212 protein-coding genes, 7 tRNA genes, 1 other RNA gene and 1 pseudogene (2 of these 221 only partly in view) are annotated in these 230,686 nt (G+C 58.7%); 132 read left to right on the forward strand and 89 right to left on the reverse strand.

The features are described from left to right. On the reverse strand, positions 1–71 hold the start of the coding sequence (secB, locus tag AFE_RS09805) for a protein-export chaperone SecB (protein WP_012536993.1). It extends 379 nt beyond the left edge of the window; only the first 71 of its 450 coding nucleotides appear in the window; it begins with the start codon at positions 69–71; its stop codon lies off the left edge, out of view. A gap of 357 nt (positions 72–428) precedes the next feature. On the opposite strand from secB, the gene AFE_RS09810 reads away from it, so the two are divergent. After that, positions 429–504, forward strand: a tRNA-Glu gene (locus AFE_RS09810). A 297-nt stretch (positions 505–801) separates the two neighbouring features. Here the strand turns inward: AFE_RS09810 and vapC are convergent. Together vapC and vapB are read right to left on the reverse strand one after the other, a co-directional pair. Continuing rightward, entirely contained in the window at positions 802–1,212 is a 411-nt protein-coding gene (gene vapC, locus AFE_RS09815) for a type II toxin-antitoxin system tRNA(fMet)-specific endonuclease VapC (RefSeq protein ID WP_012536995.1), read from the reverse strand. After that, positions 1,209–1,439, reverse strand: coding sequence for a type II toxin-antitoxin system VapB family antitoxin (vapB, locus tag AFE_RS09820; protein WP_009567455.1), 231 nt, complete (start codon positions 1,437–1,439; stop codon positions 1,209–1,211). Before vapB ends, vapC begins: the two co-directional genes overlap by 4 nt. A 151-nt stretch (positions 1,440–1,590) precedes the next feature. On the opposite strand from vapB, the gene AFE_RS16955 reads away from it, so the two are divergent. After that, a complete protein-coding gene (locus AFE_RS16955) occupies positions 1,591–1,713 on the forward strand; it encodes a hypothetical protein (RefSeq protein ID WP_257246597.1) in 123 nt (40 codons plus the stop codon). 28 nt (positions 1,714–1,741) lie between these two features. On the opposite strand, the gene exaC is transcribed toward AFE_RS16955, so the two are convergent. Continuing rightward, positions 1,742–3,262: an acetaldehyde dehydrogenase ExaC gene (gene exaC, locus AFE_RS09825; protein WP_012536996.1), complete on the reverse strand. Its 1,521-nt coding sequence runs from the start codon at positions 3,260–3,262 to the stop codon at positions 1,742–1,744. A gap of 302 nt (positions 3,263–3,564) precedes the next feature. Between exaC and AFE_RS09830 the strand changes: the two genes are divergently transcribed. Beyond that, the gene (locus AFE_RS09830; protein ID WP_009566247.1) at positions 3,565–5,277 is read left to right on the forward strand and encodes a proline--tRNA ligase; all 1,713 of its coding nucleotides are present in this window, start codon (positions 3,565–3,567) and stop codon (positions 5,275–5,277) included. Then, the gene (locus AFE_RS09835) at positions 5,264–5,746 is read left to right on the forward strand and encodes a universal stress protein (RefSeq protein WP_009566245.1); all 483 of its coding nucleotides are present in this window, start codon (positions 5,264–5,266) and stop codon (positions 5,744–5,746) included. The genes AFE_RS09830 and AFE_RS09835 overlap by 14 nt, the downstream gene beginning before the upstream one ends. Positions 5,747–5,758: 12 nt before the next feature. Here AFE_RS09835 and AFE_RS09840 read toward each other — a convergent pair whose 3' ends face one another. Both AFE_RS09840 and AFE_RS09845 read right to left on the reverse strand, forming a co-directional pair. Further along, complete coding sequence (locus AFE_RS09840) at positions 5,759–6,382, reverse strand: ABC-type transport auxiliary lipoprotein family protein (protein ID WP_225487052.1); 624 nt, start codon at positions 6,380–6,382, stop codon at positions 5,759–5,761. 46 nt (positions 6,383–6,428) lie between these two features. Beyond that, a complete protein-coding gene (locus AFE_RS09845) occupies positions 6,429–7,367 on the reverse strand; it encodes an MlaD family protein (protein WP_009566240.1) in 939 nt (312 codons plus the stop codon). 151 nt (positions 7,368–7,518) lie between these two features. Between AFE_RS09845 and AFE_RS09850 the strand changes: the two genes are divergently transcribed. From AFE_RS09850 to AFE_RS09860, 3 genes are read left to right on the forward strand one after another with little or no spacing between them, the layout of a single operon-like run. After that, positions 7,519–8,172, forward strand: a complete 654-nt coding sequence (locus AFE_RS09850) for a protein-L-isoaspartate O-methyltransferase family protein (protein WP_012536999.1) — start codon at positions 7,519–7,521, stop codon at positions 8,170–8,172. 6 nt (positions 8,173–8,178) lie between these two features. Continuing rightward, a complete protein-coding gene (locus tag AFE_RS09855) occupies positions 8,179–8,724 on the forward strand; it encodes an isochorismatase family protein (RefSeq protein ID WP_012537000.1) in 546 nt (181 codons plus the stop codon). A gap of 10 nt (positions 8,725–8,734) precedes the next feature. Then, entirely contained in the window at positions 8,735–10,558 is a 1,824-nt protein-coding gene (locus AFE_RS09860; RefSeq protein WP_012537001.1) for a M61 family metallopeptidase, read from the forward strand. Between the two features lie 2 nt (positions 10,559–10,560). Here the strand turns inward: AFE_RS09860 and AFE_RS09865 are convergent, their stop codons facing one another. From AFE_RS09865 to AFE_RS09880, 5 genes are all read right to left on the reverse strand, one after another. Further along, positions 10,561–11,364, reverse strand: a complete 804-nt coding sequence (locus tag AFE_RS09865) for a TIGR00282 family metallophosphoesterase (protein WP_009564309.1) — start codon at positions 11,362–11,364, stop codon at positions 10,561–10,563. Further along, complete coding sequence (locus AFE_RS09870; protein WP_012607327.1) at positions 11,361–11,936, reverse strand: 5-formyltetrahydrofolate cyclo-ligase; 576 nt, start codon at positions 11,934–11,936, stop codon at positions 11,361–11,363. Before AFE_RS09870 ends, AFE_RS09865 begins: the two co-directional genes overlap by 4 nt. A 40-nt stretch (positions 11,937–11,976) precedes the next feature. Continuing rightward, positions 11,977–12,157: non-coding RNA, 6S RNA (gene ssrS, locus AFE_RS15720), on the reverse strand. Positions 12,158–12,166: 9 nt separating this feature from the next. Continuing rightward, positions 12,167–12,481: a cell division protein ZapA gene (locus AFE_RS09875; RefSeq protein ID WP_012537003.1), complete on the reverse strand. Its 315-nt coding sequence runs from the start codon at positions 12,479–12,481 to the stop codon at positions 12,167–12,169. 27 nt (positions 12,482–12,508) lie between these two features. Next, positions 12,509–12,742, reverse strand: a complete 234-nt coding sequence (locus AFE_RS09880) for a hypothetical protein (protein WP_236608965.1) — start codon at positions 12,740–12,742, stop codon at positions 12,509–12,511. A gap of 90 nt (positions 12,743–12,832) precedes the next feature. On the opposite strand from AFE_RS09880, the gene mrdA reads away from it, so the two are divergent. The 14 genes from mrdA to AFE_RS09950 all read left to right on the forward strand — a co-directional run bounded on the left by mrdA (position 12,833) and on the right by AFE_RS09950 (position 29,688). Further along, entirely contained in the window at positions 12,833–14,743 is a 1,911-nt protein-coding gene (mrdA, locus tag AFE_RS09885) for a penicillin-binding protein 2 (RefSeq protein WP_012537004.1), read from the forward strand. Between the two features lie 12 nt (positions 14,744–14,755). Beyond that, positions 14,756–15,364, forward strand: coding sequence for a 50S ribosomal protein L25/general stress protein Ctc (locus tag AFE_RS09890; protein ID WP_009567014.1), 609 nt, complete (start codon positions 14,756–14,758; stop codon positions 15,362–15,364). A 6-nt stretch (positions 15,365–15,370) separates the two neighbouring features. Then, the gene (gene pth / locus AFE_RS09895) at positions 15,371–15,940 is read left to right on the forward strand and encodes an aminoacyl-tRNA hydrolase (protein WP_012537005.1); all 570 of its coding nucleotides are present in this window, start codon (positions 15,371–15,373) and stop codon (positions 15,938–15,940) included. A 9-nt stretch (positions 15,941–15,949) separates the two neighbouring features. Further along, on the forward strand, positions 15,950–17,041 hold the full coding sequence (gene ychF, locus AFE_RS09900; RefSeq protein WP_009567059.1) for a redox-regulated ATPase YchF: 1,092 nt from the start codon (positions 15,950–15,952) through the stop codon (positions 17,039–17,041). A gap of 57 nt (positions 17,042–17,098) precedes the next feature. Continuing rightward, the gene (locus AFE_RS09905) at positions 17,099–17,644 is read left to right on the forward strand and encodes a helix-turn-helix domain-containing protein (protein ID WP_009567060.1); all 546 of its coding nucleotides are present in this window, start codon (positions 17,099–17,101) and stop codon (positions 17,642–17,644) included. Then, complete coding sequence (gene hyfB / locus AFE_RS09910) at positions 17,641–19,623, forward strand: hydrogenase 4 subunit B (protein WP_012537006.1); 1,983 nt, start codon at positions 17,641–17,643, stop codon at positions 19,621–19,623. Before AFE_RS09905 ends, hyfB begins: the two co-directional genes overlap by 4 nt. Continuing rightward, complete coding sequence (locus tag AFE_RS09915) at positions 19,620–20,561, forward strand: respiratory chain complex I subunit 1 family protein (protein ID WP_012537007.1); 942 nt, start codon at positions 19,620–19,622, stop codon at positions 20,559–20,561. Before hyfB ends, AFE_RS09915 begins: the two co-directional genes overlap by 4 nt. 1 nt (position 20,562) lies before the next feature. Then, positions 20,563–21,240 carry a formate hydrogenlyase gene (locus AFE_RS09920; RefSeq protein WP_012537008.1) on the forward strand — a complete coding sequence of 226 codons (678 nt, stop codon included), beginning with the start codon at positions 20,563–20,565 and terminating at the stop codon, positions 21,238–21,240. After that, positions 21,237–22,694 (forward strand): hydrogenase 4 subunit F, encoded by a 1,458-nt coding sequence (locus AFE_RS09925; protein ID WP_041646305.1) that lies wholly within the window; start codon positions 21,237–21,239, stop codon positions 22,692–22,694. The genes AFE_RS09920 and AFE_RS09925 overlap by 4 nt, the downstream gene beginning before the upstream one ends. A gap of 10 nt (positions 22,695–22,704) precedes the next feature. Then, positions 22,705–24,252, forward strand: a complete 1,548-nt coding sequence (locus tag AFE_RS09930) for a hydrogenase large subunit (RefSeq protein WP_012537010.1) — start codon at positions 22,705–22,707, stop codon at positions 24,250–24,252. A gap of 36 nt (positions 24,253–24,288) precedes the next feature. Further along, entirely contained in the window at positions 24,289–24,786 is a 498-nt protein-coding gene (locus AFE_RS09935) for an NADH-quinone oxidoreductase subunit B family protein (RefSeq protein ID WP_012537011.1), read from the forward strand. 256 nt (positions 24,787–25,042) lie between these two features. Further along, entirely contained in the window at positions 25,043–26,422 is a 1,380-nt protein-coding gene (locus AFE_RS09940; protein ID WP_012537012.1) for a ribulose-bisphosphate carboxylase, read from the forward strand. A gap of 149 nt (positions 26,423–26,571) precedes the next feature. Beyond that, on the forward strand, positions 26,572–27,390 hold the full coding sequence (locus AFE_RS09945; RefSeq protein WP_012537013.1) for a CbbQ/NirQ/NorQ/GpvN family protein: 819 nt from the start codon (positions 26,572–26,574) through the stop codon (positions 27,388–27,390). Positions 27,391–27,408: 18 nt separating this feature from the next. Next, positions 27,409–29,688 (forward strand): nitric oxide reductase activation protein NorD, encoded by a 2,280-nt coding sequence (locus AFE_RS09950; RefSeq protein ID WP_012537014.1) that lies wholly within the window; start codon positions 27,409–27,411, stop codon positions 29,686–29,688. A gap of 6 nt (positions 29,689–29,694) precedes the next feature. Here AFE_RS09950 and AFE_RS09955 read toward each other — a convergent pair whose 3' ends face one another. From AFE_RS09955 to AFE_RS09965, 3 genes are read right to left on the reverse strand one after another with little or no spacing between them, the layout of a single operon-like run. Then, positions 29,695–30,606, reverse strand: coding sequence for a LysR family transcriptional regulator (locus AFE_RS09955; protein ID WP_012537015.1), 912 nt, complete (start codon positions 30,604–30,606; stop codon positions 29,695–29,697). Beyond that, positions 30,603–30,944, reverse strand: coding sequence for a zinc ribbon domain-containing protein YjdM (locus AFE_RS09960; RefSeq protein ID WP_012537016.1), 342 nt, complete (start codon positions 30,942–30,944; stop codon positions 30,603–30,605). Before AFE_RS09960 ends, AFE_RS09955 begins: the two co-directional genes overlap by 4 nt. A gap of 13 nt (positions 30,945–30,957) precedes the next feature. Next, the gene (locus AFE_RS09965; RefSeq protein WP_009561663.1) at positions 30,958–31,665 is read right to left on the reverse strand and encodes a spermine/spermidine synthase domain-containing protein; all 708 of its coding nucleotides are present in this window, start codon (positions 31,663–31,665) and stop codon (positions 30,958–30,960) included. 232 nt (positions 31,666–31,897) lie between these two features. On the opposite strand from AFE_RS09965, the gene AFE_RS09970 reads away from it, so the two are divergent. The 9 genes from AFE_RS09970 to AFE_RS10015 all read left to right on the forward strand — a co-directional run bounded on the left by AFE_RS09970 (position 31,898) and on the right by AFE_RS10015 (position 45,162). Beyond that, the gene (locus AFE_RS09970; RefSeq protein WP_012537017.1) at positions 31,898–33,763 is read left to right on the forward strand and encodes a DUF3857 domain-containing protein; all 1,866 of its coding nucleotides are present in this window, start codon (positions 31,898–31,900) and stop codon (positions 33,761–33,763) included. 686 nt (positions 33,764–34,449) lie between these two features. Continuing rightward, positions 34,450–35,037 carry a hypothetical protein gene (locus AFE_RS09980; protein WP_012537020.1) on the forward strand — a complete coding sequence of 196 codons (588 nt, stop codon included), beginning with the start codon at positions 34,450–34,452 and terminating at the stop codon, positions 35,035–35,037. A 763-nt stretch (positions 35,038–35,800) separates the two neighbouring features. Beyond that, a complete protein-coding gene (locus AFE_RS09985; RefSeq protein ID WP_012537021.1) occupies positions 35,801–36,334 on the forward strand; it encodes a hypothetical protein in 534 nt (177 codons plus the stop codon). A gap of 179 nt (positions 36,335–36,513) precedes the next feature. Beyond that, positions 36,514–37,851, forward strand: a complete 1,338-nt coding sequence (locus AFE_RS09990; RefSeq protein WP_012607330.1) for an HlyD family efflux transporter periplasmic adaptor subunit — start codon at positions 36,514–36,516, stop codon at positions 37,849–37,851. Beyond that, positions 37,848–40,019 (forward strand): peptidase domain-containing ABC transporter, encoded by a 2,172-nt coding sequence (locus AFE_RS09995; protein ID WP_012537023.1) that lies wholly within the window; start codon positions 37,848–37,850, stop codon positions 40,017–40,019. The genes AFE_RS09990 and AFE_RS09995 overlap by 4 nt, the downstream gene beginning before the upstream one ends. Before the next feature lie 154 nt (positions 40,020–40,173). After that, positions 40,174–41,544, forward strand: a complete 1,371-nt coding sequence (locus AFE_RS10000) for a TolC family protein (protein ID WP_226833838.1) — start codon at positions 40,174–40,176, stop codon at positions 41,542–41,544. Between the two features lie 89 nt (positions 41,545–41,633). Next, positions 41,634–42,470, forward strand: a complete 837-nt coding sequence (locus AFE_RS10005; protein ID WP_012537025.1) for a polysaccharide deacetylase family protein — start codon at positions 41,634–41,636, stop codon at positions 42,468–42,470. Positions 42,471–42,622: 152 nt separating this feature from the next. Next, the gene (locus AFE_RS10010) at positions 42,623–43,849 is read left to right on the forward strand and encodes a putative glycoside hydrolase (protein WP_009560702.1); all 1,227 of its coding nucleotides are present in this window, start codon (positions 42,623–42,625) and stop codon (positions 43,847–43,849) included. Next, positions 43,804–45,162: a serine hydrolase domain-containing protein gene (locus AFE_RS10015; RefSeq protein ID WP_012537027.1), complete on the forward strand. Its 1,359-nt coding sequence runs from the start codon at positions 43,804–43,806 to the stop codon at positions 45,160–45,162. The genes AFE_RS10010 and AFE_RS10015 overlap by 46 nt, the downstream gene beginning before the upstream one ends. Positions 45,163–45,186: 24 nt before the next feature. Here the strand turns inward: AFE_RS10015 and AFE_RS10020 are convergent, their stop codons facing one another. The 3 genes from AFE_RS10020 to AFE_RS10030 form a co-directional block, all read right to left on the reverse strand. Then, positions 45,187–45,711 (reverse strand): RNA pyrophosphohydrolase, encoded by a 525-nt coding sequence (locus AFE_RS10020; protein WP_012537028.1) that lies wholly within the window; start codon positions 45,709–45,711, stop codon positions 45,187–45,189. An 87-nt stretch (positions 45,712–45,798) separates the two neighbouring features. Further along, the gene (locus tag AFE_RS10025) at positions 45,799–46,242 is read right to left on the reverse strand and encodes an NUDIX hydrolase (RefSeq protein WP_012537029.1); all 444 of its coding nucleotides are present in this window, start codon (positions 46,240–46,242) and stop codon (positions 45,799–45,801) included. After that, positions 46,239–46,994, reverse strand: a complete 756-nt coding sequence (locus tag AFE_RS10030) for a pseudouridine synthase (RefSeq protein ID WP_012607334.1) — start codon at positions 46,992–46,994, stop codon at positions 46,239–46,241. The genes AFE_RS10025 and AFE_RS10030 overlap by 4 nt, the downstream gene beginning before the upstream one ends. A gap of 42 nt (positions 46,995–47,036) precedes the next feature. On the opposite strand from AFE_RS10030, the gene AFE_RS10035 reads away from it, so the two are divergent. From AFE_RS10035 to hybE, 6 genes are all read left to right on the forward strand, one after another. Next, positions 47,037–48,068, forward strand: a complete 1,032-nt coding sequence (locus tag AFE_RS10035) for an agmatine deiminase family protein (protein ID WP_012537031.1) — start codon at positions 47,037–47,039, stop codon at positions 48,066–48,068. 191 nt (positions 48,069–48,259) lie between these two features. Next, the gene (locus AFE_RS10040; RefSeq protein ID WP_012537032.1) at positions 48,260–51,010 is read left to right on the forward strand and encodes a molybdopterin-dependent oxidoreductase; all 2,751 of its coding nucleotides are present in this window, start codon (positions 48,260–48,262) and stop codon (positions 51,008–51,010) included. Between the two features lie 10 nt (positions 51,011–51,020). Continuing rightward, on the forward strand, positions 51,021–51,644 hold the full coding sequence (locus tag AFE_RS10045) for a 4Fe-4S dicluster domain-containing protein (RefSeq protein WP_012537033.1): 624 nt from the start codon (positions 51,021–51,023) through the stop codon (positions 51,642–51,644). Continuing rightward, positions 51,641–52,675: an NrfD/PsrC family molybdoenzyme membrane anchor subunit gene (gene nrfD, locus AFE_RS10050; RefSeq protein ID WP_012537034.1), complete on the forward strand. Its 1,035-nt coding sequence runs from the start codon at positions 51,641–51,643 to the stop codon at positions 52,673–52,675. The genes AFE_RS10045 and nrfD overlap by 4 nt, the downstream gene beginning before the upstream one ends. Then, a complete protein-coding gene (locus tag AFE_RS10055) occupies positions 52,656–53,183 on the forward strand; it encodes a TorD/DmsD family molecular chaperone (protein ID WP_157293223.1) in 528 nt (175 codons plus the stop codon). Before nrfD ends, AFE_RS10055 begins: the two co-directional genes overlap by 20 nt. Then, positions 53,180–53,713, forward strand: a complete 534-nt coding sequence (hybE, locus tag AFE_RS15380; protein ID WP_012537035.1) for a [NiFe]-hydrogenase assembly chaperone HybE — start codon at positions 53,180–53,182, stop codon at positions 53,711–53,713. Before AFE_RS10055 ends, hybE begins: the two co-directional genes overlap by 4 nt. Positions 53,714–54,294: 581 nt before the next feature. Here hybE and AFE_RS10070 read toward each other — a convergent pair. From AFE_RS10070 to AFE_RS10080, 3 genes are read right to left on the reverse strand one after another with little or no spacing between them, the layout of a single operon-like run. Next, entirely contained in the window at positions 54,295–54,726 is a 432-nt protein-coding gene (locus AFE_RS10070) for a universal stress protein (RefSeq protein WP_012537036.1), read from the reverse strand. 52 nt (positions 54,727–54,778) lie between these two features. Continuing rightward, complete coding sequence (locus AFE_RS10075) at positions 54,779–56,329, reverse strand: DHA2 family efflux MFS transporter permease subunit (RefSeq protein WP_012537037.1); 1,551 nt, start codon at positions 56,327–56,329, stop codon at positions 54,779–54,781. Continuing rightward, positions 56,326–56,769 (reverse strand): MarR family winged helix-turn-helix transcriptional regulator, encoded by a 444-nt coding sequence (locus AFE_RS10080; protein WP_012537038.1) that lies wholly within the window; start codon positions 56,767–56,769, stop codon positions 56,326–56,328. The genes AFE_RS10075 and AFE_RS10080 overlap by 4 nt, the downstream gene beginning before the upstream one ends. Positions 56,770–56,953: 184 nt before the next feature. Between AFE_RS10080 and lgt the strand changes: the two genes are divergently transcribed. Together lgt and AFE_RS10090 are read left to right on the forward strand one after the other, a co-directional pair. Further along, positions 56,954–57,772, forward strand: a complete 819-nt coding sequence (lgt, locus tag AFE_RS10085) for a prolipoprotein diacylglyceryl transferase (protein WP_009561052.1) — start codon at positions 56,954–56,956, stop codon at positions 57,770–57,772. A gap of 30 nt (positions 57,773–57,802) precedes the next feature. Continuing rightward, positions 57,803–59,782, forward strand: coding sequence for a UvrD-helicase domain-containing protein (locus tag AFE_RS10090; protein ID WP_225487053.1), 1,980 nt, complete (start codon positions 57,803–57,805; stop codon positions 59,780–59,782). A 100-nt stretch (positions 59,783–59,882) separates the two neighbouring features. Here the strand turns inward: AFE_RS10090 and rpsT are convergent, their stop codons facing one another. The 3 genes from rpsT to AFE_RS10105 form a co-directional block, all read right to left on the reverse strand. Next, positions 59,883–60,158 carry a 30S ribosomal protein S20 gene (rpsT, locus tag AFE_RS10095; protein ID WP_009567470.1) on the reverse strand — a complete coding sequence of 92 codons (276 nt, stop codon included), beginning with the start codon at positions 60,156–60,158 and terminating at the stop codon, positions 59,883–59,885. A gap of 135 nt (positions 60,159–60,293) precedes the next feature. Continuing rightward, positions 60,294–61,307 carry an ABC transporter ATP-binding protein gene (locus AFE_RS10100; protein ID WP_012607339.1) on the reverse strand — a complete coding sequence of 338 codons (1,014 nt, stop codon included), beginning with the start codon at positions 61,305–61,307 and terminating at the stop codon, positions 60,294–60,296. 19 nt (positions 61,308–61,326) lie between these two features. Then, positions 61,327–62,130: an ABC transporter permease gene (locus AFE_RS10105; RefSeq protein ID WP_012607340.1), complete on the reverse strand. Its 804-nt coding sequence runs from the start codon at positions 62,128–62,130 to the stop codon at positions 61,327–61,329. 291 nt (positions 62,131–62,421) lie between these two features. Between AFE_RS10105 and AFE_RS10110 the strand changes: the two genes are divergently transcribed. The 6 genes from AFE_RS10110 (at position 62,422) to AFE_RS10135 (ending at position 66,814) form a co-directional block, all read left to right on the forward strand. Then, complete coding sequence (locus tag AFE_RS10110; protein WP_226833839.1) at positions 62,422–62,784, forward strand: DsrE family protein; 363 nt, start codon at positions 62,422–62,424, stop codon at positions 62,782–62,784. Between the two features lie 3 nt (positions 62,785–62,787). Further along, complete coding sequence (locus tag AFE_RS10115; protein WP_012537042.1) at positions 62,788–63,627, forward strand: symmetrical bis(5'-nucleosyl)-tetraphosphatase; 840 nt, start codon at positions 62,788–62,790, stop codon at positions 63,625–63,627. A 55-nt stretch (positions 63,628–63,682) separates the two neighbouring features. Then, complete coding sequence (recQ, locus tag AFE_RS10120; RefSeq protein WP_012537043.1) at positions 63,683–65,494, forward strand: DNA helicase RecQ; 1,812 nt, start codon at positions 63,683–63,685, stop codon at positions 65,492–65,494. 87 nt (positions 65,495–65,581) lie between these two features. Then, complete coding sequence (cyaY, locus tag AFE_RS10125) at positions 65,582–65,896, forward strand: iron donor protein CyaY (RefSeq protein ID WP_009567357.1); 315 nt, start codon at positions 65,582–65,584, stop codon at positions 65,894–65,896. A gap of 4 nt (positions 65,897–65,900) precedes the next feature. After that, positions 65,901–66,353 carry an EVE domain-containing protein gene (locus AFE_RS10130; protein ID WP_012537044.1) on the forward strand — a complete coding sequence of 151 codons (453 nt, stop codon included), beginning with the start codon at positions 65,901–65,903 and terminating at the stop codon, positions 66,351–66,353. 116 nt (positions 66,354–66,469) lie between these two features. Next, on the forward strand, positions 66,470–66,814 hold the full coding sequence (locus AFE_RS10135; RefSeq protein WP_009568772.1) for a hypothetical protein: 345 nt from the start codon (positions 66,470–66,472) through the stop codon (positions 66,812–66,814). On the opposite strand, the gene lptG is transcribed toward AFE_RS10135, so the two are convergent. Beyond that, positions 66,807–67,880: an LPS export ABC transporter permease LptG gene (lptG, locus tag AFE_RS10140; RefSeq protein WP_012537045.1), complete on the reverse strand. Its 1,074-nt coding sequence runs from the start codon at positions 67,878–67,880 to the stop codon at positions 66,807–66,809. The genes AFE_RS10135 and lptG overlap by 8 nt on opposite strands. Then, positions 67,877–68,998: an LPS export ABC transporter permease LptF gene (lptF, locus tag AFE_RS10145; RefSeq protein WP_012607345.1), complete on the reverse strand. Its 1,122-nt coding sequence runs from the start codon at positions 68,996–68,998 to the stop codon at positions 67,877–67,879. Before lptF ends, lptG begins: the two co-directional genes overlap by 4 nt. 116 nt (positions 68,999–69,114) lie before the next feature. On the opposite strand from lptF, the gene AFE_RS10150 reads away from it, so the two are divergent. Genes AFE_RS10150 through nadC form a run of 6 tightly spaced genes read left to right on the forward strand, consistent with a single transcriptional unit; the run spans position 69,115 to position 76,787 of the window. After that, positions 69,115–70,617 (forward strand): leucyl aminopeptidase, encoded by a 1,503-nt coding sequence (locus AFE_RS10150; protein WP_009567190.1) that lies wholly within the window; start codon positions 69,115–69,117, stop codon positions 70,615–70,617. A 12-nt stretch (positions 70,618–70,629) separates the two neighbouring features. Continuing rightward, on the forward strand, positions 70,630–71,055 hold the full coding sequence (locus AFE_RS10155; RefSeq protein WP_012537047.1) for a DNA polymerase III subunit chi: 426 nt from the start codon (positions 70,630–70,632) through the stop codon (positions 71,053–71,055). A 13-nt stretch (positions 71,056–71,068) separates the two neighbouring features. Then, positions 71,069–71,764, forward strand: a complete 696-nt coding sequence (locus AFE_RS16605) for a hypothetical protein (RefSeq protein WP_012537048.1) — start codon at positions 71,069–71,071, stop codon at positions 71,762–71,764. Then, the gene (locus tag AFE_RS10165; protein WP_012537049.1) at positions 71,761–74,577 is read left to right on the forward strand and encodes a valine--tRNA ligase; all 2,817 of its coding nucleotides are present in this window, start codon (positions 71,761–71,763) and stop codon (positions 74,575–74,577) included. Before AFE_RS16605 ends, AFE_RS10165 begins: the two co-directional genes overlap by 4 nt. A gap of 30 nt (positions 74,578–74,607) precedes the next feature. Further along, complete coding sequence (gene nhaA, locus AFE_RS10170) at positions 74,608–75,963, forward strand: Na+/H+ antiporter NhaA (protein ID WP_012537050.1); 1,356 nt, start codon at positions 74,608–74,610, stop codon at positions 75,961–75,963. Continuing rightward, complete coding sequence (gene nadC, locus AFE_RS10175) at positions 75,960–76,787, forward strand: carboxylating nicotinate-nucleotide diphosphorylase (protein WP_012537051.1); 828 nt, start codon at positions 75,960–75,962, stop codon at positions 76,785–76,787. Before nhaA ends, nadC begins: the two co-directional genes overlap by 4 nt. Before the next feature lie 12 nt (positions 76,788–76,799). Here the strand turns inward: nadC and AFE_RS10180 are convergent, their stop codons facing one another. After that, positions 76,800–78,038 (reverse strand): hypothetical protein, encoded by a 1,239-nt coding sequence (locus AFE_RS10180; RefSeq protein ID WP_012537052.1) that lies wholly within the window; start codon positions 78,036–78,038, stop codon positions 76,800–76,802. A 162-nt stretch (positions 78,039–78,200) separates the two neighbouring features. Here AFE_RS10180 and AFE_RS10185 point away from each other — a divergent pair, with 162 nt between their 5' ends. The 3 genes from AFE_RS10185 (at position 78,201) to AFE_RS10195 (ending at position 80,711) form a co-directional block, all read left to right on the forward strand. Next, on the forward strand, positions 78,201–78,818 hold the full coding sequence (locus AFE_RS10185) for a TetR/AcrR family transcriptional regulator (RefSeq protein WP_180830382.1): 618 nt from the start codon (positions 78,201–78,203) through the stop codon (positions 78,816–78,818). 91 nt (positions 78,819–78,909) lie between these two features. Then, positions 78,910–79,638 (forward strand): dienelactone hydrolase family protein, encoded by a 729-nt coding sequence (locus AFE_RS10190; protein WP_009560977.1) that lies wholly within the window; start codon positions 78,910–78,912, stop codon positions 79,636–79,638. After that, on the forward strand, positions 79,635–80,711 hold the full coding sequence (locus AFE_RS10195; protein WP_012537054.1) for an NADH:flavin oxidoreductase/NADH oxidase: 1,077 nt from the start codon (positions 79,635–79,637) through the stop codon (positions 80,709–80,711). The genes AFE_RS10190 and AFE_RS10195 overlap by 4 nt, the downstream gene beginning before the upstream one ends. Positions 80,712–80,793: 82 nt before the next feature. Here the strand turns inward: AFE_RS10195 and AFE_RS10200 are convergent, their stop codons facing one another. Further along, a complete protein-coding gene (locus AFE_RS10200) occupies positions 80,794–81,420 on the reverse strand; it encodes a hypothetical protein (protein WP_012537055.1) in 627 nt (208 codons plus the stop codon). Between the two features lie 54 nt (positions 81,421–81,474). Here AFE_RS10200 and AFE_RS10205 point away from each other — a divergent pair. The 4 genes from AFE_RS10205 (at position 81,475) to AFE_RS10220 (ending at position 84,031) form a co-directional block, all read left to right on the forward strand. Next, positions 81,475–81,559 (forward strand) — tRNA-Leu (locus AFE_RS10205). 68 nt (positions 81,560–81,627) lie between these two features. Then, positions 81,628–82,194: a DUF805 domain-containing protein gene (locus tag AFE_RS10210; protein WP_009565188.1), complete on the forward strand. Its 567-nt coding sequence runs from the start codon at positions 81,628–81,630 to the stop codon at positions 82,192–82,194. A gap of 32 nt (positions 82,195–82,226) precedes the next feature. Continuing rightward, positions 82,227–83,021, forward strand: coding sequence for an FkbM family methyltransferase (locus AFE_RS10215; RefSeq protein WP_012537056.1), 795 nt, complete (start codon positions 82,227–82,229; stop codon positions 83,019–83,021). A 116-nt stretch (positions 83,022–83,137) separates the two neighbouring features. After that, the gene (locus tag AFE_RS10220; RefSeq protein ID WP_009565186.1) at positions 83,138–84,031 is read left to right on the forward strand and encodes an alpha/beta fold hydrolase; all 894 of its coding nucleotides are present in this window, start codon (positions 83,138–83,140) and stop codon (positions 84,029–84,031) included. Here the strand turns inward: AFE_RS10220 and AFE_RS10225 are convergent. From AFE_RS10225 to rluC, 3 genes are all read right to left on the reverse strand, one after another. After that, complete coding sequence (locus tag AFE_RS10225; protein ID WP_012537057.1) at positions 84,024–84,593, reverse strand: methyltransferase family protein; 570 nt, start codon at positions 84,591–84,593, stop codon at positions 84,024–84,026. The two genes, AFE_RS10220 and AFE_RS10225, sit on opposite strands and share 8 nt — an antisense overlap. A 105-nt stretch (positions 84,594–84,698) precedes the next feature. Next, positions 84,699–85,382, reverse strand: a complete 684-nt coding sequence (locus AFE_RS10230) for an HAD family hydrolase (protein WP_009565185.1) — start codon at positions 85,380–85,382, stop codon at positions 84,699–84,701. Next, complete coding sequence (rluC, locus tag AFE_RS10235) at positions 85,379–86,332, reverse strand: 23S rRNA pseudouridine(955/2504/2580) synthase RluC (RefSeq protein WP_012537058.1); 954 nt, start codon at positions 86,330–86,332, stop codon at positions 85,379–85,381. The genes AFE_RS10230 and rluC overlap by 4 nt, the downstream gene beginning before the upstream one ends. A 196-nt stretch (positions 86,333–86,528) precedes the next feature. Here rluC and AFE_RS10240 point away from each other — a divergent pair, with 196 nt between their 5' ends. After that, complete coding sequence (locus AFE_RS10240; RefSeq protein ID WP_012537059.1) at positions 86,529–88,877, forward strand: Rne/Rng family ribonuclease; 2,349 nt, start codon at positions 86,529–86,531, stop codon at positions 88,875–88,877. A 42-nt stretch (positions 88,878–88,919) separates the two neighbouring features. Here the strand turns inward: AFE_RS10240 and cysS are convergent, their stop codons facing one another. Beyond that, a complete protein-coding gene (gene cysS / locus AFE_RS10245) occupies positions 88,920–90,308 on the reverse strand; it encodes a cysteine--tRNA ligase (RefSeq protein ID WP_012537060.1) in 1,389 nt (462 codons plus the stop codon). Beyond that, positions 90,305–91,753, reverse strand: coding sequence for a glutamate--tRNA ligase (gene gltX / locus AFE_RS10250; protein WP_012537061.1), 1,449 nt, complete (start codon positions 91,751–91,753; stop codon positions 90,305–90,307). Before gltX ends, cysS begins: the two co-directional genes overlap by 4 nt. A gap of 97 nt (positions 91,754–91,850) precedes the next feature. Between gltX and AFE_RS10255 the strand changes: the two genes are divergently transcribed. The 6 genes from AFE_RS10255 to AFE_RS10280 all read left to right on the forward strand — a co-directional run bounded on the left by AFE_RS10255 (position 91,851) and on the right by AFE_RS10280 (position 100,075). Beyond that, positions 91,851–94,340: a penicillin-binding protein 1A gene (locus AFE_RS10255; RefSeq protein ID WP_012537062.1), complete on the forward strand. Its 2,490-nt coding sequence runs from the start codon at positions 91,851–91,853 to the stop codon at positions 94,338–94,340. Next, the gene (locus AFE_RS10260) at positions 94,341–96,701 is read left to right on the forward strand and encodes a glycoside hydrolase family 15 protein (RefSeq protein WP_012537063.1); all 2,361 of its coding nucleotides are present in this window, start codon (positions 94,341–94,343) and stop codon (positions 96,699–96,701) included. Further along, positions 96,698–97,483, forward strand: a complete 786-nt coding sequence (locus tag AFE_RS10265) for a glucose 1-dehydrogenase (RefSeq protein ID WP_012537064.1) — start codon at positions 96,698–96,700, stop codon at positions 97,481–97,483. The genes AFE_RS10260 and AFE_RS10265 overlap by 4 nt, the downstream gene beginning before the upstream one ends. A 309-nt stretch (positions 97,484–97,792) precedes the next feature. Beyond that, complete coding sequence (locus AFE_RS10270; RefSeq protein ID WP_012537065.1) at positions 97,793–98,329, forward strand: hypothetical protein; 537 nt, start codon at positions 97,793–97,795, stop codon at positions 98,327–98,329. Continuing rightward, positions 98,326–99,324: a phosphotransferase gene (locus AFE_RS10275; protein ID WP_012537066.1), complete on the forward strand. Its 999-nt coding sequence runs from the start codon at positions 98,326–98,328 to the stop codon at positions 99,322–99,324. The genes AFE_RS10270 and AFE_RS10275 overlap by 4 nt, the downstream gene beginning before the upstream one ends. A gap of 4 nt (positions 99,325–99,328) precedes the next feature. Continuing rightward, a complete protein-coding gene (locus tag AFE_RS10280; protein ID WP_009569096.1) occupies positions 99,329–100,075 on the forward strand; it encodes an HAD family hydrolase in 747 nt (248 codons plus the stop codon). A 52-nt stretch (positions 100,076–100,127) separates the two neighbouring features. Here the strand turns inward: AFE_RS10280 and AFE_RS10285 are convergent, their stop codons facing one another. Next, on the reverse strand, positions 100,128–100,871 hold the full coding sequence (locus AFE_RS10285; protein ID WP_009569097.1) for a winged helix-turn-helix domain-containing protein: 744 nt from the start codon (positions 100,869–100,871) through the stop codon (positions 100,128–100,130). 3 nt (positions 100,872–100,874) lie between these two features. Then, positions 100,875–103,616 carry a sensor histidine kinase gene (locus tag AFE_RS10290; RefSeq protein ID WP_012537067.1) on the reverse strand — a complete coding sequence of 914 codons (2,742 nt, stop codon included), beginning with the start codon at positions 103,614–103,616 and terminating at the stop codon, positions 100,875–100,877. Positions 103,617–103,978: 362 nt separating this feature from the next. Between AFE_RS10290 and kdpF the strand changes: the two genes are divergently transcribed. From kdpF to AFE_RS10345, 11 genes are all read left to right on the forward strand, one after another. Continuing rightward, complete coding sequence (kdpF, locus tag AFE_RS10295; RefSeq protein WP_009569099.1) at positions 103,979–104,071, forward strand: K(+)-transporting ATPase subunit F; 93 nt, start codon at positions 103,979–103,981, stop codon at positions 104,069–104,071. Continuing rightward, the gene (gene kdpA, locus AFE_RS10300) at positions 104,068–105,819 is read left to right on the forward strand and encodes a potassium-transporting ATPase subunit KdpA (RefSeq protein WP_012537068.1); all 1,752 of its coding nucleotides are present in this window, start codon (positions 104,068–104,070) and stop codon (positions 105,817–105,819) included. The genes kdpF and kdpA overlap by 4 nt, the downstream gene beginning before the upstream one ends. Positions 105,820–105,831: 12 nt before the next feature. Then, a complete protein-coding gene (kdpB, locus tag AFE_RS10305) occupies positions 105,832–107,901 on the forward strand; it encodes a potassium-transporting ATPase subunit KdpB (protein WP_012537069.1) in 2,070 nt (689 codons plus the stop codon). 12 nt (positions 107,902–107,913) lie between these two features. Further along, complete coding sequence (gene kdpC / locus AFE_RS10310; RefSeq protein WP_012537070.1) at positions 107,914–108,534, forward strand: potassium-transporting ATPase subunit KdpC; 621 nt, start codon at positions 107,914–107,916, stop codon at positions 108,532–108,534. Between the two features lie 47 nt (positions 108,535–108,581). After that, positions 108,582–108,848 carry a hypothetical protein gene (locus AFE_RS10315; protein WP_012537071.1) on the forward strand — a complete coding sequence of 89 codons (267 nt, stop codon included), beginning with the start codon at positions 108,582–108,584 and terminating at the stop codon, positions 108,846–108,848. Positions 108,849–109,045: 197 nt separating this feature from the next. After that, on the forward strand, positions 109,046–109,576 hold the full coding sequence (locus AFE_RS10320) for an amino acid kinase family protein (RefSeq protein WP_012537072.1): 531 nt from the start codon (positions 109,046–109,048) through the stop codon (positions 109,574–109,576). Positions 109,577–109,647: 71 nt separating this feature from the next. Further along, the gene (locus tag AFE_RS10325) at positions 109,648–110,862 is read left to right on the forward strand and encodes a porin (protein WP_012537073.1); all 1,215 of its coding nucleotides are present in this window, start codon (positions 109,648–109,650) and stop codon (positions 110,860–110,862) included. A 55-nt stretch (positions 110,863–110,917) separates the two neighbouring features. After that, positions 110,918–111,316, forward strand: a complete 399-nt coding sequence (locus tag AFE_RS10330; RefSeq protein WP_009566795.1) for a P-II family nitrogen regulator — start codon at positions 110,918–110,920, stop codon at positions 111,314–111,316. Then, on the forward strand, positions 111,313–111,612 hold the full coding sequence (locus tag AFE_RS15725; RefSeq protein ID WP_012607358.1) for a hypothetical protein: 300 nt from the start codon (positions 111,313–111,315) through the stop codon (positions 111,610–111,612). Before AFE_RS10330 ends, AFE_RS15725 begins: the two co-directional genes overlap by 4 nt. A 70-nt stretch (positions 111,613–111,682) precedes the next feature. Beyond that, a complete protein-coding gene (locus AFE_RS10335; protein ID WP_225487057.1) occupies positions 111,683–112,030 on the forward strand; it encodes a hypothetical protein in 348 nt (115 codons plus the stop codon). Between the two features lie 754 nt (positions 112,031–112,784). After that, positions 112,785–113,978, forward strand: a complete 1,194-nt coding sequence (locus tag AFE_RS10345; RefSeq protein WP_012607360.1) for a cation:proton antiporter — start codon at positions 112,785–112,787, stop codon at positions 113,976–113,978. A 256-nt stretch (positions 113,979–114,234) separates the two neighbouring features. Here AFE_RS10345 and AFE_RS10350 read toward each other — a convergent pair whose 3' ends face one another. The 4 genes from AFE_RS10350 to AFE_RS10365 form a co-directional block, all read right to left on the reverse strand. Continuing rightward, entirely contained in the window at positions 114,235–114,840 is a 606-nt protein-coding gene (locus AFE_RS10350) for a thioredoxin fold domain-containing protein (protein WP_012537078.1), read from the reverse strand. 114 nt (positions 114,841–114,954) lie between these two features. Continuing rightward, positions 114,955–115,395: a hypothetical protein gene (locus AFE_RS10355; RefSeq protein WP_012537079.1), complete on the reverse strand. Its 441-nt coding sequence runs from the start codon at positions 115,393–115,395 to the stop codon at positions 114,955–114,957. A 627-nt stretch (positions 115,396–116,022) separates the two neighbouring features. Next, entirely contained in the window at positions 116,023–117,144 is a 1,122-nt protein-coding gene (locus AFE_RS10360) for a carbohydrate porin (protein ID WP_012537080.1), read from the reverse strand. A gap of 12 nt (positions 117,145–117,156) precedes the next feature. Then, positions 117,157–118,344: an outer membrane protein assembly factor BamB family protein gene (locus AFE_RS10365; RefSeq protein ID WP_012537081.1), complete on the reverse strand. Its 1,188-nt coding sequence runs from the start codon at positions 118,342–118,344 to the stop codon at positions 117,157–117,159. A 354-nt stretch (positions 118,345–118,698) separates the two neighbouring features. Here AFE_RS10365 and AFE_RS16830 point away from each other — a divergent pair, with 354 nt between their 5' ends. From AFE_RS16830 to AFE_RS10375, 3 genes are all read left to right on the forward strand, one after another. Continuing rightward, entirely contained in the window at positions 118,699–119,370 is a 672-nt protein-coding gene (locus tag AFE_RS16830) for a hypothetical protein (RefSeq protein ID WP_012607362.1), read from the forward strand. Between the two features lie 904 nt (positions 119,371–120,274). After that, entirely contained in the window at positions 120,275–124,186 is a 3,912-nt protein-coding gene (locus AFE_RS10370) for an alpha-2-macroglobulin family protein (RefSeq protein WP_236608987.1), read from the forward strand. A 7-nt stretch (positions 124,187–124,193) separates the two neighbouring features. Continuing rightward, positions 124,194–126,260, forward strand: coding sequence for a transglycosylase domain-containing protein (locus AFE_RS10375; RefSeq protein ID WP_012537083.1), 2,067 nt, complete (start codon positions 124,194–124,196; stop codon positions 126,258–126,260). Positions 126,261–126,555: 295 nt separating this feature from the next. Here the strand turns inward: AFE_RS10375 and AFE_RS10380 are convergent, their stop codons facing one another. The 5 genes from AFE_RS10380 to AFE_RS10400 all read right to left on the reverse strand — a co-directional run bounded on the left by AFE_RS10380 (position 126,556) and on the right by AFE_RS10400 (position 130,065). Then, positions 126,556–126,909, reverse strand: coding sequence for a roadblock/LC7 domain-containing protein (locus AFE_RS10380; RefSeq protein WP_009568258.1), 354 nt, complete (start codon positions 126,907–126,909; stop codon positions 126,556–126,558). A 12-nt stretch (positions 126,910–126,921) separates the two neighbouring features. Further along, positions 126,922–127,713, reverse strand: a complete 792-nt coding sequence (locus AFE_RS10385) for an oxygen-binding di-iron domain-containing protein (protein WP_012537084.1) — start codon at positions 127,711–127,713, stop codon at positions 126,922–126,924. 143 nt (positions 127,714–127,856) lie between these two features. Next, entirely contained in the window at positions 127,857–128,612 is a 756-nt protein-coding gene (locus AFE_RS10390) for a TIGR02186 family protein (protein ID WP_009562360.1), read from the reverse strand. Continuing rightward, positions 128,613–129,503 (reverse strand): sulfite exporter TauE/SafE family protein, encoded by an 891-nt coding sequence (locus AFE_RS10395; RefSeq protein WP_009562361.1) that lies wholly within the window; start codon positions 129,501–129,503, stop codon positions 128,613–128,615. A 28-nt stretch (positions 129,504–129,531) separates the two neighbouring features. Continuing rightward, a complete protein-coding gene (locus tag AFE_RS10400) occupies positions 129,532–130,065 on the reverse strand; it encodes a universal stress protein (protein WP_009562362.1) in 534 nt (177 codons plus the stop codon). Positions 130,066–130,314: 249 nt separating this feature from the next. On the opposite strand from AFE_RS10400, the gene purH reads away from it, so the two are divergent. From purH to AFE_RS10430, 7 genes are all read left to right on the forward strand, one after another. Beyond that, positions 130,315–131,880, forward strand: coding sequence for a bifunctional phosphoribosylaminoimidazolecarboxamide formyltransferase/IMP cyclohydrolase (gene purH, locus AFE_RS10405; RefSeq protein ID WP_012537086.1), 1,566 nt, complete (start codon positions 130,315–130,317; stop codon positions 131,878–131,880). Between the two features lie 13 nt (positions 131,881–131,893). Continuing rightward, positions 131,894–133,156, forward strand: a complete 1,263-nt coding sequence (gene purD / locus AFE_RS10410; RefSeq protein WP_009561285.1) for a phosphoribosylamine--glycine ligase — start codon at positions 131,894–131,896, stop codon at positions 133,154–133,156. A 15-nt stretch (positions 133,157–133,171) separates the two neighbouring features. Then, the gene (locus AFE_RS10415) at positions 133,172–133,732 is read left to right on the forward strand and encodes an L-threonylcarbamoyladenylate synthase (RefSeq protein ID WP_012537087.1); all 561 of its coding nucleotides are present in this window, start codon (positions 133,172–133,174) and stop codon (positions 133,730–133,732) included. 4 nt (positions 133,733–133,736) lie between these two features. After that, positions 133,737–134,627, forward strand: coding sequence for an oxygen-dependent coproporphyrinogen oxidase (gene hemF / locus AFE_RS10420; protein ID WP_012537088.1), 891 nt, complete (start codon positions 133,737–133,739; stop codon positions 134,625–134,627). Continuing rightward, positions 134,624–135,715 (forward strand): quinone-dependent dihydroorotate dehydrogenase, encoded by a 1,092-nt coding sequence (locus AFE_RS10425; protein ID WP_012537089.1) that lies wholly within the window; start codon positions 134,624–134,626, stop codon positions 135,713–135,715. Before hemF ends, AFE_RS10425 begins: the two co-directional genes overlap by 4 nt. Before the next feature lie 159 nt (positions 135,716–135,874). After that, on the forward strand, positions 135,875–136,024 hold the full coding sequence (locus tag AFE_RS16535; RefSeq protein WP_009567670.1) for a hypothetical protein: 150 nt from the start codon (positions 135,875–135,877) through the stop codon (positions 136,022–136,024). 316 nt (positions 136,025–136,340) lie between these two features. Next, on the forward strand, positions 136,341–136,889 hold the full coding sequence (locus AFE_RS10430) for a GNAT family N-acetyltransferase (protein WP_009561437.1): 549 nt from the start codon (positions 136,341–136,343) through the stop codon (positions 136,887–136,889). 3 nt (positions 136,890–136,892) lie between these two features. Here the strand turns inward: AFE_RS10430 and AFE_RS10435 are convergent, their stop codons facing one another. The 6 genes from AFE_RS10435 to AFE_RS10460 form a co-directional block, all read right to left on the reverse strand. Next, positions 136,893–138,464, reverse strand: a complete 1,572-nt coding sequence (locus AFE_RS10435) for an alkaline phosphatase family protein (protein WP_012607367.1) — start codon at positions 138,462–138,464, stop codon at positions 136,893–136,895. Positions 138,465–138,523: 59 nt separating this feature from the next. Continuing rightward, a complete protein-coding gene (locus tag AFE_RS10440; RefSeq protein ID WP_012537091.1) occupies positions 138,524–139,237 on the reverse strand; it encodes a TonB family protein in 714 nt (237 codons plus the stop codon). A gap of 21 nt (positions 139,238–139,258) precedes the next feature. Continuing rightward, on the reverse strand, positions 139,259–139,660 hold the full coding sequence (locus tag AFE_RS10445; RefSeq protein WP_012537092.1) for an ExbD/TolR family protein: 402 nt from the start codon (positions 139,658–139,660) through the stop codon (positions 139,259–139,261). Continuing rightward, positions 139,660–140,343, reverse strand: a complete 684-nt coding sequence (locus tag AFE_RS10450) for a MotA/TolQ/ExbB proton channel family protein (RefSeq protein ID WP_009564717.1) — start codon at positions 140,341–140,343, stop codon at positions 139,660–139,662. Before AFE_RS10450 ends, AFE_RS10445 begins: the two co-directional genes overlap by 1 nt. A gap of 64 nt (positions 140,344–140,407) precedes the next feature. Then, positions 140,408–141,169 (reverse strand): winged helix-turn-helix transcriptional regulator, encoded by a 762-nt coding sequence (locus AFE_RS10455; RefSeq protein ID WP_111122613.1) that lies wholly within the window; start codon positions 141,167–141,169, stop codon positions 140,408–140,410. Positions 141,170–141,344: 175 nt separating this feature from the next. Beyond that, complete coding sequence (locus tag AFE_RS10460; RefSeq protein ID WP_012537094.1) at positions 141,345–141,857, reverse strand: DUF3568 family protein; 513 nt, start codon at positions 141,855–141,857, stop codon at positions 141,345–141,347. 476 nt (positions 141,858–142,333) lie between these two features. Here AFE_RS10460 and AFE_RS10465 point away from each other — a divergent pair, with 476 nt between their 5' ends. From AFE_RS10465 to AFE_RS10535, 15 genes are all read left to right on the forward strand, one after another. Further along, positions 142,334–143,026, forward strand: coding sequence for a MotA/TolQ/ExbB proton channel family protein (locus AFE_RS10465; RefSeq protein ID WP_012537095.1), 693 nt, complete (start codon positions 142,334–142,336; stop codon positions 143,024–143,026). 33 nt (positions 143,027–143,059) lie between these two features. Next, positions 143,060–145,948 (forward strand): bifunctional YncE family protein/alkaline phosphatase family protein, encoded by a 2,889-nt coding sequence (locus tag AFE_RS10470; protein WP_012537096.1) that lies wholly within the window; start codon positions 143,060–143,062, stop codon positions 145,946–145,948. 74 nt (positions 145,949–146,022) lie between these two features. Continuing rightward, on the forward strand, positions 146,023–146,751 hold the full coding sequence (locus AFE_RS10475; RefSeq protein ID WP_012607369.1) for an energy transducer TonB: 729 nt from the start codon (positions 146,023–146,025) through the stop codon (positions 146,749–146,751). Positions 146,752–146,789: 38 nt separating this feature from the next. Then, positions 146,790–147,389, forward strand: coding sequence for a phosphonate degradation HD-domain oxygenase (locus AFE_RS10480; protein ID WP_009561136.1), 600 nt, complete (start codon positions 146,790–146,792; stop codon positions 147,387–147,389). 38 nt (positions 147,390–147,427) lie between these two features. Continuing rightward, positions 147,428–148,825, forward strand: coding sequence for an MFS transporter (locus tag AFE_RS10485; protein WP_012537098.1), 1,398 nt, complete (start codon positions 147,428–147,430; stop codon positions 148,823–148,825). A 99-nt stretch (positions 148,826–148,924) separates the two neighbouring features. Next, the gene (gene phnG / locus AFE_RS10490; protein ID WP_009566199.1) at positions 148,925–149,401 is read left to right on the forward strand and encodes a phosphonate C-P lyase system protein PhnG; all 477 of its coding nucleotides are present in this window, start codon (positions 148,925–148,927) and stop codon (positions 149,399–149,401) included. Next, the gene (gene phnH / locus AFE_RS10495; protein ID WP_012537099.1) at positions 149,398–149,940 is read left to right on the forward strand and encodes a phosphonate C-P lyase system protein PhnH; all 543 of its coding nucleotides are present in this window, start codon (positions 149,398–149,400) and stop codon (positions 149,938–149,940) included. The genes phnG and phnH overlap by 4 nt, the downstream gene beginning before the upstream one ends. 3 nt (positions 149,941–149,943) lie before the next feature. Beyond that, positions 149,944–151,041, forward strand: coding sequence for a carbon-phosphorus lyase complex subunit PhnI (locus AFE_RS10500; RefSeq protein ID WP_012537100.1), 1,098 nt, complete (start codon positions 149,944–149,946; stop codon positions 151,039–151,041). Then, positions 151,038–151,862: an alpha-D-ribose 1-methylphosphonate 5-phosphate C-P-lyase PhnJ gene (locus tag AFE_RS10505; RefSeq protein WP_012537101.1), complete on the forward strand. Its 825-nt coding sequence runs from the start codon at positions 151,038–151,040 to the stop codon at positions 151,860–151,862. The genes AFE_RS10500 and AFE_RS10505 overlap by 4 nt, the downstream gene beginning before the upstream one ends. After that, on the forward strand, positions 151,859–152,641 hold the full coding sequence (gene phnK, locus AFE_RS10510) for a phosphonate C-P lyase system protein PhnK (protein WP_009560733.1): 783 nt from the start codon (positions 151,859–151,861) through the stop codon (positions 152,639–152,641). The genes AFE_RS10505 and phnK overlap by 4 nt, the downstream gene beginning before the upstream one ends. Then, complete coding sequence (gene phnL, locus AFE_RS10515; protein ID WP_009560734.1) at positions 152,638–153,336, forward strand: phosphonate C-P lyase system protein PhnL; 699 nt, start codon at positions 152,638–152,640, stop codon at positions 153,334–153,336. Before phnK ends, phnL begins: the two co-directional genes overlap by 4 nt. Then, complete coding sequence (locus AFE_RS10520) at positions 153,333–154,469, forward strand: alpha-D-ribose 1-methylphosphonate 5-triphosphate diphosphatase (RefSeq protein WP_009560735.1); 1,137 nt, start codon at positions 153,333–153,335, stop codon at positions 154,467–154,469. The genes phnL and AFE_RS10520 overlap by 4 nt, the downstream gene beginning before the upstream one ends. A gap of 7 nt (positions 154,470–154,476) precedes the next feature. Then, the gene (locus AFE_RS10525; protein ID WP_009560736.1) at positions 154,477–155,154 is read left to right on the forward strand and encodes a DUF1045 domain-containing protein; all 678 of its coding nucleotides are present in this window, start codon (positions 154,477–154,479) and stop codon (positions 155,152–155,154) included. Next, complete coding sequence (locus tag AFE_RS10530) at positions 155,147–155,692, forward strand: PhnN protein (RefSeq protein ID WP_009560737.1); 546 nt, start codon at positions 155,147–155,149, stop codon at positions 155,690–155,692. The genes AFE_RS10525 and AFE_RS10530 overlap by 8 nt, the downstream gene beginning before the upstream one ends. Then, positions 155,689–156,441, forward strand: coding sequence for a GntR family transcriptional regulator (locus AFE_RS10535; RefSeq protein WP_012537102.1), 753 nt, complete (start codon positions 155,689–155,691; stop codon positions 156,439–156,441). The genes AFE_RS10530 and AFE_RS10535 overlap by 4 nt, the downstream gene beginning before the upstream one ends. Before the next feature lie 109 nt (positions 156,442–156,550). On the opposite strand, the gene AFE_RS10540 is transcribed toward AFE_RS10535, so the two are convergent. The 4 genes from AFE_RS10540 to AFE_RS15730 all read right to left on the reverse strand — a co-directional run bounded on the left by AFE_RS10540 (position 156,551) and on the right by AFE_RS15730 (position 162,053). Next, positions 156,551–158,890 carry a TonB-dependent receptor gene (locus AFE_RS10540; RefSeq protein ID WP_012537103.1) on the reverse strand — a complete coding sequence of 780 codons (2,340 nt, stop codon included), beginning with the start codon at positions 158,888–158,890 and terminating at the stop codon, positions 156,551–156,553. Positions 158,891–158,958: 68 nt separating this feature from the next. Then, a complete protein-coding gene (locus AFE_RS16365; protein WP_009563788.1) occupies positions 158,959–159,210 on the reverse strand; it encodes a phospholipase C, phosphocholine-specific in 252 nt (83 codons plus the stop codon). 77 nt (positions 159,211–159,287) lie between these two features. Then, the gene (locus AFE_RS16370) at positions 159,288–159,503 is read right to left on the reverse strand and encodes a hypothetical protein (protein ID WP_158303827.1); all 216 of its coding nucleotides are present in this window, start codon (positions 159,501–159,503) and stop codon (positions 159,288–159,290) included. Positions 159,504–159,731: 228 nt separating this feature from the next. Beyond that, positions 159,732–162,053 carry a TonB-dependent receptor gene (locus AFE_RS15730; RefSeq protein WP_012537105.1) on the reverse strand — a complete coding sequence of 774 codons (2,322 nt, stop codon included), beginning with the start codon at positions 162,051–162,053 and terminating at the stop codon, positions 159,732–159,734. A 402-nt stretch (positions 162,054–162,455) separates the two neighbouring features. Here AFE_RS15730 and AFE_RS10555 point away from each other — a divergent pair, with 402 nt between their 5' ends. From AFE_RS10555 to AFE_RS10605, 12 genes are all read left to right on the forward strand, one after another. Continuing rightward, on the forward strand, positions 162,456–162,941 hold the full coding sequence (locus AFE_RS10555) for an ATP-binding cassette domain-containing protein (protein WP_157293199.1): 486 nt from the start codon (positions 162,456–162,458) through the stop codon (positions 162,939–162,941). 52 nt (positions 162,942–162,993) lie between these two features. Beyond that, positions 162,994–163,251, forward strand: a complete 258-nt coding sequence (locus AFE_RS15385) for a hypothetical protein (RefSeq protein WP_009565776.1) — start codon at positions 162,994–162,996, stop codon at positions 163,249–163,251. A gap of 337 nt (positions 163,252–163,588) precedes the next feature. After that, positions 163,589–163,900, forward strand: a complete 312-nt coding sequence (locus tag AFE_RS10560) for a hypothetical protein (RefSeq protein WP_012607374.1) — start codon at positions 163,589–163,591, stop codon at positions 163,898–163,900. Between the two features lie 308 nt (positions 163,901–164,208). After that, entirely contained in the window at positions 164,209–164,910 is a 702-nt protein-coding gene (locus AFE_RS10565) for an alkaline phosphatase family protein (protein ID WP_012537106.1), read from the forward strand. A gap of 94 nt (positions 164,911–165,004) precedes the next feature. Continuing rightward, complete coding sequence (locus AFE_RS10570) at positions 165,005–167,212, forward strand: TonB-dependent receptor (RefSeq protein WP_012537107.1); 2,208 nt, start codon at positions 165,005–165,007, stop codon at positions 167,210–167,212. A gap of 55 nt (positions 167,213–167,267) precedes the next feature. Further along, positions 167,268–167,945, forward strand: a complete 678-nt coding sequence (locus AFE_RS10575) for a MotA/TolQ/ExbB proton channel family protein (RefSeq protein ID WP_012537108.1) — start codon at positions 167,268–167,270, stop codon at positions 167,943–167,945. 2 nt (positions 167,946–167,947) lie between these two features. Continuing rightward, entirely contained in the window at positions 167,948–168,337 is a 390-nt protein-coding gene (locus AFE_RS10580) for an ExbD/TolR family protein (protein ID WP_012537109.1), read from the forward strand. Between the two features lie 5 nt (positions 168,338–168,342). Then, positions 168,343–169,071: an energy transducer TonB gene (locus tag AFE_RS10585; RefSeq protein ID WP_012537110.1), complete on the forward strand. Its 729-nt coding sequence runs from the start codon at positions 168,343–168,345 to the stop codon at positions 169,069–169,071. Between the two features lie 20 nt (positions 169,072–169,091). Beyond that, the gene (locus AFE_RS10590) at positions 169,092–171,308 is read left to right on the forward strand and encodes a TonB-dependent receptor (RefSeq protein ID WP_012537111.1); all 2,217 of its coding nucleotides are present in this window, start codon (positions 169,092–169,094) and stop codon (positions 171,306–171,308) included. Between the two features lie 100 nt (positions 171,309–171,408). After that, the gene (locus tag AFE_RS10595; protein ID WP_012537112.1) at positions 171,409–174,246 is read left to right on the forward strand and encodes a beta-propeller fold lactonase family protein; all 2,838 of its coding nucleotides are present in this window, start codon (positions 171,409–171,411) and stop codon (positions 174,244–174,246) included. Between the two features lie 75 nt (positions 174,247–174,321). Continuing rightward, on the forward strand, positions 174,322–175,035 hold the full coding sequence (locus tag AFE_RS10600) for a TonB family protein (protein WP_009567932.1): 714 nt from the start codon (positions 174,322–174,324) through the stop codon (positions 175,033–175,035). A gap of 69 nt (positions 175,036–175,104) precedes the next feature. Beyond that, positions 175,105–175,467, forward strand: coding sequence for a DUF7800 domain-containing protein (locus AFE_RS10605; RefSeq protein WP_012537114.1), 363 nt, complete (start codon positions 175,105–175,107; stop codon positions 175,465–175,467). 10 nt (positions 175,468–175,477) lie between these two features. Here AFE_RS10605 and AFE_RS10610 read toward each other — a convergent pair whose 3' ends face one another. From AFE_RS10610 to AFE_RS10660, 11 genes and pseudogenes are all read right to left on the reverse strand, one after another. Then, positions 175,478–176,197 carry a response regulator transcription factor gene (locus AFE_RS10610; protein WP_229129720.1) on the reverse strand — a complete coding sequence of 240 codons (720 nt, stop codon included), beginning with the start codon at positions 176,195–176,197 and terminating at the stop codon, positions 175,478–175,480. Positions 176,198–176,355: 158 nt separating this feature from the next. After that, complete coding sequence (locus AFE_RS10615) at positions 176,356–176,562, reverse strand: hypothetical protein (RefSeq protein ID WP_009567937.1); 207 nt, start codon at positions 176,560–176,562, stop codon at positions 176,356–176,358. A 458-nt stretch (positions 176,563–177,020) separates the two neighbouring features. Then, complete coding sequence (locus AFE_RS10620; RefSeq protein ID WP_225487058.1) at positions 177,021–178,499, reverse strand: hypothetical protein; 1,479 nt, start codon at positions 178,497–178,499, stop codon at positions 177,021–177,023. A 70-nt stretch (positions 178,500–178,569) separates the two neighbouring features. Continuing rightward, positions 178,570–178,803, reverse strand: a pseudogene (locus tag AFE_RS10625) (IS5/IS1182 family transposase); the annotation flags it as partial. Between the two features lie 233 nt (positions 178,804–179,036). Beyond that, a complete protein-coding gene (locus AFE_RS10630) occupies positions 179,037–180,395 on the reverse strand; it encodes a sugar porter family MFS transporter (protein WP_012537116.1) in 1,359 nt (452 codons plus the stop codon). 305 nt (positions 180,396–180,700) lie between these two features. Further along, complete coding sequence (locus tag AFE_RS16375) at positions 180,701–181,081, reverse strand: hypothetical protein (RefSeq protein ID WP_041646431.1); 381 nt, start codon at positions 181,079–181,081, stop codon at positions 180,701–180,703. Beyond that, positions 181,068–181,550: a phosphohistidine phosphatase SixA gene (sixA, locus tag AFE_RS10640; protein WP_009568083.1), complete on the reverse strand. Its 483-nt coding sequence runs from the start codon at positions 181,548–181,550 to the stop codon at positions 181,068–181,070. The genes AFE_RS16375 and sixA overlap by 14 nt, the downstream gene beginning before the upstream one ends. A 104-nt stretch (positions 181,551–181,654) precedes the next feature. Next, a tRNA-Leu gene (locus AFE_RS10645) sits at positions 181,655–181,741 on the reverse strand. Between the two features lie 92 nt (positions 181,742–181,833). After that, positions 181,834–182,370, reverse strand: coding sequence for a Slp family lipoprotein (locus tag AFE_RS10650; protein WP_012537117.1), 537 nt, complete (start codon positions 182,368–182,370; stop codon positions 181,834–181,836). Positions 182,371–182,486: 116 nt separating this feature from the next. After that, positions 182,487–183,758 carry an ATP-binding protein gene (locus AFE_RS10655; protein WP_012607383.1) on the reverse strand — a complete coding sequence of 424 codons (1,272 nt, stop codon included), beginning with the start codon at positions 183,756–183,758 and terminating at the stop codon, positions 182,487–182,489. 20 nt (positions 183,759–183,778) lie between these two features. After that, positions 183,779–184,459, reverse strand: a complete 681-nt coding sequence (locus tag AFE_RS10660) for a response regulator (RefSeq protein WP_009566809.1) — start codon at positions 184,457–184,459, stop codon at positions 183,779–183,781. Positions 184,460–185,031: 572 nt separating this feature from the next. Here AFE_RS10660 and orn point away from each other — a divergent pair. The 11 genes from orn to AFE_RS10715 all read left to right on the forward strand — a co-directional run bounded on the left by orn (position 185,032) and on the right by AFE_RS10715 (position 197,566). Continuing rightward, positions 185,032–185,616, forward strand: coding sequence for an oligoribonuclease (orn, locus tag AFE_RS10665; protein ID WP_012537119.1), 585 nt, complete (start codon positions 185,032–185,034; stop codon positions 185,614–185,616). Positions 185,617–185,762: 146 nt separating this feature from the next. After that, a complete protein-coding gene (locus tag AFE_RS10670; RefSeq protein WP_012537120.1) occupies positions 185,763–186,851 on the forward strand; it encodes an LLM class flavin-dependent oxidoreductase in 1,089 nt (362 codons plus the stop codon). Beyond that, positions 186,851–187,813 (forward strand): SDR family oxidoreductase, encoded by a 963-nt coding sequence (locus AFE_RS10675; RefSeq protein WP_012537121.1) that lies wholly within the window; start codon positions 186,851–186,853, stop codon positions 187,811–187,813. Before AFE_RS10670 ends, AFE_RS10675 begins: the two co-directional genes overlap by 1 nt. A gap of 21 nt (positions 187,814–187,834) precedes the next feature. After that, positions 187,835–188,725: a diiron oxygenase gene (locus AFE_RS10680; RefSeq protein WP_012537122.1), complete on the forward strand. Its 891-nt coding sequence runs from the start codon at positions 187,835–187,837 to the stop codon at positions 188,723–188,725. A gap of 59 nt (positions 188,726–188,784) precedes the next feature. Further along, positions 188,785–190,416, forward strand: coding sequence for an alpha-D-glucose phosphate-specific phosphoglucomutase (locus AFE_RS10685; RefSeq protein ID WP_012537123.1), 1,632 nt, complete (start codon positions 188,785–188,787; stop codon positions 190,414–190,416). A gap of 15 nt (positions 190,417–190,431) precedes the next feature. After that, positions 190,432–190,794, forward strand: a complete 363-nt coding sequence (locus AFE_RS10690; RefSeq protein ID WP_009561011.1) for a YtxH domain-containing protein — start codon at positions 190,432–190,434, stop codon at positions 190,792–190,794. A 34-nt stretch (positions 190,795–190,828) separates the two neighbouring features. After that, positions 190,829–190,905, forward strand: a tRNA-Pro gene (locus tag AFE_RS10695). 18 nt (positions 190,906–190,923) lie between these two features. Beyond that, a complete protein-coding gene (gene mgtA, locus AFE_RS10700; RefSeq protein ID WP_012537124.1) occupies positions 190,924–193,467 on the forward strand; it encodes a magnesium-translocating P-type ATPase in 2,544 nt (847 codons plus the stop codon). Between the two features lie 257 nt (positions 193,468–193,724). Continuing rightward, positions 193,725–194,315, forward strand: coding sequence for a cytochrome b (locus AFE_RS10705; RefSeq protein WP_012537125.1), 591 nt, complete (start codon positions 193,725–193,727; stop codon positions 194,313–194,315). A gap of 739 nt (positions 194,316–195,054) precedes the next feature. Beyond that, a complete protein-coding gene (locus AFE_RS10710; protein WP_012537126.1) occupies positions 195,055–195,849 on the forward strand; it encodes a COG4705 family protein in 795 nt (264 codons plus the stop codon). A 400-nt stretch (positions 195,850–196,249) separates the two neighbouring features. Further along, positions 196,250–197,566 (forward strand): MFS transporter, encoded by a 1,317-nt coding sequence (locus tag AFE_RS10715; protein ID WP_012537127.1) that lies wholly within the window; start codon positions 196,250–196,252, stop codon positions 197,564–197,566. Here AFE_RS10715 and AFE_RS15740 read toward each other — a convergent pair. From AFE_RS15740 to rpsU, 7 genes are all read right to left on the reverse strand, one after another. After that, positions 197,448–198,374: a LysR substrate-binding domain-containing protein gene (locus tag AFE_RS15740; RefSeq protein WP_012537128.1), complete on the reverse strand. Its 927-nt coding sequence runs from the start codon at positions 198,372–198,374 to the stop codon at positions 197,448–197,450. The genes AFE_RS10715 and AFE_RS15740 overlap by 119 nt on opposite strands. A gap of 421 nt (positions 198,375–198,795) precedes the next feature. Beyond that, positions 198,796–198,872, reverse strand: a tRNA-Ile gene (locus AFE_RS10720). Between the two features lie 56 nt (positions 198,873–198,928). Further along, positions 198,929–200,803 carry an RNA polymerase sigma factor RpoD gene (gene rpoD / locus AFE_RS10725; RefSeq protein ID WP_012607388.1) on the reverse strand — a complete coding sequence of 625 codons (1,875 nt, stop codon included), beginning with the start codon at positions 200,801–200,803 and terminating at the stop codon, positions 198,929–198,931. A gap of 122 nt (positions 200,804–200,925) precedes the next feature. Next, the gene (gene dnaG, locus AFE_RS10730; RefSeq protein WP_012537130.1) at positions 200,926–202,677 is read right to left on the reverse strand and encodes a DNA primase; all 1,752 of its coding nucleotides are present in this window, start codon (positions 202,675–202,677) and stop codon (positions 200,926–200,928) included. Positions 202,678–202,680: 3 nt separating this feature from the next. Beyond that, positions 202,681–205,005 (reverse strand): endonuclease MutS2, encoded by a 2,325-nt coding sequence (locus AFE_RS10735; RefSeq protein WP_012537131.1) that lies wholly within the window; start codon positions 205,003–205,005, stop codon positions 202,681–202,683. An 11-nt stretch (positions 205,006–205,016) separates the two neighbouring features. Then, positions 205,017–205,463: a GatB/YqeY domain-containing protein gene (locus AFE_RS10740; RefSeq protein ID WP_012537132.1), complete on the reverse strand. Its 447-nt coding sequence runs from the start codon at positions 205,461–205,463 to the stop codon at positions 205,017–205,019. Next, positions 205,463–205,678 carry a 30S ribosomal protein S21 gene (rpsU, locus tag AFE_RS10745; protein WP_009564692.1) on the reverse strand — a complete coding sequence of 72 codons (216 nt, stop codon included), beginning with the start codon at positions 205,676–205,678 and terminating at the stop codon, positions 205,463–205,465. Before rpsU ends, AFE_RS10740 begins: the two co-directional genes overlap by 1 nt. 288 nt (positions 205,679–205,966) lie before the next feature. On the opposite strand from rpsU, the gene AFE_RS10750 reads away from it, so the two are divergent. After that, the gene (locus tag AFE_RS10750) at positions 205,967–206,824 is read left to right on the forward strand and encodes a sigma-70 family RNA polymerase sigma factor (protein WP_012537133.1); all 858 of its coding nucleotides are present in this window, start codon (positions 205,967–205,969) and stop codon (positions 206,822–206,824) included. Here the strand turns inward: AFE_RS10750 and rdgB are convergent. Together rdgB and rph are read right to left on the reverse strand one after the other, a co-directional pair. After that, a complete protein-coding gene (gene rdgB / locus AFE_RS10755; RefSeq protein ID WP_012537134.1) occupies positions 206,791–207,414 on the reverse strand; it encodes an RdgB/HAM1 family non-canonical purine NTP pyrophosphatase in 624 nt (207 codons plus the stop codon). The two genes, AFE_RS10750 and rdgB, sit on opposite strands and share 34 nt — an antisense overlap. Beyond that, positions 207,411–208,139 (reverse strand): ribonuclease PH, encoded by a 729-nt coding sequence (gene rph, locus AFE_RS10760; RefSeq protein ID WP_012537135.1) that lies wholly within the window; start codon positions 208,137–208,139, stop codon positions 207,411–207,413. Before rph ends, rdgB begins: the two co-directional genes overlap by 4 nt. Before the next feature lie 139 nt (positions 208,140–208,278). Here rph and AFE_RS10765 point away from each other — a divergent pair, with 139 nt between their 5' ends. Then, complete coding sequence (locus AFE_RS10765) at positions 208,279–208,773, forward strand: Crp/Fnr family transcriptional regulator (RefSeq protein ID WP_012537136.1); 495 nt, start codon at positions 208,279–208,281, stop codon at positions 208,771–208,773. Positions 208,774–208,799: 26 nt separating this feature from the next. Here the strand turns inward: AFE_RS10765 and AFE_RS10770 are convergent, their stop codons facing one another. After that, the gene (locus AFE_RS10770) at positions 208,800–209,357 is read right to left on the reverse strand and encodes an LON peptidase substrate-binding domain-containing protein (protein ID WP_012537137.1); all 558 of its coding nucleotides are present in this window, start codon (positions 209,355–209,357) and stop codon (positions 208,800–208,802) included. Positions 209,358–209,381: 24 nt separating this feature from the next. Between AFE_RS10770 and hemW the strand changes: the two genes are divergently transcribed. After that, complete coding sequence (hemW, locus tag AFE_RS10775) at positions 209,382–210,539, forward strand: radical SAM family heme chaperone HemW (RefSeq protein ID WP_012537138.1); 1,158 nt, start codon at positions 209,382–209,384, stop codon at positions 210,537–210,539. Positions 210,540–210,553: 14 nt separating this feature from the next. On the opposite strand, the gene AFE_RS10780 is transcribed toward hemW, so the two are convergent. Further along, positions 210,554–210,865 (reverse strand): encapsulin-associated ferritin-like protein, encoded by a 312-nt coding sequence (locus AFE_RS10780; RefSeq protein WP_009563737.1) that lies wholly within the window; start codon positions 210,863–210,865, stop codon positions 210,554–210,556. Positions 210,866–210,888: 23 nt separating this feature from the next. Here AFE_RS10780 and AFE_RS10785 point away from each other — a divergent pair, with 23 nt between their 5' ends. The 3 genes from AFE_RS10785 to AFE_RS10790 all read left to right on the forward strand — a co-directional run bounded on the left by AFE_RS10785 (position 210,889) and on the right by AFE_RS10790 (position 213,718). After that, positions 210,889–211,683, forward strand: a complete 795-nt coding sequence (locus AFE_RS10785; RefSeq protein ID WP_012607389.1) for a pseudouridine synthase — start codon at positions 210,889–210,891, stop codon at positions 211,681–211,683. Between the two features lie 115 nt (positions 211,684–211,798). Beyond that, on the forward strand, positions 211,799–211,957 hold the full coding sequence (locus AFE_RS16540; protein WP_012537140.1) for a hypothetical protein: 159 nt from the start codon (positions 211,799–211,801) through the stop codon (positions 211,955–211,957). A 225-nt stretch (positions 211,958–212,182) separates the two neighbouring features. Then, positions 212,183–213,718 (forward strand): DHA2 family efflux MFS transporter permease subunit, encoded by a 1,536-nt coding sequence (locus tag AFE_RS10790; protein WP_012537141.1) that lies wholly within the window; start codon positions 212,183–212,185, stop codon positions 213,716–213,718. 9 nt (positions 213,719–213,727) lie between these two features. Here the strand turns inward: AFE_RS10790 and AFE_RS10795 are convergent, their stop codons facing one another. Further along, positions 213,728–214,681: a D-alanyl-D-alanine carboxypeptidase family protein gene (locus AFE_RS10795; protein ID WP_012537142.1), complete on the reverse strand. Its 954-nt coding sequence runs from the start codon at positions 214,679–214,681 to the stop codon at positions 213,728–213,730. Between the two features lie 167 nt (positions 214,682–214,848). Here AFE_RS10795 and AFE_RS10800 point away from each other — a divergent pair, with 167 nt between their 5' ends. The 3 genes from AFE_RS10800 to AFE_RS10810 all read left to right on the forward strand — a co-directional run bounded on the left by AFE_RS10800 (position 214,849) and on the right by AFE_RS10810 (position 216,780). Beyond that, positions 214,849–215,610 carry a sulfite exporter TauE/SafE family protein gene (locus AFE_RS10800; RefSeq protein WP_012607392.1) on the forward strand — a complete coding sequence of 254 codons (762 nt, stop codon included), beginning with the start codon at positions 214,849–214,851 and terminating at the stop codon, positions 215,608–215,610. Between the two features lie 15 nt (positions 215,611–215,625). Continuing rightward, positions 215,626–216,633, forward strand: a complete 1,008-nt coding sequence (locus AFE_RS10805) for a class I SAM-dependent methyltransferase (protein ID WP_012537144.1) — start codon at positions 215,626–215,628, stop codon at positions 216,631–216,633. 71 nt (positions 216,634–216,704) lie between these two features. After that, positions 216,705–216,780 (forward strand) — tRNA-Ala (locus AFE_RS10810). 201 nt (positions 216,781–216,981) lie between these two features. On the opposite strand, the gene purL is transcribed toward AFE_RS10810, so the two are convergent. From purL to AFE_RS10875, 13 genes are all read right to left on the reverse strand, one after another. Next, positions 216,982–220,833: a phosphoribosylformylglycinamidine synthase gene (gene purL / locus AFE_RS10815; protein ID WP_012537145.1), complete on the reverse strand. Its 3,852-nt coding sequence runs from the start codon at positions 220,831–220,833 to the stop codon at positions 216,982–216,984. Positions 220,834–220,903: 70 nt separating this feature from the next. Next, positions 220,904–221,626 (reverse strand): phosphoribosylaminoimidazolesuccinocarboxamide synthase, encoded by a 723-nt coding sequence (gene purC, locus AFE_RS10820; protein WP_012537146.1) that lies wholly within the window; start codon positions 221,624–221,626, stop codon positions 220,904–220,906. Further along, positions 221,623–222,930 carry an adenylosuccinate lyase gene (gene purB / locus AFE_RS10825; RefSeq protein WP_012537147.1) on the reverse strand — a complete coding sequence of 436 codons (1,308 nt, stop codon included), beginning with the start codon at positions 222,928–222,930 and terminating at the stop codon, positions 221,623–221,625. Before purB ends, purC begins: the two co-directional genes overlap by 4 nt. After that, positions 222,927–224,060 (reverse strand): outer membrane protein assembly factor BamC, encoded by a 1,134-nt coding sequence (locus AFE_RS10830; RefSeq protein ID WP_012537148.1) that lies wholly within the window; start codon positions 224,058–224,060, stop codon positions 222,927–222,929. The genes purB and AFE_RS10830 overlap by 4 nt, the downstream gene beginning before the upstream one ends. A 37-nt stretch (positions 224,061–224,097) precedes the next feature. Beyond that, complete coding sequence (dapA, locus tag AFE_RS10835; RefSeq protein ID WP_009561191.1) at positions 224,098–224,973, reverse strand: 4-hydroxy-tetrahydrodipicolinate synthase; 876 nt, start codon at positions 224,971–224,973, stop codon at positions 224,098–224,100. Positions 224,974–225,114: 141 nt separating this feature from the next. Further along, a tRNA-Glu gene (locus tag AFE_RS10840) sits at positions 225,115–225,190 on the reverse strand. A gap of 55 nt (positions 225,191–225,245) precedes the next feature. Continuing rightward, positions 225,246–225,899 (reverse strand): PAQR family membrane homeostasis protein TrhA, encoded by a 654-nt coding sequence (gene trhA / locus AFE_RS10845; RefSeq protein WP_012607393.1) that lies wholly within the window; start codon positions 225,897–225,899, stop codon positions 225,246–225,248. 74 nt (positions 225,900–225,973) lie between these two features. Continuing rightward, a complete protein-coding gene (locus AFE_RS10850; protein WP_009562964.1) occupies positions 225,974–227,302 on the reverse strand; it encodes an N-acetylmuramoyl-L-alanine amidase in 1,329 nt (442 codons plus the stop codon). An 85-nt stretch (positions 227,303–227,387) separates the two neighbouring features. Next, positions 227,388–227,822, reverse strand: coding sequence for a thioredoxin TrxC (gene trxC, locus AFE_RS10855; protein ID WP_012537150.1), 435 nt, complete (start codon positions 227,820–227,822; stop codon positions 227,388–227,390). Positions 227,823–227,852: 30 nt separating this feature from the next. Continuing rightward, on the reverse strand, positions 227,853–228,137 hold the full coding sequence (gene grxC, locus AFE_RS10860) for a glutaredoxin 3 (RefSeq protein WP_009562960.1): 285 nt from the start codon (positions 228,135–228,137) through the stop codon (positions 227,853–227,855). Continuing rightward, a complete protein-coding gene (locus tag AFE_RS10865) occupies positions 228,137–228,562 on the reverse strand; it encodes a rhodanese-like domain-containing protein (protein WP_009562958.1) in 426 nt (141 codons plus the stop codon). The genes grxC and AFE_RS10865 overlap by 1 nt, the downstream gene beginning before the upstream one ends. A 3-nt stretch (positions 228,563–228,565) precedes the next feature. Next, complete coding sequence (locus AFE_RS10870; protein ID WP_012537151.1) at positions 228,566–228,787, reverse strand: YgaP family membrane protein; 222 nt, start codon at positions 228,785–228,787, stop codon at positions 228,566–228,568. 6 nt (positions 228,788–228,793) lie between these two features. Further along, a protein-coding gene (locus AFE_RS10875) for an efflux RND transporter permease subunit (protein ID WP_012537152.1) crosses the window boundary here: on the reverse strand, positions 228,794–230,686 show its 3' portion. 1,386 nt of this gene lie beyond the right edge of the window; only the last 1,893 of its 3,279 coding nucleotides appear in the window; its start codon lies beyond the right edge, outside the window — the gene reads right to left on this strand; the stop codon is at positions 228,794–228,796.

Raw genomic sequence — 230,686 nt, forward strand, 5'->3', positions numbered from 1 at the left:
TTGGGCGACTCAAAAGAGATGTCTTTCACGTAGATGCGCTCGATCATGAAAACTGCTTCCTGTTCGTCCATAAGTCCTTCTTCTTGGGTTGTGGGTAGCGGTAGTCTAACTGAATTTCCCCCCGCCGGGCTACGTCCCCCATGCCCCGACGGGGATTTGTGCCGTCCGTCCGTTACGCCCCACTCTGGAGCGACACCACTTTGCCTTTGCGGCGCTGCGCCGGGCGTGAACCGGCCTGAAATCGACTTGCCAAACGCTGGTCTAAACCCGTGTCGGGAGCAGGCCTGGAAAATGCCTGGCGCAAAATACCGGGCGCCTCTGAACCCCACATCGAGCGCGCCGAGCGGGATACTTGCCCAGAACAAGACCTTCCACCAGGGGCACTTGCTCTGTGTCGCGGTTCTGTGTAGGATCTCAGCGCTGTCCACGTCCCCATCGTCTAGTGGCCTAGGACACCGCCCTTTCACGGCGGTAACGGGGGTTCGAACCCCCCTGGGGACGCCAAATAAAACTATCAGTTAGCAAATTCTGCACGATCAAGGGGCGGGTGCTGCTGGTTCCTGAAACAAAAACAGACGATCCACGCAAGGTACTGCTATCCAGCCGTGCGCTGTCTGTGTTGAAGCGCTGGCTCAACAATCGGATGCGAGGACGTTCACAACAGCGGTCAACCAAGCCCTCCGTCAATACATTGCCGCTATACACTCTTGCAATGAGTTGCGGTGCGGGGCGAAATTGCACCTGCGCCTGTTCTTCCTGGATTGCCCGCTGATAACGCTCCATGGATACCTTCCTTTATCCTCACAGGCGTGAGCTCTGCCAATCCATGACCCGCAATCCCGGAACGCGCTCGAATTCCCGCAAGTTGTTGGTCACGACAAACAATCCCAGGCTTCTGGCGTGGCCTGCGATCATCTGGTCATAAGGCCCGATGGGTTTGCCGATCTTGGCCAGTTCTGCGCGGAGCTGCCCAGTATGCTTGGCGGCTTCGCTCCCGAATTCGAGCACTTCCAGCCTGGCGGCGAACCCTTCAACTTCGGCCAGGTTGCGTTCCGGTACCTGTGATTTCTCCGCGCCATAGATCAACTCCATCAAGGTGACGGTGCTGATAGCCATTTGCCCATGGTGCTGACGGAACTGTTCGCGGATCTCCGGTGGCTTGTTCTTGATAGTAAAGATGCAGATATTGGTATCCAGCAGGTATTTGATCACAACGGTTCCCGGAACTGGCCGGCGGGTTGCTCACGGCTTTCCATGAAGTCGGCGCTGACCCCTTCTCCATCGAACCAGCTCTCCCAGGACTCTCCGGCAGGAACCAGAATGCGCATGCGGCCTATGGCGACCACCTCTACGCGCTTCACATCTGCCGGAAAGGCTATCGACTTGGGCAGACGTATCGCCTGGCTACGGTTGATCTGAAAAACAGTGGCATGCTCCATGGGGCACCTCCATAGGTATATGGCAACAGGATATCCATGAGATTCCCCGCAGTCAATCATGACCGAGCTTGTTACGGCCCGCAATACATTAGGTGCCATGCTCCGAGCTATTTGAGCTTGAAACGGCGGGGTCATCCCACGGTCTTTCGGCATGAACACACACCCGGAGAAGCGCAGGACAGCGAGGACTGCCACGCGCTGGGTGGTTACGTCAGAAGGGCTCAACCATCTGCCCGATGATCTGCTGCAGACCGCCATCGAGGCCTTGCGATGAAGGCCCATGAACCAGTGGATAACGAAACCTAGAAAAAGCCCAACGGATTGATGTCGTAGCTGACCAGCAGGTTTTTCGTTTGCTGATAATGGTCGAGCATCATTTTGTGGGTTTCACGGCCTACGCCGGATTTTTTGTAACCACCGAAGGCAGCATGTGCTGGGTACATGTGGTAGCAGTTGGTCCACACACGACCTGCCTGAATGCCACGGCCCATGCGGTAGGCACGGTTCATGTCGCGAGTCCACACGCCTGCGCCCAGACCAAACTCGATGTCGTTGGCAATCGCCAATGCTTCCGCTTCGTCCTTGAAGGTTGTCACAGACACGACCGGCCCGAAGATTTCTTCTTGGAACACACGCATGTTGTTGGTGCCTTTCAGCAGGGTAGGTTGGATGTAGTAACCTTCGCAGTAATCCGCAGACATGGTTTCCACCGCGCCACCGGTAATGACTTCAGCGCCTTCGTCCTTGCCGATCTGGATGTAGCTGAGGATTTTGTCGTACTGTTCCTGGGAAGCTTGCGCACCGACCATGACTTCAGTATCCAACGGATTGCCGCGTTTGATTTGCGCTGAACGCTCAACCACCATGCCGATGAATTTTTCGTAGATGGATTCTTGAATCAACAGGCGTGAAGGGCAAGTGCAGACTTCGCCTTGGTTGAAGAATGCCAGTACCGCGCCCTCCACCGCCTTGCTCACAAACGCATCTTCCTGATCCAGCACGTCGGCAAAGAAGATGTTGGGGGATTTGCCACCCAGTTCCACGGTAGACGGGATAATGTTTTCCGCCGCGTATTTCATGATCAGGGAACCGACCGGGGTAGAGCCGGTAAAGGCGATTTTGGCAATGCGTTTGCTGGTTGCCAGCGCTTTGCCTGCTTCCACACCGTAGCCGTTGACCACGTTCAGCACGCCTGCCGGCAACAGGTCGGCGATCAGTTCCATCATCACCAGAATGGAGGCGGGGGTCTGTTCTGCCGGTTTCAGTACCACACAGTTACCTGCCGCCAGTGCGGGCGCCAGCTTCCAGCACGCCATCAGCAGCGGGAAGTTCCACGGAATGATTTGACCAACGACGCCCAGCGGCTCATGGAAGTGGTAAGCGACGGTATTTTCGTCGATTTCACCTATAGTGCCTTCCTGAGCGCGTAAGCAGCCTGCGAAGTAGCGGAAGTGGTCGGAGGAAAGCGGCACGTCCGCATTCAGAGTTTCGCGCACGGCTTTGCCGTTATCCCAGGTTTCAGCCACAGCCAGCATTTCCAGATTGGCGTCAATGCGGTCAGCGATTTTCAGCAGGATATTGGAACGGGCAGTAACGGAAGTTCTGCCCCAGGCATCTTTGGCAGCGTGGGCGGCATCCAATGCCAGTTCAATATCTTCCGCGCTGGAACGGGGGATTTGGCAGAACGGCTTGCCGTTGATCGGGGAAATATTGTCGAAGTATTCACCGCGGACTGGGGCAACCCACCGGCCGCCGATGAAGTTGTCATAGCGTTCTTTGAAGTTGACGACTGCGCCTTCGGTATTTGGATTTGCATATTGCATGTTATGGCCTCACTCAATGCGGATACGGGGTCATGATCAGTCAGCGTTCGATACCCAATGGCCAGCCAGCGGCTTATCCGCCCCGGCTTTTATGAACAGCGCGGTATCAGCTACGCCAGTTTTTGCCGCCCGGCGGGGCCAGTGCATTCAAAGCTAGCACATCGTGCCAAACCTCGGCAACGGCATGGAACGAATCGGCCACGGGTGGAGAAAAAATGCGCCCAGATCCAGGCCACGTTTTACCCCTTCCTTTGTCTGCCGCCCTTTCTTACACTGTGCGCTTCAGCTAAACAGGGATTTTTATGCGCGCCAGTCAGATTTTTATCCCCACCCTCAAGGAGACGCCCGCCGAGGCCGAACTCGTCAGTCACCAGTTGCTGCTGCGCGGCGGCTTTATCCGCCGCCTGGCTTCCGGCTTATATACCTGGATGCCCCTCGGGTTGCGGGTGTTGCGCAAGGTGGAGCGGGTGGTGCGTGAAGAGATGGATCGCAGCGGCGCGCAGGAATTGCTGATGCCGGTGGTGCAGCCTGCCGAACTGTGGCAGGAGTCGGGCCGCTGGGAACAATACGGCCCGGAGTTGCTGCGCCTGCGCGACCGCCATGACCGCGAGTTTTGCCTGGGACCTACCCATGAGGAAGTCATCAGCGATCTCGCGCGGCGGGAGATTCACTCCTACCGGCAGCTTCCTGTCAATTTCTATCAGATCCAGACCAAGTTCCGCGATGAAATCCGGCCCCGCTTCGGGCTGATGCGCGGCCGTGAGTTCATCATGAAGGACGCGTATTCCTTCCACATGGATCATAGCTCCCTGGAAATCACCTATCAGGCAATGTACGAGGCCTACCAGCGGGTATTTACCCGCCTGGGGCTAAGCTTTCGTGCGGTGGAAGCCGACAACGGGGCCATCGGGGGTAAGCGCTCCCATGAGTTTCATGTGCTGGCGGATTCGGGGGAGGACGCCATCGTCTCCTGTCACCACTGCGACTATGCAGCCAACATGGAAAAAGCGGCGAGTCGCCCCGATCTGGCGGAAACGGAGATACCCCTGGCCGCCGAGCGGGTGCGGACGCCGGGCATCCGTACCGTCGCGGAGCAGGCGGAGCACCTGGGTATCCCTACCGCAAAAATCGTCAAAACCGTATTGGTAGTGGCCGACGGCAAGACCGTGATGCTGCTGCTGCGCGGTGACGACGAACTGAATCTGGTCAAGGCGGGGCACGCCCTGAATGCCCAGGACGTGCAAATGGCCAGACCGGAGGAAGCCATATCGGCCACGGGTGCGCCTTTGGGCTTCATCGGCCCCAAGGAGCCGCTGCTGTCCATCCCCATCCTGGCGGATCACCGCGCCCTTGGCGTGGCCAATTTCAGCACTGGCGCCAATGCGGCGGATCTGCACTGGATCAACCTCAACTGGGACCGCGATCTGCCGCGCCCGGCGGCGGCCGATCTGCGCAATGTCCGCGCCGGGGATGCCTGTCCCCATTGTGCGGAAGGCACCCTGAGCATCCGCCGCGGCATCGAGGTGGGGCACGTCTTTCAGCTTGGCGAGCGCTACAGCGAGAGCATGGGGATCACCGTGCTCGACGAAACCGGTCGCGACGCGACGGTCACCATGGGTTGCTACGGTATCGGGGTGTCGCGGGTGGTGGCGGCGGCGGTGGAGCAGCATTTCGACGACCGGGGCATCATCTGGCCGGTGGCCCTCGCGCCCTTTGAGGTGGGCATCGTCGCCATCAACGCGCGCAAGTCACCGGATGTGGCCGCCGCCGCCCAGGCCTTGCACGACCGCTTGGAGGCGGAGGGTTACAGCGTGTTGCTCGACGACCGCGATGAACGTCCCGGAGTACAGTTTGCCACTATGGACCTGGTCGGCCTTCCCCATCGCATCGTGGTCAGTGACACGGTGCTGGCGCAGGGTGTATGGGAATATCGCGCCCGGCGGACTACGGAAAACGTGCTGCTTGACGAAACACAACTCATGGAACGCCTGCGCAAGGAGCATGCCCGTGGATGAATCGCCCGTAAAACCGCTCATAAAGCATATTCTGGTGGCCGTGGATTTTTCGCCCATGGCGCTGGTCACCGCACAGATGGCCGCACAGGAGGCACAACTGCGCGGCGCCCGCCTCACCCTGCTGCATATATTCAATCCGCAGATGCTCAATCTGCAGATGCCGGAAGAAATCCTGCCCCCCACCCTGGATCTGCGCGAAAAACTGCTCCATATGGCCCATGCCGAAATGGAAAAGCTGCGTCAGTCGGTAACCGAAGGCGGAATCACGCCGCAGGTGGAGATGGTGGAAAGTGGGGAGAATATCGGCAAGGCAGTGATCGCCTTCAGCAAGGCCCATGAAGTGGACATGCTGGTGGTGGGCAGTCATGGCCACGGCGCCATTGGCCGGTTGCTGCTGGGTTCCGTCGCCAACGATATCGTCCATTACGCCCGCTGCCCGGTGCTGGTAGTCAAGCAGCCGGAGGAGTGAGCCCGGGAATCGTCAGGGCTGGCGCGCGGAGAGCTCCGTAGCCGCCGTCTGCGCCGCCCAACTGCTTATCGCCCTCACGAAGCGTGAGCTGGCCGTGGCCATCGCCTTCGCGCCGCCCTGCGCACTCGCACTGGGAAGCATCTCGGTGAAACTGAAATGCCGCTGCGCGATCACCTGATAATCGGCAGTTTTCACCAGTGTCGCCGTACCGGCAACCAGCGCCGCGCCCGCATCCGGACCGCTGAAATTCACCACGAAGTCCGTCAGCCTGACCTGTAGCAACCAGACGGAACGACCTCTCGACAGTGGTGTCAACACGGCCCGCCACTGGCCGGATTCTTCCAGTTGCCGTTGCAGACGACTGGCAATCATCTGCGGCGGGGTCCCGATCCAGCGGGCATCCCGGTAGGCCAGCAGTCGCTGCTGGTCCTGGTAGAGCAGGTGGTACTGATAATTGTCCGTTTCCAGCCACTGCACGGCGCTGACCGGCCCCAGCCGCAGCACGGGCAGCGTCGCCGTTGATCTCGTGGTGCTGGCCAGAGGGGCAGGATGCGGGGGCGTAATATCGTAGGGCGCCTGCCAGGAAACGCTGGTGGCACAACCTGTGGCGAGCAGGAGCAGACCCGCCAGTGCCATGCGCTTCCCGACTGGTGAACATTCGGAGTAAAGGTGTCGCATGCGCTCAATTTCCTCCTGCGGAAAATCCCGGCTCACCCGGACCCGGCGGCGGGCCACGATCGCCGTAGAGCAGCGATTGCGGGGAGCGTTGCAGCGAGCGGCTGAGACTCTGCACCGCCGTACTGCTGGTGATCAGACTTTGTGTCAGGCGATTCACCTGCGGCAACGTGTCGTAATTGAGGGTATTCACCGTCCGCTCCCCGGCCACAGCAAGTCCACGCAAGGATTTGGCGGCCGCCGCCGTGTCCGCCAGTGGTGCCTGGGCGGCGACCGTCAGCGCATCCAGATGTTTGAGCATTCGCTGGCTTGCCACCATGGTGGACCGGGTAGCGGCGACCATCCCGGGCAGAGTCTTGATGGTCGGCAATAATGCCATCTCCATCTGCACCAAATGGTCCGTGGCCTGGTCAAGGTGGATGAGGGTCTGCCCAAAACGGGCGCGATTCTGGCTATTGAGCAGCATGTTCATACGACTGGCCAACACGTTGCCACGATTCACCAGGGATTCGCCGTTGCGGGACAGCACCTCCCAAAAGCTGGGATGCATGGGAATTTCGGCCGGTCGGCTGTCCACCCTCGGCAAAGGCGCGAAGTTGGTACCGTGATCCGTCAGGGACAAATAACTCAGTCCGGTCACCCCTTGCGGCGCCAGTTCGGCGAAGGTCGCTCGGGTAACGGGCGTCGCCTCATCCACTTTGATCCGCACCCTGATCATGCGCGGATTCGCCGGATCCAGACCAATCGCAGTCACCTCTCCGACCCGCACGCCTTTGAAACGTACCGGCGCCTGCAGAGTCAGGCCCGCGACGCTGTACCGAGATATGACATCGAAGGTCACGCCCGGCCTCTGCCGGTGATGCATCCACAATCCGACCACCACCATCCCAATGCCGAGAACGGCCAGAAAGATGAGTGCTACCAGCGCGTGTGCACGGCTCTCCAAGGGGAACTCCTCTGCGGTATCCTAGGCTATTGGAGCACAGGACGGGCGCCAAGCCAATGACCACCCGGCGCGTCCATGGCTCGGCGCACGGATTGACTTGCCACAAGACCCATGCCTAAATGTCGGAAATTCACAGGAACGCTGATGCTCTATGGACTTTGACATCCTCCGCCGTACCATGATCGACACCCAGATCCGCACCTGGGATGTGCTCGACCCCCGTGTGCTGAACGCCGTGGCGCAGGTGAAGCGCGAGGACTTCGTAGCCGCTCCCTACCGGCACCTGGCTTTCGCTGATTTTACCCTGCCTCTGGCGCACGGTGAAACCATGTGGTCGCCGAAAATGGAGGCTCGAGTCGTGCAGGAGCTGGATTTGCGGGAACAGGACCGGGTACTGGAGATCGGCACCGGAAGCGGCTATCTGACCGCCCTGATGGCACAACTTGCGGGAATGGTACACAGCGTCGAAGACCGCGCCGATCTCTCCCGGACAGCGGCAGATCATCTGCGCACACAAGGTGTTCAGAATGCCTGTCTGCACATTGGCGACGGCTCCGAGGGCTGGGCGGACAATGCCCCATATGATGCCATCTGCATCACCGGCTCCCTGCCGGTACTGCCGGATATCTTCAAACAGCAACTGACGGTCGGTGGACGGCTGGTCGCCATTCTCGGTACCGGTCCGGCCATGGGGGTGCGGCGCATCCTGCACTCCCGGCCGGGTGTTTTTGAGAGCTCGGAGCTTTTTGAGACAGAGATCCCGCCTTTGCGTCATCAGCCGCTACCGGCCCACTTTGTGTTCTGAGCAGTCATGCGTATCGAGGCCGCGCAGAGCATCGTCATTGCCATCGATCTGCAGGATCGCCTGCTCGGTACACTGGCGCCGGCGCGGCGGGCGCCGCTCCTGGACAATGTCTCCCGGCTGCTGAAATCGGCCACCGCCTTGGGGCTGCCTGTCCTCGCCACCGCCCAATATCCGCAGGGACTGGGGCCGGCCCGAGAGGATATCTGCGTCCATGCTGCGGAGGTTCTGGAAAAGACCGCCTTTTCCTGCTGGCGCGGCGAGAAAATCCGCCAGTGGCTGACGGCACGGGATGATCGGCGTCAGGTCATTCTGACCGGCATGGAGTTGCATATCTGCGTGCTGCAAACGGCGCTGGACCTGCAGGCGGCGGGCTGGCAACCGGTGGTAGTGGCCGACGCCTGCGCCAGTCGTGACGCCGGGCATCAGCAACCTGCCCTGGAGCGGCTGCGACAAGCCGGGGTTACGGTCGCCGTCGCGGAGTCCGTATTTTATGAATGGCTGGGGGACGCGATCCACCCGGCCTTTCGCGGTCTTGCCGCCGCGTGGCGCTAGGAATGCCGCTTTGATCATTCCCCCACTGAGTTACCGGATCAGCGCCGAGCCGCGGGCCCATCTTTTTCGGGTAACCCTCAGTATTTCCGAGGCGGACCCGGAAGGACAGATCCTTGCCCTGCCCGCCTGGGTGCCCGGCAGCTACACCATCCGCGATCTTGCCCGCCATGTGACCCAAATCCGCGCAGAACGCAACGGACAGGATATCGCCCTGCACAAAATCGCCAAAGACCGCTGGCGGCTTGCGCCAGGGCATGGCCCGGTGGTCGTCCATTACGCCGTCTACGCCTTCGACCGCTCGGTACGGACCACATATCTGGATGATCAGGGAGGCTTTTTCAACGGCCCGGCCATCTACCTGCGGGTGTCCGGACAGGAGGCACAAACGCACGCGGTCCTCCTCGAAGGCCCCGAAGACTGGCAGGTAGGCACCGCCCTCCCCCGCCAGAGCGGTGCGGTATGGAGCTGGGGCGGTTTTGAAGCCTCCGGCTTTGATGCCCTCATCGATCATCCAGTGCTCATGGGGCCCCTTACCCTGCTGGATTTCGAGGTGGGAGAACGACCTCATCACCTGCTTATCCAGGGCACTCACCAGGCGGATCTGCAACGTCTCGGTGCCGACCTGACCCGCATCTGCGACTGGCAGCAGCGCTTCTGGGGGGATGCCGCCTTCACAGGGTATCACTTTCTGTGCATGACCAGCACCGACGGCTACGGCGGGCTGGAGCACCGTGCGTCCAGTGCCCTCCTCTGCGCCCGGGATGACCTGAGCGGTCGCAACGAGGACCATTACCGGCGTTTTCTGGGGCTGGCCAGCCACGAGTATTTTCATGGCTGGCTGGTGCAGGCCATCCGTCCCGCCGTGCTCGGCGCCAGCGCACTGGACCGGGAGGTACTCACCCGCGATCTCTGGGTCTTCGAGGGTATCACCTCCTATTATGACGATCTCTGCCTGCGCCGCGCCGGTCTGACGACCCCCGCGCAATATCTGTGCGGCGTCGGGAAGGAGCTTACCCGCCTGCTGCGCCGCCCGGGACGTTTCCTGCAAAGCGTGGCGGAATCCAGTGAAGATGCCTGGATCAGGCTCTATCATCCCCATGTCAACAGCGCCAACTTTGAGATCAGCTATTACAACAAGGGCGCCCTGCTCGCCCTCTGCCTGGACCTCAGTCTGCGCCTAGAGAGTGCCGGGGCCCTGAGTCTGGACACGGTACTTGGGCGCCTGTGGCAGGATTACGGACGCACCGGCATCCCCCTGCCCGAAGGCCAGTGTGTCGGGATCGTCGAAGACCTTGCCGGGCCTGCGCTCGCCGGGCGTCTACAGGACTGGATCACCGCGAGGACCGACTTACCGTTGCCGGCGCTGCTCGCGGAAATGGGCATTGCGCTGCGCCTGCGCGCGGCCAGCGGCCCGCAGGATGAGGGTGGAGAGCCCGCAGAGAAAACCCTGCGTGCATGGCTTGGCGCGCAGTGGTTACCCCATGCGCTGGGTGTCCAGTTGCGCCATGTGCAGACGGACAGCCCTGCGGAGCAGGCGGGTCTGTCCCCGGACGACATTCTCGTCGCCCTGGATGGCGTCCGGACTACGGCGGAACAATTGCCGGAGCAACTGGATGCGGTTCCGGAGGGCGCGGCGCTGCGCATTCAGTTCTTCCGTGACAACATCCTCCGGGAAACCCGCGTGACCCCTACCGCACCGCCACGGGATACGGCCTGGCTGGAATTGCTGGAGGACGTCGATGATGTGGTCCTCGCGCGTCGCCGCGCCTGGCTGGAGGGAACGGGCGCGGTCAGTGAAACGTCCCGGTGCGCGTCCCTGCCGGACGGGGGATAGGCTCAGGATATTTCCTGCGGAAAGTCGTAACGTACACGACGCACGGCGCTGCATCGGCCGGTGCCCGTATCCACCGTCATCAGCAGGCCACAAAAGGTGGCCACGCCGTCCACCGCTTCTCCGTGTCCGGGCAGGGCGGTAATGAAGCGGCGAATGGCGGCGTCCTTGTCCACGCCGATCACCGAGTCGTAGCAACCGCACATGCCCGCATCGCTCTGGTAGGCGGTGCCGCCGGGGAGCACACGCTCATCCGCCGTGGGCACATGAGTGTGGCTGCCCATGACGCCGGCCACACGGCCCGCCAGGTGCCAGCCCATAGCCGTCTTCTCACTGGTGGCTTCGGCATGCATATCGACGAGGATGACATCGCAATCCATCGCCTCTTGCGCCAGCACGGCGTCCGCAGTGCGGAACGGGCAGTCATACACCGGATGCATGAACAGCCGTCCCATGAGATTGAGCACCCCCAGACGCCAGCCGCCCTGCGCCTCCACCACCACCCAGCCCGCTCCCGGTGTGCCCGGCGGCGCATTGCAGGGCCGCAGCAGGCGCGGCTCCTCCCGGATGAAGGTCAGCGCCTCCCGCTGATCCCAGACATGGTTCCCAGCGGTAATCACATCCACACCCCAACTGCGGAATTCCCGGACGATGGCCGCCGTGATCCCCATACCGCCGGCGGCGTTCTCCCCATTCACCACCACCGCGTCCAGCGGCCCCTCCTGCCGCAGCCGCGCCAGCGCCAGCCGCAAGGCACGCCGCCCTGCAGACCCCATTACATCACCGGCAAACAATATTTGTGCCATCATGATCCGATCCGGTAACAGCCTTTTTCTGTACAGACGATGCCCAGTGGGATATCCCAGGGCTCTCTGGGCAGCCGGGGCACCTCCTGAAAGGCATGCCCGACACCAATCAAACGCGGGCGCCGCCAACTGCGGCGATGGGGCAAATGCGCCAGGCTGCGATCATAGAAACCGCCGCCCATCCCCAGACGGTACCCCTCCGCGTCAAAGGCAACCAGCGGCAGGATCAGCAGATCCAACTCGCGTACCGACCGCTGACAGCCGGGGGGCACCTGCGGTTCGGGGATGTGAAAGCGATTACTGCGCAGCTCCGTATGCGGATGAAAAGGCGCAAAGCGGAGGCTGCGCGCAAAGTGCCCGGCCAGCACCGGCAGATAAAAATGCTTGTTGACGGCGATGGGATGCTGCATGACCGGCAAGGGGCTGATTTCGCCCTGCATGGGCCAGTAGAGTCCGATATGCCGGGCCCGCCGAAAGTGGTTGAGGCGCACGAGATGACTGGCGAGAGCCGTGGCGGCATAGTCCATCGCCTCTGACGATAGTGCACGTCGCTGCTGACGTATCCGTCGGCGCAACTGACTTTTGGTCGGCAGATCATCCTGCCCTGGAAATAAGGAACCTCCCGCCTGGGTCGTGCAGCCCGCTACCCCATGAACCTGATGTACAGGTGGGCATCCACACACCGCTTCAGGCTACTCCGCAAGGGAGCGGCACACCACGGCGATGACTGGGGACACCCTGGATAGACAATGTTGGTTCAGGAATCATCTCGGCCACTCGAGCCCCGCAGGAGGCAATAACCAAGCTACTCTGCCCCCCTACCCATGTCAACCAGCCGGCGCAGGCGATTCTCCAGCCGATCGAGCTGTTCATCACGCGCCTGCATTTCCTGGCGGGCGCGCTGCAGGTCTGCGGCCAGATTGACCGCCACCATCAGGGCAGTGCGCTCCTTGCTGATCGTCCGCCCCTGCGCGCGGGCGGCATCGAGCTGTTGATTGAGCAGAGCCACCGCCTCCAGGAGTAGCGCCTGCTCTTCGGGCAGACAGGGTACCTGATAACTTTGTCCCATCAGGTTGATGTTGACGCGGTTGGTGGCGGAATTGCGGGTTGCTTCAGGCACGGTCTTCTCCATCTGTCTGGGTGTTCTTTATTCGTTTTCCCAACGGCTGACCTGCGTGAGCAGTTCGCTGAGCCGCAGACATATTGCCTCCTGACGCTCCCGCAGCAGGGTATTTTCTGCATCCAGCATCTGGATCTGCTTCTGCAGCGCCTGCAGGGAACGCCTGTCGCGGCCGTCGCCCTCGAGATGACGACGCAGGCCACGATAATCCGTTATAATGCTCTCCAGCTCTGTGAACAGGGATTCAAAACGGGACTCCACCACTGCGCCACCCCATCTCTCCAAGGATTTTGCTTTCGAGTGTACGAAGCGTCCCAGCCATTTGCAAACTGAATCAGGTCATTCCCGGTTATGTCCCCTTCTGATCACGAAAAACGTATTCGCAGCTTCCGCTTCCGGCTAGGGGTGGCAGCCGGTCTGATGTGCCTGGCGATACTGGTCGTCGTGCTGCGCGTCGTGGACCTGCAGGTGCTGCATTATTCCAAATTTCGCACCCTGGCCTACGATAATCATGTGGCTCTCGTGCCCGTCGCCCCGCCCCGCGGCCTGGTGCTGGCCGATCACGGCGCGGTGCTGGCCGAAAATGAGCCCACCTATGCCCTGGAAATCACCCCCGACCAGGTGCCCAAACTGCAGGACACATTGCAGCGACTGCAGCAATTGCTCGGGCTGGACGCGAACGATATGCGCCGCTTTCAGGAACGGCGCATGGGCAAGCCGGATTTCGATCCGGTGGTGCTCAAGGCCGGTCTGACACCGGCACAGATCGCCGCGGTAGCCGTACGCGCATTGAATCTGCCCGGGGTGCAGGTGGTCGCCATGCTTCATCGCCATTATCCCTACGACGCGCTCTTCTCCCACGTCGTCGGCTATGTCGGCCCGATTACCGCCACCGACCTCAAGGATTTTCGCGCCAGCAACTATGTCGGACGCAACTACATCGGCAAGAATGGCCTGGAACGCTATTACGAACGCCAGCTCCGCGGCACCATGGGCTATCAGATCAAGGATATCAATGCGCGCGGCCTGCAGGTGGGCACCCTGCGCGAGATCCCGGCGCGCCCTGGTGAAAATTTGCTCACCCACCTGCGGGTGCGGGTTCAGGAGGCGGGGGCACTGGCCCTGCAGGGTAAGGGGTATCGCGGCGCAGTCGTCGCCATGAACCCGAACGATGGCGCCGTACTGGCCATGGTGACCAGCCCCAGCTTCAATGCCAACTGGTTCGTGGATGGTATCAGCACGGCCCACTGGCAGAGCCTCCTGAACAATCCGGGCCGCCCATTGATGAATCGCGCCGACAATGGCCTCTATCCGCCAGGCTCCTGCGCCAAGCCCTTTTATTCTGTAGAGGCGATACAGGAAGGCGTCATTGCGCCCGATTACCATACTTTCTGCGCGGGTAATTATCAGCTTGGCGGCCATACCTACTGGGACTGGAACCGGGGAGGATTCGGCAACACCGGCCTGACCAAGGCGCTGACCTGGTCGGTGGATGTTTTCTACTACAAACTTGCGGTGAAGATGGGCATCGCCCTGCAGGACAAGACCCTGTGGCGATTTGGCTTCGGCAGCAAACCACCCATCGATCTGCCAGGGGGCGCCAGCGGCCTGGTGCCCACCCCCGCCTGGAAGCTGGCGCATCTGCATGCCCCGTGGTATACCGGGGACTCCGTCATTCTCGGAATCGGCCAGGGGTATCTTCTGGAGACCCCCCTGCAATTGGCGCGGGCGGTCTCCGCGCTCGCCAACGGCGGCCATCTGGTCCAGCCTCAGGTGGCCAAAGCCTTCATCGATCCGGACAATGGCAGGGTGGAGCCCATCCCCGATGCGCCGCCCATCGATCTCCACATTTCGGCGGAGGCCATGCAGGCGGTGCGTAAAGGCATGGAAGCCTGTGTCACCAGCGGAACCTGCCATACGGTCAGCATCCCCGGCATCACCATTGCCGGAAAGACAGGCACCGCGCAAGTCCCGGTGGGGTACAAAAATGGCCGCACCGTCTATAACAATGACTCTCTTTTTATCGGCTGGGCACCGGTACATCACCCCAAAATCGCCGTCGCCGTCGTGGTGGAATATGGTGGGCATAATGCCTGGCAAGCCCTGCCGGTAGCCCGCGCAGTGATCAATGCCTATTTACGGCCCGATGGAAAAATGCCGGAAACGGTTGCCGAAAAAACCGCGGCGCATTATGATGCGCCCCTTGCCATTGGGGAGAAAGGTTCTGTCAACCCTCGCCCCGCTCAACCCGCGATACCATAAGGAGTCCAGAAAATGACAGATTTTGCGATTGCGGCCCAGCCGCGCGAAGATATCGGCCGTCGTGCCAGCCGCCGCCTGCGCCGCACCGGCATGGTGCCCGCCGTGCTCTACGGGGACGGCAAGGCCGCAATGGGCATCTGCATCGAAGCCCGCCTGCTGCGCAAGCTGTTGCCCGACGAGCGCGCCTATACCCACGTCATCACGCTGCAGCTCCCCGGCAGCAAAGAAACGGCCCTGATCCGCGATATTCAGATGCACCCTTATAAGGAGGAGGTCCTGCACATGGATTTCCTGCGCGTTCACGCTGGCGAACAGGTACGCTTGCATGTGCCCGTCCACTTCCTGAACGAAAGCACCTGCGCCGGCATCAAGGCAGGCGGGGTATTGCATCGCGCCCTGGTGGAAGTAGAAGTGGAAGCGCCGGTGGATCGCCTGCCGGAAGCCCTCCAGGTGGATATCGCCGGGCTGCACATTGGTGATAGCCTGCATCTGTCCCAGATCAGTGTGCCCGCCGGCGTGACACTGGTACCTTTGCTGCATGAGGACGACAAGGAAGTCGTCTCCATCCACAATCCGCGTACCGGTGCCGAGGCGGAAGAGGCCCCGGAGACCGCCGCCTGAGGCCTTATGGACTGGTTGTTGGCGGGCCTGGGTAACCCCGGCGCGGAATACGCCCGTACCCGCCACAATGCCGGCTTCTGGACGCTCCAGACCCTTGCGGATCGGGTCGGGGCGTCTTTGCGTATGGAGAAGCGCTGGCATTGTCTGGCTGCTACGGCGCGAGCTTCCGGACTGGAACTGGGGCTGTGTATGCCCCAGGATTTCATGAACCGCAGTGGCGGCCCGGTGCAGGCCATGGCGGCCTTTTATAAAGTAGCCGCGGAACGGATTCTGGTGATGCATGACGAACTGGACCTTCCGCCGGGCGCAGCGCGGCTGAAACGCGGTGGAGGTCATGGCGGCCACAACGGCCTCCGCGATCTCGACCGTGCCCTGGGCACACGGGATTACTGGCGACTGCGTATCGGCATCGGCCATCCGGGGCACAAGGACGCGGTCATCCCTTATGTGCTGAGCGCCCCACCGCCAGCGGATAAGACCCTGATTGACGAGGCGATTGAACGCAGCCTCGGCGTACTTCCCGACTTTCTCTGCGGCCGCACGGATGCGGCGCAAAAATCCCTGCACAGCGATTAGGAGTTTCTTATGGCTTTGGCCTGCGGCATCGTCGGCTTACCCAACGTCGGCAAATCCACCCTTTTCAACGCCATCACCAAGGCGGGCATCGCGGCGGAGAACTATCCCTTCTGTACGATCGAGCCCAATGTCGGGCTGGTTGCCGTGCCGGATCCCCGTCTTGAGGCCCTGTCAGAGATCGTCAAGCCACAGAAGGTACAGCACGCCACCATGGAGTTCGTGGACATCGCCGGGCTGGTGGCCGGCGCAGCGCAGGGCGAGGGTCTGGGCAACCAGTTTCTCGCCCATATCCGCGAGACAGACGCCATTGCCTTGGTCACCCGCTGCTTTGAGGACCCCAACGTGGTTCATGTGAGCGGTCACGTGGATCCCGTGGCAGATCTCGAGGTGGTGCTGACGGAACTGATTCTGGCCGATCTCGGCACCGTGGAGAAAGCCCAGGCACGGGTGGCGCGACAGGCCAAGGGCGGCAACAAGGATGCGGTGGCCGAAGCCGCCGCCATGGCCCGCCTCCTGCCCCATCTGAATGAAGGAAAGCCAGCCGCCAGTCTGAACCTGAACAGTGAGGAGCAAGAGCATCTGCGCAGCCTCTGTCTGCTGACCATGAAACCCCTCATGGTTATTGCCAATGTCGCTGAGGACGAGCTGCAGGGGGGCCCCTGGCGTGCACCACTGGAAGCCTGGGCGACCGAACGGCATGCGAGTGTGGTGCCTGTCTGCGCCGCCATAGAATCAGAGCTGGCAGAACTGGAACCGGAGGAGCAAAACGCTTTCTTGCAGGACTTGGGGCTGGAGGAGCCCGGCCTCAACCGCATCATCCGTGCGGCTTACCGTTTACTGGGTCTGCAGACCTACTTCACTGCCGGCGTCAAGGAGGTCCGCGCCTGGACCATCCCGGTGGGCGCCACAGCGCCACAGGCGGCGGGCGTGATCCACAGCGATTTCGAACGCGGTTTCATCCGCGCCCAGACCATCGCCTATGACGATTTTATCCGGTACAAAGGCGAACAGGGGGCGAAGGAGGCGGGCAAGATGCGCGCGGAAGGAAAGGAATATGTGGTGCAGGACGGAGATGTGCTGAACTTTTTGTTCAACGTGTAGGGGAATACCGTCCAAAATAGATTACATGCCGCGTGTTTTAACGTACACTCCCCGTCCATGGAACAGGTCTGCAAAAAAATTCGGCAACTTCGCGAGGATAGGGGATGGTCCGTGCGCGGACTGGCGGCGCGTGCCGAAATTTCACCCAGTGCCCTCTCGCAGATCGAGGCGGGGCAGAACTCCCCCTCCATCGCCACTCTGGAAAAAATCTGCGCGGCGCTGCAGATTCCCATCGCCGCGATTTTCGATGACGGTGAAACGGCGGGTTTGCCATGGATCATGCGCAGCGGTGACCGACGCAAGTTTTACAGTGCCGGTTCCCACGCTTCACTGGAACCGCTGGCTCGCGGCCTGCCGCAAAAGAAAATGCAACCGCTGCTGATGGTACTTGAACCGGGCGGAGAGTGTGGTGAACACCCCTATACCAGTGCCGAAGGAGAAGAATTCACCATCGTCATCCGCGGGACGGCCGCTTTTGAGCAATCCGGGGTGACCACGGAACTGGGGGAGGGCGACGCCATTTACTATGATCCGCGTCTGCCCCACAACTGGCACAACCGCGGCCACTCCGCAACGACCCTGTTGGTGGTGGTAGCCCAGTGATCTCCTGCCTGCCTCTGGATCTCGCCACGGGGGCATTGCTGCTCTGGCTGGGTCTGGGGCTACTGGGCTTTCTGCTGGGCGGCTGGCCAACCACCGCCTGCCGGTTGATCTTCCCCCTCAGCAGCGCGGTTGCCCTGCTGCTGGCTGTTACCGGGTTCAGCGCGCTGACGGCCCCTCCAGATCAACTGCAGTTGCGCGGACCCCTGCCCGCCTTGCCCTGGTCTTTCCAGATCGATCCCCTCTCGGGATTTTTCCTGATTCTGCTGGGGTTGCTGGCCTTCGCGGTAACCCTGTTTGCCACCGGCTATTTCCGCGCCCTCTCGGGACCGGCACTGCGTCGGCTCATGCTTCAATACCACACCTTTCTGCTGGGGATGGGACTGGTTCTGCTGGCGGCCAATGCCTTCACTTTCCTGGTCGCCTGGGAAATCATGGCGCTAGCCTCGTATTTCCTGGTGGTGACGGAGCATGAAGAGCCGGGCAGCCGTCATGCCGGCTTCCTCTATCTGCTCATCGCCCATCTTGGGGCGCTGGCCATTTTGCTGGGCTTCGTCCTCCTCGCCGGAGCGGCCATAGCCCAGGGCGGGCCGTTCAGCGCCATGCTGCATGCCCCCCTCGATCCGTTCTGGGCATCGGCCGCCTTTCTCCTGACCTTTTTCGGATTCAGTGCCAAGGCGGGCTTGCTTCCCCTCCACATCTGGCTGCCGGATGCCCATCCTGCCGCTCCCGCCCCGGTCTCCGCGCTGATGAGCGGGGCAATGCTGCAGATGGCCTTCTATGGCATGTTGCGGGTGGACTTTCTCTTTCTCGGCAATCTGGCCTCGTGGTGGGGTCCCTTTGTACTAGGGGTGGGTCTGGCGACGGCCCTCTTCGGTGTGCTTTTCGCCGCCGCCCAGACGGACATGAAACGTCTGCTGGCCTATTCCTCCATAGAAAACATGGGGCTGATCATGGTGGCCTTCGGCCTCGCCCTGATCTTTCGCACCCATGGACTCGGTGCCCTGGCGGCCCTGGCTCTGGCCGCCGCCCTGTATCATGCGCTGAACCACGCCTTCTTCAAGGGCCTGCTTTTTCTCGGCAGCGGCAGCGTACTGCATGGAGCGGGCAGCGTGGCCATGGATCGACTGGGCGGCCTGATCCGGCAGATGCCTCAAACCGCATTTTTCATGCTCCTCGGCACCCTCGCCATCGCCGGGCTCCCCCCCCTCAACGGCTTCGTCTCTGAATGGTTGCTCCTGCAGGCGTTCCTGCTGTCGCCCGCCCTGCCCCAAAGCACCCTCAGCGCGGTATTGCCCCTGGCGGCCTCCGGCGTCGTGCTGGCGGTAGCGCTGGCGGCCTACGCCATGGTCAAGTTTTACGGCATCGCCTTTCTCGGTCAGGCGCGCGGCGCAGGGCATGCCCATGAGGGCGGACGCTGGGAACGCTCCGCCATGGCCCTGCTGAGTGTCGCCTGTATTTTCCTCGGGCTCTTTCCTGGTGTCCTGTTGAATCTGCTGCACCCCGTGCTGCAGGAGATGCTCGGCCAAAGCTTCACCGTCCAGCGGGGGCTGTGGCTGACGCCGGTCTCCGCGCAACGCGCCAGTTACAGTCCGATCATTTTCTTCCTCGGCATGGCCACCGCCCTGGGGCTGGGTTTTCTCTTGATCTGGAGCTTCTTTGGCCGGCCCCTGCGGCGTGTGCCGGCCTGGGCCTGCGGTTTTCCCGTCCGGACGCCGGCCATGCAGGATAGTTCACTGGGGTTTGCGCAACCCCTGCTGCGCATCTTCGCGCCGCTGTATCAGGCGGAACGGGAGGTAGACGGCGCCGGCCGCTGGCGAATGCGGATCGGAGAACCTTTATACCGTGGCTTCTATCAACCCCTGAGCCTTCTGGCCTTCTGGCTCTCGGCACAGGTGCTGCGCCTGCAGCAGGGCCGCATCACCCTGTATCTGCTCTACAGCTTCCTGACCCTGCTGATCCTGCTGGCGGTCTGGCGATGACCGGCATACTGCTGGAACTGGCACAGGTACTGCTGGTGGCATTTCTGGCGCCGCTCTTTGCGGGGATGCTGCGGGCCCTGCGGGCAATCCTGCAAAACCGGCGACCGGCAGGCTGCTGGCAGAACTACCGTGATCTGTATCGCCTGTTCCATAAAGAATCTCTGCAGGCGGAGGGCACATCCTGGCTCTTCCGCTTTGCCCCTTACGGGATTTTCGGGGCGTTCTGTCTGGCGGCGGCGATCATCCCCATCCTTGCCACCGGCCTGCCTCTGGCGCCGGCCGCCGACGTCATCGCCCTGGTGGGTTTGTTCGCCCTGGCCCGGGTTTTTCAGGTGCTGGCGGCCATGGACACGGGGACACCCTTCGCCACCCTGGGCGCCCATCGGGAAATGCTGATCGCCGGGCTCGCGGAGCCCGCCCTGCTGGCCACACTCTTTACGGCGTCCCTGCTCTCCCGGTCCACTTCGCTGAGCGTGATCGTGGCCCACCTGGAGCAACTGCGCTTCGCCCTGCACCCCAGCATGGCTTTCGCGGCCACCGCCTTTTTCATCGTGCTGCTGGCGGAAAACGCGCGGATTCCCGTGGACAATCCCGCCACCCACCTGGAACTGACCATGATTCACGAAGCCATGCTCCTGGAATACTCGGGACGGCATCTCGCACTCATGGAGTGGGGGGCGCAGATCAAGCTGACGCTCTATGTGGCCATCGGTATTGCGCTGTTCCTGCCCTGGGGTATCGTGCCCACCGCAGAAGTCGCGATGCTGCCCATGACCCTGCCAGTCCTGCTGCTGAAATTCGCGAGCGCCGCCGTGATCCTGGCACTGATCGAAACCCTGCTCGCCAAGCTCCGACTTTTCCGCGCCCCGGAGTTCATGGCCACCGCCTTTCTGCTCGGGGTCATCGGGCTTCTGACCTTTTTCATGCTGGGGGCATGACATGACCATCACCGCACAGGGACTCGCCTGGGGCATCCCCCTGCTGAGGCTCCTCGCCGCCCTCCTCCTGCTGCTCGCTTTCGCCATGCTGGCGCAACGGCGTCTCCTCACCCTGATCCATCTCCTGGCTTGGCAGGGAGTAGTCCTCGCGACCGGCACGGCGCTGGTGGCGCTGCTGACCGGGCAGACGGAGTTGTGGTTTTCCGCAGCTCTGACCCTGGGGCTGAAGGCCATTCTGATCCCAACGGTGCTGCACCGTCTGTTACGACGCCTGCAGGTGCGTGGCGACGTGGAGGCCGTGCTCAACATCCCCCTGACACTGCTCGCCGGCATCGCGCTGGTCATCTTTGCTTTCTCCCTTGCCGCCCCCATCACCGCCCTGACCGGCCCCGTGACCCGCGGCATGGTCGGCATTGCCCTCGCCGCCGTGCTGCTCGCTTTCCTGATGATGATCACGCGGCGCAAGGCCATTTCTCAGGTGGTGGGTTTTCTGGCCGTCGATAACGGTCTCTTCTTCGCCGCGACCAGCGCCACCCTGGGCATGCCGATGATCGTGGAACTGGGCGTAGCCCTGGATGCCCTGATCGGCTTCGTCATTCTCGGCGTGTTCTTTTTTCAGATACGGGAGACCTTCGACAGCATGGATCTCCAGAATCTGGAACATATCCGGGAGGAATGATGCTGATTCTGCTGGTTCTGGCTTGTGCGGCGATGGGCATCCCCCTGCTTGCCCTCTGGGGCGACGGACGCCGGGGGGCAGCGCTGTTCATCGGCTTCAATACGCTGACGCTGCTGGCCATCCTGGCCCTGGCCATACAGGTGGTGAAAGACGGCGCATTTACCGCGGGCGGCGGACAATTCATGGTGGATGATCTCAGTATCGTGCTGGTACTGGTGGATGGCGTGGTGGGGCTCAGTACGGCGTGGTTCTCCCGCAACTATATGCTGCACGAAACGGTGCACTGGTCGCTCTCCCGCCAGCGTGTCCGCCTGTATCACGCCATGTTCCAGACCTTTCTCGCCACCATGTTGCTGGCCCTGCTGACCAACAATATGGGCATCCTCTGGGTGGCCATGGAAGGCGCCACCCTGTCCACGGTACTGCTGGTGAGCCTCTTCCGCACCGCTGAGGGCCTGGAGGCGGCCTGGAAGTATTTCATTCTCTGCGGTGTCGGACTGGCGATGGCGCTATTCGGTACCATCCTGCTGTATTTCGCCGCCCAGAAAATCATGGGGCATGGTGCGGACGCATTGTTGTGGACGCATCTGGCGGCCGTGCGCCATGAGTTGGAACCGCAGGTCATGGCCATCGCCTTCATCTTCATGCTGGTGGGCTACGGAACCAAAATCGGCTTGACCCCACTCAACAACTGGCTGCCGGATGCTCACGCCAGCGGCCCCAGTTCGGTTTCGGCGGTGCTCTCCGGCCTGTTGCTCAATGTCGCCCTCTACGCCATCCTGCGCGCCAAGGTACTGGTGGATGGCGCTCTGGGTCGGGACTTCGCCAGCCACCTGCTGATGGGTTTCGGTTTGCTCTCCCTGCTGGTGGCAGGCTTTTCCATGCTACGGCAACGGGATGTAAAGCGGCTTTTCGCCTATTCCTCCATCGAGCATATGGGGCTGGCCACCTTCGCCTTCGGGATCGGCGGACCACTAGCGAGCTTTGCCGGCTTGCTGCACATGGTCAGCCACAGCCTGACCAAGTCCTCGGTGTTTTTCTCGATCGGGCAAGCGGTACAGGACATCGGCAGCCGCGAAATCCAGCGCATCCGCGGTATGCTGGAATTCAGCCCCTTGCTGGGCTGGGCGTTCATGCTGGCGGTACTGTCCATCCTGGGAATGCCCCCCAGCGGGCTCTTCTTGAGCGAATTCCTGATCATCACCAGTACCCTGCAGGCCCAACCCTGGCTCACGCCCCTGCTCCTGCTGGGGTTGGGTGTGGCGTTCGCCGGGATTTTCCCGCGCATGCAGGGCATGGTCTTCGGGGCGCATCAGGAAGGCGTTGCGCGCCAGTCCGTCGTCGGCATCATTCCGGTCTTCGTCCAATTGACCCTCGTCGCCATGCTCGGGGTGTTCATCCCCTTGACGCTGGTCCAGTGGATGCAGCACGCCGCCCAGATTCTCCACGGATAGGGACGCCATCATGCCCAACCCCGCACTGCGCGTACTGGCCGATTTCCGGCAATGGGGCACGACCTTGCCGGTGTGGTCCGGTCGCCTCTGCAAGGAGTATTGGCTCCTTGCCGCCGAAAACATCCATGCGCAGGGGGGTCGTCTGCTGGCCCTCTGGGGCGAGGACCGCCGCACCGAAGAACCCGGTTATCTCGTCCATGCGGCCTTTTTGTCGGAGACGGGCATCGTGCTTACGGAGATGATCGTAGACCCGGCTGCGGCGTCCTGCCCGAGTCTGGCCGCCATTTTTCCGGGCGCGCTGCGCATGGAACGCGCCCTATACGACCTGCTGGGCATTCGCGCGGGGAACGGCGACACCCGTCCCTGGCTGCGGCATGCCGCATGGCCTGCGGATCAGTTTCCCCTACGCACGGATTTTTGCGCTGACAACCTCGCTACTGCCGGAGACGGAGACTACGCCTTCGTGTCTGCAGCCAGCCCGGATGCCCATGAGATTCCGGTGGGCCCCATACATGCCGGCATCATCGAGCCGGGGCACTTCCGCTTCCAGGTCCTGGGCGAAGAGATTCTGCACCTGGAGGAACGTTTCGGCTATACACACAAAGGGGTGGAACGCCTGCTTCAGGGCCTGGATGTGGACGCAGGCGCACGTCTGGCCGGACGGATCAGCGGCGACAGCACAGTGGCGTATGCGTGGAGTTATGCCCAGGCGGTGGAGCAGATCGCCGCGATGCAGGTCCCGGAACGCGCCCAATGGCTGCGCGCCCTCTGCCTGGAACGGGAGCGCCTCGCCAATCACCTCGGTGACATCGGCGCCCTCGGCAATGACGCCGGACTGGCCTTCGCCCTGACCCAGTTTCAGGCGCTCAAGGAGGATCTGCTGCGGGAGAATCAGTGCTATATCGGGCATCGCTACCTTATGGACCGGGTCTTGCCCGGTGGGGTGGGCTTTGACCTTACGGCGGTGGCCGTCGCGGCCCTCCGCAGTGCGGGGCAAGCGCTTGGAACCGCCGTCGCGCGCCTGCAGGAAATTCTTGCCGAACATGGCGGTCTGCGCGACCGTGTGGTGCGGCTGGGCGTGATTTCCCCGGAACGGGCAGCGCATCTGGGACTCATGGGGGTCGCCGGCCGCGCCAGCGGTCAACCCTGGGACCAGCGCATACAATTTCCCCAACCTCCTTACGATCAGATCCAGGTACGCATGACCACAGCCACAGAGGGCGACGTCGCGGCGCGCATGGCGGTGCGCTTTCTCGAGATTTTCGAGTCGCTGCGCCTGCAGGAGGAAATCCTCCGCAAACTGCCCGGCGGGAACGTGCGCCAACCGCCGGATCTCCGGGATGCTACGGGAGAGGGTGTTGGTTGGGTGGAGGGCTGGCGGGGTGAGGTATTTTTCTGGCTGCGCCTGGAGCAGGGACATATTCGCCGCTGTCATCCCCAGGACCCGTCGTGGACCCTCTGGCCGGCACTGGAAGAGGCGGTCCTGCGCGATATCGTCGCGGATTTTCCGCTCATCAACAAATCTTTCAACCTGAGTTACAGCGGTCATGATCTGTGAGCACGGTGCCGGGACGGTTCCCGGAAGGAGGTGGTGATGTACCGGATGTTGCGTGAGTTGCTGCGGCTGGGAAGGGTGGGAGAGACACCACCGCGGACGGAGCGGGACCCGTCCTCCGCCAGCCCCCTCGTTTTTCGCCATAGCCTCGGCATCCGCCATGTGGATGCGGGCTCCTGTAATGGTTGCGAGCTGGAACTGAACGCCCTGGGCGGCCCCCATTATGGCCTGGAGCAGGCAGGCTTCCACTTTACCGCCTCGCCGCGTCATGCGGATGTGCTGACCGTGACGGGACCAGTGACCCGGCACATGGTCGCGGCTTTGCAGGACTGCCACAATGCCACGCCCGAACCGCGGCGGGTCATCGCCGTTGGCGACTGCGCCTGTGGTGGCGGTGCGTTCCGCGGCAGTTATGCGGTCATGGGCAGCGCCGCGGAGGTCTTGCCGGTGGATCTGCAGATACCGGGCTGTCCGCCGGATCCAGACGCGCTGCTGCGGGGACTGTTGCAGGTGTCCGGGGAACGAATAAACGGTTGACGGACGGACTCCGGCACCGAAGGTCTGACGCAGTCCCGCAAAAACGAGGCGAAATGATCCATAAGCTGATGCTTACCGATCCAATAAGATTCTTCTGGTATATGGGTCGGTTTGACGATGCTATAATAACTGGGGTTCTTTGTTTTGTCGCGGGAAACGCGCTACTCGCACAGTCCATCGGCCGGATCCGGCGGGATGTCAACCGCAACATCGGACTTTTCATTATCAATATGCAATATGCACAAGAGGAATACCCATGGATCAATCTAATCGCTATGCCGATCTTTCCCTAAAAGAGGAAGACCTTATCTCTGGCGGCAAACACATTCTGGTGGCCTACAAAATGAAACCCAAGGCTGGCCACGGTTATCTGGAGGCCGCCGCCCACTTTGCCGCGGAATCGTCCACCGGCACCAACGTCGAAGTGTCGACTACCGACGACTTCACCAAGGGCGTGGACGCGCTGGTCTATCATATCGACGAAGCCACCGAGGATATGCGCATCGCCTTTCCGCTGGAGCTGTTCGACCGCAACGTCACCGATGGCCGCATGATGATCGTCTCCTTCCTGACGCTGGTCATCGGCAACAACCAGGGCATGGGCGACATCGAGCATGGCCAGATGATCGACTTTTTCATGCCCCCGCGCGCCATTCAGTTGTTCGACGGCCCGGCCAAGGATATCTCCGATCTGTGGCGCATCCTCGGTCGTCCGATCAAGGACGGCGGCTATATTGCCGGTACCATCATCAAACCCAAGCTGGGTCTGCGCCCCGAACCTTTTGCGGCAGCGGCCTATCAGTTCTGGCTCGGGGGCGACTTCATCAAGAATGACGAGCCCCAGGGCAACCAGGTCTTCGCCCCGGTGAAAAAGACCATCCCGCTGGTGTATGACGCCATGAAACGCGCCATGGACGAAACCGGTGAGGCCAAACTGTTCTCCATGAACATCACCGCCGACGACCATTACGAAATGTGCGCCCGCGCCGACTTCGCCCTGGAAACCTTTGGTCCCGACGCCGATAAGTTGGCCTTTCTGGTAGATGGCTTCGTCGGTGGGCCGGGTATGATCACCACCGCCCGCCGCCAGTATGCCGGCCAGTACCTGCACTATCACCGCGCCGGCCACGGCATGATCACCTCGCCCAGTGCCAAGCGCGGCTACACCGCCTTTGTGCTGGCCAAGATGTCCCGCCTGCAGGGTGCGTCCGGTATTCATGTGGGTACCATGGGCTACGGCAAGATGGAAGGCGGTGCTGACGACCGCAACATCGCCTACATGATCGAGCGCGACAGTTGTGACGGCCCCGTCTATCATCAGGAATGGTATGGCATGAAACCCACCACGCCCATCATCTCCGGCGGCATGAATGCCCTGCGTCTGCCCGGCTTCTTCGAGAACCTGGGGCACGGCAACGTGATCAACACCGCCGGCGGCGGCTCCTATGGCCACATCGACAGCCCGGCGGCCGGCGCGGTCTCCCTGCGTCAGGCTTACGAGTGCTGGAAGGCGGGTGCTGATCCGATCGAGTACGCCAGAGAGCACAAGGAATTCGCACGGGCCTTCGAATCCTTCCCGGGCGATGCCGACAAGCTTTACCCGGGCTGGCGCGAAAAGCTGGGCGTACACCGGTAAGCCGCTGACTCAAACCGGTTCCGGTCAACCGGGTAAAAGCGCCCCCGAACGGGGGCGCTTTTATTGAAAACGGCCCCCAACAGCCTGTTTCGGACCGACTCATTCCCTGTTTCGCCGCCTCTGGCGGCAAACCGCACACGGAGCACCGCATGACTGCAACAGATTCCTCCATCCTGAACCAGTATCTGGTAGGCAAGGAGCCATTTTACCAGCCTCAGCACGACGAAGTGGCCCTGTTTGAAGCCGCCTACCGCAAGCGGCTGCCGGTGATGGTCAAGGGACCGACCGGTTGCGGCAAGTCCCGCTTTGTCGAATTCATGGCCTGGCGCCTCGGCAAGCCGCTGGTCACCGTAGCCTGTAACGAGGACATGACCGCCGCCGATCTGGTCGGCCGCTGGCTGCTCGACAAGGACGGTACCCGTTGGCAGGATGGCCCACTCACGGTGGCGGCGCGCTACGGCGCGATCTGCTATCTGGACGAAATTGTCGAGGCCCGTCAGGACACCACCGTGGTGATCCACCCGCTCACCGACCATCGCCGCACCCTGCCGCTGGACAAGAAGGGCGAACTGATCCGGGCGCATCCCGACTTTCAACTGGTGATTTCCTATAACCCCGGCTATCAGTCGCTGATGAAGGATCTCAAGCAATCCACCAAGCAGCGCTTTACCGGCTTCGAGTTCGACTATCCCAACGCCGAACTGGAAGCCGGGATTCTGGTGCAGGAAACCGGTGTGGCGCCGTCCATAGCCGCCCAGTTGGTCACCGTGGCCGCTACCGCCCGGCGTCTCAAGGGTCACGGTCTGGATGAGGGCATCTCCACCCGGCTACTGGTCTATGCCGCCATGCTGATGGACGATGGGGTGGCACCGCGCGCGGCCTGCCGCATGGCTTTAGTGCAGCCGATCACCGATGATGCCGACATCCGCGCGACGCTGGAACACGCCATCGACATGACCTTCGCCTGAAGCGCGGCACTGAGCTCCATGACGGATCATCCGCGCGACGCATCTCTGCCATCCCGCCTGGCGGCCTACCGGAAGCAACTCGACTGTCGCTTCCCCCGGGTCGGCGAGGTGTTTTCCGACTGTATCGCCAAGGCCAGCGCCCGCCTCGGCCCGGCGGGCGTGAGCGCCTATGTTGACGCGGCGCGGGCCCTCTGCAAACTCGGGCGGGGTGAAGAACCGGTCCTGATTTTCCTCGAAGAATGGCCGGACGTCGGCGCCGCACTGGGCGACGGCACGCTGGAAATGGTCATGCAGATGGTACAGTTCATGCAGCGCACCCCCAACGGCAACGCCATCGGCGGATTCCTGCAAAGCCTGGCGCCGGTCAGCCGCGCCCTGCTGAGCCGCGAGCAGTTGGGGCATTATCTGAACACGCTACGCGACATGATGGAGCGTACCACCGGCTCCATCCACGGCCATCACCAGACCCACCCCAGCCCCGGTCTGCCGGAGCTCCTGCGCCAAGCACCCACCCTGTTGCAGAGTCTGACCGTGGATGGCCTGCGCAATTGGGTCGACTATGGCGTGCGCAATTATCTCCACCACCCCGAACGTCAGAAAGATTTCTTCTCGCTACAGTCGGCCGACAGCCGGGCGGTGTTGCAGCGCGAACGACACGGCACCCTGCTGGCGGACGTCGAACGCAAACTCGACCTGTACCTGCGCGGGCTCTGGCAAGACAGCGAAGTATTGGTCCCCTACTCCACAGCCTTTGCCACGCTGCGCACGCCGCAGCCCTACTACGACGCGCTTGGCATGCGGCTGCCGGATGTGCTCGATGATCTGCCGGGTATCGGCGCGCTGGACCACTACCGCGCGATCCTGGCGCATATGGTCGGCCACCGGCGCTGGTCAACACCGCAGATAGCCGATAACTGGAGCCCGTTCCAGCGCCTGGCGGTGGAGTTTTTCGAGGACGCCCGCATCGACACCCTGCTCATCCGGACCTATCCCGGCCTGCGCACGCTATTCCTCGCGCTGCACCCCAAGCCCGGTGAAGATGCCTGCGATCCGGAGACGACCTCCTGCCTGCGCCATCGCCTGGCGATGCTGTCGCGGGCGCTACTCGACCCGGAACATGGTTACCGCAATCCCGTGCTCCATGACTTTGTCGACCGTTTTCACGGGGAACTCGCGGGTGGCAATGCCGATACGGCGACCATGGCCAGGCTGGCGCTGGATTATGTCACCACCACACGCCGCCAGAGCGACCAGTTCGCCAAAGTGCATTTCGCCGATACCGAGATCAGCTACCGCGACGACAACCGCGGTTTATGGCGCTTCATCGAATCCGGCGATGAGGAAGAGGCCTTTGACGCAGAACAGCGCAAGGCGCCCGATCTGGAAACCCAAGGCCTGCCGCCGCGCCACTATCCCGAATGGGATTATCAGAGTCAGAGTTACCGGCCCGACTGGGTCAGCCTCTATGAAGGGCTGCACGCTTCGGCGCCCGCAGCGACCATCGATCAACTGCTCCTCAAGCATGCGGCGCTGGCCAAACATCTCAAACGCCTGCTCGATCTGCTCAAACCGCAGGACAAGGTGCGCATCCGCTATCAGGAAGAAGGCAGCGAGCTGGATCTGGACGTCGCCCTGCGTTCCTGGATCGATTTCAAGAGTGGCAGCACCCCCGACCCGCGCATCAACATGAGCCATCGCACGGCCGGCCGCGATATCGCCGTGACCCTGCTGCTGGACTTGTCCGAATCACTGAACGAATCTGTCAAAACCGGCGGCGGCGACGGCCAAACCGTATTGCAACTGTCGCAGGAAGCGGTATCGCTGCTCGCCTGGTCCATCGAACAACTCGGCGATCCGCTGGCCATTGCCGGTTTTAATTCCAACACCCGCCATGAAGTGCGCTACCAGCACATCAAGGGTTTCTCCGAACCCTGGGGAGACGTCGTCAAAGGCCGCCTGGCGGCACTCCAGGCCGGTTACTCGACCCGGATGGGCGCCGCCATGCGCCACGCGGGACACTATCTGGCGACACGCAAGGCCGACAAGAAACTGATGCTGGTACTCACCGACGGCCGGCCCTCTGATGTCGATGTGCAGGATGATCGTCTCCTGATCGAAGATGCCCGCCAGGCGGTCAATGAACTGGATCGCGACGGCATCTTCACCTACTGTATCAGCCTCGATCCCCATGCCGACGCCTATGTCGCCGACATCTTCGGCCGTCAGTACACCGTCATCGACCACATTGCCAGACTGCCGGAAAAGCTGCCGGAACTGTTCATCGCCCTGACCCGGTAGGGCCCCCTATGCAGGCAGCAACCGTGCCGCATCCTGGTTCAGCAGAAAATCCCGGAAGGCCTGAGCGGCCGCCGAGAGGCGCTTACCCTGACGATGCACCAGATACCAATGGCGTTCGATAGGCATGCCCTGCACATCCAGCACCGCCAGGTGTCCTGCCAGCAATTCTTCCCGCACCGTATGCAGAGACGCGATGCCCAGGCCCATACCGGCGCGCACCGCGTGCTTGATCGCCTCGTGGCTGCTGACTTCGATGCTCGCGTGCAGCGCAACCCCGGCCTTTTCAAAAAATTGTTCCACCGCGATTCGCGTCCCCGAACCCGGCTCCCGCATAATGAAGGGGTAAGTTGCCACCATGTCCAGAGTAATCGCCTTGATCCGGGCCAGGGGATGATCCGGTGCAGCAATGATCACCAGCGGATTTTCCAGAAAGGCCGTAGCCTCCAGCGCCAGCCCTGCAGGCGGCCGCCCCATGATGGCAATATCCACTTCGTTCTCCGCCAGTTGATGCAGCAGGGTCTCCCGGTTGGTGACATCCATGCTGACCGTGACCTGCGGATGTAATTTGCTGAACGCCGCGAGCAGATAGGGCGCAATATAAGCCCCGGTGGTGGCCACACTGATATGAATATGCCCCCCCGCCAACCCCTTGAGGTCGTTGATCACCTGTACCGCCTCTTCGAGTTGCTGGGTAATGGCGGCACTGTAGCGCGCCATTTCCCGCCCCGCTTCGGTGAGATAGATCCGGCGCCCCAGTTGTTCAAAGAGCGGCAGTCCGACCTGTTCTTCCATCTGCCGGACCTGCATGGATACGGCGGGCTGGCTGAGATAGAGCGCCTGCGCGGCGCGGGTAAAGCTCTGATGTTTCGCCACAGCGGTAAACACCTGTAGCTGGCGAAAGGTGAGATGCATACTCATGGCACTTTTCGCAGAAACTCGGACTTCAACTGTATCGCACCAATGCCATCCACCTTGCAATCAATGTTATGATCACCGTCAACAATGCGGACGTTCTTTATTTTTGTTCCAACTTTTATTATTGATGATGACCCTTTTATCTTGAGATCTTTCACCACGACCACGGTATCGCCATCATTGATGGCACTGCCATTTGCATCAGAAACACGAAGGGAGTCAATTTTTTCCAGATTATTTTCTTTTGGCCATTCCTGTGCGCATTCTGGACATATATAAATATTGCCGTCTTCATAGACGTAATTTGAACTGCATTTCGGACAACTCGGAATACTGCCCATAGATAAGCCTTCCTTAGTGGTTATTGATAAAAACAGCATCTTGTGGACCAGAATATGAATGTCCCGTATACGCAAAGACTACCCTGTTCCCAAACAATTCCGCCTCGATAGCAATGACATGGTCGTCAAATCTCTCGCGGATTCCGGTGATATAGGTTGCGCACCTTCTGTCACTATTTAGCATATCGACCACCAATACGCCACCCTTCCGGAGTTTGGCGTAGCAATGCGCGTAGAACTCCGCGCTGCATAACTGTCTGGCCTGACCATCGTGGTTGAATCCGTCAATGAGCAGCACATCGACAAGTTTGGAGCGGTATCGGACATATACCGCGCCCTCAGCACAAATCACTTTGAATTTTGGACCATCCGGAGGGATTCTGAATTTGTCGCGCAGGGCAATAACCCTGGGGTTGATCTCTATTGCCATGAAGTGCACATCCGGGATATGGCGCAGGCAATATTTCGCCAGCGAGCCACCGCCCAAGCCGATCATCGCGATCCGCTCGGGTTTTGGCTGGAAGATCAGGAACCCCATCATTGTCCGGGTATATCCTAGAACGAGATTATCGGGATCGGCTTTGTGCATGGCGCTTTGTGTGGCCGAAAGGTCGAAGCGCAGCGTTATCTCGCGATCCCCTTCATGTGCAAAAGGGTTCCCTGTCAGGGTCTGTGCCGGCGCGTCCCTATCTCCGAGTAAATTATCGACAAATTCATCCATGTTTTCGATTCATCCTCAGAAGCTTCCGCCGCTACGAAAAAGTCGTGCCAAAGTCAGGTTGACCTGGGGCGCATCCAATCCCGGATGATCCGAGTGAATGGATGCACAGTGTCATGTTTCCGTCACCTGAGGTTCATAAAAGTGCAACATTATCCTGATATAGTCCTCTGCGGTAGGGGGATTTTAAGCAGCCTACCGGCAATGGTTGACCATACAGAAAGTAGGAACCGCAATGCAACGCACTAACGCAATCGCCCTGCAAGCAGCCTTGGCGCTATTTTTCTGTACCCCATTGGCCCAGGCTGCCAGCGAAGGGTTGCCGATTAAAATCCTCGCTTACGACGCCGTATACGACCTCCACCACAACGGGACTTATACCGGCACCATTCATGAGGTCGTCGTCCCACTCAGTCACTATGGGGTACAGAAGTACGGACAGGCGCAAAAACGGTTCTCCGCCAAGATGGAGCATGTGAGCGTCGCCGACGCCTACACCCTGAGCCCATTGGGGAAGCGATATCCGGTGTCTGAGAAGAAGATATTCACGCGTACATTGCCGGTCGCGCAAAACGCTCCGAAGTTCAGCGACGCCAAGACCACCACGGTGGTCTTTCCCCATGTGGCCGTGGGCGATGAACTGGTGGCGGACTGGAAAATCGATTTTCTGAAACCTTATTTTCCGGATGCCATTTCTCTTTCCCATGCCGTGCCGTATTTTTTGCAGGCCGACAACGTGCATATCATCGTCCATGCGCCGACCGCGATGGCCCTGCACTGGGCGGGGAGCGATGGTTATGTGGTCACCCACACGGTCGCCAACGGGGTGCAAACCATCACCGCGACCTTGCATCAACCCATCGCGCAACCCATTCAAATCAATGCGGTGGACTTTCATCAGGTTAGCCCGACCTTCATCCTGAGCACCTTCCCGAACTGGCAGGCAGTCGGCGATGCCTACTGGAAATATGCCGAGCCTGCTGAAGCGGTGACCCCGGAGATCAAAGCGCTGGCAGATAAGATCACCGAAGGAAAGACCGGTGAGGCCACCGTGCAGGCCCTCTATGACTGGACCGTGCATCACATCCGTTGGGTGGGTATTGAAACTGGGCTGAGCGGATACAAGCCTTATCCAGCCGCCACGACGCTCAGCCAGCGCTACGGCGACTGCAAAGCCGCCGCCGCACTCCTGGTTGCCTTGCTGCACGCCAAAGATATTACCGCCCAACCGGTACTGTTAGGTGCAGGCAATGATTTTGAATGGCAGAACGTGGCCAGCCTGCAGCAGATCAACCATGTCATCGTGCATGTACCCGCTTATCATCTTTATCTGGATGCGACCTCCGGGTACGCACCAGCGGGCACCATACCACTCCCCGACGCCAATCATCCGGTGATTTTCGTCGGCGCCCATTCTGAAATCGCCAGAACGCCGGGGGATGCACCGGAGGCCAGCGGCATGACCGCCATGGAGACGGTATCCATTACCAAAGACGGCAGTCTGAAAGCCCAGGAAACCCTTCATTTAACCGGCTACGGAGCCTGGTTCTGGAAAGATCTGCTGGCGCGGATTCCGATGAGCGAGTATGGCGCGCTGCTTCATCATGTGATGGCGCAGGCCGGGCTAATGACGCAAAGCGTCCATCTGAAGACATCACCTGCCCATACCCTGAGTGACCCTTTCATCCTGCAGTCCACCTGGGAAACCGCACCGGGCGTGCCGTTGACGGCGGCCAGCCGGATTCATCTGCACTACGGACTGAACACCGCCTCTCTGCGTAATCTGACCGCGCGCCTCACCAGTGCCACGGTGCACTACCCCGTTTTCATGCCCTATGGCCATGCACGGCGGAGCAGCACCCTGGATTTGCCCAAAGATTACGTCTGGGCCGCCAAAGATGCAGACCATCAGGTTAAAAACAGTGCGGGTGTTTTTGATGAAAAAATACACCTGCTGGCCCCGCACAAGCTGGAAGTGACCAGTTCCATGCATCTGGATCATATGGTGTATAGCCCCGAAGCCTATCCCGATTTCTATAAGCTGGTCAGTGAAGCGATGGCTTTGGAGCAGGAGGGGTTTGCAGTGAGGGCTACATCTTGAAAGAAAACAAGCACTACCCACTGCACCAGCAGAATTTTAATATTCCGATTGATAATATTTATTGTGTGAAGAGCAATGCGGTAAGATTAATAAAGAGACGCGTCAAATAATGTCTTACCTGCTTTCATCTGTGCACCGGTTGGATTGCGCTGCAAATAGATTCCAAAGTATACATGCCACTGTTAACAATGTGGCAGTATAGTGGTGATCGTAGGCACCTTCATTCTGCGCTATTTTGTTATGCAAAAGGAGCAATATTTATGCGTGGATTAACTTTAAATGGGCAGCAAGATGTATTTAGAGGATTAACGCCCACGATGCGTGTACTGACGGATGAGGAGATCTATGACGTCAGCGGCGGCGACCCCGGGGCGTCGTCTAGGAGATTATTCGCTTATGCGGAAGCCGCAGCGGGGGGTGCCCTTGGGGGTGCAATATCTGGGATTGAATTCGGCCCATTGGGCGCCCTTGGTTTCGGAATTCTAGGCGCAACCTATGGATTGGCTGGAGCGGGACTCCAAACGGCGTTCAACCAAGTTGCGTGGTTGAATATCTGGGGTTAAAAACCTAGTTAGCGCCCCGCTTTTTAGCTCTGCACATTATCGCCTTGGGCAAGAAGATCTCTTGCCCATTTATGGCTTCATGCATCATTTTACAAACCAAACGTGCTTTGGCAGGCAGGCATCATGAATCAGGCAAATGTTTTCAAGAATGGTCTTTATCACTGGAGGATATTGTTGGAATGCGGTGAGAAAATTTATTTCTACAACGGCTTCCTTCTGCCACTTTGTGTCGCAGTAGATAAAAGCGATCTGGCACTTTTCGATGAATCTTATAGCTACTGGCTTAAAAAAACATCAGCGATATTTTTTTTCCCCCCAATGATTATTTTTTGGCTTCTTCATGTGTCATCGGTGGGTTCATACGTGTATAACCACCCTATCTTGTATCTGTACTTCCCCGCGGTTATTGTTAATGTTGTTGATACGGTTCGTAAAGTTTTAAATTTATACATGCCGTATAAAAAAATATCCTTCAAGTTTCTGAACCCATTTTCAAAGGATTGCAGCTTTACCCATTATCCGAACTTTCTATCCGTGATCGTATTTCTGTGGGAATCCTATGTGTTGATCGTTTCGGTATTCCTCCTGGCCAAGGGCCCTGGAAACAGTTTCCTGATGAACGCTTTCTACCTGTTGTCCTTGTTCTTGGCGCTACCCCTAGCCTCCTTGTCAGGTGTTGGCGTATGGAAGCTGTTGCACCACGATTATTGAGTTCAATCAGAAGGGACAATGTTCCCCTTGGAGATGAGTAATGGGTGCTGGGAAAAGAATATTTTCGGAATTGGATGTTGCCAGCGTGCTTATCCGGTTTCCGGTTGGTTCCCACAGTTACTATCTATGTTGAATCGCCGTTTTCCCGAGCACAGGTGTTCTGCGCTGAACGTTTTTTTGGGAGATAACCGGATAAGCACGCATTAATCATTAATGCGTTAGATCAGGAACGGGGGACACATGGATAAGGAATGCATTCAAATAGATACCATATACGGTTCCGCATATTTAGCGATAGGAGAGAGATATTATCGGCCATTGAATTTATTGCCATTTATATTATTTCTGTCTTTCTCAAGCATGGTTATGCATACACTTGACAGTCCTAGGTATTTAAAAATATACAATTATTCCACTATTTATTTATCATTTTTTGCGTCTTCAATAATGACACTTATTATATGTGACGCATTTTTTTGCTATCAAAGCCATAAAAGCCAATAACTGGAATGCCGCGCTACTTAAAAGGAGAGTAAATTGGAGGTACTTGGAGCTTATGTTTATTGCTGTTTGCTCCCTAGCCTATGTGCTAACTCAAATTATATATAATTAAATAGCGCATATTGCACAGACCGCAAACCATTGCAAAATTGGTTTTTATTGGTTGCCTGGTAAACCGCTAAATTTCCACAATTACAGGTGGATTTTGCTAAACACCCTGCTGATATTCTGCCGTGCGGACATCTATATCAAGGAGAGCAATATGGAAAAAGTGGAGATATCTCGGCTCAAACCGATTTGGAACGCCTATAGCGTGCTGCAAAGCGCCGCTTGTCCAATAGCCGGAATAGGTGCATTATTCTTGTCTGTTATTATTATGGAAGTAGTCACCGGCCATTTCAATGACTTGCTGTTAGCGGCCGTTTCGCAATATTCTGCCACCCTTTTTGTTTTTTTAATTTCCGTCATTTTTGTATATGCTCCAGTGGCTGTATTCATGACGTTCCCGGTTAAAATGACAATCGATACTGAATTGCCAAAAGTTTATTGGGGTGACCATGTGGATGCGGTGTTGACGCAACTTGGGTTACACGAAAAAAAGTTAACCACAGGAACGATCCGGGTATTTTCTCCAAGAGCCAAGAGCATGCTAGCGGTGTGTGCATACGGGCAAGTGGTTTTTGACAACACAGAGGATGCCTCAATAGCGGTGACTGGTCCATTATTGTTGCTATATCGGCTGCGACGTCATTTGCTTTTTAGGAATGGTCATGGTGACGTTCCCAAAGAACGGTAACCCATTTTCATACCTGCCAATCCGGTTGGATCACACAGTTACTATATACATCTCTGATGTCTCGAAAGTGGCTATCGGACAATATGTAGAAGGTCAACCATGTCAATTCATTTGTAACATACCATATTATGATATAGCCCTCTATGACGAATCGGCTAACTAAATTCGTGAAAAACAGCATGCCAACACGTGACGATCAAACATTATTTCGCCCAGATGCGATCCAAAGCTCCGGGGCATCCTGGCTCGGTCCTATCCGCTTGGGTTCGCCCGTCCATCATCATGTCTACGCGGTCATAGCGCTATTCGTCACGCTGGCGATCATCCTGCTCCTGATTTTCGGTCATTACACGAGACACCTGGCCGTCACCGGCATACTGGTCCCGTCACAAGGCCTGTTAACGATATCCGCCCCTATTTCCGGCACGGTTGAAAAAGTGTTGGTGCATTCTGGCGAAAAGGTTCGCGCCGGTGCCCCATTGCTGGAAATCGCCAGCAACCCAGATAATCCTTCCGTGGGATTAGTGGCGACCATCATCGAACAATCCATCAATGCGGAAAAACGGGTTCTGAGCGGCAGCCTTTCCGCGGCGCGTTCTGTTTCCCGCATGCAGCAGACGGCCTTGCGGGACAAACTGCAACTTCTGCAGGCCCAACTGGCGGAAACGAGCGCCGAGATTGCCATCCAGCATCAGGATATTAACAGCACCGAGAAAGTGTTGCGGGAATTTATGAGCGTGCGAGGCAGGGGCCTCGTTTCGGATCCCGAACTCCAGCAGCAGCATCTCACGGTCTATAGTGCCGAGACGCAACTGGAAGGCCTTGAACGCCAGCGGACGGAACTTGCGCAGAACATCAGTAGCGCGACCCATCAACTGGGGGAGTTGCCATTGACGTCCTTGAACCAGGAAAACACCATCCGCAGCAAACTGGAAACGCTTCGTCAGGAACTGGCCAAAACCGCCGGCAGCAATGTTCTCCTCATACGCGCCCCCGCCAACGGCATTGTTTCCGCCATGACCGTCAACCCCGGCCAGGCCATCGCCGCCGGGCAACCCGTCTTATCCGTCATGCCGGCCGGGGATCCCCTGCGCGCCCAGTTGCTTGTGTCAAGCCAAGCCATCGGCTTTCTGACCGTAGGTGGGACGGTCGCATTGCATTACGCGGCCTTCCCCTACCGGGATTTTGGCACCTTCCATGGCACCGTGCGTAGCATTTCTGGTAGTGCACTAACGCCTGCGGAGATTGCCGCCCTCACCGGTGCCCATTCCACGGTCCCGCTCTATCGGATCATGGTCCAATTGCATCGTACCACCGTGGAAGTCCATGGCCGCCAAAAATCGCTACGTGCTGGCATGCAACTCCATGCAGAAATCACCCTCAATCGACTGCGCCTTATTCAATGGGTCTTTGAACCCCTGTATGGTCTCGGTCACGATCTCTTTCCGAATTCGCGGCATGCGGATCATTCCGCAGCAGCACCTTCACCGATCATCGCCCAGCCATCCCTGCCATGAAATTTTCCACTACTCTTCTCGATGGCCTACAGTTCGGCTTTGCTCGCCGCGTCCCGGTGATCCTCCAGTCCGAAGCGTCGGAGTGCGGTCTCGCCTGTCTGGCCATGATTGCTGGTTATCATGGCTTGCAGATCGACCTCTTCACCCTGCGGCGTCAGCACGCGATTTCCCTGAAGGGCGCGACCCTGGCACAACTCCTCCAGATCGCCGGAAACCTGCACCTCGACAGTCGTCCCCTGCGCCTGGAAATTGCCGATCTCTCCCGCCTGACCCTGCCCTGTATCCTCCACTGGGACATGAACCATTTTGTTGTCCTGACCAAAGTCGATACCCAGGGAATCACGATCCACGATCCCGCCCGCGGCGTGCGGCGCGTACCCTGGTCGGAAGTATCCGCTTCGTTTACCGGCGTGGCGCTGGAACTCCTGCCCGCCGCAAATTTCGAGCCCGCGACCCATAAGCCGGCAATCTCTCTGCGCGCCTTGACCGGCCCCATCCAGGGCTTGCGTGGGGCGCTGCTCCGGATTTTCCTGCTCGCCTTGGTGTTGGAGGTGTTGGGTGTCCTCGGTCCGTTCTACATGCAATGGATCATTGATGAGGTCCTGGTGGTCAACGACCACTCCTTGTTGACCCTGCTGGGCATCGCCTATCTCTTCGTCACGGCCTTTTCGACACTCTTCTTCGCGCTGCGCTCGTGGGTCGTGATCCACATCAATGCCACCCTGGGCGTCCAGTGGGCAGCGAACATATTTTCTCATCTTTTGCGCTTGCCTCTGGATTTTTTCGAGAAACGTCATATTGGGGACGTGGTGTCGCGTTACGGCGCCATCCAGAACATCCGTCGCACCATCACCACCAATCTCGTGTCCGCCGTGCTCGATGGCATCATGGCTGTCGCTATCCTGATCGTCATCGCCATCTACAGTTTTCGATTGACGGCCATCGTTGTGGGGGTCTTCGTACTATACCTGCTCCTGCGCCAGGTCGCCTACTTTCCTCTGCGGGCGGTGACCGAACGGCATATCTTCGCTGCAGCCAAACAACAGACCTACCTATTGGAAGCCATTCGCGGCGTCCAAACCCTCAAGCTGTTCAACCTGGAGGAAAACCGCACCGCTCGCTATGCCAATCTGATCGTCGAGACGACCAACCAGGATGTTCGTGTACAGCAGCTTTCCACGCTGTTTGGGTCAGCCCAGAAACTGCTGGGTGGCTTAGGGCACATCGTCATCATCTGGCTCGCCGCCCTGATGGTCAGGAAAAATCAGTTCACCGTTGGCATGCTTGTCGCCTACGCGACCTTTGCCAGCCAGTTCCTGAGCCGTGGGGACGGGCTCATCAATGCCTGGATAGACCTCAAAATGCTCCGTCTCTATGGCGAAAGACTGGCGGATATTGCCCTGACCCCGCCCGAGGCGCATATCCTGCCGGTTTATGAGGGACCGGACCCGGAACCCAGCCTGGAACTGCAGCAGGTCAGCTTTCGCTATACCACAGAGGATCCATGGATCCTGAAAGGATGCCAACTCACCGTGAAAACGGGCCAATCGGTGGCCATTATCGGCCCATCCGGTTGCGGCAAGACCACCCTGGTGAAATTGCTCCTGGGACTGATCGCCCCGGAAGAGGGGGTGATCCGCATGGGCGGCATTGATATTCACAAGCTCGGGTTACGTCGCTACCGTGCCATGGTGGCTGCGGTCATGCAGTCGGATCAATTGTTCGCTGGCAGTATTGCCGACAATATCGCACTCGCATCTCCCGAAGCCCACCCCAGTGAAATCGAACAGGCCGCCCGGATGGCCGGGATCCACGAGCAGATCGCCGCCATGCCCATGGGCTACCGCACCCTGGTCGGAGATATGGGATCGGCCCTCTCCGGCGGGGAGAAACAACGCATCATTCTGGCACGCGCCTTGTTCAAAAAACCCAGGGTACTGATCCTCGATGAGGCCACCAGCCATTTGGATGTGGTACGGGAAAGATACATCAACGACACTGTCAGCCACCTGAGTATCACCCGCATCGTCATCGCCCATCGTCCCGAGACGATTTTGCAGTGCCAGCTCATTTATGGTCTCGCGGGCGGAACCTTGCATGCAATCACGCCAGAGCAGTTCAAGGAAAGTGTGGCGGTCATTCAATCAACAGCACCCGCAGCCTCATGAAAAAGCAAAGTTCCAGATTTCAGGTCATAGCCCCATGCGTTCGGCGATATTGAACGTTTTGCGCTTGCCCCTGATTCGCGGACCTACCCCAAAGGGGTTTTCTTCCTGCATCGCATTGTTCCTGGTTTTGTGTCTGTCCTGGTCGGATCCGGGGTTGGCCACAGATTTCCTGTATCCGGCACATGGTTTTTTTTCTGACCCCTGGGGCACAGGGGAAGGGTTGCCAGCCCTCGGCGCTTACACCACCGGGCGTCACGGACTCCCCGAACCAGCCTTGCCGGGAACCCCGGGATCGAAAATACTCGCGCATTTGCGCTCCTTGCCCGCACTCACCAACTGGGCTCTGCTGCACAACCCGCAAACCGCTTCGGCTTGGGCCGGTCTGGGGGCACAAGCGGCCGCCCTGGGTATCGCCAAAGGACTGTGGCTACCGACCGTGAGTGTCGGGATCGGCGGCCAGCGCAGCGGCGACATACTGAGCCGTGGCTTCAGCCCGCCGCTCGCCAACACCATGAACGCTACGCTTAGCCTCAACGAAGTGTTGTATGACTTCGGGCAACGCGCCGCCGCTATCAGCAAAGCAGAATCGGCTGTACTCATCGCACGCTACGAGGCCAACGCCGCAATCCAGCAGGTGGCCCTCACGGTTGCCAACGCCTACTACGCCCTCGCTGGAGCGGAAGCCCGAGTGCGCGTATACCGCCAAGGCGTAAAGGAGGCGCAAACCATCTACGCAGACACGCGCCTGCAATACCGCGCGCATCTCAAGCCCATCACGGATATGTACCAAGCCCAGACGGAACGGTCTCAGGCACGGGAGCAGTTGGTCATCGCGCAGGGTACCGAGCAATCCGACCGGGGTGCGCTGGCCCAAGCTGCAGGTTTGCCGGTGGCCATGCACCTTCCCATCGGTACGTTACAATCGCCGCGGCAAAGATTGTCCATCGGCATCCGTCGCTGGTTACGGTCCGCGGTCAGGAAAAATCCTTCCATACTCAGCGATCTCGCCACAATCCGGGAAGCGCGCGAAGCCATTTTCCAGGCGGAGGCGCAAGGGCTGCCCTCCATTTCCCTGGTGGGAAACCTCGGGCAGAATCAGTATCAAAGCCAGCAACCCAACGTGAAAATCTACAGCGTTGGATTACAACTCAATATCCCTTTCGATACCAACTTTACTACCGAATACCAAGTAAAGGAGGATCGTGCGCTCTATCGCCAAGCGCATGCGCAGGCCCGGCAGGAAACGGACACGATCCTGCTGGAGGTCTGGCAGGCTTATGCCGGGCTGAAAAGCGCCATGGGCGCCTACGTGAACGCGCAGCAGCAGGTAATCAGCGCGAAAAACGCCCTGTCCGGCATCCGCACCGAATATCGTATCGGCCTGGCGAACATCTTGGAGTTAATCACGGCGGAGCAGAATCTTATTCAGGCACGCACCACCCGTGCGTCGGAACTCGCCAATTATTACGAATATCAGGCGGACCTATACAGATACGCGGGACTGATACCGGATCGCAGTCGATAATTGTCAGGAAGAAGCCGCGTTTCTGTTCGGCCGAGGAACTGATAGTATCTATCCAGCAGCAGCCCGGGACGATTTTTGAAGGCGAGCGCATGGAACTTGGGAAGTCGGGGTTGTTTCTCCAGGCCGGTAGGGCGCAGCGGACAGAAAAGCCGGACATGCGCGTTGTTTGGCAAACGGTGTCTTTACTCGTCCTATTTTTCGCCATACCGGCTTGGGGATCAGGGACAGGGCGCGTCGTGCCCATCCTGCTCTATCATCGTTTTGGTCCCGTGCTGCGAGATGCCATGACCGTTCGCACGATGGTCTTCGCGGCACAGATGGAATACCTGAGGAGCCATGGCTACCGGATTGTCCCGCTCAAGGAAGTCGTGGCATATATTCGTGGCGTTGGACCCCCTCCCCCTCCCCATTCCGTGGTGATCACCGCGGATGACGGGCACCAGTCGGTGTACACGGACATGTTTCCCCTGGTGCAGCGTTACCATATTCCGGTGACGCTCTTCATCTATCCCTCCGCCATATCCCGGGCGTCTTACGCCCTGACCTGGGATGAGTTGCGGATCATGCATGACTCCGGGCTCGTGAATATCCAGTCCCACACCTATTGGCATCCGAACTTCAAGATAGAAAAGAAACGTCTTTCCCCCCAGGCATACGAGAAGTTCGTGGCCATGCAGTTGGAAAAGTCCAGGGCGAAGCTCGATCAGGAACTGGGGATCAAGGTGGACATGCTCGCCTGGCCCTACGGGATCTACAACGAGGAGCTCATCAAGAGCGCTGCTACGGCGGGATATATCGCCGCCTTCACCATGGTAAGGGCGCCTGCCGGGCCATCGGATAACGTGATGGCCCTCCCGCGCTATCTGGTCACGGACCAGGATACGGGCAAGACATTGGGAAGACTGTTGACCACGGACTCCGGATAAGCGAGGTGAGCGTGAAGGGTTATAAAAACATAAAAAACATTTGCGCTTCGTTACTTGCAGCCTTGTTGCTCGTCTCTGGGAACGCTGCCGCCTACAGCGGGATGGTCGTGGACGCATTGACGTGCAACCCGATCCCAGGGGCATTTGTAACCTTGGGTGATTCGGTCGTACGTACGGCCCGGGATGGCCATTTTCAGATCAGCGGGCAAGGGACCGTGCTTGGCCTCAGGGCCTACGGCTACCGGCGTCGCGAGGTCCCCGTCGGAGATCTCAAGGAGGATGAAACCCTATCCCTCGCGCCTTTCAAACCCAAGGCCCTTTATTTGTCTTCCTACGGAGCGGCCAACACGCGCCTGCGGGAATCCGCTCTTGATATCATCGGCAAGACAGACCTCAACGCCGTGGTGATCGATGTAAAAAGTGACCGGGGAATGATTGCGTACAAGACCGACGTTCCTCTGGCGACGGAGATCGGCGCCCAAAAAATGATCACCATCAAACATATCAAGCGACTAATGGACGATTTGCACCAAGAAGGCATCTACACCATTGCCAGGATCGTGGTTTTCAAGGACAACGTCCTCGCATTGGCGCGGCCGGATCTGGCCGTCAGGACCGCGGGCGGTGCCATCTGGAAGGATCGGGAGGGCCTCGCCTGGACCGATCCTTTCAGCAAGCAGGTATGGGACTACAACATCGACGTCGCCGTCGCGGCCGCCAAGGACGGATTCGACGAGATCCAGTTCGACTACGTCCGCTTTCCCGACGCCAAGGGCTTGGTGTTTTCCCGGTCGACTACCGAGGAAAGCCGGGTTTCGGCAATTTCCGGCTTCCTCGCGGAGGCCCGCAAGCGCTTGATCCCATATAACGTCTTCCTTTCTGCGGATATTTTTGGTTACGTGATCTGGAACCGCAACGACACCGGGATCGGCCAAAACCTGGAGGAGATGGCGCAGCAGGTCGATTATATCTCTCCCATGCTCTATCCATCGGGCTTTCAGTACGGTATCCCCGGCTACCCCAACCCCGTTCTCCATCCGCACCAGATAGTCTACCTCTCCCTTCGCAAGGCCGAGGAAAGGACGGGGTTGCCGCCGGTCCGCTTCCGCCCCTGGCTGCAGGCATTTCGTGACTACGCCTTTGGCGGGAAACCCTTCGGGGGCGAGGAGATCGCGGCGCAGATCGATGCGGCGCAGACTTTCGGATCGGACGGATGGATGTTGTGGAACCCCCGTAATGTCTATACTACGGCAGGACTCCCTTCGAAGTCGGGGATGGTGACAACCATTCGCGAAGGCCACCTGAGCAATCCTGGAGGGATCGGGACGGGAATATGTTCACGCAACACGCCAGTAAAAATGACGCATCTCGCGCGCTGACCTGGAAAGGCGCCCTATGGGCTCTGGTGTTCTTCGTCTTGCTGTGTACGGGCATCTTATCCGCCCAGGCGGGTGCTGACCCGGAAAGGCTTCATCGGGCGGACTTGTCCGGCATCGCACAGATCGTTCAGAAGGAGATCCAGAGCGGCAGGATTCCCGGAGCCGTCGTACTCGTGGGCAACGAGGGCCGGATCGTCTACCGCCAGGCCTTCGGCTATGCCGCGCTGTGGCCCGAAAGAATCCCCATGAGTGTCGGGACACTGTTCGATCTGGCGTCCCTCACCAAGGTCGTCGCGACCACTACTGCCGTGATGCAACTCGTGGAACAGGGAAAGTTGGCGCTTGACACCCCCGCGGCCCGGTACTGGCCGGCCTTTGGGGAGAACGGCAAGGAAGCCATTACGGTACGGGAACTGCTCACCCATTACTCGGGGTTGGCCCCAGACCTCAACCCGAGAACCCCATGGCGCGGTTACCGGGGGGCGCTTGGGGCAATCATCGCGGAAAAGCCGGTGGCGGCGCCCGGCAGCCGTTACCTTTACAGCGATATCAATTTCGAGGCCCTCGGCGCAATCGTTCAGCGGGTTTCCGGCGAGTCGCTCGATGTCTACTGCGCAAAGCACATCTTCGGACCGCTGGGCATGCTGCAAACGACTTTTCGTCCACCCGCATGGGAACGATATCGCATTGCGCCCACGGAATACCTGGGTGGTAAACTGCGCTGGGGCAAGGTGCATGATCCCACGGCCTACCGCATGGGAGGGGTCTCGGGCCACGCCGGACTGTTTTCCACCGCCGGTGATCTCGCGATTTTTGCGCAGATGCTTCTGAACGGTGGCGCCCTGCATGACATTCGAATATTGGACCGGCGTTCCGTAGGGCAGATGACCGTCCCCCAATCCCCCCCCGGAAAGGTGCGGCTGCGCGGGCTGGGCTGGGATCTGGCCGCGCCCTTCGCTCCCAACCGTGACGACCTCCTGCCGGTGGGCGCCTATGATCACACCGGCTTTACCGGGACGCTCCTGTGGATCGACCCGGTATCCAGAACCTATGTGATCATCCTGACCAACCGCGTCTATCCCTTCGGCAAGGGCAACGCCGGCCCTCTCAGGAAAGCGGTGGTCCAACTGCTTTCTTCCCATCTCGGCCCCCTGACTGACGCCGAGGTGGAGGCCAGCCGTCCGCGCCTTGGCCGCTATTATGCGCTGGTAAACCGGCCAGATGTGGGGCCGAGCAAGGTGCAAACCGGCATGGGAGGCCCGAAACGCCACTATGTGCAGCAGTTTTCGGGTAATCGTCCGGTGCGTGGATAGATCGTCCGTTACTGCGTAAGGCGGTCAGCGGTTTCCAACAACCGGATGTCGATTCTCGGAACGGCAGGGATCGGTCATGGGCGGCGGATTCATGTTGATCAGCGGCGCCAGTTCCTGCAACGCCTGCCAGTAGACGCGGCGTTTGAAGGAAATGATTTCATTCACCGGCATCCAGTAATCCACCCAGCGCCAGTCCTCGAACTCCGGCTGCCGGGTGCGCAGATTGATTTCCGCCTCTTCGCCCTCAAAACGGAGTAAAAACCAGATCTGCTTCTGCCCGCGATAGCGGCGCCGCGAGACGCGATGGCGGGCGCAGGGCACTTCATAGCGCAGCCAGCCCCGCGTCCTTCCGATGATGCAGACCTTGGCGGTCCCCACTTCTTCTTCCAGCTCACGGAACATCGCCTGCTCCGGCGTTTCTGCATAATCGATGCCGCCCTGGGGAAACTGCCAGGCATTTTCACCCCGGCGTTTGGCCCACAACACCTGGTTCTGTTCGTTACAAATGATCATGCCCACATTGGGGCGATAGCCGTCTGCGTCTATCATGTTCATCGTCTCTGCCGATGCCTTTTATATTGGCAATATAACACGCTGCAGGGCCAGCGTCAGTCCAATTTCGCCTCCAGGGCGCCTTCAGACCATGTGCAGCAGTTCCAGCGGATAGCGTTGGCCCGCCCGATAATCCGCCATGCAGCGCTGGACCATGACGCTGCGCATCTCTCCCTCGCGCGCCGCCATCTCCTCCGGGGTCAGCCATACCGGACCGATGATGCCCGCATCCAGCGCGCGGCTCGTGTCCCTGGTGCCGAGGTGTCCGCCGAAGGCGAAGCGCAGGTAAGTCAGGTTTTTCGCAGGATATTCCCAGTGATAAATACCGGTCAGATATTCCGGCCGGAAGAAGTGGCCGGTTTCCTCCAGGGTTTCACGGGTAACCGCCTCCAGCAGCGTTTCACCAGGATCCCAGTGGCCGGCAGGCTGGTTGAAACAGCGCCGCCCATCTACCACCTCTTCCACCAACAGGAAACGGCCGTTCTCCTCTGCGACGGCGGCTACCGTCACATGGGGTGTCCAGATCATGGAATTTCCTCCGTCATACGCTCTGCCACCGTGAGTTCACGCCACTGACCGGCCGGGAGATCGTCCAGCAAAAAAGGGCCGTAGGCCTCCCGATGCAGAGTCAGCACGAGATTATCCAGCGCCGCGAACATCCGGCGGACTTCATGATAACGCCCCTCCGTCAGGGTCAGCCGGACCTCGCGCTCTGTCAGGCAGTGCAACGCGGCAGGGCGACAGGGTGTGTCTTCACCGTCCAGCATCAGGGTTCCCGCGGCCAGGATGTCCGCCGCGTCACTCCGCAACGGCTCCTGCAGGGTCACCCGATATACCCGGGGAATGGCACGGCGGGGGCTCGTCCAGTGGTGCAGCCAGTCACCGTCATCGGTGAGCAGCAGGACCCCACTGGTCTCCCGGTCAAGCCGACCGACACTGCTCAGCGCTGGTCGCCGATAGCGCCAGCGCAGGGGAAAATCCTGATAGATGGCGCGGGGATCATCGTGAGCACAGACCTTCCCCAGAGGTTTATGATAGAGCAGATAGAAAGCATGGGGATGATCAATGGGCTCCTCATCCACCCAAACCTCGGCCGCATTCACCTTGGCAGACGCCTTGCGCAGCAGTTCCCCAGCCACGCGCACGCGCCCCTCGCGCAACAGGTCGCGCACTTCGGAGCGGCTGCAATACCCTAGGCGGGACAGTAAATGATCCATACGCTCGGCAGATTTTTGCATAGGACGCAGTTTAGCCTGTCGGACAGGCTGACGAAAAGCCATGAAGCTCCTATGATGTCGGGGTGACGGACAACGGAGCAGACCATGGCAGCTGAATACACCCTTCCCCCGGAGTGGGCCCCCCAGCAGTCGGTACAACTCACCTGGCCGCACCCGGATACCGACTGGGGGCCGCGCCTGGAGAGCGTGCTGCCCGTCTTCGCCCGCATTGCCCGCGAAATCAGCCTCCGCGAAGACGTACTCATTGCCTGCCATGATCCGGCCAGCATCGAGGTCTGCAGGCAATACCTGCATCAGGCGGGTGCCAATCTATTCCGCTGCCACCTGCACACAGTCCCCAGCAATGACTCCTGGGCGCGCGACCACGGTCCCATTACCCTGAAAAATGCTGCTGGACAGCATAAACTGATGGATTTCGCCTTTAACGCCTGGGGCCTGAAATTTCGCGCTGATTTAGATAATCAGATCACCCGTCACCTGCATGCTCAGGGTGCCTTTGGTGCGGCAGCGCTGGAAATTTCCGGCATGGTGCTGGAAGGTGGCAGCATTGAAAGCGACGGCCAGGGCACCTTGCTGACCACGAGTGCGTGCCTGCTTTCGCCCAACCGCAATCCGCAATGGTCCGCGGCACAGATCGCAGACGCCCTGTGCGCCCAGCTCGGTGTGGAACGCGTCCTCTGGCTGCATAGCGGCCATCTGGAAGGAGATGACACGGATGCCCACATCGACACCCTTGCCCGTTTCTGCAACCCCCATACCATCGCCTATCAGAGTTGCGACGACCCTGACGACAGTCATTTCGCCCCGCTCCAGCAGATGGCGGCTGAACTCAGCGCGTTCCGCAACCGGGATGGCGCACCGTATCACCTGATTCCTCTGCCTTGGGCACAGGCGCAGTGGGACGGTGACGGCACCCGTCTGCCCCTCAGCTATGCCAACTTTCTCATTCTCAACTCTGCCCTGCTCCTGCCGACTTACGATGATCCCGCCGACACGGTGGCACAGGATCGCCTGCAACACGCCTTCCCCGATCGGGAAGTAATCGCCATTCCCTGCATCGAACTGGCTCGCCAGCATGGCAGCCTGCACTGCGTAACCATGCAGTTACCGCGCTGAGAATGGAGCATTGGGCGCGCCACAAACCACATTATATAATTATATGCATATATAGAACATTGCAATAAATAAATTGACTTTTATCAATTCCCCCTCGGCACCAAGGCGCGTAGCATATCACCATATAATGACATACTAAACTCATTATATTATTAAAAACATAGCGCTTATTGTGCACAGGAGGCCTTCAAATGGCTTGGCAGTTTCCAAAAATGACCCGCCGTACCTTTCTTAAAAGCACCAGCGTCAGCGCCGTGGGCGCGACGCTCTACCATCCCGACTGGATCAAACTGGCTGGCCCCACGCATCCCGACGCTGCCGACCACTTCGCCCACTCCATCTGCAACTACTGCTCTTCCTTTTGCTCGCTGCGTATTACCGTCGCGGAGAAAAAAGGCAAGCAGCGCATCATGAAGCTGGGCGGCAACCCCAACTCCACCCTCAACGGCGACAAGATCTGCGCCCGCGGCCAATCGGGCTTACGGCAGGTCTACAGCGCCAACCGTATCAAGACGCCCCTCATCCGCGTGGCGGGCAGCAAGCGCGGCGAGATGAAATTCCGTTCGGCAACCTGGGAAGAAGCTTGGGATTATATCGCCCAGAAGAGCAAAAGCATCAAGCCCTGGGAGTGGACGGTTTACGGCGGCTGGAGCACCTGCTCCTTCTATGTGCCCCATACCATTGCCTTCACCTCTGCCATCCAGTGCCCCAACCTCATCACCTCGCCCACCCAAAACTGCGTCTTTGACGGTCACCTCGGCACCAATTCCATGATCGGCAATTTTGTCGTGCATGGTGAAAACATCGAGGATTACGAAAACAGCGATTACATCCTTTCCATCATCGGCAATGCCTGCATCGGCGGCGTCTCCACCTGCCGGGCCGTGCGCTTTTCCGCAGGCAAGGAAAAGGGTGCCAAGGTCGTCGTTCTTGACCCGCGCGCCTCGGAAACAGCGGCCAAGGCGGATGAGTGGTATGCCATCAAACCCGGCACCGATCTCGATTTCACCTTGGCCATGCTCCGCGAGATGATGAATAACGGCTGGTATGATGAGGACTTTCTCGTCAGCCACAGCAACATGCCCTTCCTGGTGCGCAAAAATGCCCACAACGCCTGGGAACTCTATCTCTCGGCGCAAAAAGAACCCGCCGTCATCGACGCCAAGAGCGGTCAGGTGGTCTTTCTCCCCGCCTTCAGCAACTACAATCTGCAAGGCAGCAACGGCAACAGCGTGACCCCCCTGCTTCGCGCACCCCAAGGCTTTACCCACAATGGCGAGGCCATGCTGACGGTCTTTGACGCCCAGCATCAGGAGCTTCAGCCCTATACCCCGGAATGGGCAGCGGCCAATACCGGCATCAGCGCCGACGATATCCGCAAAATCGCCCGGGAGTTCTCTACGGCCAAATCCCCCATCGTCATCCCCGGCTGGTCCGGCGCCCGTTACGGCAACATCCAGATGTTGCGCAGGGTGCAGGCCATGATACAGACCCTGAAAGGTAGGCTGGATGTGCCCGGTGGCTGGATCTTCGGAGGTGATTACCGGGAACAGGTGCGCAACATGTGGGCGCAAAAGGACAACCCCAAGGCTCCGCCACTGGCGAGCCTTGCGGGTATGCCTTTCGTCTACTGGGCCGCCAATGCGGCGGCCAATCCGGGGAGCCATGACCACGGTTATCCGGCCTGGGCGGCGGTGCATCGCGATCAGACCCCCAAGGATTCCCCGGACTGGGCGGCCTTCCCTTTCACCACCGAGGTGGGGCTGGATTCCGCCATCAAGGGCAAACTCACCTGGAAGGGCGCTCCCTATCTATGCAAGGCGATCCTCCTGAACGGTACCAATCCCATGCGCGATGCGCCAGAGGGCTTTTGGCAGGAGGCGTTCACCCACCCCAACATGGAACTGGTAGTGGTCATGGATGTCATGCCCGCGGATACCGTCGCCTATGCCGACGTGGTGCTGCCCGAGCTCACGTATCTGGAACGGGACGAACCCGCTATTTACGGCAATGGCGTCAACCCCGACAATATGCTGATCACCCGCTATCAGGCTATTCCACCAGCCTACGACAACGTCATCCTGACCGACGCCTTCCTGAAATTGACGGAAGTCCTGACCGGCAGTTCCGAGCCCTATTACCAGTCCGTGCAGGATTTAATGGGTATTCCCGCGGCCCGGCTCAAGGCCCTTACCGAGGAAAAGCGCGCCAAGGGTATCCAGAATCCCTTCACCATGGCCCTTCGCCAGATGGATTTTGAAGCCAAGGCCAAAGGCCTCGGCATCACGCCGCAAAAGCTCGATGCGGTATTACGCGAGAAGGGAGTCTATCCGGTGGCCAAGGCGGACGAACTCATCGCCAACTACGGGATGCCGCGCAAGATGGCCTTGCCAACGCCCAGCGGGCGCGCCGAGTTCTACAGCAACCTCTACGGTCAATTGCGGGAGCAGTTTGGCCTCTGGGATAACCCTTATTTTTCGGTACTGGCCACCCACATTCCCGCCGACTGTCGACCGGGCAGCAAGGCACCCATGGCCGATGACGAGTTCTATTTTACCTTCGGCATGGTACCCGTGGTTTCCCATTGTTCGCCGAACAACGATTTCCAACCCTTGGTGAGCATCAGCAAGTTCCGCGGCGACATTTATACGGGTCTATGGGTGCACAGTCAGCGTGCCGGCAAACTCGGACTGAAGGAAGGCGACAAGGTATGGGTGACCAACCAACTCACGCAGCAGAAGGCCGAGGCATCGGTTCATGTCACCCGCCTCGTCCGGGAAGATACCGTCTTTCTCTACAGTGGCTATGGCGACCAGAATCCGGCCCTCACCCATGGCTATCGCATGGGCACGGCCCTGAACAAAATCACGCCCGACTTCATCGAACCGGTGAGCGGCGGTTTCCGCTCCCAGGAATTCACCGTGCGCCTCGAGCGCGCCTGAGGAATCTGTCATGACCAAATATGCCATGCTCATCAATCTGGATACCTGCGTCGGCTGCAATGCCTGTATGGCCGCTTGCGCCATGGAAAACCAGACGCCCGTGTGGAATCCGGAAAAATACCGCACCTATGTGTACGACGAAGAAATTGAAATCGGGGATAAGTTCCTCCGCCAGTTTTTTCCCAAGCTCTGTAACCATTGCGACAACCCGCCCTGTGTGAGCGTCTGCCCGACTGGCGCCACCTGGAAGGAGGCCAACGGCATCGTCCGCGTCAACCCCGACATCTGCATGGGTTGCCAAGCCTGTGCCATGGCCTGCCCCTACGATGCTCGCTACCCTGCCGACAGCAACGATATCGACAAGGGACTGGGCTATTACGGCAAGGACTTTCTCAAACGTACCGTGCCCAGCATCGATAAATGCGACTTCTGCTACGACCGCCTGCAGCAAGGCCTGGAGCCCGCCTGCGTGGAAACCTGCGTAGCCCACGCCCGCATTTTCGGTGACCTGGACAACCCCAACGATCTCATCACCAAGGTGGTCGCGACCGGCAAGGCTCAGGGTCTGCTCACCGAACTGGGCACCGGCCCCAATATTTACTACATCCACAAGCTTCCGGAGGATCTCGTATGAACTCGGTCCATTTTGCTACCAGTCTCATTGTTCAGGACCGCTGGGCGACGCTGGTCGCGGCCTATCTTTTCCTCGGTGGTCTAGGTGCAGCCCTCATTGCCCTGAGCCTCTTCAGTCATCTCTATTTCCGGGCCAACCGGGCCGTCACCCTCTGGGGTACCCTGGCGGGAGAGGCTTTTCTGGGCGTTGGCTCCGCCCTGCTGCTGATCGATCTGCTTCACCCCCTCAATGTCTGGGAAATCCTGATGCCCTGGAATCCCTTCTTCCTGCCCTGGTCCTGGATCGCCTGGGGTACCCAGTTCATCGTCTGGGCGATGGTTTTCGGCCTGCTCTACGTCTGGCCGCTGATGATCGACGAACCATGGTTCCGCCGCCTGCCGCTGGTGGGACGCTGGCTGAATTTCTGGTTCGAACTGCCACTGATCAAACTGGTGGGCGTCTGGGCGCAGAAACTGCGCACCCCCATTGCCTGGCTGGCCATCCTCTGCGGAGTAGGTACCGCCGTGTATACAGGGTTGCTGCTTCGCTCCTTCCCGGCGGCAACCCTCTGGGCCAATGACCTGGTGCCGCCTTTGTTCACCGTTTCCGCTTTCTCCACGGCACTCGCCTTTCAATTGCTGGTACTGTACGGCGTACTGCATCAGCATGACGCCCTGGCCCGCTGGTATGAGCGTCTGGACATGCTCCTCATAGCCGTTGAAATCGTGCTGATTTTCAGCATCATGCTGGTCATTTTGCCGAGCAATCTCAGCGGTCAGGCCACACTGCACATCCTCCTGCACAGTTGGGGCTGGATTATAGGCTTCCTGATTATCGGTCTGATTCTGCCCTTCCTGCTGGAGATCAAAGGCACGTTCAATGGTTGGAAGGGCAGCGCTCCGGTGATCCTCACCGCCTGTATGGTGCTGCTGGGCGGCTTCCTGCTCCGTCATTACTTTCTCGCCAGCGGGGTGTACGTCTTCCCTTGGGCCAATGCCGGCCACGACGGTGTACTCGGTGCGGGTATCTATCATGTCCTCACCAGCCACTGAAGCGGGTATGTATGCGGAGGCCTGGCGCTTTATCGCCATGGCCCTGGCCGAGCCCGCCGCCGACTCCACGGAGTTGATCAGCGAACAACCCTATCAGCCGGAGTGGTTGACCCCGGCCTTGGGGGAATTGGCCACAGTGGCCCTGGACGCCTGGCAGGGTGAGCATACCCGGCTGTTCACCTTCCCTGCCGTCTGTCCGCCCTTCGCCTCCCCCTTCCTGGAGGACGGCATGCTGGACGGTTACCGCGCCGGCGAACTGGAGCGTTTTTATGGCCAGTTTGATCTCGCCATTCAGGGATTGCCTGCAGATTACCTGGGTACCATGGCGGAGTTCATCGGCTTTTTTCTCGAAAAGGACGACACGTCCGCGGCGGCCGATTTTTACCGGGAATACCTGGCGGACTGGCTGGATCGTTTCTGCGACTGCCTGGAAGGGCATGCCGAGTTCACGTTCTATCGAGAGTTGGCTGGCGAAATCCGCCGTCAGGCTAGAGGATTGCGCCCATGAACTGGCAACTCGTGGCGGATCGCGACAATATGGCGCAGACCCTGGAGAAGGTATTTGCCGGCTGGCATCAACGGTGCTTTGCAAACAGCCCCAACGTCCATCCGGGACTCTCTGTCGAGATACGGGATTTGCAAGAAGTACAGGACTGGTATCTGGCCTATCTTCTGACGCCCATCGCTCTCTATCGCCTGGCGATGCCCCTCAGAGTCCCCGACATTCCCCTGCCCGAAGGCTGGTCTGCCGCCGCTCGGGTGGATCAGCCCTGTACCGGCCTTGGTCCCGCCCTGGGTCTGAAGATTCCCGGCGTGCTCGGGCAGGGCCACCTCCAATACCTGCCAGAGATCGGGCATTTTCTTTGGCAACCGCTGGTCCAGAACCTGCGCCGCTATCCTGACGCCGCCGCCGTGTTTGCGGCCTGGGAGGGCGTAATCGACCACCGCCGCAAAACTCGCGCCAGCATGCAGGAACAACAGCGCTGTGATCGCCGCGATTTTCTGCGGCGGCTGATGCCGGCGCCCAGGGAGCCATAAGCAATCGCAGTGAACCGCTGACCGATACGGAGGCCGCCTATTGTCGGAAATTCTCCAGAGAAACGCTCCCGCCGCTTGCCGGGATCGGTAAGGGACATCGTTCCGGCAGGGCTTTCTGTCCAACCACTGGCCTTACAGTGGAGATCGTGTGCCGTGATGGGAAGTCGGTATTGTTGTACCGCAGCACAGCGACTTTGCCATTGCGCGTCCTTGTTCACATCTCGCTACATAATAAAACCTGAAGAGCCTTAGCGCGCCAGGTTGACACGCGGATTGGTCAAGGGCGCGGCGTACTTGGTAGAATAGGCCATTTTCACTGCTGCAAATAGTGAATGCGCAGCATCCGCTCCGGGGCATGGGCCGGCGACCGCTCTCGTCTTTGCAGTAATGAGGTCCCATGGGTCATCCTCGTCAACGCTGGGACCTTTGCGAATTGGCCGCGCACCCGCGGCAGACTGGGCGGTCAGAATAAGGGAACGCGGGTGATCAATGACTAGGCACTTCTTGCGGATTTGAAATGCCATGAGTTGGCAGTCCCAGGAAACGGAATGCCGGGTACCACCGCTACCTGCCGGATAAACTCAGCGCTCTTTTGCTACCAGAATGCTGCAAGGCAACTCTCGCAGCAGCGCTTTGGCGACCGACCCCTGCAGCCAGTGTCCCAAGGAAAAATGCGGAATATGCCCGATGACCAGCAGGTCGGCACCCGTTTGCAATGCGTAACGGGCAATCTCTTCAGCAGGGCTGCCCTCAGCCGTTTGCGTCACCACCCTCAGGCCTTCTGCATGGAGCGTACCCGCGACGGCATCCAGACTGCTGCGGATGGCATTGCCTTCTCGCCCCAACACATCCTCCGCCCCCGCCGCCTGACCAATGGCCATGCCGCCGGTACTGACGATGACGCCGAAGAGATGCAGTTCACTTCGCCCCAGACGCGCGAGTTCCGCGCCCTGACCGAGCGCTACCTCGCTCGATGGGCTGCCGTCATAAGCCACCAGAATCTTCTGAAACATTTGACCCCTCCTAAACAGCTACGCTGCACCGCTTGCGAATCACTTCTCCGTGCTAATCCACAATCATCTCCTGTTTCACCACCTCGCCTCGCTTGGGCGGGCGAATGATCAGCAGCAGCGGAAAAACCGCCAGCGTCATCACCAGCATCAGCCAGAAATCATCAATATATGCGATCATCGTCGCCTGCCGGGTGATTTCCGTATTCAGCAGAAGCTGGCCCATGGCGTCATGGGGATTATAAAGGCTGGCTACCGCCGGGTTCTGAAAAGCCGGATTACTGTCATCGATGTGGGTGCTCAGCGCCGCGTGGGAAATCTGCGTATTGCGGGTGAGCAAGGTCTCCACCAGAGAAATCCCGATGCTGCTGCCGACATTACGCACCAGACTGTAGATTGCGGTGCCGTTGGCCCGCATTTCCGGGCTCAGGGTTGCAAAGGTGGCGGTACTCAAGGGCACAAAAACCAGACCCATCCCCAGCCCCTGCCAGACCCCCGGCCAGATCACATCACCCTCACCGATCACCAGACTATAGCCCTGCATCTGCCAGAGGGAAAAGGCCGTGATCCCGAAACCGATGGCGAGCAGCAGCCGCAGATCCACCTTGCCCACCAGTCGCCCGACGATCAGCATGGCGAACATGGTGCCCAGGCCGCTCGGTGCCGTCACCCAACCTGCCGCCGCCGCGGTGTAGCCCATCAGATCCTGCAGCATGGTGGGGATCAGCGCCCGCGATGCAAAGAGCACCAGTCCGACGATAAAGATGAAAAGCAGACCGGTGACATAGTTGCGGTTGAGGATCAGCCGGTAATCGAAGAAGGAACGGTCAACCGGTGTGCGCCAGGTATGATAGAGGAAATACAGCGATGCCAACCCCGCAATATAGACTTCTACCCAGATTTCCACCGAAGCGAACCAGTTCTGCTGTTGTCCGCGATCCAGGAACAACTGCAGGGCCCCGACAGCCAGACTCAGACTGATAAACCCGGCCATATCAAAGTGCATCCGCCGCAGCGCGGCATCCCTGGGGAAGCTCCTCCAGATTCCTGTAAACGCTATGATCCCCACCGGCACGTTAATGAAAAACACCCAACGCCAGCCCATGGTATCCGTCAGCCAACCGCCCAGCGTCGGCCCGATGATCGGCCCCACCATCACCCCCATGCCCCACAGGGCCATGGCGGAACCCTGCTTTTCCCGGGGATTGATGTCGAGCAGGACGGTTTGCGAAAGCGGCACGAGCGCCGCCCCGAAGACACCCTGCAACGCCCGCGCCACGACAATTTCCCCCAGCGAGGTGGAAATGCCGCACCACATGGAGGCCAGTGTAAACCCCAGCACCGAAGCCAGAAAAACATGACGCTGGCCGAAACGGTCACAGAGCCAGCCGGTCAGCGGTGTGGCGATGGCCGCCGCCACGATGTAAGAGGTCAGCACCCAGCCGATCTGGTCCAGGGACGCGGACAGGCTGCCCCGCATGTGGGGCAGTGCCACATTGGCGATGGTGCTGTCCAGGGTCTGCATGATGGTGGCCAACATGATGGACAGGGTGATGAGAGGCCGGTTCAATCCTTCCCGAGGGAGCGCGGCGCTTTCCACGATCATCGGCCGCTTTTCTCGATAATGCGCTGCAAACGCTGCAGAAGGTCTTTCGCCTGTTGCAACTCCGCGGCGTCCAGGCCATCCAGCATTTCTTGGCGAAACGCACCTGCGATGCGCTTCACTTCCGCATATACGGTTTGTCCCTCAGGGGTCAGCGATACCCGCCGGACACGCCGGTCTTCCGGGGCGATCTCGCGGCGTACCAATCCCGCGTGTTGCAAGCGGTCCACCATGGCCACCACCGTCGGCCCTTCCACCAAGAGGCGATGTGCGAGTTCGCTCTGGGTCAGGGGAGTTTTGGCGCGCGCCAGAAAGGCGATGCTCATCCAGCTCGCCTGGCTCAGTCCCAGGCTCTTCAGGCGACGATCCAGCGCGTGGCGCCAGGCTCTGGCGCTCTCATGCAGGGCCAGGGCAAAGCCTTCCTGCAACAGATCATCGTTCATACGTCCTCCCAGTTCGGGCACTCCAAATGATTAGCTCTCTTATACTTAGAGCCCTATCTATTTGCAAGCGATGCCCGGCACCCGGAACTTGCCGCCGGGCGCGGTCGATATGCCTTCACCTGCGGCCCCAACTTGACAGAATCGCGAGGCTCCGCCATGGTGGCCTGAATTTGCGAGGGCACCCATGCTGCATTTTCCGGATATCAACACCGTCGGCTTCCAGCTCGGCCCTATCACCATCCACTGGTATGGCCTGCTGGAGATCATCAGCTTTGTTATCGCCACCGTCTGGCTCATCCGGCGCGGCCGCATGGCGCACTGGAACTGGCGCAAAGAGCAGGTCGTCGACCTGGAATTCTATGTGGCCGTCGGCGCCATTCTGGGCGGACGGGTGGGTTACGTGCTCTGGTACAACCTTCCCTATTATCTTGCCAATCCGGTAAAGATGCTGGCCATATGGGATGGCGGCATGTCTTTTCACGGCGGTCTGCTGGGTGTCGTCATCGCCTGCTGGGTATTTGCGCGACTCCATGAGCAACATGCCTTTCTGCCCACTCTGGACTTTATCGCGCCGGCCGTGCCCATTGGCTTGGGTCTGGGACGCCTCGCCAACTTCATCAACGATCAGCTTTTTGGCCGCGTCAGTCACCTGCCCTGGGCCATGGTCTTCCCCTCTGGTGGTCCGCAACCCAGGCAACCCTCGCAACTTTACGAGTTTCTGCTGGAGGGCGTTCTACTCCTTCTGATTCTCGCCATCTACAGTCGCAAAGCCCGTCCCGCCGGCGCAGTTGGCGGGATGTTCGTTTTCCTTTACGGCGTCTTCCGGTTTGCCGCGGAATATGCGCGGCAGCCGGATATCCAACTGGGCTTTGTCCTTGGTCCTTATACCATGGGTCAGGTACTGTCCGTACCCATGATCATTCTCGGCCCGGTGGTGATCTGGTGGGCCTATAAGGGCGGCTTTTCCGAATCCCCTGAAAGCATACCGGCAGTCGACAAATAGCGGCGGCAAACCCCCACCCATATGACACCCATGGCTGAGCTCAATCCGCCACAGCAGGAAGCCGTAACACACATCCACGGTCCCCTGCTGGTGCTGGCCGGGGCCGGGTCGGGCAAGACCCGGGTCATCACCCGGAAAATCGTCCATCTCATCCGGGAGCAACAGGTCGCACCCAGGCATATCTGCGCGGTGACCTTCACCAACAAGGCCGCCCGTGAAATGAAGAGCCGCGTCGGGGAGGCCTTGCAGGGCCATAGCAGCCGCGGCCTGATGGTCTCCACCTTTCATCATCTGGGCCTGCAGATCCTGCGTAAAGACATCGAGCGCCTGGGTTATCGCGGCAACTTCAGCGTCATTGACCCCGGCGATAGCCTGGGGATGGTGCGTAATCTGCTCCGCGAGGCCAATGGCCCCAGCGATCTCGCCGAAGCCATCCAGTCCCGCATCTCCCGCTTCAAGAATGACGGCATCTTTCCCGAGGAGGCACGTGCCGACGACCGTCTCGGCCAGGAGGCTGCCCATATCTATACGACCTATCAGCGTTCCCTCAGCGCCTGCAACGCCGTGGATCTGGATGACCTCATCCTCTTGCCCATCCGTCTGCTACAGGACGATGCGGAGGCCCGTTATGCCTGGCAGGACCGTATCCGCTACCTGCTGGTGGATGAATATCAGGACAGCAACGGCGCACAGTACCGGCTGATAAAAAGCCTGCTGGGCACCCGCCACAACCTGACCGCAGTGGGAGACGACGACCAGAGCATCTACTCCTGGCGGGGTGCGGCTGCCGACAACCTGGATCGGCTGGCGCAAGATTTCCCCAACCTCAAGGTGGTCAAACTGGAGCAGAACTATCGTTCCACCGGCCGCATTCTCCAGGCCGCCAATACGGTCATCGCGCAAAATCCCCACTTCTTCGAAAAACGCCTGTGGAGCACCCTGGGCGATGGCCACAGCATCCGCGCCCTGCGCTGCGCCAACGAGACGGACGAGGCGGAGCAAGTGGTCAATGCCATTCTCCGCGACCGCTTTCAGCGGCAGGGTGAATACCGCGATTACGCCATACTGTACCGCAGCAACCATCAGGCCCGTCCCTTTGAAACGGCCCTGCGCAATGCCCGGATTCCATACCAGATATCCGGCGGGATCTCGTTCTTTGAACGCAGTGAAATCAAGGATTTTCTGTCCTATCTGCGGCTACTGGTCAATCCCGATGATGATCCCGCCTTTTTGCGGGCGGTCAACACGCCACGCCGGAGCATCGGCAGCAGCACCCTGGAACGCCTGGGTGCCTTCGCCAAGGAGCGTAATCTCTCGCTCTTCGCCGCACTTTGGGACGATGCGCTGGATGTTCCCGACAAGGCGCGCATCGCCCTGCACGGCTTCGCCGGCTGGGTGAATCTCAAAACGGACGAAATCGGCAAGACCGAGCTCATCCCCGCCCTACAGAGTCTGCCGGAAGAAATCGGCTACCTGCAATATCTGCAGAATGAAGGAGATGAAAAAGACGCCGCGCGCCGCTGGGAGAATATTCAGGAGCTTTTGAACTGGATGCAACGCCTGCAGGAACAGGATGAAGGCCCGCAAACCCTTGCGGAGATCCTCAACCGCCTGATGCTCTTCCATGTGCTGGAGCGTGAGGAGGATGACGATCGCGATGTGTTGCGCCTGTCCACCCTGCACGCGGCCAAGGGTCTGGAGTTCCCCCAGGTGTTTCTGGTTGGCGCGGAGGAGGAACTGCTGCCCCACCGCAACAGCGAAACCCTGGAGCAGATTCAGGAAGAACGCCGCCTCTTTTACGTGGGCATGACCCGCGCCCGCTTCCGCCTGACCCTCAGCCTTTGCCGTAAACGTCGCCGCTACGGCCAGGATGTCCATCCGGAACCCTCCCGCTTCCTCCAGGAAATCCCCAAAGAACATCTGGACTGGCAGGGCGACCAGAACCCAGAAGAAGAAATGGACCCCACCGCCGCTTTCGCCCATCTGCGGGCGATGCTCGGCAAGACCTGACCATCGGGTTCGCCACCCATAAAAGCAAAGAGGCGATCCACACAACCGGATCGCCTCTCCTGCTACGCAGTCCACACGGACTGCGGAAATACCGCCCTCATTACTGGGCGGCGTTACCCATCGCCTTGACACGAGCCGAGAGCCGGCTCTTGGTGCGGGCTGCCATGTTGCGATGCGCCACGCCCTTGCCAACCGTCTTGTCGATGACCGACTCCGCGGCGCGCAGTGCGCTGCGTGCCTGCTCTTGATCACCGACATGTACGGCCTTCAGCACACCCTTCACATAGGTGCGCAAGCGCGACCGCAGGCTGGCATTATGCAGGCGCCGCTTTTCATTTTGTAATACGCGCTTGCGCGCCTGAGCTGTATTGGCCAACTTTTACTCTCCATATCTACAATCCCGCGTCTGCGGGAAATGAAGTCGCGTATTCTGGCGCCAACGCCCAACCCTGTCAATATCAATGGATTGCAAAAAACCACCCGGCACTACGAAAATGGGGCGCATGGCCTACTACTCTACTTCGGTCATCACATGTACATGCCCTGGTGCCACCTGTACCCAAAGTAGGGCGCCTGGCGCCAGAGACCTGCCTTCGCATTGCAAGCGTGATAACAGCATATCCAAAGAACAAGCCCCGTCCATTCTGACGCGCAAGGCAACACCCTCCTCCCGAAGGCTCACGACCTTCAATTTCAGTGCATTCGGCGCTGGGACGCCCAAAACGTCGCCCGGCACGAGATCCTCGGAACGAATGGCCACGGTCACCGGCATACCCGGATGCATGCCATACCGAAAACCGGTACGCAGACGCCAGCCAGATCCAGCCACCACCATTCCGGCTTCCGTTGCCTCCTCAATGCGCCCCACCAGGAAATTACGAAACCCCAGCAAACGCGCCGCTCCCACAGTGGCGGGTCGTGCAAACACCGCACGGGGAGGGCCTTCCTGCACAATACGCCCACCCAACAGCACTGCCATGTGATCTGCGAGCATCGCCAGGTGCGGATCGTGGCTCACCGCCAGCACCGGCACTCCAAAATCGTGGACCTCCCGGATGAGTTCGTCCAGAATCTCGTCGCGGGTGGCCATGTCCAGCGCCGAGGTAGGCTCGTCCAGCAGCAGCAGCTCCGGACGCCGGGCCAGAGCGCGGGCGAGCGCCACCCGCTGACGTTGCCCGCCGGAGAGGGCCGCACGATAACGCTCCGCCAGGTCGGCAAGCCCCACGCGCGCAAGCAAATCCATAGCCTGCGTGCGGCGGCCCGCACCCCTTGGCAGCGGAAAGGCGACGTTTTCCCAGGCCCGCAGGTGCGGAAAAAGCGCATAACCCTGGGGCAAATAGCCAATGGGGCGCCGCTCGGCAGCAAGGCCACCGAAGGGATGCCCACGCGCCGGAATCAAACCGGCGATGGCCTTGAGCAGCATCGTCTTGCCCTCTCCGGATAGACCGAGCAGGACGGTGAAATCCCGCACCTGCATCTGGATATCCAGAGTGACCGGCGTTTCCAACTGGTAACGAATTTCCATGGGTTTCAGCGTGGCGTCATCAGAACATTCCCTGTCGGCGCGAGCGCAACCCCAGCCACAAAGGTAAAGGCACAGCGACCAGAAAAAATACCCAGAGCAGAGGGTAAACCGCACTCAGCCCCATATCCTCCAGATTGACCCAAAGCTTGACCGGAATGCCCTGCGGGAAATACGCCACGATGAGCACGATGCCGAACTCGCCCATGGCACGCACCCAGGCCAGAGCCACCCCGGCCGTCAGTCCCAGACGGGCCAGCGGCAGCGTCACCCACCAGAAAGTCTGCCAGCGGTTGCGGCCCAGGGTGCGACTGATCTGCTCCAGTTCTTCCGGAACCCCCTCAAAAGCAGCACGGGCGGCCAGCACATAGTAGGGCATGGCCCCGTAAATCTGCGCCAGCACGAACGCCGGGGCGGTATTGGTCAGGTAGAGCCCCGCCTGACTGAACAGGCCACCCACTGCTGAGTAAGGTCCGTAAAAGGAACTCAGCAAAATGCCCATGGCCAGGGGTGGGGTCAGTAGCGGCAACAGCAGCAGCGCATCCACCAGCCATTTGCCGCGGTAATGATAATGCGCCAACCACCATGCGAGCGGTGTTCCTGCCAGCACCACCAGCACCAGAGCCAGGGCACTGTAAAACAGGGAAACCCGGATGGCGGCGAGGTCGCCGGGCGCAAAATGAAAATCGTGCCAGTCCGTGGCGAAAACCAGCGCCGCGAAAGGCGCCAGCAGAAACGTCAGGACGGTGGCAGCGGTCGCCGTCGCTATCCAGCGCGCCGATGGCTGGCGTCCTGTGCCAATCCCTACGGCCGCCCTATGGCTCAAATGAACCTTCCTGATGCGCCATATGCCCTTTGGCCACCATCCGGGATACCCGCAGGCAGCGCAACACGATAAGGCATCCACATCGGTAGATCCGGCATATTCAGGTGATCCGTTATTGTTTGTCAGATACTTCCGTGATCATCTTATATCGACGCCCCCGGAGCGGGTCAAGGGCACGGAGAAATCTTCCATAAAAAAGCCCCACCTTGCATTTTTATGCTATGCTTAGGCATAAAGATATACGTGAACCGGCGCGAGAGTGCGCAACATTCTGAACGGAAAATTAAAATATTGAGCGAACCGACCATGCACTGGACCATTCTCATCAAATCCCATCCGGACGCCAGCGGCAATCCCGTCCTTCAGGGTCTGCGCATGGCTGCAGCCGCCCTCGCCGATGGCATCCTGGTCAGCCTTTTTCTTTCCGAAGAAGCGGCATCTCTGGCGCTACAGTTGGAAAATCCAGGAGATCGACAAAGGGTTCACCACGATCTCATCGCGGAGATTCAGGAACTGGGCGCCGAAATTTATGTAATTGGTCTCGACTGGATGCATGCAGTCGGAAGCCTGACCTTGATTCCCGGCGTCAAAGTAGCGAGCATGAAAACTCTGGTTCGCCAGATGAGGCTTTCTGACCAGGCTGTCGCGCTCTGATTTATGACCGCCACGTACGCCATGGGCGACCTGCAGGGTTGCTATGTCCCCTTTGCCGCCCTGCTGGAACAGATAGACTTCACACCGCAGACAGACCGGCTCTGGCTGGCGGGTGATCTCGTCAACCGGGGGCCGGACAGCCACGCCGTCATCAACCAGCTTTACGCCTGGCATGACCGGGTGCAAATCGTTCTCGGCAACCACGATTTATACGCACTCGCCCGCTGGGCGGGTATCACTGCGGCAAAAAAGAACGATACCCTTGGCCCATTGCTGGCCGATCCTCACACCGACGACTGGATGGAGTGGCTGCGCACCCGTTCGTTACTGCATACCGATCTGCAACTGGGCTGGAGCATGGTCCACGCGGCCATCCATCCGGACTGGGATATGGCCAGCGCGCGAGGGCATGCGGACGCCGTCGAGGATGCACTGCGCGATCGTCACTGGCGGCGTTTCCTGAAATCTCTCTGGGACGCCCCGGCGCCCAACCGCTGGGAGGATTGTCGCAACGAGGAAGAGGCACAACGCTTCCGGGTCGCCGTATTCACCCGCGCCCGCTACGTGACTGCCAAGGGCGTTTTCAACTGGTCCAGCACCGCGCCCAAGGATACCACCCGCGAATTTGCACCCTGGCACGAGCGTTTTTTGGAAAAACAGACGTCTGAGTCCATCATCTGCGGCCACTGGGCCACCCAGGGTCTGCTGGTGCAGCCACGTCTGCTGGCACTGGACAGCGGTTGTGTCTGGGGTCGCCAACTGACAGCGGCACGGATCGATCTGGACGAACCCCTTATTTACCAAACCCCATGCCCCATGTTTGCACGACCGGACAGCGGGTAAAGGGTTGACCACCAGATTTTTGGTCCACCCCGTTTTGCGGTTAACCTGAGGCACCATGCCGATCCTCCCTACCCAGCAGCCAGTGGAAATCCTCCGCCACACCTTTGGTTACGACGCCTTCCGGGTGCCTCAGGAGGAGGTAATCCAGACCCTCTTGGCAGCCCGGGATGCGCTGGTGCTCATGCCTACCGGGGGCGGGAAATCCCTGTGCTATCAGATTCCCGCCATCGCCATGGCAGGGACGGGCGTAGTCATTTCACCACTGATCGCGCTCATGGAAGATCAGGTCAACGCCCTGCGTCAGGCGGGTGTCGCTGCCGCTGCCCTGAATTCCAGTGCCAGCCCCGCAGAATCACGCGCTACCGAGGAGGCGTTGCTGCAGGGCTGCCTCGATCTGCTCTACATCGCTCCGGAACGCTTGCTGCAGGAACGCACCCTCAATCTGCTGCAAAGGGCCACAGTCAATCTCTTCGCTATTGACGAAGCCCATTGCGTGTCCCAGTGGGGTCACGACTTCCGCCCGGAATACCTGCAATTACGAGTGCTGCATGAGCGCTTTCCGCTGGTGCCGCGCATTGCCCTCACGGCCACCGCCGACTCAAAAACCCGCGCGGAAATCACCGAACGGCTGACGCTACAGGAAGCCGCCGTCTTTATCCGCTCCTTTGACCGACCCAACATCCGTTACCATATCAATAGCGGTAGTCAGGGCGCACGCAACGCCTTGCTGCGATTCATCCGCGACCGCCACGCCGGAGATGCCGGCATCGTATATTGCCTGTCCCGCAAGCGCGTGGAAGAAGTTGCCGAGTGGCTGCAGGGCGAAGGGCTGGACGCCCTGCCCTATCATGCCGGTTTGGGTATCGATGAGCGGCGTCGTAACCAGCAACGATTTCAGCAGGATGAAGGGGTGATCATTGTCGCCACCATAGCCTTCGGTATGGGCATCGACAAACCGAATGTCCGCTTTGTAGCGCACCTGAATCTGCCCAAGAGCATCGAGGCCTACTATCAGGAAACTGGACGCGCCGGGCGCGACGGCCTGCCTGCAGAAGCCTGGATGCATTACAGTCTTCGTGATGTCGTGCAATTACGGCAGATGATCCAGCAATCCGAAGCCGACCTGCCGCGCAAACAGATGGAAGGACACAAGCTGGATGCTATGCTCGCGCTTTGCGAAACCACGGACTGCCGCCGTCAGACCCTGCTCGGCTACTTTGGCGAAAGCCTCTCCTCCCCCTGCGGCAATTGCGACAATTGCCTGCAGCCGCCGGCCACCTGGGATGCCACGGTGGCCGCACAGAAAGCCCTGTCTGCCATCCATCGCACCGGCCAGCGCTTCGGGGTACAGTATCTGGTAGACGTATTGCTGGCTCGGGAAGATCCACGCATTCAGCAACAGGGGCATGACCGGCTCAGCGTGTACGGCATTGGCAAAGAACTGTCTGCCAACGCGTGGCGCGCCCTGTTTCGCCACCTCTTGCTGCGCGGACTCGTGGAAGTGGATCACGACGGCCACGGTGGCATGCGCCTCAGCCCATCCAGTCGCCCGCTCCTGCGCAACGAAGAAAAGCTGACCCTGCGCCAGCACGAAAGCCCGGTCCCCAGGCAACGCGAACAACGCCCGGAGATCGCACCCCGCGACACCGCGCTCTGGGAAGCCCTGCGCCAGCACCGCCGTGAACTGGCGCAGGCCCAGGGCGTGCCGCCCTACGTCATTTTTCACGACGCCACCCTCATGGAAATGCTCCATCGACGCCCGCGTGACCTGGAAGCACTGGCTGCGCTCCCCGGCATCGGCGAGCGCAAACTGGCGGCTTACGGTACATCTTTTCTGAAGATACTGCATCGCGATCGGCCTTCCTGAGATCCTCGCGCAGATACGACGCGGAGATGACGGCTTGCCCTGCGCCGCAGCAGGCGGCATCATGAGGGCATGACTCAGGATAGCCCCATGAACCCGCAAAGCTTCGCCGTCACCGTCGAAAGCACCCTCGATGACCTGCAGAACCGGATAGAGGCCGATGCTCCCGAAGTGGAGTGCGACCTCGTGGACAGCGTACTCACCCTGCTCCTGCCCGACGACGGTCAGATCATCATCAATCGTCAGGAGGCGGCGCAACAGATTTGGCTGGCGTGCAGCGATGGTCCGGCACGTTTTTCGTGGCAGGGCGACGCGTGGCAGGACAGCCGGACGGGGGAATCCCTGAAACAGGCCGTCGGCCGCCTGCTGAGCCTGCATCTCGGCCACCCCGTATCACTGGGTTGAGCACATGGCCTACTGGCTGATGAAGACCGAGCCCGATGCCTTTTCCCTGCAGGATTTGCAGCGACGCGGACAGGAGCCCTGGGACGGCATCCGCAATTATCAGGCCCGAAATTTCCTGCGGAGCATGCAGACCGGCGACGAAGTCTTCATTTACCATTCACGTGTGCCGGCCCCGGGTATCGTCGGCACTGCCGAAGTCGTCTGTGCCGCTTATCCTGACCCTACCCAGTTTGACCCGCAGAGCAAATATTACGACCCGGCCTCCCATCCCGACCGGCCGCGCTGGGACCTGGTGGAGGTGGCCTATCGCCGAACCTTTGCCCAGGGCATCGCGCTCGACACTCTTCGCACCATCCCGGAGTTTTCTGACAGCCCACTGATTCGCAAGGGGAATCGCCTTTCGATCTTGCCCATTACCAGCAGCCAGTGGCAGTATATCCTGCAGTATGCCGGATAAACCGGTGCAGGGTGAAAAAAGCGAACCTGGTGGACGGCGTTACCATCCCCTCACGATTTGCCATATCATTTATCGTTTGACGGCGTGAGCCGAACTTTCTCATCCCGGAGTCCAGCATGACCTATCAACAACTCGTAGAATTCCTCGATCGCCATTTGGGATACCCCTTCCTGCCGGATATGGCGCCGGATGCGGCGCTGCGTGCCGCGCAGCAGGGCGGGCTTGACGATGCGCTGACCACGGAGGTGCTGACCGCCCTCTATCAGGGCAACCAGTGCAAAAGCGTCGATGACCCCGTGGATCGCGCGCGCAGCTTTGACGGACTTGCCCACCTGCGCCTGCGCAGTCAGGCCGATGACACGGATCCCGCCGTATTCCGCAAGGTTCTCAAACTTTCCCAGGAACTCGACAACGCGTTTGACCAGGAACTGATTCGCCAGCGTGACGCTGCACTCAGCTAAAACGATGCAACGCCCCGGCAACGGCCGCAAAGAGCGCAATGGGCAGGAGCGTGGCGGCTAGGGGTGGTATCCCGCCGGAAACACTGATATATCCCGACATCTCCGTGAGGAAATGAAATCCCAGTCCCAGCACCAGCCCCGCCATGACCCGCGCCGCCAGGCCCCCACCCCGGGGGTTGCGCGTCACAAACGGTACTGCGAGCAAAATCATCACCAGACCCACCCACGGATAACTCACGCGACGCCAGAACGCGAGGGCAAAGCGATTCATGTTCAACGCCCCGCTCTGCAACGCCTGGTAACTTTGCCACAGGGTGGGCAGGGTCATGGTGCGTGTCGGGTGTGCAAAACTGCTTAGAGTGGCCGGGTGCAGGGCTACCGGCCAGGGCGTCTCCGTGACGGCCGTCATCTGTATCTGGTCGGGTGTGATCCTGAACAGCCGGACATCGTGGAGATACCAGTGCCCCCCTTGGAATACGGCTTCAGCGGCCGTCGTCATGGCATTGATGCCCACCATACCCTGGCGCACGTCGGCGATGTGCAGGTTCTGCAGGATCTTCCCGCCATCGCCCACTGTGCCCACCTGGATTATCTGTGTTCCATAGCGCAGCCATAATCCCCGCGGTCCCATATTGTGGAAACCCGCTCCCGGTTCACCGGCATTGGCCCACATCGCCTCGGCGGCGGGCGCCGTCACCGGGATGACCCATTCTCCCAGCGCAAACATCAGGCCGGCACCCAACAGTCCGACCAGCAACAACGGCTGCTCCAGGCGCCAGACCGACCACCCCGACATGCGCAGAGCAATCACCTCGGAATGCCCGCTCAGGATACTCATCCAGACCAGGGCACCAAGCAGTAACGCCAGCGGGATCACATCGTACGCCACGTCTGGCAACTGCAAAGCGGCATAGGACAGCAGACGGGTCATAGACCAGACGCCATGCCCGGGCCCGGAGGATTTGGCGATGATCTGGGCGATATAGACCAGCGTCAGCAGCATGGCCAGCACGAGGCTGCTGTACAGCAGCATGCCCCGAAACAGCAAACGGTCGGCGCGTTTCATGACGCGGGCCGCCCCGGCCAGGCGGGTAACATGGGCAGATCGCGGCTGCGCCGGAAAAAGGCATAAGCGGCTACCGCCAGAATCAGCAGGAGCACCCACAATAATCCGGGGAAAATGGGCATGCTGCCATTCATCATATGCTCTTTGACGTAAACGACGATGTTATTGACGGCCAGCAGAAACAGTATACCCACCAGCATGCCCGCCGCCCGTCCGCCTCCACGGGGCTCACTGTAGGCCAGGGGGATGGCCAGCAAAGCCAACAATGGCAACGCCAGCGGCCAGAGCAGGCGCCACTCCAGCTCGGAGACGGCAAAACGCATCCCGGTGCCGTGCAACTGCCGTACAAGCTGGGGCAAAGATGCGCTGCTCCAGTTGATGCCGCCGGGCTCGGCGCCGCCGGTGTCCTGGTTGTCCAGCAATACCCGGTAGCGTGCGAAGGAAAGGACTTTGAACCCGGCTTTTCCCGGCTGCCCCAGGTAACGTTGACCATCCACCAGCACCAGGGTCAGGGCACCATCCTGAGCGGGCTTGACCTCGCCGTAGGCCGCTGTCGCCATATCCAGTTGCCCGCCCTGGGCAACAGACAGAAATATCTCCTGGAAGCGGTGACTGTTTTTACCGACGGCTTGCCCCACGTAAATAACCCTGCCACCCGGTAAATTCGTGAAACTACCGGGCTGCAGCATGGCCTCTGCCGCAGCATTGGCGAGGCGTACCGATTCGGACTGCAACTCGCGCTGCGCACCGGGCGCCCAGGAAAGGGATAAAATCAGTTCCAGGCAAAAGACGCACGCCGCAACCACCGCGACGGGCGGCAGAAGTCCCGACAGCCCGGTGCCGGTACTTCGGATGGCCACCATCTCGTTGGAACGATAGAGGTTGCTGAACACGAGATAGACCGCGAAAAAAAAGGCCAGAGGCAATACCATGACCAGCAACGTCGGCAGCGCCAGTCCCAGCAATCGCAGAATGATCGACAATGGCAACTGCCCGGAAGCGACCTGCCTCAGCAATTGGGTCAACTGACCGATGGCCAGAATGGCGAGCACCACCAAGCTGGTCAGCAGAAAGGAGATCGTGAGATTGCGCACGACCTGCATACGAATGCGGGTCAAGCGGGCAACCCCTGGGGATTATACGCAAGACTTGATTCCCTGTGCCTCTGGGGCTTATTTTCTGTCTTTGACATCATCTCGAATTCCTCACCCATAAGATTATCAGGAGAACCGCCGTGGAGATAGCCGTACAGTGCCAGAACCCGACTACCGACAACAGTGACTGTGTGGTCGTCGGAATCTATGAAGGCGGCATATTGAGCCCTGCCGCGACGCTGGTTGACCTGGCCAGCGGCGGCGCGCTCCGGGCCCTCCTCGATACCGGAGACTTTACCGGCGACTGTGGTGACACGCAGCTGCTCTACCAGGTACCCGGCATGGCTGCGGCGCGGGTACTGGTTCTGGGCCTCGGCAGCCATGGCAAGGTCAAGGACAGCCAGTTTCGCAAAGCCGCGCTCGCTGCGGCCCGCGCTTTGCAGGGTGCCCGCGTCGGGCGCGCCAGTCTGCACTTGCTGGACACCCCGGTGATACGTCGCTCCGCGCCGGCTTGCGCCAAAATACTGGTCCAGGCCGTGGCGGACGCGGAGTATCACTTCGATCGACACAAGAAACCCGCGGATGCCCCACAACGACCCATATCCGAACTGCAACTATCTATTTCTGAAAACGATACTGCAGCGCTCGCGGAGCTTCAGGGTGCCGTAGCAGAAGCCCAAGCAACGGCCCGCGCAGTCGCTTGGACCCGGGATATGGCCAACGAACCGGGAAATATCTGCACCCCCACATGGCTCGCTGAACAAGCGGAGGCCATGGCCGGGCGGCTGGGCATCAAAAGCACTATCCTCGGTCCGGACGCGATGGAAGCTTTGGGTATGCACCTACTCCTCGGCGTAGCCCACGGATCCCGGCAGCCGCCCCGTCTGATCATTCTCGAATATCGGGGCGGCGCCGAAAATCAGGCACCTATCGTTCTGGTTGGCAAGGGTATCACCTTTGATGCGGGCGGCATCTCTCTAAAACCCGCCGACAAGATGGATGAGATGAAGTATGACATGTGCGGCGGGGCATCGGCCCTGGCAGCGATTCAGGCAGCGGCGGAACTCCAACTTCCGCTGAACATCGTTACCGTGGTGCCCGCTTCGGAAAACCTGCCCGACGGGCAGGCCACCAAACCCGGCGACATCCACAGGAGCATGAACGGCCTGAGCGTGGAGGTCGTGAATACCGATGCCGAGGGACGGCTGATCCTTGCGGATACGTTGACCTACGTGGAGCGTTTCGAACCCGACGTGGTGATCGACATGGCCACCCTTACCGGCGCCTGCATCATCGCCCTGGGGCACCAGACGGCAGCGGTGATGGGCAATCATGAAGGGCTCGTTCATGATCTCATCGCTGCGGGCAAGGAAAGTATGGACCGGGTTTGGGAGTTACCCCTCTTCGAGGAATATCAGGAGCAGTTGAAGAGCCCGGTTGCGGATCTTTCCAACGTCGGTGGCCGACCGGCGGGGACCATCACCGCCGCCTGCTTTCTCTCGCGCTTCACCGAAAACTATCGCTGGGCGCATCTCGACATTGCGGGGGTGGCGTGGAAGAGCGGCGAACACAAAGGCGCGACGGGCCGCCCGGTACCGTTGCTGGTGGAGTATCTGCTGCGGCGGGCTCGGCAGGTGGCCTGAGAGGACCGCCGCTTGCCTGTCGCCTCGTTTTATACCCTGCCCCCGACACTGCTTACCGCGCACGAACAGCGGCGCGGCATGTGCCGGGTGATTGCCAAGGTGTGGCAGGTCATGGGAGAAGCAGATATCCTGTGTCCGGATACGGAGGCCGGACAGACCCTGGATGACCTGCTCTGGACCTTTCAGGCGGGAGCTTTCGTGCCCCATGCCCGGGGTGCAGGAGAACCGGTACGCATCCACGAGAACGGTGCATGGCCCTTGCAGGGCAAGGCGCTGGTGCTCTGCGGGCTGGACAAATTGCCAGCGCCCCTCCCCCCCTGCGAGCGGCTCATCGACTTCATTCCGGTCGCAGAGCAACTGCGCGGCTTCGCCAGAGAACGATACAGACAATTAAAGAACGCAGGATTCACCATGCAGGTGCATCCCCTGGAAGCCTGACTGGAGACACGCCATGGCAAGCATGACCACACGTAAGGAACCCGTCCTTGAAGAACAGATGGACGTCGATGACGACGCCCCGCTGTTGCTCACCAACCTTGTACGTCCGGGGTTGCCGCCCCAGCTCTGGCGACATGCGGACGACGAAGCGCCGGAAGCCGTAAACCGTCCGGCGGCAGAGGCGGCGCCGGACCAACCCCCTCCACATGGTTCCGGGCCGGTGGCGACGCCCGACAATCCCGCCGCCTTTTCCATGCGTTGGGAGGAAGCTGCGGCAGCGCGCAATGGCGCAGCAGCAGCTTCTGGAGAATATGCACAGGCGGCCCCACACTGGCAGGATGACGCGGCTTCCCCGGAAACACTGCTGAAGACCACGACGACCGATGCCCCCGAAGCTGTCGGGCCCACCGCCGCGATGCCTCCCATGACCCTCGATTTTCTCAAAGACTTCGAAGAGTTGCTTTTCCGGGAGATCGAACGACGAATCATCAACGAGATCGAAGAGCAGGTGACACAGCATCTGCAAACTGTCTGGAAGGAGCGGATCAGCCTGACGATCATGCGTACCCTTGCACTGGAGGGCATCCAGTTGCGTGAAAGCCTGACCGAAGATCTTCGCAAATCGCTTCCGGAAATACTGCAGCGCGTCCTGCACGAAGGCCTGGACCAGATCAACGCCTCGGAAATCGAGAAAGATACCCTACCATGACTGACACTCTGGATCGCCCCTTTGCCCCCGCCGAGATCGAAACCCAATGCTACGCACGCTGGGAAACCCACGGCCTGTTCCAGCCGAAAGGCAGTGGAACCCCCTATTGCATCATGCTTCCGCCACCCAATGTCACCGGCACCCTGCATATGGGTCACGCCTTTCAGGATACCCTCATGGATATCCTCACCCGCGTCCACCGGATGCGCGGCGAGCGCACCCTCTGGCAGCCGGGGACCGATCATGCCGGTATCGCCACCCAGATGCTGGTGGAACGGCAACTGGTACAGGAAGGCGGCGATCGCCATCAGATGGGCCGCGGTGCCTTTCTGGAACGGGTCTGGCAGTGGCGTCGGGAATCCGGTGGCCATATCACCCGGCAGATGCGACGGCTGGGAGCATCCTGTGACTGGTCACGCGAGCGTTTTACGCTGGACAGCGGGCTCTCCCATGCGGTCACCGAAGTCTTCGTCCGCCTCCATGACGAAGGGTTGATCTACCGCGGCAAACGGCTGGTCAACTGGGATCCGGTCCTGCGTACCGCAGTCTCCGATCTGGAGGTCATCAGCGAAGCGGAGCAAGGCTCGCTCTGGCACATCCGTTATCCCCTCAGCGATGGCACCGGCTTCCTCGTGGTCGCCACCACCCGTCCGGAAACCCTGCTGGGCGACGTGGCGGTGGCGGTTCACCCCGACGATCCGCGCTACGCCGCCCTCGTCGGCAAGACCCTGCGCCTACCGGTCATGAACCGTGAGATTCCCATCATCGCGGACGATTATGTCGATCCGGAATTCGGCTCCGGCTGCGTCAAAATCACCCCGGCCCACGATTTCAACGACTATCAGGTGGGGCAACGGCACAACCTGGCCCTGCTCAACGTCTTTACCCCCGACGCGCATATCCGGGACAGTATCGAGGTCTTCGGCGACGACGTCGTCGCCGGGGAGATTCCCGAGGCCCTACGCGGACTGGACCGTTATGCCGCCCGCCAGCAGATTCTCATCCTGCTGGCGGCGGAAAACCTGCTGGAACGCACCGACGAACACCAACTCATGGTGCCCCGCGGCGACCGCTCCCATGCCGTCATCGAGCCCTACCTAACGGACCAATGGTATGTGCGGGTCGCCCCCCTGGCGGAACCGGCCATCCGCGCGGTGGAAGAAGGCCGCATCCGCTTCGTGCCGGAAAACTGGAGCAAAACCTACTTCGACTGGATGCAGCGTATCGAGGACTGGTGCATCTCTCGCCAGCTCTGGTGGGGGCACCAGATTCCCGCCTGGTACGGCCCCGACGGCAAAATCTTTGTCGCTCGTCGTGAAGAGGAAGCGCAGTCGGAAGCCGTCCGCCATTACGGCATGCCGGTGGTCCTGGAACGCGACCCGGACGTACTCGACACCTGGTTCAGTTCGGCGTTGTGGCCCTTCACCACTCTGGGCTGGCCGGAAAAAACATCGGACCTTGCCCAGTTCTACCCCACCAGCGTGCTGGTCACCGGCTTCGACATCATTTTTTTCTGGGTGGCGCGAATGATCATGATGGGTCTGCGCTTCATGGACGATGTGCCATTCCATGAAGTCTATGTCCACGGTCTGGTGCGCGATGCCGAGGGCCAGAAGATGAGCAAGTCCAAGGGCAATGTCCTCGACCCCATCGACCTCATAGACGGCATCAGTCTGGAAGACCTCGTCGCCAAGCGTACCCGGGGCCTCATGCAGCCGCAGATGGCGGCCAAAATCGAAAAGGCCACCCGTAAGGAGTTCGCTGACGGCATTCCCGCCTTCGGCACCGATGCCCTGCGCTTCACCTTCGCGGCACTGGCCACCCAGGGCCGGGACATCAAGTTTGACCTCAAGCGGGTGGAGGGGAATCGCAATTTCTGCAACAAGCTTTGGAACGCCTCGCGTTTCGCCCTGATGCAGACACCAACTCCGGCCGCTCTGGAAGGCGAGCGCGAGCTGCTGGCGCCGGAACGCTGGATCATCGGTCGCCTGCAACACTGCGAGGCGGCCGTCAACAGCGCCATCGACCAGTATCGCTTTGCCGACGCCGCCCATGCACTCTTCCAGTTTTTCTGGAATGACTACTGCGACTGGTATATCGAACTGAGCAAACCGGTGCTGCGCGAGGGCGGCCCGTTCACCTCGGCACAACAGTGCGGCACCCGCAATACCCTGCTGCGGGTGCTGGAGGCCGGCCTGCGTCTGATGCACCCGGTGATGCCCTTCCTCACCGAGGAACTCTGGCAGCGGGTCGCACCGATGATCGGCAAGGCGGGGGACAGCATTGCCCTCGCCCCCTACCCGGTGGCCGATCTCGCCCGTGTGGACACCGATGCCGATGCCGATACGGAATGGCTGATTGCCGTCATCCGCGCCATCCGCTCGGTGCGCGGCGAGATGGATATCCCACCGGGGAAACCTCTGCCCCTGCTCCTGCAAGCCGGCGATACCCATGACCGGGAAAGGGTGGAACGCTACCGGTCCTGGCTCTTCGCCCTCAGCCGCCTCGCCAGTCTGGAATGGCTGGACGCCGAAGAGGAAGCGCCGCCCGCCGCCTTGCAACTGGTCGGCGATCTGCGCGTCCTCGTCCCTCTCGCGGGGGTGATCAACGTCGCTGCCGAACAGATCCGCCTCGCCAAGGAACAGCAACGCCTGGAACAGGATCGCGCCAAAACCGTCGCCAAACTCGGGCAGGAAAGCTTTCGCAGCCGGGCGCCCGCAGAGGTGGTCGCCAAAGAAGAGGAACGCCTGCGGGAGGTGGATGCCGCATTACTGCAACTGGGGGAGCAGGCACGGCGGTTAGCCTTGTTGTGATCAACGCCCCCGGAAACCGGAGACACCCGGATGGCTAAACGCCAGATCTATCCCCTGGAACCCCTGTTCGGAAGCATGCTCTCGCCTTTCGAACAGTTTCTGCGGCGGGCAACGGCGGGTGGTATCGTTCTCATCGCGGCCACCATCCTCACCCTGATTCTCAGCAACTCCACCTGGCACACGGCCTATCACGCGTTCTGGGAGCAGCATCTCAGCCTGCGCTGGGGTAACTGGATATTCGATCAGAGCCTGCATCACTGGATTAACGACGGACTGATGGCGGTGTTCTTTTTTGTGGTCGGGCTGGAACTCAAGCGGGAATTTCTGGTCGGGGAGCTCTCCTCGCTGCGGGATGCCGCCTTGCCGGTCATCGCCGCGCTTGGCGGCATGCTGGCCCCGGCACTGATTTATCACCAGTTTAACCCGACCGGCCCGGCGGCAGACGGTTGGGGAATCCCGATGGCGACGGATATTGCCTTCGCCATCGGGATTCTCGTCCTGCTCGCCTGGCGCATCCCCCGTAATCTGATCATTTTTCTGACCGCCCTGGCCATCGCCGATGATCTGGGTGCAGTGCTGGTCATCGCGATTTTTTACACACCGGCGCTCCATATCAAAGCGCTGATGATCGCCGCGCTCTTGCTGCTGGCCTTGCTTTTGTTCAACCGGAGCGGCGTTCGTCATACCCTGCCCTATCTGCTGGTCGGGCTACCCTTCTGGTATTTCGTGATACTCTCCGGAATCCACGCCACGGTGGCCGGGATTTTTCTGGCGTTTACCATCCCGGCGCGGGGCCGCATACTGCCCGACGAACTAGCGGACAACCTCAGTGCCCACGGACAACACCTGCGCGATACCATAACCCACAGCAAACGTCTGAATCCTCTGGTCAACGGACAGCTCGCCGGGATCATTCAGGACATCCGCAACCTCAGTGTCGCCGCGCTGGCTCCCCAACAGCGTCTGGAGCATGCCATTCAGCCCTGGGTGACTTTTGCGGTCCTTCCGGTTTTTGCGCTCGCCAACGCCGGCATCAATTTTGCGCATATCTCCGTGAACATGCTGTTCAGTAGCGTTACCATCGGTACTTGCCTGGGATTGGTATTGGGCAAATTCCTGGGCATCGGCCTCAGCAGTTGGCTGGCCGTGCGCCTCAAAATCGCGCGGCTGCCTGCCGGGGTACGATGGCGGCACCTGCTGGGCGCTGCCTGGCTCGGCGGCATCGGTTTTACCATGTCCTTATTTATCGGCCAACTGGCCTTTGGCGATCCGCGTCTGCGAGAAGAAGCCAAACTCGGTATCCTGCTCGCATCGCTGATAGCCGCAAGCATAGGTTTGCTCTGGCTGTTTCAGGTAAGCCGCAAAAAAGGAGACGTACCCGCATGATCCCCGCTGACGTATTACACACGGTACAAGAGGCGCTTGCCGAAGATATCGGCAGCGGTGACCTGACCGCAGCACTCATTCCGGCAGATCAGGAATTGCGCGCGCGCATCATCAGCCGGGAAGCGGGCATTCTTTGCGGACGTCCCTATGCGGATGCCACTTTCGCCGCGCTATCCCCCGCCCTTCAGATCCACTGGCAATTGGCCGAAGGCGCGTGGATGCTGCCCGATCAGGAAATCTGCCGCATTGCCGGTCCTGCCAGGGCCCTGCTCAGCGGCGAGCGCACCGCGCTGAATTTCCTGCAGACGCTCTCCGGTACCGCCACCCTGGTCAGGACTTTTGTCGACCTGTTGCGCGGTCATAAAACCCACCTGCTGGACACTCGTAAAACCATCCCCGGCCTGCGTCACGCGCAAAAATATGCGGTGCGCATCGGTGGCGGACACAACCACCGACTGGGCCTATACGATGGCATTCTCATCAAGGAAAATCACATCGCTGCCTGCGGCAGCATCGCGGCGGCACTGCAGGCGGCCCGGCATCTGGCTCCGGCACTCACCCGCATCGAAATTGAAGTGGAAAATCTGAGCCAGTTGGAAGAAGCGCTGAGCGCGGGTGCCGACATGATCCTTCTCGACAACTTTACCCTGGAGGATTTGCGCCTTGCCGTGCAGCGAGTCGCAGGGCGTCTGCCCCTGGAGGCATCGGGGAATATGGACCTGCACAATATCACTGAAGCAGCGGCCACCGGCGTGGATTTCATTTCCGTGGGCAGCCTCACCCGCCATCTGCGCAGCCTGGATCTGTCGCTGCGCCATCTCTGAGCGTTCCTCCGCTCAGGAGGCACGTGCCGCCGCATCCAGACTGCGCAGGGTCTCATCCGCACCTGCCGCCGCCGTCAGGTCGGCGACATTATCCTTGGTGAAGAAGCCCTGGAAACCTCCGAAGCGCTGTACGTACTCCACGATCAGCGAGGAATGTTCCGAAGCGCTGGAGAAAATCTGCTTCAGCCCTTCCCGCTCCGAACCAGCAACCTCCAGCAGAAATTTCTGCCCGCAATTCTGCAGGACGTTCACCACATGGTCGATATTGGCCTGACCTCCGGTGTGTCCATCCCGCACCGCCACCGCCAGATGATGTAAACGCGGCCCGAAGTTGCGCACGAAGGCCTCGGTGGGGGATGGTCTGCCGATCAGATGATTGCAAAAGTACGGATGGTTGGCGGCGGTAAAAACCTTGGCCGGGCTATGCAATTCACTGGTAAAATGCATGCTCTTGGTCACATTCGTGGAGGAGTTCTGATCGGGAATATCGTAGGAACCCCAATAGTAGTAACTGGAGAGAGTCAGATACTCGAGAATGGCCGCCTCCCGGTTCTGACTGTATACCCTGGTCGCCAGGTGGTCGATGGGTAGAAGGAGCTTGTCCAGACCGAGCCTCTCACGCAATTCCTTGGCCCGTTCAAAGGCGACCTGCATGTCCTCCCGGATGAAGGACAGCCCCAGGGAATAGACCCGGATGTGGTCGTCCGGGCGCTCCCAGTAACCGACGATATTGTGGGTATAGGGAGACGGTTTGACGATGGCCATATTCCCCGGCAACTCCAGGTGGCGAACCTGCTCCTGATTGAAAAAACGGATTTCCCGGCCCTTCTGCGCCTCCACCACCTCATGCAGGTTTTTAACCTGAAAGATTTCCCCCATATATCGGGAGTTCGGCCGCCGCGCCCCGATGGGGTAGACCTCGTTGAGACTGCGAAAAATACCGTGCAGGTTGGGATCTTTCACCTCCCGCACCAACACGTCGGGGGCATTCATGTCGATTCGCAGGATGTGCGTCGAGTGCTGCTCTGTTTCCAGGGTAACCAGGTAGTCATAAGGCGTCATCAGGCAGAGTTCGCCGACATAGGCCGCGGAATGCCCGGGCTCCACCGTGATCATCAGACTGTCGATACGGCCGATATTTTCGCTGAGACCCTGGCGGTCACGGTCTTCCAGCAACCGTCCCAGCCACTCCTCAAAAAAAGCGGAATTCTGCTTGTCGCCCTGTCGCTGAAAATCTACCGATGCCTGCATATCCATCCCTCCATTCACATCCTGCCGATCAGTGTACCCCCCTTGATCCAGGCGGCCAACGTACTACCCCCTCGCACTGCCCTTGCTTCACCGACCGCATCTTGCCGGAAAAGCACATGCATTTCCTTGACAAGATACCGATTGGTCGGTATCCTTAATTGCATGATGATACAGCCCCTACGGAAAACCCGTAACCCGGAGCAGACCCGCAGCGATCTACTGGACGCCGCCTATATCGAGATTTTGGAATCCGGCTTTCAGGCGGCCAGCCTGGAACGCATTCTTGCCAATACCTCGGTAAGCAAAGGCGCGCTCTACCATCACTTCGGCACCAAGCGCGAACTGGGGCTGGCCGTAGTCGAAGAAGTGATTGCGCCGCAACTTGCGGTGCGGTGGTTCGCCCCTTTTGCCGAGCACGATGACCCTTTGGTCAGCCTCCAGCGTATTCTCGAAGAAAAAATCACTACTGCCGACGAATCCGTCATCCGCTACGGCTGTCCCCTCAATAATCTCATCCAGGAGATGAGCCCCCTCGATGAGGCGTTCCGCTGCGGGTTGCAGCAGATTCTCGATCGCTGGGTCGCGGTCATGGCCGACGCCTTGGCCAGGGGGCAGACCGCCGGCAAGGTGCGCACCGACGTCGAGGCGAAAGAGGTAGCACTCTTCATCGTTGCCGCCATCGAAGGCTGCGTCGGCCTGGGCAAAAATGCGCAGTCCGTCGAAGCCTATCGGCGTTGTTTGCGACAGTTGCAACTCTACGTCCAGTCACTGGCCGCCTGATAGTAGCGTCCCGTAGCGTGCCGTGAACATTTGCTTCGCAATTTCCGGCGTGCCGCTTTTTTCTGCTTCCTGACCGCAGCAAGGAGATATCATGTCGCAGATCACCTCTGAATGGGTTCAACTGGAAAACGGCCCACGCGCCTGGTATGCCCGCCCCGTCGGCGTGGGTCCATACCCGGCCGTGCTGGTCTTCATCGAGGCCTTCGGAGTCAACGCACACTTTCAGGACGTGGCCCAGCGTCTTGCCCGGGCGGGTTATTGCGCCATGGTGCCCGACCTGTATCACGGCAAGACCTATGATTATTCCGACTTTGACGGTGCCATCGGCCACCTCAAGACCCTGAACGACGCAGTCGTCATGCAGGAGGCGGGCCTGGCCATCCAGGCACTGCAGCAACGTGCCGAGGTGCGCAAGGACGCCATCGGGGCGCTGGGGTTCTGTATGGGCGGACGCTACGCCTTCATGGCCAATGCCATCCATGCAGACCAGCTTCGCGCCGCGGTCGCCTTCTACGGCGGCGGTATTGCCCCCGATCAGGATTCCGTCGGACGTAAGCCAGTGCTGCATCTGGTGGACCAGATGCGGGCGCCGCTGCTGCTGCTTTACGGCGCGGAGGACCAATCCATCACCCCCGAAGAACATGGTCGCATCGCCACCGCGCTCAGCACCGCCGGCAAACGCTATACCCTGACCGTGTTTCCGGGTGCGCCACACGGCTTTTTTGCGGATCCCCGGGGCAGCTTCCGTCCCGATGCCGCGCAGGAAGGCTGGCGCCTGACCCTTGACCACTTCACCCGTTACCTCGGAGCATCCGCATGACGCACAAGCTGTTTTCCTCCTGGACGTTACGCAGCGTCACCCTGCGCAACCGCATCTGCGTGGCGCCCATGTGCCAGTATTCCACACCCGATGGCGTCGCTGGGGACTGGCATATGGTGCATCTCGGCAGCCGCGCCGTGGGTGGCGCCGGGCTGGTCATGGTGGAAGCGGCTGCCATCAGCCCGGAAGGCCGCATTTCCCCCCGCGACCTCGGTATCTGGACGGATGCGCAGGCGCGGGCACTGGCTCCCATCGTGGCGTTCATGAAGACGCAGGGGACGGTCACCGCCATTCAGATCGCCCATGCGGGACGGAAGGCGTCCACCCGGCCGCCCTTTCTCGGTGGCGACCCCATTGCGCCCGATGCCGAGGGCGGCTGGGAGCCTCTGGGACCCAGTGCCCTGCCCTTCCACCACAGCCATACCGTGCCCCACGCCATGGACGCCCAGAACCTGGAGAAGGTACGCAGGGACTTTGTGGCCGCGGCCAGACGTGCACTGGCCGCGGGATTCGAGGTTCTGGAACTGCACATGGCCCACGGCTATCTGCTGCACAGCTTTCTGTCCCCCATCAGCAACCAGCGGACCGACGACTACGGCGGCAGCCTGGAAAACCGCATGCGCCTGCCACTGGAAATCACCGCTGCCGTGCGCGCGGTGTGGCCCGAAGATCTGCCCCTCTGGGTGAGGATTTCCGCCACGGACTGGGTGCGCGGCGGCTGGGATCTGGAGCAGTCCGTCGTCCTCGCCAAAGCGTTGAAGGACCGTGGCGTGGACGTCATCGATTGCAGCAGCGGTGGCATGACGCCGGATGCCGTCATCCCCGCCGGCCCCGGCTTCCAGACGCCTTTCGCCAGCGCCATCCGCCAGGAGGTCGGCATGCCCACCGTCGCTGTCGGCCTCATCACCGAGGCGATGCAGGCAGAACACATCCTCGTCACCGAACAGGCTGACGCCGTGGCCCTGGCCCGGGAACTGCTGCGCAACCCCTACTGGCCCCTGCACGCGGCCCGAGAACTCGGCGTCGATATCGCCTGGCCCGTACAGTACGATCGCGCCAAAGCACGCCCATAATCCCCCTTACCGTTCGGGGGCTGCCATCGGGGTGGCAAAAAACGCGCTTGCGGCGGCCCGCAGGGAGCGGTAATAAAGGGTGTCAGACGGGGTTCGGGACGGATTCCACCAGCAATTTCTGCAACTGCGCGAGCGTCGCCCTGCGCAAAGGTCGGCCGTCCACGGGGGATGCGGGACTGCGCCGGTCCTCGTCCAGATCAAAGAGGACCAGACGCAGATCCGCCCCGGCAAAATTCAGCTTCAGGCAAGGATAATCCCGGGCCGGGGCATCCCCATAATGAAGCCGCTGCCAGACTTCTTCATAAGCTACCTTCTGATCCATCAGAAAAAAAATCACGCTCTCCGGCGCGTCCACAAAAAGATGGAGGGTGACGGGCGCGTGGCGCGTCGCCGTCCCGGTCAGAACCGGCCCGGTCAGACGCGGCCGAAACTCCGCCAGCCACTGCATGGCCTGCGCAGCCTGCTCGCGGAGCTGGCGCAACTCCGCCTCATGAACCTGACCGTGGAAAAGCTGCAGACGCGACTGAAGCTCTTCCTCGATCTCCGCATTACTTGGCCAGTCCTGCTGGGCGTCGCCGCCGGCGCCCAGGCGGCGCGCCGCCTTTTCCTTGGCCACCCGGAAGTCCACCACCCCTTCGTCGGCCATGATCCGCGCCGATTCCACCACCAGCAAGCGCCGCAAACGGGACTGTTGCTGTGACTTGGCCATTTCCGCACCCCGCTCATTGTCTACAAACGACATTCCGCATAAGATAGCGCGAATGCGAGAGTGGCGGAATTGGTAGACGCACTGGATTTAGGTTCCAGCGGTTACGGCCGTGCGAGTTCGAGTCTCGCCTTTCGCACCAACTTCTCAAAAATGCCGTTGCTCCGTAAGCTGATCGCGTGCCGCAAGTTCGGTACAAAAGGGGCATAAATGAATATGCAACAATCCATTATGTCAGGGTATCAAAAGTTTTTCACTAGAAGCGGCCGGGCGCCGCGCTCGGAATACTGGTATTTCCTTTTATTCTATCTATTGTTGAATATTGCCGTACAGCTACTGGGTACCTATGTCCGAACCCACGGTCAGTCCAGCACCCCTTCCATTCTCCTTTCGATTGTCACGATGGGGTTCTGGCTGGTAGCCCTGGCCACTGTCGTACCAATGCTGATGGTTACGGTCCGTCGTGTTCACGACATTGGACGGACGGGTTGGTGGGTTGGCGTCTCCTTTATCAACGGGCTCCTGCTCGACGGAGCGTTGGGATATGCGATCTTCAGGACCACTATCATGCACAATACCCAAAATCTGCAGGCTGGTCTGCCCAGTGGCGGTATGGCAATAGTCTTGGGCATATTGGGCTTGATCGGCATCGCGCTGGGCCTTACGATCTTCATCTTCACCATCCTGCCGGGAAGCCCAGGAGAGAACCGTTATGGCCCAAACCCTCTGGACTCCCACGCCACGCCTGTTTCCGGGCGCGAGATCGATAGATCCTGATCGAGGCGCCTGTAATTCATGAGGATTCAACATTGACCACCTTCAGACCAATTGCATTTGTCATGGCGTCAACCAATCATGGCGCCATGATAGTCAACAGAAATGACTACAGAATCGTTCCCGGCGGGGCATTTGGCGTTGGCCATCAAATACTCACGTCGTCGTCTTTCGACCAGCCCGAAGTGGATCTCGTCCTGCAGTTGTTATCCGCCAGAAGAACCCACCATGGCGATGGCGTCTTTGCCATCGATTGCGGCGCCAATATAGGCGTTCACACCATAGAGTGGGCAAAGCTCATGTACGGTTGGGGATCGGTGGTCGCCTTTGAAGCGCAGGAAAGAATTTTTTATGCGCTGGCCGGAAACATCGCCATCAACAACTGCTTCAACGCCAGAGCCGAATGGGCCGCCGTCGGCGCCGGCAACGGGTTCATCGGGGTTCCGTCACCGGACTACAACCTGCCGTCGAGCTACGGCAGCCTGGAATTGAAAAAATCGGCAAGCAACGAATTCATCGGCCAGGAAATAGACTATTCCGAAGAAAAAGCCATCCGGACGCGGATGGTTGCCATTGATCAGGCGATAAGCGGACGGGTGGATTTTATCAAAATTGATGTCGAGGGGATGGAAATCGATGTGCTCCATGGCGCAAGGGAAACGATCATACGCAATAAGCCGGGCATGCTCATTGAAAAAATCAAGTCAGAGGAAAACGAACTGATCGGATTCGTTACCGGGTTAGGCTATAAAACATTCCAATTTGGGATCAATATAATCGCCGTACACGAATCGGATCCGGTGATCTCCATGATCAATACCACGGTGTAGATTCCGCCATGGAGCGGGGTACGACCGTGTGCGGCGGCCAGGCAGAGCATCCTTACCGACGGCACGAAGTGGACTGCCCCGGCAGATCGCCTGCGACCGAACACAATGCCTGAAAGATGAAACGGTCGTTCACCTCGGATTCCGGCCGGGTCGTATCCTATGAAGACATCGGTGACCCGAACGGGAGGTTGCCGGTATTGTTCCTTCACGGTACGCCCGGCTCCCGCCTGCAACTGGAGTTGCTGCCTGCAGCCCTGCGTAACGGTCTGCGCTGGGTCGCCTTCGACCGGGCGGGATATGGAGCATCGGACCGGCAGCCGGGACTGACCATGACCGAAGTGGCGGCGACGGGCGAAGCTCTGGCAAAGCATCTGGGGCTGGACGCCTTTCACGTGCTGGGTTTCTCCGGCGGTGGTCCCTACGCGCTGGCCTGCGCCCGCGCCATGCCGGGGCGAGTGCGCACCGTGCATCTGGCGAGCAGCTCGGGACCGGCGGAGCTTCCCGAGGTACGATCCGCATTCGGTCTTCAGGACCACACCATCTTTATCCTGGTGCGCCATGCACCGTGGCTTTTCAGGGCGTTGTTGCGCCTCAGAATGGCGGGTATGCAGCGGAGGCCGGAGCGCTTCGTGGCGCAGTTCGCGGCAAAGATGACTACCCGGGACCATGCCCTGCTGATGGCGCCCGACGTTCTGGCGAAGCTTTGCGACGACTTGCGGGAGGCGTTGCGGCAAGGGACTGCAGGGATGGCTGACGATTTCGCGGTGCTCAACCGCCCCTGGCCCTTCCATTTGGAGGACATCCGGGTGCCGGTGCATGTCTGGCAGGGTGCGCAGGATCATGTGAACAGTCTGCAGGTTGGTCTGGCGATGGCTGCACATTTGCCGACGGCGCAGTTCCATCTCCTGGAGTCAGGCTCGCATACGCTGTTGCTGACCCATGCCGCGGAGATCCGTGCGGCGTTGGACCAGGATGCGGTCCTGGCCGCTTCGCAGGAACCCGCTAAATGATACCGGGAACAAGGCAGTACGTGCAGTTGCGGTATTCCTGATAAGCGATCCCGAAGGCATCCGCGAGTATGCGTTCCTCTTTGGCGATTCTCCAGAGGTAGGCCAAAATGACAGGAACGACGATCAGGATGGCGGTGGCCCAGTAGCCAAACGACAGCGCCAACCCCAAAAAACAGAGCAGCGCACCCGTATAGGACGGATGGCGCACCATGCGATAGGGTCCATGCCGGATCAGCCGGTGTCCGGGCTGAATGGCCAGATCCACGGTGAAATATCTCCTCAACGTCATGATCGCGTATGTTCGCAACATGAGTCCCGCCACCAGTAACGAAACCCCCACCCGCGGCAGATAGAGCGCGATATGTGGCTCCTGGCGGATCTCCAGCGCCAACACGAACGCCCAGCTTCCTACGCTGGACAGGATCACGATGTTGAATATTTTCGAAGACCCGCCATCCTGCCTGTTCGCATTCATGGGGGAACGGAAAAAGTATTCCAGGTACAACTCCAGCAATATCCACGCTGATAACAGCGCCAACAGCAGAACAGCAGATATCATCATTCCTCACCGCCCTTGAGCCGCTTGCCCCGTTCACCAGCGATGAACCAGTGTACCACCATATCTCCACATCCTGAATCCTTGAGATTATCCCGAATGTTGCGACAGCTATTCAAACCTGGGGCGTTTGCGAATGAGCCACCCAGGCAAGGCGGTGGGGTCGGCAAAACACATCGCGGCACCGCTGGCATCCAGGCGTTCCGCGCCGTGTACGCCGCAGAGCACCCCCACCGGCAAGACCCCGGCGGCCACGGCCATTTCCATGTCGTGCACGGTGTCGCCCACCATGATGGCCGCCGCTGGGGGCAGATCGTAGTGCCGTAGCAGTTCGCGGAGCATCAGGGGGTCTGGTTTGGAGCGGCTTTCATCGGCACAGCGACTGGCGCTGATGCAAGCGGCGAGTCGGGGATGCTCGCCCAGCACCCGATCCAGGCCGCGGCGGGCTTTGCCGGTGGCCACGGCGATCTCATAGCCAGCATCGGCGAGTTGCACCACCGTGTCTTCCACCCCCGGAAAGAGGGGCATTTCACGGACCGGCGTGCCGAAAAAGCACTCCCGGTAACCCGCCAGAATCCGTTCCCGGGTAGACCTATCCGCATCGGGGGCGAGAGCCGCCAAGGCGTCTTCCAGTCCCAATCCGATGATTTCCCGGTACTGCTGCGTTCCGCGATCCGCCAGCCCTGCATAGCCAAAAGCATGGGCCAGACAGCCGCAGATGGTAGAAATGCTGTCCATGAGGGTGCCGTCCCAATCGAAAATGATCAGTCGGCAATCATCAGGGGGCAAAATCATCCGGCAGACTCCTTACGCAGTGGGGTGAGAATGGCTTGCAGATCAGCAGGCAGCGGGGCCTCGATGCGCATGGGCCGGCCGTCCTGCGGGTGGCGGAAGGCCACCAGGGCCGCGTGCAAAAAAAGTCGCCGCAGGCCCAGGGCGCGCAGACGCTGGTTGAAGGCCGCATCGCCGTATTTCTCATCGCCTGCCACCGCATGCCCAATCGCTTGCAGGTGAACCCGAATCTGGTGCGTACGCCCGGTATCGAGGTCCGCCTGCAACAGCACCGCGCCGCGGAAACGTTCCAGTGGCAGGAAATGTGTATGTGCGGCCTTACCCTCCACTGGGTCCACCCGCACCATGCGCTCGCCGGACTGCAGGGTGTTCTTGCGCAGGGCCAGACGCACGGAACGCGCTTCGCCCTGCCAGTCACCGGCCGCCAGCACCAGATAACGTTTCTCCATGAGGCCTGCCCGCAGGGCTTCATGGAGCGCACGCAGCGCCGAGCGTTTCTTGCTGAATATCAGACAGCCGGAGGTGTCGCGGTCCAGGCGATGTACCAGCTCCAGTTCACGGGCATCGGGCCGCAACTGGCGCAATGCTTCGATGACGCCCCAGCTCAAGCCCGATCCCCCATGCACGGCCAGCCCGCTGGGCTTGTCCAGCACCAGCAGATGGGAGTCTTCGTAAAGGACAGCGGCTTCCAACTGGCCCTGCAGGTAGGCTGGCAGTACGGCGGGATCGCTGGGCGCCGCCACCCGCACCGGCGGCAGTCGCAGCACGTCGCCCTCTGCCAGGTGGTAGTGCGGTCGCGCCCGCCCCTTGTTCACCCGAACTTCGCCGCTGCGCAGGATTTTGTAGATATGGGAGCGCGGCACACCTTTCATCACCCGCAAGAGGAAGTTATCCAGCCTCTGCCCGGCTTCCGCGTCGGTCACCTGCCATTGTCGCACCCCGTTTTCCGCCATTTTCCCTGCCTCTGTGCTTTTTTCATTTGCGATTCTATTCTTTTATGGCATATATTTCGACTTGGGACGCTGCGCTTCTCGGAGCGCGGCCCCAATTTCAGCATCGACGGTAACCCCGTCGGTCCCAATTACAAACGCTGCGCTCCCTGGTGGGCCCCTTGGGCTTGTGGGTTGAGCGCCGGAGAAAGAAGAACTTATGAAACGGATGTTGATTAATGCTACCCACGCGGAGGAGTTGCGGGTGGCTTTGGTAGATGGTCAAAAACTCCTCGATCTGGATATTGAACGCGCGTACCGGGAACAGAAAAAAAGCAATATTTACAAGGGCCGCATCACCCGTGTGGAGCCGAGCCTCGAAGCCGCCTTCGTCGACTACGGTGCCGAACGGCACGGTTTTCTGCCCCTCAAGGAGATCGCCCGGGAGTACTTCCAGCAGCAGGAGCAGGGCCGCAAGCGCATTCAGGATCTGGTGCGGGAAGGTCAGGAAATCATCGTTCAGGTAGACAAGGAAGAACGCTCCAGCAAAGGCGCGGCGCTCACCACCTTCGTCAGTCTGGCCGGACGCTATCTGGTGCTGATGCCGAACAATCCGCGTGCCGGTGGCGTCTCCCGACGCATCGAAGGCGAGGACCGCACCCAGATCCGCCAGCACCTCCAGCTCCTGGACATCCCCGAAAACATGGGCGTCATCGCCCGTACCGCGGGGATCGGCCAGGAGCTGGAGGCCCTGCAGCGCGACTTGGAATACCTCAAACAGATCTGGCAGGCCATCGTCGATACGGCGGCGCCGCGCGCCGCGCCTTTCCTGATTTATCAGGAGGGTAATGTCGTGGTTCGCGCCCTGCGCGATCACTTTTCCGAGGATATCGGCGAGGTGCTGATCGACGAGGAAGGCGCCTACAATGCCGCGGTGCAGTTCATGGGCTCCATGATGCCGAAAATGGTGCATCGCCTGAAATACTACGACAACGACGTACCTCTTTTCTCCCGCTACCAGATCGAGCAGCAGATCGAGTCCGCATTCAGCCGCGAAGTGCGCCTGGAGTCGGGGGGAGCCATCGTCATCGACCACACCGAAGCGCTGGTGGCCGTCGACGTGAATTCGGGGCGCGCCACCAAGGGACAGGATATTGCGGAGACCGCATTTCAGACCAACCTGGAAGCCGCTGAGGAGATCGCCCGGCAGATTCGCCTGCGTGATCTGGGCGGGCTTATCGTGGTCGATTTCATCGATATGGAATCTCCCAAACACCAGCGCGAAGTGGAGAACAAACTCAAGGAGGCACTCAAGCTGGATCGGGCCCGGGTACAGTTGGGGCGCATCTCCCGCTTTGGCCTCATGGAAATGTCCCGGCAACGTCTGGGTGCGAGCCTGGAGGAAGCCTCTTCCGAGCCCTGCCCGCGCTGCAACGGTACCGGTCAGATACGGGGCTGCGAAGCCACCAGCATGCACGTCCTGCGCCTGCTGTATGAGGAGTGCATGAAAACCGGTGCCGCCGAGGTAGAGTGTCAGGTACCGGTGGATGTGGCCGTCTATCTGCTCAACGAAAAACGCCGCCAGATTCTGGAACTCGAGGCCAAAACCGACACCCGTATTCTGGTCATTCCCACGCCAGAGATGGTTACGCCCCATTATCAGATTCAGCGGACGCGCGTGGAGGGCGGCAGCGGCCGGACGGCTCCGGCGCCTGGGGGTGAAGGCAACGCCCTGCCCGCACGCCCCAGCCGCCCGACGAACGAATCCGCGGCCCTGAGTCCGTTGACCGCACCGCCACCGCCCGAGGTGTTGCCACCACTACGCACACCACCGGCACCCAGCAGCCCGAAGGCGAAAGTACCTGCCAAGGTCGTTCCGCCGGAAGAAGGCATTCTGGCCCGCCTGGTGCGGGCGCTGGTATCCCGTTATGTGCCCGTTGATGCCGCGACTTTCCTGGCGGAAACCAGTGGTGCCGAGATGTCGGCAAGCACGGAGCAGGCCAGCGAGATCAGCAGCGATGAGCAGGAAAACAGCGGCGAGGGGCGCAGTGGCCGGCGCCGGCGCCGCGGTGGACGCCGGGCGCGCGCCCGGCGTTCCACCCAGGGTGGAGAGAATGGTGCCGAATCCTCTTCGGCAGATGAGGAAGCCCCTGAGGGCAGCTATACGACAGAGGAATTTCAGGATAACGATCTGCTGGCGGGCCCCGAGGATGACAGCCATGCCCTGGAGGAACTCGTCTATCCCGGCTCGGTACCCGCCGCTGCCGACTGGCACCAGATGCTGGTCCCCGCCACGACGCGGACTCCGGCCGCCGATCCGACCTTTCAAAATGATCCGGCACGGGAGGTAGAAAGCCTGCCTGCAGAGGAGCCCGCGTCCTTGACCGTTCAAGAACCGGTCAAAGACACCACTCGGGAATCCTTGCGGATGGCAGTGCGGCAGGAGCCCACCCCGGAACCCGTGCAGGGTGACTTACTGGCCGTGGAGACCATGGAACATGGCGGAGCAGTATCTGTTGCCGTCCCCGGTGAAGCCGAGCAGCAGTCTTTCCCGCTGGGCGACGGTTGAGCAACGGCGACGTCGCGCTAGAAACCGGGGCGTAGTAGTGCCTTAGCCCCGCCGCCATGTGGTACCGCCGGGGCCATCTTCGAGGATGACTCCAGCGGCTGTCAATTCCTGCCGGATGGCGTCGGCTCCGGCAAAATCACGGGCCTGTCGCGCCGCGGCGCGCGCGGCAATACGGCCATCGATCCAGGATACGTCCGCGTCGTGGCCGCGAAGAAAACCCTCGGCGTCCTGTTGCAGCAAGCCCAGCACACCCGCCAGTTCCCGTAACAGGGTGGCGAGCGGCGCTGCCACCTCACTGCCTTCGTCCCGCAGGCGATTCAGTTCGCGGGCCAGATCAAAAAGCACGGCAAGGGCTGCCGGCGTATGAAAATCATCACTCATGGCGGCATGGAAACGCTCCCGCCACTCGCTCCCCATCTCCGCCACGATTTTAGGTCTGGGCATTCCACGCAGGGCGGTATAGAGCCGCGTGAGGCCCGCTCTCGCCTGCTCCAGCGCGTCTTCCGCATAATTCAATGGGCTGCGGTAATGGCTGGAGAGAATGAAAAAACGCAGCACTTCGCCGGAATAGCGGGGCAGAAGCTCCCGCACCGTGAAGAAATTATTCAGGGATTTTGACATTTTCTCGTCGTTGATGCGAACAAAGCCGTTGTGCATCCAGTAATGGGCAAAAGCACAGCCCGCGCCCTGGGACTGGGCGATTTCATTCTCATGATGCGGGAACTGCAGATCGGCACCACCGCCATGTATGTCAAAGGCACAGCCCAGGGCGTCGGCGGACATGGCGGAGCACTCGATATGCCAGCCCGGCCGCCCCTCTCCCCACGCTGAAGGCCAGGACGGCTCGCCGGGCTTGGCCGCTTTCCACAGGGCAAAATCCAGAGGATCGCGTTTTTCTTCGCCGACTTCGACCCGCGCACCCGACGTCAACTCGTCGATGGACTTGCCGGAAAGGCGGCCATACTCCGGAAAACTGCGCACCGCGTAGTACACATCGCCATTGGCCGCCACATAGGCATGCCCTCTGTGGATGAGTTCGCCGATCAGGGTTTGCATGGCGCCCACATGCTCCGTCGCCCGCGGTTCCAGATCAGGTCTCCGGCAGAGCAACGCCGCCTCATCTTCATGCATGGCATCGATGAAACGTGCCGTGAGTGACTGAATCGACTCGCCACACTCCAACGCCCGACGAATGATCTTGTCGTCGATATCGGTGATATTGCGAACGTAGGTCACCTCATATCCGCGCTCACGCAGATAGCGCACCACCGTATCGAAGGTGACCATGACCCGGGCATGGCCGAGATGACAGAAGTCGTATACGGTCATCCCGCAGACATAGAGTCCCACATGATTGGGGCGCAGCACCTCTAGCGGCGTTTTACTGCGGCGCAGGGTGTCAAAGAGGGTCACTACGGGCAGATTGATCATAGGGTGGTCTCGATGGGCGTTGAGGGGCGTCGGGCAGCGGCATGGAGACGCGCCAGGGCGCGCTCTTCGCCGATGAGGGGAAGGAGCGCCGCCAGTTCCGGGCCGTGGGTGAGCCCGGTGAGTGCGGCGCGCAGGGGCATGAACAACGCCTTGCCGCGACGCCCGCTAGCCTGCTGCAAGGCTTTTGTCCAGCGCCGGTAGTCTCCACCGGACGCCTGCAGCGTCGCCTGAGCGACGGACCAGAACTCCGGACTGACTCCGGTGATAGCCTCGACTGCATCGGCAGCCAACGCGGGAGCGCCAAAACAGCGCTCGGCCCAATCCAGGGCATCGCCAGGCAGCAGGATATTGGCACGCACCGCCGCCACGAAAGGCATTTCCAGCCCCATCGGCACCTTACCCCGCAGCAGTGGCGCGAGCCAGTTCCAGACGGCGGCATCGTCCAGCGACTGCACCGCTTCGTGCTGCCAGTGCTGCAACTGCACCATATCAAAATGGCTGGGCGCCCGGCTGATCTGGTTCAGCGCAAAGCCCTGCGCCAACGCCCTGCTATCCAGAAAGCCCGTCGCGCTGTAATGATGACCCAGACGGGCAAGGTAGTTGCGCAGCGCCGCGGCCAGATAACCGTCCTTGCGCAGATCACGCAGGCTGGCAGCTCCGTATCGTTTGGACAGGGGCTGACCGTCGGCCCCGAGCAATAAAGGCAGGTGCCCATAAGCGGGAACCGGTAAACCCAGCGCCTGCAATATCAAAATTTGCCGGGGCGTATTGGTCAGATGATCCTCGCCGCGCAAAACCAGATTCACCTCCATCAGCGCGTCGTCGACCGCATTGGCGAAAAAAAAAGCCGGGCTGCCGTCGCTGCGACGGATGACAAAATCCCCCAGATCGGCCAGCGCATAATGTCGCTCACCCCAGACCAGATCCGGCACCGTGAGGGTACCCTGATCCGGCACCCGGAACCGCAGGGTAGGCAATAACCCGGCCGCCTCGCGCTCGGCCCGCGCCGCGGCGTCGAGGTGCCGGCAGCGCCCCCCATAGCGCGGCGCCTTTCCGGCGGAACGCTGCACAGCGCGCTCCGCGGCGAGGTCGTCGGCGCTGCAATAGCAGGCATAAGCCTGTCCACTGGACTGCAAATGGGCATAGTACCGGCCATAAACGGCCAGACGCTCCATCTGCCGGTAGGGGCCGTGATCGCCCCCCCGATCCGGACCTTCGTCCCAGTCGATGCCGAACCACCGCAGATCTTCCAGCAGGGCCCTCTCATAGATCTCGGGGGAGCGCTGCTGATCTGTATCTTCCAGACGTAAAATGAATGTTCCACCCGCGCCGCGCGCCGCCAGCCAGGCGAAAAGGGCTGTGCGGGCATTGCCAAGGTGCAGGTAACCGGTGGGGCTGGGCGCAAAGCGACTCTTGAGATTCATGGTGGTATAGTATTGCGCCATCGGCCGCATCGCAATGCAAAAGCCGGGATAGGATACTTCGCAAAGTGCAGGCCAGAATGCACTTTGCGAAGTACTCATACATACGGAAAGAAACGGAATGGCTCAAGCGAATACCCCGCGCGCGCGCTCCAGGCAACCGAAGCGCCACCATTATGGACGCTGGATTTTACTGATCATCCTGCTGATTCTGATCAATATCGGGATCGGTGTCGGCATTTATGTCTACCGCATCTGGCAAACTCTACCGCCTGTCCACGAACTCAAGGAATGGCATCCGGATGAACCCTTGCGGATATACGCGGCGAACGGCGCGCTGCTGCAGGAGGTCGGTCCTCAGATGCGATATGCGCTGCCCCTCGACCAGATTCCGGCCCGGTTGCAGGAGGCCTTCATATCCGCTGAAAACGCTCGTTTCTACAGTAACAACCCGCTGTATTATCCGGTCAGTTATCCCGGTATTCTGCGTGCGGCGGCGGTGGACATCATTCATATGGCGCCGATGCAGGGTGCCAGCACCATCCCGGAGCAGGTGGCCCGGAACTTTTACCTGACTCCGCAAAAAACCATTTCCCGGAAGATCGCGGAAATTCTCCTGGCATACAAACTCGCCGCTCATTTTACCCATAAGCAGATTCTCGAGCTTTATCTGAACAAGATTTATCTCGGGCAAGGGGCCTACGGCGTGCAGGCAGCGGCCCGGACCTATTTCGGAAAAGGCGTCAGCGAACTGACCCTGGGGGAGATGGCAACCATTGCCGGCCTACCACCGGCGCCTTCGGTGTTGAACCCCGTAGTGAATCCCGATCTCGCCAGGAGGCGCCGCAGCTATGTGCTCAAACGCATGGAAAAGCTCGGCTATATTTCTGCGGATGAGGAGGCGAAGGCCAATGCGGAACCCATTCTCTCGCGCTATCATGCCGCCGCCAGCAATGGCGCGCCCTACGTCACCGACTGGATCGCCAGTTGGCTCACCCAGCAATTTGGCAGCGATTTCACTTACCGTTCCGGCCTCAAGGTGTATACCACCATCGTGCCCAAAGATCAGGAAGCGGCGAATGAGGCGATTGCCGTGGGCTTGGAGAACTACGATATGGGGCTCTCCAGCATGGACCCCAAAAGCTACCGCGGCCCCATCGCACGTCTCAGCGGGGCTGCGCTACAGGCGGCTCTCGCCGGCAAGCGGCCTGACCTATTGCCACCACATGACCCGGCCAACCTCAAATGGGGTGTAGTGGTGGGCGCCGACCCCAAAAGCGCCACGGTCTCTCTGGAAGGCAGAAAAAATGTCACGCTGACCCTGCGCGACGTCAACTGGGCACGCCCCCGCGTGGGCGCACCCATGCCGCGTACGGTAAACGCGGTCCTGCACAGCGGCGACCTGATCTGGCTACGCCCTTATGTCAACGCTGTCACGGCGGGGGCTGGCCAGGAATGGGGAGCCAATGTCTGGTCCTCGGCCGGGAAGAACGCGGGCTGGCAGCTTTCACAAATTCCCCAGGTACAGGGTGCCTTGGTCAGTCTGGACAGTCGCACCGGGGCCATCCACGCCTTGGTGGGCGGCTTCAGCTATGAACTCAGCCATTTCGATCGCGCCGTGTTTGCCTACCGGCAACCCGGATCGGGCTTCAAGCCGTTCGTCTACGCCGCGGCCATGGATGCGCCGGCACTGCTGGCTTCGGGCAAGAACACCTACATGACGCCCCAGACCCCGATTCCGGACACCCCCCTGTCCATCACCCTGCCCACCGGCCAGGTCTATGTACCGACCAACTACAGTAACCAGTTCTCCAATACGCCGATCCCGGTATGGTCGAACCTGGCTTACTCCCACAACGTGCCCAGTGTGCGTATCCTGATGGATATCGGCATTCCCTACGCGGCGCAGTATGTGCAACGCTTTGGTTTTCCGGCAAAGCAGGTGCCTCAGGTGCCGTCCATGGTGCTGGGCGCGGGGGACTACAGCCCCCTGCAACTCGCTCGCGCCTACGCGGTCTTCTCCAGTGGCGGTTTTTTGCCCAAGCCCTATCTCATCACCAGAATCGTGAACAGTCGTGGCACCCAGATCTCCCTGCTCAACTGCCCCATGGGCTATACTCCGCCCCCCCAGCAGACGGCCATACCCCCCGGGGTGGCCTACCTGCTGACCGAAATGATGCAGCAAGTGATCAAAATCGGGACCGGTGTCGCCGCCCAGAGCCTCGGGCGCAATGACATCGCCGGCAAAACCGGCACGACCAACCACGAAAACAACGCCTGGTTCAACGGGTTTAGCCCGCGCATCACCACCAGCGTCTGGGTGGGCTACGACGACAACCGCACCATGGGCCGCTGGGCTGCGGGTGCGCGGGAGGCGTTGCCGATCTGGATTCACTATATGCGGACGGCCATGGCGGGCAGCCCGTCTACCGGATTCTTCCGGCCACCCTCGGTGACCGGCCCGACCATCAGCGGTGGCAGCAATGTCATCGGCGTCAGTGATTATCTTGCAGGATATCCGCCCGTTGCCGCGCCCACGGCGTCAACGACAAGTGGCGCGGGAACGGATATCGGCGACAGACTGATGAACACCATCAAGAGCCTTTTCTGAGTGGGTAACCCAAGCAAAGCGCCCGCTGCCGCTTGGCGCCACCCCGTCTGGTCCACCGCCCGGAAATCCTGCGTGGGCACGGCGCTGGGCAGCGGAAAAATCTGGTTTACCACGGGCCGGGGGATTGTCACCGAAGTCTTTTACCCGCGTATCGACATCCCTCAGATTCGCGACCTCGGCTTCATCGTTGCCGATGATCAGGGGTTCTGGCAGGAACTGAAGGCCCTGCCAGAACCCCGACTGGAAATGGAGGACCCCCTCGTTCCTCTGCCCATCATCCACCATCATCACGACCGCTTCGACTTCACCCTGAAAATCTGCGCAGACCCGGAACGGGATGTGCTCCTGCTCGACTTCCATCTGGAGGGCGATGCCGCGCTGCGGCCTTATCTGCTCTGCTCCGCACGTCTCGGTGAGGATGCCGAAAACAACTGCGCGTGGGTAGGTGATTGGGAAGGCCGGCCAGTACTCTGGGCAGAACAGGGACCTTTTGGCCTGGCGCTCACCTGCCGCAACGCCGACGGCTATCCGGCACTGGAACGCTGCACGGTGGGCGAAGTGGGTGCCAGTGATCTCTGGCAGGATTTTCATCAGAACGGACGGATGCAGTGGGCATATCAGGAGGCCGGACCAGGTGAGGTGGCCTTGGCGGGTCGTCTGCCACGGCAGGGCACCCTGGCCCTGGGTCTTGGCACCAGCAAGGAAGCCGCCGCCACCAACGCCTGGTCCTCCCTGGCCGAGGGCTTTCAGAGCCGCGCGGCGGATTACAGCGCCGGCTGGAATGCCTGGCACCAACGCCATCCCACCCACCACTGTGTCAGCAAACTGCCGGCGGCGGCTAAAGCCCTGTACGCTCGCTCCACCAACATTCTCAAGGTACATGAGGATCGTACCTTCCCCGGCGCGATGGTGGCCAGTCTCTCGGTGCCCTGGGGGGAGTCCAGCGACAGTCGCGGCGGCTATCATCTGGTTTGGTCCCGAGATCTGGTGGAGAGCGCAGGGGCCCTGCTCGCCCTCGGGGCCGCCACCGAAGCACGACACGTACTGACCTATCTCATCAGCACCCAACAGGCCGACGGGCACTGGTTACAGAATCAATGGCTGGGCGGCAAACCCTTCTGGCAAGGGGTGCAGCTCGATGAAACGGGATTCCCGGTGCTCCTCGCCTCGGCATTGCGCGAGGCGCAGATGCTGGAGAACGTAGCGGTCACCGACATGATCACCCGTGCCTTGCACTTTATCGTCCACGAGGGGCCGGTGACTGGGCAGGACCGCTGGGAGGAAGATGGCGGCGTCAATCTGTTCACCCTCGCAGTGGCCATCGCCGCGCTGGTGGAGGGTGCCGGCTTCCTGGGCGGCAAGGCCGGTGACTGTGCCCTGATGCTGGCCGATTACTGGAATGCACGACTGGAGGAATGGACCTTTGCGCACGATACCGACCTTGCCAGACGCTTTCAGGTAGCCGGCCACTACGTCCGCATCATCCCGGAGGATATCCTGGTGCAGGATGGCGCCCAGAAGGAGTGGGTACTGATCAAGAACCGGGCTCATGATCCGCACTTGTCCGCTGGCGAACAGGTCGCCAACGACTTCCTGCAACTGGTGCGTTACGGTCTGCGCAGCGCGGACGATCCGCACGTCACCGCCTCGGTCAAAGTCATGGATGGACTGCTCCGAACAGACACTCCCTGCGGCCCGGTCTGGCACCGCTACAATGGCGACGGTTACGGGGAACATGCCGATGGCAGCCCCTTTGACGGTACCGGCATCGGTCGTGGCTGGCCTTTGCTGGTAGGGGAACGGGGTCATTACGCCCTCGCCGCTGGCGAAGACGCCGTGCCCTACATCAACGCCATGGCGGCCATGACAGGCAACAGTGGACTACTGCCGGAACAGATCTGGGAGTCCGACGCCATACCGGAGAAGGGCCTGTTCCCCGGCCACCCCAGCGGCTCGGCCATGCCCTTGGTCTGGGCCCACGGTGAGTTCATCAAGCTGTGCCACAGCGCTGCGCAGGGCCGTCCCGTGGACCGCCCGGCGCAGACCTGGAAGCGCTATCAGGGCAAAGTCCCGAAGATCGACTACCGGATCTGGCGTCTGCGCCAGCGGCCGCGTCAACTGCCCGCAGGACAGGAACTGCGGCTGTTGTTGCGGGCGCCTTTCACCGTACACTGGGGCAGCAACGGCTGGCAGGCGATACAGGATACCGAGTCGGAAGACTGGGGTCTCGGCCATGTCGCTACCCTGCCGGTACAGAAATTGCGGGTCGGGGACAGCGTACAGTTCACCATCCTCTGGCGCGACAGCGGCGACTGGCAGGGCGAGGATTTTCATATCGATATTGTCGGAGGTGGCGCATGATCAATCTGGACTTGCAGGGCCGGCGGGCGCTGGTCACGGGTGGAAGTGGCGGCCTCGGACGCGCCATTGCCGAGACGCTGGCCACTGCCGGGGCACAGGTGGCCGTCCATTACCGGAAAGGTCTGGACGAAGCCGAGGCAGTGGTCGCGGCCATCCAGAAGCGGGGCGGCACGGCTCAAGCTTTTCAGGCCGATGTGGCTGATCCTGCGGCCGTAGAGAGGCTGCTGCAGGAGATCGAATCCGCCTTCGGCGGCCTGGACATTCTCGTCAACAATGCCGGCATGGATGGCCCGCGCGCCAGCGTCGGCGATGATGATCCTCAGGTATGGGAAAAAGTCCTCGCCGTCGATCTCATGGGCCCCTACTACTGCGCCCGTGCCGCCATCCCACGCATGGAGAAGGCCAAACGCGGGGTGATCATCAATATCACCTCCGTGCATGAGTTTATTCCCTGGGAAGGCTACAGCGCGTATACCAGCGCCAAGGCAGGTCTGTCCATGTTCACCAAGACCCTCGCCCAGGAAACGGCGGATAAAGGTATCCGGGTCGTGGCCATTGCCCCCGGTGCCATCCAGACACCCATCAATCAGTCGGTCTGGAGCGACCCGCAGTCCCTCAAAGACCTGAATGAGAAAATCTCCATGGGTCGTCTCGGCAACCCCGAGGAGATTGGCAATGTGGCGGCTTTTCTCGCCAGTGATCTGGCCAGTTACATCACCGGCACCACCCTTGCGGTGGATGGCGGGATGTTGATTTACCCCGAGTTCCGCCACGGCGGCTGAACATGGACGCCGATGTCATCATCGGCAGTGGCTCCTTCGTCCAGGTCCTCTACAACAACTGATTTCACTCAACGGCATTGATACCTTCTCGGCCCTGTGGGCCGTACCCCTGCCCTGGCTGGCGCTGCGCAACGACCGGCCGCCAATAAAATCCAAAGATGGTGTATAATACGGCTCTGCGCCACGTTGCTTTTAGCGGCCTCGCCCGTGCTACAACCGCCCCACTAATCACATCGCTCATGTTCCTTGCGGGCAGGAAGGGATATCGCGCAGGCAGGCACTGTTCAGCCGGAAAAGGAGAAACGGAGATTGGCAACACGCCCCAGGAAGCGGGCTCGGTCCAGCCGCGGTCGATGGACGATTTTTGGCATCCTCGCCGTGCTGCTCACAGCCATTGCCGTGGGTACGGCCCTCAATCTGCCCGTTCGTCCGCGGAGTATCGGCGCGCCGCTTGTGACACGGAAACCCGCGGCGCCGATACCCGCCCAACGCGCCGTGGACCTGGGGTCTTATGGCGTCACCATTACGGACCATACCGGACAAATCCATGTCCTGACCATTCATCCGGTGGCCATCCTGCAGGGCGGTGGCCCTTGGAAGAGCCTTCTCCCCCTGCAGGGACAACTGGATGCGCGCATCGCCAACCCCTTCATGGCGTTTCCGGACCTGGTGGGCCTCACCGGCTCCACTTCAGCCAGGGCTGCGCTGGAGCAACAAATCCAGCGAAATATCGCGCCGTTGCTGAACGGTGCGGAGTCGGGCTGGAAAATCATCGGGATAGAATTGCATCCGGTACTGCGGCCCCCACCCCCGGAGATTCAGCGCAAGGCAAACGACGCCCAATGAAATACCTGGGCCGTCTGAATCCCTACGATCCACTCTACGCGTACCTCGATAGGCAGATATTTCCACGACCAGACCATGGGCCGGGCTACAGTCAGTTTCGGGTATTCCAGTTTCCGGCATCCAATGCGGTATTTCTCTATGAGGAAACCCATTCCCAGCAGAAAGTGATCGGCAAGTTCTTCAACCGTATCCATAGGGACCCGCAACAGGCCTGGGACCGGGCGCACAACGAATGGCAGCATATGCATCTGTTGCGCGACCTGGGTTTCCAGACCAAACGCCTGTATATTCCGCAGCCGCTGGGAATTTCACGGGATATCAACAGTGTCATTATCGAAGAATTCTGTCTTGGACAAACCCTCTCCAGGGTCATCGGAGAGAGTATTGAACACAACGATGCGGGGTTATTATATGCGCGCCTGACGGACCTCGGCTATTTCCTTGCCAAATTGCATAACCGGACAGCTCGCGTTGACACCGTACGCTTTGATGCCCAATTTGCCTATTTCGACAAGATCACGGCGCGCCTGCAGAGACGCCAGCGGATATCCACCCATCAGACCGGAGAACTCCATCATTACCGGGAGCGTTGGCAGTATATGGGCTGCATGTGGGCAGACCGGCAGGTGCTGATCCATGGCGATGCCACGCCCTCCAATTTTCTCTTCGCAGCCCATCGGCGTACCATTGCCATCGATCTGGAACGGATGCAGTATGCAGATCGCGCGTATGATCTCGGCATGATCGCGGGAGAACTGAAACATCACTTCATGCGCAGCACCCATCATGGAGAGCATGCCGAACCATTTATCGGCCATTTTCTCTGGGAATACAGCACCCATTTTCCGGATTGTCATGCCGCTTTCGCGTCGATTACCGAACGGATCCCCTTTTACATGGGCATGACCCTGTTACGCATTGCCCGCAATTCCTGGCTGGACTGGCGTTACAGTCAGGCCCTGATCCACGAAGCCACTCACATTCTGCGGAGATAACACCATGTCCATACGCGCCGTATTTTTCGATCTTTATGGTACCCTGATCAACATCGAAACCAATGAGGAAATGGAGGAGATTTATCGCGGCATATCCCATTATCTCACCTATCACCGAGTCTTCATGAACCGGCGTGAGGTCCGCGAACGCTACTTTGCCATCCTGAAAGAAGGGAAACGCCAATCTCCGGAAAGATATCCGGAAATCGACGTGGAGGCGATCTGGCACACGTTGCTCGTCCAGGAGAACAGCAAACCCCTCAAAGGCCGGGGGAAACTGGCCAGAGAGTTGGCCCGCCTGCATCGTGGTCTCTCCCGCACCCGTCTGGAGCGTTACGACGGTGTCAAACGTATCCTGAAAAGTGTTCAGGAAAGCTACCGGATGGCGACGGTTTCCGACGCGCAACGCTGCTTTGCGCTCCCCGAAATGCGCGCGTTGGGTATCAAGAAATATTTTGACGTACGGGTTATTTCCGGTGACTACGGCTATCGCAAGCCAGACCCTCGATTATTCACCACGGCCGCAGAGCAACTGGAAGTGGCTCCCCATGAAACTATCTATGTCGGCAATGATATGTATCGGGATATTTATGGCGCCCAACAGGCGGGGATGAAAACCATTTTTGTGGACTCCAATCAAGGCAGCAAATCCTATAACGACGTAGCGCCAGATTATTATGCGAGAGATCTATATCAAGTGCTGGATGGCATCGGGTTTCTCGCACTGAAACATGCGGATGGCGATGACTGATTACTGTTTTATCCTCGCCGCGAAAACGCATGGCTCTTTCCATTGTGTGCAGTCATTTTGACACCTCCGGATTGCCAAATCGATACCCAACCCCTTTTTCGGTTACCAGATATTGTGGCATTCCGGGATCGTCCTCAATCTTCTCCCGCAGTCGTTTGATATATAACCTTACATAGTGGGCCTGATCGCTACTGTGCTCTCCCCACACTGCGCCGAGAATTCGTCGATACGACAATATCCGCCCCTGATTCATCACAAAAAGGTGGAACAGTTGATATTCCTTGGGCGTCATCGGAATAGGCACCCCGCCCTTGCGAAGGGTATGGGTGAGATCATCCAGCTCCAAGACGCCAATGACCCAATGGGAAGATTCGGCGGATGAACCTACTGGTCGTCGCCGCAAATGCGCGCGCAGGCGCGCGAGCAGCTCGCCAATGGTAAACGGCTTGGTCAGATAATCGTCGGCGCCGCTATCGAGGGCCTGTACCTTGTCAGCCTCGCCTCCACGCGCAGAGATGACGATGATCAATGCCTGTTCCCCTCCGTGGTCGCGTAGACGACGGATCAATCCCTGCCCATCCCCATCCGGTAAACCAAGGTCCAGCAGAACCAAAGCGAATGGCCGACCTTCCTGGATTTGTCGTTTCTCCCAAGCCCTCCAGGCATCTTTCAGCGTGGTTTCCCAGTACAAGCGATATCCTGGTTCGCGGTCCATCGCCGCCTGCAGAAACCCGCCAATACTCGGGTCATCCTCCACCAACAGGATATCCAGATCGCCTTCGTGTATGTTGGTCACGGTTTAATCTCCGTCAGACGGCATAGGCGGCTCAGGCTCCCGAGGAACGGTAAAACAAAAAACCGCACCACGCACTGCAACCCGGTTACGCACCCAGATACGTCCGCCATGCAACTCTATGATAGCAGCACAAATGGCGAGGCCCAGTCCGCTGCCACCCAGTCCATGGGGCGGTTTGACCTGGCTGAAGCGAAGAAATATCTCCTCTTCGCGGCCGGGTGGTACGCCAAAGCCGTGGTCAATGACGCAAACAGTAATTTCCGCATCGTTCGCATAGGCTTCTAGCTCGATAGCGCGACCACTCGGGCTATATCTACAAGCATTTTCCAGCAGGTTAGTGAGCACTTGCACCATAAGTTGCGGATCCACGAGAAGTAATGGCAGGTCTTTGGAGATCCGCACCTGAAAAGGACGATCAGCGCATACGGCCTTAACCTGATCGCGTGCGGTGACCAGCAGGTCTTCCAGGGGAACCCATTCTTTTTTGATATGGAGTCGCCCGGACTGCAATGCGGCCATATGCAGAATGCGGTCCACGGTGTGTTCCATCTTTTGGGTTTGCTCACGAATATTCTCCAGGAGATCATGCTCCTCGGCCGTCAAGCCCTGCGCATTGCGCTGGAGTGTCGTCGCGGTGCCCAGTACACCAGCCAGGGGCGTCCGGAGGTCATGGGAAACGGCGCCCAAAAGCGCATTTTGTAATTGCTCGACCCGCAAACGGACATCGGCTTCCGTTCGTTGAAGAGAAGCTTGCGCCGAATCCAGAGCCACCGCGATGAGTCGCGCTACTGTTTCGAGAAAGCGCAACCAGTCGACAGGAGCCCGACGCAGGTCGAGATCCGACAGCATCATGACCCCCAGCGCACGCTCGCCGGACAGCATGGGCATAAACAGTGCCGGAATATCCGCCAGCGTGTCGGTGCTCATCCCGGCGTTCTTTTTATTCAGAAAGCTCCACCGGGCGGCAGCCCGCAGGTTGCGTTGTGGAGCTTCCAGGTCGGTGGACGCTGGAAACATCTGCAAAGGACCACCCGCGTTGTCCACCAGCGGCAGCCAGAATGCGACCGCAATACCCAGGGTCTGGTGCAACTTCTCGATACTGGCGTTCAGAATCCCCTCGACGCCACGGGCACTGCTGAGCGCCTGAACCAGTTGATAGAGGTTGCGGGCACGTCGCTCGCGGATCCGGGCCATGAGTTCCTGCTCGCGGGATCGCGCCACCAGTTGGCTGATGAGCAGGATCAGAGAGAGGATCAGTGCAAAGTAAGCAAGCGAGCCCACCGTGGTTGGCAGACCGCGATCCAACCCAAACGAGTAGTAGCTAACCACGGCGGCAATGAACGTGATGAGGGAGGGCCAGCGGCCGTACATCAGGGCGGTGCCCACCGCGCCCAGCATGTAGAGCATGAACACTCCGGCGAAACCCAGGTAAGCCCCCAGAGACCAGGCCAGACCGCTTAAGGCGAGACCTATTGTTCCGCTGATCACAAAGGCGCGATTCCGAGTGCGGCGGCGCAGGGGCGTGTCCACAATGCCAAGGTATTGTTGATTCCGCAGGCGTCGATCTTCGGGAATGGCTTTTTTAACCGGTAATGGATGGATTACCACATCGATGCCGCGCTCGCTGTTCAACAGATGGGCCGTCAAAGACCCGGGCCACCACCAAAGGAATTTGCGCAGGCCCTGGGTCTGTCCCAGTACAATCTGGGTGACGTCGCGCAGCCGCGCATAAGCCAAAACCTCCGCGCCGATATTTACTCCGGTCAGACGTGCGGTTTCCGCACCCAAACTTTCCGCAAGATGCAGGTGATTCCATATCCATGCCTGGGTCTGGGGTCTCTGCAGCAGGCCGCGTGGAGTGTCCACATGAATCACCAGCCAGTCAGCCCGTTGGGCGGTCGCCAGGTGATATGCCGCGCGCACCAGATGCTCATCTTCCGGGCGGCCACTTACGGCTACCAGCAAACGATCCCGGCTACCGCTACGTCGCCCCTCCTCCGGATTCTGTTGATGAAACTGTCGCAACTCCAGATCAACCCGGTCCGCTGCCAGTCGCAATGCCAATTGCCTCAGGGCGATGAGGTTGCCTTTACGGAAAAAATGGGTCATCGCGCGCTGACCGCGATCGCCCAGGTACACCTTACCCTCCTTCAGCCGTTGCAAAAGATCCTCGTCACTGATATCTACCAGAATCACTTCATCGGCCTGCTGAATGATCTGATCCGGCAGGGTCTCCTGAACCTGTATCCCGGTAATCTGCTGGACGACTTCGTGGACACTCTCCAGGTGCTGAACATTCACGGTGGTCGCCACGGAAAGACCCGCGTCCAGCAGTTCCTCCAGATCCTGCCAGCGCTTCTTGTGGCGAGAGCCGGGGGCGTTGCTATGGGCGAGTTCGTCCAGCAGGAGCAGTCCGGGACGACGGGCAAGGGCCGCATCCAGATCAAACTCTTCAAGCACAACGTTTTTATAAGCAAGATGCACTCGCGGTAACGTCGGCAGGGCATCGGCCAACGTTTGGGTTTCACTGCGCTGGTGGGTTTCGACGATGCCCACCAAAACGTCCACCCCCTTGGCCATCTCCTGCTGCCCGTAGCGCAACATGGCGTAGGTCTTCCCAACGCCTGGAGCGGCGCCAAAAAAAATCTTGAGGCGACCGCGCTGACGCGCCTGCTCCTCTTGTTGCACCTGTGCCAACAGGGCATCCGGATCGGGTCGCCCATCTTTGCGATCTTCAGTAGCCATCTGTTATTACCAGGTACCGGATACCACCGTCCATAACGCTCCTTGGTTGTCGCTTCTTCCCGCGTTTGAGCATAGGCCAAAGCCCGGCCATTACCAAGCGGGTCAACGCCACCATTATCTGCAATGGGTATGGTTTACCCAGAAAATATACCATTTATATAGAATTTATAGATGATTTATATGGAATTTATAGATGCCATCTTGCTAGGCTTTCACGCGGGTATATTATGATTGCGTGCGGGATGTTGGCCCGTGCTCACGCAGGAGGTTGGCATGGAATTTGTATACTTTTTTATTGTTGTCGGTTTTTTCCTGGCCTCCATAGGGGTTGTTGAGCTATTGGATCGCCTGAGGAGTATAAAATGAACGCTTTTGTGTGGATAGGCCTCGGATTGGGCGCCATGCTCTTCATCTATCTTTTGGTATTCCTGATTAATCCGGAGCGCTTTCTATGATATCCACCATCATACTGACAGCCGTGGTTTTATTCTTGACCATTCTGCTGGCCTTGCCTCTGGGACGCTATATGCATCGAGTCTATGCGGGCGATCGATTCTGGGCGACACGCCTGATGGGTCCCGTGGAGCGGGGAATTTACCGCGTCACCGGAGTTTCGGCGAGCGAGGAAATGGGTTGGAAGCGCTACGCCATCGCCCTGTTGATCTTTAACCTGATCGGTGGCGTTTTTCTCTATGCCTTGTTGTTGGCGCAAGGTGCTCTACCCCTGAATCCTTTACACTTCGGTGGCGTCCAGGGTGGCTCCGCTTTCAATACTGCGGTGAGCTTCCTCACCAATACCAATTGGCAGGATTACGCCGGCGGCTCGACCATGAGTTATCTCTCGCAGATGCTGGGCCTGACCGTGCAGAATTTCCTCTCGGCGGCGACGGGTATCACCATCGTCCTGCCCATCATTCGCGCTATCGCCCGTCATAAAACCAAGGATCTCGGAAATTTCTGGGTCGATATGACCCGCACCGTTTTATACGTGCTGCTTCCCCTCTCCGCGCTCTTTGCCTTGATTCTCATGGAACAGGGCGTGGTCCAAACCCTCACCGGTGAGGTGCGGGCGGATCTTATTGCACCCTTTGTATCCGGCGGTAAGACCATTCTTCATCAGATAATGCATGTGGGACCGGTAGCCTCTCAAGAGGCCATCATGATGCTCGGCAACAATGGCGGCGGCTTTTTCAACATGAACGATGCCCACCCTTTCGAAAACCCCACCGCTCTCACCAATTTTTTAGAAACCCTGGCCATGATTCTCATTCCCTCCGCACTCGTGTTCCTGTTTGGGCATATGGCCAACGCCAAGCGCACAGCATGGGCCATCCTGATTTCCATGCTGATGCTCTTCATCCCCCTGACGCTCGTCAGTCAGCACTATCAACTGGCCGGGAACCCGGTGTTCACCCAGTTGGGGATCTCCCAGGCCAACACCGCGAGTCTTGCCGGCGGTGGCAATATGGAGGGAGTGGAAGACCGCATCGGCGCCGGCGCGACCGCGCTCTTTGCAACGGTGGCCACCGCGACCTCTACGGGGGCGGCCAACGGCGCCTACGATTCTCTCATGCCGTTGTCGGGGGGGGTAAACCTTTTCCTGATGCAATTGGGTGAGGTCGTGTTTGGCGGTGTCGGTTCCGGTCTCGCCACTTTCCTCGCCTTCATGATTTTCGCGGTTTTTCTCGGTGGTCTCATGGTGGGGCGCACGCCGGAGTTTCTCGGCAAGAAGATCGAGTCCTTTGAAATAAAAATGACCTCCCTCTCCATACTGGTCATGCCGTTGCTGGTGTTGATCGGTACTGCCCTCGCCGTCACCACGGTGGCGGGGCGGGCCGGTGTATTCAATCCCGGGGCGCACGGTTTCAGCGAAGTGCTCTATGCCGTGACGAGCCCCGCCAACAACAACGGCAGCGCATTCGGCGGCCTGAGCAGCAACACCCGGTTCTACAACCTGCTTACCGGCATGTGCATGCTGTTGGGCCGGTACTGGACCTATCTGCCGTTGCTGGCGCTGGCGGGTGCTCTGGTCGAGAAAAAGAAAATCCCCGCGGGATCGGGAACACTGACGACTTACACGCCTATTTTCATTGGCCTGACGATTGGCGTCATTCTTCTGGTCGGCGCGCTCAACTTCTTTCCGGCGCTGGCGCTGGGTCCAGTTGCGGAGCAACTCGCGCCCCTGGCCACACTGACTCATTGAGGAATCATCTCCATGGAATCTACCCATCATAAACATGCGGCATCTCCGATCCACTGGAAAGATCAGAGCCGGGGTGCCCTGTGGGACAGCTTCACTATGCTTTCCCCGCGTCGCCAGTTGCGCAATCCGGTGATGTTTGTCGTCTACGTCGGCTCTTGGCTGCTGCTCGCCCTCTTTTTTCACGATCTGATCGTGCAAAGCAGTGATGCGCTCTTTACCGGCGTGATCGACCTGTGGCTCTGGCTCACACTGATTTTTGCCAATTTTTCGGAAGCACTGGCCGAGCGTCAGGGCGAGGCGCAGGCCGATAGCTTGCGGCAGAGCCGCCAGGAAGTTACTGCCAAAAAGCTGCCCAAGCCGGTGCGTGAGGCGAAGTATAAGGAGGTTCCCGGCGCAAGCCTGCGTAGCGGTGACTTTGTTCTGATAGAAGCGGGAGACCTCGTCCCCACGGACGGTGAGGCGGTGGCGGGGGTCGCCGCCGTCGACGAAAGCGCCATCACGGGCGAGAGCGCGCCCGTCATCCGTGAAAGCGGTGGTGATCGTAGCGCGGTCACCGGCGGTACCCGAGTGATCTCGGACTGGCTCATCATCCGGGTGACGCAGGAGGCCGGACACACCTTCCTCGACAAAATGATCGCCATGGTGGAGGGGGCGGCACGGCGCAAAACTCCCAATGAAATCGCCCTGAGCATCCTGCTGGTGGTGTTGACGCTGGTCTTTCTCGTGGTCACCGTCACCCTTTTCCCATTTTCCTGGTACAGCGTGCATTATGCCGGCCACTCCGGATCGGTGATCAGCCTGACGGTGCTGGTAGCCTTGCTGGTCTGCCTGATTCCCACCACCATCGGAGCGCTGCTGCCCGCTATCGGTATTGCTGGCATCGTGCGGTTGCTGCAGAGCAATGTGGTGGCGACTTCCGGGCGCGCCATCGAGGCGGCGGGGGATGTGGACGTGCTGCTTCTCGACAAAACCGGCACCATTACCTACGGCAACCGATCCGCGGTGGCGCTTTACCCCGTTTTAGCGGTTACCCAGGAAACCCTCGCGCAGGCGGCCCGCCGCGCCTCTTTGGCGGATGATACGCCGGAGGGCAAAAGTATCGTGACCCTTGCCGACAAACATTACCCGCAAAACCGGGAAACCTTGCCACCGGAAGCGCAATTGATCCCTTTTTCTGCCGAGACCCGCATGAGTGGGGTGGACTGGGACGGGCAGCAGTTGCGTAAGGGCTCTCCCGACGCCATGAAGGTATGGGTCCAGTCACTCGGAGGAACCTGGCCATCGGAACTGGATGCCAAGGTACAGGAAATCGCGGGGGGTGGTGCGACACCCCTGGTGGTCTGCTCTGGCGCAGCGGTATTGGGTGCCATCGAGTTGCGGGACATTGTCAAAGCCGGCATCAAATCGCGCTTTGCCGAATTGCGGGCGATGGGTATCCGCACCGTCATGGTGACCGGCGACAATCCGTTGACTGCCGCCGCCATTGCCGCTGAAGCGGGGGTCGATGATTATCTCGCGGAAGCCAAACCGGAAACCAAGCTCGCGCGCATTCGAGAATACCAGAATGAAGGTTACATGGTCGCGATGACCGGGGATGGTACCAATGACTCGCCGGCTCTTGCTCAAGCAGATGTCGGACTCTGTATGGCCAGTGGTACCCAGGCGGCGCGTGAAGCCTCCAACATGGTGGACATGGACTCCAATCCCACCAAATTGTTGGAGATCGTCCAGATTGGCAAGCAACTGCTGATGACCCGCGGCGCCCTCACCACCTTCAGTGTGGCGAACGATGTGGCCAAATACTTCGCCATCATCCCGGCGGCGTTCGTATCGACTTACCCCCAACTGGGAGCACTGAATATCATGGATTTGAGCTCACCTACCCATGCCATCATGGCCGCGGTCATCTTCAACGCCCTCATCATTCCCTTTCTGATTCCTCTGGCCCTCAAAGGCATCAAGTTCCGTGCCGACTCGGCGCAGCACATCCTGCGCCGCAACGTGTGGATCTACGGATTGGGCGGCATTATTGCGCCATTTATCTTTATTAAACTGATCGACATGCTGCTGGTTGTACTGTAGGAGGACGACGCCATGATCAAAGACATCAAAACCGCGCTGTTGCTATTCCTGGTTCTGGCCGTGATGACCGGCCTGATCTATCCCTTGGCCATGACGGGTATCGGTCAGATCGTGTTTCCCCATCAGGCCAACGGCTCACTCATTCATCAGCATGGACGGGTCGTGGGTTCCAGCCTCATTGGTCAGTATTTCCGCGAACCGCAGTATTTCTGGAGCCGCCCTTCGGCGACTTCACCGGTACCATACAACGGGGCGGGATCCAGCGCCTCCAATCTGGGCCCGAACAATCCTGCTCTGGCACAGCACGTGGCGGCGCGGATCAAGGCCCTCAAGGCCGCCGATCACGCGGGAAAAGGGCCGGTCCCGGTGGATCTCGTGACGTCTTCCGCGAGTGGTCTGGATCCTGACATCAGTATTGCGGCGGCGCTCTATCAGGTCCCACGCGTTGCGCGGACTGGTGGTATCAGTATCGTAACATTGCACCGGTTGATCAGGGAGAACACGACAGAACCCCTGCTGGGTTTCATCGGAGAACCAGTGGTCAATGTAGTGAAGCTCAATCTCGCGCTGCATGCGCGATATGTCACCGCACCTGTGGCAACGAAATCCCTCACGAAAGGACCACCATCATGATGGCCTTCTGGGGATAACGCGACACCACGAAACCCTACCGTTGGCGGATGGATTTGCTCTCTTCTAACGGTAAGGAGCCGACACATGGAGACATTATCATTGTCACATTGATGATGATCTTTTATGTCCTGGAGACACGCTTTCTTTGGTGGACTCTGGTATTTTCCGTATCTTACCTCGGTACCTCCATTTATGGATTCCTGGCCGGCACCTGGCCTTTTGGCGTGATCGAGTTTATCTGGTGCCTGCTGGCGTTGCGTAAATGGTATCTGCTTTATGCTCGGAAAGAAAACATTACGGGCAAGACGGAATAAACGTAAACCGGTGGAAATGCTAACTGCTGGTCCATATTATTACGTTATCGTATGTGCAGTTTCCTCGTCGTGTTACGGGCAAAAATATATAACAATTATACGCTATTTATATGGAATTTATATATTATGACCATATACAATATCCGTTGAGGACATAACCAGACAGGTTTTTACCCCAATGGAGTCTTTCAATAACCATGAATACCGTCGATGAAACGACCACGCATTCCGTAGTACTCAGCCGCTCAGCATTACAACAGCGCGCACGTCGCTGGGTTATCAAGATAGGGAGCGGTCTGCTGACTCAAGACGGTCAGCGATTAGATTTGCCGGCCATGCGGCGCTTCATGCGGCAAATACTGCAGCTTCGCGCCGAAGGCATTGAGGTGGTATTGATATCCTCCGGCTCCGTCAGTATCGGAAAATGTCGCCAGGGCTGGGCACAGAAGATGACCACCGCCGAAGAACGTCAGGCGGCGGCCAGCGTGGGGCAATCCACCCTGATTCATGCCTATGAGAATCTCCTGGCAAAGGAAGGCTTTGGGGGACGTCTCTGCGTTCTCAAAAGTTCGACCAGAGATTGCACAGGAATGCCTGGACACATCTTCAGATCCACAACAGTGCAGCAGTGGATGATCCATCCCATGCGCCGGATAAAAAATGAGGTTGCGGCGCCTCGTTCGGAGATGCCGCATTTTACCGCAATCCCAATGTTCAACATTCGATAACTCTGCACCTCCAGTGGATGCGCTGCGGCGGCCCATCCACTCCGTCACCTGCAATGCTCCGGGAGGAGAAAATGTTTAATCGCGTAGCAGTCAAAAAACAGTGTCCACGAATCAGACATCGGCGCTCAATGACGCGGATTTCCGCGTTATCTGCGTTGGGGTGTCTGTTGTGTTTCGTTAATGAGGCGGCACAAGCGACCCCCTTGGAAATGCCCAGCCCCCTGACCTTCCAGGCCGGCCCTTTGGGCACGCTGAACGTGCAGGGCGTGGCCAGCGGCTACGCCGTCTGGCAGGACAACAAGTTCGCAGGATCAGGCAATCCCGGCAACAAATCTGCGTCCGCCGACATCAGCAACGGTCAGGTGATCATCCAGAAGAACTCCGGTCTGGTGCAGTTCTATCTGCAGGCAGGGGCCTATAACGTCATGAGCCTCGGGTCCAATTTTGTCTCCACCGGCACCTTCACCCAGAACACCTTCGGTGCCCTGCCCGTCGGTTATCTCGAAATTGCCCCCACCGATAACTTCAATGTCCAGATCGGCAAACTCCCGACCCTGATCGGCGCGGAATACACCTTCAGCTACCAGAACTGGAACATTGAGCGCGGCCTGCTCTGGGGCCAGGAGAATGCCGTCAACAAGGGCATCCAGGCCAATTACACCATGGGGCCGGTCACCGCCTCGGTATCCTGGAATGACGGCTTCTATTCCAACCGATTCAACTGGGTGACTGGCGCCCTGACCTGGGCCATCAACAAAGAAAACAGCGTTTTCTTCCAGGCCGGCGGCAATATGGGGCATACGAATTTTGCCTATTCCTCCATTGCCACCACACCTCTGCAAAACAATGAGAGTATCTACGACTTGGGCTATACCTATACCGGTGAAAACCTCCTCGTGACGCCTTATGTGCAGTACACCTCCGTTCCGGCGAGCGCGGTGAATGCCTATTCCGGAATCACGAACGGGAGCAACACCAGCACTATCGGCGCTGCCGTTTTGGCAGATTACAGCCTGACCAACACCATGTCCGTTGCCGGTCGCGTGGAATACATCGCCAATTCCGGCAACCCCAACGATGGCGCTGCCAATCTCACCGGCTTCGGCCCTGGCTCCCATGCCTGGTCCGTCACCGTCACACCCACCTACCAGGAAGGCGGCTTCTTCGCCCGCGCCGAGTTGTCCTACGTGGATGCCTCCATGCCCACCGGCTTTGGTTGGTCCGGCACCAGTGGCGTAGGTGGTACCCAACTCCGGGGCATGGTGGAAGGCGGTTTCATGTTCTGAGCCCTGGGGGCTCCTCCCCCTGGGATGCTTTCATCCTGTGTTAAGAGGTGTCGTCATGAAATTGATCTCAGCCATTGTAAAACCCTTCAATCTGGACGATGTGCGTGAAGCGCTTTCGGCCATGGGTATCCAAGGCCTGACGGTGACCAAGGTCAAGGGCTTCGGTCGCCAGAAGGGGCACACCGAACTCTACCGGGGGGCGGAGTACGTCGTCGACTTCCTCCCCAAGGTCAAGATCGAGGCCGACGAGGTCCTGGACCAGGCCATCGAGGCCATGGAGGCCATGGAGGCCATGGAGGCCATGGAGGCCATCGAAAAGGGTGCGCGCACGGGCAAGATCGGCAACCGCAAGATCTTCGTCTCCGAGGTCACCGAGGCCGTCCGCATCCGTACGGGGGAAATAGGCGAGAGTATCTGTAACCCACCTTTTTACGGTAAGGTTTCGGCGTCATGAGCACCCCGTCGCTGGCCGGTGATCTCGCAGAAGGCGTTTTTGTGCTTGGCGGGATATTCCTACTGTGGTACAGGATCGGTGGAATTGTCAGTAGTCATCGACGCGAGAAGGCCAGAAAGGCAGGGTATGACTGGGCGATGACACATCCTCTGGCTGCTTTTCAAATGGCAATTTTGGCTGCGCAAGAAATATATTCAATAAGGAACCACCCTTGTCCAAGGGTACTATTCTATACCTTTCTGGAGGGTTATCATGCAGCGCGGCAGGATCAAAAACAAATCATCCGACCAGGATAGCGGTGAGCAGTATGCTTTCTTGGTGCTTTCGCTACCTTAATTCCAAAAAGAGTCTGTTATGGTAGCTCTCATGACATCCCCTTCACGCCAGTTTCGCGCTGCTCTGGCGCTGATTGCGGTGAGAAAATCGCAATGGACTTTTGACAAATTAGCTCAGGAGTTACAGGTCGACGCCGGTCTGGTGAAGTTTTGCTGGAGGACCTTGCTGGAAACTGCGTGGCAGCTCTATCCCCCTCGGGCGAGATCGACGACAGGTCACTGGCAGCCCGACCCATCGATCAAGGCCATGATTGCTTTGGCGGCGTACCGCGCAAGACCCGATCGGATCGGGGACATCGCCCGTCAGTATGGGGTCAGTCTGCAGGACGTGGAACACTGGCGCTGTATTTTGATATGCCGGGCAGACTGGCTCTTTTAGCCAGGCCCTGTGGAAGATGACCACGTCTGGGGATTGCTGAGCGAATTAAATCATCACTTGATTTGGTTTGCCGACAAAACGCAATTTTTGCGGAAGGAATAATCTGCCAGGAAGACGTTGGCATAGAACCCAGGTGTATCATGCGATCTACGCTACGATGCGGAAGATATTTTTGCACTACAAGAGCAGAGGGGGGATTTACGTCATCCTATTTCGCCCAGCGGACCCGAGATGCCAAGATATCTTCCGCGTCGTGTTGTGATGGAATTGGGAGGGTGCCATGCTGGAGGAGTACTTAATAGGGGTGTTATTGCTCATGTTCATCGCATTAGCGGGGTGGGTCTGGCACGACGGTCACCGTCATTTACAGATCTTACGCAAACATGCACTCCGAAAAAAGCGGATAAGTTTACGAAACGCACAGATTATGATCGCCAACATCTCCTCCGGGGAGAAGCGGCTCAGTTCTTCCTTTTTCGGTTATCACCGGGAATCCAGACGGATTGGACGATTAAAAAAGTTCGATAGGAAATCTGTGGAAAAGCAGGCGTAGAGCTTATGCCTATGAGATGATTGATTATAATGATACCATGCCCATATACCATCCTCGTCAGGGTACTTGATGGCTCACATGGACATGGAGGCTGGAACTTGCGGGCCGTTCGCTAACGGTTATCCGGTCATTGCCCTTTACTCGGATGTGCTGCGGTCCTTATGGCTGTCTTTCACCTTTCATGAATAGTGTGCAGGAACAATGATACCGGAAACTACCATACTCTATCTCTTTATGGCGGCCTCATTGCTGTCGGTACTGGCGAACCGCTTTCACATTCCCTATACCGTTGCACTGGTGCTGGGCGGCTTGGTGCTGGAGACGTTACACCTGTTTCGGGCGCCGGTACTGACCCATGATCTGGTATTCGCCCTCTTTCTGCCCGGGTTGATTTTTGAGTCTGCCTACCATCTCTCCTCCGGCGCCCTGTGGCGTGACCGTCTCGCCATATTCGGCCTGGCGGTGCCGGGTGTGCTTATTTCCATAATCGTGACCGCTTTCATGTTTCTCTGGAGCAGACAATATCTGCCCGATTCATCGAATGTGGTCATGCCCGTCAGTGTCGCGCTGGTATTCGGCGCCGCTGTGGCGGCCACCGACCCGATTTCTGTGGTCTCCATATTTCGCAAACTGCAGGCGCCCGCACGGTTGACCCTTATAGTAGAGAGTGAAAGTCTGCTTAACGATGGTACGGCTATCGTCTTTTTTAGCCTTTTCCTTGCGCTGGCGGAAGGCAAAACGGTATCCGCTTCGGCACTGGGCATTCAATTTTTCGCAATGGTCGGCGGTGGCGCGCTGGTGGGCGTGGTCATTGGCTGGCTGAGTTCCGAAATCATCAAACGCGTCAATGATGGCATGGTCGAAATCACCATCACCATTCTCGCGGCCTATGGCAGTTTTCTCGTTGCGATGCAGCTCGACTATTCCGGCGTCATCAGTACCGTCGTCGCCGGGCTGATCTGCGGCAATTACGGGGCCAAACAAGGGATGACGGCATCCGTTAAAATGGCGGTCCACACGTTCTGGGAATATATCGGTTTTGCCCTGAATTCAATCATCTTTCTACTCGTCGGTTTCACCATCCACTTGCCTGACCTGCTCGGTATCTGGCCCTTGATTCTGGCCGCTTATGTAGCGGCCACCTTTGCCAGAGCCGCGGTCATTTACGGGATGAGCGGATTATTGAGTCGCACGCGGGCCAGGATACCTCCTGCCTGGAATTTTGTGCTGGTCTGGGGCGGCATCCGCGGGGCGCTGTCCATGGTGCTGGCCCTGAGTCTTCCGCATGACTTTCCCCATCGCTCCCTGCTGATTAACCTGGTTTTTGGCGTCGTATTACTGACCATCCTGATTCAGGGACTGAGCATTTCGCCGCTGGCACGGAGGGTGTCCTGAATTTATGTAAACGGAGTTTTCATTTATTAACCAGACCCTTAAATACCCGGCATAATGGGCAGAAGGGTGCCGAAAATAGCTGGAGACTAAACGCTTACGATGATCTATCTTGCAGAAGGAATTTTTGTGCTCGGTGGGATATTCCTGCTGTGGTACAGGATCGACGGAATTGTCAGCAAGCTTCGGCGCGAAAGGGTCAGGAAGGCGGAGTATAGCTGGGCGGTAACACATCCTGACTGTGCTTTTCAGATGAAACCTATTTGAAATAGGGCAACATGGCAACCAACCTGCGCCTGGATATCAATCCCATAGCTATTTTAATCCTGCCGCCTTCAGTCCGGTATATAATGGCGGGTGTTCCTGTTACGCCCAATGACCTGATAATAAGAAGATTATCATGAAGCCTGATTCTCGTCGACGCGCTGGCTGTTACTGTCGGCAGGGTGCTAGTATTTTCGCTACGAAAGGCATCACCAACGATATTTTCAAAATGCTGCAACGCAAACAGTGGATGTGAGGCCTGCAACCATGCCGCCGCTTCCCCCTGACTTCCGGGAGTCAAGATCGCTACTGGTATATACCGCACGGTTAGTTTCCCGGATTCAATCAGGGGGATCTCATTTTCATATAGTACGTGACAATATGGACAATTCGGATCCTGAACATCATATATAACCGGACCATGCGTTCCGTCCTGAATATAGGTAACACGATGCCGCAATATTTGCGTCCATAATATATGTGCTTTGCTCCCACCATGCGGCGCATCACCGGCCATGGCAACGCTCATGCTCATCAAACACAACACACAGAACATCAGAAATGAGTTCATGATATTCTGGATGCCGCTATCATTCGTCATCACAACTATCCGGCATGACTGCCCATATCACAAAATTGCATATCAAAGTCTGCTCCGCATCATTTGCCTGGTCCACGTCGAGCATTACAGAACCATGGCAAACACTGCTATGGCCTACCTGCCACCGACGTTGAAACGGCACAACCGCCCGGAACCGGCAGGATAAATTTCCGATATTCTTATCCATCTCTCATTGTCGGCCATTTGAATCTTGACGATTGGCCGTCTTATCTTGACCACCATACCGCACTGGGACATATCACCGATTTTGAGATTCTCACGAAACCTCACTGTCTCGGCAGAAGTATTTCCTTCAGAGCGGGGTATTTCTGATTTTTGTGTGTCAACAACCTGAGGTGCATGATCGGTTATCTCGTTGGACTGGTTTACAGCAATCGGCTTTTTTTCTGCTGGTATGGCGGAGATTTTTTGGAGATCCTGCTGCGATGCGAGCCCCTTATAATAATCAGCCTGGCCATTGTCCTCGGACATTGCGCATCCGGAGAGCAGTTGCACAACAATAAGCGCCATGATTACTTCAGCTATCCTTGCCATCTTAATTTCCTTATAATGCAATATTTATATGTTACTAAGGATGGTATTCCATATTTCTTCGAGCCGGGTTTTACACTAATAGCCTGGATATTTTCCGGCAATCCTCCTGCCCGACCAGATTCGACAGATGACGCCATCACCATAGCGAACCTTACGGCACCCGCAACTGCTGCGCAAGCAGCCCCACAGCGCCCTCCATCGCGGCGTCTCCGGGCTCAGCCTTAAAAACTCCCCCGCAGGTCATGACGCCTCCTCGCAGCACGCAGAGCATGGTGATGCGAAACGGAGCATGGGACACCCCACCACATCTCCCCTACTGCATATGTATAAGCGAGATCTTGCCATACTTCAAGTGAACCGCTGGCATACACAAGCATAATCGTATAATTTACGAAGAATAACAGTAAATCATGTAGCGCCAATACAGGTTTCCGTGATCCCCTTTCGGGGATCACCCTTGGAGCATTTCTGCCTGGATATACAAAAAAGCCGGGGGGAATCCGCCCGGCAAACAAGGAGAAGGTACTACACGACAACGCTAAATAAGACGAGGTTCCTTACCCGTGATCTGGACGCCGGACTTGGGCAACCATTCGATATAATCATATAAATGCAGAATTCATTTTACTAGGAAAAAGTGACATGCAGGCGCACGATACCGACCAGCGCATTCTGGTATATTGCGCTGGGATGGACGACATACTGAATGTCTGTTTGTAGATATAACCGACGGATTATCCGCGCAGAATAATATCCCTCAAAGTCTGTCTCCGCATTATAAGGAGCGCCCCTCAACCATGCCCGGGCCATGCCGATACCCGCACTATCCCCCGGGCGCACCGCCCAGAAGTGTTTCAGGCGCAACCCGGCACCCATATACCAAGGCAGAAGATTCACCGGATTAGGCGCAGCTTCGAACTCCAAAAAACTGCCCCAATCCATACCGTCCATCTCCCAGCGATATTCTCCCGTGGTATACATACCACTAGTGTCATTACCCAGCGTTGCCTGATACTGTGGCAACTGGCGGTTACGCCACCCGCCCACTTTCACCGTATATTTTCCATCACCCAGAGAACCACTCTTGTCGGCCTCCAGCCAGATCATGTTTCCACGATGCGTAGGATCCTTGAAAGGATGAATGGCATCTCCCTCGAAAATGCCGGCCATTCCCGTCCAGCCGTCAGCGCTATAGCTTCCCATCACTCCAAGGCTGGAAAATGGGTAAGAAGAAGCTCCTGGAACATTGATTCCCATAGCGGAGCCAAACCCATAAGAAACATTCAGGAAATTACTCGCTACACCGGTGGAATCGAAATAATCATTGGCACTGATGAGTCCTGCCCTCAACGTGGCATTATCTATATTTTGCCGGTAGTACAGTTGATAGAACGCGCCCCGATTAAGCCCGGTAAAGGCATTAACCCCTTGGGTATCGCCCACGTAGTGCTCCGGATTGCCATTCTGAATGGCCAGAAACTGTGCGACGAATCGCCCGCCGGTCCACCAACCGGCGCGACGGGTATTGAAGGCAAAACCCGCCCTAGCCGTAGCATTACCCACGGCGCCCGGGGCGATTCCTCCGGAGAAATTGTCGATACCCTCCAGACTGAGGTGCAGATTCCAGGAAACCGCCGAGCGCAGATTGTTCGCCTCGGCTATGGATGGCGATGCCGACAGGCAGGTTAAAGCAAGTGCTACCAGGCAAACTGGACGACATGCGCGACACCGGTTATATAAATCATTCATGTGCCGTCCCCATCACTGGCCAATGGCTACCAAGGCCCCGCCGCTGGTGCCGACATAGACGCTGTCGCCCTTGGGGACGGGGCGGGTGACCACATTCTTGCTATGATAGGTCCACACCAAGCCCCCGCTCTGTGCATTGAATGCCATAATTTTGTGATCATTTACCTTAAGTACAGCGTCGCCCTTCCAAAGTGTCGGTTGTGACTTTGGAATACCATGCAACTCACTGCGCCAAAGTACTTTTCCGGTTGTTGCGGAAAGACCCAGCATATTTCCGTCCCTTGAGGCAACAACCACGATTTGCTTGGCCATGATCGGAGCGTAGGCCGTGTAGTCGGCCATCCGGGTATACCATAGTTGCTTCCCAGTTTTAGCGGAGAGGGCATAAACGCCGCGATCCCCGGCCCCTGATGCAATAAAGGCACTGTCATGCCAGATGAGTGCAGTGGTATTAATGGGCCCGCTGGTCGTAAAATTCCATAACGATGTGCCGGTCGTTGTAGAGTACGCATGTACGGTACCACCCCGATTACCGATGATCACTTCATGCTTCCAAACGGCGGGTTGCGCCATGAAGCCATAACCGGTCTTCCGTTGCCAACGAATTTTCCCGGTTTTGTCGAAGAGCCCATAAACACTATGATCGGCGGAACCAAAAATGACGGTATGATCCACCACTACCGGTGCCGTCAATTTGGCGCCATCTCCCGTAAATGCCCATAACCGGCGGTTCGGAATATTCCCGACCGGGTAAAAGGCATACAGGCTGTGACCATCCGTCTGTGCGAAAAGCAAATGATGCTCATAATGTGTGAGATGACTGCACATGCACTCCGGAGGCTCATGTCTGGTGTAGTCCCATATCAACTTGCCAGTTTTGGCCTCGATCGCCCGTAGATAATGGGTGCTGCCCATGTCAGACGCAACCCAAACCTGTCCATGACCCACGGTCAGGGGCATTAGAATTGTCCCACCGGTCATGAACCGCCAAAGAATTTTCCCATTTTTCGCCGAGAAGACATTGGGGCCTTTGGATTGAGCCGTATCGAAATAAACTACGCCATCGGCTACTCGAGGTGGGTTGTAGATCGGCGCATGGACATCCACCGACCACTGCACCGGCACACCGGCCATGGCTGGCGACGCCACCAGTGACGAAAAGATCATCGTTGCCAAAGCAATATTAAATCTAAACCGCATGGGAATACCTCCTTAGGGGTTGGATGCACGCTAGTAACAACTAATTTTTTTCTATGTAACTCGAAGGAATTTTACACGCTATGCAGCCCGTGATGCATGCGGCAAATTGTCGCACCGGCGCGCAGGATTTATATGCCATAATATTTAAGATTATCTGAATACGCTAAATAAACGTTCCGCTCTCCTCGCGGGCGTCTCCGGCTCCACGCACCATTGAGCCACACCCGCCTTGTTCGATTACGGAATTTGAGTAGGTGGTTTGTGTTGACCGAACGGCCAAGAACAATGCATTGATCAAATCACTGTAGAAAATAATAATACAGCTCAGTAGCCGCAACCCAAGGGAAGCCAACGATGCCGCAACGTAAAAGCAGTCGCCGGATTGTACTGACAGCAGCAGCATTGTTGATTGCGGCCATGGGCTTTGCCGCCTGGGCCTTCACCGGCAAGGGTTCATCAGGCTCTCAGCCCGCCGCGCCGGTTGCCGGCGCCACGTCCGCACTGGCAACCCGGAGCGCGGCGATGCCCCAATCCCCGACCCAACGCAGTGACAACACCCCAGCCACCCCTGAGGCATTGCCTACGGCACTGACGAACTCCGCGAGCAATGGTGCTACGCTTCCCTTGGTCAACCTGTCCCGCGCCCTGCCCGGTTTGGGGAACGATGCGCAGACTTATGCCAGTGATCTGGAGTCCTCCAAGCTGGGGCACAGCTTCCGTGCGGCAGGCCGGGCCAATGACCAGGCGATTCGCGCGGCCCTGAAAGCTGGCGACACGGCCAAGGCCGCACGCCTCCAAACCCAGCACGAAGCCTGGAAAAAGCAGCAACGTACCCATGCCCTGGACACAGCGGAAAAGGCTTACGCCCGCGGGCGACTGGTCATCGGCCGTCGCCGCCTACCAACAACGTATCGCCCTTGGCAACAACGGCAATCCGCAGATCTGGTGGCACTTGGCCAACGCCATCCGCAAGAATGGCGCGCCCTTCGAGAAAGATATCGCTTACGCCGCCTACCTCGCTTATGAGCGCGCCATTCAGCAGCGCAAACCCGATGTCGCCATACTGCTTCCCGCCCTGAATCTCTTGCGGCAAACTCTGGCGGCGCGCGGTAATCACCTGGGCGAAATTCATTTGCTGGAAGCCATGTACCGCACTTATCCCGCGGATGCGCGGATTGCCGCCGATTTGAAAAAAACGGTCATGACCTATGGCTTCCAGGTGCAAAGTGTGACCCCGGATGCCAACCAGTTCCCAACCCGCACCTGCGTGAAGTTTACCGCCCCGCTCTCCGAGGCACCGGATTTTCATGCCAGTAACTGGGTAACCTTTTCCCCCGTCCGGCCCCATGCGGCGGTGGTCCGTGAGAACGGCGGCATCTGCGTCACCGGTCTGCCTGCGGGCAGCAGCACGCAGACGCATATCCGGGCAGGCCTGCCCGCCATTGCCGGAGCGGTCATGACGGCGGCGAAAAGCATTACGTTGACCCTGCCCAATCGCTCACCAAGCATCATCTCCGATACCGGCCGCTTTATCATTCCGGCATCACTGCCACCGGCGGTAGGTTTTTCCAGCGTCAATATTTCACGGGTCAAACTGCAGATCAATCGGGTGCCGGAACGCGCCCTGCTGGCTTTCGTCGCCAATCACCCGTTGCTGAATCAGGACAGCGACGAATCCACCCTGAACAACCAGAACAGCCTGACGGTCTGGCGCGGAACGGCAGACATCCCGCATTTCACGCAGAACCAGTTGATGCACACGATATTGCCCCTGCCCAAAATCCTTCAGAAGCCGGGGCTCTACGCGATCCAGATCGGCCCCGGAGACGGCACGCCCAATGCCAACGGCAGCCTCAACACCGTGCAACTGGTGTTGCGCACCAACCTGGCACCGACAGTCTGGCAGGGGCGTAATGGCTTGTATGTGCAGATGCGCCGTTATACCGACGCCAGCCCCTGGAGCGGCGTCAAAGTCGAACTCATCGCCCAGGACAACGATATCCTGCAAACGGTGCGGACCAACAGCGACGGCATCGCCGTCTTTCCGAAACCCATCCTGCAGGGCAGCGGCGGACAGAGTCCAGCGGCGCTGCATATTTATGGTCCCGGTAACGAGTTCACCCTCTTTAACCTGCAGGGATCGCCGCTGAATCTGTCCGGACGCGGCATCTCCGGGCGAACGGCCCTGAAACCGGTCAGCCCTTTCCTGTGGCTGGACCGCGGTATTTATCGTCCCGGCGAGACGGTGCATGTGGCGGCCCTTTATCGCAGTGCTGCCGGCAGACCGCTGGACTTGCCTTTGCACCTCATCGTCCGCCGGCCCGGCGGGCAGGTTTTCCTGGACACTGTCCCCAAACTGTCTGACGACGACGCCATCGCCGTGCCCGTCAAACTGCCCTTGGCGGCGCAGGATGGTAACTGGAGCGTGAGCCTGGCCACCGGCGTACGTGAGTCCGCTCTGGCGAAGGAGACCTTTACGGTATCCGCCTTTGTACCGCCGACCCTGGCCGTCGAGCTAGGCAACGCCAAGGCCATTCCGGCGGGCCAACAGGTGCAGTGGCCGGTACATGTGCGTTATCTCTATGGTGCCCCCGGCGCCCATCTGTCGGGCACAGCGCGGATCAGCCTGAGCAACGGCTCTACCCCTTATCCGCAATGGCAGCACTACCATTTCGGCCTGCATGGCGAGGTGTTTACGGCACCGGTGCAAGAGCCCACGTTGCCGGAAACCGACGCCACGGGCCTCACTCAAGTACCCATTGACCTGAAGAAAATACCGGACAGCACCCGTTTTCTGGAGGCGCATGTGGCGGTCTCCATCAACGAGCCCTCCGGCCGCCCGGTGAACAGTCGCATCATTCTGCCCGTCACGCCGGATCATCCCCTCATCGGCATCGAAAACGGCTTCCGGGATGAAACCGTAACCGCGGGGAAATTACCGGTTTTTCACATCGCGGCGGTAGCCCCCGATGGCAAGGCCAAGGTCATGCCGGTGCAGATCCAGGTGGTCCGGCAGTCTTCCGAGTGGAATATCTCCCTACATAATGGAGTGGCCAGTTGGGGCTATACCTATATCAACCATCCGGTGCTGACCAAGGATGTAACCTTGCCAGCCGGTCAACCATATGCCCTGCAATTACCCGTGCTGGATTATGGCCGTTACCGCCTGCGAGTGATTGAAGCCCACGGCGGCCTGGCCGCCAGTTCGGTGATTTTTTACTCCGGCTGGCAGACCAGCGGCAATCCGGGGGCGCCCCAGCGGGTTTCCGTGCGCAGCGGTGCGGCGGAATATGCCGCGGGCAGCACGGCCGATATCCATGTCTCCGCGCCCTTCTCCGGCCCGGCGGTACTGGTCATCGCCAATGACAAGATTTTAAAGGTGAAGAACTTTACCCTGCCCAAAGGGGGCCGCACCCTGCATGTGCAGGTCCGGAAGGGCTGGGGCGCGGGCGCCTATGCGCTGGTGGATGTGTTCCGCCCTGCCAGTGCTACCGAGGCCCCGGAACGAGCCATCGGTCTGACTTGGCTCGGCCTCCAGCCGGGCCGCCGTGCCATTCCGGTCCGCTTTGCCGTCGATCCGGTATACCGCCCACGGCAGACCATCCGGATTCCGGTGAAAACCCGCCCCGGCGCCTATGTGACGCTGGCGGCGGTCGATAAAGGCATCCTCAACCTCACCCAGTTCCCCAATCCCAACCCCCTGCGCCACTTCTTTGGCAAGCGGCGGCTGGATATCAGCGTCTTTGACGACTACGGCGCCCTGCTGGCCCGCCCCACGGGTTTTGAAGCCCTGCTGCAAAACGGCGCAGGGGCCAATTTCGGCCCGGCGGCGCGACCCATTCCGCAGAAGGTGGTGGCGCTCTTCGCCGGCCCGGTGCAGGCCAACCGTGATGGCATCGCCGAACTGCCCCTCACGATGCCGGAGTTCAACGGCGAACTCCACCTCATGGCCGTGACCTGGAAGGGCGACGCGGTCGGTGCCGGCGACACCAACATCATCATTCGTAACCGCCTCATCGCCAACCTGCTGCTGCCGCGCTTCCTGTCTCCCGGCGACAGCGTCCAGGCTACGGTCATGTTGCAGAACCTGAAGCTGCCAGCGGGCATATATCACAGTCAGGTCACGGCGACCGGGCCAATCCGCGTCGGGAGCAATGGCAGTAGTGCGGCATCCCTGAAACCGCAAGCCATGCGTCTGCTGCCGGTGACCCTGGCAGGCACCGGAGAGGGCATGGCGCACCTGACCCTGACCGTCACGGGTCCGGATGGTTACCGCCTGGTTCGCCACTGGAATATGGTGGTGCACTCCACGCAGCCGCCCGTTTCCAAAAACCATAATCTGACGCTGGCGGCGGGCGACCACCAGGCACTACAGCCGGATACCCAGGGCTTTATCCCCGGTTCCACCGTGAGCTCGGTGACACTCGGCAATACCATGCCCTTCAACCCCAAGGCCTATGTACAGGCCCTTTACCAAGGTTGGCACGGTGGTTCCCTGCTGAATGCCGCCAGCAAAGGTTTCCCGCTGACGGTGTTGAAGCCGCCGCTGATTACGCCCCGGCGTGCCGCCAAACTCCAGGATTACGTCAATCAGGTGCTGAATGATCAGCGCTATGACGGGGCCTTCGGCCTGTGGTCCAATAATGGTGACGCCCAACCCTGGCTTACGGCCTTTGCCACCGAATTCCTCCTCCGCGCACAAAAGGCCGGGGCCACGGTGCCGCAACCGACCATCGATCAAGCCTTGCACTGGTTGGGTCAGGAAGTCGAAAACGAAAATCACACCGTCTTTGACCGCATCTACGCCGTTTATGACCTGAGCCTGGCGGGCAAACCTCCGGCGGGGGCCATCCGTATGCTGGCACGGCACATGAACCAGATCAGCATGCCCTTGGCGCTGGCACAACTGGGTTCGGCCCTCAACACCATCGGCGAACCGCACCAGGCGCTAAAAGCCCTGCGGAAGGCCATCAAAACGCAAGAGCCGGTCGGCGGCGACTGGTGGTGGGGGCGTTCCGACTGGGATGCGGCCTTTGGCTCGCCGCTGCGCGACGCCTGGGCCGTGCCCGCCATCATCGCGCAGACCGGTTTGATGCCCGATGCCGTGACCAAGTTGCGGCAGGACCTCCCCGGCGCAGGATTGGAACCCGACGACCTGACCACCCAGGAACTGGCTTGGGCGCTCTACGCCGATGGCGTGCTGGGCGGCGCGGGTCAGACCGTCCATGGCCAATGGGGCAACCAGGTCATTCAGCGGTCAGGGCCCGTGGTCCTGCCCCTGACCGGACCCGTAACGCTACGCAATCTAGGTGACGAAATCCTCCCCGTTTCGCTGGCGACCACAGGCATTACGCTGACGCCGCCGCCCGCCGCCGCCCACGGAATGGAGGTCAGCCGGGCTTTTTATACGCTGGCTGGTAAACCGTTGAAGCCGGAATCCCTTCCACAAAACACCGTCTTCGTAGTCGTGTTGAAAGGGGCGATCACCGACAACCTGCCCCATCGCGCACTGCTCGATATGGGTTTGCCGCCGGGCTGGGAACTGGCCGGCAGCGTAACGCCGGGCAAGGTCCATGGCCTGTCCTGGCTGCATCATCTGACGGCGCCGGAAGCCACGGCCGCCACCGATGATCGCTACGAAGCGGCCTTTCGGATGGCCCCCAAAAACAATGACGCGTTCAACGGCAATGGGGTTCCAGACTTCAAGACGGCCATCCTGCTGCGCGCCGTCACCCCCGGTCAGTACGTCCTGCCGGGGGTCACCGTCAGCGACCTCTTTCACCCGTCCATATTCGCGCGCACGACCGGGCGGAAGGTGGCCGTGACACCGCCGGCCTCCTGAGCGACCCATGACCGGGCGATGGTCTGGCTGGCTGGTGTGCGGTTTGGCTCAGGGCGGGGCCTGGTTCTGGCCCAGGGGCAGGCACCGCTGGTGGCAGCGTGCCTGGCGCTGGCTGCTGACCGGTCTCGTCGTGCTGGCTATCACAGCCTGGTTTATGCCACCCGGCGCCGGGACCCTGGCACAGGAAGGCCGCATTATCTACGACCGTCACGGCCATGTGCTGGCCCTGTTCCTCAATAAACAGCAACAGTGGGCCTTCACTACCGCTCCGCACCGAGTCAGCCCGGTGATGCGGCAGATGCTGGTGGCCATCGAGGATCGGCATTTCTCCTGGGATCCCGGCATCGACCCTCTCGCCATTCTTCGCGCCGTGGGACAGATGGTTCTGGCGGGTCACGTCGTATCCGGCGCCTCTACCATCACCATGCAGGTAACACGGATGTTACGTCCCCAGCCCCGCACCCTGCCCGTGAAGATGCTGGAAGCCATGCAGGCCATTTCCCTCTTCGAACACCATTCCAAATCCGCTGTGCTGGGCATGTGGCTATCTCTGGCCCCGGAGGGTGGCAATATCGAGGGGATCGAGGCCGCCGCCCATGCCTGGTTCCACCAGTCACCACGCACCTTGGGACCGGCACAGGCGGCTTTTCTGGTGATGATGGTGCGCAACCCCAACCAGCTCAATCCGCTGATTCATCCGCGGGGTGCCCTCGCCACCCGCAACCAGATCCTGCGGGAATCCCGGCGGCAAGGCGTCATTTCCCAGGCAGAGCTGGAGCGCGCGCTGGCCACCCCCTTGCCCCATCGTCTCTACCCCATGCCGCTGCTCTCGCCCCAGGCGGTTTCGGTGCTGCCCAGCGGCACCCGCACCACCCTGGATGCGCCCATGGATCGTGCCATCGCCGTCATCGCCCGACAGGCGCTTCGCCATATGGAGCCGACGGAGAGCATCGCCATCGTGGTAGTTAGCCTCAAGACCAAAGGTATCCGCGCCGTTTACAGTGGTGACTGGGGCAATGCGCAGCGCCATGGCTTCATCGACATGACCCGAGCCATACGCTCGCCGGGGTCTGCTCTCAAGCCTTTCCTCTACGGACTCGGCTTTGAAGCGGGACTGATCCGTCCGACTACCAATGTGGCCGACTTCCCCAGCAACTTCGGGGCTTATGAACCCAATGATTACAATGACACCTACATGGGGATCGTGACGGCGACCACCGCGCTGCGGCGCTCCCTGAATGTGCCCGCCATCGACCTCATCGAAGCCTATGGGCCTTTGCGCTTTGCGGCACACCTGACGGCCGCGGGCACGCCGGTGACGTTACCTTATGGGGCCAACCCGGCCTTGCCCTTGGCCTTGGGCGGCGCCGGCATTTCCATGCGGCGGCTGGTGGCGCTCTATGCCGGGCTGGCGAATGGCGGGGTGGTGGAGCGCCTGCATCTGATCGCCGGCCAGCGTCGCAGACAACGCCGCCTGCTCTCCCCCCATGCGGCAGAGGAGGTCACCGCCATCCTCAACCGTCCCTTTCCCTTCGGCGGTCCCACCGGCATCGCCTGGAAAACCGGTACCAGCGCCGGCAACCGCGACGACTGGGCCATAGGCTTCAATCACCGCTACGCCGCCGCCGTCTGGATCGGTCAGCCCAACGGCGCTGCCCTGCCCGGTGATACCGCCCTTGCCGCCATTCCGATTCTCGCCAAGGTCTTCAGCATCCTGCCGGGCCGCGCCCTGTCGGTGCACCCGCCCACCCGGCCACTGACCCTGCAGCGCCTGCCCATGGGTACCCTGCTGGAGATCGCCGCACCCGCACCGGGCGCACAACTGACCGCCGGTGAGCCGGTCAGTATTCGCGTGCTCGGCGGCAGCCGACCTTTTCATTTTCTGGTGGATGGTCGCCCCATTCCGTCCGACCCGGCCTTGAGAAGCGTGCGCTGGACACCCTCTGTGGCGGGTTTCTATCATCTCAGCATTCTCGACGCCAACGGCAAACTGGTGAAGCGGGCATTGCGGGCAGTACCACCGATCAGCGCGGGAAATGTGGAGTGGGGTGGCACTACCACTGCGCAGAAGTAAAAAGCTCAAAACACCCGCCGGTTAGAACCGCTCCGGGCGACTGCTCCAATACACAAGATTTTACGATTTTGAAACACAGAGAACATTCACCGATTCTGCTGGCATACACGATTAAATTATCAATATTCCATCCGCAGGACGCCGTCCATGGTGCTGGCCCTGAGTCTTCCTAAGGTCCGCGGGACGGACACGCGCTGGACCGGCTGGAGACTGGGTCTCAGCCTGGGACCATTATGACGTGTTTATCAGCGTGATTTTTCAGCCCGGCTGGGCAGCATGCTTACGACAGAATTCTTTAGCCCAATGCAGATACCATACCGGGGATAGCCCTCGCCAATGGACGCGTATCCGTATCTGCCGAGAGTACCAGCATCAGGAGCGCATCCGCTCCCACCGGCATAAAAAGTGCCGTATGCCTGTCACAGCGAACGCTGATCTCCTGTGCCGGACATTCGGCAAGACCAGAGCTGATATGCTCCGCGAGACGCATAATGGCAGCCCCGGCGATACCGATAAGACGCTGGTCCGCTATCGTTTCTCCCTCCTGGAAAATCACCGCTCCTTCATTGGAAATCAGCGCGGCGCCCTGTATTTCCGGCGACATGGCATCTAGCTGCGCATTGAGATCGTCAAACATGCCCTGATTCAAGATGCACCTCTTTCAGAGATTCTCGGGAATAGGAAATTGAAAATCCTTCTGGGTCAACAGATCAGGTCCGGATTCCAGCCCCTCGAACCAGTCGAGGAAAGCCAGGACCGTTTCCCGCCCCTTGAAGGAAGCGCCGTGTTGCGGCACGATCCATTCGATGTCCATGCCCCGCGCCATATTGGTCCAGAGCCTGCAGACCTTCTGGCCACCCATATAACGGCGGTGGAAGCCATCCATGGAGGTTGCCGCACGATGTGCCGCAAACGCTTCCGCACCTTCAATTACCTTGGCAGCATCATGCCCACTGACCAGGTTGGCGCCCAGATCTCCGGAGAACAGAATCTTGCTTACCGGATCGTAAACCTGGAAGTTGCCCACCGAATGCATATAATGCGCGGGCACGACAAAGAGTTCCTGCCCCGCCAGATTGACCCTCATGCCCTGCGCTGGAATACCGATGACCCGCCCTGCGGTCATCCCCTTGGAACAGAAGTGCGGCAGAAAACGGGTCCATTCATTGGCGATGAGAATCTTCGCGTCGGTGATCAGCAGCCAGCCGTTGGCAGAAGCGACGATATCCGGATCCTCATGAGAGGCAAATACATAATCGAGATGCGCCGGCAGGAAATAGCTCGCCATTTCCGCCAGCAGATTTTTGTACGTGAGGTTACCGCCGGGGTCGAGCAGCATCCCTTCGCCATTGTTGACGATGAGGAACTGGTTGGCCTGAATCCCCTCACCTTCCACCAGGTCGGTGAAGGCTATGCATTTATGCGTTCCGTTGTCATAGAGCAACTGGGACATTATGAACTCCTGATGGAAGTGGCATCGGCCAACATTTGCGCAGCCCGATAGAATGTTAAAATACCCAAATCAAAATATTATAGCAGTTTGCCATTTCTTTTAAACGCCTCCAGGAATGGCTGATCTGTGAGCACACGGAGAAGTCAGTTCAGACGCCGCTGCATGACGATACCCAGGCCGAGCCCCATGGCAGCCAGCGTCAGGGTCAGTACGATACCGTAGAGCCAGCCATCCTGGCTGGCGAAACGGGCGATCCAGGCCTGGAAGCCGGTCTGTTGTACCTCGATATGTTGTTCCTGCCTGGCCACCACCTGACCGTGACGGACCAGGAAAGTATCCAGGGTATAGCGCCCCAAAGGCAGAGAAGCCGGCAGGGCCATACGGGCCGAAAAAAGTTGTCCACCCTCGATATGCACCCCTTGCGACTGCACCACATAATCACCACGGCGCAGTTTGTTCTTGAGAAAAGCCTGCTGCCACGCAGCCACGTCCGCCGGCTCCGGCTGATAGCTGGCCTGCCGGGACAGATGGCCGGGGTCCAGACCCAGCAACTGCCGGGTCGCCAAGGGGAGCAACTGGTCTGCGGGCGCTGAGGAGAGCATCTCCCAGATACCGGGGGCACCTGTCACCGTCACCCTGGCGCCCGTCAGCCAAATGGGCCCAGTCCGGGTTTTGCGTGACATGGCCTCGGTAGCCGCGGGAGAGCGCAGCAGGACAATCACCTGCCCCGGTTGGGAGAGCGCACCGTAAACCAGCAGTTCCCGCCCCGTAAAATGGCTGGTGACCTTCACCAGGTCGTTACTGGTGCCGACCACCAGAGGTTCCGCCGCCAGCACGGGTGTCACCCATGCCGTCACCAGCGCGGCGAGACCCATGAGGCAAAGGTTTACCAGACGCATCTAAACCACTCGTGCCATGCTGTAGAGGTGCTCGGGCGGAATCACCAGCCCCAGCCCCATCTTGATGGCGACGCCCATAACCACCAGCGCCAGCACCAGACGCAACTGCTCCCCACGCATCAGCGCCCCCAGCCGGGCGCCGAACTGCGTCCCGAATATGGAGCCCAGCACCAGCGCCAGGACCAGGTAAGGATCAACGGCGTGGTTCATGCCGGCCTGCAAAATGCCCACTTCCGCGCTGGTAAACAGCAACTGAAATAGCGAAGTCCCTACCACCACCCTGGTCGGCATCTTGAGCAGATACAGCATGATCGGGACCATGACGAAACCGCCGCCCACCCCCATCAGCGCCGCCATGATTCCCACCACGAAACCCAGCAGTACCGGTGCCAGAATGGAAAGGCGCAGTCCGGAAACGGGGAATTCCATCCGCCAGGGCAATCGATCCAGCCAGGGAATCCCTGCCCGCGCTTTCTTTTTGTTTTTACCGGGATGATGGCCCCAACGCATGGCGAGGGTCGACTCCACGAGCATGGAGATGCCGATAAATCCCAGCAGGCCGACGTAGAGGAAGGTGACCACCAGTCCAAAATACCCGGACGCATCCAGGATACGGGCCACATGCACACCCAGCAGTCCGCCCATCCAGCTCCCGGCGAGGAGGATGAAGGCCATGCGCATGTCTACGTTGCCCATACGCCAGTGCGCATAACTGCCGACAGCCGACGCCCCAACGATTTGCGCCGCGCCGGTGCCTACCGCCACGAGGGGTGGCACACCGACAAAAATCAACAGCGGGGTGATCAGAAAACCGCCACCGACCCCCGTCAAACCCGAGAGAAACCCGACGATCAGACCAAAGCCGATGATCAGCCAGATATTTACCGCCATGTGGGCGACCGGGAGGAAAAGCTCCAACTTACGCGTCCCCGGAAGATCTGACAGAAACCATCACGCCGGCACAGATCTGATCCAATGGAGTGTCGGGCGGAACCATCAGGACCGGCACCTTCAACGTCAGACTCAGTTTGGCGCCCAGGCCACCCAGCAAATGCGGCAGACCAAGGGGTCTGCTCTCGGTGCCATAGCCACGCTGGCCCACCACCACCATGATGATATGCGGATCCTGCTCCACCAACCTGGGGATTTCCACCTCGGGAGCACCTTCGACCAGATAGTATTCCGGCAGGAGAATGCCACAGTGTTCCTGTATACGCTCTGCGACACCTCGCAGGTTTTCTTCCGCCTCGATGCGAGCATCCGCCAGCAGCCGGTTTTTGAGATCGCTGGAAAAAAGCCCACCGCCAAACCCCAGGGGCACCGTCGGCACCTGCAAGGTCGTCACCAGACCCAGATGACCACCTAACAAGTGGGTAAAGCGCGCAGCCACCGCTGCGGCCAGCAGGGCATTTTCCGAACCATCCACGGCCGCCAGTATCACATGCTCGGACATAGCCCGCCTTCCATACCAAGGAGTCCCGGAAATATTAGATTATCCGCATAGATCTGTCGAGGACGGCGTTGTCCGCAGCATACTTGCATCCCAATGGAGGCTCTTTTACAATGGCCTCATTCCGCCGATGCGTGCGTTTGCATGGGCGTGAGCAAAACGCTCCCTCCATCAGGAGGTTTGGGTACGACAGGTCTCCTGATCGTACCTTTTTTAGTTTGGACTGCCACTTTTTCGGAGGCCGTGGGATTTATGGGTGAGATTACAAGGGCGCTCATCAGCGTTTCCGACAAGCGGGGCGTTGTAGAATTTGCCCGGCGGTTGCAGGATTTTGGGGTAGAGATACTCTCTACCGGCGGTACCGCCAAAGCTCTGATGGCCGATGGTGTCGCGGTGCAGGAAGTGGGCGACTACACGGGTTTCCCGGAACTACTGGAGGGCCGCCTCAAAACCCTGCACCCCAAAATCCACGGCGGACTGCTGGCGAAGCGCGACGACAGCAGCCACACCCGGCAGATGGCCGAGTACGGCATCCCCGCGATCGATCTCCTCTGCGTCAATCTCTACCCCTTCGCCGAGACCATCGCCAGTGCCGATTGCACACTGGAAGAAGCCATGGAAAACATCGATATCGGCGGCCCGACCATGCTCCGTGCGGCGGCGAAGAACTGGGAGGGCGTCACTGTCCTCGTCGACCCCGATGACTATGCCGCTGTGTTGCAGGAAATGGAACAGAGTTACGGCGGCGTCGGCGCCAGTACCCGCTTCCGCCTGGCCACCAAGGTCTTCGCCCACACGGCGCGCTATGACGGTGCTATCGCCAACTATCTCTCCAGCCTGGGTCCCGATGGCAACCGGACAACCTTCCCGCAGACTCTGTCCCTGCAATTTAAGAAAGCGCAGGATCTGCGCTACGGCGAAAATCCTCATCAGGCCGCCGCCTTCTACCGCGATGGCAGCGGCGGCGGACTGGCGGACGCCCATCAGTTGCAAGGCAAGGAACTGTCTTACAACAATATCGGGGACGGTGATGCCGCCGTCGCGCTGGTGATGGAATTTGCCGAACCCGCCTGTTGCGTGGTGAAGCATGGCAATCCCTGCGGCGTGGCCGTGGGGCCGGATCTGCTCGGTGCCTATCAGCGCGCATGGGCCGGCGATCCGATATCCGCCTTCGGCGGCATCGTCGCCTGTAACCGGCCGCTGGATGCACAGACTGCCGAACTCATTAGCGATCAGTTCATCGAGATGGTACTGGCGCCCGCTATTTTGCCCGATGCCCGGCCCATTCTGGCCAAAAGGAAAAACCTGCGGGTGCTCGCCTTTGACGATGGCCGCGCCTGGCGGCGGACAGGCTGGGATTACAAGCGTGTGCGGGGGGGGTTGTTGGTACAGAACTTTGACCAGGCCATGGAAGCGGAAACGGACTGGAAAGTGGTCTCGGAACGCGCACCGACGGTACAGGAAGCCCGTGATCTCGCCTTTGTCTGGCGGGTCGGTAAATACGTGCGCTCCAACGCCATTGTCTATGGCCGAGAAGGCCAGACCGTCGGCATCGGTGCAGGACAGATGAGCCGGGTGGACGCGGCCAGATGCGGCGTAGCCAAGGCCCTGGAACTGGGCTTCGATCTGCACGGGGCAGCGCTGGCTTCTGACGCGTTCTTCCCCTTCCGCGATGGGATCGATGCGGCGGCGGCTGCGGGCGTAAAGGCGATCATTCAACCCGGCGGCTCCATCCGCGATGAAGAAGTCATCGCCAGCGCCAATGAACACGGCATCGCCATGGTCTTCACCGGCGTGCGCCATTTCCGACATGGTTGAGGAGGGAGCGCAGATGGGCGCGAAAGTCATGGTCCTCGGCAGTGGCGGACGCGAACATGCCATCGCCTGGAAGCTGGCCCAGTCGGCGGAGGTAGCGAAAGTCTACTGTATGCCCGGCAATCCCGGTACGGCGGCCGAGGCCAAAGTCCACAATCTGGCCCTGAAGCCGACGGATGCCGACCAGGTGGTCGCTGCCGCCCGTGCGTTGAACGTCACGCTGGTGGTCATCGGCCCCGAAGCCCCACTGGTGGCGGGTGTAGGTGATGCGCTGCGCCGGGCTGGCATTCCCGTCTTTGGTCCCAACGCCGCCGGGGCGATGCTAGAGGGTAGCAAGGCCCACGCTAAATCCTTCATGGTGCGGCACGGTATCCCTACCGCCCGTTACGGACGTTTTGACGATACCGACGCGGCCCTTGGCTACCTGCGTGACCAGCCGTTGCCGGTAGTGGTCAAAGCCGACGGCCTCGCCGCCGGCAAAGGAGTCGTCGTGGCTGTGGAGCGGGCCGAAGCGGAAGCAGCGGTGCACCAGTTCCTGAAATGGGGTCCTATCGTCATCGAAGAATTTCTGGAGGGGGAGGAAGCCAGCTTCATCGCCATCGTGGTGGATGGTCAGGTGTTGCCGCTGGCGGGGTCGCAAGACCACAAGCGTCTGCTGGACGGCGATCAGGGTCCCAATACTGGCGGCATGGGTGCCTATTCCCCCACCCCCATCCTTGATACCGCCATGAGCGAGCGGGTGTTGCGCGAAGTGATGCGCCCGGCAGCGCAAGGATTGATGACAGATCGCACGCCCTACTGCGGGTTTCTCTATGCCGGTCTGATGATCGGCCCCACCGGACCCAAGGTGCTGGAATTCAACTGCCGACTGGGCGATCCCGAGACACAGCCGCTGATGATGCGCTTGCGGTCCGACCTCTATACGCTTCTGCTGACCGCGGCCCGCGGCGATCTGCTACCGACGGCTCTCGACTGGGACAGTCGCGCTGCCCTCTGCGTCGTATTGGCGGCTGACGGTTATCCCGATCATCCACAGACGGGTGACCCCATCTGCGGTCTCGACGAGACGCAGGGGGATACTGTCAAAATCTTTCATGCCGGAACTCAGGCGCGTGACGGCACCGTCATCACCGCGGGTGGGCGGGTGCTGGGCGTCACGGCGTTGGGAGAAAATCTGGCGATCGCGCAACAACGTGCCTATGCGGCCGTCGCCGATATCCGCTGGCGGGGCTTGCAGTACCGGCACGACATCGGCCACCGCGGCCTGCGGCGTGCCTGACGCCGTTTCCGGCTGATGCTGCCCCGCCATCCGCGTCGTCAGGATATTCGCCGAGGGGTTGCGCATATACGGCGCGGCGGGGTCATCGCCTATCCCACGGAAGGGGTCTGGGGGCTGGGCTGTGACCCGCGCCGGCGCCGCGCCCTGCACCGAATTCTGGCCCTGAAGGGGCGGCCACGGTTTAAAGGCGTTCTTCTGGTGGCCGGCCGGACAGCCGAAACCCGGCGTTACTGGTCTGCGCAAGGTACAGATCAGGCGCTGCTGGCGCGATTCTGGCCCGGCACGACGCTGGTGCTCCCGGCCACGCCCCAGGTCCCCTTCTGGATACGCGGACGCCATGCGGGCGTTGCGGTGCGGATCAGTAGCCATCCCGCTATCGTCGCGTTGTCGCGGGTCTTCGGCGGCGCCATGGTCTCCACCAGTGCCAATCCGGCAGGGAAACAACCGGCCCGTGACCTGCGCACCTTATACCGCTATTTTGGCCGCTCTCTGTGGGTACTGCCAGCACGGTTGGGGGGGCAACATCATCCCAGCCGCATTGTCGATGCCCGCAGCGGTCGTGTCTTACGGGAGTGAAATCATGCAACAACCATCCCTGGATGAAATGGAAAACTTTCTCCGCGGCTTGCAGGATCGCATCTGCAACGCCCTGGAAGCAGCAGACGGCGCGGCGAAATTCCGCGAAGATCTTTGGGAACGGCCCGGCGGTGGCGGTGGGCGAACCCGGGTTATTGCCGACGGCGCTCTGCTGGAAAAAGGCGGGGTCAACTTCTCCAAAGTCCATGGCGACCAGCTTCCCCCCTCAGCTACCGCACATCGCCCTGAACTGGCGGGACAGACCTTCACCGCCCTTGGCATCTCTCTAGTACTGCATTCCCGCAACCCCTATGTCCCCATCGTTCACATGAACTACCGATTTTTCTCGGCGGGACCAGTGTGGTGGTTCGGTGGCGGCGCCGACCTGACGCCGATCTACGGCTTTGAGGAAGACGCCCGGCACTTCCACGGTATTCTCAAAACCGCCTGTGATCGTCACGACCCAGGCTTTTATCCGCGCTTCAAAACCTGGTGCGACGACTACTTCACCATCAGGCACCGTCAGGAAATGCGCGGTATCGGTGGTATCTTTTTCGACGATCTCCATGGTGATGCCGGTCTCCTGCAGGCCTTCTGGGAGGATATGGCCAACAGCTTCCTCGACAGCTATCTGCCCATCGTCGCCCGGCGCCGGGACCTGGCCTACGGTGAACGCGAGCGCCAATTTCAACTCCTGCGCCGGGGGCGCTACGTGGAATTCAACCTCGTCTATGACCGCGGCACCCTCTTCGGCCTGCAATCCGGCGGGCGCACCGAAAGTATCCTGATGTCCCTGCCGCCCCTGGCGGCCTGGGCCTACGACTGGCAGGGCGAAGCCGGTAGCCCCGAAGCCCGCCTCAAGGAAGACTTCCTCACACCCAGGAATTGGGCATGAGCTACGGCCTGCTGCGCCCTCTGCTTTTTACGCTGGACCCGGAGCGCGCCCACACCCTGAGTATCGCGGCGCTGGAAGCACTGGGACACATGCCACGTGGCCTCGCCCGTGTGGCCCGGCGCTACACCGCCCACGACCCGCGTCTGGCGCAGGACTTTTGGGGCCTGCATTTTGCCAATCCCGTCGGCCTCGCCGCCGGCTATGACAAGGATGCCCGCGCCACCGCCGCGCTCCCCGCTCTCGGCTTCGGCTTCATCGAAATCGGCACAGTGACCCCGCGCCCGCAGCCTGGTAATCCGCGCCCCCGGGTCTTTCGTTATCCGGCGCAGCAGGCGGTCATCAACCGCATGGGTTTCCCCGGTGAAGGGGCTGCGGCGGTTGCCCGAAGACTGGCAGCATTACCTGGCCATCCGGTGCCTATCGGCATCAATCTCGGCAAAAACAAGGACACCCCGCTGGAGCGGGCGCAGGACGACTATGTCGCCGCGCTGGAGTTGCTCTTTCACTATGGCGACTATCTCTGCATCAATGTCAGTTCACCCAACACGCCGGGTTTGCGCTTGCTGCAGGGTGAAGAAGCCTTACGGGGACTGCTCAAGGCCGTCGCCGCAGCCAACCAGCGTCTGGCCCTACAGCATCAGCGCCCGCCCCTGCCTCTGCTCCTCAAGATCGCACCGGATCTGGACAACGATGATCTCAACGCCATCGGTAGTCTGGCCTTAGGCACGGCACCTCTGGTGAATGGTTTCATCGCCACCAATACCACCATAGAACGCCCGGCCTCTCAACCCGGACTCTCCGAAAGCGGGGGCCTGAGCGGTGCACCATTGCTGCAGCAATCCAATGCCGTCATCGCGCAACTCTATCGTGCGACCCAGGGACAGGTGCCCATCATTGGCGTCGGCGGCATTCTGAGCGCGGCAGACGCTTATGCCAAAATTCTGGCCGGGGCCAGCCTGGTACAAGTCTACAGCGGCCTGATTTTCCGCGGACCCGGGCTGGTACGGGAGATTCTGGAAGAACTGCCGGGGCTTTGGTTAAAGGATGGTTATCCCGATCTTGCTCATGCGCGGGGTAGTACCGCCTGATACCCCTTCCGCCACAGCATCCAAATAGATCTTATAGAGATTTTCCGCTTGCTGGAAATCCATGGACATGTTAAACAGTTAAAGACAAGTTTCATGAGACATCAATGAATAACAACAGTTATCGGGGCCGGTTATTCACGTTATCCAAGAGTATTTTCCATGGTTCATAAAATCCATATCATCGGTTTCATGATGCGCACCGCAGGCCTCCTCGTTATTTTCGGATCACTGGCGGGCTGTGCTGCCGTCTCTGATACCGCATCGGCGACCGGGGATATGGTCAGTGCCGGGGCGTCCCTGATCCCCTGAGCAACCCGGTGACCGTAAGGCGGCCGGATAACCTGCAGAGACCAATCTGACTTTAGGACTTGGCCGCCACGCTGGCACCGACAAAAACCGGTGCACTTCGCCTGCGCGGCAATGAAGTTTCCGCCATATTTTACACTCCGCAACTGTTCATATCCATACGGAACATGGTTGGCATTACATATGTTATCCACATACAAGTCACATGATAATATCCTACTCATGATAAAACTTGTCATCAATTCCTCTGCAACCGCGCAGGATTGCAACAACAAAATCATGACAAATGACAACAAGATCACAAGGTAAGGACATCAAGATGGCACATTCAAAGTCGCTGTATTCTTTCCGTATGGCGCAAAAAGCAGAAATGATCGCCCTTTGCGCGCTCATCAATAGTGTATATCGAGGCGATGCTGCCAAAGATGGATGGACTACAGAAGCGGATTTGCTGGGCGGCCAGCGTTGTGACGTGGCGATGCTGGAAAAACTCTCCGACAAACCGGACAGTGGTTTCCTGGTGGCCACGAAAGAAGACGAGATCATCGCCTGCTGTCATGTACAACTTGCCACAGCGACGGTCGCCGAGTGCGGAATGCTTTCCGTGACTCCGGCGTGGCAGAATCAGGGTATCGCCAAAGCACTGCTCCGTACGGCGGAGCAATATTCCCGGGAAACCTGGCAGGCGACGCGCATGCGCCTGTGGATCATCAAACAACGTCCGGAACTGGCGGAATATTATCAGCGGCGCGGCTATCGGCTTACCGGCGCCACCCTGCCCTTCCCGGATGACGTTCGCTACGGCATCCCCAGAGTCAACGGGTTGTACCTCCTCGCACTGGAGAAAGTCATCGCACCGGCCGCGTAAGCATCAGATGCGAAAACCTTGGGGCCGCTGATCCCAGTCAAAAGCCCCCATCAGGTCATACGCGTCGGCGTCGCGTTGGTTGAGGGGTTGCAGACCGAAACGGGTTTCGATGAATTTGAGGATGCTCGCCGTACTGGCGAGGTGGTGATCCACCAACCCTTGCCGCGCCCAGGGGCTGATGAGCAGGGCCGGAATACGGGTGCCAAATCCATAGTCGTCCACCACTTTAGGCGGCAGCGAATCCCAAAAGCCACCACCTTCGTCATAGGTAATGAAGATAGCGGTTTTGTCCCAGGCCGGACCATCCGCAGCGGCGCGCACCAGCTGCTCCACCCATTCCATACCATAGGCGGGTGCGCAGTCAGCCGGGTGTTCGTCATGGGCGGCACTGGCCCTGACAAAGGAAACACCGGGCAGCTTGCCGGCATGGGCATCGGCGAGAAAGTCTTCGCTATCGCGCATGTGACCGTTCTTCACATATTCTGGCCAGCGCGGGTAGTACTGGAAGGGATTATGGTGGGCCACATACAGCTGACCCGTGTCGATCACCGCCGAGCCATCGCCGGGACCAAACGCGGTCTTGAGCGCCCATGGCTTCACCCGGTTCCAATTTTCGTTATACCAGGCCCAGGATACTCTGGCGCCATCCAGACGGTCACCGATATTGTCGTAGGTCTGCGCCTCCGGCGGCGGAGATATCTTCAGCGCTTTCACGGCATCCGCGTTGGTTGGTCCCTGCAGCGGCGGCAGGTCGTTGACCAGCACTTTTTGGTGGTCATAGGGCAGATCAAAGAAACGGTGCTCCAGACCCGCCTCCTTCGGATCGAAGGGCGCACAGACCTCCCTGGGTGCATGAGGATGGATACAGGAACGGGCGGCCGCCAGATAAAGCGCATTACCGGTGCTGCCACCGCTCATGGCCTGAAAGAAATGGTCAAAAAGCGTGTACTGGTGCGCCACCTGATGATAGAAGGGCAAATCCTCACCGGTATAATATCCTAGCACCGGGCCGCTGGGGCGGGCCAGATCGAAGGCGATCTGCTCGGGGCTCATTTTCCTGAATTCATCCCGCGACAAAAGGGTTTTGCTGCTACCCGCCAGGGCCACGAAGCGATCCATTTTGCCGTTGTGCACTTCCGCCATCATACGGAAAAAGCGATGCGCAGGATCCCAGTGCACATTGCCCCTGGCCGGAATATAGGGTGCCATGTGAAAAGGCTGGTTCGGCAACTGCACATTCTGGAAACCAGGAATTTCCGCAGGTAACGGAAGATTATCATAAGCGATGCCCGCGGGGTTTTTCTGTAAACCGAGGAAACGCGGATCCAACTGTCCCTGCCCATCCAACAGGTTGACGACCTGCTGCCCGTTTTTCGGCTGAAAAGTACCGAAGTAGTGATCGAAACTGCGATTTTCCTGAAAGATCACCACCACATGCTCGATCTTCTGGCGCAGGAGACTCTCCCCACTGACGCCTGCCGCACGTGCCACCCCCAGCAGATGCGGAGCAGCGACAACTGCACCACTCCCCAGCCCCAGCCGCTTCAAAAACTGCCGGCGATTCTGTCGCTCCATGAAAAAACTCCTGATTCCATTAACGATTGGTAAGTATCCGCCCATATAGTCGGCGGATACTAGGAAGCGCGTCCTGACAAATGCACCTCTACCGTAAAATTGGTGGCATGCTTCGGCATATCTTTGGAGAAGGGCGGGTACTGTCCTTCTTTCACTGATTTCAATGCCGCCCTATCGATGGGCCCCGCCCCGCTGGACCGGGAAATTTTCGCCCACTGCAATCGACCCGAAGGCGCAAGCCGGAATGTGATGACCGCAGTGCCGCTTAAATGCATCAGGCGGATAGCTTCGGGCACATGGGCATCCGCCTGGACCTGGGCCCGCACCAAGGCTGCGTATTCGGCTAACGCCGCCTGACGTGCGGCCATGCTGGGCGCGGGCGGCGGTGGTGGCGGCAGGACCACCGGCGGCCTGGGCGGTGCCACCGGCGCGAGAGGCAACGGTGTTTTGGCTATCAGCGGCTTCGGTACAGGCACCTGATGCACCACTGGTTTCGGCAACGGAACGGGACGCGGCAGCGGCTTGGGATGCACTATCGGCTTTGGCGGCGGCGGTACCGGCTTTGGCTTGGGCGGAACCGGCCGTACCATGTGAATTGCAATAATCTTCTTTATGACCGGCTTGGGGGGTGGCGTATTACTTCCCACCCAGATCAATCCGCCCACCAGCAACGCCTCCAATACCGCACCGACCAACAATGCCCGGCCAAAATGCTCTTTATTCGTATTTAGTGGCGGCGGCGTCCAGGTTGGACTGCCAACGATTGTATTCACCGATTACCTTCCTTGTTTTTCCTAACCACTCGCTTTCGCGGCAATCCCGATATCGCTCACTCCTGCCTTCTGGCAGCGATCCATCACATGAACGAAATCCTGAAAAGGCACGCCTTTATCGGCAGCGATGGTGATCTGGGTCTTGGCAGGGTTACCATCACCGGCGAGCATTTTCTGCAGGTCGTCCAGATCATAGTGATGACCCTTCACATCCACCGACCCATCCTTATCGATATTGATGGTATAGTGCGGGCGCGGAAGCTGCTGCGCCTGGCTGGACCTGGGCAACTGCAGGCTCAGTCCTTTGTCGGGGATCATTTGCAGCGTGATCATGATAAAAAACACCAGCAGGAAGAGCATGATGTCGATCATGGGAATGATCTCCACCCGGCCCTTCTTCTGCTCGAAGTAACGGCGCTCCATCAGCTGGCCCTCGCCACGGACAACATTTCACTGCGTTGCTTGTCACTGTTGTCCGGGGTGATCATGGGTTGACCGTCCATCCGATTGAGCAGCATGGTCTTTACGGAATCCAGTTGCAGGAGAATCTGCCGCACCTGATTGTTGAAGGCATTGAAAGCCATCAGACCGAGCATGGCGATGAACAGCCCAGTTGCCGTGGCGACCAGCGCGTCAGCCACACCGCCGGTGACCGCCGTAGGCGCATGTCCCGGAGTGGCCAGCACTGAAAAAGCGTGGAACATACCGATAATCGTGCCGAACAAACCCAGCAGCGGCGCCAAGGTGATGATAGTGTCGAGCAACCACAGACGGCGATCCAGTTGCGGCGCCAACACCAGCACGCTTTCTTCGAGACGACTGGCAAGGCCTTCGCCTTTCACCTGCCCATGATGGGAGGCAGCCATACGCAGCAGCGCGGCTTCGGGCAGATCACTCGCCCCATCAGCCATCTGATTCAGTGTGTCACGATCCAGGCGACCATGGCTACCCAGTTCATGCACAAAGATCAGTCCACGCAGGATGGTGCGCCGCAAAAACCAGAACCGGTCCACGATAACGGACAGTTCGACCAATAACAGCGCGCCAAGCACGTAGAGAACGCCATCTGAATAGTTGGCGAGGTGAATGAGATATTGCAGGTTCATAAGGACTCCCTCTCTAACCGAAGGCGGTACCATAGCAAATCAATGTGACAGTTTTATGAACCTGTTATGACAAATTTACATCAATGGCGTTTTTCGGCGGCAAACTCAGGCGATACCCAAACCCATGTACCGTTTCCAGCCACTCCGCAGCACCGGCCTTTTCCAGACATTTGCGCAAACGATGCACCTGAGCCGCCACCGAATTTTCCTGGATGAGGCTGCGGCCATCGGTCAATACATTGGCAATTTCGCGGGACGAGAAGGTCCGATCCGGGTGCAATGCCAAATAGTGCAGAAACCGGAAAAGTCGTCGGCTCAGACGTATTTCTTCACCATTCACCCATACCCGACAGCTTCCCGGGTTGACTTGGATCAGCGATCCCTGCTCTACCGGGAGGCATTTCCAGTGCTGGTTTTTTTTCAGCAGCGCCGATGCCTGCGCCAGCAACAACGTCTCGCTATACGGAGTCGAGACATACGCGCTCGCGCCGGCATCCAGGGCGGACATGGCATTTGCATCACCATCCATCCCGATAGCCAGCACCGGCAAACCGGCACAAGCCGGGTAAGCACTTAATTCCATGAGCCACGGCGCAAATCGGGCAGACCAGTCCTGCAGAATGAACAAGGCCGGGTGCCATCCTGTAACAAGCTGAAAGGCGTCATTCATTGTGCTCGTCGTGCGCAGGAAAGCGCCCGATCCCTGCAGACGGAATATAAGCCCGCTCGGTGGCGCCGTCTCTGCCAGCAGCAGAATGCGTGCCTGATAAAGCGGATCCATTTCCACATTGTTATTCGTTGTGCTGCCTTGCGGTATGGCCATCATGGTTTCCTGCCGAAACTGGACCTTATGACAGGATATACCCACAATATGACATTATCATGAAACTAAAATGACAATTTTATGACAAAAGCCCAGCGACATATGTACCGCAATACACAGGATTTGCGGAGACCGCAGTGGTCTCCGCTACTCCAACCAGGCATGGAAGATCAGTGAATTACTGAAGTGGGATGGTTTGCTGTTGCGGCTGCTGTGGCGTCGCTGGCTGACTGCTGGCCTGAGGCAATACCGCCCCCGTCGGAGCCTGAGGACTGGCGGCCATGCCCAGCTGTTGCGAAAGCAGCTTCTGGAACCGCAAAGATAGTGGCTTGTCGCCAAAAGTCCCGATACGGATGTTGACCTTGGTAACATCCGTGGCCATGGAAGTCAGCGTTACCTTGGCGGTCTGGCCGTTCATGGTGGTACCCTCGATCAGATACTCGGACGGACTCTTGCGGATTTCGCCGTTATAGTGGATGCCCATTTCTCGGAACGCCGCCTTCGACGCTGCACTGACCCGCGTCACCGACGTCGGATAGTAGGCGTAGAAATTGGCGACCCCGCCATTTTCCACATAGGCCACGGCCCCACCACCAGCCCCGGCCGCGAGAAGCGCCACACAACCACCAAGCGGCAGAACTGCTACCACGCCCACTACCGCCAACCACGCCCAACGCCGTTGCGTCGCCATGCCAACCCCCTAGCTCCGTCAAAGAAACCGAGAAATAGTGACAAAAAACCCGGCAGAACCGGGCTCCTTCGCTATTGTCTGAAATCCTATCACAGCTCACCCATGAACATCCACAGCACGTTCGCCAGCGCGGAAGGCAACCGTGCATATTGTCACAAAAAAGTCACCTCCGTGACGCACTGCTGTCACATGAGGCTGCTAGCATGGGCACCATTCCAGGAGGCAAAAGGCCTCCACTTTATGTAAGAGATAGCCGCATGAACAGCGTAATACAAAGCCAGGCACACCCGCCGGTGGTGCTTGAGCGAAACCCATGGACTACCCAAGCCTTGCAGGGTCGGTTATCCGCCTATAGCGGATCGATCTTTCGGGTCAGCGTGACCTGCACCGTTGCAAGGCCGCCCTGGGCGCGCAGTTCTGTTCTCTGCGCCGCGCTTTGGCGCCGCCTCTTTCTGATATTTCAGGAGTCTTGATTGATGAATACCGCTTACCTCATCCACCTCGCCAATTACTCTGACGGCGTGCTCTATATACTGGCCGGCCTTCTTGTGGTCGCCCTTGGCGTCATTGTCGACCGGTTCTGGTATCTGCGCCGCACCATCCTGCGCGGCTCGCTATTCGTTCGAGAGATCGCCCAGCACGGTCGCCTGGATCGGGAAACCCTGCAGAGACTTGCGGATGAGGCCGGAGATTTGCCCGAGGCCGCCCTGCTGAAGACGGCGGTGATCCATTCGGGATATGTGCTGGGCGATCCTCTCGCCAGTCGCCTGGAGGAGAGCATCCTGATCATGGCGCCGCAACTGGATCGCCGTCTGTGGCTGTTGGACACCATCATCACCCTGGCGCCGCTGCTGGGCCTCTTCGGTACTATCATCGGCATGTTTCACGCTTTCTCCGTATTGACCGCACCAGGGCACGCACCTACCGCGGTGACGGGCGGGGTGGCGGATGCCCTGGTCGCCACCGCCACCGGCCTGTTCGTCGCCATGACCGGCCTGGTGGCTTTCAATGCCTTCAATAATCAGGTGCGGCAGATCCTGCTGCAACTGGATTCGGTGAAGACCATATTGCTCAACAGCATGGACGGTCACCCGATGCCCGATAACAGGGAGAATATTTTGCAGGCGGTCGCCCCGAAGGTGGCGTCAGCCGTGGCGAGGGCGGTCTGATGGAGCAGTGCGGCTTTTCTTGGAGTAAGACTAATGAATAATATGATCGCGAAGGCGGTGATCTGCGTCATCCTTGCAGGACCGCTGTGTTACTTACCCTCTGCCTTGGCCAACCCCCTGAATCGGCATGTTTTGAGTTCGGTTCAACTTGACTCACAAAATATAGCAAATTACACCGCCACGTTGCCCACGGGCCGCATAGTGACGCCGGTCGGCGCAATCAACGGCACCCCGAATTTCCCCACGATGGTAGCAGCAGATGGCAATCGTATTGCCGTGCTGGCTAACGGTGCAACACCTTTTCAAACCATTACGTTTTATGACGGGAATAATCTTCGGCGGGTAGATCGCCTGGCAGCGTTTTCGAAAGTGGCACCCGTTCAACCGATGGCTTACGCAACACCTGATGGTAGCGGTATCGCGATCAATCCGCAACATGCGGGTGCGGCAGGCGTGGTGTATATTCCAAAAGAAGGCGTTGCACTTAAAATTGCCCAGGCCAAAGCCACGCTTGCCGCCGAGAGCGATTCCCAAGCCATTCCCAGTTCGGTCATTTCGCACAGCGACTTTTTCCAAGGGCTTACTGCCGGTCCGGATGGAACCTTCTACGCTACAGGAGGTGATTCTGATCAGGTGGTGGCTTTGCGCAGTGTGCAGGGCAAGGTTGAGGTGATTCATCGGTATCCTTTGCAGTGGCAGGCTTTTCCGAAGGATCAATATCCCTATCAGTATCAGGGGAACCAGCAGAAGAAATATCTCTTTTACCCGGACTCGGTGGTCGTCGGTCCCCAGAATAAGCATCTCTATGTGACGGGGATGCTCGCCAACAGTCTGGCACGTATCAGTATCGCCAGTGGCAAGACCGAATACGTCAATGTCGGTGCCTATCCCTTTGCGGTGGCTCTGGCCGATAACGGGCAGCGGTTGGTGGTCAGCGACTGGGCAGGCAACGGCGTTGTGGTGCTGGACCGGCAACGCCTGAAGGTTCTGGGCGAAATTCCCACTGGGCCGGCGGTCGGCCCGTCAACAGTGGCGGCGGGTGTGCACCCTACGGCGATGGTTGCGGTGCCCGACAGTCCCGACGTCTTTGTGGCCGACGCCAATGTCGACAAGGTGGTGGAAGTCGATACGCAAAACTTGCGCCCGCTGCAGGTGGTGGACGACAGCCCCTATCCCGACGCCCCTCCCGGTAGCTATCCGGATGGACTTGCGGTTGCCGATGGCAAGCTCTATATCGCCAACGCCGGTAATAATGATGTGGCGGTGTATGACATCCGAACGGGAAAGCGTCTGGGCCTGATTCCCACGGCCTGGTACCCGACCAGCCTGACGGTGGCGAATGGTGCCTTATATATCAGCTGTGCCAAGGGTCTGGGTGCCGGGCCCAATCTACAGTGGCAGTATATCGGCAATATGATGCACGGGGTGATCCAAAAGGTGGCTCTCCAGGAAATCCCGGCCCATCTGGCCGATTGGACCGAGAAGTCTTTGCACAACGATGGTTTTACGTCGGCCCAGCGCAGCGCCCGTCACGAGGGAAATGTCAAAACCACCACCTATCTGCGCAAGCATATTCACTACGTTGTATTCATCCTGCGTGAAAATAAGACCTTTGATGAAGATTTAGGGGATTACACGGCGGCTGGCAAATGGGCGGATCCACATTTTGATCTGTATAATCAGAAAGAATTGCCCAACTTGTATAATCTGGCCCATCATTATGCGCTGTTCGGGAATTTCATGGCCGACGGGGAAGTCACCGCACAGGGTCATCAGTGGACCGATGGCGCTTCGGATTCCGATGTGGTGCAGCGCTTGTGGCCCGAATATTATTCTAACCGCGGTTTGCTCTGGAACGCCGGTCCCGGCGGTAGCTCTTCCCTCAAGCCCACCGCACAGGGCGCACACAACCCCTATGATATCTATCAGCCGCTGGGAGATCATACCAACCCCTGGATCAGCTATCCTGAAAAGCTCTATTTGTTCAATGATCTTTTGGAACATCATATCCGTTTCGAGGATTTTGGCGAGAACGTGACGCGACGCCGGGATGGTGTCATTCGTTCTGGCCTACTGCAGCATATGGATGTCCGTTATCCCTATTGGGATCGGATGATTCTGGATACGGCTCGTGTGAGACTGGCCGAACACTGGCTGAAGGCCCATCCGGGCGTAAAATTTCCGCATTTCATTTATATCTGGATACCGGACGACCACACTGCAGGCTTGTCTCCCTGCTATTACGCGCCAGATTATTACGTAGCCAATAACGATTACGCCACAGCCAAATTCATCCATTACCTGTCCACGACGCCGCAATGGAAGCATATGGCGATTTTCCTGACCGAGGACGATGCGCAGTCCGGTGCCGATCATATCAATGGTCATCGCACTTTTGCGCTGGTCATCAGCCCCTGGGTCAAAAAAGGCGTGCTGGAAACGCATCTGAATTCCCAGGTGAATATCGTCAAAACCATTGAAGCAACCTTGGGTCTGCCGCCCATGTCCCAGTGGGATGCCAATGCCTCGGTCATTGCGGGTATCTGGACAGATCATCCGGATTTCGCGCCGACGCCGGCGGTGCTTCCGATTCAGGTGCCGGTGTCTTTCAATCCGGGTAAATGCAGCAATCGAACATTGCTCAGAAGAGAGGCTGGGGCCACCGGTCATATGCTGACTGCGGAATGGTTGAAGGCGCATACCGATCCCCACGGGCGGCGTCTGGCGCCGGTTAGTGCGGCGAACGCCTATACCCCCACTTCGCTGCTCAAGGTCAGCGGTCCGGAGCAGTTGAAGCAGGAATGGATCGCCAGCAAGGGGGTCAAGAGCTATGACCATTTTATGGCCTACCTACATCACTATGCCCAAGTCCATGGGGCGACCATCGCCAGCTATGAAGCCAACGAAGGAAAACTCCATTGAACAAACCATGCAACCGCAAAAATCACCAAATATTCCGTGCCACGACCAGACCTATGCAAGGACATTGAGAGCGTATGAATGCAGCCACCTCCCTTTCTTCCCCGGTTCAGCCCCCGAAGTTCAGGAAGGATCACTTCGGACGGGCGCTGATGATCGGTGCCATTATAGAGGCACTGATGATTGGGGGATTGATATATTCCCATCTATCGCAGCCGGTGACGGTCAAACCAAAGCCCAAGATTATGGCGATTCACATGATGAAACCGGCACCACCCAAGCCCAAACCGGTGCCCCCGCCACCGAAACCCGTGGTGCATCCAAAGCCTGTTCCGAAACCCGTGCCCAGACCACCTATACCAAGGCCGATTCCACATCCGGTGGTACATCATCCGCTACCGCCCCAACCGCTGCTCGCCAAAAAGGCCGTACCGCAGGCGCCAGTATACACGCCGCCGGTAACACCGCCCGCGCCACCACCGCCACCCGCTCCAAGTCCGGCAGCGCGCCAGTCGGCCATAAACACCTACGCGGCCATGCTGCGTACGCGAGTACAGGCCAATGCCCGCGTGCCGGATTCCGTCCGGATGATGCATGTAAGCGGCACTGCTACGATTTCCTTTCGCCTGACGCCGTCAGGGCATCTGCTCTCTGCGCAGGTTGCCCGGAGCAGTGGAATCGGCGCCATCGATCGCGCCGCCTTGAAGGCCGTGGAGGACACCAGCTTCCCACCATTTATCCGGAAAATGCCCCAACATCCCATGACGTTCGATGTGTTGGTGCATCTCTCCGCCCACGGTAGTTGAGGAAAAGTTCCGTTACTTTTTGGTTTTTGGAGACTGACATGGAAGCATCTGCCATTGAAAATGACGCCGCCGCACGCAAAGCTGTTGCCGAACACATCCGCGCCCTTTTCGACGGCCCCGGCAGCCGGCAATGGTACGACGGTTACGAAGCAGTATCGCAGACGCGGCACGCGCTGCTATGTGCGCAGAATGCCATTGCGGCGAGTGCGGAGGGGCATCTGGTAAGCGCCGCATTCCTCCATGATATTGGCCATCTCATCGATCTGAACGGGCGGGACAAATTTCAGAGTGGCACCGATGCCCAACATGAGGAGATCGGGGCCAACTGGTTGGGGCAGTGGTTTCCACCATCGGTAACCGAACCGATTCGCTGGCACGTTGCAGCAAAACGTTACTTGTGCGCGACCGAACCGAGCTATCCTGCGTCCCTCTCCTTGGTTTCTCAACGAAGCCTGGTACTCCAGGGCGGAGCGATGTCCGCGGGAGAGTGTGCGGCCTTTGAAAAAACATGCTTCAGTGCCGATGCCATTCGCCTGCGCCGCTGGGACGACCATGCCAAAGACCCCGGAAAGCCGCTACCGGATTTCCAGGATGTCATGGCTTATATCATACGCAGCGTCCGCGTTCCCGTCCTGTAGCTACTACCGCAGCCCCTTCAGCGAGTAAGGAAATCCCAATGCACACAATCCATGCGCTACTCGATGATCTGAAGATCAACAAACAACACCGCCGAATCGTTCTGGCCGCTGGTTTGGGCATTTTTCTTGATGGTTATGATTTGTCCATCATCGCTGTCGCCCTGCTTTTGCTGAAACCTGACTGGCATCTGTCGGCGGTGGCTACCGGCTTGCTGGGCGCGGCAACGCTGGCAGGCGCGGCACTTGGTGGTCTGGTGGGTGGGCGCATTGCGGATCTTTTGGGCCGCAAAGTGCTTTACCTGATTGACGTGGCAGCATTTTTTATGGCGGCCCTGCTCTCCGGTGTTGCTTGGGATGTGTCCTCCCTGATCATTTTCCGCTTCTTTCTGGGTGTCGGTGTAGGTATGGATTATCCCTTGAGTTCGAGCTACATCGCAGAATTCATGCCCAAAGCGCAGAGAGGAGCAGGACTCTCTTGGGCATTTACCTTGTGGATGATTGGTGCTGTGGTTTCCGCAGTCGTTGGGTTGGTGCTGCTACAGGCCGGTCCGAATGCCTGGCGCTGGATGTTTATTAGCGGCGCGTTTCCCGCTCTGGCAGTACTCTGGTTGCGGCGCAACCTTCCTGAGACTCCGCGCTGGTATATCGCGCATAACCGACCGGAAGAGGCGATTCAGGTGCTTCAGAGCATGTCGCCGGAAGTGGATGCGCAAAGCCTTCGTGAAGCCCTTCAAAGGCAGGCTCCAGAACTCGTCCAGATACGCGCCTGGGCCACTTTGTTTGCTCCGCAATGGTTACGGCGCACACTGTTGGTAGTCATACCTTGGATGATGGTGGATATCAGTGTTTATGGTTTGATCGTGTATCTGCCTATCTTGCTGGAGGGCTTCGGCATCCACTCTCACACGGATGCCTTGGTGTGGAATGTGCTCTTCGATCTCATCGCTTTGTGCGGTATCGCGTCCCTGGCACTGAGCACACGTCGGATTGGTAGAGTTTTTCCGCAAATCGCGGGTTTTGCGCTGAATGCGTTTTTTCTGGGTGTCCTGGGTCTGGTAGCACTCTACATGCATCCCCCGATCTGGCTGCTCATTGTCACTATCTTCGGGTACACGTTCTTCAACAATTTTGGGCCAGCCACCACGACTTGGCTCCTGCCGGTAGAGATTTTCCCAACGGATCTACGCGCCTCAGCCCATGGCCTGGCGACGGCCTGTTCCCGCGTGGCGGCGACGACCTCCGTTTTTCTGCTGCCCAGCGTGCATGCAGCGGTAGGTAATGGTTGGCTGATGCTGATTCTGGCTGTTACGGCGCTGGTGGGTTTACTGGTGACCTTGCTGCTGGGGCGCGATATGGAGCCCGGTATTCGTAGTCTAGAGGAAGTTTCAGAAGTGGCGGAGCCGAATATCCGTGTAGCTGTGGCCATAGCGGATTAGCGCTCAAGAAATGCAGAAGAGGGCCCCAGATGCAGATACTTGACACGGCATATTCGCACCCATATTGTATAGACATCTAGATACTTTGGAACGGTTCAGATGAAATTCGATGAAGCGCCGACCAACCCCACCGATCTGACCAGCATGCGCGCTCGCTGGATGTCGGAAATCGCTCATGCAATGTTCTCCGACTTGGCGGATGTTGCGGCGGGTGTCGAATGCTGGCCGGAGTTTACTCCTGTCAATTCGCCCGAAACCGGCCTGATCATGGTCCATGGACGCATGGGCGGTCTGGGTGATCCCTTTCCTTTGGGAGAATGTACGGTCACCCGCTGCATAGTGCAGGACAATCAAGGCTACATGGGTTTGGCCTATGTCCTCGGCGATAATCTTGCCCATGCGGAAATCGCCGCCAAACTGGATGCCCTGCTTCAACATCCGGAGCGACAATCGTCCTTGTGGGATCGAATCATCGTCCCGCTCATGATCCTTCGTACAACCCGCGAAACGCAGATAAAGCAGGAGAATCAACATAGTCGTGTGCAGTTCTTCACAATGGAAACCATGCGGTCATGATGGCATTGGATTGCCAACAGACCTTTCGGATGCTCCTGGAAGCCATGTCCTGCCCAGGGCAACGCATGACGCTGCCGGACTCTGCTGGGGAATCGCCTTTCCGGCCCGCCTGCACGACCATCTTACATACCCTGCTGGACGCGGATACCCCGGTTGCCCTGGCGTATCCCGATGCCGCAGCGGAACATTGGCTCAGAACACGCTGTTACGCCCCAGTGGTCCCTCCCAAAGATGCTGTCTTTGCTGTTGCGACGGATTGGTCTTGGGAGGATCACGTTTTCCCCATCGGGACTGAGGAGGAACCAGAAAACAGTGCCACTCTGATCATCGAGATCCCTACCCTGCAAGGCGGGCCGAACCTGATCCTGAGAGGACCGGGTATTCAGAACACGCGAGCGATTGCGCCTGAGATTGGTGCCGGATTCTTGCCCTTCTCGCAACATAACCATGGCCTCTATCCCCGGGGCGTCGACCTGATATTGTGCAGTGGCCGGGATTTTCTCTGCCTGCCGAGAACCACAGAAATAGAGGAGGCCTGAGCAATGTCCTACGTGGCAGTCAAAGGAGGTTCCACCGCCATTCGGGCCGCCCATCGCCTCGTGCGCAAACGGATGCGGGGTGATCCCGATGCTCCTGAAATCACGCCCCGGCAAATATGCGAACAAATGCATCTGGGCGTGGATCGTGTCATGGCCGAAGCTTCTCTCTACGACGAGGATTTGGCGGCACGGGCCATGCTTCAGGCGCAGGGCGACATGATCGAGGCGATATTTTTACTGCGTGCCTATCGCGCCACCCTAACCAGATTCCTGGATTCCACGCCGCTCGCGATGGATACCATGCGGGTGCAGCGGCGTATCTCCGCAGCCTTCAAGGAGTTGCCCGGCGGCCAACAACTGGGGCAGACTTATGACTATTCTCACCGACTCTTCGGCTATTTTGATCGCCTGGAGACAAAGTCCGACATCGAGTCTGGCAAAACCGAAGTCCCGCCGGAGCCCATGACCAGCGTGATGGACCTGTTGGAAAAAGAGGGCTTGATGGAGCTGGCCGCAGCCTGTGAGCCGCCGGCAGAGAACATGCAGCAGGACATCACGCGGCACCCCCTGCTTTTCCCGGCCACTCGTGCGCAACGCTTACAGTCCCTGGCCCGCGGCGATGAAGGGTTTCTGCTCTCCATGGCCTATTCCACCCAAAGGGGATACGGCCAAAATCACCCCTTTATCGCAGAGTTGCGCATGGGGGATGTGACCGTGGAGATCACTCCACCGGAATTGGGGTTTCCCATCGAAATCGGGACCATTACCGTCACCGAATGCCAGATGATCAATCAGTTTCAGGCCAGGAGTCCCGAAGAGGCCGCCTTTACCCGCGGTTACGGCCTGGTCTTCGGCCATAGTGAGCGCAAGGCTATCGCCATGGCCCTGGTGGATCGGGCACTGCGGGCCGGTGAGCTGGGTGAAGAAGCCCTTTCTCCCGCGCAGAACGAGCAATTCGTCCTTAGTCACTGCGACAACGTCGAGACGACGGGTTTCGTAGAGCATCTGAAACTCCCGCACTACGTCGATTTCCAGAGCGAGATTCAGACCTTGCGGCATCTGCACAAGACGGCGGCAAAAGACGGGGCAGACAGGGTATGACAATCTGTTATAATTTCGCCTATCTCGATGAGGGGACGAAGAAGAAAATACGGCGAACCCTGCTCAAAGCCGTAGCCATCCCCGGTCATCAAATTCCTTTCGCCTCCCGTGAGATGCCTTTGCCTTACGGTTGGGGGACCGGCGGCATCCAGGTGACAGCCGCCGTTATTGGCCCTGAGGATATCCTCAAGGTGATCGATCAAGGCTCCGATGATACGACCAATGCGGTTTCCATCCGCAACTTCTTCCGGAGTACCACCGGAGTGCGGACTACCACCTCGACCCGGGAAGCAACCTTGATTCAGACCCGTCACCGGATCCCGGAAACACCCCTGCATGCGGGACAGATGTTGATCTATCAGGTGCCGATGCCGGAACCCCTGTTCAAGCTGGAGCCCAGGGTTTCCGAAACTATCGCCCTACACGCCATGGCCGATTACAGCCTCATGTATCTGAAGCTCTATGATCAGATCACTCGCTATGGCCGCATCGCCATCGGTTATGAATATCCGGTCATCGTCCACGATCGCTATCTTACGTCGTCGTCCCCGATCCCTGCCTATGATGTGCCAAAGATGCATATGAGTCCGGCGCTACAGCTATTTGGCGCAGGTCGGGAAAAGCGCCTTTATGCGATCCCCCCGTACACGCGGGTTATACCGCTCGACTTCACCGACTACCCTTTTGACCCGGTCAATACCTGGCAGCCCTGCGCGCTCTGCGGCGCGGTAGAGTCTTATAAGGATGAGATCGTGATCGATGACGCAGGCAATCGTCAGTTCATCTGCTCTGATACCGATTTCTGTGAGCATCGTCGATGAGTTACAGTTCCGTTCCCATACTGACGGCGCGCGATCTGACCCTGTCCTTTGGCACACTGCGTGCCCTGGAATCGGTGTCTTTGGAGGTCCATCCCGGCGAGGTGCTGGCCATTGTCGGGGAGAGCGGTTCCGGCAAAACAACCCTGCTGAACACCCTTTATGGGGTGCTGGCCCCGGGCGCTGGCGAGGTCCATTTCGGCGAGAATGGGAAGTTGGACCGCTGCGTGCAGACGCTTCCGCGACAGCAGTTGCGGCATCTGCATCGTTCGGCCTGGGGCTATGTCCATCAAAATCCCCGCGACGCGTTGCGCATGGAAATTACAGCGGGTGGCAATATCGTCGAAAGGCTCATGGCCGCCGGTGAAAAACACTATGGCACGCTACGCGAAAAGGCCCTGTTCTGGCTTCAGAAAGTAGAAATCGATCCCAAACGCATCGACGATTTGCCGGGAACCTTTTCGGGCGGGATGCAGCAACGACTGCAGATCGCCAGAACCCTGATCAGTCATCCCTATCTACTTTTCATGGACGAACCGACCAGTGGGCTGGACGTCTCGGTGCAGGCGGGTTTGCTGGATTTACTGCGTAATCTGGTGTCGGAGCAGAGAATGGCGGTAATTTTGGTGACCCATGATCTGGCGGTGGCCCGGTTGTTGGCCGGGCGCATTGCCGTGATGCAGCGCGGGCGCATTATCGAGACGGGAGTAACCGATCAGGTCCTCGATGATCCCCAGCATCCTTATACCCAACTCCTGGTCAGTTCGGTGTTGCCTGCATGAACCTGCTCGAAGTGAAAGACCTTCGCAAAACCTTCACCCTGCACCTGCGGGGCGGATTGCAACTGGCCGTGCTCCGTAATATTTCTTTTTCCGTAGCGGCGGGCGAATGTGTCGCGCTCGTTGGACCCTCTGGCGCCGGCAAATCCACTTTACTGCGCACCATTTATGGGAATTATCGTGTTGAAAGCGGTTCGGTGACCGTCATGCACGACGGCGAACTGGTGGATCTGACCCGAGTGCCACCGCAACAATTGCTAGTGATTCGTCGGCGCAGCATAGCCTATGTGAGTCAGTTTCTGCGTGTGATTCCAAGGGTGTCCACACGCGCGATCGTGGCCAGTGTGCTGAAGGATCAGGGCGTGCGTTCGGCAGACGCGGACGCCCGCGCCGAGTCCGTCTTGCTGACATTGAACCTTCCTTTGCGTTTGCACGGCTTGCCTCCGGCGACCTTCTCGGGGGGTGAACAACAGCGGGTCAACCTGGCGCGGGCCTTGGTCACAGACCATCCGGTATTGTTGTTGGATGAGCCGACGGCTTCTCTCGATGCCGAAAATGCCGCGGTGGTGCTGTCCCTGATCCAGGAGGCGAAACGGGCGGGTCGCGCTATCCTCAGCATCTTCCATGATCCGGACATGACCGTGCGCGTGGCCGATCGTCAAATTCCAATAGCTTCTTTAACGGAGAACGACAGATGACGCAGGGTTTCAGCAATGCGCGAATCGTGTTGGAGGATGTTGTATTGCATGGTGCGGTGCTCCTGGGTGCGGGAGGCAATATTGCGGATATCCTTGGGGAAACATCCCCCATCCCGGGCACCGAGGACTGCACCGGCGATTTTCTTCTGCCAGGCTTTGTGGACGTGCACACGGATAATCTGGAGCGCCAGGTGCAGCCGCGCAGCCATGTCCGCTGGCCTTCCCCTTCGGCATTTCTGGCCCACGATGCCCAGTGCGCGGCGATGGGCATCACCACCGTCGCCAATGCCTTATGCGTGGGTGATGCCGGCTTTGAAAACGGGCGCATCCAAACTCTGAAAAATGCGGTGGTAGACTTGTCGGCCCTGGATGCAAGCGGGTCGCTACGTGCCGATCATGTGCTCCATCTGCGTTGCGAACTCTCGGCGCCGAATATGCAGGAACTTTTTGAGGCGGTCATGGACCATACCAAGCTCCAAATGGTGAGCCTGATGGATCACACCCCGGGCGTCGGGCAGTACGCCGATCTGGAGAAGTTTCGAAAAAGTCGGCGCGATGAGGGATGCTCGTCCGAGGAACTGGAGGGCATGATCGTCGAAGCTCAGGCGAGACGTCATGCCCACAGCGAGAAAAACCGCGGCTATCTGCTGGATCAACTCAAATATTCCTCTCTGGTTCTGGCGAGCCACGATGACCGCACCGAGGCGGAGGTCCTTCGCAACGCCCAGGATGGCATCAAAGTCGCCGAGTTCCCGGTGTCCATGGAGGCGGCACGAGCGGCGCGTCAACAGAGTATGGCTATTGTGGCAGGGGCCCCCAACGTGGTACGCGGTGGATCCCATTCCGGTAACGTGGCCGTCAGCGATCTGGTCAAAGCTCGGTGTGTGGATGTCCTGGCCTCGGACTATGTGCCCAATGCGCTGTGTGAAGCGCCTTTCCGACTGGTGGATGATGGTCTTCTCGCGCTGCCCGAAGCGGTACGGATGATCACTGCAGCTCCGGCGCGCATGTTAGGTCTGCCGGATCGTGGCACCATTCGCGTAGGTCTGCGCGGTGATCTGGTCCGCATCCGGCTCATGGATGGGCATCCGATCGTCCGCTCGGTCTGGAAGGCTGGTCAGCGGATCGCGTGAGGAGATCGTGAGGGTCGCAATTTATTACGTACCAGATCGTCAGGACACCCTGTGGACGGCGGGTACCCGTTGGTTGGGGCGTGATCCGGAATCCGGTGAAATTCTTGAGCGGCCACCGGTCCCCGGCTTGGCGCAGGCCACCCGAAAAGCCAGCCGGTATGGTTTTCATGCAACGCTCAAGGCGCCCATGCCCATTCGAAAGCCGTTGGCGGAGGTGATAAACGCCGTTAAAGCATCCCTTTCCACGGTCGCCCCCTTTTCTCTACCACCGTTGCGACTGGCCCTGGAGGACGGCTTTGTGGCCCTCCGTCTCGGCGCACCTTGCCCGCGCCTCGCGGATCTGGCCGATCGGTGTGTGCAGGACTTGGACGATTTTCGGGTGCCCTACACAGCGGCAGCGGAGGAACAGATCCGAGCGTCTTCAGACCTCACCCCTCAAAACCTTGCCAATCTGGAGCGCTGGGGATACCCCTATGTTTTTTCGGAATGGGTTTTTCACATGACCCTCAGTGATCGGCAACTCGATGACCACATCTTCAGGATGGCCTGCGATTTTTTTGCAGAGAGTGCGGCACGCCCTCGCCGGATCAATGCGGTGGGAATCTTTGTGGAACCGGAGCCACAGCAGGATTTTATTTTGATCACCCGTATTCCTCTCGCTGGTGGCGGTGGTACATATGTCTAACACGCTCATACTGGTCGCGGGGCCCTCCGGTGCGGGAAAGGATTCGATAATCGATGCCTGTCGTCCCTTGCTGGCCTCTGACGCGCGGATTTACTTCGCCCGCCGTGTGGTCACTCGTGACGCGCAAAGCCCCGGCGAACTGTTGGTCAGCGTGCCCACTTTTGAGAGGCTGAAAGCCGAGGGCAGTTTGGCGTTTGACTGGACGGCCCACGGTCTGATGTATGGACTTCCACGGGAAGAACTCTTGCCCCATGGCATGGTGCAGGTCATCATAGCGAATGTATCGCGTACCGTTATCCCGGCTATCTGTGCTCAATACCCTGGTTATGTGGTGTTCATTAACGCTTCGGATAGTCACATCCGGGCACGTCTGCAGTTGCGAGATCGGGAGAAGTCAAACGATATCGAGAAGCGGCTGTCGCGAAAAGTTTTATTACCAGAGGAAGTACCGATGACCACCATACAGAACGATGGCACCCTGGCGGAGGCCGCCGCTCAGTTTCGGACGACCATTCTTCGCTTTACCACGAAAGCATGACCGATATCACCAAAGTACCTTACGCACCCGGCATCACTGTCTGGAAGCAGATCGTCGATGACATCCAGCAGCGGATGGACAGAGGCGAGGTGCGGCCCGGCGAGAAACTACCCAGCGAAGGGGCTCTGGCATCGACCTACGGCGTTAACCGGCATACGATTCGGCGGGCACTGCAGGAACTCGCCGCTCTTGGAAGACTGCATATTGCCCATGGCCGCGGTTCTTTTGTAGCGTCTACCGTCTTTGATTACCAGCTGGAAGAACGCCCGAGATTCTCTGAATGGATCAAGAAGTACAACCGGCCAGGTTCTTCGGAGGTGTTGGAAGCAGCCATCATACCCCTGCAGGATCTACCCGAATTACCGCGTATCCTCAACTACGGAGTGTTTCCCGATTATCCAAACGTGGCAATGGTTGAAACGCTGGGCAAACTTGGTGAGCATCCCGTATCCATCGCGCGGCACCTGTTTTTTGGTGAACGCCTGTTGACCTTGGTGGATGATCTGAAACAGGGGCTGGGGATCACGGTATCGCTGAAAAAAATGGGCGTGAATGATTACACCCGACTGAGGTCCTCCGTCTCAGCCGAGTTGCCCAAAGCCAGGGAACGTCGGTTACTCGCCATAGATAAATTCGATCCCGTTTTTATCTGCGAGAACGTGAACATCGACCCGGAAGGTGTGGGAATAGAGTTCTCAACGGTGATCTATCCTGCTTCCCGGGTGCGACTGGTGTACGAACCGGAGTGAGGGCAACAACGACTCCCCTGCTCCCGAACTCCGGATAAGAATTCCGTTTGGACGGCCGCCCAATCTGGAAGATAAGAGCTGAGCGGCAAACAATCCCCGAAATCTACCGCTAAAACATCGCCGTCAGAGATGCGTAAACCGCTCTTGGCGTACCTGGGCTGGCCAGAATTGTGCCCACGCTGCCCGGGCCATAGTTGCCACCCGCAGACACGTAGCCTTGTACGTTATATTCACGATTCAGAAGGTTATCCAACATAAGCGATACCCGCATGAGCTTCAATCCCGGGACATCCCGATCGAACATCGTCGTACGTGCCGAAAGTGACAAGTTTACGAGATTAACCGCCGAGAACGGTAACTTCAGACTAGTGGGTGCCGCACTGATGTCGCTGGACAAATAGGTAGCAGACTGATAATTGTCCAGAATCCTTGCGCTCCAGAGGGTGCGCGCGGCATACACACGGTAGCCAATACCGAAGTTGATGTTATAGGTAGGAAGCCCCGTCACTCTGGCGCCATTTACCGGATCACCAGAAGCATTGATGGTATTTTCAGAGCCATGCAGAATACTACCAATCAGACGGGCATTGAAACCCAGACGGCGCCCATAGGCGAGGAGGAAGTTAACGCCATTGATCGTTTCATTAGCCGGTTCGACAATGATATTTTGTGATTCCGCCTGCGTGATCTGCACTGCCAGGTCTGTCAACTTCTGGTGTACAAAAGCAACCTGTCCTTCAACTGGACCATGCGCATATTTTAAACCCGCCATATAAGAATTGATTTTGGCCGGCTCCGTCGGTGCAATGACGGGATGGGAAGCTCCTTCTCCATAAGCACTGTCAATCTGGGTCTGAAAGTTTTGCGACCAGGTGGCAAAGGCGTGTATTTCCGGCGCGATGGCCGCATTCAGTGCAAGGCTCGGGGCGAGTTTGGTAAAGTTGGCCGTATCTCCCGCCACCGTCGGGAAAGATCCGACGCTGTCACCCGGGAAAAGACTGGGTGCCGTAACCGAGGTAACGTTATTCACTGAAATATGATAATTAATCAGATTCAGGCCCGGCGTAATCGATAGGAACGATACGGGCGTGATCTTGTCCTGCAAGAACGCGCTGGCCGCACTCCAGTGATCGTGGTCGTCCCGGTAATACAAGGGACTGTTACTGCCTAGTTCGTGACCCGGAACCAAAGAACCGTAACCAGCAAAGGATGAGTCATATGTAGTTTGTTGATAGTAACCACCGACATCAATCTTGTTCCATGGCAACGTAATAGTAAAATCACCACGATAACCAAAATTCCCCGATGAAGTCGGATAATACTCGGTGTTCAACTTGGGAACCATCGGATAATTGTCTATGCGCACCTTGAGTCGATTACCCGCCCGATACCACAGGGCATTATTGAATTTAACATTACGAGTGAGATTGCTGGTGAGTTTGATATAACCAAGATAAGTATGATACTGCTCATTTTTTGTCCATAGATCACTGGATGGCGTATAGTAAAATCCCGAAGTAGTCTGGCTTAATGCCTGGCCTGCGACACCGTTGCCATTGATGGATCCACCAGCAAACGGATACACCGGAATCAGATGGGGCCGATTTTCCTGGGTATTGTTAAAATAAAAACCCATCGCAAAGTGTCCACCTTCAAACCTTTTCTGGGTTTTAAGGAAAAATGCAGTGCTTTGCGATGGTCCGGTAAGGGATGGACTGACCCGAGCCTGACCGGTACGCGTATAACCGCCGGCAATGTAGGTCCTCCATCCATCGATGGAACCCGTCGAAATACCAGTACTCGCGTTATATGCATTAAAACTTCCGCCACCGACATCGACAAAAACAGATGGTTTTTCTCCGGATGACTTAGTACTGAAATCTATTGTCCCACCCATGGAATCAAACCAGTGCTGTTTTGCAGTACCCGGCCCATATACTACATTGATACCGGAAAACATGCTGGCGATAGGCAGTTCGGCGGTGGAAAATCCATGATAGGATGCCAGTGGATTGTTGAGTGGAATACCATCCATCAACACCTGATTCCCGTTCATTTCGGCCTGACCCGTTTCATCAAAACCGATCTGAATGCCGTTCAGACGGATCTGATAGCGGTTGGCACCACTCGCAGTCCCGGTACGACGTGCCTGAAAACCGGGTGTATTCGCGGCAATTGCTTCCACCATACTGCCGCCAGGAGGCGTATCCTCTTCAATAACGGCCTGGGAAATATGTACAGACTGAACCGGTGACGCCATACTGATCTTGGCCCTATGCTTTTTATCTGTCGTCGATCCGCCAGCCTGGCCATTTACTTCACCCACATTGACAGCTGGTTTCCCGCCGGGGTCATCAGCATGGGCAAAGGCAATACAAGCCGCTCCCAAAGCGCCCGAAGCCCACCAAGCAATAAGCAGCGACTTTCTTGAAGATTTCATCTGGGACATGATTATGTTTCCTTTGGTAGTTAATAAGTTATTGAAATAATGCGCTGATTCACGATATGTTCAAACATTCAATCCGGTGCGGTATTGGCCCGATCGGTCATCGTCGTGCGGCCATTTTCGACATAACCGGCCAAACGCCATTGATGCTGACCATCATCAATTTCCAGGTCGTACCACTGGTGGCTGGATACTAGCGAGAAATCCAGCTCCTCGTGTTGCCCGCCATTCAGAGACAACCGGCGATCCTTATGCCCATAAGCACGATCGACGATACGGATCTGGAGCAACCGGCTCGACTGATGGTGACAATGCAGGCACAAGTCGCCATTGGGATGATAACTTTCGGTTATTTACAGAGCGGTCGCACCCCTGCCACACAATTAAAGGAAATCGGCCATTATAGCCATGCACCCCCCGAAAGATGCCAGAAGTAATGATCGAAGGAACGATTTTCCTGCATAAAACTAACGATATGTTCCACATCTTCAATGCTACCACTGGCCGAGTGCGCAGGCGTTGCCAACGCGCGCTGAATTGACCACGGCAAACTTGCAGTTACAGCACTGGCAGAATGCATGGTTTTCATAAAATCTCGGCGACTGTACTTATTCATGCGGGATACCCCATGATTGTGCATGCAAAACAGCTATTGCAGGTGGATATCCTTTGGTTGAGGCCTGATGCAGCCAATAAATCGGCCTTGTCACGGTAATATCGAGCGGCATTGGTTTGAGAGATCATGGCAACAAGCATCACGTTGCCGTACGAGCACCAACTTTGGCATCTAACTTTTAAGAGATGGAGATAACTTATCATCCTAAACTCCTGACAACAACGTAGATCAGAATTTGACCGTTACGCCACCAAAAACTTGTAAAGGTGCGCCGGCATAAGCAAATAACGAAGGTTGTTCCTGAGGATTGTATCCACCTGTAGACAGATAAATATCTGACTCATACTTCCTGTTTAACAGGTTATACACTCCCACACTGAAATCCGTTTCCTTGGCGCCTGGAATAATATGGTTAAAAACAAATGTTTTGTAGCTGGCCGATAAGTTGACTATATTATAGGCGTTTATAGTCTGATTGGTTGGGCCACCGGTAACATTATTATAAAGAGACTGCCCGCCCGAGTACTGATCGGTAAGGACCGGTTCAAGAATACCGTAGCGTGTTCTGAATTTATAGGAAACGGACAAATTAAAGGAATAATGAGGTATTCCTGATAGTCTCACTCCATTGAAGGATACTCCGGAATTATTGTAGTCCTTGGTATAGTAAGAGTGCTGTATGTTGGCAGAACCATAAACATACAATTGCCACATTGGACGCCACTTAGCATAAACGTTTACACCTTGGTATATCGCATTTCCAAGATTGTATCCTGACGCATTGAATTGGGTTATAGATCCGGACACGCCGTTCAACAAATTCGTCAGGTAGTCATGATAATAGTTGATGCCGATATTTGTGGTGTTATTGTGGTATCGGAGTCCCGCTTCATAATCTACCGCTCTTGTGATCGGTATATCGGCTGGATTAATTGCTATTTTTTGTAAATAGGCGCCATAGGCAAGATCAGTTTCATTTTGATAAGTTTCGCTATAGTTCGCGTAGAATGAAAAATTCTTGAGAAATTTGTAATTTATACCCAAGGATGGTTCAAAGCGCGTAAAGTTGGTCTTTGCCCCTGGAGTAGCAGTCAGGTAGATCGATTTAGTATCTGGATTGACCAAATCGCTCATTGATGTATAGAAACTTGCCAGTGCCACTCCGGGAGTTATCCGCAAATGATTATTCATGAGCTTTATTGTATCTTGCACATAAAGATTACTGAACAGAGTGTTTAACTCCACATTATTGTATACATATGGATTACTTTGTGATGTTCCCAATAATGGATTCCAAAGTTCTTCATTGGTATTGTATTGCTGATAAGATAACCAGCCACCCAGGTCTACATCATTGTAATGGGAGTGAAGATTGGCCCCTAAACGATCCCCGAACGAATTGTTTGTAGGAGCGTAATGCTCTGCCGCTTCTGGATTATAGCTAGAGGCACCATAGTTAAAATAGGCCTGATGCAGGCGGTACGCATGGCGATACCATGGCGTATTTTTAAGTGTCCATCCGCCACCCAGATCAAAAATTTGTTGTGAATAAAGTATATAAGAATCAACAATGTCATTCTTGTACCACAAATCCGATGATGGCACATAGTAGAAGCCACTTGTTTGCTGGCTCAACAATTGCCCAGGCTTGCCATAACCGTTGACCGAATATCCCGCTATCGGGGTGACCGGAATGGTGAGACTATGTGTAGCGTTTGATTTTTCGTAGTAAAAGCCGAATGTGAACATACCATTTGAGAAAGGATGTGCTGTTTTCATATATACTGACCAGGAATGCTGCGGCCAGTTGCTTGGGCTTTGGTAAAATGAGTTGGCACTGGTGTAGCCACCGGCCAATACTGTCGACCAGCCATACCAATGTCCTGTATTCAATGAGAAACTTGCAGTTTTACTGCCATAACTTCCAACTGATAAATTCGCCTTGGCATTTGCCTTGGTGGTTGGTTGCAACGGAACAAAGTTGATGGTGCCACCCAGGCTGTCATACCAACGATCTTTGGGATTGCCTGGCCCATAGATGACGTTAACTCCATGTATCATTGCAAGAATAGGAATCTGGTTGGAGTTCCATTGACCATCGTTGGTTATTTGATTGTTCATCGGAATCCCATCAAACAACACACTAATCTGATTTCTATAAGTATTACCACTCCACCAGCCAACACCCATACCATTAATAGATATATTATATCTTCCTGAACCATTCTGTGGGTTTTCACTCATGATATGTACCCCTGGTGCTGTTGCTAGCAATTCTGCAGCACCCGCATTGGGACTTATCATCTTCTTGTTTTTATTGCCAAGGACAACAGCAGACTGCGTCTCTCTGAAAACCTGCTTGTTTGTATACTTATTATCCAACTTTTTAAGCTTCTTGTGAAGTGGAGAATGTGTGGAATCGGCCGATCCAGTTACCTCACCTACATTTATAGTCGTCTTTGCATCAGCTTGTTCAACCGCAGTCATGGTAATAATCAATCCAGCAACAATCATTGCTGAAGATAACGGTTTTATATACAGGTAGATCATTTACAAATTCCTTATCAAGTTGTTGAGGATTCCAGTTCCTGTTCTCTATTTCGCTTTTGCAGCAATCCAGGTTTCACTCACCCCCGCCTTTTTGGCAGCGGTCCATGACATGAATAAACTCCTGAGATCATGGTCTGCCTGGCTTCGTATTATGGCGTTCGTGGAACTACCTCCGCATACGTACCTGATATATACCGTGCTAGATAATAACGTAGAGATATTTTTCTCCTGCAATGCAGCCCATGTTAGCAGCCCAATGTGACAGCAATGCGTCAATGCAGTGACTTTTTTGTGACAACCTGCACGTTCTCTGGCGGTGAAAATCGATACCCAAAGCGAGGTACGTTTTCTAGCCAGCCTTTGGCTCCTGCACTTTCCAGAATCTTGCGCAAACGATGAATCTTGACGACCCGAGTATTCCGGCCGTATTCGTCGGCCCCAACGGCGCCGGCAAGTCGACACTACTGGATACCGTGGGGGGCTGCGGCGGCCTTCCGAGGGTGGGTGGCCATTTTCGGGCGCAACCCGCGCCATGGGGAGGCGCGGCGACGGCCGGGGTATGTGCCGCAGCAAATTGGGTTTCCCCAGCTCCTGCGGGTAGGAGAAATCCTGAGTTTTGTGCGCAACGCCTATCCGGGAGCTGTCTGGGACGATGGCGTGACCGACGCCATGAGACTGGACGCTTTGTGGCGGCGGCAGTGCAGTGAACTTTCCGGCGGTGAGCAGCGGTGGGTGGCTCTGGCCTGCGCCTTGGCGTCCACCCTCGATCTCTTGATTCTGGATGAACCCACCACCGGGCTGGACTTCGGGATGCAAGAACGGGTGTGGTCTCTCCTGGAGGCAGCCCGCGAGCGCGGGGCGGCCGTTTTCTGTGCCACCTATTTCTGAAACGAAATGAACGCGGCTGGCGCCCGCTTGCCTAGTACTCGTCGGGGGACGAATGGTGGTTGACGGCGGTGCGCAGGCGGTGCTGAGCGAGACGGCGTTATTCCGGGTAGAGATTTCTGGCGTGAACGTGACGGATGCGTTGGCGATGTTGTGGCGCCATGACGGTGCGGCGCCAGGCAGCACAGTATTGTACTTCCTCCGCGAGGGGGCAGCGCAGGACTTCGCCGATGGCCTGCCGCGGCGGGAATATGGCCCGGAGGTGACGGTTGCCCTTAGACCCGTGTGCGTGGCCGATTTGTTGCAACGTTAGGAGAATCATGGTCATGTCCATTTGCTTTCCTTGCGCACTTTGGCTGGCTTGACCTGGCTGCGGATACTGTCCCGGCTACGGGGGCCATGGGCCTTCCTCTACGGCCTCGCCCTGCCCACCTTCGCCTATCTAGCCTTCAGTTTGAACCTCAATGCCGATGGGACATGGCGCCTGGAGTTCGCAGGAACGTGCGCGACCTTCGCCACCTTTGGAGTGGTACTGACCAGCAGGCTCAGCGGCCCGCAACAAGTTTCACGATCCCTGGAACCGCTATCCATGGGCGCTCCCTTTGGGAGCGACCGCACTTCTGGGCGCACTCTTAGCGGAAAATGCCCTTTTGATTCTACTGTCGGCGGGCCTAGCCCTAGGGGTGGCGGTTCTCACCGGGGTGGGCGTCCCTTGGACAGGGATCTACCTGGCTCTGCTGCCGGGTTCGATCCCTGTGGCCCTGCTTGGCCTTGCCATCAACCACTGGGTGCGGCCACCGGAGCCGCCCAAGGTCTCCAGCATCCTCTACATGGGTTTGTCCTTCGTCGGCGGTCTCTGGTCGCCGCCGCAGAACCTGCCACCCTTTGTCCCCGTAATTTCTCCCTGGACCCCCACCCGGGTCTGGGTAGAAATGGTGTGGGCGGCCATAGAGAATTACTGAGCGCCACTGGAGATTTGGCTCAAACTGCCGGGTTGAACCGCGCTCGGGCTGGCATTGATGCCGATCGCCCGCCACCACTAGCAGTTGTCCCGTCTCCGGTAAAATACCTCATCCAGGGCAGTGGCAAGCCGCTACACATCGTTTCGATCGCCCCCTGCATCCCTCGTCGCCCCCCCAAGTCCAGGGGCAGCGGTACCCGTTAGAAATATTCCACGATCATTGTCACAAAAAATTCATTCAAGATTCATAAAACGGTCACATTCGCCTGCTACGCTTCCCGAAAATAAAGCAGTCCATAAGGGAGCGTGATGATGCAACACTGGAGTCGTCGTCAATTTTTGCAAGCCTTGGGCGCGGGCAGCGCGGCAGGCTTGGCCTGCCATCCCCTCTCCGCCCTGAGCAAAGGCCACTTTTCTCTGGACCACGCCCCCGTTTCCGACGTGGACAGCATGCAGGCCGCCTACTCGGTATCGCGACCCAGCGGTGCCGTCCTCGGCTACTACACCCGCCAGGACGTCCCCTTCTACCACGCCCTCGCCGACCACTACGTCCTTTTCGATCACTTTCATCAGGCCATGTTTGGCGGCTCCACCGGCAACGCCCTCTTTCTCGCCGCCGCCCGCACCTGCCAGGACCCCAAGACGCCCCGCGAATGGCGCGTGCCCAAGGACATGTCCTACGTCGACCTGCCTTATGACCAGGCGGGCTACCTCATCAACAACCTGCCGCCGTTGCAGGGCCCCACGGACGAAGGCGGCGGTTTTTGGGACCATGTTCCCCCGCCGGCGCAGGATTATTATGGCCCCAGCGCCCGCGTCCCCGCCCTACTCGTGAGCGCGTGGACGCGTCCCGGCTATGTGGACCACCGCATCGTCGACACCACCAGTATCCTCCGGCGCATCGAAACCCGCTTCCAGCTTCCGCCCCTGAACGAACGGGACGCTGCAGCCTATGCCCTGACGGATGGACTGGATTTCAGCGGGAAAGTGCGCGACCCAGCGTTTATCTGATAGGAGATGATCCATGAACGGTGGATAGCATAGGCACAATTATCATATCACCTTGATCAATTAGAAATTTTAACACCCCAGATAGGGAGCGACCATGACCAAGATGCATTCCACTGCCTTGCGCAACGCGGTAGCCTTTGCCGTTTTTACCCTCGGTAGCGGCGCCGCCTTTGCCGCCGATGAATCCCTCGGTACCGTCACCGGTACGGCCGGTGCCGCCAACAACTTTTTCGGCAGCGCACCGGCCGGCAATGTCGGGCAGACGCCAAGCGAAGATCTGAAAAAGATCCAGCGCTTCAAAAAGGGTGCCACCAATGCTGAAACTCTCATCACCAAGGGGCAATTCGACCTCATCACCCCCACCGACTCTTACACCCAGGCCCTGCGCAACATGCCCAACACCCTCGTCGTCAGCGGCGGCGACAGCATGGATGGAGACGATATTTATATCAACGGCTTTGGAAAGAACCTGATCAACTTTACCCTGGATGGCATCCCCCTCAACGACAACGACAGCTACACCTTCTACAGCAACGAATTCATCCCCAGCCGCCTGATATCCGGCACCAGATACTATCCTGGCGCCGAATCCGCCGCCATTCCCGGCCTGTCTTCCTTCGGCGGCTCCGTGGAAACCTACAGCCTCCAGCCCTCTCCCTACCCCTTTGTCCGTCCCCTGGCCGGGGTCGGGTCCTTTGGCAAATACAATGCCGGCGGCCTCATCAATACCGGTCTGTTCCTGAGAAACATTGCCCCCACCTCCGCCTGGGTCTATTTCAACAAGAACCAGCGGGATGGCTATTTCCAGAACAATCCAGCGGTGCAAAACCAGTTCCTCTTCAAGTCGGTTTCGCAGATCGGGCCCGGCCAGCTCACCTTGTTCTTCAGCCAGAACAACCAGCGCTTCAATTACTACAACGGCGCCACGGCTGCGCAGATCGCCCAGTATGGTCGTGACTACAACAGCAATACCGACCAACCCTTCCTCGCCAATGGCAAACCCAACACCGCCTACACCGGCTACAATTACAATCAATACCTCAATTGGCTGAGCTATGCCAAATATAAGGCGCAATTCTCCTCGGTCAAATTCTCCAATCAATTCTACTACTACTATGGCAATGGTTTTAGCGCCGGCGCCAGCACCTTCAGCCAAACCGTACTGGCGCCCAATGGCAGCATTATCCACGCCGCCCCGCCGAGCAATGGCGTATTGCAACGTCATAGCGTCAACCAGACCGATCGCTGGGGCAATATCCTGCGCATGCGCTTTCCCCTCGGGCCGGTGGCCACCGAGCTGGGTTTCTGGTTCAACCACAACGATACCACCCACGACAGCCAGTATTACAACGGCAACACCTATGTCGGCTCCAGCTACCTCGAACCGGTGGTTACCGACACCTATGAACCTTACGTCGCCCTCACCTATCAACCCATGGATAGCCTCAAATTCAGCGCCGGCGTCAAATATCTCTATGCGACCCGCGATTTCCGCGACGATACCGCCCTGGCCCAGGGCAAACCGGGGCAGTTCAATGCCACCTTCCGTTCCCTGCTACCTTCCCTCGGCGTCAACTATCGCATCCTGGACAATTGGCACATCTATGCCAACTTCACCCAAAACAGCAACCCTCCCGGATATAACCAATTCTACACCGGCACCTACAATGCCAGTCTGAATCCCCAGAAGGCCAACACCTACGATATCGGCACCGTCTGGGATACGGGCGTGTGGTCGGGCGCGCTGGACCTCTTCCGCGTGGATTTCCAGAACTACATCCTCTCCACCACTGTCGTCCTTCCCGGTAGCGCCATCAACCAGACGGTCCTCGCCAACGCCGGCACCGCCATCAACCAGGGCATCAGTTGGCAGAACAATTTTGTCATCAATGACATTTTCAGCGCCTACGCCAACTTCGGTTTCCTCGACGCCCGGCTCAAATCGGCCGGCAAGCCCTTTCCCTATGCGCCCCATCATACCGAGGCGGCGGGTCTGATCGTGCGTTACCGTGGCTTCCGCGGCAGCATCGGCGTCAACGAAATTGGCAACGCCTATTATGCCTTGGGCGGCGGCTTTCTGCCCTTGGGCAGCCGCTTCTACACCGATGCCAGCCTGCGCTATACCTTCCGCAATGCACCTCTGGGCCGGAGCCTGGGCTTCAAGAGCGTGAGCGCCGGACTGTATCTCAATAATCTCTTCGATCGCAGCTATATCCAGAGCTATACCGGCAGTTCGGGCAACCCCAACAGGAAGCTCAACCTGCCCACCAACGTCTATGCCTCCCTGGAGGCCACCTTCTAAAAACCCGGACGGGTGCCCCACCCGGGACACCCCCTTTTTCAAATGGAGTTAGCCCATGAACTGGACCCAAATTGCCGACGTCGCCACCATGTCCGGCGGCATTCTTTATCTCATGCCCATCCTGCTGCTCATTGCCCTGACCGTCAGCATCGAGCGCTTCCTGTTTCTCAATCGCATGGTGCGCCTGGGTAACGAGGCGGCCCTGGCCGTCGAAGATCTGCCCAACCTGCAGGGACGGGCCTTGGCGGAGATCGCCGAGAAGAGCGCCTTCCCCTTCCGCGCCATCCTCGAGAGACCGGTGCGTTTTCCGCACATCAAAGACAGCGGACGCCTTTCGGAGATCCTCCAGGAAGCGGTGATGCGGCAGGTGCCGGTATTGGACAAGCGCCTGTGGATACTCGACACCATCGTCACCCTCGCTCCCCTGCTGGGCCTGCTGGGCACCATCATCGGCATGTTCCACGCCTTCCAGGTGCTGAACAACGCCGCCCAGAACCCCACTCTCATCACCGGTTCCGTGGCCGAAGCCCTGCTTGCCACCGCAGCCGGACTGATCATCGCCATTGTCGGCCTGGTGGCCTTCAACGGCCTGCACAATCGCATGCGCTACGTCGTTCACCAGATGGAAACCCTGCGCACCATGCTCATCAACCGCCTGGAGGGCCTCGATCACAGCCACGCCCTGATCCACAGCGAGGCCCAGCCCCTCATTTACGCCGCCGCGGAGGCCTGAGCATGCAATATCTGGAAATGCGCAAGGGGCGGGTAGAGATCATCCCCATGATCGACATCATGCTCTTCCTGCTGATCTTCTTCATCATGGTGACGATCCACATGATCCCCACCCAGGGGCTGCCCGCGCAGATGCCCGGTTCCAGCACCGCCCGCGATCTGCCCAAGCCCAAGGTCGTCCTCACCCTGCGCCAGTCCGGTGCAGTAGAGACGGACGGCCACACCATCAGCCTGCCGGATCTGGAAGCCAGGCTCCGCCAGGGCGATCCCGCCGAGACCCAGGTCACCATCGCCGCCGACAAGGGCGCCGACATCCAGGCTCTGGTCAAGGTCATGGACGCCTGCCGCCACGCCGGCGTCAGCGCCATCGGCCTGGCGGCCAAGCCGGAGTAGGAATCTTGACCACCGCCCTCGCATCCCCGTTGTTCCGCCCCCCGGAAGAAGGCCCCCTGCTGCGGCGGGCCTTGCTGGCCGCCGTGGCAGTGGAACTGCTGGTAATCGGCAACATGGCGTTTTTCTTCCGTCAGGAAAAGCCGCAATCCCCGTCCATTCCCCCCATGCAACTGGCGCTGATCGCTCCGGAGCCGGCCAAGGTCATTCCACCGTCACCAAGACCAGCAGCCCAACCCAAGGCGACACCCAAGCCCATGCCAAAACCGGTAGCGAAGCCGCTTCCACGGCCCGTCACCCAGCCGGTGGAGGCGCCGCGGCCGGCCACCACGGCACCGAGCCCATTGCCTGCTGCACCGTCTCTTCCATCGCCTGTGAACGCCCCGCCAGTCCAGAACGCCAACCCGGTCAAAAGCGACCCCGGGCCCAGGGAGGACCGGGCCGGAGAAGGACAATATGCCGGCAGGGTGGCGGGCGAGATCGAAAAACACAAGGTCTATCCGGCTAGCGCCAAAGAACTCGACATGACCGGCGACGTCGTCCTTGCCTACACCATCAGCCGGCAAGGCAGCGTAATGGAGGCGTCCGTCCTCAAGTCTTCCGGCTTCAAGCTGCTCGACGAAGCCGCCTTGAAGGCCCTGCGCGCCAGCCGCTTTGACGCCATGACCGCCGGCCTATGGCCCGGAGCCCCCAGCAAGACCTTCACCACCACCGTGCATTTCGCATTAGACGACTGACACCACCGAGGGAGCCAACAATGAAACACATCGTGACACCACGCGCCATCGTCAAGGCCATCCTGGCCGCCACCTTCATCGGCCCCGTTCCGGCCCTTGCCGATGATCCGGTCAAAACCGACGATATTTCGGTATTCGGCCAGAAGGAAACGCGGCAGGTCCTGACCATGACCCGTTCGGAACTCAGTGAGGCCCCGCCGGGATATAGCCCCCTGGCCTCCCTGCAGAAGCTGCCCGGCGTATTCTTTTCCTCATCAGACCCCCTCGGCAACTACGAATGGGGCAGCCGCTTCAGTATCCGGGGTTTCAACCAGAACCAGCTCGGTTTCACGCTGGATGGATTACCATTGGGCGATCAGAGCTACAGCAACAACAACGGCCTTTCCATCGGGCGCGCCATCAGCCAGGAAAACATCAGCCGGGTCAGCGTATCCGAAGGGGCCAGCGATACCGGCACGGCATCCACCAGCAACCTGGGCGGCAGCGTTCAGTTCTTTTCCGTCGATCCCAAGAATCGCTTCGGCGTGACCCTGGCCGAGACCTATGGCAGCGCCAACTCCAGCCGCACCTTTCTGCGCCTGGATACCGGCGACTTGGGTGCCCATACCAAGGCCTTCGTCAGCCTCCTCTATAGCCGCGCCGACAAATGGAAAGGCTATGGCCCGCAAAGCGAAAAACAACTCAACGCCAAGATCGTACACTTCTTCGGTGAGAGCAAGATCACGGCTTTTGTCGATCTATCCCGCCGTGATGAAAGCGACTACGCCGATCTCTCCCTCGACTCCCAGCGGCGCCTGGGCTGGAACTGGGACAATTATGCCCCGGATTTTCAGCGCGCCGCCAACGCCGCCAAAGGTATCTTTACCGGCGGCGTGACCAGCGTTGACGATGCCTATTATTTCGCCCGAGGCCTGCGCAACGACGAACTGGCTTATATGAACGCCAATCTCAAGCTCTCCGCCATAGCCCGTCTCGATACCACCGTCTATTATCACCACAATGATGGGCAAGGGCATTGGTATACCCCTTATGTGCCCTCCCCATCGGGCCTGCCCATATCCATCCGCACCACGGAATATGGCATCAGCCGGGGCGGCGTCATCTCTTCGCTGGTGGCGCGGCTCCACCATCACCGACTCAGCACCGGATTCTGGTATGAATACAATAAACATCAGCTTACCCGGAATTACTACAATATCACCTCCGGTGACATCAATGCCTACGATCATTTTCTCAGCAACCCCATTGCCACGGCTTTCTTGCAGCAGTTCGACACCACTACCTGGCAATTCTTCGCCCAGGATCAGGCCACCTTCTTCAATGACCGGCTAAAAGTAACCCTGGGCGTCAAAAGCCCCCATGTGAACATTGATGCCAACTCCCTGGTGGGCAATCTCGCCGCCGGTTCCATCAGCGCTCAGCGCGGCCTCCTGCCGCAGGTGGGCCTGAATTACCAGCTCACCCCGGCGGAGAATGTTTTCTTCTCCTACGCCCAGAACATGCGCGCCTTTCAGCCGGGCATTAGTGGACCGTTCTCCACCACGCAGGCCGCTTTCAACGCCACCTCCGGCAGCCTAAAACCGGAAACTTCCCAGACCGTGGATATCGGCATCAAGACCCAGCGGGGCAATTTCCAGGCGTCGCTGGATGCGTATCTGGTCAACTTTGATAACCGCTTGCTGAGCATCTCCCAGTGTGTGGGCATTCTCGGCTGCCCCTCCACCCTGGCCAACGTAGGCTCCGTGCATACCCGCGGCGTGGAAGGCGCCTTTCAATGGTCGCCCGTCCAGGATGTCACCTGGTACAATTCCTTGACTTATACCTCTTCCAAGTACCAGTCCGACTATCTGGACGGCACGACCCTGGTACGGGCCGCGGGTAAAAATGTCGTGGATGCCCCGCGCCTGATGTTTGCCACCCAGCTTGCCTATGAACACGCCGGTTTCTTCGGCCGCCTCGGTGCAAAATATACGGGTGAGCGCTATTACACCTACACCAATGACGCCAAAGTGCCGGGCTACTGGCTGACAGACCTCAGCACCGGCTACCGCCTGCGCCGCGTCCTCGGACTCCAGGAACTGCGCTTCCAGCTGAACGTCACCAACCTCCTCAACGAAAACTACTGGGCCACCATCGGTACCAACGGCTTTGTCTCCTCGGATCCGCAGGGACAGTTCTGGACCCTGCAAAACGGCGCGCCACGCCAGGTCTTCGGTACGGTGAGCGGCACCTTCTGATGCATTTATGGGCACGGACAGGCTATCGTCACGTGCCCACACTTCCTTCCCTCTGTTGCGTTACGTGCCGACACATCGGCGAAAATACTGGAGCCTATTCATGCATCGCACCTTCTTATTCCTCCTATCCGGCGCCTTTGCTCTCCTGGCCGGCCCCGCCGCAGCGCAAAGCGCAATGGACGAGAAGGATGGACCACCATCCAGTGCCGGACACCGGGAAAGCGCAAGGGCAGAGGCAGCAGTTCTGCCCACCGGTCAGCGTATTTCACCACGGGCCACTCCTGGCTCCCGGTTTTGGGATCGCCTCATGACCGATGGCGGCGCTGCGCCGGTCTATGCGCGGGGTGCCGTCAGCACATTACTGACGCCGGACGGGCATTATTTGTTGATCCTGACCTCGGGATTCAAGCGGAACGCCGACGCCCATGGCCATCCGTCAGCGCAGCGTTCCCGGCAGAGCGTGATTATTGAGGATGTCTCCAACCCGCGGCAGCCCCAAACCATCCAGGTCCTGCCCATCAACAACAGCTTTTGCGGCATGGCCCTGTCGGCGGATGGGAAAACCCTTTATGTAGGCGGCGGCGTCGATGACAATGTGCTGATTTTCCAAAAAACCGGGCCCTCCGGACAGTGGCGGACCGATGGCCATCCCATCCCTCTCGGACACCAGTCCGGCCTTGGTCTCCACGTCAAACCCCTCACCGCGGGCCTCGCCCTCAGCCCCGATGGCAGGCGCCTCCTCGTGAGCAATTTCTACAATGATTCAGTGAGCATGATCGACCTGGACCAGCGTCGCGTTCTCCGGGACGTGGACCTGCGTCCCGGCCCCAGCGAAGGACGGCACGGACAGGCCGGGGGTGAAAGCCCCTTCTGGGTCGTCATGGATCATCGGCAGCGCGTCTATGTCTCCAGCATGCGCGACCGTGAAATCGTCGTCATCGACACCGGCAATGACGACCCGAAGATCGTCGCCCGCATCGCCACGCCGGGGAATCCCAACCGCCTGCTCCTGGACGAGGCCCGCCAGCGGCTCTACGTGGCCATGGAAAACCGCGACAGCATCGCGGTCGTCGACACCCAAAAACTCCGGCTACAGGGCCAGGCCGGTCTGGTTCCGGGGGAGGTGCGCCGCGCCGGGACGCCGGGAGTTTCCCCGGGCGAAGAAAATCTGGGCTGGTCGGCCAACGCCCTCGGCATCTCGCCCGATCATCAGCGGCTTTACGCCACCCTAGGCCAGATGAATGCCATAGCCGTGCTCTCCCTGGCGGGAGCAATGCCGCACAGCCTCGGCCTCCTGCCAACGGCATGGTCGCCGCAGGACCTGGTCCCTGCGCCAGCCGGCGACGCCCTTTGGGTGATCAACAATAAATCCATTCCCGGAGCCAATCCGGGATATTGTTCCGGTTATCGGCATGGCTGCATCGCCTCATCCCCGGTCCAGCCGAAGCCCAACCAATACATCTTGCAACTTTCCCTTTCGGGCCTGCAAGAGATTCCGCATCTGGCCAAGGTGGACCTGCCGTCCATGACCTCGGTGGTCCTGAAAAACAACCACTCCACCCTCCTCTCCCACATCGATCGCCAAGTCATGGATTTCCTGCACCGGCATATCCGGCACGTCATCTATATCGTCAAGGAAAACCGTTCCTACGATCAGGTGCTGGGCGACCTTCCCCGGGGCAACGGCGACCCCTCCCTCACCGAGTTCCCCCTGGCCGTGACCCCCAACCAACATCGCCTCGCCCTCGACTTTGTCCTGCTGGATCACTTTCTGGATACGGGGGAAGTGAGCGGCGATGGCTGGGCGTGGTCCACGGCAGCCCGGGAGTCGGACATCAACAGCAAGATGCTGCCCAATAATTATGCCCAAGGCGGCGGTTCCTACGACTGGGAAGGCACCAATCGCAATGTCAACGTGGGCCTGCAGGGGGAAGAACGGCGCGCGGCCAATCCCGACACCCCCAAGGACCCCGATCTTCTGCCGGGGACCGCCGACGTTGCCGCACCGGATAGCGCTGCCGGCCGCTACCAACAAGGTTATCTGTGGAGCGCCGCCCTGCGCCATGGACTCACCCTGCGAAATTATGGATTTTTTGTGGACCTGGAACGATATGGCGCCAGCACCAACCGGATTCCGCTATCCCGCCATCCCTACCAGGAAAAAATCATCCAGGCCTATCCGGCCAATCCGGGGCTCGCCGCCCATACCGATCCATTTTTCCGCAGCTTTGATAACGCCTACCCGGATTATTACCGCTACCGTGAATGGGAGCGGGAATTCCGCGCCTATGAACGCAATGGCAAACTGCCCACTCTTTCGCTCATACGCTTCATGAATGACCATACGGGCAAATTTGGCCAAGCCATGGACGGCGTCAACACGCCGGAACTCCAGGTCGCAGACAATGATTTTGCCGTAGGCTTGCTGGCGGAGCGGATCGCCCATAGCCGCTACGCCCGGGATACCCTGATATTCGTGGTGGAGGACGACGCCCAGGACGGCCCGGACCATGTGGATGCCCACCGCAGCATCGCCTTCGTCGTCGGCCCCTATGTGAAACAAGGCGCGGTGCTTTCCACCCCCTACAACACCCTCAACCTGCTGCGCACCATGGAGATGGTGCTGGGACTGCCGCCCCTGAGCGCCCTGGACGGCGCCGCCCGCCCGATGGCGGATATTTTCGACCTTCGGCAACGGCCATGGAGCTTTCAGGCCTGCCCCTCGGGGATGCTGCAAAGCACCGCCCTCGCCAGCCGCTGGCCGGCCCGATACCGATCCTGCGGCAGCGCCCAAAACCATTTGCGGCCTTTGCACGACGGGAAATACTGGGCCGCAAAAACCCAGGGAATGGATTTTTCTGCCGAAGATCGCATCGATACCGCTCAATATAATCGCATCCTTTGGGAAGGCATCATGCACACGCCGCAACCCGATTGAGCGATTCTCATGAACATGACGGTTGACGCAGAACATGTTTCTCCCCTTCCATCCATACGAACGGAATCGAAAAAAATGGCTCCAGAACTTGCGCAGATGCCCGGTTACCGGCTTCCTGGAGAGGGCAAGGCCATGCAGCAAGCCCTTGGCCTCGCCTTTTTGGTAGAGATCCTCGCCTTGGCCGCCCTCTTCTACAGCATCCATCATCAGCACCCCATCCAGGCCGCTCTGCCGCCCATGCAAATCGCTCTGGCCACACCGGAACCGCCCGCCAAGCCGGTGACGCCCCCTACGCCGACACCAAAGCCCAAGACCGAAGAACCGCCCAAACCCGTGCTACGGAAAATGGCACCCAAACCCCACCCACAGCCCACGCCCACGCCGCCTCAGCGGATCAAGGAAATGCTGCCCCCGTCACCCTTGCCGAGCCCGGTGGCGGCCCCACCCACACAGGAAACACCCACGCCGGCACCACCCAGCTTGTCCCCCGTCGATCCCGCGGTACGCGAGGATTATCTTTCCCAAGTTAAAGGCGCCATTCAGGCCGCAGTCCACTTTCCCGGTGTTGCCCGAATGCTGGGGGAGACAAGCCGGGTACGGGTACGTTTCCATCTTCTCCATGGCCATGTCAGTCAAATCGATATCCTCAAAAAGGGGGCCATGGGTGCCTTTGACGAGGCCGCGCTGGCCGCGGTGCGCAACGCCCGGATCCCGCCACCCCCGGCGACGTTGGCCGGCAAAGATTTTCAGTTGACCGTGTGGGTAGAGTTCCAATTGGAAAACGGCTGAATATCTGAAGGAGCCGGCGTTGGCTTTAGCGCCGGATTGTTCTGGCCCCTCAGCGGTCTAGGCCAGGATATGCCCCTTCGCGCCAGCGCCCTCCATGCCGGTCCCATGCAGGGTTATCTCGCCGTCCGCTCGGCGCAGTTGTGGCTGCAGACCCTGGGGCCGGCCCGGGTCCAGGTGGCCTTCTGGCCGGAGGGACGAGAAGAGGCGCGCCGCCTCACCAAGATCGTCACTACCAAAGCACAGACCCAGTTTACCGCGCTCTTGACCCTGGACGACCTTGCGCCCGGCACCCGCTACGCCACCCGGGTGCTGCCGGACGGCCAAGCCCTAGCCGCATTCCCGTTCACGGTACATACCCTGTCCCTCTGGCAATGGCGCCGCCCCGGCGCACCGCGGCAAGGTCATGTAATGGACGTTAGCAGCCCAATGTGACAGTTGTGCGTCAATGAGGTGACTTTTTTGTGACATTTTTCGGGTCAATCAGTGGTGTAAAGCGATACCCAAAGCCAGGCACGGTGTCCAGCCAGCCTTTGGCGCCTGCACTTTCCAGAATCTTGCGTAAACGATGAATCTTGACGACCTGAGTATTGGGCGCGAGGTACGCGCCCTTACCCTCCGACAGGATATAGGCGATCTGATGGCTGGAAACGACTTCGTCCGGATGGATGGCGAAATAGTGGAGCAGATAAAAGAGTTGTCGCGGCAAATGCATTTCCTGCCCCAGTATCCAGACCCGCCGTGACACGAGATCAATGCAAAGGGTTTCCATTTCTCCCATCCGGATAGGGCGCATGCGCTCGCAATTTCTGAGCATGTTGCGGACCTGAGCGGTCAGTGGCTCCGGCCCCATACTGGACGGGATATAGGCCTGCGCCCCCGCCTCCAGCGCCGCCACGGCATCCATTCTTTCGTGGTCTTCTGGAGCGCCATCGCCGACGACCAGGAAGGATAATGAACCCTGATGCGGTGCGGGCTGCAGTCGCTGTAACCAATCGCCGTTCACGACGGACCATCCCAGCAGGACCAGGACCTCCGGATCCCAGTGCCGTATCCACTGTTCGGCTTCGGCTCGCTCAGTGACGGTATGCACCTGCGCATAGGCGCGCTCCAGAGCGGCTTTGACGGAAATGGCTGGTCTGTCGTCGTTAGTTCGCGCATTCACTACCAGAAGAACTCGTGGGTAATGCGGCGAGGGAGCGTGGTTTGGCAACTTTTCCCGCATCTGAGCGCACATCGCTGCTGGCAGCATATGTACATACGCATGCACACCAATACTGCCCAATAATATCCAGAACATAGCGGATGCTTCCTTTCGCCCGGTCAGGACTGCGGGCGCGTATCTCTTAACTGCCACTCCGGTTTAATAAAAACGAGTGCAGACCCAATGAGGAACAGGTCGTAGGCGTCCGTGAAAAATCCCATCCCCGCGCTGAATGCGGCGCGCAGGTGAAAAAAACTGATAGGGGCGTTGTTGAGGGAATCGATGACACTGAGTTGGGGTACTTGCGTGCCCGTGGACTGACTCATGGCAGATCTCCTTATGGGACTGACGTTGCGGTCCCAGTGAGGATAATTTGCTTATATGACACTAGTGCGACGATCTTGTGACGTTTTTATGACAGTCTACGTCCGCTCAATGGCTGTTTCACTGAAAACGGAGCCATCCCTGGCATCATGGCCATTACACCCGCAGGGCCGACCGGACGAGTTCCGGGCGGAAGAATCCAGTACCGATTCCCCTTTTCCTTTGCCGCCGCTGGTGGGAGCATGCGGCCGCACGAGGTGACGCTGCCGCCCGCAAGAATCTGGAAATGCTGGCGCAGTGGCAGCCGCGAGTCGTGCCGATAGCCTTCTCGATCCGGGCGATCATCGACGCGCAGGAATCGGCTTTCGCTTACGGTGGGAGGCCGCCATGAACGAAGAAGTTACATGGCTTCCATTTTTAGTCTCCTCATCGTGAATTGCTTTTCTCTCGAAGTATTTCCTTAGAAGCGATATTTGAAGTAAAAGCGATTACTGAAATACGGATTCTGATAATATGCATAACCAGTTTTATTTTGTGCTACAGATATATCCGTATAATCAGCAACATAAAGCCCCTTGAGAATGCTGGAAAGATCATAGGAGAAGCCCAAATCCATCGACCAGAGTTTCTGATTGGGAACAGCTTCACCCGTTGGAAAGCCGTATGCACCATTATAGGAGTAAACACTCCCCCCAAAGCCATAACGAACCAGATACCGAATAAAGCTGGCGTTGAACTTGAGCTGGTTGGCAAAAAAACCAAAGTTGGACGCTATGCCATACGCATACCCAGGGCCATAATCCGAAATACCGGTTTGCATGGTAGTGGTATAAAGTGTCCCGCTGATATCATTGTACGGATGAATCATGCCGCCATGTCGAAAAGAATTATAATTTCTGGGACTATAATCTGCTACCAGTGCCACATTATCATCGTAATTTGTACCGAATTTCACCCCGATTCGACCGCCGTAGACATGGGCATCTACCGAATCTGCATTTAACGCATTCAAGAAGCTTGTACTTACTCCTGAATTTCCTTCGGAAACCATCTGGAAATTTCCAAACAAGGAAACGCCGTTGGAGATCGGACGGCTGATTTCAGCCTCTCCGTAACACATATTGGCAAAACCATAAAAATGGTAATCCCAGACCTGGAGTTCCAGATGGTTACCTAAGAATGGGGTTTGGTAGCGTGCTCCTAACACGTAGAAACCATTGGTATGCGCACTGGTATACCGATTACCCGTGGTGAACGTTGCACTGAAACGACTGGCATAACTGTACATACGTGCAGCCATGAAACTCAGTGTTGCGGGTGAACCACCAATGGCTAAAGGACTGTTGCCAGACCACTGTTCATCCTTGGGGCGACCAATGATGTCCACGACTGTACTGATCCCAGTAAAAGCCCGTGGATTATACGTATAATCATCCCAGTTGGCATAAGGAGTATTGATAAACTGACGGCCACCCCGGATGACAAAAGGACCATGGTGATATTGCAAATAGGCCTGGCGCACTATGGCGATGCCATGACTGGGATAAGGGCCAGTCAGTTCCGGATCTTCATGCTGATAAAAACCGGTCCAGGTGGCAAAATCTCCGCCGACCCCCAGACTGAATCCTGCAAATTGTGGACTGTGCACATATAGATGACCGCCCAGAGCGAGCGAATGCGTGTCTTGTCCCGTATGAGCATGATTCAGATAGCTGAAATTAATAATCCCCAACATCGCGGAAATTCTGCTGTCGGAAATAGCACTGTCGATGAGGGCGTTGGAAGGGATCAACGAACTTGAGGGCGTCCCCGCCGTGGATAATGCGGGCATCCCAAGACTAATGACACATAATACGGCCATACTACAGGCCAGACTATTTCTGGATGGGTTTCTTCCGGAAAGTGCACTACGAAATCCATATTTATACTTTTTAATCATGGAATTCTTCTTACCCCAGACCCACGAACCAGCGGAACAGCAGGTTGTAATCCATCTGCTCCATCAGTTACCGCTCCGGGCGGATGCTGAAAAAGACTTGCAGCAGCAAGGCACGAAGGAGATGCCCCGGGGGAATGGAAGGACAGCCAAGGTGTGAATAGATGCGCCTGAAATGACCGTCCAGTTCCGCAAGGGACAGGTCCACGATCACCCGAATGACACGTAGAGGATGATCCGCAGGAACCCGCTGTTCCGGCGACAGATAGCTGAACATGCTCTGTGTCTCCACTTTGCCACTGCGCATCCCTTCGTCCTCCAGATTCCTAAGCTCGGGCAATTATATCACGGCCTTTTTCAGTAGCCTCCTAGGGATTGAGTGGGTGGAAAATGAGAAGTTGTCGTGAAGATATGTCTACTCCTCAAGTCGCTGTGTCCTTGTGGTTCGTCGGGGTGGGGAGAAGAGTGTGGTCACGCTATGCATAATCTCACCGCACCAAAAGCAAATGAAGCAAAAAATTACACAATCCGGGCCTCAAATTATAGACTATCCTCGATCTGCTCCAGGGTCTTACCCTTTGTTTCTGGTACAATCCATAGGGTGAACAGGATCGCCAAAACAGTCATTGACGCATAAAATATGAAAGTAGGGCCGCGTCCAATCATCAATAACAAGTCTAGGAATATACCGGAAATCACCATGTTTGAGACCCAATTGGCAACGGTTGCAATACTCATGGCCCTACCTCGGATAGCGAGCGGAAAAATCTCAGAGATCATCAGCCAGAAAATAGGTCCAAGGCCAATAGCAAAAAAAGCGACAAAGATAGCAACCATGCCCACGATGATATAAGCCAGTGCACCGTGAAGCTGTATCATGAATCCAATACCAATAACAATAAGACTGACCAGCATACCACAGAGGCCAAAAAGCAGAATTTTGCGGCGACCGGCGGTATCCAGTAACCGCATTGCGACGCTTGTCATGATCACATTGACGGCACCAATACCTACGGTGGCGAGAATGGAAACCGAAGCCGAGGATAAACCGGCATCCTGAAAAATGGTCGGTGCAAAATAAATAACCACATTGATGCCCGTTATTTGCTGAAAAACTGCCAGACCGATGCCAATAATCAGTGGCTTACGAACCTTACGTTCCAGAAGTAACGACCAGGGTGCTGCCCGACGGCTGCCCTCAACAACATCGCGACGTAGATCTCCAAGCTCTTCGGAAACATCCTGACGTCCCCGCAAAAAACGAAGTCCTGCCGTCGCCTTTTCTATAAGATCACGCCCCGCCAACCATCGCGGACTTTCCGGCAGGATCATCATCCCCCCAAGCAAGATGAAGCCGGGAATGGCACCAATTGCCAGCATCCATCGCCAACCATCGGTGACACCAGAGAGCATATAATCAACTACATAGGATAGAAAAATACCCACGGTAATATAAAATTGATTGATGGTTACAATGGCACCGCGCCAATGCGCCGCTGTGATTTCTGATAGGTACAGAGGGGTAATCATGGAAGACACCCCAATGGCGGCTCCTACCATAACCCGGCCCAGGAAGAGAACGGGTATGGTCCAAGCCACTGAGGCCAAAATCGCACCTGCTGAGAAGAGAACGGCGGCAACGATCAGTACGGCGCGACGTCCGAAAGCATCTGCAAGTGCTCCGGCAAATGCTGCGCCCACGGCGGCAGCGGCCAGTGCGATTGCAACAAATAGCCCCTTCATGCTTGCATCAAAGTGAAAAACATGATTTAAAAACAAGAGAACACCAGCTACGACACCTGTGTCGTAGCCAAATAGCAATCCACCGAGCCCAGCGACAATTGCAATCAAAATAAATCGCCAGTCCTTCCTGGGTTGGCGTGTCTCTGTCTCGCGCATCCGATAAATCTCCTCATGAGAACTTATGGGCATTTTCAATATCTTTTTGTATGATTCCCCGCTAGTTGCAGAGAACGCAATCACGCTTGTGGCCAGGATAATACCACGCAGATTGTTGCATGAACTTTTATTCTAACGTGCAACGCCTAAGTGCAGGTCGATAGCGGTAGAGAAATTCGGAGAGTTCTGGAACAGTCACTTTGAAATACAGGTTGCCGCAAAAAAACAGAGTCGGTATGGAGCACATCCAGGGAAAAATCAACGCAAGTCCTTTTCAGGTTTAGCTGTCTCAACCCGGTTCTTCGTCATTTCAAGCCCGGGCCTTCATCCACCTCTGCGATGCCGTTCGCTGCATCGAATTGGCCGTCGATCATCCTACGGCACCTGGTGAGCGGGTCCGGGTTTTCAATCAGACCACCGAGACCCATCGTGTTCGGGATTTGGCGCGATTGATCCATACCCTGACCGACATCCCCGTGGAATTTGTGGATAATCCCCGCAACGAGCGGGTCGAGAATGAATTGCGGGTGGCAAAACCAGGGCCTGCGGAATCTGGGACTGGAGACCGTCACTCGCTCAGCATTGCCAGAATTAACAGCATTTTTAGAATTACTCACCGCACCCAATGCGGGTGTCCAAAGTCGGCTTAGGATCTTGGTCACGCTTCCCGGCTCAATGGTCTGCAAGGCCAGCCAGCGCCTTGGGATGGGCATACCAGCGCAGCATACCGCTCAACGCGTTGTCCTCATCCAGGTCCACCGCCAGCGCCGCTGCGGTCTTGATCGGCAACACGGCACCCGTGAGGCGTTCCGCCCAGTTTCCCAGATGGGGCTGATGACCGACCAGGATCAAGGCCTTGGGCTGGGGATCCAGATCCCGCCAATCGCTGGCGAGAACCTCCAGATCGCCCGCCGCTATGGCGTCGTGCTCCCGAATCTTTTTAACCGCAAAGGCATTGGCTAGGATATCGGCGGTCTGGCGAGCACGTGGCAAAGGGCTGGTCCAGATCACCACCTTCCCTGACACGCAAAGTCGCAATCCTTTCGCCATCCCCTTTACCGTCGAACGTCCTGTAGTGGTCAGTTCCCGCTCAAGATCAGATGGCCGCGCCGCCGGGTCTTCCGCCTTGCCATGCCGCACCAACACGAGTTGCATCACCTACTCCTCCTCCGAACCAAAGCAAACCATGGCGAACGGAAAACCCGCTAAAAAAGAAAAGGCGTTCGTGAACTTCCACGAACGCCTACCAACTTAAATAATGGTACCGAGAGTCGGACTCGAACCGACACGATGTCACCACCACCGGATTTTGAGTCCGGCGCGTCTACCAGTTCCGCCATCCCGGCAAAATACCAAGCCATATTGTAAAGCGTCTGGCCGCCCCAGGCAAGACGCATCGGACTCACCCGGTGCGCGGGAAACCGAGAGGTCGGGCTCCTCACCAACCCCATGGGCCCCACGGACCCCACGGACCCCACGGCCCCCAGGGCCCGCCGTACCAACCACCGTTGATAAACACCGTACGCGTAGCGGGTTCTGGTACCTCCACCGGCCATAAATACACCGTGCTGGCCTGCAGTTGGGGATAGGGATAATCATACCCGCCGACCTTTTCCGCTTGCACCCCGGTCACGGTACCAATAAAAGTAAGCTCCCGTCCCGCCGCGTAGAGCACCGGGTCGTAGAACCCGGGCGCACAGGCAATAAACCGCCCTTCATCCGATTTTTCCCCACCCTTGTAAGGCCGTCCATCCTGACGCAGTGGCAGCGCCATTACCGTAAAGCACGTCTCCTGAGCCTTCGGCTGCGCTTTGATGAGTGTTCCGCCCCAACGCACCAGCTTGCCGTTTTCCGCCCCTGTTTGCGCCTGACGCGGCGTAACGGACGGGAACTGCCCGCTCACCGGCGTTACCGTCGCGCACCCCCCCAGAGCCAGCGCCACGATCATACCTGTCAAGACCTTCGATATGTTCATTTCACCCTCCTGCAGCATCGCCATCGTTGACCGGTAAGCACCTCAGTATAGACCATCTTTCCGGGAATATTACTGCGTAAAACCAAGCGCCTGCAGGATGCCCCCAACCGGAACGGTCATGCGGTCCAGGACAATTCCGCGCAGAGCCCACCGCCGACGGCGTTGAAGAGGCGCAGGCGCATTCCCTGCGCCTCTGCGAGCTGACGGGCGATGGCGAGACCCAGGCCACTGCCCTCCCCATGTCCCCGGGCATCATCCAGGCGGATAAAAGGCTCAAAAACGGTCTCTAGATCCGCCTCCGGAACCCCTGGCCCCTCATCGCAAAGGCGCAACTGGGTGCGTCCCTGAGTTTTCTGGAACTCCGCCCTCACCCTCCCGCCGCCGTAACGCAGCGCATTGTCCAGCAAGTTGGACAGCAAGCGGCGCAGTGCCTCCCGATCCCCCCGGAAGGGATAACGGCGCGGCAAAGTCGCCTGCCAGTGGCCACCCTCCCTTTCAAAATCCGCTCCCACCTCGGCCAGCAGCACCATCAGATCAAAATCCGCGACCTTCGCCGACATACCGCGCCCCAACGCCAGCGATTGGGCCAGTAGTGCATCCATTCGCTCGATATCCTGCAGCATACCTTCCCGCAGGTGCTGCGGGGTGTTGTCCGGCAGCAACTCCCAGGCCATGCGCAGACGCGCCAGCGGCGAACGCAGATCATGGGAGATTCCGGTCAGCAGCAACGACTGATGGTTGATCATCGCCTGCAAACGGGTTCGCAGGTTGGCGAAGATGTTGAGGATGTTCTGGAACTCATAAGCACCGCCATGGGGCAGACTCGGCAGAGGGGCCTTCAGCGATCCGCGCAAGGCTTCCGAAATCACCTCCAAAGGCCGCAAGACCCGGCGTACCAGAATCATGGTCAGTACCAACAGCGCCAACGTAGAAAAAACAATCACAAAAATCATGGCGACGGGGAGGGAGGAAACAAGTCGTCGACGATCAAAATATACCCAGATATTGTGTCCACCGATGGGAACGGGTACCCAGAAGGTATGGGTACTTCCTCCCAGTACATAGACCGCAGCAGGTGCACCCAGGCGGCGGGAGAGTGCCCGGCTCAGCAGCCAGCTATAGATGTGACCATGGGTATGGGATACCGAACGATCCAGATGTTTGGCAATCTCCATTCCGTTATCTGCCCGCAAACTGGTTAAGAAAGCAGGACGATCTTCGGGTGACAGTTCTGTATAGGTTTTCGCGCTGATCACAATCAATCCGGCGAGATCTTCCGCTGAACGTTCAGCCAAGGGATACAGCACCGTGGCAACGACTATCAACAGCGTCAGAATCTGTAGAACGACGATACCCAGCCCCAGGGTCCACGCCGTCTGGGAAAACAATCTGCGCCCACCCTGTGAACTCATGAGGACGGAGTGAAGCGGTATCCGGCGCCACGCTCGGTTTGCAAAAAGCGGGGTTGTCGGGGATTTTCTTCAATCACCTTGCGCAGGCGCGTCACCCGGACGTCAATACTGCGATCAAAACGGCCATCTTCCTCTCCGCCCAGCAATTGCAGTAACAAATCGCGGCTGAGTATCCGGCGTGGTCGCTGTGCAAAGACCAGGAGCAGATCCATCTCTGCAGGATTCACATCGACCTCGGCATCACCCCGATAGAGTCGCCTCTCCGCCACATGCAGACAGAAGTCGCCAAAGCTGAGTTTGTCGCTGCCCTCGTCTTTCCCGCTGCGGCGTAGCAGCACCCGCAGCCGCGCCAGCAACTCCCGCGCATTGAATGGCTTGGCCAGATAGTCATCCACGCCGCTTTCCAGCCCGAGAATACGCTCGTCCTCCTCACCACGGGCGGACAGCATCAGAATGGGAGGTCCCGCCTTGCTGCGCAGGTCTTTGGCGAGGCTGATGCCGTCCTGCCCCGGCAGCATCCAGTCCAGCACGATGACATCCACCGGCCCCGCCGCCAGTTGTTGGCGCATCTGCTGCCCATTGGCGGCGAGCAGTACGGCGAGGCCCTGGGCCTGAAGAAACTCCCGCAGCATCTCTGCAAGCCGCCGATCATCATCCACTATCAAAACGACTGCCATCCCGGCCTCACAATATCCTGAAAACGGGTACCGTCCTGCATCAGGATACCAAGCCAGCAGGACGACGCTTTCCGGAAATATTCTCGAAATATGGTGGATACACTATACACCACAGGCAGCATCGGTATCCAAACCAAAAGATTGAGCGGAGCGAATAAGTCGGGCAGTCCAAGCCATCTCAGATGTCGGACAGATGGGCTGCGATACGAGTTTTGTAGCGGTTGTTTTGCGGCTATTAGACGGACCTTTGGTCCGTCTTTTTTATTCCTGGACCTAAAACGGCAGGTGGATCCGGCACCATTCTGCCCAGAAAATCATTTTCTACCGGAAATATTCCAGAAACAAAGGGTCCGTAGTCTACATTCCATGGCGCGGGGCCAAGGCCCAACCCATTCTAAGATGGGGGATCGCCCGACAGGATTTAGCGCACTGACGACCAAGGGCCGCAGTGCTTAGTTTGAAATGGTTTTGTAGCGGTTGTTTTGCGGCTATTAGACGGACCTTTGGTCCGTCTTTTTTTATGTCCCGAAAGCGATGGTATACTAGGCCCGTTCGCTCATCAAGGATGTCGCATGGACCCCAAAGCACACCGCCTCATCTGGATCGATCTGGAGATGACAGGTCTGCATCCGGGACAGGATCAGATTCTGGAAATCGCCACGCTGGTCACGGACGATAGTCTGCGGATTCTCTGCGAAGGCCCGGTACTGGCCGTCCATCAACCCGAATTCGTGCTCGCGGCGCTGGATGACTGGAACCAGCGTACCCACAGTACTTCGGGCCTCCTGCAGCGGGTCCGCGACAGCCGCCTGGATATGGCCGCCGCAGAAACCCAAACTCTGGACTTCCTGCACCAGCATGTTACCACCGGCACATCACCGATGTGCGGCAACAGCGTATGTCAGGATCGCCGATTTTTAGCCCGCCTGATGCCGCGGCTGGAACGTTTTTTTCACTATCGGATGATCGATGTGAGCACCGTCAAGGAACTCGCCACCCGCTGGTATCCGCACCTACCCAAATTTTCCAAGGCCGAGCGCCACGAAGCGCTGGCCGATATTCGCGAATCTGTTGCCGAACTCGCTTATTATCGCGAACGACTTTTCCCGCAGACACCTTTTCCAGGCTCTGGGGCTGGAAACTCCGCAACTGAATAGGCGCCGATAGTTGGCTCGCCTACCACCGCGGCTTCTTTGCCGATACGGTGCGGATGCAACCACACCAATGTTAAGATGGCTGCTTGCAGCCGGTCGGCAACCTGGCGCGGGGTGGATGCGGCATTTATTTTGGAGGCTCCAACGCGGTGGATATTGATCTCTTTTACGAACTCGCCGTACCCGCCCATATGGGTCGCAGTGAGGCTCAGGTTTATCATGAAACGCTGGATGAACTCAGCCTCGCCGATACCCTGGGTTTCCACGGCGCGTGGTTGGTGGAACACCATTTCATGCGGGAATACTCACACTCCAGTGCTCCAGAAACGGTCCTTGCCGCCGCCAGCCAGCGTACCCGGAATCTGCGTCTCGGGCACGCCGTCGTCGTCCTGCCCTACAATCACGCCATCCGGGTTGCGGAACGCGCCGCCGCCTTGGATATTCTCAGCCATGGCCGTCTGGAGATGGGCATCGGGCGAGGGTTTTCTCCCAAGGAATATCAGATTTTTGGCAATCGGATGGCGGACAGCAGGCTACACCTGCAGGAGGGGCTGCAAATCCTTCGCCAGGCCGGCGGTGGTGCTTTCAGCCATCACGGAAAACTCTACGACTTCAGTGATCTGGACATTCTTCCCAAGCCTCTCCAGCAGCCCCACCCTCCCCTGTGGGCGGCCGCCGTGAGTCCGGCAACTTTCCAGTGGGCGGCACAAGAGGCCATTGGCGTGCTTTCCGGGCCATTCAAACCCTGGTTCCTGATCAAACAGGATCTGCGTGCCTATAAAAAGACCTGGCGAGAGCACCACGGAGACGGCCCCGTGCAGGCGGGCCAAAATGGGAACTTCGCCATGACCATAGGTTGTTTATGTTTGGAAGATGCGGCCGAGGCGCGTCGGCTGGCGGAAGGTTTCACCTGGTACTACCAGCGACTCCTGGATCAGACGCGACCGGTTCTGGTACAGCTGCGCGAGAGCTATGAATACTACCATCGCCTCGGCTTTCTGGAGCCGCTGCTGCGCCGCGGCCTCAGCCTGCAACTGCTGGAGACCATGGGCATGGTCGTCGTCGGTGACCCCGACACCTGTCGTCGGCGGCTGGCCCGTTATGCCCGGGCAGGGGTAAATCGCCTGATTCTGGCCGTAGGTGCCGGGATGGTCCCCAGCGAGGTCACCCAGCGCTCGCTGCGCCTGCTGGCCGATGAGGTACTGCCGGCCCTGCGCACCTCCCCCTCCCCCCACTGATGCAGGTGCTGGTCACCGGCGCTGCGGGGCATACGGCGGCGGCTCTGCTGCCGGCCTTGCTCGCTTGGCCGTATATCCGCCGGATTATCGCCCTGGACCGACGGCCGCCGGCATTGCAGCATCCCAAACTATATTACCTGCCTCTGGATATCCGTGACCCACAACTGGCGGAGCACCTGACCGGAGTGGATTGCGTCATCCATCTTGCCTTTATGGTGCTCAGCCCTCGCCTTGGACCACAACAGCGCTGGCGTGCGGAAATGCGCCAGGTCAATCTTGATGGCAGTCAGCACCTGTTCCTTGCGGCCGCGGATGCCGGTGTACCGCAAGTCGTCTATTCCGGCAGTGTGGCCGCCTATGGCGCCTGGCCGGACAATCCGGTGCCCATTGGCGAGAACCAACCTTGCCGGCCGGTACCCGGTTTTGCCTACAGTGAGGACAAGGCCGCACTGGAGCAGTGGCTGGACGGGTTCACGGCTGCTCAGAAAAAAACCGCTGTCACCCGCCTGCGCTTGCACGCCATTATCGGTCTCCATGGGCAGGCCCTGGTGAATGAGATTGCGACGAGCCCTTACGGACTGCGACTAAGCAATCCGGACCTGCCCATCCAGTGTCTCCATGAAGATGACGCGGCCAGCGCAATACTGGCCGCGCTCCGTTATGGGCAGGATGGCATCTTCAACATCGCGGCGCCTGATCCCATTCCCTGGTCCAGCATTCCCCGCCGTTGGCAGTTGCCCCTCTCACCCACGCAAATGCACGGTCTGCACAGGTGGCTGCGGCCCCTCAGCACCCGCCTTGGTGATCCCGGCTGGCTGCAGGTGCTGGAAAATCCATTGATCGTCGATATTTCCAGCGCCCGGCAGAAATTGAAATGGCAGCCCCGCTATGACGTGCGTCACGCGATAAACCAGGTGCGTGATGCCTGCGGACAGAGCCCGATACACCCTTGGAGCGGCTGAGCGTCCGTGGCAGAATGGCGTATGAACTTTGCTCATCATATTCCTGCGCAAGCGCAGATCCAGCGGCACCATGACGCCTTGGTCAACCGGCTCAGCGAGCACAGCAGTCACTACCGGGACCCGGTCCAGACGGTCCCCTGGGAAAGCCTCGACGCGGAAACAGCTTGGCTCCCGGAAGAGTTGCTGTCCTTGTATGGGTTGCCTGAATACTCACAGTTGAGTCCGGAGGAGCGTATCCGCCTTTCCCAGGTCGAGTTCGTCTCCTTTTGCGAGTTGGGCTTGTGGCTGGAAGCACTCTTCATCCAACGCCTTGGCGCCAACTCACTCCAGGAGATGTACCGCGACCCGGTCAGTTACCACTATCAGTTGCACGAACTGCGGGAAGAAGTGGGGCACAGCCTTATGTTTCTGGAGCTACAGCGACGTTCCCAGCGTTCCTTCATGACACCGCTGAGCCAACGCCCGCCACTGGCGCGTCTTTTCGCCCGCTACGCGCCAGAAGGCTCGGCCGCTTTCTGGGCTACCATCCTCATCGGCGAGAACGTACCCGATCGCGTAAATCGTATTATCTTTGCCCACAAAGAATTACCCGCTGCGGTGCTGACCATCACCCATGTGCATATGCGCGAAGAAGCCCGCCATATGGCCTTCGCGCGTACCACTATCCAGATGCGCAGCCAGGCCATGAGCCGGGCGAAAAAACTTCTGATCAGCCCTGTCCTGCGCGAGGTTTTCCGGCAGTTTTTGCGGACCTGCTTCTTCCCGTCCGAACAGGTCTATGCAGCAGCCGGGCTGAGCAATCCCCGGATCTGGGTGCGGCGTGCGCGCCGCAATCCACACCGTATCGAACTGATGAACCAGTGTGCGCTTCCCAGCCGGGATTTCCTGCGCACCCAGGGCTTTGCCTTGTGATCCGCGCTTTCCTGCTATAGTTTGAGAGTTGACGTCCCACTTGACCACCGAGGTGTGCCATGGCGGTATTGCAGATTGCGACCCGGCCCTTTGCCGACCAACGCCCCGGCACCTCCGGCCTGCGTAAAAAGGTCAAAGTTTTTCAGCAGCCGCATTACCTTGAAAATTTCGTGCAATCCATCTTCAACGCCATTCCCGATCGTGCCGGGAAAACCTTGGTGCTCGGCGGTGACGGGCGGTTTTATAACCGCGAAGCCATACAGATCATCCTCCGGATGGCAGCGGGCAATGGCTGGGGCAAGGTCGTTGTGGGCCGTGGTGGGCTCTTCTCCACGCCTGCGGTCTCTACCGTCATCCGCGCCCGCGGCGCCCACGGCGGCATCATCCTGAGCGCCTCCCATAACGCGGGGGGCCCCGACCAGGACTTTGGCATCAAGTACAATACGGCCAATGGCGGTCCCGCTCCGGAAAAGCTCACCGACGCCATCTGGACCGCGAGCAGGTCCATCCAGGGCTATCAGATACTGGACGGCGCGGACGTCGACATTGACCACGCTGCCACTTTTTGGCTGGGCGACATGCAGATAGAAGTCTGTGACCCGGTAGCCGAGTATGCAGAACTGATGGCCCGCATTTTTGATTTTGACGCGCTGAAACGACTCATGCAGGGGCCTTTCCGGATGCGTTTCGATGCCCTGCATGCCATTACCGGACCCTATGCCCATGAGATTTTTGAAAAGCAGCTCGGGGCACCGGCAGGCACGGTGGTCAACGGCACCCCCCTCACGGATTTTGGGGGCGGTCATCCCGATCCGAATCTGGTTTACGCCAAGCCCCTGGCCGACGAACTCTTCGCAGAGAACGCACCCGACTTTGGCGCCGCATCCGATGGAGATGGGGACCGCAACATGATCCTGGGACGCCATTTTTTTGTGACCCCCAGCGATTCACTCGCGGTACTTGCGGCACATGCCACCGCAATCCCCGCTTACCGTCATGGTCTCAAAGGCATCGCCCGTTCCATGCCCACCAGCCAGGCTGCGGATGTGGTGGCTGAGGCCCTGGGTATCGCCCATTATGAAACGCCCACCGGCTGGAAATTCTTTGGTAACCTGCTGGATGCGGGCAAAATCACCTTTTGCGGCGAGGAAAGTTTTGGTACCGGGTCGGATCACATCCGTGAAAAAGACGGACTCTGGGCCGTATTGGCCTGGCTCTCGGTGATCGCCCATACCGGACAACCGGTGGCGGAGATCGTCACCCGGCACTGGCAGCGTTTCGGGCGTCATTACTACACCCGCCACGATTACGAAAATCTTCCGGCGGAAATCGGGGAACAGATCATGCACAGCATTGCCGCCCAATTGCCGGTGCTCCCTGGTCAGACCCTGGCGGGACGGGAGATCCTCATTGCGGATGACTTTGCCTATGCCGACCCCATCGACGGCAGTGTCAGCGCGCATCAGGGCCTGCGTCTGCTCTTTGCCGACGGTGCCCGGCTGATATTCCGCCTGTCGGGTACCGGAACCGAAGGTGCCACCTTGCGTATTTATCACGAGCATCTGGAGAAAGACCCGCTGCGCCAGCACCAGGATCCGCAACGTACCCTGCGCGATCTGATCCAGGTCGGCAGGAATCTCAGCCGACTCGAAACCCTCACGGGTCGCAAGACCCCCACTGTCATCACCTGATATAGGAGACTGATCATGATGAATTTTGAAAACGACGGCGACAACGGCATGGGCTACAGCGCCCTGGGGATCGCCCTGCTGGCGGGTGCGGTAGCGGGCGCGGTCACGGCTCTGCTCTTCGCTCCGCAGACAGGTGACCGCACTCGCGAACAATTGCGGCAGCAGGCCAATCGGGCCTGGGATCGCGTCGTCGCGTCGCGTGAGCGGATAAATGAGCGAGTTGAGGAACTGCTCGATACCATTGCCATTTATAGCGAAGAACTGGTGCAGAAGGGCAAGGAACTGAGTGACAAAGAGCGCCAACGCCTGAATGACGGTATTGCTCTCGCCCGCGGCGAACTGGACCGTCTGCGCCGTCGTCTCTCTCGCCTCGATTGACCGCAGCGGGGCGAGCGGCTATTCTCCTCCGCGACGGGGCGTAGCGCAGCTTGGTAGCGCGCCTGCTTTGGGAGCAGGATGTCGTAGGTTCGAATCCTATCGCCCCGACCAATCAAAGCAAAGTGAGCCATGTCTGAGCCCACGGAAGTGGAAGCGGCCTTTTGGCGACAACCTTTGCCAAACCTTTTTCATGCGCTCCATACCAGCCCTCGTGGCTTAACAACGGAAGAAGCCGCTTCGCGATTGACGTCTTTCGGCCTGAACGCACTACGACCCGCGCTGCGCGGCACGCTCCTCCGGCTGTTTCTCTCCCGTTTTCGCAATCCCCTGGTCATTATCCTTCTGGTCGCCAGCGCGATTTCTGCCGTGACAGGCGACAGGGCCAGCTTCCTGATCATCAGCGCCATGGTGTTGATGAGCGTGGCCTTGGACACCGTGCAGGAATACCGCGCTGGGCAGGCGGCCGAGCGACTCAAGCGATCCGTCGCCGTGCACGCCACGGTCCTGCGTGATGGTCGCCCGCGTGACATTCCGATTTTCGAGGTGGTGCCAGGAGATGCGGTGCTGCTGACCGCAGGTGATTCGGTCCCCGCAGACGGGCGACTCATCGAGGCACGGGATTTTTTTGTCAACCAGGCGCTCCTCACCGGCGAGCCGTACCCGGTGGAAAAGCATGCGATCGAACTTTCCGGCGAGGCAGATCTGGATACCGCCGATAATGCAGCCTTCATGGGCACATCCGTCATCAGCGGCAAGGCGACCATCCTGGTCTGCCGCACCGGCCTGGGCACCGCCCTCGGCGAGATCGCCGACAGCCTGGCCAGCAAACCGCCCCCCACTTCCTTCGAACGGGGCACACGCCAATTCGGCTTGCTGATCATGCGCCTAACGGTTTTTCTGGCGTTGTTCGCGCTTTTGGTCAACACCGCATTTCATCGCCCCCTGCTGGAGTCCTTTCTGTTCGCCGTCGCCCTGGCCGTAGGTCTCACGCCAGAACTTCTACCGATGATCGTTTCGGTTACCCTCGCGCGCGGGGCCATCCGGATGGCCCGGAAAAAGGTGATCGTGAAACGCTTGGCGTCGGTGCAGAATCTGGGGTCGATGGACGTGCTCTGCACGGACAAGACGGGAACACTCACCGAGGCGCACATCCGGCTTGAGCACCACGTGGACATCATGGGGCGGGAGAGCGAAGGGGTGCTGGAATTAGCTTATCTCAACAGCCACTTCGAGACTGGCCTCAAAAGCCCTCTGGACGATGCCATTCTCGCCCATCAGGAAATCAACGTCAGCGCCTGGCGAAAAATTGATGAAGCACCCTTCGATTTCGAGCGGCGGCGGGTCTCCGTGCTGGTGGAAAAAAACGATAGCCGGCTTCTGGTAGTGAAGGGTGCTCCCGAGGACGTCCTTCGACTTGCCGTGGCGTATGAGGCGGACGGGGTCCAAACGCCATTCGACGCACAGACTCGCAGTCGGGCAGAGGTGTTGTGCGACGAATGGGGACAGAAGGGCTTCCGGGTGCTCGGTATCGCCTGGCGACGAGTGCCACTTGACCATCCCCACGCCGTGGTGGGCGATGAAACCGAGTTGGTATTTGCCGGCTTTGCCGCTTTCCTGGATCCCCCGAAGGAAACGGCGGCCCGTGCGGTTGGCGATTTGGCCAAAAGCGGGGTGGCAGTGAAGATTGTCACTGGTGACAACGATCTGGTCACCCGTCACGTCTGTGCGCAAATCGGGCTGCCTGTGAGCAAGGTCCTGACCGGCGCCGAGATCCAGAAGATGGACGACTTTGCCCTGCAGGCGCTAGTGGAGGAGGCAAACCTATTTTGCCGCGTCACTCCCGCACAGAAAAACCGCGTTATCCTGGCCCTCAAAGCACGTCACCACGTCGTGGGTTTTCTTGGCGACGGCATCAACGACGCCCCCTCGCTCCATTCCGCAGATGTGGGGATATCCGTGGACGGCGCGGTGGACGTGGCCAAGGATGCAGCGGACATGATCCTGCTCGAACGCGACCTCGATGTGTTGTACGAAGGCATTCGAGAAGGACGACGCACCTTCGGTAACGTATTGAAGTATATCATGATGGGCACCAGTTCCAATTTTGGGAACATGTTCAGCATGGCTGGTGCCACCCTGATCATCCCGTTTTTGCCCATGCTGCCGGTACAGATCCTGCTCAACAACTTCCTTTACGACCTCTCGGAGGTTCCGATCCCACTGGACAATGTAGATGAAAGCTATTTGTCGCACCCTCACGAGTGGGATATGGCCTTCATTCGCAACTTCATGATGGTGATCGGCCCGATCAGTTCGCTCTTCGACTTCCTCACTTTTTATATCATGTTGCACGTTTTCCATGCCGGTGAGGAGATGTTCCACACCGGCTGGTTCATCGAATCCATCGCCACCCAGGTTCTGGTAATATTCGTCATTCGTACCCGCTTCAATCCTTTGACCAGCCGTCCGCACCCTTTGCTGGCGGGAACATCATTAACCGTGGTCGCTGTGGCCGCCCTGCTGCCTTTGACCCCGATAGGCGCCACGCTGGGATTTGTGGCACTGCCGTTGGATTTCTTCGCGATACTTATGGCCATGGTCGTCGTGTACCTGCTGGCGGTGGAAGGAGTGAAAAGATGGTTTTACCGACGCCTAGCAGCCCGTCGGTTTTAGCTTCGGGGTGCTACCGATTTCCGCCAAGGATTTCTTGAAATTGCTCATTTGGAGCCGATCTCGGTTCTTTTTGCCCTGGGCCCTAACGTATAGCGCACAAGGAGGACTACCGGAATCCCGTCACCGATTTGATAATACCGAAGACGGGCCCTATGCCCTGTTGTTCCAAAGTGGCATTGCTATGGCAAACTCCTGTAAAATGCGGCTGCGCCGAGTCCCGGCTAAGGAATGGCACATATCAGAAAGAGGGAAGCGAAATGAACGAGAATGCGGCATTACTGAACAAAGAGGCACCGGACTCAGGTGGAGATCTACCCGTGCGCTATGACCGGACAACCATCATTCTGCATTGGCTAACCGTGGTTCTGGTCGTCGTACTCTTTGCCCTGGCCGAAATCTGGGATTTTCTCGAGCATGGGGCGCCGCTCCGGAAGGAATTCCAGTCCCTTCATATTTCACTGGGCATCCTGCTGACGGTGGTGCTCATAATACGGCTGGGCTGGCGTACCACACGCGGCACGCGCATGCCGGCGGCGACAAACTTGCAGGAAAGGCTGGCGAAAGGGATGCAACATGTGCTCTACCTCCTGCTGGCGGTACAGGTAGCGCTTGGTTTTCTGCTGCGCTGGGCACAGGCGGAATCCTTCACATTCTTCGGGCTCTTGTCCCTGCAGTTTGCGACTGTCAAAAATCGCGTCCTGGAACACACCTTCGGCAACTTCCACAACATCATTGCCTGGACCATCATTATCCTCGCCGGTCTGCATGCTGCGGCGGCACTGATGCACCACTACATCCTCAAGGATGACACGCTGGAACGGATACTCCCGAGAAAAACCGGCCGTTAGTCGCCTGCGCACGGCGTTTTCCGGTCAATTCCACCGCGGACCCCCTGGAACAAACCCGGCGCCAATGCGCCGGGAGGACCGTGGCCAATCCTCCTCACTCATGAGGGTTAGGCTACCGGGCAGACTGTAAAAAACCGTTTAACCTCAACGACAGAGTAGTCCTGCGCAGCGTCCCTGATTTCGATCTGGCAGGTCAGATTCCGGGGAAAGTCCAAATTGAAGATCATGGCCCGCTGCTTTGCGGCCTGAGCATCGAGCAGAGTCCCATTTGCCCGGCGCCGCATATCCCGTGCCGTGGCCGGGACCGCCCCCAGAGCGGCGGAGAAGCCCGCTCGCCTTCCTGATGGCGGGAGGCGGACCGAAAAGGGTCGAGCTGGCAGGCGATATTGCCAAACTGGTGCGTCACAACATGGAGAAGGATATCCACCATTTCCATCCGGCGGTGATAGGGAACTCATCGGGCAAATATCGGTCCATGAATCGTGGTTGCGGTATTCCCCCTGCGACCATTGTTTCTACGATTCTATATTTTTTGGTGAAATTCAGGAGGATTACCATGAGAAGCGACCCCACTCACCCTCCATGGAAGCGTCAGGTACTCACCCTCGCGAGTGTCGCCGTCTTGAAGACCACACCTTGATTCAAGGATAAACATAATCTCATCGAACCTGTACCGATAGTTGGCGGGCATAGCCATGCGTGACTTTGCTCGCTGCGCTTAGAAAAATAAGGAACGTCAATGACTACAGCCGCACTTAGCCCATCCAACGAAAAGAACGCCATGCTCAAGGTACCGAAGATCACCGTGTATTTCTGGATGGCGAAACTCCTGACCACCGCCATGGGAGAAGCCACGTCGGATTTTCTCGTTTTCCACACAAACCCCTATCTGGCCGTGGTGGGTTGTGGTTTGTTATTCCTGGCCGCTATCTGGCTGCAGATGCGGAGCAATCAATATACCGCACACTATTACTGGTTTGCCGTCATTATGGTGAGCATCTTCGGTACCCAAATAGCGGATGTCACCCATGTCGTGCTGGGCGTTCCCTATGACATCTCGACATCCGTTTTTCTGGTTGCCTTGATCGGGATTCTTGGCACCTGGAAACTCAAAGAGAAAACTCTTTCCATTCACAGTGTGCATACACCTCGGCGAGAGGCATTCTATTGGGCGACCATCGTAGCTACCTTTGCCCTTGGCACCGCCGCCGGTGACATGACAGCATCGAGCCTGGATTTAGGCTACCTTGGATCGGGCTTACTATTTGTCCTTTTGTTTGGCATTCCCGTCGTTGCATATTTCATGTTCGACCTCAATGAAATTGCCGCCTTCTGGATAGCCTATATCCTGACCAGGCCGCTGGGGGCTTCTTTCGCGGATTGGACAGACAAGCCGATAACGTTCGGTGGCCTTGGTCTTGGCACGGGCCCGGTGAGCATATCGCTGACGCTGGTCATTTTGATGCTGCTCATCTTCCTGATAATTTCCAGAGTAGATGACCCCAACCGAGCGCAAAAGATAGACGTACGCTAGCAATCTGCCGTTAAAAACCAAGATGTGTAATTGCTAGGCTATGAGCCCCTGAGAAAACATTTAATAGTCCAAAAAATGAACACTTATAAAGGCTTCGTCTCCGCCTATCACTTCTAGCCGATGATTGGTGTAGATACCCGTAAAGCCCATCGGATACCCAGATTTTTATCGGGATTGAAGAGCAGGCATCACCTTGCGGGTCATGCAGGGAAAAGTGTCTGATGTATCTGTCCGATGTAATTGTTGCTTAATATTGACTAAAGTCGGTGGATTAAAACCTTGTGATTGATATTTAATAAATATGGAAGCATATCCTAAACGCTCTGGTACCTGATTTTACGAAGGACTAGTATCCCTCAAGTCCTATTCGGCCTTGCCATGAGTCATTTTTCATTAGCCAATGCGAAAACAATCCCTGGTTCCCAGTCCACCGCCCTCTGAATCTTCCGCAAAAAATCATATTCGTCACGGCACCCGCTCATTTCGAAATACGAGCCTGGCGCTTTTCGCAGCAGGATTCGCCACATTCAGCATGATTTATTGTGTACAGCCCCTGATGCCTGCCTTCAGCAGAGAGTATGGAGTGGCCGCCACGAGTAGTGCTCTTTCCCTGTCTTTGACTACGGGGATTCTGGCTTTCACGATGCTCCTGGTCGGGAACTGGTCGGATCGTCTGGGACGTAAGCCAATCATGGTCTGGTCACTGTTCATGTCCGCATTTCTGGTGCTCGCCACGGGATTCGCTCCAAATTGGGATGTTTTTCTGCTGGCGCGGGCCTTGCTGGGCATCAGCATCAGTGGTTTGCCGGCAGTAGCTATGACGTATCTCAATGAGGAGGTACACGCGGACTCTATTGGCATAGGTATGGGGTTATATATCAGTGGAAGTGCAGTGGGTGGCATGTCAGGTCGGCTGGTTGCTGGCGTTTTGGCCAATTATTGGGGTTGGCATGTTGCCATTGTCAGCATCGGCGTCATCAGCTTGATCGCTGCCGTTCTGTTTGTTCGCAGCTTGCCAGATTCGCTGCACTTTTCCCCACAGCATGTGTCCTGGAACGGCAGAGTCCAGCAAATACGTATGTTGTTCAAAGATTCGGGGCTCCCTTGGTTGTTTGCGGAAGGCTTTTTCCTGATGGGCATTTTCGTGACCTTTTATAATTATCTGACTTATCGCCTGGTGACTTCTCCTTACGACTTCAGTCAGGCTCAGGTGGGACTGATCTTCAGCGTCTACGGGGTTGGTATTTTCAGCTCTCCAGTGATGGGACATATTGCCGGATGGGTGGGGCGTCGAAAAGTGCTGTGGATGGCTTTCGCGTTGGTGATTACTGGAGTCCTTCTCAGTTTTGCGGGGGCCGTATGGGCGATTATGCTCGGCACCATATTGTTGACTTTTGGTTTTTTTGGAGGACATTCCATTGTCAGCAGTTGGGTGGGTCGGAGAGCGCATGGAGCCAAGGCGCAGGCAGCATCATTGTATCTCTTTTTTTATTATCTGGGTTCGGCGGTACTGGGAAGTTCCGGAGGATATTTCTATTCTGGCTGGGGTTGGGATGGTGTGGCCGGGCTGCTGACTTTTCTGGCAGCATCTGGACTGCTCATCGCCTGGAAACTGCGTGCGCTGCCGCCTCTGACTTCAATATCGTCAATAACTGTCGGAGAAGCGGTGAATGGTCCCTACAACGGTAAACCACATGGATATCAGAACGCGCGCTAGGGGAGGACAGCGGTATGTAACACACGCTATCTTGCTGTAGATATGAATAGGAAACTGGAAGAATGGTAATCCCCAGACCTGCCGCTACCAATCCTATCATTGTCGATGCTTCCTGCACTTCCTGAACAATTCTGGGATTAAACCCGGCATCGTGGCAAATCTGATAAAACTGATTTCGTATGCCGGTACCGGCCGAGTCCGCAAAAATAATGAACTGCTCGTGGACCAGTTGTGCCGGATCAAGAGGTACAGACAGGGTTGGAGAAATCGGACAGAACGGGTGTTTGGCAGGTAGAACTGCTACGAGAGGATCGGCGTAGAGCATATGGGATTGAAGCATTGCAGGTAAATGCTGAACCCGCATAATACCCACCTGTATTTTTTCGTGGATCAATGCGTCTATTTGTTCGAGAGAATTCAACTCTTCCAGACCCAGATGCACGGACGGGAATTCTGTTCGAAACCGGAATATGGCTCTGGGGACCTGTTTTGCCAACATGGCTGAGCGGGTCATACCGATGTGCAGTTCACCTTTCTCTCCGCGTTCCACACTGCGCACATAGTCCACGGCACGATCCACTTGGACAAGAATGGCGCGGGCCTCTTTCAGAAAAGCCTCTCCTGCATCGGTTAGGGCCACCCGACGGTTAGTGCGTACAAGTAGCCGCGCTCCTAGCATTTCCTCAAGCGTGTGAATCTGTTGGCTGAGCGGCGGCTGGGAAATGCCCAAACGCTCTGCCGCGCGGCTGAAATGCAGATCTTCAGCCACTGCGATGAAGTAACGGAGATGGCGGAGTTCAAGTGACATTAATAATGAAGAGCCAACAATAAAAAGTTAAATAGACAGAATGCTTCAGTATATTTCTTGCTGATCGTGGCGGATTGATGTCCCATACCAAGTTACATGAGGCGCTCATAAGGTGGCCAAATATAACTCTAACCCTGTCCATTTCCCGTGGTCATGTCTCCCAATTTGCATGACCGCCTCTGTATTATCATGACCTGCTCCCACTGGTTCAAAAATGCCTGCACGCACTGGGGTGTTGGCGCGCACCCATGTGTCATGGGTGCTATGGCTGTCACCGTGACGGGTGTCACGGGTTGGACGGCCACCAGATCGGGGCCAGAGCCGGCGCCCAGCAAACGCTCAGAGCTATCAAATCCTTATCAAAACCGACTTATCAAGGCTTTTGTCATGCCGGGCGCAACGCCTAACATGTCGTTTTAATTGGTGGGCCCGCACGGACTCGAACCGTGGACCAAGGGATTATGAGTCCCCTGCTCTAACCAACTGAGCTACAGGCCCTGAAGAACGGCGTGGAATGCACTGATCCCACGCCTCATACCGCTAAAAAACATCCGTCACGATGGAATCGTCACTTCACCGTCCACAAAACTACGTAACCGCTCCGATCGAGAGGGATGACGCAGTTTGCGCAGCGCCTTGGCTTCAATCTGGCGGATACGCTCACGAGTAACGTCAAACTGCTTGCCGACCTCCTCCAGCGTGTGGTCGGTATTCATCCCGATGCCAAAACGCATACGCAACACCTTGGCTTCCCGCGCTGTCAGGCCATTATCAAGCAACTCCTCGACCACTTCGCGAATGGCGGCGTTAACGGCAGAATCCGCTGGCGCCGTCACATTCCGGTCTTCGATGAAGTCGCCCAGGTGCGAATCTTCATCGTCACCGATGGGCGTCTCCATGGAGATAGGCTCCTTGGCAATTTTGAGCACCTTGCGGATTTTATCCTCGGGCATTTCCATCCGTTCTGCCAACTCTTCAGGCGACGGTTCACGTCCCATTTCCTGGAGCATCTGGCGACTGATTCGATTGAGTTTGTTTATGGTTTCGATCATATGTACCGGGATACGAATGGTCCGCGCCTGATCCGCAATACTCCGCGTAATGGCCTGGCGTATCCACCAAGTCGCATAAGTAGAGAATTTGTAGCCACGTCGGTATTCGAACTTGTCCACCGCTTTCATCAGACCGATATTTCCTTCCTGAATCAGATCCAGGAACTGCAGGCCACGATTGGTATACTTCTTGGCGATAGAGATCACCAAACGCAGATTGGCCTCCACCATTTCCTTCTTGGCACGCCGCGCCTTGGCCTCACCAATGGACATCAGGCGACTGGCCTCTTTGATCTCGGCAATCGGCAAACCGGCACGCTTCTCAATATTCGCCAAGCGTTTCATGATCGCCACGATATCATCACGAAACTCAACCAAACGGGTACTATAGGCATGACCAGCGGCGATTTGCTGATCAATCCAGCCGATATCACCCTCATGACCGGGATAACTGCGCACAAATTCTTTGCGCGGGAAGCGCGCACGTTCAATGCACAGTTCCATCAACTCCCGTTCGCACTGACGCACCTCTTCCGTTAGCCCGCGCAGGGCGTCGGTCATGACGTCAATCTGACGACCGTTGAGTTTGATTTCCAGGAAACGTTCGGCGAGCTCCCGGCGCTGCCGCTGATAACTTTCACCATGCATCTCCCCCTCGGCATGGCTGGCCAGCAGCGCGGTATACGCAGCACGGATGACCGCAAAACGTTCCAGTGCATCTTCGAGCTGTGGCCCCTTGTCTACGACTTCGATATCACCGTCTTCGGATTCTTCCTCATCCTCATCGACGTCCAGATCGTCGCCTTCCACCAGCACGCTTTCTTCTGCCTCACTGACGGTTTCTGCATCCAGCGCGCTAAGATCAATAAAGGCGTCGACCACTTCATCCAGGCGCGTCTCGCCGCGCTCCACCCGAGCCGCGGCGTCCAGAAGAAGAGAGATGGTCGTCGGGCAGGTCGATACAGCGCGCAATACCTGCATCAGACCATCTTCGATACGCCGGGCAATTTCGATTTCGCCTTCACGCGTGAGCAGTTCCACGCTGCCCATCTCGCGCATGTACATGCGCACCGGATCACTGGTTCGCCCGATATCCGCCTCGACCACGGCCAGGGCTTCCTCTGCCGCTTCTTCCGCTTCCTGAGCGGCGACTACGGTACCACCTTCCCCATCCATCAGCAGGGTATCGTCGTCCGGAGCCTCCTCAAAGACTTCAATACCCATGTCATTGATCATGGAGATGACATTTTCCATCTGCTCGGGGTCGAAAACCTCTTCCGGCAAATGATCATTGATCTCGCGATAGGTCAGGTAGCCTTGCTCTTTACCACGCGCAATAAGCCGCTTCAGCTCAGACCGCTGAGATTCATTATCCACTACACTCTCACCGTCTCTCATAACCAACCTGCACTCGCGGAAAGCCGCGCATTATATAGGAAAAACCACACGCATGGAAAGGTGCCCCGTCACAGAACTGCACCCTCAGCCCATTTTTCATTTCATTCCGATCCAACGCCGTTGCGCCTGTCGCGCCGGGACAAACGCACTACTTCAGCCCTCTCCTGCTCGGAGAGCGCACTCAAACCACCCTGATCTGCGGCCCGGCTGATAAAGTGACTGCGCGCCGCAGCAAGGCGCTGATTCACTCGCGCCACACAACCGGAAATTTCAAGCCGCATCAGCACCTGTCCTTCCTCGTCGCCAGAGTCGCTCATCACCAGCGCGTAGCATGCCTCCGCATGTTTCAGTACCGACAGTTTTGCGAATAGTTCGTGAGAACTTAGATGGGTCATGTTGGCCAAGATATCAAGGGCCTCTGCCAGAATTTCAGCCATGGGATCACGGTCGAAGAGGAAAGGCAGCAAATCACGGTCCAACGCCTGCCAGGCAGGGTCTTCGGGAAAATTCAGCAATAGTCGCAAAGCCGTTTTAAAAAGGGATCGTCCTCCGGCAGCGGAGAATGTCGCTTTACGCGGTGCGCGCGATGTCGCGCGCCGGGCGACGGGTGCCAATCCGCAAAGCGTCTGCACCCGTTGTTCATAAACCTCCCGTAACACCGGATCGCTCACCCGTTTCAGAAAATCGCGTGCCGCATGCAGAAAAAGTGCCTTCTCATCTTCTGCGGCGAGGTTGTGTCGGCGTTGCAACTCCTCCAGAAAAAAATCGATGGCTGGACGCGCGGTCGGGAGCATTGATTCAAACACCGCGCCTCCCTGTTCGCGCACCAACGAGTCTGGGTCCTGGCCATCCGGCAGGAACAGCAACCGTAGCAGACGCCCCGCGCGCAGATGCTCCGGCGCCGTCTGCACGGCCCGCCAGGCCGCATTACGTCCGGCGGTATCGCCATCGAAACAGAGTAGCACCTCGTGCGCTGCCCGGAAGAGCATTTCCATCTGGCTGTCCCCCAAGGCCGTCCCGCTCGCCGCGACGGCGTAGTCGATGCCAGCCTGGTGCAGGGTAATGACATCCAGATACCCTTCCACCAGCAGCACCCGCCCTGCTCGGCGCATCCCCTCCCTGGCTTGGTGCAGACCATAGAGCACCCGCCCCTTGTGGTAGAGCGCACTTTCCGGCGAGTTGAGGTATTTGGGTTCATGACCATCGAGACTGCGGCCGCCCAATCCCACCGCCTGTCCTCGTCCGTCGCGGATCGGAAAAATCACTCGCCCGCGAAAACGGTCGTAGACCGATCCGTCTTCACGGCCGCTCACCAGGCCCGCGCCCAGCAACTGCTGGCGCAATGACGGTTCCCTGCCCAGTTTCTGGCTCAGAAACCCGGCTGCAGACGGTGCGTACCCCAGCTCGAAGCGCCCAATGATCTCCTCGCTCAAACCCCTTCCACGCAGATACTCCTGCGCCGGCGGGTGCTCTGCGAGGGCAGATCGGTAAACGCCAATGGCTTTTTCGAGAATCGCCCGCAGCGGCCGAAGACTTTCCTGCTCTCCGGCAGGGCCGTCTTCCGGCAGGGCGACACCGACTTCGTCAGCGAGTGTCTTCACCGCCTCCGGAAAAGACAGCCGATCATGGGCCATCAAGAATCCGATGGCATTCCCATGGGCGTGACAGCCAAAGCAGTAATAAATCTGTTTGTCGGCACTGACCGAGAAAGACGGGCTCTTTTCCTGATGAAAGGGGCAGCAGGCCCAGAAATCCCGGCCTTTTTTCTTCAGCGGTACGCGGCTATCGATGAGACGCACCAGATCACAGTGCTCCAGCAGGGCGTCAATGAATGCGGGAGAAAAGTTGGCCATGGCTCAGCGTAACTCCAACTCGCTGACGCCGCCACCGCCATGCTCTGGCCGCGCCATACGCCACTGGCTGACCCGAGGGTCTTGCCCGGCAAACTCGCGCACCATTTCTGCGAGCACCCCGTTGCCCTTACCATGCAGGATCTGGACCTGTCGACGACCGGCGGCTACGGCGCCATCCACATGACGACGCAGCGCCGCCAGGGCGTCTTCCCGAAGCTGTCCGCGCAAATCCAGACGCCAGGGATGATCGTCGGGGGTGGCATACTGGGTGCTGCCTGCTTCTTTTGGGATCTGCAGCGCGGCGTCCACGGCAAATTGTGCGGCGGGCACCCACAACTGCTTGCCCCGTAATTGAATCTGCACCCTGTGTTGTGCGGGATCCGCACGCAGCACTTGGGTCACCTGCCGGAGTGGCAGGAACAGACCCCTGGTCCCCACCGCGGGCAGGCTGTCCACTTGCTGCTCCTCCGCCCGGAAGGGGACTTCCAGACGTTGCAAAGCCGCCGTTGCCGCCTGGGTATCCCTCCCGGACTTGAGCGCGGCAATGGCTTGCCGCACCTGCTGGCGCGCCGTTGCCAGTATATCTTCCCATTCGGCGCGGGCGGCGGCGGCGGCTTTGTCACGCTCCTGCCTCGCTGCTTCCAGTTCGCGTTCCAGGCTGCGGGCCACACTGGTGGCTTCGTCACGCGCCAGTACGGCCTCATCCATAGCCTGCCGGGCGGCCTGCAATAGGGTTTCCCGTTGCGCTTCCCAACGTTCCCAGTTCTCGCGGTCATCGGCATAGAGTGCCTCGGCGCGGTTCATCAGTGGTGCAGGCATCCCCACGCGCCGGGCGATGACCAGACCCTGGCTCGCGCCGCCTACACCCCAAAGCAGACGGTAGGTGGGTTTCAAAGACTCTGCATCAAAGCCCATACCCGCCAGGGCTACACCCGCATGGCTCAGGGCATAACGCTTCATCACTTCCAGATGGCTCGTGAGCAGTGTGCAGCATTCGGCCGCCAGCAAGGCCTCTGCGACCGCCTGAGCCAGCGCGCCCCCTTCCCGCGGGTCGGTGCCATTGCCCAGTTCGTCGAGAAGCACGAGACTGTGGGCGTCGGCATGCTCCAGCACTTCCCGAAGACGCTGTACCTGCGCCGAAAAAGTGGAAAGATCCGTGTGGATATCCTGGGCGTCGCCGATGACCGCAAAGCACTTCGGGAAATAACCCAATGTACCTTCCGCAGTTACCGGCAATCCCATGTAGGCCATCAGATGATTGAGTCCGAGTGCTTTCAGGATAGCCGTCTTGCCGCCGGTATTGGGGCCGGTAATGACCAGTTGCTGCGCGTCCGCCCCGAGACGCAGGGCGTTACCCACGACCTGCCCCGGATGGCGCAGACAAAGCAGCGGATGACGCAGGGCCCGCAGATCAAATGCCGCAGCCGCATCGACCTTGGGCAAAATCCCGCCACAGGCATCCCCCAGTTCCAGTCCCGCCCGTACCGCATCCAGCCGGCCAATATGCCGCAGGGCGGCGACGATGCCCGGCACTTCCAGCCCTACCGCTGCGCTCAGGGCACGAAGAATGCGCTCCTGCTCCTGAATTTCGGCACGCCGGTCCTGGACCAGTTGATTATTCAGATCGACGGCCGCCAGCGGCTCCACAAAAAGAGTCTCACCACTTGCCGACCGGTCATGGACGATCGCCTTGATACGCCCTTTATGGCTAGCTTTGAGCGGGAGTACGTAACGCTCATTACGCTGCACGATGACCTGATCCTGCCAGTATTCCTGCCAGTCTCGATTACGCAGAAAGCCCTGCAGAAAACGCTGCAATTCGTTGCGGCTGATTCGCAAGCGCTGGCGCAGGAGGGCGAGATCCGCACTCGCCGTATCCAGGAGCTCACCCTCCTCATCCAACGCCACGCCGAGACGGCGCAACAAGGTCACCGGGGGATCAAGCTCGCCTGCCAGCCCGGTCAAGGCATCCCGAGTCTCGCGCAAAGCTGCGGCATAGCCCTTCTGCGCCGTCAGCACATCGAGCACCGCGCGCAAATCTCTCCCGCTGAGCACGGCACCAGGGCGCTGTGCCAGAACCAGCAGAGCATCGATATCGGGGAGATCAGAAACGGGAAGAAGAAAACCGGCGGAAAACCGCTGCGACAACCAGGCCAACCAATTCAAACGATCATGGATTTCCGCAAGCGGCACCCAGGGGGTAGTCGCCGCAACATGTCTGCGGCCATAGATGTGGCCACAATGCTGTGACCACGCGCTCTGCACATCACTGGCATCCAGAGCCCGCCAGAAGCTGTCCTGCCAAGGAGCAACCCCGGCCACAGCCATGCCCCCGCCCATCAACTGCCGAGGCGGGCCTTCACTTTATCCGCCACCACGGCCATATCCGCACGCCCCTGCATCTGCGGGCGCAGAAAGGTAAGTACCTTACCCATATCTTTAGGTCCGCTGGCCGCCACCGCTGTCATCGCCTCGCTGATCAGCCCGTCAATCTCGCCGGGTGACAGCGCCTCCGGCAGATAAACTGCGAGAAAAGAAATTTCTGATTCTTCCTTTTCGGCAAGGTCCGGACGCCCACCGGCAATAAACTGACTGGCAGAATCTTTGCGCTGCTTGATCAGCTTGTCCACGATGCGCAACGCTTCAGCATCATCAAGCTCGCGGCGCTCGTCAATTTCCCGCTGTTTGATTGCCGCCAGGAGCATACGAATAGTCCCAAGACGCTCGGCTTCCCGGGCGCGCATGGCAGACTTCATATCCTCCTGGATGCGCTCACGTAGTGTCATCAGTAGAGCCGGACCAGACGCATGGACTGACGACGCATGCGCTTCAACGCCCGCTTGCGGGCAGCAGCGGCCTTACGCTTGCGCTCTTCCGTGGGCTTTTCGTAGAATTCGCGACGCCTTACCTCGGTAAGGACTCCTGCCTTTTCGCAGGAACGTTTGAAACGCCGCAACGCGACTTCGAAAGGCTCATTTTCTTTGACACGAACAGTTGGCATAGAAGGATTCCGACCTCTTTGGATAAGGGTAGCGAGAAAGGGGCCGATTATAGGCGGATCAACGATCCGAGTCAAAAGCCCCCTGGCCGCCTGCCACCATAACTCCGCCAGGGTCGGCACCCATCGGACGACCAGCACCGCTGTTGCTAAAACCGCAAAACATTCGTTGCCAGCCCTTGACAGCCTGATCAAAAAGAATCCTAATATACGAGTGGTTAAAGTGCTTTTAAAATATAAAATTAGGCGACAATGTTACAACGCCTTGTGATCAGGATCGGGGAGGTCGTGATGCACACTGAAGCCAGAGAGTTAGCGGGGTCAGATATTCCGGAGATGGGTCCGGTCACCGATCCGCCGCCTCTGAGTGATTTCGTGGACGACGAAAATGGCGGGCCGTTTCTCAGCCAGAAGCAGGAGCTGCAACTCATCCGGCGCTTGCGTCGGGGTGACGAGTGCGCCCGCGCCACACTGATCTCCGCGCACATGCCGTTGGTGCGGGCGGTCGCCAGGGGTTATCGCAATAAAGGACTCAGTCAGGAAGACCTCCTTCAGGAGGGTTACATGGGTCTACTGCGTGCCGTCGACCGCTTTCAGGAAGGCCTCGGCACACGTTTCTCCAGTTATGCGACCTGGTGGATCCGGGAGGCTATGCAGCGGGCGCTCATCCGTTCCCGCTTCATCCGCCTGCCCGATTACCTTGCCAAGTCCCTGCACGCTTATATGCAGAGCGGGGCGGAGGAAGACAGCGACGCCGGTGTGCGCAGGGAGCAGCGGCGTGAAGCCCTAGGGGTGCGCGAGAGCACCATGCGCGCCCTGGATTTCGCCGATATCCGCGTCTTCTCGCTCGACGAGGAAATATCCGACGGACCGGGCCGCATCGAACAGGTGACCGGCGACGTTGCCAGTCCGGACAGCGACTATGACCGTGATGCCATCTGCAAGGCACTGCGGGAGCATCTGACCGAACTCAATGAAAAACAGCGGGAGGTCATGGTCTTTCGCTACGGCATGCATGGTGACGCGCCCATGACCCTGGAAGCCGTCGCCGAGCGTATGGGCGTCAGTCGCGAGGCGGTAAGACAGTTGCAGGTGCGGGCACTGACCCGTCTGCGTCAGTCGTTGAGCGAGAGCGGCTGGGGTTGCTGACGCTCCGCCAGCAACCCCAGCAACCTGCGTAAGGCCGCCGCTCTGTGGCTGTGTTCGTTTTTTTTCTTCAGGCTCCACTGTGCCGCGCTGCCAGATCCATGCGTGGGCCAAAACAGGGGATCGTAGCCAAACCCCCCGTCGCCGGCAGGACGCTCACCAATAGTCCCTCTCCAAAAGCCTTGGGCTACCAGTGGCGAAGGGTCGGTGGCAAATTCCAGAAAAACCATGCAAGCCACGTAATAGGCAGCACGGGCTTCCCCCCGCGCCTCGGCCAGCATGCTCAGCAACTTCGCGTTATTGGCTGCATCGCTGGCGTCCGGGCCGGCATAACGCGCGGAGTAAATGCCGGGTGCTCCCTGGAGATAGGGCACACAAAGCCCGGAATCTTCGGCGAGCGCCGCCATACCACTTTGCGAGGCGGCATGGCGTGCCTTGAGCAATGCATTTTCCACAAAGGTGGTGCCTGTTTCTTCCATACCGGCGATGCCCAGTTCCGTCTGGCCGACGAGCGCGAAGCCACGGGCGGCAAGCAGCGGTTGCAACTCACGCAACTTGCCTGCATTACTCGTGGCCAGCAACAAGGGCGTCATGAACGGGCTTCCGGACACTCCTGATGCTGACGGGCCACCAATTCGGCGATCCCCTTGCGCGCCAGAGCCAGCATTTCAGCCATCTGTTCCGCACTGAACACCGCGCCCTCCGCAGTTCCCTGTACTTCCACAAAGGCGCCGGCGCCGGTCATCACCACATTCATATCCACATCGGCATTGCTGTCTTCGGCATAGTCGAGATCCAGCACCGCCTGCCCCTGATAAACACCTACCGAGACGGCGGCCACCCAGTCCCGCAGAGGATTATTCCGAAGCTGTCCCACAGTACGCAGATGCTGGACGGCATCGGCTACCGCCAGACAAGCGCCGGTAATGCTGGCGGTACGGGTTCCGCCATCGGCCTGAAGCACATCACAATCCACCCAGATAGTGCGTTCGCCCAAAGCTTGCAGATCCACGGCGGCGCGCAGACTGCGCCCGATAAGACGTTGGATTTCATGGGTGCGCCCGCCGATACGACCTTTGGCGGACTCCCGTGCCACCCGCTCCCGGGTGGCACGGGGCAACATACTGTATTCCGCCGTCACCCACCCCTTGCCCGCGCCGCGCAGGAAGGGCGGTACCTTTTCTTCGACGCTGGCGGTGCATAGCACCTTGGTATCGCCGCAGGCTATCAGCACCGAACCTTCAGCATGCTTGGTAAAATTTCTGGTAACTTGTACCGGACGCAAGGCGTCTGCATTTCTTCCGCTAGGACGTATCATGGGAATACTCGTTGTAGGTGGTGGAGCATTGTATCGTGAGGAGATGGGAAGATTCAAAATGCGGCGCTGAGCAGCACTGTCCCTCATCCCTCTTCCCCCCCTATAATAATAAAAAGTCCGCTTCTCAGAGGAACAAACCATGCCCGGCATTGACCACATAGAAATCGCCCAGTTTCTCAAACAACATCATCTGGCCCAGTCTCTGACCATCAGCGAAATCCAGACCCTCGCAGAATACGTCACCCACGCCCAATTTCATCTGGATCAGGTGATTGCCGAATGGGGCTCTCTGGGAGAGGCCCTGTTCTTCTGCGTCAAGGGTGAAATGGCCATCGTTCACCACACAGCCGACGGCGACGAAGTAGAAGTGGTCCGGGTGCATGACGGAGAAATGGCCGGAGAGATGTCCTTTTTTGACCGTCAGCCACGTAGCGCCCGAATCATTGCCAAAAGCGAAGATACCCAGGTGCTGGTCCTGACCCGCGCCCGGTATCAGCGCCTGAAGGTGGAAAAACCGTATATCACCGTGAATATTCTGGAGCAGGCCATCATCAGCCTGGACCATTTGTTCCGCAATCTTTCTCAGGGCTACACGGACTTCTCTACCTATATTTATGGCAAGGGCAAGCGCTAGATTTTGTCGCCGCCCGGAGTTTTTCCTTACGCTCCGCCGCGTTGGCTGAGCAACTCCGCAATCCGGCGCAAACGCTCCAGAGGATCCTGAAGAACCAGCAACTGCTGCTTTTCTTCGGGGGAGGCGGGCAGCGCCTGCGCCAGGACCATTCCGGCACTACTGGCGTCTATTCCGGCGGCAGGCACCTTGCCGATCAAATCCTCAAGAATGGCGTGCAACGGCTGGCTTTCCCGACCCATTGGCACGATGGGCTCTTCGGCCCAGGGATGGATAGAGGCCATCGCCAGCTGTCCCTCATAACGCCAGTCCTGAATGGTGAAACGTTTCTGGCCGCGCACCTGAATCTGGAGAATGCCGGCCTCTCCCCCCCAGTCCACAATGCGTGCCAGGGTACCCACCAATTCCGGCTCGGCGTGGCCATCGCCCCGGGGGTGGCTAAGGCAAATGCCAAAATCCCGACCCTGCCGCAGTGAGGCGCTGATCATGTCCAGATAACGCGGCTCAAAAATACGCAGCCCTAATAAAGCCTTGGGGAAAAGTACCGTTCGGAGTAAAAATAGGGGCGTCCAGTCCGTATCCGTCACCTGTCACACCTCTCGCGAGTACCCATGAACCCCACCCTGAAACCACCGTCGTCGTATTCGCTCTACGTGCATCTGCCTTGGTGCAAGGCCAAGTGCCCCTATTGCGATTTCAATTCCCATGCAGCCGACCGCATCCCGGCAGAACGTTATCTGGATGCATTGATCGCCGATCTGGACCGCGAACTGCCGCGCATCTGGGGACGCAGTGTGCGGACTGTTTTTATCGGTGGCGGCACCCCCAGCCTCTTCCCGCCAGAAATCATCGACCGCCTGATCTCCACGATCCGCGCCCGCCTGCGGCCGCACTCCCGTATGGAAATCACCCTGGAGGCCAATCCGGGAGCGATAGAGGCGGCCTATTTCCGCGCCTTCCGGGAGGTGGGCATCACCCGACTCTCCTTAGGCATCCAGTCTTTCAACGACGATTCTCTGCAACGCCTCGGGCGTATCCATGATGCCGCCGCAGCCCACCGGGCCGTGGAACTCGCCATCGCGGCTGAATTCGAGAGCTATAATCTCGATCTCATCTTTGCCCTGCCGGGGCAGGATCTCGCCGCAGCGCGGGCCGATCTGCGCACGGCGTTGGAGTATGCACCCCCTCATCTGTCCCTCTATCAACTCACGCTGGAAGCCGGAACCCCATTCTCGACCCATCCACCCGCCGATCTGCCGGACAGCGACCAAGCCGCCGACATGGAAGATATCCTGCGCCGGCAACTCCAGGAGGCCGGCATGGAGCGCTACGAAATATCCGCCCATGCCCGGCCCGGTCATCGCTGCCAGCACAACCGCAACTACTGGCTTTATGGTGACTATATCGGCATCGGCGCCGGAGCGCACGGCAAAATCACCCTTCCCGAAGGCATCTGGCGCAGCCGCAAACCCAGCCGCCCCGAAAGTTATATGGACGATGCGCTCAGTGTTCTCGACATCCTCGGCGACCGGGAGCCGATTTTACCCGCCGACAGGCCCTTCGAGTTCATGCTCAACGCGTTGCGCCTGACCGACGGCTTCCCGGTGGCGCTCTTCCCTGAGCGGACCGGCCTGTCTTTGCAGATCATTCAACCGCAGCTCCGCCAAGCCGAACGCGACGGGCTGGTGATCATGGAAGATGGCATCCTGCGACCCACCGCGCTCGGGCTCAACTTCTATAATGACCTCTGCGTGCGTTTCGTACCGTGATAACGGCACCTCACTCAGTCCCGTCCTACCATCCTGGCTTCGTGGCCGGCGATCGAGCCTTCGCTGAACAGATACGCATGCAATTCCTTATCCAGACGCGGCATTTTGCGGCGCAGCCACTCGAGGATCATAGCAGCATGTTCAATTTCTTCATCTCGGTTGTGTTCCAGCACCTGCCTGAGAATAGGATCGGTGCAGGCATCCGCGCGCTGCTGGTACCAGTCAACCGCCTCAAACTCCTCCATGAGCGAAGAAATGGCTCGGTGGATATCTATGGTTTCCGGAGACAGAGACTCGGGGGATTCATGCAACGCTTCGTGTGCCATGATCGACTCCTTTGGGCAGTCTGGTGAAACATCCTTCAGATCATAGTCCAAAGTTTGGCCAAGACCAAAGTGCCCCCCGCTTTGGGCTTGCCCGCATCCTCTCCAAAGCGGGGCTGTGCTCCCGGACCGTTGCGGTGGAATGGATTCGTGCCGGGCGGGTAGAGGTAGACGGTCGCCGGATCCTCGATCCCGAGGCACGCTTCCCCCTGTCCGGCCCCGGTATCCGGATCGATGGTCTCGACATCACCGCCAGCACCCGCCAGGTTTTGCTGTTACATAAACCCCGCGGCGTTCTTACTACTCGTCAGGATGAAAGAGGACGTGCCACCGTATACGACCTGCTGCCCGGGAGTCCATGGCTGGCCCCCGTCGGACGCCTGGATCAGGCCAGCTCCGGCCTGCTGCTTTTCAGCAACGATCCACACTGGGCGCAACGACTGCTGGATCCGGATCAGCATGTGGCCAAGACCTATCATGTGCAGATTCGCCCGCCCCTCTCCACCGACACCGTAGTCCAACTCGCGGCTGACTCCGTGCTCGACGGCGAACCGTGCTTACCGATGCAGATCAGGGAGTTACGCTGCGGCGGCAAAACCCAATGGCTGGAGTTTATTTTGCAGGAAGGGCGCAATCGCCAGATTCGGCGCCTCCTTGCCGCCTGTGATAGGGAAGTGTTGCGACTGATTCGCGTAGCGGTGGGAAATCTGCCTCTCGGCGAACTGCGGGCCGGTGAATGGCGCTGGTTGCATAGTGGTGAGGAAGAGCTGCTACGTCAGACGCCCACGCCCGGTGATATCCCCTGCCTACCGTCAGAATGATCCTAACCGAATCTTATGCCGCAGAGGCCTACCTATATTAGATATCTATGACATTTACATATCAATAGAATTAATGTATGTTAGTTATGTCTTATTTACTGATGAGGATGATGCTATGGAACAGGAAATGGAACAGGAATTCGAGCTCATCTCCCTAATTTATCAGCTGGAAGAAGCAGGATACTGCTTTGCTGATGTCTCGGATGAGCAACTTCAACAAGCGTTTTCAGACGGCCGGGACCTGCGGGATCTAGCCGTCTTGCGTTCTGCCTGAGCGCCTACTGTCTGACCTCTGACCGGCCGGCCTACGGGTCGGCTTTTTTATGACGACCAGGCGGAGTCTCACACGATGAAGCCGCAGGTCTTGCCAGACCGTGGCACCCACCTTATAGTGACCGAACGGTCGGTATCCGGGCGGGCGCATTCGTCGGACCGGCGTCGGTGTGCGCAAAGCGGATCGGTACTTGCAGGACCATCCGCCCCAGAGAGGAGCCCATCCGTGGCGCAAGAGAGCCCGGCTTCACGTCTTACCATTACGGTCGCGGTCATGCTGGCGGTAGTCATGCAGGTGCTAGACCTGACCATTGTCAACGTGGCGTTGACCTACATGCGCGGCTCCCTGCATGCCAACAGCGATCAGATCACCTGGGTGCTCACCAGTTACATGGTCGCCAATGTGATCATCCTGCCCCTTACCGGGTTACTGGTGGAACGCTATGGTCAACGCACCATCATGCTTTGGAGTGTGGTCGGCTTTGTGATTTCTTCCGTGCTCTGCGGGCAATCCCATAGTCTGGTGGAAATCGTGCTCTGGCGTTTTCTGCAAGGCATTTTTGGTGCTTCTCTGGCCCCCGTAGGGCAAACCATCATGCTCGGCGCCTACCCGTCCGACAAGCGTGGTCAGGCTATGGCCATTCTCGGCATGGGCATCATGCTGGGTCCGATCCTGGGCCCTACCCTGGGTGGCTATCTGACGGACACGCTCAGTTGGCGCTGGGTGTTCTATGTGAATATTCCCTTTGGTATCCTCGCGTTCCTGCTCATGCGGACCATTCCCGACGGCGGCAAGAGCACCACTCCCCGTCCAGTGGACTGGACAGGCTTCACGCTGATGGCCGTAGGGCTGGGCAGCCTGCAAGGCATGCTGAGCCTCGGTGATCAGGATAACTGGTTCAGTTCGCGAACCATCATCATCCTGACCATCTGCGCCATTTTGGGTATGCTTTTTTTCGTCTGGCGCTCTCTGAGCACACCCTATCCCGTAGTGGACTTGCGTCTGCTCAAAGACCGGAATCTGTCCATCGGTAGCATGGGGATCGGCATATTCGGTCTCGCCCTCTTCGGAACCATGGTGATTCTGCCTATCATGCTGGAGGGTCTGATGCGCTATGAGGCATTTACTGCGGGACTGGTGATGGCACCGCAGGGTATCGGTGCCATGATCGCCATGATGTTCGCGGGGCGCATGCTGGGACGTGGCGTCAATCCACGCAATATCGTGTTGGTGGGCATCGTTTTCGGAGCATTCGGCACTTATCTCACCACCCTCTATAATCTGGATATCAGCATGGCCTGGGTAATCTGGCCCAGTTTCATTCGCGGTATCGGTTTTGGCCTGGTGACAATCCCGCTCTTCACCCTGGCTTTTACGACCCTCGAAAAAGCCCAACAGGCGGAGGGCTCGGGCATTTTCAACCTGATGCGGACCTTGGGCGGAAGCATCGGTATCGCCATCGTTTCGACGGTGATGACTCAGGAAACGCAGGTGGGCTGGAATCAAATGGGAGGGCTCATCAACCCGTTCAATCCCGCTTTTCACCGGTATCTTACGGCAGCAGGCCTGACTCCGGGGCCGACGACTTGGCATCTGCTGGGTAACGTCATCGTTTATGACCAAGCGAACATGCGCGGAACGCTGGACGCCTTTATGCTGGTTTTTTATGGCTTTCTGGTTTTGATTCCGCTGATCATGTTCCTGAAGAGGCCACCCGGCAGCTCAGCAGGAGTGACACAGGTAACGCACTTCGGCGAATGAAGGTCGGGTTCACCGGGCGGAGGTTCGCTCCAGATGCGGTACCGAAGGCAGCCACAGGGTGCGGGCGAAGCCCCAGTCCAGTAACTTGAGGCTCTGCCAGGAAGCCCGCCAGAACCCGCGACCTTCGTCACGGAAAGATGGTACGCCGAGAATCACCGCGATCAGGCTGATACCATTCTGCGTGCCCGTAGCGACAAGGCAATGCCCCGCAGCGTCGGTATAGCCACTTTTCATGCCGGTGATAAAGGGCACACGTCCCACCAGCAAATTGGGATTGGGACTGGTAATACCCGCGTAGGTGAAGTTTTCGTGCCTGAAAAAAGGCATGAACTGCGGAAACTGGGTCATGAGCGTGCGGGTGAGGACGGCCACATCGTAAGGACTGGCCATGTTGTTGGGATGTGGCAACCCATCGGGATCATAGAAGGTGGTGGAAAGCATCCCAATCTTGCGCGCCGTCCGGTTCATCTCGGCAACAAAGGCAGGTACGCTGCCAGCTACCAGATGCGCCGTCTCCACGGCGGCGTCGTTGCCAGACGGAACAGTCATCCCAAGGATCAGTTGTGCAATGGTAAAAGGCATGCCAGGATGCATAAACATGCTGGACCCCCCCGTCTGCAGCGCCGCCCGGCAGGGCACAAAGTGCTGGTTCAACTGCAGATGGCCGCTGTCGATATCCTTGAAGAGCAGATACAACGTCATCAGCTTGGTAATGCTGGCGATGGCGTAGGGCCGATAGGCATTTTTGGTGGCGATGATCGCGCCGGTATCGGCATTCATCAAGATATAGGCACGCGCATCTATGGGTGGAAGGCCGCTGGTCTCGGCCTCAGCGCGCGGTATGCAAAATAGAAAAATCGCCACTAACGAAAGCCAGGAAAAGAGCCACCACCCTGTGGAAGGGAAATATTTTACCGTCGAGGGTCCAAAATCTGTGTCGGGTACAGGAATGGAGGCCAGCATGGGAACACCTCGCCGCATCGGCTATATCAGGTTCAAGTAATTTCTCAGGATACCTTGATATTAGGCTATTTTTTCACGGTTGCCTATAGACCAACGCTCGACTCGGATGAATCAATCCTACCAGCCCCATATGGAAGGTCATCCACAAACCATATAGACTGGTCGGTATGATAATGCATGCCTCTCTGTCCTACGCCACGCTGATCCAAAATCCATTGCTCTGGGCCATCGCGGGGGTGATCATTCTGGTCGCCTTTTATGTCCGCGCAGTGATCGGCTTTGGCTCCGGATTGATTTCCGTGGCGCTGCTGACGCTTATTTTCCCCATCAAAGAAGTAGTGCCCGTGGTGCTGCTGCTGGATCTGCTCGGTTCCGTATTGCTCGGCGCCTATGACTTCCGGGAAATGCGCTGGCCGGAGTTGCGCTGGCTGATTCCCGGCAGCCTGATCGGGCTGGCTTTCGGCTCCTTTATCCTCGCCGATACCAATGCCCAGAATCTTACTCGCTTTCTCGGCGTGTTCATTCTCGCCTATGTCTGTTATGCGCTGCTCATGAAGCCTGAGCGACTACCCCAGGTCGCCTTGCCCTGGGGAATGCCGCTGGGAATTTTCGGTGGGGTGGTGGGCAGTTTGTATGGCGGCGGAGGTCCGCCCATTGTCGCCTATCTGCAAATGCGTCATCTCGACAAGCGCGCCTTTCGCGCCACGTTTCAAGGTATCGCCCTTACGGACAATATTCTGCGGGCCTTTATGTACATAGCGCTGGCCCTGCTGACCTGGCAACTGACGGTGGGTTTTTTCCTGCTGATTCCACCGGTGCTGCTCGGTCTGTGGACAGGTAATCGCTTACATCTGCGCATCAATCAAAGGACTTTTCTCATGGGGACCCTCGCAGTACTCGCAGTGGTCGGTTTGAAATATCTCATCTGAACGAGGGAGTGTGACATGGCGTTACGCAGCATGGATGAACTTCGGCAACAGGCTCAGGGTGCATTATCCCTGAACATCGCTTTCATTGGCGTCGTCAACGGGCTTTTTAGCACCCTCCATGCTCTGGGCAACGCCGATAGCGCAGCGCTGGCGGCCGCTACCGGGATGGATACCGGCTACGTGCTGCGCTGGTGTGATGCGGCCTATGCCTTTGGCTGGCTGGAACTGACTGACAATGAGCAATGGCGGCTGAGTGAGGATGGCGACCGCATGCGCCCGGAAGCCGAAAACAGCCGTGTTGGCGTAGCGGTGGGTGCCGTACTTTCTGCACACATGGCGGAGCGGGCGGCGGGTCTCATGCGCACGGGGGAGCGTCCCGGTGAAAAGGTGCTGGCCGAACGCGAAACTATTCTGCCTTGGTTCGGGCTGATGCTGGAGAACAATTTTCGCAAGACGTTCGAGGAGAAAATCTGCCCGACCGTCCCCATCTTTGCCGAAGTCGATGCACGCGGTGGGCTGGCAGTGGACCTGGGATGCGGCAATGGCTGGTATTTGCGGGCCCTCGCCGCACGCTGCGGACATCTGCACGGTCTGGGGCTGGATGGTTTCGCCGAAAACATCCGCCAAGCTACGGAAAAAGCCCAAAGCGAGGGTATTGCAGATCGCCTGCATTTTGATGAAGGTGATATCCATCAGTTTTCCCTGCCTGAGCCCGCCGACCTCATCGCCATGAATCGGTCCCTGCATCATGTCTGGGAAAACCGTGGTGAGATTTTTCAGCGACTGCACGCCAGCCTGAAACCCGAAGGCGCCATCGTCATCTGGGAGCCGGCCTGGCCCGACGATCACCGCGTCCTGCGTGAGCCGCCGTTACGCGGCATGGCCTTTCAAAATCTGACCGAGCATGTGCAGGGCAACCATTTTTTGCATCCGGAGGAAATTGCCACAGCCCTCAGCGAGGCCGGCCTCCATCCGGAGATTTTCCCCTTCGGCAGCGATGTCGTGGTGGTGGGCCGGGTGTAAGGCCTCGCATTTCCAGCACCGTGTTCCGCCCATTGCATTACGGGGGAGTTGCCTTTATCCTACGCGGCAATGGGGCGGTAGCTCAGCTGGGAGAGCGTCGCGTTCGCAATGCGAAGGTCGGGAGTTCGATCCTCCTCCGCTCCACCAAATAAAACAATGGCCTAGGTGATAAACCCAGGCCATTTTTCTTGCTAAACCACCTGTCGCGGTAAATATGCGCCACTAGCGATACTAATCTCGCGGCAATGCGGGGTGCATCATGGCGGCAACCGATTTGCCTGACAGGTTGGAATTCACAAGCGTGGCCATCCCGCTCGATAGGGAAATATCTTAATTTCGCTCCAAATATTATCCCAACGCCTTCCGCGCGTTGACAAAAATCTGCATCCAGGGTGTAGCCTCACCCCACTCCGGCGGCCGCCAGCTCAGCTGCAGGCTACGCACCACCCGTTCGGGATGAGGCATGAGGATAGACACCCGACCGTCCTCATTACAGAGACCGGTAACGCCTTGCGGGGAGCCGTTGGGATTGGCTGGATACTGCACTGCCGGCTGTCCCTGGGCATCCACAAAGCGCATGGTAACAGGTCCTGAGCCAGGCTGATCCCCGGCGAAGTGCGCCCGCCCTTCGCCGTGGGCAATAACGATGGGCGCATAAGTGCCCGCCATACCCGCAAATAACAGCGACGGCGAATCCACGACCTCGACCATGGCCAGCCGCGCTTCGAACTGCTCCGAGCGATTGCGTGCAAAACGCGGCCAGTGCGCTGCGCCGGGGATAATATCGCGCAACTCTGCCAACATCTGACAGCCATTGCAAACGCCCAGGGCGAGGCGCGAGGTATCGGCAAAGAAGGCGGCGAAATCGTCCCGCAGACGATCATGGAAAAGGATCGATTTGGCCCAGCCCGCACCGGCGCCCAGCACATCTCCGTAGGAAAAGCCGCCGCAAGCGGCCATTGCCTGGAAATCCGGTAAGCGATGACGACCGGCCGCAAGGTCGCTCATATGCACGTCCACGGCGGTAAAACCGGCACGATGGAAAGCCGCCGCCATCTCGATCTGACCATTGACACCCTGCTCCCGGAGGATCGCCACGCGGGGCCTGGCCCCGCTCTGAATCATCGGCATCTGCGGGCAAAAGGACAGGCGAGAAAACAGCGGCGCATCTGGGCTGGCCACCATAGCAAAGGACTCCTGGGCACAAAGCGGATCATCGCGCAGGGCCTGCATCCGGTAGCTGGTCTCCGCCCAGACATGCAGTAGTTCAGCTACAGCTTCATTCAGAACGGATTGGCCGTCCTGCTGTATTTGTAAACGCCAGTGTTCGGCCTTTACCTGACCAATGACCTGAGCCCGTCCAGCGAGGCCGGCATCGGCAAAAATCTGCATTATGTGCTCGCGCTGGGCGGCTGGGGTCTGAATGACCACTCCCGGTTCCTCGGCAAAAAGGAAGGACCAGCGATCCGCCCTCGAAGGCAGTTGAATGTCCGCCCCACAACGGCTGGCGAAAGACATTTCGCAGAGGGTCGCCCAGAGACCACCGTCGGAGCGATCATGGTAGGCCAGCACCAGTTCCTGCACACGCAACGCCTGCAATGCGGAGAACAGGCCTCGAATCAACTCGGGAGCATCCAGATCAGGCGTACTATCGCCCATCTGCCCCAAAGTCTGGGCCAGAATGGAAGCGCCGAGCCGGCCGCACCCCAAGTCCACCAGCCAGAGATCCGTATCGGGTTGAGCAGACCATTGAGGGGTCCAGCTCTTCCGCAAATCCGCCACGGGCGCGAAGGCCGAGATGATCACCGACAGGGGCGACACGACGGTCTTTTCCACGCCCTCCTCTCGCCAGATAGTGCGCATGGATAGGGAGTCTTTGCCCACCGGGATGGCAAGGTCCAGCGCCGGACAGAGCTCCAGTGCCGCAGCACGTACCGCGTCATAGAGCGCCGCGTCTTCTCCTGGATGATCCGCCGCCGCCATCCAGTTGGCCGAGAGTTTGATATCTCCCAGCGCGGCCACATCGGCGGCAAAAAGATTGGTGAGGGCTTCGGCAATGGCCAACCGGGCACTGGCTACAGGATTCAATACCGCCACCGGGGCACGTTCGCCGATGGCCATGGCCTCGCCGTGGTCATTCCAGAAGTCCGCGGCAGTAACGCCGCAATCGGCCACCGGCACCTGCCATGGCCCCACCATCTGGTCGCGGTGAATCAGGCCGCCGACGCTGCGGTCACCGATGGTGATGAGGAATTCCTTGCTGGCCACCGAGGGATGGCGCAGGACGGCATAGGCGGCAGCGCGCAGGTCGGCGCCGGACAGATCCAGCGGTCGCAAATCGGGCTGCACATGCCGACTGTCCCGCTCCATGCGCGGCGGGCAACCCAGCAGGGCGCTGAGGGCCATATCCACCGGCCGGTCATGGAGCAGGGAATCCTCCAGAATCAGGGCGTCCGCCGCCGTGGCTTCTCCCAGGACTGCACAGGGGCAGCGCTCGCGGGCGCAGATCTCCGTGAAACGCGGCAAGTCTGCTGCCGCCACGGCCAGCACATAACGCTCCTGCGCCTCATTACTCCAGATCTGCATGGGTGACATGGCCTGTTCTTCATTGGGTACCGCCCGCAGTTGCAGACGGCCGCCACGACCACCATCGTGCAACAACTCGGGAATGGCGTTGGAGAGCCCGCCCGCCCCGACATCATGGATGGATAAAATGGGGGAATCCTCTCCCAGGGCAATACAGCGCTCGATCACTTCCTGGGCCCGGCGCTGCATTTCCGGATTGCCGCGCTGCACCGAGGCAAAATCCAGTTGCTCGTCCCCTGCCCCGCTGGCCACACTGGATGCGGCGCCACCACCCAGACCGATGAGCATGGCCGGGCCGCCGATAACCAGCACCTTGGCACCTTCCGGCAGAGGCTTCTTCTCCACCAGCAAGGGGCGAATCTGCCCCAGACCGCCGGCGAGCATGATGGGTTTGTGGTAGCCGCGGTGCAGCCCGTCCTGATCACATTCGAAGACCCGGAAATAGCCGGCAATGGCCGGGCGGCCGAATTCGTTGTTGAAGGCCGCAGCACCCAGAGGGCCTTCGCGCATGATGTCCAGCGCGGAGCGGATACGCGCCGGCTTTCCGTAAGGATTCGACTCCCATGACTGGATATAGCCGGGAATCCGCAGATGCGATACCGAGAATCCAGTCAAACCCGCCTTGGGCTTCCCGCCCCGCCCGGTGGCGCCCTCGTCGCGAATCTCGCCGCCACTCCCCGTGGCCGCTCCGGGAAAAGGCGAAATGGCCGTCGGATGGTTGTGGGTTTCCACTTTCATCAGGATGGCGGTGCGCTCTTCCGCTACGGCATACGCTCCCGACGCGCTCACCGCGAAAGGCCGACTGAGCGCGCCACCCGCCATGACCGCGGCATTGTCCTTATAGGCAGATAGCGTACCCTGCGGATGCAGACGGTGCGTTTCGCGAACCATGGCGAAGAGGCTGAGGGCCTGATCCTGGCCATCCAGCCGGAAGGCCGCATTGAACACCTTGTGCCGACAATGCTCGGAGTTGGCCTGCGCAAACATCATCAGCTCGGCATCACTGGGATCGCGGCCCAAGCCGGAAAAATAATCAAACAGATAATCCAGTTCCGCCGGAGCGAGAGCGAGCCCCATACGGTTATTGGCCGAAAGCAAGGCGGCACGTCCCTCTTTGCGCAGAGGAATGCGGACCAGCGCTGCGGGTTCTGGGTGGGCAAAAATGGCCTCTGCCGCCGCCCAGTCCGGCAACACCGACTCGGTCATGGGATCGTGCAAAAGCCCGCTCATCGCCTGTAACTCCGCCACGCTGAAGGCCGCACCGCCGACTTTGCGCAAGCGATACGAAACCCCTCGTTCAATACGCCGCACCGCACCCAATCCACAGTGTCCGGCAATATCCGTCGCCTTGCTGGACCATGGCGAGATGGTCCCGAGGCGGGGCACCACGCAAACTTCCTGGGCGTCCTCTGCATCTCCTTCAGCAGGTTCCCCGTAACGCAGCAAAGCCGTCAGCACCCCCATTTCTGCCGACCTCAGGGGCGCGCCGAGATCCATCAGATGGACGTATTGAGCGACTGCGCTCTGGACGGGAAAGCCCTCGGCGACGAGGATGCGCAGCAAGTGTTGCACACGAAAGGCGGACAGCGCCGCAGAGCCGCGAAGCAGCAGCATGGAATGGTCCCTCATTCAAGAAACGCGGCAGGACGAGCCAGAAGACTATCCCGCTGGAAAGATTGCGACTTTATGATGCTGCCGGAAGCGGCACACCCAGGCGGCGGGCGACTTCTGCATAAGCTTCTACCACTCCGCCCAGGCCGCGGCGGAAGCGATCTTTATCCATTTTTTCCAGGCTCAGGGCGTCCCAGAGTCGGCACCCATCGGGACTGAATTCATCGCCGAGATACAACTCACCGTCAAAACGCCCGAACTCCAGTTTAAAGTCCACCAGAATCAGATTCGCTTTTGCAAATAGTGCGGACAGCAGCATATTGACTCGCATCGTCCAACGGCGCATAGCTTCTACTTCTTCTGCCGTCGCCCAACCAAAAGTACGAATATGGGACGTGTTGATCATGGGATCATGCAGCGCATCGTTCTTCAGGAAGAATTCCAGCGTCGGCGGCTCCAGAACCCGGCCCTCCTCGATACCCAGGCGCTTGGACAAGGACCCCGCCGCCCGATTCCGCACCACACACTCCACCGGGATCATCTCCAGACGGCGCACCAGGCTTTCTCGCGCATTGAGGCGGCGGATAAAATGGGTCGGCACACCCTCACCCTGCAAATACTCCATGATGAAGGCGTTGAACGCATTGTTTATCTCACCTTTATGGGCTAGTTGCTCGACCTTTTCGCCATCAAAGGCCGAAGTGTCGTCCTTGAAATGCAGAACCAACTCATCGGGTGATTCGCTGGCATAGACGATCTTGGCCTTGCCTTCATAGAGGGCGATGCGTTCATTCATCGGGGTTGTCCTTCCGGAAAAACGCGAGCGAAAATGGCGTCCACATTGCGGGTGTGATAGCCAAGATCAAACAACTCAGCCAGTTCTGGCGCACTCAGATAGGGCTGAATCTGTGGGTCCGCTGCCAGGAGAGATTTGAAGTCCGCATTCGCCTCCCAGACCTGCATTGCGTTGCGCTGCACCACCCGGTATGCGTCCTCGCGCAGCATGCCCTTCCCGGTGAGCGCCAGCAGCACCCGCTGTGAGAAAATCAGGCCATGCATCTTGTGCAGGTTATCCAGCATCCGCTGCGGATAAACCACGAGCCGTTCCAGCAGGCCGCTCGCCCGATGGAACATGAAGTCCATGACGATGCAGGCATCGGGGCCGATCACCCGCTCCACACTGGAGTGGGAAATATCGCGCTCATGCCAGAGGGCGATGTCCTCCAGCGCCATGCCCGCATAACCACGCAGCAGGCGGGCGAGACCCGTCAGATTCTCGGAGAGGATAGGATTGCGCTTGTGGGGCATGGCGGAACTGCCCTTCTGCCCGGCGGTGAACGGCTCCTCCGCTTCCAGCACCTCGGTGCGTTGCAGATGGCGGATTTCCACGGCGATCTTCTCGATGGACCCGGCAATCACCGCCAGTGTGCCGAAAAACTCGGCGTGACGGTCCCGGGAAATGACTTGCGTACTGGCCAGTTCGGGGGCCAACCCCAGATCCGCACAGACCGCTTCTTCGACATCGGGGTCGATGTTGGCGAACGTTCCGACGGCCCCCGACAACATACCCGCAGACACAGCATCTATGGCACTGATCAGGCGTTGCCGGTTACGCTGAGCTTCAGCACACCACACCGCCACCTTCAGACCAAAAGTGATGGGCTCCGCGTGAATGCCATGGGAGCGGCCGATCATCACCGTGTCCTTGTGCTTCCAGGCCAGATGCGCCAGTGCCTGATACAGGCGATCCATCCCTTCCAGCAGCAGTGCCCCGGAACGTTTCAACTGCAGCGCAAAGCCCGTATCCACCACGTCCGAAGAGGTCAGGCCAAGGTGGATGAAGCGGCTGGACGGCCCCACATGCTCGGCCACGGACGTCAGAAAGGCAATGACGTCGTGTTTGACTTCCAGCTCGATTTCCGCAATACGGGCGCTATCAAAAGCCGCCTTCGCCTCGATCTCCGCCAAGGCGTCGGCAGGAATCTGCCCCCGCGCCGCCAGTGCCCGGCAAGCTGCCAGCTCCACGTCGAGCCAGGCCTGATATTTGGCATCCTGCGTCCATAAGGCACCCATTTCCGGGCGCGTGTAACGCTCGATCATGCCTTATCTCCGTTTTTGGGAGACAGGCCCGCCTGCAGCTTGTCGAGAATTTCTGCAGACCATTTGGGCGCATCCTTGCCCACGCCCGGCGTCGTCTCCAGGACGCTGCCCGTATCGTCTTTCATGCGCAACAGCGTCACCCGGACAGAAACGGGCTTCTGTTTCTCCCGACTGCTCCAGATGGCCTTGATATTATCCCAGGTCCGCTGGAAGATGCCGCCGATGAAGCTCTGTTTCTGACCTGCCTGTGCACCACCCTTCCGGACCTGCACTTTCCATATCCCCGTGCCTTCCCTTTGCACGGGATAGCCCAGACCCTGCAAGACCACTTGTACTGCGGGCTCCGCCTTGGCGGGGACGGCATTCAACACCAGATAAGGGCCGCGGTCATCCCGGTAGCGGGTCACTTTGATCTCCGGCATTTCTGCGAGAATGGATTCCTCGCTCAGACGTTTTTGCAGCGCTTCCATAATCTGACGATTATGCCCGGCGTCGGCGGGCACCTTCTTCCACCCCACGCTGCTGCCGTTGGGATTATTCCAGAGGCGTTCCTGTTGTATCGTCAGGATTTCCGCACCCTTTTCACCAGCACTCAGGTGAAAAGTGTATTTCTCCCGATAGGTTGGTGCGACAGTATGCCCCAGCACAAAGGCCAGACCACTGCGGAAATCACGCCAGCCGGTGACCAGTTCACCCTGTTCAGGAGAAAATTTCGCCACCGAGGTATCATCCGCCGCCAGTACCGCTTTCAGGGCGGCCCAAATCCGCTCTGGCCGGGCGGTCGTGCTCAACCGCAAGTCCGCGCCGCCACCCAGAATCTGCGCCCCCACGCCAGCGAGGGTTTTTTCCTCTACCGGCTGCTGCCCGGCCGCCTCGTGAGGTTGAAACAGTCCATAACCACCGGAGGCGCTATTCGTATTCGTCGGCAACTCGCTGGAGGTTACCGCCCCCCCGGGTATGGTAACCCCCGGCTGCGGCGCCTGGACCAGTAGGTCCGGCGGGATCTTCAGGGGTTCCATCACCTTGGAGTCCTGGTATTGGGGTCCGTTGTTGGACCTGAAGAAGGGAATGTACGAACACCCCCCCAAACCGAGAGTGGCGACCACGGCAAGAGCTACGTAACGGCGCATGCAAAACTCCACTGAACGCGACCAGGCGCGAGAATGATCAGATACACTGCGCCCGGCGCAAACTTTCGCGCAGACGCTCATGATGAACGGACGAAAGGGTGGTCAGGGGCAGGCGCAGAACGGACTCCATGCGGCCCATTTCGTGCAGCGCCCATTTGACCGGGATGGGATTGGACTCCAAAAAGAGATCCCGGTGTAATCCTGTCAATTGCGCGTTGACCGCACGGGCGCCCACAAAGTCTCCAGCCAGTGCCAGGTCACACATCCGCGCCATCAGTCGGGGCGCTGCGTTGGCGGTAACGGAGATCACGCCGCGAGCACCCAACGCCATGGCTGCAAGGGCGGCACCATCATCACCGCTGTAAACCTGCACCTGATCCCCGCACAAGGCCAGAATTTCGGCGACCCGTTCGACTTTGCCGCTTGCTTCCTTGATGCCGATGATATCCGCACGCGGCGCCAGGCGCGCCACCGTCTCCGGTAAAATATCACCGGCAGTGCGACCAGGAACATTGTAGAGAATGATGGGGAAATGGCAGTGCTCAGCGATCGCCGAATAGTGTTGGAACAGTCCTTCCTGGGTAGGCTTGTTGTAATAGGGGGAAACCAGCAGCGCTGCATCGGCCTTGACTTCCATGGCCGCACGGGTGAGCTCTATGGCCTCATGGGTCGCGTTGGCCCCGGTCCCGGCGATCACCGGAACGCGCCCCCTGGCCTGTTCCACCACCGTCTGGATCACCGCCACATGTTCCCTCATTTCGAGGGTGGCGGATTCTCCGGTAGTGCCGACGGCGACCAGCGCGTGCGTCCCTTCGGCGATGTGCCACTCCACGAGTTCGCGAAGTGCAACATCATCTATTGCCCCGTCCACCTGCATGGGCGTCACCAAAGCTACCATACTGCCATGAAACATGATCCAGCTCCCGCTTTATCGCATGCCATTTCTGCCAGGGATGGTACTTGCCCGACGGCGGGCTTGGCAAGGCAAGAAACCCGCACCGTCCACGGACGGCCATTCAGCGCATTCGGAATGGGACGATCAGAGAAAAGAAAGTGGCGCTCCCAAGGGGGTTCGAACCCCTGTTACCGACGTGAGAGGCCAGTGTCCTAGACCACTAGACGATGGGAGCGAAGCGCAGATTATAAGCTCTTCTTCCCCAAAAGCAAGACCCAGCCGATGCTCCTTCAGCCAGCATATTGAAGAATAGCCCAGAACTGCAGCGCCGTACCCGCGATGACAAAAACATGCCAGATGGAATGGAAATATTTCCAGCGATCCAGCAGAAAAAAGAGGACGCCTATGGTATAGGCCAGCCCGCCAGCGGCCAGCCACCACAAAAACCAGCCGGGTGCGGAATTATAGAGCGGCACGGCGGCGAATACCGCCAGCCAGCCCATGAGGAGGTAGAGCCAGAGAGAAATCGATTGCGCGCGCGTCCCTGCCATGGCCAGCAGAGTGATGCCCAGCGCCGCAAGGCCCCACTCCACGGTCAGCAGCACCCAACCCCACGAGCCATGGAGCACCATCAGCGTCACCGGGGTGTAAGTGCCGGCAATAAGGAGATAGATCGCGGATCGGTCCACCAACTGGAAAGCCCGTTTAAGTCGCCCCGACGGCAGAATGTGATAAATGGTCGAAGCGCCGTACAGCATCACGATGGTCACCACGAATATACTGATGGTGATTACCGCGAGAGGGGTACTGTGGAGACCTGCGCCAACGATCCACAGCACAAAAACCAGCGCGGCACCGACCGCGCCTGCGCCATGCAGCAGACTGTTAATCCACTCTTCAACACGGGTCTGATCCCGCACCATGCCGTCCGAATTCAGATCCATCACCTGTCCGCCATTCTGCATCATCCATTTTGAGTTAGTTATAACATAATCATCTGGATTCCCGCCATGACGCGTCAGGCTCCCATGATGGGAACACGCAGATGCACTCCGGGCTGACCCTCTCCGTGCGGCAGGTTGTTGGCCAGACGCAAAGCCTCTACGCTCAGCCCGTAACGGTCCGCCACATCCGCCAGATTTTCCGCTTTTCCCAGCACATGCCGCGTCGCAGACCACGCGCTATCCGCTGGTGGTGCGTTCACAAAATGGGCGAGGACCGCATCATGCATGGTGCGCGCAAGCAGTTGACGGAAAGCCGGATCACGCAGGCGTTGCTCCTCCTGCGGGTTGGAAATAAAGGCAGTCTCCACCAGCATGGACGGCACATCCGGGGCGCGCAGCACTACGAAATTGGCGTGCTGCACGGCAGCGTTGTGCAGATCCTCCACCCCGGCCAACCCGCGAATCATCATATCCGCAGCAGCAGCCGCCGCGTTCATGGCAGCCGTCTGGGTCATATTAATGAGTACCTCGTTGAGCATAAGATCATGCACCCCCGATTGTACGTCGCCGAGGAGAGGATCAGCGGCATTCTGCGTTCTGGCCAGCCAGCGGGCCGCCGCACTGGTCGCCCCCGTTTGCGACAGCGCCCAGACCGTCGAACCGCTCACTGTTCGCTCCGGAAAGGCGTCCGCATGAATGGAGACGAAGAGGTCGGCACGCTGCGCCAAGCCCAGGTGCATACGATCCATGAGCGGTACATAACGATCGGTATCACGGGACATGACCAGACGCATTCCGGGAGTGCTGCGAATCAGTCGGGCCAGAGACAGAGCAACATCCAGCACGACATCCTTCTCACGGGTCCCCCTGGCGCCGATGGCACCCGGATCGTGGCCGCCATGGCCGGGATCCAGACAGACCACAATGGGCCGTCCCGCCCCGGCAACAGGATGCGAACGGGAGGACTCCACCGCAGTTCCAGCGACGGGAAGCAAGTCCAGCACCAGGCGATGTGAAGCACCACCACCGGGGCCCAGAGAGAAACTATGCCAGCGTACCGCTTCCCGCAAAGGCAAGCGCAGCACCACCCCGGCGGCGCTCTCGTTCATCTCCGCTCCGCCCTGCAGTGGTCCCAACGCAGGCACCACGGGACGGCCAAGCCAATGCTGTATGCCGGGCAACTCGATATGCAGCACTTCACCCACACTACGGATCACCGGTGCAGCCGTCAAACGCCGGTTGAGATCAAAGACCAGGCGCACACCCTGCCCGTGGCGGCCCACCCGCAGCCCACGGAGCTGCGCGGCGGCGGCCATATTCCAGCCGCACAACAATACGCCGCCCAGCGCGGCCTGTCGCAGGAACTGCCGCCTTGAGAAACCCGTATCAGACTGCCTGGCCATAGCCGCCCCCACTATCCTTTATAAATGTTGAGTTATAGTGGTAAGTTAGAGCTTATCCGGAAGAAGTCAAGGTAATGCCTGGGTCTCAGACTCCCTGTCCTGTCAACCAGCGCTGAAGTTCCGCTGCACTCATGGCGCCGCTCATCCGCGCCAGTTCTTTTCCGGCCTTGAAAAGCACCATGGTGGGGATGGAACGAATCTGGAAGCGGTTACCGATTTGCGGTTCATCTTCGGTATTCACCTTGGCAAAGAGCACACGCCCCCGCATCGCCCGACCCGCCTGCTCAAACTGCGGTGCCATGGTTCGGCAGGGCCCGCACCAGGGGGCCCAGAAATCGACCAACACCGGCAATTCGTTTTTCTGGATATACTGGGAAAAACTGCTACTGCTGAGATTGACGGGGTGGTCAGGAAAAATCTGTGCGTGGCATTTGCCACACTTGGGGTTCTCCCCCAAACGCTCTTTGGGCACCCGATTGACGGCGCCGCAGGCAGGACAAAGCAATATCACGGATGTCATGACTTTCCCCCATGTTTCATCGAACCGCTATTATCCATCCCCCTGGCCATTTTCCTGCAACAGGTCATCCAAGGCACCATGACGATCCAGTGCGGCAAGGTCATCATAGCCGCCGACATGTCGTCCATTGATGAATACCTGCGGCACCGTATGCCGCCCATGTGCGAGCTTGAGCATGCTCTGGCGCAGCGCGGGGTCCCGGTCCACCCGGAGGATTTCCGGTGTGATCCCCTTACTGCTCAGCAGCGCTTCGGCGCGTCGACAATACGGGCAGGTACCCGTCGCGTACATCCGCACCACCGCTCCTTTCACCATCACTTCTCTACCGGCAGACCGGCACTCCGCCACGCGCCGATCCCGCCTCTCAGACTGTAAATCTTGTCAAAGCCGGCTTTTTTCAGGCTGGCCGCGGCGCGCGACGAACGCATGCCACTCGCACACTGACAGATGATATGATGACCACGATGCTTCTCCAGATCCTGCATATATTTGGGCAAGTCACCCAGAGGAATGTGCCGGGCACCGGGCAGATGCCCCTGCGACCATTCTTTCTGCTCCCGCACATCGATGATTACCGCATCTTCATGGTTGATCAACTGTACCGCGGTCGCCGGGTCTACTTCATGGATACCCGCCGCCCTCCGCGTCAATGGCCCCTTGAAAATCATGATGATCAGCGCCACGGCCCCAAGCAGCAAGGGCCACTGCGACTCGATAAAGAAAAGAATTTTATGGTCCATGACTTAGCGTCCGCAGGCCCCGGAACCAGGCACTCCGAACTTGAGCAGGATGCGATCCAGTGGGCAGAAACAGGTGAAACCACTTTGCAGCAGGTTGAAACCCACAAAGAGGGTGACAACCAAAAACCATTCGCTCACGAAAACCGGACTGCCCGGAGCACCCAGCGCCACGCTGAGCAATACAAAAAAACCGGCAACCACCCGCACCCAACGTTCCGTATTCATCCGCAGTCAAACTCCTTGTGTATGTTTTTCCAAGCGCCGCTCCCAGAGGAAATAGAGCAGCGGAATCACGATCAATGTCAGCAATGTGGAGGCGAACGTGCCAAATATCAAGGAAACTGCCAGCCCGCCGAAGACCGGGTCGGTCACCATGATGGCAGAGCCGAACATGATGGCCAGCGCTGTCAGGAGAATGGGGCGGAAACGCACCGCACCGCCCTGTAGCACAGCCTCTTCCAGGGCGTAGCCCTGGCGCCGGTAGTCTATAATAAAGTCAATCAACAACAACGAGTTGCGCACAACGACACCGGCCAGGGCGATGACCCCGATCATGGAGGTGGCGTTAAACGGCGTGTTCAGCAGCCAGTGCCCGGGGAAAACCCCGATCAAGGTCATCGGAATGGCGCCCATGACGATCACCGGCATCATGAAAGACTGGTAGTAGGCCACCAGCATCAGGTAGATGAACACCAGAGCAACGATAAAAGCAGCGCCGAGGTCACGGAAGACGTCAAGAGTCAGACGCATGTCACCGCCCCAGAGAATCTGGTAATGGGTAATATCATCGGGCTGCGCAGGCGAAAAACCCAAATTGGCGGTACTGAGATGCACACCGTCGATGCTCTTGCCGTCCAGCCAGTGATTCAGCGACAACACCGCGTAGACCGGGCTGGAACCCATCAGATCCCCGGTCACGTATACCACGGGATGTTGATCACGGTCATAAATTGGCTTGGCCTGCGTCGTCCGTTCGATCCGCACAATACTCGCCAGGGGCACCTGCTGCCCGCTTCGGCTCTGCACATGCAGGTCGAGTATCTGCTGCTGCCAGGCACGATCCGTCTGAGGTATGCGGAGGACGATATCCACCGGCTCGCGGGCATTTTTCACATGCAGGGCACCCAGTTTGGTACCTGCCACATAATCATGCACCAGCGCAGCTACCTGAGCCGGTGCGACCCCGGCCAACATGGCCTTCTGCCGATCCACATGCAGCAGGTATTCAGGTACCGTCGCCGTCACCGAGTCATCCACATTGATCATGTCGTAGACTTTACGGAAATATTGCTCGACCGAACCCGCTATCTGACGCAGCTTCCCATAGTTCGGCCCGTAAAGTTCCGCCACCACCTGAGCACGTACCGGGGGTCCCGGCGGCACCTCGAAAATCTTGATGACGGTGCCCGGAAAACGCTCCCTGACAGGTTGCAGCGCCTTATAGATTTCCACGGATACGGCATGGGACATGGGTCGCTCATCCCGCGGCACCATGTTGATCTGGATTTGGGCGTAATTGCTGCCTTCGCGCATCATGTCACCGCGCACCAGTCCGGCAAAGTCCACAGGTGCGGAACGGCCCAAATAGGTCTGAAAATTTTCGACATAACGATTGCGGCTGAGCACATTGCCGATCGCTTCCGTGACCTGTCCGGTCTCAGCCAGCGCAGTGCCCGCCGGGGTATCTACCTGTATCATGAAATCACTGACATTACCCTCCGGCAGCATCTTCAGGTTCACCCCAAGGGCACTCAGGGGACCATTCATGCCCTGAGGACGGATAAACTGCCACATCGGCATCAGCATCGCCAGCAGAAGTAGCACGACGACCACAATGAAAAAGATATTGCGGCGCACGGAGGATTTCAGCAGGGGCGTAAACACCCGGACGTATCCACGCTGCAGGGCGTCCGGCCGCATCGCATGCCCACCTTTCTCACCACCGCCGGCCTGCCGGTCGGCTTTGCCCCGCAGAAAGCGGTACGCCCCCCAGGGCACCACCGTATAGGCGAGCAGAACCGACGCAATCATGGCAATTGGCACAAAAATAGGGATGGGCAACATGAAGGGCCCCATCATCCCGGTCACAAAGGCCATCGGTACGAACGCAAGGATCACCGCCAG

Origin of the sequence: Acidithiobacillus ferrooxidans ATCC 23270, from assembly GCF_000021485.1 — a bacterium.
In the GTDB taxonomy this organism is placed as follows: Bacteria; Pseudomonadota; Gammaproteobacteria; order Acidithiobacillales; family Acidithiobacillaceae; genus Acidithiobacillus; species Acidithiobacillus ferrooxidans.

What these genes read in the sequence shown, in the direction of transcription:
- vapB (WP_009567455.1), bottom strand. Translation starts at nt 1,439, where the DNA reads ATGGAGCATGCCACTGTTTTTCAGATCAACCGTAGCCAGGCGATACGT.
- AFE_RS16955 (WP_257246597.1), top strand. Translation starts at nt 1,591, where the DNA reads ATGAACACACACCCGGAGAAGCGCAGGACAGCGAGGACTGCCACGCGC.
- exaC (WP_012536996.1), bottom strand. Translation starts at nt 3,262, where the DNA reads ATGCAATATGCAAATCCAAATACCGAAGGCGCAGTCGTCAACTTCAAA.
- AFE_RS09830 (WP_009566247.1), top strand. Translation starts at nt 3,565, where the DNA reads ATGCGCGCCAGTCAGATTTTTATCCCCACCCTCAAGGAGACGCCCGCC.
- AFE_RS09835 (WP_009566245.1), top strand. Translation starts at nt 5,264, where the DNA reads ATGCCCGTGGATGAATCGCCCGTAAAACCGCTCATAAAGCATATTCTG.
- AFE_RS09840 (WP_225487052.1), bottom strand. Translation starts at nt 6,382, where the DNA reads ATGGCACTGGCGGGTCTGCTCCTGCTCGCCACAGGTTGTGCCACCAGC.
- AFE_RS09850 (WP_012536999.1), top strand. Translation starts at nt 7,519, where the DNA reads ATGGACTTTGACATCCTCCGCCGTACCATGATCGACACCCAGATCCGC.
- AFE_RS09855 (WP_012537000.1), top strand. Translation starts at nt 8,179, where the DNA reads ATGCGTATCGAGGCCGCGCAGAGCATCGTCATTGCCATCGATCTGCAG.
- AFE_RS09865 (WP_009564309.1), bottom strand. Translation starts at nt 11,364, where the DNA reads ATGATGGCACAAATATTGTTTGCCGGTGATGTAATGGGGTCTGCAGGG.
- mrdA (WP_012537004.1), top strand. Translation starts at nt 12,833, where the DNA reads ATGTCCCCTTCTGATCACGAAAAACGTATTCGCAGCTTCCGCTTCCGG.
- AFE_RS09890 (WP_009567014.1), top strand. Translation starts at nt 14,756, where the DNA reads ATGACAGATTTTGCGATTGCGGCCCAGCCGCGCGAAGATATCGGCCGT.
- pth (WP_012537005.1), top strand. Translation starts at nt 15,371, where the DNA reads ATGGACTGGTTGTTGGCGGGCCTGGGTAACCCCGGCGCGGAATACGCC.
- ychF (WP_009567059.1), top strand. Translation starts at nt 15,950, where the DNA reads ATGGCTTTGGCCTGCGGCATCGTCGGCTTACCCAACGTCGGCAAATCC.
- AFE_RS09905 (WP_009567060.1), top strand. Translation starts at nt 17,099, where the DNA reads ATGGAACAGGTCTGCAAAAAAATTCGGCAACTTCGCGAGGATAGGGGA.
- AFE_RS09915 (WP_012537007.1), top strand. Translation starts at nt 19,620, where the DNA reads ATGACCGGCATACTGCTGGAACTGGCACAGGTACTGCTGGTGGCATTT.
- AFE_RS09920 (WP_012537008.1), top strand. Translation starts at nt 20,563, where the DNA reads ATGACCATCACCGCACAGGGACTCGCCTGGGGCATCCCCCTGCTGAGG.
- AFE_RS09925 (WP_041646305.1), top strand. Translation starts at nt 21,237, where the DNA reads ATGATGCTGATTCTGCTGGTTCTGGCTTGTGCGGCGATGGGCATCCCC.
- AFE_RS09930 (WP_012537010.1), top strand. Translation starts at nt 22,705, where the DNA reads ATGCCCAACCCCGCACTGCGCGTACTGGCCGATTTCCGGCAATGGGGC.
- AFE_RS09935 (WP_012537011.1), top strand. Translation starts at nt 24,289, where the DNA reads ATGTACCGGATGTTGCGTGAGTTGCTGCGGCTGGGAAGGGTGGGAGAG.
- AFE_RS09940 (WP_012537012.1), top strand. Translation starts at nt 25,043, where the DNA reads ATGGATCAATCTAATCGCTATGCCGATCTTTCCCTAAAAGAGGAAGAC.
- AFE_RS09945 (WP_012537013.1), top strand. Translation starts at nt 26,572, where the DNA reads ATGACTGCAACAGATTCCTCCATCCTGAACCAGTATCTGGTAGGCAAG.
- AFE_RS09950 (WP_012537014.1), top strand. Translation starts at nt 27,409, where the DNA reads ATGACGGATCATCCGCGCGACGCATCTCTGCCATCCCGCCTGGCGGCC.
- AFE_RS09955 (WP_012537015.1), bottom strand. Translation starts at nt 30,606, where the DNA reads ATGAGTATGCATCTCACCTTTCGCCAGCTACAGGTGTTTACCGCTGTG.
- AFE_RS09960 (WP_012537016.1), bottom strand. Translation starts at nt 30,944, where the DNA reads ATGGGCAGTATTCCGAGTTGTCCGAAATGCAGTTCAAATTACGTCTAT.
- AFE_RS09965 (WP_009561663.1), bottom strand. Translation starts at nt 31,665, where the DNA reads ATGGATGAATTTGTCGATAATTTACTCGGAGATAGGGACGCGCCGGCA.
- AFE_RS09970 (WP_012537017.1), top strand. Translation starts at nt 31,898, where the DNA reads ATGCAACGCACTAACGCAATCGCCCTGCAAGCAGCCTTGGCGCTATTT.
- AFE_RS09980 (WP_012537020.1), top strand. Translation starts at nt 34,450, where the DNA reads ATGAATCAGGCAAATGTTTTCAAGAATGGTCTTTATCACTGGAGGATA.
- AFE_RS09985 (WP_012537021.1), top strand. Translation starts at nt 35,801, where the DNA reads ATGGAAAAAGTGGAGATATCTCGGCTCAAACCGATTTGGAACGCCTAT.
- AFE_RS09990 (WP_012607330.1), top strand. Translation starts at nt 36,514, where the DNA reads ATGCCAACACGTGACGATCAAACATTATTTCGCCCAGATGCGATCCAA.
- AFE_RS09995 (WP_012537023.1), top strand. Translation starts at nt 37,848, where the DNA reads ATGAAATTTTCCACTACTCTTCTCGATGGCCTACAGTTCGGCTTTGCT.
- AFE_RS10005 (WP_012537025.1), top strand. Translation starts at nt 41,634, where the DNA reads ATGGAACTTGGGAAGTCGGGGTTGTTTCTCCAGGCCGGTAGGGCGCAG.
- AFE_RS10015 (WP_012537027.1), top strand. Translation starts at nt 43,804, where the DNA reads ATGTTCACGCAACACGCCAGTAAAAATGACGCATCTCGCGCGCTGACC.
- AFE_RS10020 (WP_012537028.1), bottom strand. Translation starts at nt 45,711, where the DNA reads ATGATAGACGCAGACGGCTATCGCCCCAATGTGGGCATGATCATTTGT.
- AFE_RS10025 (WP_012537029.1), bottom strand. Translation starts at nt 46,242, where the DNA reads ATGATCTGGACACCCCATGTGACGGTAGCCGCCGTCGCAGAGGAGAAC.
- AFE_RS10030 (WP_012607334.1), bottom strand. Translation starts at nt 46,994, where the DNA reads ATGGCTTTTCGTCAGCCTGTCCGACAGGCTAAACTGCGTCCTATGCAA.
- AFE_RS10035 (WP_012537031.1), top strand. Translation starts at nt 47,037, where the DNA reads ATGGCAGCTGAATACACCCTTCCCCCGGAGTGGGCCCCCCAGCAGTCG.
- AFE_RS10040 (WP_012537032.1), top strand. Translation starts at nt 48,260, where the DNA reads ATGGCTTGGCAGTTTCCAAAAATGACCCGCCGTACCTTTCTTAAAAGC.
- AFE_RS10045 (WP_012537033.1), top strand. Translation starts at nt 51,021, where the DNA reads ATGACCAAATATGCCATGCTCATCAATCTGGATACCTGCGTCGGCTGC.
- nrfD (WP_012537034.1), top strand. Translation starts at nt 51,641, where the DNA reads ATGAACTCGGTCCATTTTGCTACCAGTCTCATTGTTCAGGACCGCTGG.
- AFE_RS10055 (WP_157293223.1), top strand. Translation starts at nt 52,656, where the DNA reads ATGTCCTCACCAGCCACTGAAGCGGGTATGTATGCGGAGGCCTGGCGC.
- hybE (WP_012537035.1), top strand. Translation starts at nt 53,180, where the DNA reads ATGAACTGGCAACTCGTGGCGGATCGCGACAATATGGCGCAGACCCTG.
- AFE_RS10070 (WP_012537036.1), bottom strand. Translation starts at nt 54,726, where the DNA reads ATGTTTCAGAAGATTCTGGTGGCTTATGACGGCAGCCCATCGAGCGAG.
- AFE_RS10075 (WP_012537037.1), bottom strand. Translation starts at nt 56,329, where the DNA reads ATGATCGTGGAAAGCGCCGCGCTCCCTCGGGAAGGATTGAACCGGCCT.
- AFE_RS10080 (WP_012537038.1), bottom strand. Translation starts at nt 56,769, where the DNA reads ATGAACGATGATCTGTTGCAGGAAGGCTTTGCCCTGGCCCTGCATGAG.
- lgt (WP_009561052.1), top strand. Translation starts at nt 56,954, where the DNA reads ATGCTGCATTTTCCGGATATCAACACCGTCGGCTTCCAGCTCGGCCCT.
- AFE_RS10090 (WP_225487053.1), top strand. Translation starts at nt 57,803, where the DNA reads ATGGCTGAGCTCAATCCGCCACAGCAGGAAGCCGTAACACACATCCAC.
- AFE_RS10100 (WP_012607339.1), bottom strand. Translation starts at nt 61,307, where the DNA reads ATGGAAATTCGTTACCAGTTGGAAACGCCGGTCACTCTGGATATCCAG.
- AFE_RS10115 (WP_012537042.1), top strand. Translation starts at nt 62,788, where the DNA reads ATGACCGCCACGTACGCCATGGGCGACCTGCAGGGTTGCTATGTCCCC.
- recQ (WP_012537043.1), top strand. Translation starts at nt 63,683, where the DNA reads ATGCCGATCCTCCCTACCCAGCAGCCAGTGGAAATCCTCCGCCACACC.
- cyaY (WP_009567357.1), top strand. Translation starts at nt 65,582, where the DNA reads ATGAACCCGCAAAGCTTCGCCGTCACCGTCGAAAGCACCCTCGATGAC.
- AFE_RS10130 (WP_012537044.1), top strand. Translation starts at nt 65,901, where the DNA reads ATGGCCTACTGGCTGATGAAGACCGAGCCCGATGCCTTTTCCCTGCAG.
- AFE_RS10135 (WP_009568772.1), top strand. Translation starts at nt 66,470, where the DNA reads ATGACCTATCAACAACTCGTAGAATTCCTCGATCGCCATTTGGGATAC.
- lptG (WP_012537045.1), bottom strand. Translation starts at nt 67,880, where the DNA reads ATGAAACGCGCCGACCGTTTGCTGTTTCGGGGCATGCTGCTGTACAGC.
- AFE_RS16605 (WP_012537048.1), top strand. Translation starts at nt 71,069, where the DNA reads ATGGCAAGCATGACCACACGTAAGGAACCCGTCCTTGAAGAACAGATG.
- AFE_RS10165 (WP_012537049.1), top strand. Translation starts at nt 71,761, where the DNA reads ATGACTGACACTCTGGATCGCCCCTTTGCCCCCGCCGAGATCGAAACC.
- nhaA (WP_012537050.1), top strand. Translation starts at nt 74,608, where the DNA reads ATGGCTAAACGCCAGATCTATCCCCTGGAACCCCTGTTCGGAAGCATG.
- nadC (WP_012537051.1), top strand. Translation starts at nt 75,960, where the DNA reads ATGATCCCCGCTGACGTATTACACACGGTACAAGAGGCGCTTGCCGAA.
- AFE_RS10180 (WP_012537052.1), bottom strand. Translation starts at nt 78,038, where the DNA reads ATGCAGGCATCGGTAGATTTTCAGCGACAGGGCGACAAGCAGAATTCC.
- AFE_RS10185 (WP_180830382.1), top strand. Translation starts at nt 78,201, where the DNA reads ATGATGATACAGCCCCTACGGAAAACCCGTAACCCGGAGCAGACCCGC.
- AFE_RS10190 (WP_009560977.1), top strand. Translation starts at nt 78,910, where the DNA reads ATGTCGCAGATCACCTCTGAATGGGTTCAACTGGAAAACGGCCCACGC.
- AFE_RS10195 (WP_012537054.1), top strand. Translation starts at nt 79,635, where the DNA reads ATGACGCACAAGCTGTTTTCCTCCTGGACGTTACGCAGCGTCACCCTG.
- AFE_RS10200 (WP_012537055.1), bottom strand. Translation starts at nt 81,420, where the DNA reads ATGGCCAAGTCACAGCAACAGTCCCGTTTGCGGCGCTTGCTGGTGGTG.
- AFE_RS10210 (WP_009565188.1), top strand. Translation starts at nt 81,628, where the DNA reads ATGAATATGCAACAATCCATTATGTCAGGGTATCAAAAGTTTTTCACT.
- AFE_RS10220 (WP_009565186.1), top strand. Translation starts at nt 83,138, where the DNA reads ATGAAACGGTCGTTCACCTCGGATTCCGGCCGGGTCGTATCCTATGAA.
- AFE_RS10225 (WP_012537057.1), bottom strand. Translation starts at nt 84,593, where the DNA reads ATGATGATATCTGCTGTTCTGCTGTTGGCGCTGTTATCAGCGTGGATA.
- AFE_RS10230 (WP_009565185.1), bottom strand. Translation starts at nt 85,382, where the DNA reads ATGATTTTGCCCCCTGATGATTGCCGACTGATCATTTTCGATTGGGAC.
- rluC (WP_012537058.1), bottom strand. Translation starts at nt 86,332, where the DNA reads ATGGCGGAAAACGGGGTGCGACAATGGCAGGTGACCGACGCGGAAGCC.
- AFE_RS10240 (WP_012537059.1), top strand. Translation starts at nt 86,529, where the DNA reads ATGAAACGGATGTTGATTAATGCTACCCACGCGGAGGAGTTGCGGGTG.
- cysS (WP_012537060.1), bottom strand. Translation starts at nt 90,308, where the DNA reads ATGATCAATCTGCCCGTAGTGACCCTCTTTGACACCCTGCGCCGCAGT.
- gltX (WP_012537061.1), bottom strand. Translation starts at nt 91,753, where the DNA reads ATGGCGCAATACTATACCACCATGAATCTCAAGAGTCGCTTTGCGCCC.
- AFE_RS10255 (WP_012537062.1), top strand. Translation starts at nt 91,851, where the DNA reads ATGGCTCAAGCGAATACCCCGCGCGCGCGCTCCAGGCAACCGAAGCGC.
- AFE_RS10265 (WP_012537064.1), top strand. Translation starts at nt 96,698, where the DNA reads ATGATCAATCTGGACTTGCAGGGCCGGCGGGCGCTGGTCACGGGTGGA.
- AFE_RS10275 (WP_012537066.1), top strand. Translation starts at nt 98,326, where the DNA reads ATGAAATACCTGGGCCGTCTGAATCCCTACGATCCACTCTACGCGTAC.
- AFE_RS10280 (WP_009569096.1), top strand. Translation starts at nt 99,329, where the DNA reads ATGTCCATACGCGCCGTATTTTTCGATCTTTATGGTACCCTGATCAAC.
- AFE_RS10290 (WP_012537067.1), bottom strand. Translation starts at nt 103,616, where the DNA reads ATGGCTACTGAAGATCGCAAAGATGGGCGACCCGATCCGGATGCCCTG.
- kdpF (WP_009569099.1), top strand. Translation starts at nt 103,979, where the DNA reads ATGAACGCTTTTGTGTGGATAGGCCTCGGATTGGGCGCCATGCTCTTC.
- kdpA (WP_012537068.1), top strand. Translation starts at nt 104,068, where the DNA reads ATGATATCCACCATCATACTGACAGCCGTGGTTTTATTCTTGACCATT.
- kdpB (WP_012537069.1), top strand. Translation starts at nt 105,832, where the DNA reads ATGGAATCTACCCATCATAAACATGCGGCATCTCCGATCCACTGGAAA.
- kdpC (WP_012537070.1), top strand. Translation starts at nt 107,914, where the DNA reads ATGATCAAAGACATCAAAACCGCGCTGTTGCTATTCCTGGTTCTGGCC.
- AFE_RS10315 (WP_012537071.1), top strand. Translation starts at nt 108,582, where the DNA reads ATGGATTTGCTCTCTTCTAACGGTAAGGAGCCGACACATGGAGACATT.
- AFE_RS10320 (WP_012537072.1), top strand. Translation starts at nt 109,046, where the DNA reads ATGAATACCGTCGATGAAACGACCACGCATTCCGTAGTACTCAGCCGC.
- AFE_RS10325 (WP_012537073.1), top strand. Translation starts at nt 109,648, where the DNA reads ATGTTTAATCGCGTAGCAGTCAAAAAACAGTGTCCACGAATCAGACAT.
- AFE_RS10330 (WP_009566795.1), top strand. Translation starts at nt 110,918, where the DNA reads ATGAAATTGATCTCAGCCATTGTAAAACCCTTCAATCTGGACGATGTG.
- AFE_RS15725 (WP_012607358.1), top strand. Translation starts at nt 111,313, where the DNA reads ATGAGCACCCCGTCGCTGGCCGGTGATCTCGCAGAAGGCGTTTTTGTG.
- AFE_RS10335 (WP_225487057.1), top strand. Translation starts at nt 111,683, where the DNA reads ATGACATCCCCTTCACGCCAGTTTCGCGCTGCTCTGGCGCTGATTGCG.
- AFE_RS10345 (WP_012607360.1), top strand. Translation starts at nt 112,785, where the DNA reads ATGATACCGGAAACTACCATACTCTATCTCTTTATGGCGGCCTCATTG.
- AFE_RS10350 (WP_012537078.1), bottom strand. Translation starts at nt 114,840, where the DNA reads ATGACGAATGATAGCGGCATCCAGAATATCATGAACTCATTTCTGATG.
- AFE_RS10355 (WP_012537079.1), bottom strand. Translation starts at nt 115,395, where the DNA reads ATGGCAAGGATAGCTGAAGTAATCATGGCGCTTATTGTTGTGCAACTG.
- AFE_RS10360 (WP_012537080.1), bottom strand. Translation starts at nt 117,144, where the DNA reads ATGAATGATTTATATAACCGGTGTCGCGCATGTCGTCCAGTTTGCCTG.
- AFE_RS10365 (WP_012537081.1), bottom strand. Translation starts at nt 118,344, where the DNA reads ATGCGGTTTAGATTTAATATTGCTTTGGCAACGATGATCTTTTCGTCA.
- AFE_RS16830 (WP_012607362.1), top strand. Translation starts at nt 118,699, where the DNA reads ATGCCGCAACGTAAAAGCAGTCGCCGGATTGTACTGACAGCAGCAGCA.
- AFE_RS10370 (WP_236608987.1), top strand. Translation starts at nt 120,275, where the DNA reads ATGCGCCGTTATACCGACGCCAGCCCCTGGAGCGGCGTCAAAGTCGAA.
- AFE_RS10375 (WP_012537083.1), top strand. Translation starts at nt 124,194, where the DNA reads ATGACCGGGCGATGGTCTGGCTGGCTGGTGTGCGGTTTGGCTCAGGGC.
- AFE_RS10385 (WP_012537084.1), bottom strand. Translation starts at nt 127,713, where the DNA reads ATGTCCCAGTTGCTCTATGACAACGGAACGCATAAATGCATAGCCTTC.
- AFE_RS10390 (WP_009562360.1), bottom strand. Translation starts at nt 128,612, where the DNA reads ATGCGTCTGGTAAACCTTTGCCTCATGGGTCTCGCCGCGCTGGTGACG.
- AFE_RS10395 (WP_009562361.1), bottom strand. Translation starts at nt 129,503, where the DNA reads ATGGCGGTAAATATCTGGCTGATCATCGGCTTTGGTCTGATCGTCGGG.
- AFE_RS10400 (WP_009562362.1), bottom strand. Translation starts at nt 130,065, where the DNA reads ATGTCCGAGCATGTGATACTGGCGGCCGTGGATGGTTCGGAAAATGCC.
- purH (WP_012537086.1), top strand. Translation starts at nt 130,315, where the DNA reads ATGGGTGAGATTACAAGGGCGCTCATCAGCGTTTCCGACAAGCGGGGC.
- purD (WP_009561285.1), top strand. Translation starts at nt 131,894, where the DNA reads ATGGGCGCGAAAGTCATGGTCCTCGGCAGTGGCGGACGCGAACATGCC.
- AFE_RS10415 (WP_012537087.1), top strand. Translation starts at nt 133,172, where the DNA reads ATGCTGCCCCGCCATCCGCGTCGTCAGGATATTCGCCGAGGGGTTGCG.
- hemF (WP_012537088.1), top strand. Translation starts at nt 133,737, where the DNA reads ATGCAACAACCATCCCTGGATGAAATGGAAAACTTTCTCCGCGGCTTG.
- AFE_RS10425 (WP_012537089.1), top strand. Translation starts at nt 134,624, where the DNA reads ATGAGCTACGGCCTGCTGCGCCCTCTGCTTTTTACGCTGGACCCGGAG.
- AFE_RS16535 (WP_009567670.1), top strand. Translation starts at nt 135,875, where the DNA reads ATGGTTCATAAAATCCATATCATCGGTTTCATGATGCGCACCGCAGGC.
- AFE_RS10430 (WP_009561437.1), top strand. Translation starts at nt 136,341, where the DNA reads ATGGCACATTCAAAGTCGCTGTATTCTTTCCGTATGGCGCAAAAAGCA.
- AFE_RS10435 (WP_012607367.1), bottom strand. Translation starts at nt 138,464, where the DNA reads ATGGAGCGACAGAATCGCCGGCAGTTTTTGAAGCGGCTGGGGCTGGGG.
- AFE_RS10445 (WP_012537092.1), bottom strand. Translation starts at nt 139,660, where the DNA reads ATGGAGCGCCGTTACTTCGAGCAGAAGAAGGGCCGGGTGGAGATCATT.
- AFE_RS10450 (WP_009564717.1), bottom strand. Translation starts at nt 140,343, where the DNA reads ATGAACCTGCAATATCTCATTCACCTCGCCAACTATTCAGATGGCGTT.
- AFE_RS10455 (WP_111122613.1), bottom strand. Translation starts at nt 141,169, where the DNA reads ATGATGGCCATACCGCAAGGCAGCACAACGAATAACAATGTGGAAATG.
- AFE_RS10460 (WP_012537094.1), bottom strand. Translation starts at nt 141,857, where the DNA reads ATGGCGACGCAACGGCGTTGGGCGTGGTTGGCGGTAGTGGGCGTGGTA.
- AFE_RS10465 (WP_012537095.1), top strand. Translation starts at nt 142,334, where the DNA reads ATGAATACCGCTTACCTCATCCACCTCGCCAATTACTCTGACGGCGTG.
- AFE_RS10470 (WP_012537096.1), top strand. Translation starts at nt 143,060, where the DNA reads ATGAATAATATGATCGCGAAGGCGGTGATCTGCGTCATCCTTGCAGGA.
- AFE_RS10475 (WP_012607369.1), top strand. Translation starts at nt 146,023, where the DNA reads ATGAATGCAGCCACCTCCCTTTCTTCCCCGGTTCAGCCCCCGAAGTTC.
- AFE_RS10480 (WP_009561136.1), top strand. Translation starts at nt 146,790, where the DNA reads ATGGAAGCATCTGCCATTGAAAATGACGCCGCCGCACGCAAAGCTGTT.
- AFE_RS10485 (WP_012537098.1), top strand. Translation starts at nt 147,428, where the DNA reads ATGCACACAATCCATGCGCTACTCGATGATCTGAAGATCAACAAACAA.
- phnG (WP_009566199.1), top strand. Translation starts at nt 148,925, where the DNA reads ATGAAATTCGATGAAGCGCCGACCAACCCCACCGATCTGACCAGCATG.
- phnH (WP_012537099.1), top strand. Translation starts at nt 149,398, where the DNA reads ATGATGGCATTGGATTGCCAACAGACCTTTCGGATGCTCCTGGAAGCC.
- AFE_RS10500 (WP_012537100.1), top strand. Translation starts at nt 149,944, where the DNA reads ATGTCCTACGTGGCAGTCAAAGGAGGTTCCACCGCCATTCGGGCCGCC.
- AFE_RS10505 (WP_012537101.1), top strand. Translation starts at nt 151,038, where the DNA reads ATGACAATCTGTTATAATTTCGCCTATCTCGATGAGGGGACGAAGAAG.
- phnK (WP_009560733.1), top strand. Translation starts at nt 151,859, where the DNA reads ATGAGTTACAGTTCCGTTCCCATACTGACGGCGCGCGATCTGACCCTG.
- phnL (WP_009560734.1), top strand. Translation starts at nt 152,638, where the DNA reads ATGAACCTGCTCGAAGTGAAAGACCTTCGCAAAACCTTCACCCTGCAC.
- AFE_RS10520 (WP_009560735.1), top strand. Translation starts at nt 153,333, where the DNA reads ATGACGCAGGGTTTCAGCAATGCGCGAATCGTGTTGGAGGATGTTGTA.
- AFE_RS10530 (WP_009560737.1), top strand. Translation starts at nt 155,147, where the DNA reads ATGTCTAACACGCTCATACTGGTCGCGGGGCCCTCCGGTGCGGGAAAG.
- AFE_RS10535 (WP_012537102.1), top strand. Translation starts at nt 155,689, where the DNA reads ATGACCGATATCACCAAAGTACCTTACGCACCCGGCATCACTGTCTGG.
- AFE_RS10540 (WP_012537103.1), bottom strand. Translation starts at nt 158,890, where the DNA reads ATGTCCCAGATGAAATCTTCAAGAAAGTCGCTGCTTATTGCTTGGTGG.
- AFE_RS16370 (WP_158303827.1), bottom strand. Translation starts at nt 159,503, where the DNA reads ATGAATAAGTACAGTCGCCGAGATTTTATGAAAACCATGCATTCTGCC.
- AFE_RS15730 (WP_012537105.1), bottom strand. Translation starts at nt 162,053, where the DNA reads ATGATCTACCTGTATATAAAACCGTTATCTTCAGCAATGATTGTTGCT.
- AFE_RS15385 (WP_009565776.1), top strand. Translation starts at nt 162,994, where the DNA reads ATGGTGGTTGACGGCGGTGCGCAGGCGGTGCTGAGCGAGACGGCGTTA.
- AFE_RS10565 (WP_012537106.1), top strand. Translation starts at nt 164,209, where the DNA reads ATGATGCAACACTGGAGTCGTCGTCAATTTTTGCAAGCCTTGGGCGCG.
- AFE_RS10570 (WP_012537107.1), top strand. Translation starts at nt 165,005, where the DNA reads ATGACCAAGATGCATTCCACTGCCTTGCGCAACGCGGTAGCCTTTGCC.
- AFE_RS10575 (WP_012537108.1), top strand. Translation starts at nt 167,268, where the DNA reads ATGAACTGGACCCAAATTGCCGACGTCGCCACCATGTCCGGCGGCATT.
- AFE_RS10580 (WP_012537109.1), top strand. Translation starts at nt 167,948, where the DNA reads ATGCAATATCTGGAAATGCGCAAGGGGCGGGTAGAGATCATCCCCATG.
- AFE_RS10590 (WP_012537111.1), top strand. Translation starts at nt 169,092, where the DNA reads ATGAAACACATCGTGACACCACGCGCCATCGTCAAGGCCATCCTGGCC.
- AFE_RS10595 (WP_012537112.1), top strand. Translation starts at nt 171,409, where the DNA reads ATGCATCGCACCTTCTTATTCCTCCTATCCGGCGCCTTTGCTCTCCTG.
- AFE_RS10600 (WP_009567932.1), top strand. Translation starts at nt 174,322, where the DNA reads ATGGCTCCAGAACTTGCGCAGATGCCCGGTTACCGGCTTCCTGGAGAG.
- AFE_RS10605 (WP_012537114.1), top strand. Translation starts at nt 175,105, where the DNA reads ATGCCCCTTCGCGCCAGCGCCCTCCATGCCGGTCCCATGCAGGGTTAT.
- AFE_RS10615 (WP_009567937.1), bottom strand. Translation starts at nt 176,562, where the DNA reads ATGAGTCAGTCCACGGGCACGCAAGTACCCCAACTCAGTGTCATCGAT.
- AFE_RS10620 (WP_225487058.1), bottom strand. Translation starts at nt 178,499, where the DNA reads ATGATTAAAAAGTATAAATATGGATTTCGTAGTGCACTTTCCGGAAGA.
- AFE_RS10630 (WP_012537116.1), bottom strand. Translation starts at nt 180,395, where the DNA reads ATGCGCGAGACAGAGACACGCCAACCCAGGAAGGACTGGCGATTTATT.
- sixA (WP_009568083.1), bottom strand. Translation starts at nt 181,550, where the DNA reads ATGCAACTCGTGTTGGTGCGGCATGGCAAGGCGGAAGACCCGGCGGCG.
- AFE_RS10650 (WP_012537117.1), bottom strand. Translation starts at nt 182,370, where the DNA reads ATGAACATATCGAAGGTCTTGACAGGTATGATCGTGGCGCTGGCTCTG.
- AFE_RS10660 (WP_009566809.1), bottom strand. Translation starts at nt 184,459, where the DNA reads ATGGCAGTCGTTTTGATAGTGGATGATGATCGGCGGCTTGCAGAGATG.
- orn (WP_012537119.1), top strand. Translation starts at nt 185,032, where the DNA reads ATGGACCCCAAAGCACACCGCCTCATCTGGATCGATCTGGAGATGACA.
- AFE_RS10675 (WP_012537121.1), top strand. Translation starts at nt 186,851, where the DNA reads ATGCAGGTGCTGGTCACCGGCGCTGCGGGGCATACGGCGGCGGCTCTG.
- AFE_RS10680 (WP_012537122.1), top strand. Translation starts at nt 187,835, where the DNA reads ATGAACTTTGCTCATCATATTCCTGCGCAAGCGCAGATCCAGCGGCAC.
- AFE_RS10685 (WP_012537123.1), top strand. Translation starts at nt 188,785, where the DNA reads ATGGCGGTATTGCAGATTGCGACCCGGCCCTTTGCCGACCAACGCCCC.
- AFE_RS10690 (WP_009561011.1), top strand. Translation starts at nt 190,432, where the DNA reads ATGATGAATTTTGAAAACGACGGCGACAACGGCATGGGCTACAGCGCC.
- mgtA (WP_012537124.1), top strand. Translation starts at nt 190,924, where the DNA reads ATGTCTGAGCCCACGGAAGTGGAAGCGGCCTTTTGGCGACAACCTTTG.
- AFE_RS10705 (WP_012537125.1), top strand. Translation starts at nt 193,725, where the DNA reads ATGAACGAGAATGCGGCATTACTGAACAAAGAGGCACCGGACTCAGGT.
- AFE_RS10710 (WP_012537126.1), top strand. Translation starts at nt 195,055, where the DNA reads ATGACTACAGCCGCACTTAGCCCATCCAACGAAAAGAACGCCATGCTC.
- AFE_RS10715 (WP_012537127.1), top strand. Translation starts at nt 196,250, where the DNA reads ATGCGAAAACAATCCCTGGTTCCCAGTCCACCGCCCTCTGAATCTTCC.
- AFE_RS15740 (WP_012537128.1), bottom strand. Translation starts at nt 198,374, where the DNA reads ATGTCACTTGAACTCCGCCATCTCCGTTACTTCATCGCAGTGGCTGAA.
- dnaG (WP_012537130.1), bottom strand. Translation starts at nt 202,677, where the DNA reads ATGGCCAACTTTTCTCCCGCATTCATTGACGCCCTGCTGGAGCACTGT.
- AFE_RS10735 (WP_012537131.1), bottom strand. Translation starts at nt 205,005, where the DNA reads ATGGCTGTGGCCGGGGTTGCTCCTTGGCAGGACAGCTTCTGGCGGGCT.
- AFE_RS10740 (WP_012537132.1), bottom strand. Translation starts at nt 205,463, where the DNA reads ATGACACTACGTGAGCGCATCCAGGAGGATATGAAGTCTGCCATGCGC.
- rpsU (WP_009564692.1), bottom strand. Translation starts at nt 205,678, where the DNA reads ATGCCAACTGTTCGTGTCAAAGAAAATGAGCCTTTCGAAGTCGCGTTG.
- AFE_RS10750 (WP_012537133.1), top strand. Translation starts at nt 205,967, where the DNA reads ATGCACACTGAAGCCAGAGAGTTAGCGGGGTCAGATATTCCGGAGATG.
- rdgB (WP_012537134.1), bottom strand. Translation starts at nt 207,414, where the DNA reads ATGACGCCCTTGTTGCTGGCCACGAGTAATGCAGGCAAGTTGCGTGAG.
- rph (WP_012537135.1), bottom strand. Translation starts at nt 208,139, where the DNA reads ATGATACGTCCTAGCGGAAGAAATGCAGACGCCTTGCGTCCGGTACAA.
- AFE_RS10765 (WP_012537136.1), top strand. Translation starts at nt 208,279, where the DNA reads ATGCCCGGCATTGACCACATAGAAATCGCCCAGTTTCTCAAACAACAT.
- hemW (WP_012537138.1), top strand. Translation starts at nt 209,382, where the DNA reads ATGAACCCCACCCTGAAACCACCGTCGTCGTATTCGCTCTACGTGCAT.
- AFE_RS10780 (WP_009563737.1), bottom strand. Translation starts at nt 210,865, where the DNA reads ATGGCACACGAAGCGTTGCATGAATCCCCCGAGTCTCTGTCTCCGGAA.
- AFE_RS16540 (WP_012537140.1), top strand. Translation starts at nt 211,799, where the DNA reads ATGGAACAGGAAATGGAACAGGAATTCGAGCTCATCTCCCTAATTTAT.
- AFE_RS10795 (WP_012537142.1), bottom strand. Translation starts at nt 214,681, where the DNA reads ATGCTGGCCTCCATTCCTGTACCCGACACAGATTTTGGACCCTCGACG.
- AFE_RS10800 (WP_012607392.1), top strand. Translation starts at nt 214,849, where the DNA reads ATGATAATGCATGCCTCTCTGTCCTACGCCACGCTGATCCAAAATCCA.
- AFE_RS10805 (WP_012537144.1), top strand. Translation starts at nt 215,626, where the DNA reads ATGGCGTTACGCAGCATGGATGAACTTCGGCAACAGGCTCAGGGTGCA.
- purL (WP_012537145.1), bottom strand. Translation starts at nt 220,833, where the DNA reads ATGCTGCTGCTTCGCGGCTCTGCGGCGCTGTCCGCCTTTCGTGTGCAA.
- purC (WP_012537146.1), bottom strand. Translation starts at nt 221,626, where the DNA reads ATGAATGAACGCATCGCCCTCTATGAAGGCAAGGCCAAGATCGTCTAT.
- purB (WP_012537147.1), bottom strand. Translation starts at nt 222,930, where the DNA reads ATGATCGAGCGTTACACGCGCCCGGAAATGGGTGCCTTATGGACGCAG.
- AFE_RS10830 (WP_012537148.1), bottom strand. Translation starts at nt 224,060, where the DNA reads ATGCGCCGTTACGTAGCTCTTGCCGTGGTCGCCACTCTCGGTTTGGGG.
- dapA (WP_009561191.1), bottom strand. Translation starts at nt 224,973, where the DNA reads ATGTTTCATGGCAGTATGGTAGCTTTGGTGACGCCCATGCAGGTGGAC.
- trhA (WP_012607393.1), bottom strand. Translation starts at nt 225,899, where the DNA reads ATGGATCTGAATTCGGACGGCATGGTGCGGGATCAGACCCGTGTTGAA.
- AFE_RS10850 (WP_009562964.1), bottom strand. Translation starts at nt 227,302, where the DNA reads ATGGCCAGGCAGTCTGATACGGGTTTCTCAAGGCGGCAGTTCCTGCGA.
- trxC (WP_012537150.1), bottom strand. Translation starts at nt 227,822, where the DNA reads ATGACATCCGTGATATTGCTTTGTCCTGCCTGCGGCGCCGTCAATCGG.
- grxC (WP_009562960.1), bottom strand. Translation starts at nt 228,137, where the DNA reads ATGGTGAAAGGAGCGGTGGTGCGGATGTACGCGACGGGTACCTGCCCG.
- AFE_RS10865 (WP_009562958.1), bottom strand. Translation starts at nt 228,562, where the DNA reads ATGGACCATAAAATTCTTTTCTTTATCGAGTCGCAGTGGCCCTTGCTG.
- AFE_RS10870 (WP_012537151.1), bottom strand. Translation starts at nt 228,787, where the DNA reads ATGAATACGGAACGTTGGGTGCGGGTGGTTGCCGGTTTTTTTGTATTG.